Annotated in this window: 208 protein-coding genes (2 of these 208 only partly in view); 96 read left to right on the top strand and 112 right to left on the bottom strand. The window is 72.2% G+C overall.

The genetic code is table 11. The features are described from left to right. Both ACH54P_RS16055 and ACH54P_RS16050 read right to left on the bottom strand, forming a co-directional pair. A protein-coding gene (locus ACH54P_RS16055; protein ID WP_489913451.1) for a solute symporter family protein crosses the window boundary here: on the bottom strand, positions 1-574 show its start. Its footprint begins 1,016 nt before the window's first position; only the first 574 of its 1,590 coding nucleotides appear in the window; it begins with the start codon at positions 572-574; the stop codon falls past the left edge of the window. Continuing rightward, positions 571-1,017, bottom strand: a complete 447-nt coding sequence (locus ACH54P_RS16050) for a DUF485 domain-containing protein (protein ID WP_489913449.1) — start codon at positions 1,015-1,017, stop codon at positions 571-573. Before ACH54P_RS16050 ends, ACH54P_RS16055 begins: the two co-directional genes overlap by 4 nt. A 1,001-nt stretch (positions 1,018-2,018) precedes the next feature. Between ACH54P_RS16050 and ACH54P_RS16045 the strand changes: the two genes are divergently transcribed. Genes ACH54P_RS16045 through ACH54P_RS16030 form a run of 4 tightly spaced genes read left to right on the top strand, consistent with a single transcriptional unit; the run spans position 2,019 to position 7,725 of the window. Beyond that, positions 2,019-5,957 (top strand): sensor histidine kinase, encoded by a 3,939-nt coding sequence (locus tag ACH54P_RS16045; protein ID WP_489916460.1) that lies wholly within the window; start codon positions 2,019-2,021, stop codon positions 5,955-5,957. After that, a complete protein-coding gene (locus ACH54P_RS16040) occupies positions 5,954-6,406 on the top strand; it encodes a roadblock/LC7 domain-containing protein (RefSeq protein WP_004561253.1) in 453 nt (150 codons plus the stop codon). Before ACH54P_RS16045 ends, ACH54P_RS16040 begins: the two co-directional genes overlap by 4 nt. A 7-nt stretch (positions 6,407-6,413) precedes the next feature. Next, entirely contained in the window at positions 6,414-7,133 is a 720-nt protein-coding gene (locus tag ACH54P_RS16035) for a DUF742 domain-containing protein (RefSeq protein WP_489913447.1), read from the top strand. Between the two features lie 28 nt (positions 7,134-7,161). Then, entirely contained in the window at positions 7,162-7,725 is a 564-nt protein-coding gene (locus ACH54P_RS16030) for a GTP-binding protein (protein WP_489913445.1), read from the top strand. On the opposite strand, the gene ACH54P_RS16025 is transcribed toward ACH54P_RS16030, so the two are convergent. From ACH54P_RS16025 to ACH54P_RS16010, 4 genes are read right to left on the bottom strand one after another with little or no spacing between them, the layout of a single operon-like run. Then, complete coding sequence (locus ACH54P_RS16025) at positions 7,664-8,128, bottom strand: dihydrofolate reductase family protein (RefSeq protein ID WP_489913443.1); 465 nt, start codon at positions 8,126-8,128, stop codon at positions 7,664-7,666. The genes ACH54P_RS16030 and ACH54P_RS16025 overlap by 62 nt on opposite strands. 13 nt (positions 8,129-8,141) lie before the next feature. Next, positions 8,142-8,786 carry a DUF899 domain-containing protein gene (locus tag ACH54P_RS16020; RefSeq protein WP_489913441.1) on the bottom strand — a complete coding sequence of 215 codons (645 nt, stop codon included), beginning with the start codon at positions 8,784-8,786 and terminating at the stop codon, positions 8,142-8,144. After that, positions 8,783-9,223 (bottom strand): SRPBCC family protein, encoded by a 441-nt coding sequence (locus ACH54P_RS16015; protein WP_489913439.1) that lies wholly within the window; start codon positions 9,221-9,223, stop codon positions 8,783-8,785. The genes ACH54P_RS16020 and ACH54P_RS16015 overlap by 4 nt, the downstream gene beginning before the upstream one ends. Next, a complete protein-coding gene (locus tag ACH54P_RS16010) occupies positions 9,216-9,557 on the bottom strand; it encodes an ArsR/SmtB family transcription factor (RefSeq protein ID WP_489913437.1) in 342 nt (113 codons plus the stop codon). Before ACH54P_RS16010 ends, ACH54P_RS16015 begins: the two co-directional genes overlap by 8 nt. A 138-nt stretch (positions 9,558-9,695) precedes the next feature. On the opposite strand from ACH54P_RS16010, the gene icmF reads away from it, so the two are divergent. Continuing rightward, complete coding sequence (icmF, locus tag ACH54P_RS16005; RefSeq protein WP_489913435.1) at positions 9,696-12,929, top strand: fused isobutyryl-CoA mutase/GTPase IcmF; 3,234 nt, start codon at positions 9,696-9,698, stop codon at positions 12,927-12,929. Positions 12,930-12,986: 57 nt separating this feature from the next. On the opposite strand, the gene ACH54P_RS16000 is transcribed toward icmF, so the two are convergent. Continuing rightward, entirely contained in the window at positions 12,987-13,685 is a 699-nt protein-coding gene (locus ACH54P_RS16000; RefSeq protein WP_489913433.1) for a class I SAM-dependent methyltransferase, read from the bottom strand. Positions 13,686-13,761: 76 nt separating this feature from the next. On the opposite strand from ACH54P_RS16000, the gene ACH54P_RS15995 reads away from it, so the two are divergent. Next, the gene (locus ACH54P_RS15995; RefSeq protein WP_489913431.1) at positions 13,762-14,592 is read left to right on the top strand and encodes an LLM class F420-dependent oxidoreductase; all 831 of its coding nucleotides are present in this window, start codon (positions 13,762-13,764) and stop codon (positions 14,590-14,592) included. Here the strand turns inward: ACH54P_RS15995 and ACH54P_RS15990 are convergent. Together ACH54P_RS15990 and kstR are read right to left on the bottom strand one after the other, a co-directional pair. Beyond that, entirely contained in the window at positions 14,546-14,872 is a 327-nt protein-coding gene (locus ACH54P_RS15990; protein WP_489916458.1) for a hypothetical protein, read from the bottom strand. The genes ACH54P_RS15995 and ACH54P_RS15990 overlap by 47 nt on opposite strands. 46 nt (positions 14,873-14,918) lie before the next feature. Further along, positions 14,919-15,539 carry a cholesterol catabolism transcriptional regulator KstR gene (kstR, locus tag ACH54P_RS15985; RefSeq protein ID WP_489913429.1) on the bottom strand — a complete coding sequence of 207 codons (621 nt, stop codon included), beginning with the start codon at positions 15,537-15,539 and terminating at the stop codon, positions 14,919-14,921. A 146-nt stretch (positions 15,540-15,685) separates the two neighbouring features. On the opposite strand from kstR, the gene ACH54P_RS15980 reads away from it, so the two are divergent. From ACH54P_RS15980 to ACH54P_RS15970, 3 genes are all read left to right on the top strand, one after another. Continuing rightward, positions 15,686-17,734, top strand: a complete 2,049-nt coding sequence (locus ACH54P_RS15980; protein WP_489913427.1) for an acyl-CoA dehydrogenase family protein — start codon at positions 15,686-15,688, stop codon at positions 17,732-17,734. A gap of 228 nt (positions 17,735-17,962) precedes the next feature. Then, positions 17,963-21,121 (top strand): DEAD/DEAH box helicase, encoded by a 3,159-nt coding sequence (locus ACH54P_RS15975; RefSeq protein WP_489913425.1) that lies wholly within the window; start codon positions 17,963-17,965, stop codon positions 21,119-21,121. Beyond that, positions 21,121-22,281 carry an SWIM zinc finger family protein gene (locus ACH54P_RS15970; RefSeq protein WP_489913423.1) on the top strand — a complete coding sequence of 387 codons (1,161 nt, stop codon included), beginning with the start codon at positions 21,121-21,123 and terminating at the stop codon, positions 22,279-22,281. The genes ACH54P_RS15975 and ACH54P_RS15970 overlap by 1 nt, the downstream gene beginning before the upstream one ends. Before the next feature lie 257 nt (positions 22,282-22,538). Here ACH54P_RS15970 and ACH54P_RS15965 read toward each other — a convergent pair whose 3' ends face one another. Further along, on the bottom strand, positions 22,539-23,774 hold the full coding sequence (locus ACH54P_RS15965) for an alpha/beta hydrolase (protein WP_489913421.1): 1,236 nt from the start codon (positions 23,772-23,774) through the stop codon (positions 22,539-22,541). Between the two features lie 64 nt (positions 23,775-23,838). Between ACH54P_RS15965 and ACH54P_RS15960 the strand changes: the two genes are divergently transcribed. Continuing rightward, positions 23,839-25,224, top strand: coding sequence for a WS/DGAT/MGAT family O-acyltransferase (locus ACH54P_RS15960; protein ID WP_489913419.1), 1,386 nt, complete (start codon positions 23,839-23,841; stop codon positions 25,222-25,224). Here the strand turns inward: ACH54P_RS15960 and ACH54P_RS15955 are convergent. Continuing rightward, complete coding sequence (locus ACH54P_RS15955; RefSeq protein WP_489913417.1) at positions 25,208-25,705, bottom strand: nitroreductase family deazaflavin-dependent oxidoreductase; 498 nt, start codon at positions 25,703-25,705, stop codon at positions 25,208-25,210. The two genes, ACH54P_RS15960 and ACH54P_RS15955, sit on opposite strands and share 17 nt — an antisense overlap. Further along, positions 25,705-26,574, bottom strand: coding sequence for an alpha/beta fold hydrolase (locus tag ACH54P_RS15950; protein WP_489913415.1), 870 nt, complete (start codon positions 26,572-26,574; stop codon positions 25,705-25,707). The genes ACH54P_RS15955 and ACH54P_RS15950 overlap by 1 nt, the downstream gene beginning before the upstream one ends. A gap of 89 nt (positions 26,575-26,663) precedes the next feature. Here ACH54P_RS15950 and ACH54P_RS15945 point away from each other — a divergent pair, with 89 nt between their 5' ends. The 6 genes from ACH54P_RS15945 (at position 26,664) to ACH54P_RS15920 (ending at position 32,034) form a co-directional block, all read left to right on the top strand. After that, entirely contained in the window at positions 26,664-27,782 is a 1,119-nt protein-coding gene (locus ACH54P_RS15945) for an acyl-CoA dehydrogenase family protein (RefSeq protein WP_489913413.1), read from the top strand. Positions 27,783-27,786: 4 nt separating this feature from the next. Further along, entirely contained in the window at positions 27,787-28,941 is a 1,155-nt protein-coding gene (locus ACH54P_RS15940) for an acyl-CoA dehydrogenase family protein (RefSeq protein ID WP_489913411.1), read from the top strand. After that, complete coding sequence (locus ACH54P_RS15935; RefSeq protein ID WP_489913409.1) at positions 28,938-29,846, top strand: bifunctional MaoC family dehydratase N-terminal/OB-fold nucleic acid binding domain-containing protein; 909 nt, start codon at positions 28,938-28,940, stop codon at positions 29,844-29,846. The genes ACH54P_RS15940 and ACH54P_RS15935 overlap by 4 nt, the downstream gene beginning before the upstream one ends. Continuing rightward, a complete protein-coding gene (locus tag ACH54P_RS15930; protein WP_489913407.1) occupies positions 29,843-30,232 on the top strand; it encodes a MaoC family dehydratase in 390 nt (129 codons plus the stop codon). The genes ACH54P_RS15935 and ACH54P_RS15930 overlap by 4 nt, the downstream gene beginning before the upstream one ends. After that, complete coding sequence (locus ACH54P_RS15925; RefSeq protein WP_489913405.1) at positions 30,229-31,416, top strand: lipid-transfer protein; 1,188 nt, start codon at positions 30,229-30,231, stop codon at positions 31,414-31,416. Before ACH54P_RS15930 ends, ACH54P_RS15925 begins: the two co-directional genes overlap by 4 nt. Positions 31,417-31,488: 72 nt before the next feature. Continuing rightward, on the top strand, positions 31,489-32,034 hold the full coding sequence (locus tag ACH54P_RS15920; protein WP_489913403.1) for a DUF5134 domain-containing protein: 546 nt from the start codon (positions 31,489-31,491) through the stop codon (positions 32,032-32,034). 84 nt (positions 32,035-32,118) lie between these two features. Here ACH54P_RS15920 and ACH54P_RS15915 read toward each other — a convergent pair whose 3' ends face one another. Genes ACH54P_RS15915 through kstD form a run of 6 tightly spaced genes read right to left on the bottom strand, consistent with a single transcriptional unit; the run spans position 32,119 to position 37,630 of the window. Further along, a complete protein-coding gene (locus tag ACH54P_RS15915) occupies positions 32,119-32,571 on the bottom strand; it encodes a riboflavin kinase (protein WP_489913401.1) in 453 nt (150 codons plus the stop codon). A 57-nt stretch (positions 32,572-32,628) separates the two neighbouring features. After that, positions 32,629-33,474 (bottom strand): MaoC/PaaZ C-terminal domain-containing protein, encoded by an 846-nt coding sequence (locus ACH54P_RS15910; RefSeq protein WP_489913399.1) that lies wholly within the window; start codon positions 33,472-33,474, stop codon positions 32,629-32,631. A gap of 8 nt (positions 33,475-33,482) precedes the next feature. Beyond that, the gene (locus ACH54P_RS15905) at positions 33,483-34,517 is read right to left on the bottom strand and encodes a 2Fe-2S iron-sulfur cluster-binding protein (protein ID WP_489913397.1); all 1,035 of its coding nucleotides are present in this window, start codon (positions 34,515-34,517) and stop codon (positions 33,483-33,485) included. Beyond that, the gene (locus tag ACH54P_RS15900) at positions 34,510-34,767 is read right to left on the bottom strand and encodes a hypothetical protein (protein ID WP_489913395.1); all 258 of its coding nucleotides are present in this window, start codon (positions 34,765-34,767) and stop codon (positions 34,510-34,512) included. Before ACH54P_RS15900 ends, ACH54P_RS15905 begins: the two co-directional genes overlap by 8 nt. Further along, complete coding sequence (locus tag ACH54P_RS15895) at positions 34,764-35,969, bottom strand: 3-ketosteroid-9-alpha-monooxygenase, oxygenase component (RefSeq protein WP_489913393.1); 1,206 nt, start codon at positions 35,967-35,969, stop codon at positions 34,764-34,766. The genes ACH54P_RS15900 and ACH54P_RS15895 overlap by 4 nt, the downstream gene beginning before the upstream one ends. Beyond that, positions 35,966-37,630, bottom strand: a complete 1,665-nt coding sequence (gene kstD / locus ACH54P_RS15890) for a 3-oxosteroid 1-dehydrogenase (RefSeq protein WP_489913391.1) — start codon at positions 37,628-37,630, stop codon at positions 35,966-35,968. The genes ACH54P_RS15895 and kstD overlap by 4 nt, the downstream gene beginning before the upstream one ends. A gap of 190 nt (positions 37,631-37,820) precedes the next feature. Between kstD and ACH54P_RS15885 the strand changes: the two genes are divergently transcribed. The 6 genes from ACH54P_RS15885 (at position 37,821) to ACH54P_RS15860 (ending at position 43,733) form a co-directional block, all read left to right on the top strand. Next, entirely contained in the window at positions 37,821-39,422 is a 1,602-nt protein-coding gene (locus ACH54P_RS15885; protein WP_489913389.1) for an FAD-binding protein, read from the top strand. A gap of 111 nt (positions 39,423-39,533) precedes the next feature. Continuing rightward, positions 39,534-40,697, top strand: coding sequence for a 3-hydroxy-9,10-secoandrosta-1,3,5(10)-triene-9,17-dione monooxygenase oxygenase subunit (gene hsaA / locus ACH54P_RS15880; RefSeq protein ID WP_489913387.1), 1,164 nt, complete (start codon positions 39,534-39,536; stop codon positions 40,695-40,697). Beyond that, positions 40,697-41,542: a 4,5:9,10-diseco-3-hydroxy-5,9,17-trioxoandrosta-1(10),2-diene-4-oate hydrolase gene (gene hsaD / locus ACH54P_RS15875; RefSeq protein ID WP_489913385.1), complete on the top strand. Its 846-nt coding sequence runs from the start codon at positions 40,697-40,699 to the stop codon at positions 41,540-41,542. The genes hsaA and hsaD overlap by 1 nt, the downstream gene beginning before the upstream one ends. Beyond that, entirely contained in the window at positions 41,542-42,453 is a 912-nt protein-coding gene (hsaC, locus tag ACH54P_RS15870) for an iron-dependent extradiol dioxygenase HsaC (RefSeq protein WP_489913383.1), read from the top strand. The genes hsaD and hsaC overlap by 1 nt, the downstream gene beginning before the upstream one ends. Further along, complete coding sequence (hsaB, locus tag ACH54P_RS15865) at positions 42,450-42,989, top strand: 3-hydroxy-9,10-secoandrosta-1,3,5(10)-triene-9,17-dione monooxygenase reductase subunit (protein ID WP_489913381.1); 540 nt, start codon at positions 42,450-42,452, stop codon at positions 42,987-42,989. The genes hsaC and hsaB overlap by 4 nt, the downstream gene beginning before the upstream one ends. 144 nt (positions 42,990-43,133) lie before the next feature. Further along, a complete protein-coding gene (locus ACH54P_RS15860) occupies positions 43,134-43,733 on the top strand; it encodes an Rv1733c family protein (protein WP_489913379.1) in 600 nt (199 codons plus the stop codon). Here ACH54P_RS15860 and ACH54P_RS15855 read toward each other — a convergent pair whose 3' ends face one another. The 3 genes from ACH54P_RS15855 to ACH54P_RS15845 are packed head-to-tail and all read right to left on the bottom strand — an operon-like array spanning position 43,734 to position 46,072. Then, on the bottom strand, positions 43,734-43,988 hold the full coding sequence (locus ACH54P_RS15855; protein ID WP_155542207.1) for a Smr/MutS family protein: 255 nt from the start codon (positions 43,986-43,988) through the stop codon (positions 43,734-43,736). Then, entirely contained in the window at positions 43,985-45,046 is a 1,062-nt protein-coding gene (locus ACH54P_RS15850) for an MBL fold metallo-hydrolase (RefSeq protein ID WP_489913376.1), read from the bottom strand. Before ACH54P_RS15850 ends, ACH54P_RS15855 begins: the two co-directional genes overlap by 4 nt. 9 nt (positions 45,047-45,055) lie before the next feature. Next, positions 45,056-46,072: a fatty acid desaturase family protein gene (locus ACH54P_RS15845; RefSeq protein ID WP_489913374.1), complete on the bottom strand. Its 1,017-nt coding sequence runs from the start codon at positions 46,070-46,072 to the stop codon at positions 45,056-45,058. A 167-nt stretch (positions 46,073-46,239) separates the two neighbouring features. Between ACH54P_RS15845 and ACH54P_RS15840 the strand changes: the two genes are divergently transcribed. After that, positions 46,240-47,490 (top strand): hypothetical protein, encoded by a 1,251-nt coding sequence (locus ACH54P_RS15840; protein WP_489913373.1) that lies wholly within the window; start codon positions 46,240-46,242, stop codon positions 47,488-47,490. A gap of 21 nt (positions 47,491-47,511) precedes the next feature. Here the strand turns inward: ACH54P_RS15840 and ACH54P_RS15835 are convergent, their stop codons facing one another. From ACH54P_RS15835 to ACH54P_RS15810, 6 genes are all read right to left on the bottom strand, one after another. Further along, positions 47,512-49,878: an ATP-binding cassette domain-containing protein gene (locus tag ACH54P_RS15835; protein WP_489913371.1), complete on the bottom strand. Its 2,367-nt coding sequence runs from the start codon at positions 49,876-49,878 to the stop codon at positions 47,512-47,514. A 31-nt stretch (positions 49,879-49,909) separates the two neighbouring features. After that, entirely contained in the window at positions 49,910-50,320 is a 411-nt protein-coding gene (locus tag ACH54P_RS15830) for a VOC family protein (RefSeq protein ID WP_489913369.1), read from the bottom strand. 5 nt (positions 50,321-50,325) lie between these two features. Next, positions 50,326-50,583 carry an AraC family transcriptional regulator gene (locus ACH54P_RS15825; RefSeq protein ID WP_489913367.1) on the bottom strand — a complete coding sequence of 86 codons (258 nt, stop codon included), beginning with the start codon at positions 50,581-50,583 and terminating at the stop codon, positions 50,326-50,328. 1 nt (position 50,584) lies between these two features. After that, positions 50,585-50,995: a VOC family protein gene (locus tag ACH54P_RS15820; RefSeq protein ID WP_489913365.1), complete on the bottom strand. Its 411-nt coding sequence runs from the start codon at positions 50,993-50,995 to the stop codon at positions 50,585-50,587. Between the two features lie 10 nt (positions 50,996-51,005). Further along, positions 51,006-51,449, bottom strand: a complete 444-nt coding sequence (locus ACH54P_RS15815) for a helix-turn-helix transcriptional regulator (RefSeq protein WP_489913363.1) — start codon at positions 51,447-51,449, stop codon at positions 51,006-51,008. Between the two features lie 288 nt (positions 51,450-51,737). Beyond that, a complete protein-coding gene (locus ACH54P_RS15810; protein ID WP_489913361.1) occupies positions 51,738-52,628 on the bottom strand; it encodes a LysR family transcriptional regulator in 891 nt (296 codons plus the stop codon). 114 nt (positions 52,629-52,742) lie between these two features. On the opposite strand from ACH54P_RS15810, the gene ACH54P_RS15805 reads away from it, so the two are divergent. Next, positions 52,743-54,149 carry an MFS transporter gene (locus tag ACH54P_RS15805; protein ID WP_489916456.1) on the top strand — a complete coding sequence of 469 codons (1,407 nt, stop codon included), beginning with the start codon at positions 52,743-52,745 and terminating at the stop codon, positions 54,147-54,149. 418 nt (positions 54,150-54,567) lie between these two features. Here ACH54P_RS15805 and ACH54P_RS15800 read toward each other — a convergent pair whose 3' ends face one another. The 5 genes from ACH54P_RS15800 to ACH54P_RS15780 are packed head-to-tail and all read right to left on the bottom strand — an operon-like array spanning position 54,568 to position 58,180. Further along, entirely contained in the window at positions 54,568-55,968 is a 1,401-nt protein-coding gene (locus ACH54P_RS15800; RefSeq protein WP_489913359.1) for an NAD(P)/FAD-dependent oxidoreductase, read from the bottom strand. Beyond that, positions 55,961-56,191, bottom strand: a complete 231-nt coding sequence (locus ACH54P_RS15795; RefSeq protein WP_093953060.1) for a ferredoxin — start codon at positions 56,189-56,191, stop codon at positions 55,961-55,963. The genes ACH54P_RS15800 and ACH54P_RS15795 overlap by 8 nt, the downstream gene beginning before the upstream one ends. A 1-nt stretch (position 56,192) precedes the next feature. Further along, positions 56,193-56,810, bottom strand: coding sequence for a ferric reductase-like transmembrane domain-containing protein (locus ACH54P_RS15790; protein ID WP_489913356.1), 618 nt, complete (start codon positions 56,808-56,810; stop codon positions 56,193-56,195). Further along, positions 56,803-57,594 carry a DUF4142 domain-containing protein gene (locus ACH54P_RS15785; protein ID WP_489913355.1) on the bottom strand — a complete coding sequence of 264 codons (792 nt, stop codon included), beginning with the start codon at positions 57,592-57,594 and terminating at the stop codon, positions 56,803-56,805. Before ACH54P_RS15785 ends, ACH54P_RS15790 begins: the two co-directional genes overlap by 8 nt. Continuing rightward, a complete protein-coding gene (locus ACH54P_RS15780; protein WP_489913353.1) occupies positions 57,578-58,180 on the bottom strand; it encodes a hypothetical protein in 603 nt (200 codons plus the stop codon). The genes ACH54P_RS15785 and ACH54P_RS15780 overlap by 17 nt, the downstream gene beginning before the upstream one ends. 240 nt (positions 58,181-58,420) lie before the next feature. On the opposite strand from ACH54P_RS15780, the gene ACH54P_RS15775 reads away from it, so the two are divergent. From ACH54P_RS15775 to ACH54P_RS15760, 4 genes are all read left to right on the top strand, one after another. Further along, positions 58,421-58,981 (top strand): sigma-70 family RNA polymerase sigma factor, encoded by a 561-nt coding sequence (locus tag ACH54P_RS15775; RefSeq protein ID WP_489913351.1) that lies wholly within the window; start codon positions 58,421-58,423, stop codon positions 58,979-58,981. 7 nt (positions 58,982-58,988) lie between these two features. After that, positions 58,989-59,780, top strand: a complete 792-nt coding sequence (locus ACH54P_RS15770) for a zf-HC2 domain-containing protein (RefSeq protein WP_489913349.1) — start codon at positions 58,989-58,991, stop codon at positions 59,778-59,780. A 384-nt stretch (positions 59,781-60,164) separates the two neighbouring features. Next, positions 60,165-61,595, top strand: a complete 1,431-nt coding sequence (locus ACH54P_RS15765; protein ID WP_489913347.1) for a DUF1996 domain-containing protein — start codon at positions 60,165-60,167, stop codon at positions 61,593-61,595. Between the two features lie 37 nt (positions 61,596-61,632). Beyond that, entirely contained in the window at positions 61,633-62,610 is a 978-nt protein-coding gene (locus ACH54P_RS15760) for an SCO0930 family lipoprotein (protein WP_489913346.1), read from the top strand. 489 nt (positions 62,611-63,099) lie between these two features. Here the strand turns inward: ACH54P_RS15760 and ACH54P_RS15755 are convergent, their stop codons facing one another. Beyond that, a complete protein-coding gene (locus ACH54P_RS15755) occupies positions 63,100-64,164 on the bottom strand; it encodes an Lrp/AsnC family transcriptional regulator (RefSeq protein WP_489913344.1) in 1,065 nt (354 codons plus the stop codon). 68 nt (positions 64,165-64,232) lie between these two features. Between ACH54P_RS15755 and ACH54P_RS15750 the strand changes: the two genes are divergently transcribed. From ACH54P_RS15750 to ACH54P_RS15735, 4 genes are read left to right on the top strand one after another with little or no spacing between them, the layout of a single operon-like run. Beyond that, complete coding sequence (locus ACH54P_RS15750) at positions 64,233-65,429, top strand: M20 metallopeptidase family protein (RefSeq protein ID WP_489913342.1); 1,197 nt, start codon at positions 64,233-64,235, stop codon at positions 65,427-65,429. Further along, entirely contained in the window at positions 65,426-65,632 is a 207-nt protein-coding gene (locus ACH54P_RS15745; protein ID WP_489913340.1) for a hypothetical protein, read from the top strand. Before ACH54P_RS15750 ends, ACH54P_RS15745 begins: the two co-directional genes overlap by 4 nt. Then, positions 65,629-67,044, top strand: a complete 1,416-nt coding sequence (locus ACH54P_RS15740) for a sodium:solute symporter family protein (RefSeq protein WP_489913338.1) — start codon at positions 65,629-65,631, stop codon at positions 67,042-67,044. Before ACH54P_RS15745 ends, ACH54P_RS15740 begins: the two co-directional genes overlap by 4 nt. Beyond that, positions 67,041-68,243, top strand: a complete 1,203-nt coding sequence (locus ACH54P_RS15735; RefSeq protein ID WP_489913336.1) for a metal-dependent hydrolase family protein — start codon at positions 67,041-67,043, stop codon at positions 68,241-68,243. The genes ACH54P_RS15740 and ACH54P_RS15735 overlap by 4 nt, the downstream gene beginning before the upstream one ends. Positions 68,244-68,261: 18 nt before the next feature. On the opposite strand, the gene ACH54P_RS15730 is transcribed toward ACH54P_RS15735, so the two are convergent. From ACH54P_RS15730 to ACH54P_RS15715, 4 genes are all read right to left on the bottom strand, one after another. Beyond that, positions 68,262-69,266, bottom strand: a complete 1,005-nt coding sequence (locus ACH54P_RS15730; protein WP_489913334.1) for a TIR domain-containing protein — start codon at positions 69,264-69,266, stop codon at positions 68,262-68,264. After that, positions 69,230-70,231, bottom strand: a complete 1,002-nt coding sequence (locus tag ACH54P_RS15725; protein WP_489913332.1) for a hypothetical protein — start codon at positions 70,229-70,231, stop codon at positions 69,230-69,232. Before ACH54P_RS15725 ends, ACH54P_RS15730 begins: the two co-directional genes overlap by 37 nt. A gap of 178 nt (positions 70,232-70,409) precedes the next feature. Further along, positions 70,410-71,207, bottom strand: a complete 798-nt coding sequence (locus tag ACH54P_RS15720) for an alpha/beta fold hydrolase (RefSeq protein WP_489913330.1) — start codon at positions 71,205-71,207, stop codon at positions 70,410-70,412. An 86-nt stretch (positions 71,208-71,293) separates the two neighbouring features. After that, positions 71,294-72,451, bottom strand: coding sequence for a steroid 3-ketoacyl-CoA thiolase (locus ACH54P_RS15715; RefSeq protein ID WP_489913328.1), 1,158 nt, complete (start codon positions 72,449-72,451; stop codon positions 71,294-71,296). A gap of 232 nt (positions 72,452-72,683) precedes the next feature. Between ACH54P_RS15715 and ACH54P_RS15710 the strand changes: the two genes are divergently transcribed. Next, positions 72,684-73,910, top strand: a complete 1,227-nt coding sequence (locus ACH54P_RS15710) for a cytochrome P450 (protein ID WP_489913326.1) — start codon at positions 72,684-72,686, stop codon at positions 73,908-73,910. Here the strand turns inward: ACH54P_RS15710 and ACH54P_RS15705 are convergent. Continuing rightward, positions 73,882-74,463, bottom strand: a complete 582-nt coding sequence (locus ACH54P_RS15705) for a dienelactone hydrolase family protein (protein WP_489913324.1) — start codon at positions 74,461-74,463, stop codon at positions 73,882-73,884. The two genes, ACH54P_RS15710 and ACH54P_RS15705, sit on opposite strands and share 29 nt — an antisense overlap. Positions 74,464-74,498: 35 nt before the next feature. Here ACH54P_RS15705 and ACH54P_RS15700 point away from each other — a divergent pair, with 35 nt between their 5' ends. Next, the gene (locus ACH54P_RS15700) at positions 74,499-75,290 is read left to right on the top strand and encodes a transglutaminase-like domain-containing protein (protein WP_489913322.1); all 792 of its coding nucleotides are present in this window, start codon (positions 74,499-74,501) and stop codon (positions 75,288-75,290) included. 134 nt (positions 75,291-75,424) lie between these two features. Continuing rightward, on the top strand, positions 75,425-76,444 hold the full coding sequence (locus ACH54P_RS15695) for a YhjD/YihY/BrkB family envelope integrity protein (protein ID WP_489913320.1): 1,020 nt from the start codon (positions 75,425-75,427) through the stop codon (positions 76,442-76,444). On the opposite strand, the gene ACH54P_RS15690 is transcribed toward ACH54P_RS15695, so the two are convergent. The 4 genes from ACH54P_RS15690 to ACH54P_RS15675 form a co-directional block, all read right to left on the bottom strand. Next, complete coding sequence (locus ACH54P_RS15690) at positions 76,445-77,608, bottom strand: thiolase domain-containing protein (protein WP_489913318.1); 1,164 nt, start codon at positions 77,606-77,608, stop codon at positions 76,445-76,447. Continuing rightward, positions 77,605-78,618 carry a thiolase domain-containing protein gene (locus ACH54P_RS15685; RefSeq protein WP_489913316.1) on the bottom strand — a complete coding sequence of 338 codons (1,014 nt, stop codon included), beginning with the start codon at positions 78,616-78,618 and terminating at the stop codon, positions 77,605-77,607. The genes ACH54P_RS15690 and ACH54P_RS15685 overlap by 4 nt, the downstream gene beginning before the upstream one ends. Positions 78,619-78,625: 7 nt before the next feature. Beyond that, positions 78,626-79,609, bottom strand: coding sequence for a Zn-ribbon domain-containing OB-fold protein (locus tag ACH54P_RS15680; protein WP_489913314.1), 984 nt, complete (start codon positions 79,607-79,609; stop codon positions 78,626-78,628). Between the two features lie 75 nt (positions 79,610-79,684). Continuing rightward, positions 79,685-80,473, bottom strand: coding sequence for a crotonase/enoyl-CoA hydratase family protein (locus tag ACH54P_RS15675; RefSeq protein ID WP_489913312.1), 789 nt, complete (start codon positions 80,471-80,473; stop codon positions 79,685-79,687). A 62-nt stretch (positions 80,474-80,535) separates the two neighbouring features. On the opposite strand from ACH54P_RS15675, the gene ACH54P_RS15670 reads away from it, so the two are divergent. Together ACH54P_RS15670 and ACH54P_RS15665 are read left to right on the top strand one after the other, a co-directional pair. Further along, entirely contained in the window at positions 80,536-82,152 is a 1,617-nt protein-coding gene (locus tag ACH54P_RS15670) for an acyl-CoA synthetase (RefSeq protein WP_489913310.1), read from the top strand. 13 nt (positions 82,153-82,165) lie between these two features. Then, on the top strand, positions 82,166-83,266 hold the full coding sequence (locus tag ACH54P_RS15665) for an NAD(P)H-dependent flavin oxidoreductase (RefSeq protein ID WP_489913308.1): 1,101 nt from the start codon (positions 82,166-82,168) through the stop codon (positions 83,264-83,266). Between the two features lie 44 nt (positions 83,267-83,310). Here the strand turns inward: ACH54P_RS15665 and ACH54P_RS15660 are convergent, their stop codons facing one another. Beyond that, positions 83,311-84,111: a S1 family peptidase gene (locus tag ACH54P_RS15660; RefSeq protein WP_489913306.1), complete on the bottom strand. Its 801-nt coding sequence runs from the start codon at positions 84,109-84,111 to the stop codon at positions 83,311-83,313. A gap of 125 nt (positions 84,112-84,236) precedes the next feature. Then, positions 84,237-85,454 (bottom strand): APC family permease, encoded by a 1,218-nt coding sequence (locus ACH54P_RS15655; protein WP_489913304.1) that lies wholly within the window; start codon positions 85,452-85,454, stop codon positions 84,237-84,239. An 81-nt stretch (positions 85,455-85,535) separates the two neighbouring features. Here ACH54P_RS15655 and ACH54P_RS15650 point away from each other — a divergent pair, with 81 nt between their 5' ends. From ACH54P_RS15650 to ACH54P_RS15640, 3 genes are all read left to right on the top strand, one after another. Then, positions 85,536-86,312: a GntR family transcriptional regulator gene (locus tag ACH54P_RS15650; RefSeq protein WP_489913302.1), complete on the top strand. Its 777-nt coding sequence runs from the start codon at positions 85,536-85,538 to the stop codon at positions 86,310-86,312. Positions 86,313-86,378: 66 nt separating this feature from the next. Further along, entirely contained in the window at positions 86,379-86,759 is a 381-nt protein-coding gene (locus tag ACH54P_RS15645; RefSeq protein ID WP_489913300.1) for a DoxX family protein, read from the top strand. A gap of 44 nt (positions 86,760-86,803) precedes the next feature. After that, positions 86,804-87,304, top strand: coding sequence for a hypothetical protein (locus ACH54P_RS15640; protein WP_489913298.1), 501 nt, complete (start codon positions 86,804-86,806; stop codon positions 87,302-87,304). Positions 87,305-87,375: 71 nt separating this feature from the next. On the opposite strand, the gene ACH54P_RS15635 is transcribed toward ACH54P_RS15640, so the two are convergent. Then, the gene (locus ACH54P_RS15635; protein ID WP_489913296.1) at positions 87,376-89,292 is read right to left on the bottom strand and encodes a putative Ig domain-containing protein; all 1,917 of its coding nucleotides are present in this window, start codon (positions 89,290-89,292) and stop codon (positions 87,376-87,378) included. 137 nt (positions 89,293-89,429) lie between these two features. On the opposite strand from ACH54P_RS15635, the gene ACH54P_RS15630 reads away from it, so the two are divergent. The 5 genes from ACH54P_RS15630 (at position 89,430) to ACH54P_RS15610 (ending at position 93,650) form a co-directional block, all read left to right on the top strand. After that, complete coding sequence (locus ACH54P_RS15630) at positions 89,430-90,431, top strand: helix-turn-helix domain-containing protein (protein WP_489913294.1); 1,002 nt, start codon at positions 89,430-89,432, stop codon at positions 90,429-90,431. 4 nt (positions 90,432-90,435) lie between these two features. Beyond that, positions 90,436-90,957 (top strand): hypothetical protein, encoded by a 522-nt coding sequence (locus ACH54P_RS15625; protein ID WP_489913292.1) that lies wholly within the window; start codon positions 90,436-90,438, stop codon positions 90,955-90,957. A 23-nt stretch (positions 90,958-90,980) separates the two neighbouring features. After that, the gene (locus ACH54P_RS15620) at positions 90,981-91,418 is read left to right on the top strand and encodes an SRPBCC family protein (RefSeq protein WP_489913290.1); all 438 of its coding nucleotides are present in this window, start codon (positions 90,981-90,983) and stop codon (positions 91,416-91,418) included. A gap of 54 nt (positions 91,419-91,472) precedes the next feature. After that, positions 91,473-92,879 carry an MFS transporter gene (locus ACH54P_RS15615; RefSeq protein WP_489913288.1) on the top strand — a complete coding sequence of 469 codons (1,407 nt, stop codon included), beginning with the start codon at positions 91,473-91,475 and terminating at the stop codon, positions 92,877-92,879. A 102-nt stretch (positions 92,880-92,981) separates the two neighbouring features. After that, positions 92,982-93,650 carry a hypothetical protein gene (locus tag ACH54P_RS15610; protein ID WP_489913286.1) on the top strand — a complete coding sequence of 223 codons (669 nt, stop codon included), beginning with the start codon at positions 92,982-92,984 and terminating at the stop codon, positions 93,648-93,650. A 105-nt stretch (positions 93,651-93,755) separates the two neighbouring features. Here ACH54P_RS15610 and ACH54P_RS15605 read toward each other — a convergent pair whose 3' ends face one another. The 4 genes from ACH54P_RS15605 to ACH54P_RS15590 all read right to left on the bottom strand — a co-directional run bounded on the left by ACH54P_RS15605 (position 93,756) and on the right by ACH54P_RS15590 (position 99,180). Next, positions 93,756-95,417: a fumarate hydratase gene (locus ACH54P_RS15605; protein WP_489913284.1), complete on the bottom strand. Its 1,662-nt coding sequence runs from the start codon at positions 95,415-95,417 to the stop codon at positions 93,756-93,758. 453 nt (positions 95,418-95,870) lie between these two features. Continuing rightward, positions 95,871-96,914, bottom strand: a complete 1,044-nt coding sequence (locus ACH54P_RS15600; RefSeq protein ID WP_489913282.1) for a sigma-70 family RNA polymerase sigma factor — start codon at positions 96,912-96,914, stop codon at positions 95,871-95,873. Between the two features lie 341 nt (positions 96,915-97,255). Next, positions 97,256-97,681, bottom strand: a complete 426-nt coding sequence (dtd, locus tag ACH54P_RS15595; protein ID WP_489913280.1) for a D-aminoacyl-tRNA deacylase — start codon at positions 97,679-97,681, stop codon at positions 97,256-97,258. Then, entirely contained in the window at positions 97,678-99,180 is a 1,503-nt protein-coding gene (locus ACH54P_RS15590; protein WP_489913278.1) for a DUF7782 domain-containing protein, read from the bottom strand. The genes dtd and ACH54P_RS15590 overlap by 4 nt, the downstream gene beginning before the upstream one ends. A gap of 28 nt (positions 99,181-99,208) precedes the next feature. Here ACH54P_RS15590 and ACH54P_RS15585 point away from each other — a divergent pair, with 28 nt between their 5' ends. Next, the gene (locus ACH54P_RS15585) at positions 99,209-100,474 is read left to right on the top strand and encodes an amidohydrolase (RefSeq protein ID WP_489913276.1); all 1,266 of its coding nucleotides are present in this window, start codon (positions 99,209-99,211) and stop codon (positions 100,472-100,474) included. 38 nt (positions 100,475-100,512) lie between these two features. Beyond that, entirely contained in the window at positions 100,513-100,827 is a 315-nt protein-coding gene (locus tag ACH54P_RS15580; RefSeq protein ID WP_489913274.1) for a DUF3099 domain-containing protein, read from the top strand. A 3-nt stretch (positions 100,828-100,830) separates the two neighbouring features. Here the strand turns inward: ACH54P_RS15580 and ACH54P_RS15575 are convergent, their stop codons facing one another. Genes ACH54P_RS15575 through ACH54P_RS15560 form a run of 4 tightly spaced genes read right to left on the bottom strand, consistent with a single transcriptional unit; the run spans position 100,831 to position 104,026 of the window. After that, entirely contained in the window at positions 100,831-101,703 is an 873-nt protein-coding gene (locus tag ACH54P_RS15575; RefSeq protein WP_489913272.1) for a carbohydrate kinase family protein, read from the bottom strand. Then, on the bottom strand, positions 101,700-102,605 hold the full coding sequence (locus ACH54P_RS15570; RefSeq protein ID WP_489913270.1) for a pseudouridine-5'-phosphate glycosidase: 906 nt from the start codon (positions 102,603-102,605) through the stop codon (positions 101,700-101,702). Before ACH54P_RS15570 ends, ACH54P_RS15575 begins: the two co-directional genes overlap by 4 nt. Before the next feature lie 9 nt (positions 102,606-102,614). Further along, on the bottom strand, positions 102,615-103,235 hold the full coding sequence (locus tag ACH54P_RS15565) for an HD domain-containing protein (RefSeq protein ID WP_489913268.1): 621 nt from the start codon (positions 103,233-103,235) through the stop codon (positions 102,615-102,617). 2 nt (positions 103,236-103,237) lie between these two features. Further along, positions 103,238-104,026, bottom strand: coding sequence for a sporulation protein (locus ACH54P_RS15560; RefSeq protein ID WP_489913266.1), 789 nt, complete (start codon positions 104,024-104,026; stop codon positions 103,238-103,240). A 67-nt stretch (positions 104,027-104,093) separates the two neighbouring features. Between ACH54P_RS15560 and ACH54P_RS15555 the strand changes: the two genes are divergently transcribed. Both ACH54P_RS15555 and ACH54P_RS15550 read left to right on the top strand, forming a co-directional pair. Continuing rightward, positions 104,094-104,336, top strand: a complete 243-nt coding sequence (locus ACH54P_RS15555; protein ID WP_167379801.1) for a DUF3039 domain-containing protein — start codon at positions 104,094-104,096, stop codon at positions 104,334-104,336. Between the two features lie 163 nt (positions 104,337-104,499). Beyond that, positions 104,500-105,336, top strand: a complete 837-nt coding sequence (locus tag ACH54P_RS15550) for a hypothetical protein (RefSeq protein ID WP_489913264.1) — start codon at positions 104,500-104,502, stop codon at positions 105,334-105,336. Positions 105,337-105,386: 50 nt separating this feature from the next. Here ACH54P_RS15550 and ACH54P_RS15545 read toward each other — a convergent pair whose 3' ends face one another. Together ACH54P_RS15545 and ACH54P_RS15540 are read right to left on the bottom strand one after the other, a co-directional pair. Beyond that, a complete protein-coding gene (locus tag ACH54P_RS15545; protein ID WP_489913262.1) occupies positions 105,387-108,533 on the bottom strand; it encodes an efflux RND transporter permease subunit in 3,147 nt (1,048 codons plus the stop codon). An 88-nt stretch (positions 108,534-108,621) separates the two neighbouring features. Further along, entirely contained in the window at positions 108,622-109,770 is a 1,149-nt protein-coding gene (locus ACH54P_RS15540; protein WP_489913260.1) for a YihY/virulence factor BrkB family protein, read from the bottom strand. Between the two features lie 224 nt (positions 109,771-109,994). Between ACH54P_RS15540 and ACH54P_RS15535 the strand changes: the two genes are divergently transcribed. From ACH54P_RS15535 to ACH54P_RS15515, 5 genes are all read left to right on the top strand, one after another. Next, positions 109,995-111,731 carry a DEAD/DEAH box helicase gene (locus ACH54P_RS15535; protein ID WP_489913258.1) on the top strand — a complete coding sequence of 579 codons (1,737 nt, stop codon included), beginning with the start codon at positions 109,995-109,997 and terminating at the stop codon, positions 111,729-111,731. An 803-nt stretch (positions 111,732-112,534) separates the two neighbouring features. Beyond that, positions 112,535-113,674 carry a sugar ABC transporter substrate-binding protein gene (locus ACH54P_RS15530; RefSeq protein ID WP_489913256.1) on the top strand — a complete coding sequence of 380 codons (1,140 nt, stop codon included), beginning with the start codon at positions 112,535-112,537 and terminating at the stop codon, positions 113,672-113,674. Between the two features lie 90 nt (positions 113,675-113,764). After that, positions 113,765-114,538, top strand: coding sequence for an ATP-binding cassette domain-containing protein (locus ACH54P_RS15525; RefSeq protein ID WP_489913254.1), 774 nt, complete (start codon positions 113,765-113,767; stop codon positions 114,536-114,538). Positions 114,539-114,558: 20 nt separating this feature from the next. Continuing rightward, the gene (locus ACH54P_RS15520) at positions 114,559-116,022 is read left to right on the top strand and encodes a sugar ABC transporter permease (protein ID WP_489913252.1); all 1,464 of its coding nucleotides are present in this window, start codon (positions 114,559-114,561) and stop codon (positions 116,020-116,022) included. 11 nt (positions 116,023-116,033) lie between these two features. Next, positions 116,034-117,215, top strand: coding sequence for an ROK family protein (locus tag ACH54P_RS15515; protein ID WP_489913250.1), 1,182 nt, complete (start codon positions 116,034-116,036; stop codon positions 117,213-117,215). 139 nt (positions 117,216-117,354) lie between these two features. Here ACH54P_RS15515 and ACH54P_RS15510 read toward each other — a convergent pair whose 3' ends face one another. After that, positions 117,355-117,534 (bottom strand): DUF7455 domain-containing protein, encoded by a 180-nt coding sequence (locus ACH54P_RS15510; protein WP_004561029.1) that lies wholly within the window; start codon positions 117,532-117,534, stop codon positions 117,355-117,357. A 342-nt stretch (positions 117,535-117,876) separates the two neighbouring features. Between ACH54P_RS15510 and ACH54P_RS15505 the strand changes: the two genes are divergently transcribed. From ACH54P_RS15505 to ACH54P_RS15495, 3 genes are all read left to right on the top strand, one after another. Beyond that, positions 117,877-118,683: an EamA family transporter gene (locus tag ACH54P_RS15505; RefSeq protein WP_489913248.1), complete on the top strand. Its 807-nt coding sequence runs from the start codon at positions 117,877-117,879 to the stop codon at positions 118,681-118,683. Between the two features lie 529 nt (positions 118,684-119,212). Further along, complete coding sequence (locus ACH54P_RS15500; protein ID WP_489913246.1) at positions 119,213-120,571, top strand: type I glutamate--ammonia ligase; 1,359 nt, start codon at positions 119,213-119,215, stop codon at positions 120,569-120,571. 52 nt (positions 120,572-120,623) lie between these two features. Next, entirely contained in the window at positions 120,624-121,406 is a 783-nt protein-coding gene (locus tag ACH54P_RS15495; RefSeq protein WP_489913244.1) for a DUF6885 family protein, read from the top strand. Here the strand turns inward: ACH54P_RS15495 and ACH54P_RS15490 are convergent. From ACH54P_RS15490 to ACH54P_RS15480, 3 genes are read right to left on the bottom strand one after another with little or no spacing between them, the layout of a single operon-like run. Further along, positions 121,384-122,835 carry an amino acid permease gene (locus ACH54P_RS15490; RefSeq protein ID WP_489916454.1) on the bottom strand — a complete coding sequence of 484 codons (1,452 nt, stop codon included), beginning with the start codon at positions 122,833-122,835 and terminating at the stop codon, positions 121,384-121,386. The two genes, ACH54P_RS15495 and ACH54P_RS15490, sit on opposite strands and share 23 nt — an antisense overlap. Positions 122,836-122,876: 41 nt before the next feature. Continuing rightward, positions 122,877-123,545: a response regulator gene (locus ACH54P_RS15485; protein ID WP_489913242.1), complete on the bottom strand. Its 669-nt coding sequence runs from the start codon at positions 123,543-123,545 to the stop codon at positions 122,877-122,879. Then, positions 123,542-124,711 carry a sensor histidine kinase gene (locus ACH54P_RS15480; protein ID WP_489913240.1) on the bottom strand — a complete coding sequence of 390 codons (1,170 nt, stop codon included), beginning with the start codon at positions 124,709-124,711 and terminating at the stop codon, positions 123,542-123,544. Before ACH54P_RS15480 ends, ACH54P_RS15485 begins: the two co-directional genes overlap by 4 nt. A gap of 109 nt (positions 124,712-124,820) precedes the next feature. Between ACH54P_RS15480 and ACH54P_RS15475 the strand changes: the two genes are divergently transcribed. The 13 genes from ACH54P_RS15475 to ACH54P_RS15415 all read left to right on the top strand — a co-directional run bounded on the left by ACH54P_RS15475 (position 124,821) and on the right by ACH54P_RS15415 (position 145,536). After that, positions 124,821-125,393, top strand: a complete 573-nt coding sequence (locus tag ACH54P_RS15475; RefSeq protein WP_489913239.1) for a hypothetical protein — start codon at positions 124,821-124,823, stop codon at positions 125,391-125,393. Beyond that, the gene (locus ACH54P_RS15470) at positions 125,390-125,590 is read left to right on the top strand and encodes a hypothetical protein (RefSeq protein WP_489913237.1); all 201 of its coding nucleotides are present in this window, start codon (positions 125,390-125,392) and stop codon (positions 125,588-125,590) included. Before ACH54P_RS15475 ends, ACH54P_RS15470 begins: the two co-directional genes overlap by 4 nt. A gap of 40 nt (positions 125,591-125,630) precedes the next feature. Further along, the gene (gene malQ / locus ACH54P_RS15465) at positions 125,631-127,592 is read left to right on the top strand and encodes a 4-alpha-glucanotransferase (protein WP_489913235.1); all 1,962 of its coding nucleotides are present in this window, start codon (positions 125,631-125,633) and stop codon (positions 127,590-127,592) included. 79 nt (positions 127,593-127,671) lie between these two features. Continuing rightward, a complete protein-coding gene (glgX, locus tag ACH54P_RS15460) occupies positions 127,672-129,792 on the top strand; it encodes a glycogen debranching protein GlgX (RefSeq protein ID WP_489913233.1) in 2,121 nt (706 codons plus the stop codon). Beyond that, on the top strand, positions 129,789-132,065 hold the full coding sequence (gene treY / locus ACH54P_RS15455) for a malto-oligosyltrehalose synthase (protein WP_489913232.1): 2,277 nt from the start codon (positions 129,789-129,791) through the stop codon (positions 132,063-132,065). The genes glgX (ACH54P_RS15460) and treY overlap by 4 nt, the downstream gene beginning before the upstream one ends. Continuing rightward, on the top strand, positions 132,062-133,777 hold the full coding sequence (treZ, locus tag ACH54P_RS15450) for a malto-oligosyltrehalose trehalohydrolase (protein ID WP_489913230.1): 1,716 nt from the start codon (positions 132,062-132,064) through the stop codon (positions 133,775-133,777). The genes treY and treZ overlap by 4 nt, the downstream gene beginning before the upstream one ends. Before the next feature lie 71 nt (positions 133,778-133,848). Next, a complete protein-coding gene (gene glgX, locus ACH54P_RS15445) occupies positions 133,849-135,996 on the top strand; it encodes a glycogen debranching protein GlgX (protein WP_489913228.1) in 2,148 nt (715 codons plus the stop codon). Positions 135,997-136,417: 421 nt separating this feature from the next. Continuing rightward, positions 136,418-138,400, top strand: a complete 1,983-nt coding sequence (locus ACH54P_RS15440; RefSeq protein WP_489913226.1) for a maltotransferase domain-containing protein — start codon at positions 136,418-136,420, stop codon at positions 138,398-138,400. A 39-nt stretch (positions 138,401-138,439) separates the two neighbouring features. Further along, positions 138,440-140,248 carry a maltose alpha-D-glucosyltransferase gene (treS, locus tag ACH54P_RS15435; protein WP_489913224.1) on the top strand — a complete coding sequence of 603 codons (1,809 nt, stop codon included), beginning with the start codon at positions 138,440-138,442 and terminating at the stop codon, positions 140,246-140,248. 5 nt (positions 140,249-140,253) lie between these two features. Then, entirely contained in the window at positions 140,254-141,618 is a 1,365-nt protein-coding gene (locus ACH54P_RS15430; protein WP_489913222.1) for a maltokinase N-terminal cap-like domain-containing protein, read from the top strand. 13 nt (positions 141,619-141,631) lie between these two features. Then, positions 141,632-143,848, top strand: coding sequence for a 1,4-alpha-glucan branching protein GlgB (gene glgB / locus ACH54P_RS15425; protein ID WP_489913220.1), 2,217 nt, complete (start codon positions 141,632-141,634; stop codon positions 143,846-143,848). A 67-nt stretch (positions 143,849-143,915) separates the two neighbouring features. Then, positions 143,916-144,308, top strand: a complete 393-nt coding sequence (locus tag ACH54P_RS15420) for a hypothetical protein (RefSeq protein ID WP_489913218.1) — start codon at positions 143,916-143,918, stop codon at positions 144,306-144,308. Positions 144,309-144,348: 40 nt separating this feature from the next. Continuing rightward, the gene (locus ACH54P_RS15415) at positions 144,349-145,536 is read left to right on the top strand and encodes a hypothetical protein (protein WP_489913216.1); all 1,188 of its coding nucleotides are present in this window, start codon (positions 144,349-144,351) and stop codon (positions 145,534-145,536) included. A 28-nt stretch (positions 145,537-145,564) separates the two neighbouring features. Here the strand turns inward: ACH54P_RS15415 and ACH54P_RS15410 are convergent, their stop codons facing one another. The 4 genes from ACH54P_RS15410 to ppgK all read right to left on the bottom strand — a co-directional run bounded on the left by ACH54P_RS15410 (position 145,565) and on the right by ppgK (position 151,553). Beyond that, on the bottom strand, positions 145,565-147,928 hold the full coding sequence (locus tag ACH54P_RS15410) for an AAA family ATPase (RefSeq protein WP_489913214.1): 2,364 nt from the start codon (positions 147,926-147,928) through the stop codon (positions 145,565-145,567). A 272-nt stretch (positions 147,929-148,200) separates the two neighbouring features. Next, positions 148,201-149,052, bottom strand: a complete 852-nt coding sequence (locus tag ACH54P_RS15405; RefSeq protein WP_489913212.1) for an LLM class flavin-dependent oxidoreductase — start codon at positions 149,050-149,052, stop codon at positions 148,201-148,203. A gap of 114 nt (positions 149,053-149,166) precedes the next feature. Beyond that, a complete protein-coding gene (locus ACH54P_RS15400; protein WP_489913210.1) occupies positions 149,167-150,567 on the bottom strand; it encodes an RNA polymerase sigma factor in 1,401 nt (466 codons plus the stop codon). A gap of 218 nt (positions 150,568-150,785) precedes the next feature. After that, positions 150,786-151,553: a polyphosphate--glucose phosphotransferase gene (gene ppgK / locus ACH54P_RS15395; protein WP_489916452.1), complete on the bottom strand. Its 768-nt coding sequence runs from the start codon at positions 151,551-151,553 to the stop codon at positions 150,786-150,788. A 64-nt stretch (positions 151,554-151,617) separates the two neighbouring features. On the opposite strand from ppgK, the gene ACH54P_RS15390 reads away from it, so the two are divergent. After that, the gene (locus tag ACH54P_RS15390; RefSeq protein WP_489913208.1) at positions 151,618-152,436 is read left to right on the top strand and encodes an inositol monophosphatase family protein; all 819 of its coding nucleotides are present in this window, start codon (positions 151,618-151,620) and stop codon (positions 152,434-152,436) included. 188 nt (positions 152,437-152,624) lie between these two features. Here the strand turns inward: ACH54P_RS15390 and cei are convergent, their stop codons facing one another. Continuing rightward, entirely contained in the window at positions 152,625-153,308 is a 684-nt protein-coding gene (cei, locus tag ACH54P_RS15385) for an envelope integrity protein Cei (protein WP_489913206.1), read from the bottom strand. 515 nt (positions 153,309-153,823) lie between these two features. On the opposite strand from cei, the gene ACH54P_RS15380 reads away from it, so the two are divergent. Continuing rightward, on the top strand, positions 153,824-154,132 hold the full coding sequence (locus ACH54P_RS15380; RefSeq protein WP_013224476.1) for a DUF4193 domain-containing protein: 309 nt from the start codon (positions 153,824-153,826) through the stop codon (positions 154,130-154,132). Between the two features lie 164 nt (positions 154,133-154,296). Here the strand turns inward: ACH54P_RS15380 and ACH54P_RS15375 are convergent, their stop codons facing one another. Next, a complete protein-coding gene (locus ACH54P_RS15375; RefSeq protein WP_489913203.1) occupies positions 154,297-154,779 on the bottom strand; it encodes a DUF3093 domain-containing protein in 483 nt (160 codons plus the stop codon). A 24-nt stretch (positions 154,780-154,803) separates the two neighbouring features. Here ACH54P_RS15375 and dut point away from each other — a divergent pair, with 24 nt between their 5' ends. Continuing rightward, positions 154,804-155,307 (top strand): dUTP diphosphatase, encoded by a 504-nt coding sequence (gene dut, locus ACH54P_RS15370; protein ID WP_489913201.1) that lies wholly within the window; start codon positions 154,804-154,806, stop codon positions 155,305-155,307. Further along, positions 155,307-155,969, top strand: coding sequence for a DUF3710 domain-containing protein (locus ACH54P_RS15365; protein WP_489913199.1), 663 nt, complete (start codon positions 155,307-155,309; stop codon positions 155,967-155,969). Before dut ends, ACH54P_RS15365 begins: the two co-directional genes overlap by 1 nt. Positions 155,970-156,014: 45 nt before the next feature. Here ACH54P_RS15365 and ACH54P_RS15360 read toward each other — a convergent pair whose 3' ends face one another. After that, entirely contained in the window at positions 156,015-156,698 is a 684-nt protein-coding gene (locus ACH54P_RS15360) for an alpha/beta fold hydrolase (RefSeq protein ID WP_489916450.1), read from the bottom strand. Between the two features lie 136 nt (positions 156,699-156,834). On the opposite strand from ACH54P_RS15360, the gene ACH54P_RS15355 reads away from it, so the two are divergent. Then, on the top strand, positions 156,835-157,215 hold the full coding sequence (locus ACH54P_RS15355) for an OB-fold nucleic acid binding domain-containing protein (RefSeq protein ID WP_003074944.1): 381 nt from the start codon (positions 156,835-156,837) through the stop codon (positions 157,213-157,215). A gap of 9 nt (positions 157,216-157,224) precedes the next feature. After that, entirely contained in the window at positions 157,225-157,938 is a 714-nt protein-coding gene (locus tag ACH54P_RS15350) for a DUF3159 domain-containing protein (protein WP_489913197.1), read from the top strand. A gap of 108 nt (positions 157,939-158,046) precedes the next feature. Here ACH54P_RS15350 and ACH54P_RS15345 read toward each other — a convergent pair whose 3' ends face one another. After that, a complete protein-coding gene (locus ACH54P_RS15345) occupies positions 158,047-158,703 on the bottom strand; it encodes a potassium channel family protein (protein WP_489913195.1) in 657 nt (218 codons plus the stop codon). Next, positions 158,703-159,368 carry a potassium channel family protein gene (locus tag ACH54P_RS15340; protein WP_489913193.1) on the bottom strand — a complete coding sequence of 222 codons (666 nt, stop codon included), beginning with the start codon at positions 159,366-159,368 and terminating at the stop codon, positions 158,703-158,705. The genes ACH54P_RS15345 and ACH54P_RS15340 overlap by 1 nt, the downstream gene beginning before the upstream one ends. Positions 159,369-159,462: 94 nt before the next feature. Between ACH54P_RS15340 and ACH54P_RS15335 the strand changes: the two genes are divergently transcribed. The 3 genes from ACH54P_RS15335 to ACH54P_RS15325 are packed head-to-tail and all read left to right on the top strand — an operon-like array spanning position 159,463 to position 163,295. Further along, a complete protein-coding gene (locus tag ACH54P_RS15335) occupies positions 159,463-161,502 on the top strand; it encodes an APC family permease (RefSeq protein ID WP_489913191.1) in 2,040 nt (679 codons plus the stop codon). Then, the gene (locus tag ACH54P_RS15330) at positions 161,499-162,686 is read left to right on the top strand and encodes a class I SAM-dependent RNA methyltransferase (RefSeq protein WP_489913189.1); all 1,188 of its coding nucleotides are present in this window, start codon (positions 161,499-161,501) and stop codon (positions 162,684-162,686) included. Before ACH54P_RS15335 ends, ACH54P_RS15330 begins: the two co-directional genes overlap by 4 nt. 45 nt (positions 162,687-162,731) lie before the next feature. Then, on the top strand, positions 162,732-163,295 hold the full coding sequence (locus tag ACH54P_RS15325) for a TIGR03086 family metal-binding protein (protein WP_489913187.1): 564 nt from the start codon (positions 162,732-162,734) through the stop codon (positions 163,293-163,295). 57 nt (positions 163,296-163,352) lie between these two features. Here the strand turns inward: ACH54P_RS15325 and ACH54P_RS15320 are convergent, their stop codons facing one another. Both ACH54P_RS15320 and ACH54P_RS15315 read right to left on the bottom strand, forming a co-directional pair. Then, positions 163,353-163,778 carry a hypothetical protein gene (locus ACH54P_RS15320; protein WP_489913186.1) on the bottom strand — a complete coding sequence of 142 codons (426 nt, stop codon included), beginning with the start codon at positions 163,776-163,778 and terminating at the stop codon, positions 163,353-163,355. Positions 163,779-163,860: 82 nt separating this feature from the next. Then, positions 163,861-165,330 carry an aldehyde dehydrogenase family protein gene (locus tag ACH54P_RS15315; protein WP_489913184.1) on the bottom strand — a complete coding sequence of 490 codons (1,470 nt, stop codon included), beginning with the start codon at positions 165,328-165,330 and terminating at the stop codon, positions 163,861-163,863. A gap of 184 nt (positions 165,331-165,514) precedes the next feature. Here ACH54P_RS15315 and dxs point away from each other — a divergent pair, with 184 nt between their 5' ends. Beyond that, positions 165,515-167,425: a 1-deoxy-D-xylulose-5-phosphate synthase gene (gene dxs, locus ACH54P_RS15310; RefSeq protein WP_489913182.1), complete on the top strand. Its 1,911-nt coding sequence runs from the start codon at positions 165,515-165,517 to the stop codon at positions 167,423-167,425. Between the two features lie 57 nt (positions 167,426-167,482). Here dxs and ACH54P_RS15305 read toward each other — a convergent pair whose 3' ends face one another. From ACH54P_RS15305 to ACH54P_RS15285, 5 genes are read right to left on the bottom strand one after another with little or no spacing between them, the layout of a single operon-like run. After that, on the bottom strand, positions 167,483-168,931 hold the full coding sequence (locus tag ACH54P_RS15305; protein ID WP_489913180.1) for a purine-cytosine permease family protein: 1,449 nt from the start codon (positions 168,929-168,931) through the stop codon (positions 167,483-167,485). Continuing rightward, a complete protein-coding gene (locus ACH54P_RS15300) occupies positions 168,928-170,286 on the bottom strand; it encodes an aminobutyraldehyde dehydrogenase (protein ID WP_489913178.1) in 1,359 nt (452 codons plus the stop codon). The genes ACH54P_RS15305 and ACH54P_RS15300 overlap by 4 nt, the downstream gene beginning before the upstream one ends. Next, complete coding sequence (locus ACH54P_RS15295; protein WP_489913176.1) at positions 170,283-171,926, bottom strand: thiamine pyrophosphate-binding protein; 1,644 nt, start codon at positions 171,924-171,926, stop codon at positions 170,283-170,285. Before ACH54P_RS15295 ends, ACH54P_RS15300 begins: the two co-directional genes overlap by 4 nt. Then, a complete protein-coding gene (gene speB, locus ACH54P_RS15290) occupies positions 171,923-172,867 on the bottom strand; it encodes an agmatinase (RefSeq protein ID WP_489913174.1) in 945 nt (314 codons plus the stop codon). The genes ACH54P_RS15295 and speB overlap by 4 nt, the downstream gene beginning before the upstream one ends. Further along, positions 172,860-174,305, bottom strand: a complete 1,446-nt coding sequence (locus tag ACH54P_RS15285; RefSeq protein ID WP_489913172.1) for a sodium:solute symporter family protein — start codon at positions 174,303-174,305, stop codon at positions 172,860-172,862. Before ACH54P_RS15285 ends, speB begins: the two co-directional genes overlap by 8 nt. A 106-nt stretch (positions 174,306-174,411) precedes the next feature. On the opposite strand from ACH54P_RS15285, the gene ACH54P_RS15280 reads away from it, so the two are divergent. The 3 genes from ACH54P_RS15280 to ACH54P_RS15270 all read left to right on the top strand — a co-directional run bounded on the left by ACH54P_RS15280 (position 174,412) and on the right by ACH54P_RS15270 (position 177,859). Next, on the top strand, positions 174,412-175,929 hold the full coding sequence (locus ACH54P_RS15280; RefSeq protein ID WP_489913170.1) for a PucR family transcriptional regulator ligand-binding domain-containing protein: 1,518 nt from the start codon (positions 174,412-174,414) through the stop codon (positions 175,927-175,929). A gap of 131 nt (positions 175,930-176,060) precedes the next feature. Continuing rightward, positions 176,061-176,738, top strand: a complete 678-nt coding sequence (locus ACH54P_RS15275; protein ID WP_489913168.1) for a response regulator transcription factor — start codon at positions 176,061-176,063, stop codon at positions 176,736-176,738. Further along, positions 176,735-177,859: a sensor histidine kinase gene (locus tag ACH54P_RS15270; protein ID WP_489913166.1), complete on the top strand. Its 1,125-nt coding sequence runs from the start codon at positions 176,735-176,737 to the stop codon at positions 177,857-177,859. Before ACH54P_RS15275 ends, ACH54P_RS15270 begins: the two co-directional genes overlap by 4 nt. Before the next feature lie 13 nt (positions 177,860-177,872). On the opposite strand, the gene ACH54P_RS15265 is transcribed toward ACH54P_RS15270, so the two are convergent. Then, positions 177,873-179,420 (bottom strand): twin-arginine translocation signal domain-containing protein, encoded by a 1,548-nt coding sequence (locus tag ACH54P_RS15265; RefSeq protein ID WP_489913164.1) that lies wholly within the window; start codon positions 179,418-179,420, stop codon positions 177,873-177,875. A gap of 70 nt (positions 179,421-179,490) precedes the next feature. Here ACH54P_RS15265 and ACH54P_RS15260 point away from each other — a divergent pair, with 70 nt between their 5' ends. Further along, a complete protein-coding gene (locus ACH54P_RS15260; protein WP_489913162.1) occupies positions 179,491-179,919 on the top strand; it encodes a hypothetical protein in 429 nt (142 codons plus the stop codon). On the opposite strand, the gene ACH54P_RS15255 is transcribed toward ACH54P_RS15260, so the two are convergent. From ACH54P_RS15255 to ACH54P_RS15215, 9 genes are all read right to left on the bottom strand, one after another. Beyond that, positions 179,916-182,027, bottom strand: a complete 2,112-nt coding sequence (locus ACH54P_RS15255) for a 3-hydroxyacyl-CoA dehydrogenase NAD-binding domain-containing protein (RefSeq protein ID WP_489913160.1) — start codon at positions 182,025-182,027, stop codon at positions 179,916-179,918. The genes ACH54P_RS15260 and ACH54P_RS15255 overlap by 4 nt on opposite strands. After that, positions 182,027-183,217, bottom strand: coding sequence for a thiolase family protein (locus ACH54P_RS15250; protein ID WP_489916448.1), 1,191 nt, complete (start codon positions 183,215-183,217; stop codon positions 182,027-182,029). The genes ACH54P_RS15255 and ACH54P_RS15250 overlap by 1 nt, the downstream gene beginning before the upstream one ends. Positions 183,218-183,344: 127 nt before the next feature. After that, complete coding sequence (locus tag ACH54P_RS15245; RefSeq protein WP_489913158.1) at positions 183,345-183,974, bottom strand: DUF998 domain-containing protein; 630 nt, start codon at positions 183,972-183,974, stop codon at positions 183,345-183,347. A gap of 59 nt (positions 183,975-184,033) precedes the next feature. After that, positions 184,034-185,179 carry a hypothetical protein gene (locus ACH54P_RS15240; protein ID WP_489913156.1) on the bottom strand — a complete coding sequence of 382 codons (1,146 nt, stop codon included), beginning with the start codon at positions 185,177-185,179 and terminating at the stop codon, positions 184,034-184,036. A gap of 136 nt (positions 185,180-185,315) precedes the next feature. Further along, positions 185,316-186,926, bottom strand: coding sequence for an allophanate hydrolase (locus ACH54P_RS15235; protein ID WP_489913154.1), 1,611 nt, complete (start codon positions 186,924-186,926; stop codon positions 185,316-185,318). Continuing rightward, the gene (uca, locus tag ACH54P_RS15230) at positions 186,923-190,456 is read right to left on the bottom strand and encodes an urea carboxylase (RefSeq protein ID WP_489913152.1); all 3,534 of its coding nucleotides are present in this window, start codon (positions 190,454-190,456) and stop codon (positions 186,923-186,925) included. The genes ACH54P_RS15235 and uca overlap by 4 nt, the downstream gene beginning before the upstream one ends. Then, positions 190,453-191,088, bottom strand: a complete 636-nt coding sequence (locus ACH54P_RS15225) for an urea amidolyase associated protein UAAP2 (RefSeq protein ID WP_489913150.1) — start codon at positions 191,086-191,088, stop codon at positions 190,453-190,455. The genes uca and ACH54P_RS15225 overlap by 4 nt, the downstream gene beginning before the upstream one ends. Further along, positions 191,085-191,918: an urea amidolyase associated protein UAAP1 gene (locus tag ACH54P_RS15220; RefSeq protein WP_489913148.1), complete on the bottom strand. Its 834-nt coding sequence runs from the start codon at positions 191,916-191,918 to the stop codon at positions 191,085-191,087. The genes ACH54P_RS15225 and ACH54P_RS15220 overlap by 4 nt, the downstream gene beginning before the upstream one ends. A gap of 11 nt (positions 191,919-191,929) precedes the next feature. Beyond that, positions 191,930-193,399 carry an amino acid permease gene (locus ACH54P_RS15215; RefSeq protein ID WP_489913146.1) on the bottom strand — a complete coding sequence of 490 codons (1,470 nt, stop codon included), beginning with the start codon at positions 193,397-193,399 and terminating at the stop codon, positions 191,930-191,932. A 176-nt stretch (positions 193,400-193,575) separates the two neighbouring features. On the opposite strand from ACH54P_RS15215, the gene ACH54P_RS15210 reads away from it, so the two are divergent. Beyond that, a complete protein-coding gene (locus ACH54P_RS15210) occupies positions 193,576-194,241 on the top strand; it encodes a TetR/AcrR family transcriptional regulator (protein ID WP_489913144.1) in 666 nt (221 codons plus the stop codon). Positions 194,242-194,507: 266 nt separating this feature from the next. Here the strand turns inward: ACH54P_RS15210 and ACH54P_RS15205 are convergent, their stop codons facing one another. From ACH54P_RS15205 to ACH54P_RS15195, 3 genes are all read right to left on the bottom strand, one after another. Next, on the bottom strand, positions 194,508-195,731 hold the full coding sequence (locus ACH54P_RS15205; RefSeq protein ID WP_489916446.1) for an HRDC domain-containing protein: 1,224 nt from the start codon (positions 195,729-195,731) through the stop codon (positions 194,508-194,510). 98 nt (positions 195,732-195,829) lie between these two features. Further along, positions 195,830-196,546, bottom strand: a complete 717-nt coding sequence (locus ACH54P_RS15200; RefSeq protein WP_033291604.1) for a response regulator transcription factor — start codon at positions 196,544-196,546, stop codon at positions 195,830-195,832. 747 nt (positions 196,547-197,293) lie between these two features. Beyond that, entirely contained in the window at positions 197,294-197,857 is a 564-nt protein-coding gene (locus tag ACH54P_RS15195; RefSeq protein WP_489913142.1) for a DUF3000 domain-containing protein, read from the bottom strand. A gap of 88 nt (positions 197,858-197,945) precedes the next feature. Between ACH54P_RS15195 and hemE the strand changes: the two genes are divergently transcribed. From hemE to ACH54P_RS15175, 4 genes are read left to right on the top strand one after another with little or no spacing between them, the layout of a single operon-like run. Continuing rightward, a complete protein-coding gene (gene hemE / locus ACH54P_RS15190) occupies positions 197,946-199,034 on the top strand; it encodes a uroporphyrinogen decarboxylase (RefSeq protein ID WP_489913140.1) in 1,089 nt (362 codons plus the stop codon). Next, complete coding sequence (hemG, locus tag ACH54P_RS15185) at positions 199,031-200,431, top strand: protoporphyrinogen oxidase (RefSeq protein ID WP_489913138.1); 1,401 nt, start codon at positions 199,031-199,033, stop codon at positions 200,429-200,431. Before hemE ends, hemG begins: the two co-directional genes overlap by 4 nt. 56 nt (positions 200,432-200,487) lie before the next feature. Next, a complete protein-coding gene (hemQ, locus tag ACH54P_RS15180) occupies positions 200,488-201,180 on the top strand; it encodes a hydrogen peroxide-dependent heme synthase (protein WP_489913136.1) in 693 nt (230 codons plus the stop codon). After that, positions 201,180-202,523: a CoA transferase gene (locus tag ACH54P_RS15175; protein ID WP_489913134.1), complete on the top strand. Its 1,344-nt coding sequence runs from the start codon at positions 201,180-201,182 to the stop codon at positions 202,521-202,523. The genes hemQ and ACH54P_RS15175 overlap by 1 nt, the downstream gene beginning before the upstream one ends. Before the next feature lie 545 nt (positions 202,524-203,068). On the opposite strand, the gene ACH54P_RS15170 is transcribed toward ACH54P_RS15175, so the two are convergent. From ACH54P_RS15170 to ACH54P_RS15135, 8 genes are all read right to left on the bottom strand, one after another. After that, positions 203,069-203,407 (bottom strand): SCO6045 C-terminal-like domain-containing protein, encoded by a 339-nt coding sequence (locus tag ACH54P_RS15170; RefSeq protein ID WP_489913132.1) that lies wholly within the window; start codon positions 203,405-203,407, stop codon positions 203,069-203,071. 11 nt (positions 203,408-203,418) lie between these two features. After that, positions 203,419-204,219, bottom strand: coding sequence for an MbnB/TglH/ChrH family RiPP precursor modification enzyme (locus tag ACH54P_RS15165; RefSeq protein ID WP_489913130.1), 801 nt, complete (start codon positions 204,217-204,219; stop codon positions 203,419-203,421). Continuing rightward, a complete protein-coding gene (locus tag ACH54P_RS15160; RefSeq protein WP_489913128.1) occupies positions 204,212-205,123 on the bottom strand; it encodes a TIGR04222 domain-containing membrane protein in 912 nt (303 codons plus the stop codon). Before ACH54P_RS15160 ends, ACH54P_RS15165 begins: the two co-directional genes overlap by 8 nt. A gap of 65 nt (positions 205,124-205,188) precedes the next feature. After that, positions 205,189-206,115: a TIGR04222 domain-containing membrane protein gene (locus ACH54P_RS15155; protein WP_489913126.1), complete on the bottom strand. Its 927-nt coding sequence runs from the start codon at positions 206,113-206,115 to the stop codon at positions 205,189-205,191. 88 nt (positions 206,116-206,203) lie between these two features. After that, positions 206,204-206,626 carry a peptide-methionine (R)-S-oxide reductase MsrB gene (msrB, locus tag ACH54P_RS15150; RefSeq protein ID WP_489913124.1) on the bottom strand — a complete coding sequence of 141 codons (423 nt, stop codon included), beginning with the start codon at positions 206,624-206,626 and terminating at the stop codon, positions 206,204-206,206. Positions 206,627-206,645: 19 nt separating this feature from the next. After that, positions 206,646-206,951, bottom strand: coding sequence for a hypothetical protein (locus tag ACH54P_RS15145; protein WP_489913122.1), 306 nt, complete (start codon positions 206,949-206,951; stop codon positions 206,646-206,648). Between the two features lie 53 nt (positions 206,952-207,004). Then, positions 207,005-208,609, bottom strand: a complete 1,605-nt coding sequence (locus ACH54P_RS15140) for a serine/threonine-protein kinase (RefSeq protein WP_489913120.1) — start codon at positions 208,607-208,609, stop codon at positions 207,005-207,007. A gap of 167 nt (positions 208,610-208,776) precedes the next feature. Continuing rightward, on the bottom strand, positions 208,777-209,451 hold the full coding sequence (locus tag ACH54P_RS15135) for a TVP38/TMEM64 family protein (RefSeq protein WP_489913118.1): 675 nt from the start codon (positions 209,449-209,451) through the stop codon (positions 208,777-208,779). Positions 209,452-209,572: 121 nt separating this feature from the next. Here ACH54P_RS15135 and ACH54P_RS15130 point away from each other — a divergent pair, with 121 nt between their 5' ends. Next, positions 209,573-210,598: a DNA polymerase domain-containing protein gene (locus ACH54P_RS15130; RefSeq protein ID WP_489913116.1), complete on the top strand. Its 1,026-nt coding sequence runs from the start codon at positions 209,573-209,575 to the stop codon at positions 210,596-210,598. 3 nt (positions 210,599-210,601) lie between these two features. Here ACH54P_RS15130 and ACH54P_RS15125 read toward each other — a convergent pair whose 3' ends face one another. Then, on the bottom strand, positions 210,602-211,291 hold the full coding sequence (locus ACH54P_RS15125; protein ID WP_489913114.1) for a hypothetical protein: 690 nt from the start codon (positions 211,289-211,291) through the stop codon (positions 210,602-210,604). Positions 211,292-211,561: 270 nt separating this feature from the next. On the opposite strand from ACH54P_RS15125, the gene ACH54P_RS15120 reads away from it, so the two are divergent. Continuing rightward, positions 211,562-211,954: a DUF6221 family protein gene (locus ACH54P_RS15120; protein ID WP_489913112.1), complete on the top strand. Its 393-nt coding sequence runs from the start codon at positions 211,562-211,564 to the stop codon at positions 211,952-211,954. 48 nt (positions 211,955-212,002) lie between these two features. Then, positions 212,003-212,983: an LLM class flavin-dependent oxidoreductase gene (locus ACH54P_RS15115; protein WP_489913110.1), complete on the top strand. Its 981-nt coding sequence runs from the start codon at positions 212,003-212,005 to the stop codon at positions 212,981-212,983. A 102-nt stretch (positions 212,984-213,085) separates the two neighbouring features. Here ACH54P_RS15115 and ACH54P_RS15110 read toward each other — a convergent pair whose 3' ends face one another. Both ACH54P_RS15110 and ACH54P_RS15105 read right to left on the bottom strand, forming a co-directional pair. Then, on the bottom strand, positions 213,086-213,742 hold the full coding sequence (locus ACH54P_RS15110; RefSeq protein WP_489913108.1) for a maleylpyruvate isomerase N-terminal domain-containing protein: 657 nt from the start codon (positions 213,740-213,742) through the stop codon (positions 213,086-213,088). 19 nt (positions 213,743-213,761) lie between these two features. Next, positions 213,762-215,324, bottom strand: coding sequence for a PucR family transcriptional regulator (locus tag ACH54P_RS15105; protein WP_489913106.1), 1,563 nt, complete (start codon positions 215,322-215,324; stop codon positions 213,762-213,764). A 124-nt stretch (positions 215,325-215,448) separates the two neighbouring features. On the opposite strand from ACH54P_RS15105, the gene pruA reads away from it, so the two are divergent. Together pruA and ACH54P_RS15095 are read left to right on the top strand one after the other, a co-directional pair. Beyond that, positions 215,449-217,077, top strand: a complete 1,629-nt coding sequence (pruA, locus tag ACH54P_RS15100) for an L-glutamate gamma-semialdehyde dehydrogenase (RefSeq protein ID WP_489913104.1) — start codon at positions 215,449-215,451, stop codon at positions 217,075-217,077. A 13-nt stretch (positions 217,078-217,090) separates the two neighbouring features. Further along, the gene (locus tag ACH54P_RS15095) at positions 217,091-218,020 is read left to right on the top strand and encodes a proline dehydrogenase family protein (RefSeq protein WP_489913102.1); all 930 of its coding nucleotides are present in this window, start codon (positions 217,091-217,093) and stop codon (positions 218,018-218,020) included. Between the two features lie 48 nt (positions 218,021-218,068). On the opposite strand, the gene trxA is transcribed toward ACH54P_RS15095, so the two are convergent. Further along, positions 218,069-218,440 carry a thioredoxin gene (trxA, locus tag ACH54P_RS15090; protein ID WP_489913100.1) on the bottom strand — a complete coding sequence of 124 codons (372 nt, stop codon included), beginning with the start codon at positions 218,438-218,440 and terminating at the stop codon, positions 218,069-218,071. A gap of 85 nt (positions 218,441-218,525) precedes the next feature. On the opposite strand from trxA, the gene ACH54P_RS15085 reads away from it, so the two are divergent. Beyond that, positions 218,526-218,768 (top strand): DUF2630 family protein, encoded by a 243-nt coding sequence (locus ACH54P_RS15085; protein ID WP_013224533.1) that lies wholly within the window; start codon positions 218,526-218,528, stop codon positions 218,766-218,768. Between the two features lie 180 nt (positions 218,769-218,948). On the opposite strand, the gene ACH54P_RS15080 is transcribed toward ACH54P_RS15085, so the two are convergent. The 11 genes from ACH54P_RS15080 to ACH54P_RS15030 form a co-directional block, all read right to left on the bottom strand. Next, complete coding sequence (locus ACH54P_RS15080) at positions 218,949-220,496, bottom strand: alpha/beta hydrolase (protein ID WP_489916444.1); 1,548 nt, start codon at positions 220,494-220,496, stop codon at positions 218,949-218,951. 71 nt (positions 220,497-220,567) lie between these two features. Then, entirely contained in the window at positions 220,568-221,647 is a 1,080-nt protein-coding gene (locus ACH54P_RS15075; protein ID WP_489913098.1) for an ATP-dependent DNA ligase, read from the bottom strand. Positions 221,648-221,673: 26 nt separating this feature from the next. Then, entirely contained in the window at positions 221,674-222,273 is a 600-nt protein-coding gene (locus tag ACH54P_RS15070; RefSeq protein ID WP_489913096.1) for an alkaline shock response membrane anchor protein AmaP, read from the bottom strand. Continuing rightward, on the bottom strand, positions 222,270-222,806 hold the full coding sequence (locus ACH54P_RS15065) for a DUF6286 domain-containing protein (protein WP_489913094.1): 537 nt from the start codon (positions 222,804-222,806) through the stop codon (positions 222,270-222,272). The genes ACH54P_RS15070 and ACH54P_RS15065 overlap by 4 nt, the downstream gene beginning before the upstream one ends. Before the next feature lie 2 nt (positions 222,807-222,808). Further along, positions 222,809-223,159: an Asp23/Gls24 family envelope stress response protein gene (locus ACH54P_RS15060; RefSeq protein ID WP_489913092.1), complete on the bottom strand. Its 351-nt coding sequence runs from the start codon at positions 223,157-223,159 to the stop codon at positions 222,809-222,811. Then, complete coding sequence (locus ACH54P_RS15055) at positions 223,156-223,332, bottom strand: hypothetical protein (RefSeq protein WP_013224542.1); 177 nt, start codon at positions 223,330-223,332, stop codon at positions 223,156-223,158. The genes ACH54P_RS15060 and ACH54P_RS15055 overlap by 4 nt, the downstream gene beginning before the upstream one ends. A gap of 57 nt (positions 223,333-223,389) precedes the next feature. Beyond that, a complete protein-coding gene (locus ACH54P_RS15050) occupies positions 223,390-223,635 on the bottom strand; it encodes a hypothetical protein (RefSeq protein ID WP_489913089.1) in 246 nt (81 codons plus the stop codon). Next, complete coding sequence (locus tag ACH54P_RS15045) at positions 223,632-224,069, bottom strand: Asp23/Gls24 family envelope stress response protein (RefSeq protein ID WP_489913087.1); 438 nt, start codon at positions 224,067-224,069, stop codon at positions 223,632-223,634. Before ACH54P_RS15045 ends, ACH54P_RS15050 begins: the two co-directional genes overlap by 4 nt. A gap of 90 nt (positions 224,070-224,159) precedes the next feature. Beyond that, positions 224,160-224,573: an Asp23/Gls24 family envelope stress response protein gene (locus ACH54P_RS15040; protein ID WP_489913085.1), complete on the bottom strand. Its 414-nt coding sequence runs from the start codon at positions 224,571-224,573 to the stop codon at positions 224,160-224,162. Next, complete coding sequence (locus tag ACH54P_RS15035; RefSeq protein ID WP_489913083.1) at positions 224,573-225,133, bottom strand: RNA polymerase sigma factor; 561 nt, start codon at positions 225,131-225,133, stop codon at positions 224,573-224,575. The genes ACH54P_RS15040 and ACH54P_RS15035 overlap by 1 nt, the downstream gene beginning before the upstream one ends. Further along, positions 225,130-225,867 carry a pyrimidine reductase family protein gene (locus ACH54P_RS15030; RefSeq protein WP_489913081.1) on the bottom strand — a complete coding sequence of 246 codons (738 nt, stop codon included), beginning with the start codon at positions 225,865-225,867 and terminating at the stop codon, positions 225,130-225,132. The genes ACH54P_RS15035 and ACH54P_RS15030 overlap by 4 nt, the downstream gene beginning before the upstream one ends. An 88-nt stretch (positions 225,868-225,955) precedes the next feature. On the opposite strand from ACH54P_RS15030, the gene zapE reads away from it, so the two are divergent. Further along, positions 225,956-226,975 (top strand): cell division protein ZapE, encoded by a 1,020-nt coding sequence (gene zapE, locus ACH54P_RS15025; RefSeq protein ID WP_489913079.1) that lies wholly within the window; start codon positions 225,956-225,958, stop codon positions 226,973-226,975. On the opposite strand, the gene ACH54P_RS15020 is transcribed toward zapE, so the two are convergent. Next, a protein-coding gene (locus ACH54P_RS15020) for a phosphatase PAP2 family protein (protein ID WP_489913077.1) crosses the window boundary here: on the bottom strand, positions 226,929-227,223 show its 3' portion. Its footprint extends 272 nt past the window's final position; only the last 295 of its 567 coding nucleotides appear in the window; its start codon lies beyond the right edge, outside the window; the stop codon is at positions 226,929-226,931. The genes zapE and ACH54P_RS15020 overlap by 47 nt on opposite strands.

Raw genomic sequence — 227,223 nt, 5'->3', positions numbered from 1 at the left:
CCCACGTGGTGCCCTTCATCCCGCCGACCAGCACGTACAGCACCATGACCAGCCCGACGACGCCGATCACCAGCGCCTGGCCGAGCTTGGAGTGCACGTTGAGCAGCAGCGCGACCAGGCCGCCCGCGCCCGCCATCTGCGCCAGCATGTAGAAGAACGAGATCACCAGCGTCGACGTCGCCGCCGCCGCGCGGACCGGGCGCTGCTTCATCCGGAAGCTCAGCACGTCGCCCATCGTGAACCGGCCGGTGTTGCGCAGCAGCTCGGCGATGAGCAGCAGGTCCACCAGCCAGGCGACGAGGAACCCGATCGAGTAGAGGAACCCGTCGTACCCGTGGATCGCGATCGCGCCGGCGATGCCGAGGAACGACGCCGCCGACAGGAAGTCCCCGGACAGGGCGATGCCGTTCTGGCGCCCGGTGAACGCGCTGCCCGCGGCGTAGTAGTCCGCCGTCGACGAGTTCCGGGAGCTGGCGCGGTAGACGACGTACAGCGTGATCGCCACGAACAGGGCGAACACGGCCGTGTTGACGATCGGGTCGCTGGCGGGCACGCCCGCGGCGAGCGCCGTCACCGTCGCGTCCCGTCCGGCAGGCCCGCGCGGGCCCGCAGCTCGGCGACCCGCGGGTCGACCTGGCGGCGCGCGTAGCGCAGGTAGAGCCAGGTGACCAGCGCGGTGCTGGCGAACTGGCCGATCCCGAGCACGATGCCGACGTTGACCTGGCCGAACACCTTGCGGCTCATGAAGTCGTGGGCGTAGGCCGCCAGCAGCACATACGTCATGTACCAGGCGAAGAACGCGAAGGCCATCGGGAAGACGAACGCGCGGAACCGGCGGCGCAGCGCGACGAACTCGCGGCTGGCCTGGATCGCGGGGTAGTCGGGACCGGTGCGGGGGACGGACGGGCGGTGCGGGCGGTACTGGCCGTCGGACGGGCGGTCCCCGGTGAACAGGGCCGGCAGCCGGCCGGTCTCCTCCTGGGCGTTGCCCGTCGCGGGGCGCGCGACGTCGTACATGGTGCCTCCGGCAGAGTGCCTCCGTGGCGGCGGGGCTCCGGGCGCCTGCGGGCAGGCGCCGGGCCGCCCTTGCGAGCTGCGAGGCGCACATCGTAACTAGGCCGTTCGGCCGACCGGCAGGGCGGCCGGGCCTTGATCGGGCGGCCGGACGGCGGTATTCGGTTTCCTGTCGAAAACATCGAATGGACGAACGCGGCGAGAAGACGGGCGGACCACCCGTAATGATGAAAAGAATTGTGACGCGACGTTGTCGCGTCCGGCGTGCACTGCGGCGAACGGGGTAATCGTGCCAGACGCGCGTGACAACTCGTCACGCGGGGTAGCCGGGATGACTCCCCGTAGCGCCGGAGAGGGTCGCCCGGCACGGGGCTCCGGGGGAAGATCCACTGGTCGAGGCTGGGTCTCGAAAGAAATCACCAGGTCGGGGCATGGCGGCGCGGAACGCCACAACATCGGGCACATCTTGAGACTTGACCCACCCGATGGGGGTACGGAGTGTAGATCGTCCGAGGTATGCTGCTGCCCTGTGTGGGCTAATCGGGTGACGGCCGGATGCCTGTACACCCCTCGTCCGGTAACCGGAATTCCCCCTTCGGGGGCCGCGGGGTGGAATGCTCCGGCTCGCAAACTGCTTTTCGCAGGTCAGCGCCCGAGCGGGGAACACAATTGACCGCCCCGGACCCGGGGGTACGATTCTTTGGCCCAGCTGACCCCAGCGATCGATTGGCACCGATTAAGTTGATCTCGACCACCGTGCACATCGCAAGTTGCGCCGTGCACGTGCAGAGTCCCGGGCACGGGACGCCGGGGCGGTGCCTGCCCGGCGACGGGCGCGCGGTCGGCAGGGCGGCCGGGGACGAGCGAGGGCGCCCGGGAAGCGGCAGGGTGGGGACGGCACGGTCGTCCGACCGCCCGCCGCGAGCCGGGACGCCGCGCCGCCGACGCGGATCCATGACGCCGGACAGGGAGTCACTTACGTGACCGTTGCAGGAGAAGGTCAGGTGCCCGTCGGGGAGCTGCTCGGCCGAGCGCCCCGGCGGTCGAAGGGGAAGGCCGCGTGGCGCGCCCTCGTGCGGTGGCGCGACTGGAGCCTGCCCGTCAAGCTTTCGGCCGTCACGGTCGTGCCCATCGTCCTCGCGCTGGTGCTCGGCGTCGCGACGATCGCCGCCCAGGTCGGCCGCTCGGACGAGTACCAGCGGCTCGACCGGCTCGTCGCGCTCGGCGGCCAGGTGCGCGCGCTCACCGGCGCGCTGCAGCAGGAGCGGACGGTCACCGCGGCGATGCTCACCGAGGGCACCGTCGGCGGCACCCCCGAACTGACCGCGGCCCGCCGGGCGACGGACGCCGCGGTCGGCCCGTTCACCGCCGCCCAGGCCCGCGCGGGCGAGGCCGAGCCCGGTGTGGCCGGTGCCGCGGGCGCCGCCACCGCGCAGGTCAATAACCTCGGCTTCCTGCGCCGCCAGATCGACGGCGGCCAGCTCGACCCGGCCCAGGCCGTCACCGCTTACTCCGGGATCACCGGTTCGCTCCTCAGCCTCGACACCGCCGCGACCGCGGGCGCGGGCGACGGCACCCTCGGCGGCACGCCCGCCGGGCTGCACGAGCTCCTCGTCGCCGGCGAGCAGGTGTCGCTCAGCCAGGCGATGGTCTCCTACGGCATCGCCCGCGCCACGCTGACGCCGAGCGAGCTGGCCACGCTGCGGGCCGCCGAGCTGCGGCTCGCCGACCGGCTCGTCGACTTCCGGTCCGCGGCGGGCGACACGCTGCAGCGCGACTTCGCGGCGATCGCCGAAGGCGCGCGGGCGCAGAGCCGGGCCCGGATGGTCGAGTCCGTCCTGAACGCGCAGGGCGACACGGTGGACGACGCCTTCCGCAAGCTGTCGGCCGCCGACTGGAACGCCGCCTCCACCGCGATGCGCACGCAGATCGGCCAGGTCGCCGACCGGCTCGGCGCGTCGGCGTCGGCGAGGTCGGCGGAGCTGGTCGACGAGGCCAGCAGCGGCGCCGGCCTGCTCGCGGTGCTGCTGTTCGCCGCGATGGTGCTCGCCGTCGCGGTCGTCTTCCTCATCACCCGCCAGCTGCTGCGCTCGCTGAAGGTGCTGCGGCGCAGCGCCCTCGACGTCGCCGAGACCGCGCTGCCGGAGGCGGTCCGCAACATCCAGGAGGGCCGCGCGCAGGGCACCGACGTCCGCCCGGTCCCGGTGCTGACCGACGACGAGGTCGGCGAGGTGGCGCGGGCCTTCGACAAGGTGCACCACCAGGCGCTGCGGCTGGCGACCGAGCAGGCCGCGATGCGCACCGGCTACGGCAGCGTCTTCGTCAACCTCTCGCGGCGCAGCCAGAGCCTGGTCCAGCGGCAGCTGCAGCTGATCGAGCAGCTCGAGCGGGACGAGGAAGACGCCGACCAGCTGGCGACGCTGTTCCAGCTCGACCACCTCGCCACCCGGATGCGGCGCAACAACGAGAACCTGATGGTGCTCTCGGGCGCCGAGCCGGGCCGTCGGTCCGGGAAGCCGGTCGGCACCACCGACATGCTGCGCGCGGCCGTCTCGGAGATCGAGCAGTACCAGCGGGTCCAGGTGCAGCCGCCGCCCCCGGCCCGGATCGTCGGCTACGCCGCGAGCGACCTGATGCGCCTGGTCGCCGAGCTGCTGGACAACGCCACGGCGTTCTCCGCGCCGGAGACGTCGGTGACCGTGGCGTCGCGGCTGGGCGAGGACGGCTCGCTCAACATCGACATCCTCGACAAGGGCATCGGCATGAACGCGGCCGAGGTCGCCGAGGCGAACACCCGGCTGACCGAGGCCGGGTCGGTCGACCTGGTGACGTCGCGCCGGATGGGCCTGTTCGTCGTCGGCCGGCTGGCCAGCCGGCACCGGATCGGGGTGTCGCTGCACGGCGGCAAGGACATCGTCGGCGTCCGCGCCACCGTCGTGGTCCCGCCGGACCTGGTGATGCCGGTGACCGACGGCCCGGCGACCGGCCCGATCGGCGCCCTGCAGCAGCACCCGGCGAGCCCGGCGGCGGGCAACCAGCTGCCGCGCCGCCCGGTCAACGGCAACTCCCGCCCGCGGCCCGTGGTGCCCCCGCAGCCGGCGATGGGGGAGGAGCGGTGGCCGTCGGCGAGCGACCTCGCCGGGCTGTCCAACGGGCACGGCCCCGCCGCGGCGCGCCCGCCGTCGGACCTGGAGATCTCCGGGACGGCGCTGTTCGCCCCCATCCCGAAGGACGACGACGTCCCGCCGCCGCGCCCGACGCTGCCCGCGGTGCTCCCGCTGCCGCAGCCGGAGCAGCCGCCGCGGGCCGGCGACCTCCCGGCGGGCAAGGACCTGTTCTCCGCCAACGAAACGACGCTCAGCGACTGGTGGCGGCAGGCGACCGCCGCGGCCGACCCGGCCGCGGCCCCGGCGCCCGCCCCGGTCCCGGTCGCGGCTCCTGCACCTGCCCCTTCGCCGGATCGGTCCGAGACGACGCCGATCTTCGACGAGATGCTGTCGGCGTGGTTCCGCGAGGACAAGCCCGCCGAGAAGCCGTCCGCCGAGGAGCCTGCGGAAGACTCGGAGACGCCGGCCGCCGAGCCGCAGGAGCGGCGCAGCTGGGACTTCGCGAGCGACGAGAACTGGCGCACGGTCCAGGCGGTGACGCAGGCCGAGCCGACGGCGTTCACCGACGCCGGCCTCCCGCGCCGCCGCCGGGGTGAGCAGCTCCTGCCGGGCAGCGCGGTCCCGCCCGCGGCGGCCCCGAAGCCGGCCCCGGCCCGGCCCGAGCTGCCGGTCCGCGACCCCGCGGACATCCGCGGCCGGCTCAGCAGCTTCCAGCAGGGCGTGACCCGAGGGCGGCAGCAGGCCCGCCAGGCCGCGGCGAACCCGCAGGCCTTCGGGCAGCCGGGTGCGCCGCAGGGTGGGTCGCAGCCGAACGTCTTCGAGCCGGGAGGGGCCGAGGCCGGTTCGCAGTCGGGATCGCTGGAGTCGGCCCCGACGGCTGGTTCGCAGTCGGGATCGTTGGAGGCGGCTCCGGCGTCCGGTGCGCAGTCAGGGTCCCTGGAAGCCGCCCCGGCGGCCGGTGCGCGGCCGAACGTCTTCCAGCCGGGGCAGCCCGCGCCGGGTGCCGAGGCCGGTGCGCAGCCGACGGTCTCCCAGCCGGAGGAGCGGCCTGCGGCCGGCTCGCAGGCGGGCGCTCTGCCCCAGCCGAGTGGCTTGCCGAAACGAGGGCAGCAGGCTCCCGCAGCGGGTGCCCTGCCGCGGCGGGGCCGCCAGACCCCTGTGGACGGTGCGCAGTCCGGTGCTCTGCCCCAGCCGGAGCAGGCCCCGGCAGGCACAGCGCAGGCGAACGGCCTGCCCCAGCCGGGACAGGCCCCGGCGGGCGCAGCCCAGGCGAACGGTCTCCCACAGCCGGCCCAGCAGGCCCCTGAAGGCGGCACCCCGGCGGGCGGCCAGCAGGCTCCCGCAGCCGCACCGAACCCCCTCCAGCAAGCCCAGCCCGGCGACCAGGCCTCCCAGCCCCGGGAACCCGCGCCGCCGACCGTCTTCCAGGAATCCGGTCAGCTCCCCCTGAACGGCCGCCCGGCCGGCCCGCCCTCGTCGCTGCCGAGCCGCAGGTCGGCGGCCCCGGAAACCCCCGCGCCGCGGCAGGAAGAGGCCGCCGTCGAGGCGACCGCCGAGTGGAACTTCGGGACCGATGACGGCTGGCGCGCGGTGCAAGCGGTGTCCCAGTCGACACCCTCCACATTCACTTCGGCAGGATTGCCCCGGCGCCGTCGCGGGGAGCAGCTGCTTCCGGGCAGCGCCGGACCGCCCACCGGGGCCACGGCCCCCCGACCACAACGGGACGCACACGACGTGCGCGGCCGCCTGCGGAGTTTCCAGCAGGGCATCGAGCGCGGACGCCACCGCACCGCACAGGCGGCCGAGACCAACCACGAGACACTGGAGGGTGAATGACCTCGCCGAGTAGCGCTCAGCCGACGCAGAATCAGTTCGGCTGGCTGGTCAACGACTTCGCGGAGCGGGTGCCGGGTGTGGCGCACGCCGTGGTCGTCTCGGCGGACGGGCTGCTGCTGACCGCGTCGAACCGGCTCCCGCTCGACCGGGCCGACCAGCTCGCCGCGGTCGCCTCCGGCCTGGTCAGCCTCACCCAGGGCGCCGCCCGCTGCTTCGAAGCCGGCGCGGTCAACGAGACCGTCGTCGAGATGGAGCTGGGGATCATGGTGCTGATGTCGATCAGCGACGGCTCCTGCCTGGCCGTGCTCGCCGCCCCGAACTGCGACATCGGCCAGGTCGCCTACGAGATGACGATGCTCGTCGACCGGGTCGGTCAGATCCTGACCCCGGAGCTGCGCGCCCAGCTCCAGGGCTCTGGGGGGTCGCTGATCGGCGAACCGGTGGGATGATGGCGCGATGAGCACGGGGTCCGGATCTTTCGGTGAGCCACCGGAGGCGGCGAACAGCGCCTCCCACGCAGGGGACGACGGCACGTTCGCCGACGTCCTCAACGGGTTCACCCTGGATTCCGGCCGTGCCCGCCGGAAGCGCAAGAAGAGCAAGGAGTCCCCGCCACCCCCGGCCGCCGGTGCACACGCGGCCGCGGAACCGCCGGCGTCCGCGCCGTCGGCCGACCAAGGAGATCGTGTGACCTCTTTAGTCTCTCCACCCGGCAGTACCGACGCGGACGGCCCCAGACCTGGTGGGCTGTTCGACCCGGGACCGCCCAGCGGCGAGTTCGTGATGCCCGCGGTGTTCGAACAGCCGCCCGCGCCGGAGGACCTGACGGCGATCGTCCGGCCCTACGCGCTGACCGGCGGCCGCACCCGGGCCAACTACGCCCTGGAGCTGGAGACACTGATCTCCGCCAAGGACTACGCTGCCACCGGTGGCTTCCCCGAAGTGGCCGCGGAGCAGATCGAGTGCATCTCGATCATGGAAGAGTGCCGGACCCCCCGTTCGGTCGCCGAGATCGTGTCGGCGCTGAGGGTGCCTCTGGGCGTGGCCCGGGTGCTGATCAGCGACGCGGCGGACGCGGGGCTGGTCACGGTGCACAAGACGATTACGGGCAATGACGGCGCCGAGGCACATCTGGTGTTGATGGAAAGGGTTTTGAGTGGACTCCGTCGGCTTTAAGGCACCGCGGGACACCGCGCCCCCGACCATGACATCCGCCAAGATCGTGGTGGCTGGCGGTTTCGGTGCGGGGAAGACGACCTTCGTCGGGTCGGTGTCCGAGATCGTGCCGCTCACCACCGAGGCGATGATGACCGACGCCAGCGTCGGCGTCGACAACCTCGACCAGACCCCGAACAAGACCACGACCACCGTGGCGATGGACTTCGGCCGGGTGTCGCTGGACGCGGACCTGATCCTCTACCTCTTCGGCACGCCGGGGCAGCAGCGGTTCTGGTTCATGTGGGACGACCTCGTCCGCGGCGCGATCGGCGCGGTGGTGCTGGCCGACACGCGCCGGCTGGCCGACTCGTTCGCGCCGATCGACTTCTTCGAGGACCGGGGACTGCCGTACATCGTCGGCATCAACACGTTCGACGGCGTGCTCGAGCACGACATCAACGATGTCCGCGAAGCGCTGTCGATCGACCCGAACATCCCGATCGTCCGCTGTGACGCCCGGGACCGCGAGTCGACGAAGCAGACGCTGATCACGCTGGTCGAGTACGCCATGCGGCAGTGGATCGCGCTGCGGGCGGCCAACGCGCGCTGACGCCGTGAGGGCCCGGGGGCGCCCCGGGCCCGGTGCCGCCCGTGCACGCGCGGCGGAAGCGCAGCAGCACGACGCGTCCGTCGAAGGTGCGCGACTCGGCCCGTTCGAGGCCGAGCCGCGCGGTCCCCTCGGCGAACGGGCGCTTGCCGCCGCCGAGGACGACCGGGTGCACGAACACCTGGTACTCGTCGATCAGGCCGCGCGCGGTCAGCTCGGCGGCCGGCTCCGCGCCGCCCATGAGCAGCAGGTCCTTGCCCGGCTCGGCCTTCAGGGACGCCACCGTTGCGCCGAGGTCGCCGCCGACGGCGCGGCTGTTCCCGTCCGCCTTCTCCAGCGTCCGCGAGAACACGACCTTCGGCGTCTCCCGCCAGACGGGCGCGAAGGCGAGCCGCCGGCCGGACACGGCGGCGAAAATTTCAGTACTCGTCGTGGCGGCGCCACCAGGAGCTCGGCGCGTCGTCGCCGCGGCTCTCCTCCTCCCACGCCTCCTGCCGGCCCAGCGGCGTGACGTCGAGGTACCGGTGCGAGGACAGGAACATCTCCCCGCCCCGGCCGGAGGTGAAGTACGTGCGGTAGACGTCGTCGCCGTCGCGGAGGAACACGCTCACGCCGAAGCCCGCACCGACGCCGCAGTCCTCGGTGAAGCCGCTGCCGTGCGCGGACACCCACGGCACGTCCCAGCCCATCCGCGTCCGGTACCGCTCGATCTCCTCGAGCGTCGCGGGCGCGACGACCTTGAGCGTGACGTCCCGGGCGTGCAGGTGCGCCAGGTGCGGCAGGTTGTCGACAACCAGCGAACAGCCGGGGCAGCCCGCTTCGTCGCCGGGGTGCAGCATGAAGTGGTAGACGATCAGCTGGCGGCGGCCGTCGAACAGGTCGAGCAGGCCGACCGGCCCGTCCTGGCTCGCGAAGCGGTAGTCCGTCGCGAAGCGGACCATCGGCAGCCGCCGCCGCTCGGCGGCGAGGTGGTCGGCCGCCTTCATGTGTGCCTTCTCCTTGACCAGCAGCGCGTCGCGCGCGGCCTGCCATTCCGCCGGCGAGACGATCTCGGGCAGGGTCATCGCTCTTCCTTTCCGTGGAGGTGCCCGGCCAGGCGCTCGAAGCACTCGGTCCAGCCGGTGTGGTGGCCGTCGCGGTCGTCGGTGGTGGGGAAGCCGGTCTGGCTGAACGTCATCTCGGTCTTGCCGCCCCGGTCGGCGAGGTCGACGGTCACGAGCGTCTCCGTCCGCAGGTCGCCCTCGGTCTCCCAGGCGAAGCCGAAGACGATCCGCGCCGGCGGGTCGAGTTCGCGGTAGACGCCGCGCATCCAGTGCTCGTCGCCGCCGGGGGAGGTGATGCACGCCCGCCAGACGCCGCCGGGCCGGGCGTCGACGGTCGCCGCGGACCCGGTGAACCCCTTCGGGCCGAGCCAGCGGGTCAGCTGGTCGGGATCGGTCCACGCGCGGTAGACGAGCTCGCGCGGCGCGTCGAGGAGCCGGGTGATCCTCAGGTCAGGCATCGCCGTTCCCTTGCAGTTCGCGCAGGTGCTCCTCGAGGCGGTCGAACCCGTCGTCCCAGAACCGGCGGTAGGTCGCCACCCAGCCCGCGACGTCCGCCAGGGGTTTCGCGTCCAGCCGGCAGGGGCGCCACTGGCGGGTGCGGCCGCGGGTGATCAACCCGGCCTGTTCCAGCACCTTCAGGTGCCGCGAAACGGCGGGCAGGGTCATCGGGAACGGCTCGGCGAGCTCGTTCACCGTCGCCTCGCCGGTCGACAGGCGGGCGAGGATCGCGCGCCGGGTGGGGTCGGCGAGGGCCGCGAACGTGCGGCTCAAGTCATCCGTGGCAGTCGTCATTTCAGCACCTTGTTAATTAACGAGTGCGTTAAATATAGCTCCGAGCTGCGGACTGTCAAGGCCTGGTGGACGGCTCCTGAGATCCGCGTCACTGGTCCTCGGGTTTCCAACAGTAGGAAGTCAAAGTATTTTGGAAGGATGAGCAGTGAGCTGTACCGCCCCGCGCACCCCGTCCGGTTCGTCACGGCGTCGAGCCTCTTCGACGGCCACGACGCGTCGATCAACATCATGCGGCGGATCCTGCAGTCGCAGGGCGCGGAGGTCGTCCACCTCGGCCACAACCGGTCGGTCGACGAGGTGGCCACCGCGGCCATCGCCGAGGACGTCCAGGGGGTCGCCATCTCTGCTTACCAGGGCGGGCACGTCGAGTACTTCTCCTACCTGGTCGAGCTGCTGCGCGAGCGCGGCGCCGGCCACATCAAGGTCTTCGGCGGCGGGGGCGGGGTGATCGTGCGCGAGGAGATCGAGCTGCTGCACTCGCGCGGCGTCACGCGCATCTTCTCGCCCGAGGACGGCTACGAAATGGGCCTCCCGGGCATGATCAACCTGATGATCAAGGCCTGCGACGTCGATCTCGCGGCCGAAGGCCCGTCGCTGGACAAGGTGCTCTCCGGGGACGTCGCCGCGCTCTCGCGCGTCATCACGCAGCTGCAGGCGGAGACGCTTTCCGGGGACCTGCTCGGCGGGCTCACCGAAGCCGCGGGCAAGCGGGAGGTGCCGGTGCTCGGCATCACCGGCACCGGCGGCTCGGGCAAGTCGTCGCTCACCGACGAGCTGATCCGCCGCTTCCGCCTCGACCAGGAGGACAAGCTGCGGATCGCGGTGCTCGCGGTCGACCCGTCGCGGCGCAAGGGCGGCGGCGCGCTGCTCGGCGACCGCATCCGGATGAACTGCCTCGACGGCTCCCCGGTGTACTTCCGCTCGCTGGCGACGCGGACGACGTCCGGTGAGATCCCGGCCGGGCTGCGCGAGTCGATCCTGGCCTGCAAGGCCGCCGGGTACGACCTGGTGATCGTCGAGACGCCGGGCATCGGCCAGGGCGACGCCGGGATCGTCGACTTCGTGGACGAGTCGCTGTACGTGATGACGCCGGAGTTCGGCGCCGCGTCGCAGCTGGAGAAGATCGACATGCTCGACTTCGCCGACGTCGTCGCGATCAACAAGTTCGAGCGCCGCGGCGCCGAGGACGCCCGCCGGGACGTCGCCCGCCAGCTGGTGCGCAACCGCGAGGCCTTCTCGTCGGCGCCCGAAGACATGCCGGTCTACGGCACGAGCGCGGCGAAGTTCAACGACGACGGCGTCACCGCGCTGTACCAGCACCTGCGCGGGATGCTCGCCGAGCGGGGCCTCGGCGTGTCCGCGGGGACGCTGCCGCGGGTCGAGGGCAAGGTCTCGACGGACGCGTCGACGATCATCCCGGGCAACCGGTCCCGGTACCTGGCCGAGATTTCCGAGACCGTGCGCGGCTACCACGCGAAGACCGGGCAGCAGGTCGCCGCGATCCGCAAGCGCGACGCGCTGGCGCTGGCGCGCGACGAACTGGCCAAGGTGGACGCCTCGACGGACGCGCTGGACGGCCTGCTCGCCGCGGCCGAGTCCGATGTGGACGGCGAGTCGACAAATCTCCTCGCGCGGTTCCGCGAGCTGGCCGAGGAGTACCGCAAGGACGAGCTCGTCGTCAAGATCCGCGACAAGGAGCTGCGCACGCAGCTGTGGCGCGACACGCTGTCCGGCAACCGGATCCCGCGCGTCGCCCTGCCGCGCTACGCCGAGTCCGGCGAGCTGCTTTCGTTCCTGCGCCGCGAAAACCTGCCGGGTTACTTCCCCTACACCGCGGGCGTTTTCCCGTTCAAGCGCGAGGGCGAGGACCCGGCGCGGATGTTCGCCGGCGAGGGCGACCCGTTCCGCACCAACCGCCGCTTCAAGCTGCTGTCGGCCGATTCGGAAGCGAAGCGGCTCTCGACGGCGTTCGACTCCGTGACGCTCTACGGTCACGACCCCGACACCCGCCCCGACATCTACGGCAAGGTCGGCACGTCCGGGGTGTCCATCGCGACGCTCGAGGACATGAAGGTCCTCTACGACGGCTTCGACCTGACCGCGCCGAACACGTCGGTGTCGATGACCATCAACGGCCCGGCGCCGACGATCCTGGCGTTCTTCCTCAACACCGCGATCGACCAGAAGCTGACGGCGTTCCGCGACGAGCACGGCCGCGAGCCGTCCGAAGCCGAGGCCGCCGAAATCCGCGAGGTGGTGCTGAAGAACGTCCGCGGCACGGTGCAGGCCGACATCCTCAAGGAGGACCAGGGCCAGAACACCTGCATCTTCTCCACCGAGTTCAGTCTCCGGATGATGGCCGACATCCAGGAGTGGTTCATCGAGCACGGCGTCCGGAACTTCTACTCGGTGTCCATTTCGGGCTACCACATCGCCGAGGCCGGGGCGAACCCCATCTCGCAGCTGGCCTTCACGCTGTCCAACGGCTTCACCTACGTCGAGTCGTACCTCGCGCGCGGCATGGACATCGACGACTTCGCGCCGAACCTGTCGTTCTTCTTCTCCAACGGCATGGACGCGGAGTACTCGGTGCTCGGCCGGGTGGCGCGGCGGATCTGGGCCGTGGCCATGCGCGAGCGCTACGGCGCGAACGAGCGGTCGCAGAAGCTCAAGTACCACGTGCAGACGTCCGGGCGGTCGCTGCACGCGCAGGAGATGAGCTTCAACGACATCCGCACCACGCTGCAGGCGCTGTGCGCGCTGTACGACAACGCGAACTCCTTGCACACCAACGCGTTCGACGAGGCGATCACGACGCCGTCGGAGTCGTCGGTGCGCCGCGCGATGGCCATCCAGATGATCATCAACAAGGAGTGGGGCCTGTCGAAGAACGAGAACCCGCTGCAGGGCTCGTTCGTCATCGACGAGCTGACCGACCTGGTCGAGGAGGCCGTGCTGGCCGAGTTCGACCGGATCTCCGAGCGCGGTGGCGTGCTGGGCGCGATGGAGACCGGCTACCAGCGCGGCAAGATCCAGGACGAGTCGATCCTGTACGAGCGCAAGAAGCACGACGGCTCGCTGCCGATCATCGGCGTCAACACCTTCCGCAACCCGCGCTCGGGGGAGGACGAGGTCGAGGTCGAGCTGGCGCGGGCCACGGAGGCCGAGAAGAAGTCCCAGCTGGACCGGCTCGCGGACTTCCAGCACCGCCACCACGAGGAGGCCCAGCAGGCCCTGAAGACGCTGCGCGAAGCGGCCACCCGCGGCGGCAACCTGTTCGGGGTGCTGATGGACGCCGCGCGGGTGTGCTCGCTGGGTCAGATCACGGAGGCGTTCTTCGAGGTGGGCGGCCAGTACCGGCGCAACGTCTGAACCCGCGGTCGTGAGTGGTGTTTCGGGTTCCGACCCGAAACACCACTCACGACAGACTCAGCGGAGGGTTGCCTTCAGGTGCCAGACGGGGACGAGGACCCGCCCCTCGGCGTCGGTGTCGAGGCGGTCCAGGTCGCTCGTGTCGTCTGCGGCGAGGATCGCGCGGACGCTCTGCCGCAGCTCCTCCGGCGTCATCGACGTCGTGTAGAGGGTCGGCTGGAGGCGTTCGATCGTCCAGTCCTTGCCGACGGTCTCGCGCAGGTTCGCCTCGCTGATCAGGTACGGCGCCGGGAAGCCTGCCGGGACTTCCTCGGAGAAGCAGAACAGGTGCAGCGTCGCCCCGGGCCGGGCCGCGCGGGTCAGCGCCGCGAGGTACTGACGCCGCTGCTCCTCGGACAGGCAGTGGTAGAGCGCGCTGTCGAGGACCGTGTCGAAACGGCCTTCGTAGCCTTCGAGCTTGGTCGCGTCGGCGACGGCGAACTCGATGTCCAGCCCCTTTTCGGCGGCGCGCGAGCGGGCCTGCTCGACCGCCGACGGCGCGCCGTCCAGCCCGGTGACGTGCAGGCCGCGCGAGGCGAGGAACGCGGAGTTGTCGCCGAGGCCGCAGCCGATGTCGAGCACGTCGCCGGTGAACTCGCCGGCGTCGGCCAGCGCGACGACCGCGGGCTGCGGCGCGCCGAGGTCCCACGGCATCTTCCGGCCGATCGGGGTGGCGCCCTGGTACAGCTCTTCGAAGTCGACGTCCTGCACGTCCATGACTGCCCCCTTATTCAACGTATGATGAGATGACTTCATCCTGCACCCCCTGTCAACCCGGTGGTAGTCGTTGAGTATGAAATTCGGGATCTCGACCTTCGTGACCGACGAGGGCATCCGGCCGGACGTGCTGGGCGCGGCGCTGGAAGAGCGCGGCTTCGACTCGCTGTTCCTGGCGGAGCACTCGCACATCCCCGCGAGCCGGGAAACGCCGTACCCGGGCGGGGGCGACCTGCCCCGCGTCTACTACCGCACGCTCGACCCGTTCGTGGCGCTCGCGGCCGCGGCCACCGCGACGTCGGAGCTGCTGCTCGGCACCGGGATCGCGCTGCTCATCCAGCGCGACCTGATCCACACCGCCAAGGAGGTCGCGTCCCTGGACCTGATCTCCGACGGGCGCGCGCTGTTCGGCGTGGGCGTCGGCTGGAACCGCGAGGAGATGCGCAACCACGGCACCGACCCGAAGACGCGCGGCGCGCTGATCGACGAGCAGCTGGCCGCGCTCAAGGAGATCTGGACGAAGGACGAGGCCGAGTTCCACGGCAAGCACGTCGACTTCGACCCGATCTTCAGCTGGCCGAAGCCGGTGCAGAAGCCGCACGTGCCGATCTACATCGGCGGGGAGAGCGAAGCGGCGCTGAACCGGCTCGCGCGCTACGGCGACGGCTGGCTGCTCCGCGGCTACACGAAGTACCAGGAGGCTCAGCGCGTCCGGGGCTGGCTGGCCGACCAGGGCCGCGAAGACGTCCAGTTCGCGGTGTTCGGCGGACCGACCACGCCGAAGGTGATCGACGGCTTCCGCGAAGCCGGGGTCGAGCGGTACACGTTCCTGCTGGACACGCTGCCGGAGCCGGAGACGCTCAAGGCGCTGGACGAGCTGGCCGAGGTGGCCGCCGCGCACCGCTGACCCCCGGCCACAGGCCCGGCTCCGGGAGGTCGCCGGTGCGGCAGTCGCCGGTGGTCGGGCCGACGTGGATCCAGACCTCCCGCCGGCGCGCGAAGACCGTCCGGGACAGCTCGCCGTCGCGGTCGTGCGTCCGCGGATCGCAGAGCGGGATGAGCACGCCGAGCAGGGCGTGTTCGACCAGGTCGGCGGGCGCGCGGCCGGCGTCGGTGGCGTGGGCCGGCACGGGGCCGCGCGTCCACCCCGGCAGCGGGGACGGCGCGCGGACCTGCTCGCCGGTCAGCCGCCCAGTGCCCGGTGCAGCCGGCGGTGCGCTTCGGCGACCGGGATCACTTGTCGAGCAGCAGGTGCACCGACAGCTCGAGGCGGTTGGCGACGTCGGCGGCCGAGGCGCGGCGGGTCACCCAGGCCACCAGGTTCGCCATCCAGACGTCCGCGACGACGTGGAAGATGTCGCGGTCGGCCTCGGTCGGCTCGGCGATGCCCATCGCCTTGGCGAACATGTTCTCCATCAGGCGCCCGACTTGCTCCACCTCGGCCGCGGCGGAGGTGTCGGCGAACATGAACGCCCGCACCATCGCCTCGGTCAGGTGCGGGTCGCGCTGCATCAGGCGGGTGTTGCGGCCGAGGACGAACATCAGCCGTTCGGCCGGCGTCTCGCCGGGGATGGCCTGGCGCTCGAGCTTCTCCTGCGCGCGCTCGAACTCGCGGGCGAGGCCGGAGACGAGCAGGTGGATCTTCGACGGGAAGTACCGGTAGAGCGTGCCGAGGGCGACGTCGGCCTTCTCGGCGACGGCTCGCATCTGGACGGCGTCGTAGCCGCCCTTCGAGGCCAGGGCGAGGGTGGCGTCGATGATCCGGCGACGACGGTCGCGCTGGGCGGCGGAGCCGAGCTCGTCGGTCCCGATCGCGCTCATGCCGTTGCCGCGCGCCTTGGTCTTGCCGGGCATCGGTGTTCCCCCGTCCTCCGGAACTTGTTCCAGTTCACGACGTAGCCTACCTCGCCTGGCGAAACGTTCAACAATTGACCCACTGGCCGGAAAACTGTAACACGTTCTACACTCGCGAGTAGTGTCCCGTCCCGCGAGGAGGCCCCATGCCGGTCGCGCTCACCGAGGAACAGGCCGCGCTGGCCGAGGCGATCCACGCCTGGTCCGCCGCGCACCACCCGCGAGAGGCGGTGCGCGCGGCGGAAACTCCTCCGGCGGCCGGGGTGCCCGCGGGTTTCGCGGGCCTGGGCCTGTTCGGGGTCGCCCTGCCGGCCGCGGTGGGCGGTGCCGAGGGGAGTATCGCCGATCTGGCGGCCGGGCTGGCCGCGGCGGCGGAAGAACTCGTTCCCGGTCCGGTGCTCGGCACCGCTTTGGGCGGCCTCCTGCTCGCGGAGGTCCCGTCGGCGAAGGAACTCCTCGAGGCGGTCGCCGAGGGGGAAGCGTCGATCGCCGTGCTGCTGGACCCGCTCGAGGACGGCATCAGCGGGCCCGTACCCGGCGCCACTCCGGAGTCCTGGCTGCTCGTCCCGGTCGACGGCGGCCACGTGCTGCTTGCGCCGGGCACGCCGGGGGTGACGGTCGAGCCGCTGGCCCCGTTCGACTTCTCGCGCCCGCTGGCGCGCGTCCGGTACTCCGGGGTCGATGCCGAGGTCCTGACCCTGCCGCCGGTGCTTCCGCTGGCGGCCACGCTGGCGTCCGCCGAGGCGGCGGGCGTGGCGCGGCGGTGCCTGACCGTCGCCGTCGAGTACGCCAAGGTCCGCGAGCAGTTCGGCAAGCCGATCGGCGGGTTCCAGGCGATCAAGCACCTGTGCGCCGAAATGCTCTGCCGCGCCGAAGCGGCCGAAGCGCTGGCCTGGGACGCGGCTTCAGGCCAGCACCCGCTTTCGGTGGCGAGCGCGGCCGTCGTCGCCCTCGACGCGGCCGTCGCCAACGCCAAGGACTGCGTCCAGGTGCTCGGCGGGATCGGGTTCACCTGGGAGCACGACGCGCACCTGTACCTGCGCCGGGCCGTGGCGCTGCGGCAGTGGCTCGGCGGGTCGTGGCGGCGGCGGGCGGCTTCGCTGGCTCTCGCCGGGGCCGAGCGCACCCTCGGTGTCGACGTCGGGGACGATCCTTCGCTGCGGGACGAGGTCGCGCGGATCGCCGCGTTGCCCGCGGCCGGGCAGCGGGTCGCCTTGGCGGACGCGGGACTGCTGACCCCGCACTGGCCGGCGCCCTTCGGCCGGGGTGCCGACGCCGCGGAGCAGCTGCGGATCGACGCCGCGCTGGCGGCCGCCGGCGTCCGCCGTCCCGACCTGGTGATCGGGGCGTGGGCGGTGCCGACGATCCTCGAGCACGGCAGCGACGAGCAGCGTCTCCGGTTCGCCAAGCCCACGCTGCGGGGCGAGATCACGTGGTGCCAGCTGTTCAGCGAGCCCGGCGCCGGTTCCGACCTGGCCGCGCTGCGGACGGCGGCCGAGCGGGTCGAGGGCGGCTGGCGGCTGTCCGGGCAGAAGGTGTGGACGTCGCTCGCCCGCGAAGCCGACTGGGGGATCTGCCTGGCCCGCACCGACCCGGACGTGCCCAAGCACAAGGGGATCACCTACTTCCTGGTGGACATGCGCGCTCCGGGTATCACGACGCGGCCGTTGCGGGAGATCACCGGGGAGGCGGTGTTCAACGAGGTGTTCCTCGACGACGTGTTCGTGCCGGACGCCGACGTCGTCGGCCCGCCGGGCGGCGGCTGGCGGCTCGCGCGCACGACCCTGGCCAACGAGCGGGTCGCCATCGGCAGCGGCTCCGCGGTCGGGGAGAGCGTGCAGTCCTTGGTGTCCACACTGGACGCTTCTGTGCTCGACGACGTAGCGTTGGACCGGCTCGGCGGGCTGGTGGCGGACGGGGTGGCGGGTTCGGTGCTGGACCTGCGGGCCGCGTTGCGGCGGCTCGGCGGGCAGGACCCGGGGGCCGGGTCGAGCGTGCGGAAGCTGCTCGGGGTGCAGCACCGGCAGGACGTCGCGGAGTTCGCGCTGGAGCTGGCCGGGACGGGTGCCCTGGTCGCCGACGGCCCGGCCCAGCACGAGTTCCTCCTGACGCGCTGCCTGTCGATCGCGGGCGGCACCACGCAGGTGCTGCGCTCGCTGACCGCGGAACGGCTCCTGGGCCTGCCCCGCGGCTGATGCCCCTCCAGTCACGCGTGATGCCTGTCCAGTCACGCGTGAGGCCTCGGCAATCACGCGGGATACGCGTCCGATCACGCGAGTTCCGGCTCGGGTCACGCGAGTTCCGGGTCCAATCGCGTGAGTTGCGGCTCGGATCACGGGCGGGCGGGGTTCGTCGGCGGCGCGAAAGGACCGTTCGCGCCGCCCCGGCCGAAACTGTCGGGGTCGTGTTCTAGCGTTGCGGTCGTGGAGTTCAGCGCAGACACCCAGGCCACCTACCTTCCCGCGGATCCCCCGCGGGAGGGTGTGCTGGCCCTGTGGGGCGACGACGTGGCCGGCGGGACCACGATCGAGCTCGTGCTGCCCCGGGGCGCGAAGTTCGCGCGGACGAAGGTGGAGGCGGAGCTCGTCCCGCTGGAACGCGCGCTGCCGCGGCTGCTCGCGGTGGGGGAGGAGGCCAGCCCGGCCGTCGCGGCGTGGTCGGCCGCCGTCAACGCCGGGGTGAACCTCGTCGCGCGGGGGCGGCTGCGGCCCGCCGTCTCGCCCGCCGGGGCGGCCGCGTGGCGGATCGGCCCGCTCGACGCCGCCGACGAGGAACTGCTGCGCGGGCTGGCCGGTGCCCTGCCACCGGAGGCGTACGCGCTGCCGCTGACCGGGCTGAAACGCATCCGCCTGCACTCGCCGGACTCCCTGGTGCGCGCGCTCTGGGACGCGACGGCGGACCTGCTGGCGCGTAGCCCTTCGGCGCCCGTCGGGGCCGGTGATCCGGCGTTCGCGGCGCGCGAACCGGCGCTGCTCGGCCCGGACGGCGCCGCCTGGCTGGCCGAGCTGGAAGCCCGGGAACCCCGTGGGGTGCAGGTGCTCCTGCGGGTCGAGGGCCGGGACGACGACTCGTTCGCCGGGGTGCTGGCGGTGCGCAGCATGGCGGAGGCGAGCCTGGTGGTGGAGGCGGCGACGCTGTGGGACGCGCCGGACGCGGTGCTGAACCGGCTCGGCGACCAGGTGGAGACCCAGCTGCTGCTCGGCCTGCGCCGTGGCGCGCGGGCGTGGGCGCCGCTGGGCCGGGTGCTGGCCCAGCCCGCGCCGGCGGAGCTGGCGTTGTCCGACGACGAGGTGGTCGACCTGCTCACCGACGGCGCGCGCGAGCTGGGCGGCGCGGGTATCGAGGTGCTCTGGTCGAAGGGGCTGTTCGCGGGCGAGGTGAAGGCGAAGGCGAGCGCGACGCAGGCACCGGCGAGCGTCACGGGGCCGGAGTTCGCGCTGCGGAGCCTCCTGGAGTTCCGCTGGCAGCTCAGCCTGGGCGGCGAGCAGCTGACCGAGGCGGAGGTCGCCGCACTCGCCGAGGCGAAGCGGCCGCTGGTCCGGCTGCGCGGCCAGTGGGTGAGGGTCGACCCGCAGCTGCTGGCCCGGGTCCGGGGAAGGACACGCAAACTCGACGCGGGCGAGGCACTGGCGGCCGCGCTCACGGGCGAGCTGGAACTGGACGGCGAACGCGTCGAGTTCGCGGCCCCACCGGCCCTGGGCGGGCTGGCCGAGCGGATCCGCGACCGGGCGGAGGCCTCGGTGGCCCCACCCCCGGGGTTGCAGGCGACGCTGCGGCCCTACCAGCAGGCCGGGCTGTCCTGGCTGGCGACGATGACCGGGCTGGGGTTGGGCGCCTGCCTGGCCGACGACATGGGCCTGGGCAAGACGATCCAGCTGATCGCCCTGCACCTGCACCGCCGCGCACTGGCGGCCGAGCCCGCCGCGGTTGGCGCCCTGGGATCGGGTGCGGTGCTGCCGCGGATCGGCGAGCCGGATGCGGCCGTGCCCGCTGCGGTGGTGCCGGGTTCGGGCGCTGTGGATTCGGGTGCGGTGTTGCCGCGGGTCGGCGAGCCACACCCGGCCGTGCCCGCTGCGGTGGTGCCGGGTTCGGGCGCTGTGGATTCGGGTGCGGTGTTGCCGCGGGTCGGCGAGCCGGATGCGGCCGAGCCCGCTGCGGTGGTGCCGGGTTCGCCCGCTGTGGATTCGGGTGCGGTGCTGCCGCGGGGCGCCGAACCCGACCCGGCCGAGTCCGCCCTGGCCGCGCCTGGTCCGGTCGTGCGGAGCGCCGGAATCCCCGCCGAGGCGGGCGCGGAGCCTTCACCGGCCGGTCCCGAGCTCCCACCCTCCGGCGCCGGGCCCACCCTGGTCCTCTGCCCGACCTCCCTCCTCGGCAACTGGGAGCGCGAGTTCGCCCGCTTCGCCCCGGACATCCCCGTCCGCCGGTTCCACGGCGGCGGCCGCCACCTCGACGACCTCGCCTCCGACGAGGTCGTCCTCGCCACCTACGGCGTCCTGCGCCGCGACCGCGAGACGTTGTCCGAAGTGGACTGGGGACTCGTCGCCGCGGATGAGGCGCAGCACGTCAAGAACCCGCTGTCCGCCACGGCCAAGGAACTGCGCAAGATTCCCGCCCGGGCCAAGGTCGCGCTCACCGGCACCCCGGTGGAGAACCGCCTCACCGAACTGTGGTCCATTGTGGACTGGACGACGCCCGGCCTGCTCGGCCCGCTCGACCGCTTCCGCCGCACGGTGGCGCGGCCGATCGAGCGCGACCGCGACAAGGCCGTCACCGAGCGGCTGGCCGCCACCGTGCGCCCGTTCCTGCTGCGGCGCCGCAAGTCCGACCCGGACATCGCCCCGGAGCTGCCGCCCAAGACCGAGACCGACCGGTTCGTCCCGCTCACCGCCGAGCAGACCACCCTGTACGAGGCCGTGGTGCGGGAGAACCTCGCCGAAATCCGGGCCACGCAGGGCATCAAGCGGCGTGGGCAGGTGCTGCAGCTGCTCACCGAGCTCAAGCAGATCTGCAACCACCCCGCCCAGTTCCTCAAGGAACCGCACGGCGCGCTCACCGGCCGCTCCGGCAAGCTCGCCGCGTTCGAAGAACTCCTCGACGTCATCCTCGACGAGGGTGAGAGCGTCCTCGTGTTCAGCCAGTACGTCCGGCTTTGCCGGCTGCTCGAACGACGCCTCCGGGAACGCGGGCTGCCCACCGAACTGCTCTCGGGCGAAAGCTCGCCGGCGAAACGCCAGGACATGGTCGACCGGTTCCAGGCCGGCGAAATCCCCGTGTTCCTGTTGTCCCTCAAGGCGGGCGGGGTCGGGCTCAACCTGACCCGCGCCACCCACGTGATCCACTACGACCGCTGGTGGAACCCGGCGGTGGAAGACCAGGCCACCGACCGCGCGTACCGCATCGGCCAGGACCGGCCCGTCCAGGTCCACCGGCTGATCGCCGAGGGCACCCTGGAGGAGCGGATCGCGCAGGTGCTCGAGAAGAAACGCGGGCTCGCCGAGTCGATCGTCGGGGCGGGGGAGGACTGGATCACCGAACTGTCCGACGACGAGCTCGCCGACCTGGTCAAGCTCGGGAGCGGGTGATGCCACCCCGGCGGAACTTCGGCACCACCTGGTGGGGGCGCGCCTGGGTCGACGCGCTGGAGCAGCGCGCGAAGCTCGACCCGAACCGGCTGCCCCGCGGACGGACGTACGCGCGGAAGGGCACGGTCAGCGAGCTGCACGTCGGCACGGGGGCGGTGAGCGCGCGGGTGCGCGGCAGCCGGCCGCAGCCGTACAAGGTGACCATCACGATGCGCACCTTCACCGACGGCGAGTGGGACACGCTGCTGGGCGTGGTCGGCACGCAGCTCGGCCACGCGGCGGCGCTGCTCGACGGCGAGCTGCCGGGCGCGCTCACCGAACAAGCCCGCGAGGCGGACGTCGACCTCCTGCCGGGGCCGGGCGACCTGCGGCCGCGGTGCTCGTGCCCGGACTCGGCGAACCCGTGCAAGCACGTCGCGGCGGTGTACTACCTGGTCGCCGACGAGGTGGACCGCGACCCGTTCACGCTGTTCCTGCTGCGCGGGCGCCCGCGCGCGGACGTGCTGGCCGAACTGCGGGCCCGCCGATCGCCGGCGCGCGGGGACAAACCGAAGCTGCCGAAGCCGGTGGACGAGGGCCTGACGCCACAGGCGGCCTACGCACGGCGGCCGGGGGCGATCCCGGCGCTGCCGCCTCCGCCGCGGGTCGCCGGACCACCGGCGGTGCTGGACCTCGACCCGCCACCGGGCACCGGCTGGACGGCGGCGGCTCTGTCCGGGCTGGCGGCGGACGCCGCCTCCCTGGCACGTGACCTGCTGCTCGGCGGGGTGACGGCGGCGGAGCTGACGTTCGAGGAAGACCTCGCCCGCCGCGCGGCGGGCCGCTCGGGCGCGGAGGTGACCACCCTGGCCACGGCCGCGGGCGTGCCACCGCGCGAGCTGGTCCGCTGGGCCGAGGCCTGGCGCGAAGCGGGCCGCAGCGGCCTGGCCGCGGTCCGGGACACGTGGCAGCCGGGCCCCGGCCCGCTGTCCGAGGCCCAGGCGGTCCTGGCCGACGCGGGTCTCCCGGGCACGCCCCGAGCCTGGCGCAACCGCCTGACGCAGGGTGACTTGCAGCTCCGCTACGGCCGCGACGCCCGCTGGTACCGCTTCGTCCGATCAGGGACGGAGTGGCGCCTCGACGGCCCCCCATCGGCAAGCCCGGTGGACCTGGCCTACTGACCGCGGCAGCTGCCGTTCCGGCCGGGGCGGGCCTGCTGCGGCAGGCCCGGCAGCTGACGTTCCGCCCGCGCCGAGCCCGGCGGGCCCGGCCCACTGACCGCGGCAGGCCCGGCAGCCGACATTCCGGCCGCGGCGGGCCTGGCGCAGCGGCCGGGGCTGCCGTTCCGGCGCGGAGCCCGGCGGCCCGGACCTCCTGAGCACCGGATCGGCCGGTCCCGAACGGATCGCCGACCCGCGTCGGGCCGCCGGAACTGCGGCTACTGGTTCTCCGCCTTCCAGGCGTTGTACGTGTGGTCCAGAAACCGCGCCACCCCGCGAACCACGTGCGCCGAACGCACGGACGTGAACACGTCGAACGCGTGCTGCGCCCCCGCCAGTTCTGCATACGCCACCGGCTGGCGGGACTTCTCCCGCAACCGGCGGACGAACTCGCGCGCCTCCCGCACCGGGACCAGTGAATCGTCCCGACCGTGGATCACGAAAAACGGCGGTGCCTCCGACGAAATCCGGTCCAACGGCGACGCCGCGACGTAGTCGTCCAAGTGCTTCACCGGATCCCGATCCGGCGCGAACACCCGCCGCGCGATCAGGCTCTCCAGGCGGTACTGGCTCGCCCGGGATCCCGAAGTCGCCGCGAAGTCGTACACCCCGTAGTGCGGTACGCACGCCTGGACGCTCGTGTCCACGTCCTCGAACTCGGGCTGCAACGCCGGGTCGTTCTGGGACAACGCCAGCAACGCCGACAGGTGCCCGCCCGCCGATCCGCCCGTCACCGCCACGAAACGCGGGTCGCCGCCGTACGAAGCGATCGAAGAACGGATCCACGCCAACGACTGCTTCGCCGCCACGATGTGCGCCGGCCAGCGGTGGGCCGGCGACAGCGGGTAGTTGATCGCGACGCACACCCAGCCTCGGCGGGCCAGGTAGCGCATCAGCGGCCGGCCCTGCTCCTCCTTGTTGCCGATCACCCACGCGCCGCCGTGGACCTGGAGCAGCACCGGCGCACCGGTGACCGGCGACGAAGGCCGGTAGACGTCGAGGAGGAACCGCTTGCCGCCCGGGGCGTACGCGATGTTGCGGTCGACCCGGACGTCCGGGGCGCCCATCCGGAACGGCAGCGCCAGCTCGCCCCACGGCAGGCCCAGGTCGGAGCGCCCCAGTTCTTCCGCGTAGTCCTCGCCCAGAGCGTTGGTCAGCGCCGCCTCGATCTCGTCGCGGGCTCCGTGGCCCGTCCGGATCAGCGCGGCGAGCCCGGCGGCGGACGCGGCGGCCATCGCGAGCCCGGCCTGCGTCGACCGGTCGCGGACGCCGTGGCGGGCCACGTGGGCCAACGAGTCCGCGGCCGTCAAAGCCAGGAACTGGGGCGCGAGTTCGCTGGTCAGCCACCCCGCGAAGAACACCGGGATCGTGGTGGACCGGGCCCGCAGCGGGCGGAGCGCGTTGGCGGTGAGCCCGAGCTGGACCGCACGGCGGATCAGGAAATTCGGCTGCACCAGCGTGATGATACCGGCGAGTAGGGTGACGCGCCGCTCACCGGAAGTGTCTTACCCTGGCGGCATGCAGAGATTGAGCGGCCTCGACGCGAGCTTCCTCTACCTCGAGACGTCGTCCCAGGTCCTGCACGTCTGCGGGCTGCTCGTCCTCGACGGCTCGACCGTCCCCGGCGGCTACACCTTCGCGAAGCTCAAGGACAACCTCGACGCCCGCGTCCGGGAAATCCCGGCGTTCCGCCGCAAACTGCACAATCCGCTCTGGAACGTCGGCCATCCCGTGTGGATCGAGGACGACGAGTTCGACCTCGACCACCACGTGCACCGCATCGGCGTGCCGGCCCCCGGCGACCGCACCGAGCTGGCCGAGCTCTGCGCGCACATCGCCGGGCAGCAGCTCGACCGCGCGCACCCCTTGTGGCAGCTCTACGTCATCGAGGGCCTGGCCGACGGCCAGATCGCCGTGCTGCTGAAGATGCACCACGCGAGCGTCGACGGCGTCAGCGGCGCCAGCCTGATCACCTACCTGGCCGGCCTGGAGCCGGACGGGCCGATGCCGGACGTCGCCGAGGGCCGCAACTCCGCGACGCCGTCGCCGCTGGACCTGCTCCGCTCCGGGGTCCAGGGCATCGCGAGGCGGCCCGCCGAGGTCGCCCGGCTGCTGCCGGACCTGCTGGAGCTGGTGCCGCGGTGGGTCGGGAAGGCGTTGCGCGGCAAGGGGATGCCGATCCCGTTCACCGCGCCGAGGACGTCGCTGAACGGCACGATCACCGGGCACCGCAGCGTCGCCTTCGCCCAGCTCGACCTCGCCGACATCAAGGACGTCAAGAACGCCTTCGGGGTCACGGTGAACGACGTCGTGCTCGCGCTCGTCGCCGGCGCGGTGCGGGAGTTCCTGGCCGCACGGGGCGACCTGCCGGCGGACCCGCTGGTGGCGACCGTCCCGGTTTCGGTGCACGACCGGACCGAACGCGAGCACGGCAGCAACAAGGTCTCGGCGTTCTTCGCGTCGCTGCCGACGCACCTGGCCGACCCGGCCGCGCGGGTGTTCTTCCTCGCCGAGGCCAACCGGCTGTCCAAGGACCACCACCACGACATCGACGCCGACATGCTGCAGGACTGGGCGCAGTTCTCCGCCGCGACCGCGTTCGGCCTCGCCGTGCGCGCGTACTCGGCGCTGCGCCTCGCCGAGAAGCACCCGGTGGTGCACAACCTGGTCGTCTCCAACGTCCCGGGCCCGCCGATGCCGCTGTACCTGCTCGGCGCGCGGATCACCGGCTTCTACCCGCTCGGCCCGGTCTTCCACGGCGCCGGGCTGAACGTCACGGTGCTGTCCAACGACGGCAAGGTGCACGTCGGCCTGCTCGGCGCGCGGGAGCTGGTCAAGGACCTGTGGCCGCTCGCCGACGCCCTCCCGGACGCCCTCGCGGAGCTGCTCAAGGCCGCGGGCTGAGCACCACGACCGGGATCTCCCGCTCGGTCCAGGCCTGGTACTTCGCGAAGTCGGCGTACAGCTCGACCAGCCGCGGCCAGAGCCCGGCGCGTTCTTCCGGATCGGCCACGCGAGCCGTGACGGGCACATCGCGGCGGCCCTTGAGGTGGATGCGCGTCCCGGGGTGCGCGAGCAGGTTGAAGTACCACTGCGGATGCGTCGGCAGCCCGCCCTGGGAGCCGACGACGACGACGTCCTCACCGGACCGCAGGTACAGCAGCGGCGTGGTGAACAGCCGGCCCGACCGGCGCCCGCGGTGTTCCAGCAGCAGCGTCGGCACGGGCTTGCGGAACCCGGCACCGAACCGCCACGTGCTGCCGACCCGGCCGCCGGTCAGCTTGAAGACCCGCACCTGGGCCTTCGCCGCGTACTTCATGACCTTGGCCGTCACGGGCGAGTCCAGGCCGCCGGGCTTCTGCTCGGGCAGGCTGAAGCGTCCCATCATGAGTTCCTTCCTCGGAGGGAGCGGACCGCGGCGAGCAGGGCGGGCACCCAGCGATCGGCGGCGAGCACGCAGGCCGCGTGCCCGGCCGCGACCTCGTAGATCGCGGCGCCCGGGATCCGGCGGGCCAGGGACCGCTGGTGCTCGGGGGCGATGAACCGGTCCCGGGTGGTGACGACGACGGCCGCGGGCACCCGCAAGGTGTGGAGCCAGCGCGTCGAGTCGAACCGGCCGATCTCGTCGACGGCGACCGCGATCTCCCACGGCGTGGTCGACCGGAACTCCCGCAGTCCCCAGCGGTGGTCCTCGACGCGCCGCAGCGGTGCCCCGGGCGCCACCGGGAGCTTCACGCGCTCGCGCAGCTGCCGCAGCGTCCGGCCGAACACGTCGAGCGCCACGCTCTGGCGCAGCCCGCGGCGGAAGTTGCTCGCGGTCGAGCACAGCACCAATCCGGTAACACGTTCTGGTTCGTCGTGGGCGACGAGCTGGGCGACCATCCCGCCCATCGAGTACCCGCCGAGCGCGAACCGCCCGATGCCGAGGGCGTCCGCGACCGCCGTGACGTCTCCGGCGCAGTCGGCGAGCCGGAACTCCGGGGACCGGATGCCCCGGCCGTGCCAGCGCTGGTCGAACACGACGACACGGTGGTGCTTCGCGAGCCGTTCCAGTGCCGGGTACCAGGTCAGCAAGCCCGTGCAGGCCACCGAATGCAGCAGAACCAGAGCGGGCGCGTCCCGCGGGCCGACGTCGGTGACGACGGTCCGGCCGCGCCCGGGCAGCTCGAGGGGGACCGGGTCGGGCACGCCCGCGGTCGGCGGCACGGTGATCCGCCGGCGCCGGCGCGGGCCGTCCGGTTCGGTCACCGCCACTGATGCTCCTCCGGGAGGGGTTGCCGTACCGGGGCTTTCCGGTTAAGACTAGAACAGGTTTCAGTATTGCGCCGATCCGGAGGACGGGCGTGGACTTCACCCTTGACGATACGCAGACGGAGATCGCCGCCCTCGCCGCGAAGGTGCTCGGTGATTTCGGGGGTGCGACCCCCGAACCCCGCCCGGGGGGCTCCGCCCCCACGGACCCCCCGAAGAGGGTGGGGGACGACGCCCCTTGGCGTGCGCTCGCGTCCTCGGGCCTGCTCGCCCTCGCGCTGCCCCCGGAGCTGGAGGGCGACGGCCTGGGTGTCGCCGAGATCGCGCAGGTCCTCACCGAGGTCGGCCGCGCCGCCGCGCCGGTGCCCGCCTACGCCGCCCTGGCCCTGGGCGTCCTGCCGATCGAGACCTTGGGCACGCCCCAGCAGCGCGCGGAACTCCTCCCGCCGGTCGCGGCGGGGGAGGCGCTGCTCACCGCGGCACTGCACGAGCCGTCCGCGCCGCTGACCGCCGAGCCCGCGACGACCGCGCGGGCGGGCGACGGGAAGTGGCTGCTCACCGGCGTGAAGACCGCCGTCCCGTACGCGGCGGAAGCCACCCGGATCCTCACGCCGGTGTCCACTCCGCACGGCACCGCCGTCTACCTGGTCGACCCGCACGCCGACGGCGTCACGCTCGTGCCCACGCGCAATGCGGCCGGCACGCCGGAGTGCACGGTGCGCCTGGCCGGCGTCGCCGTCGAGGAGAGCGACCTCCTGTTCGACCGGGGTGCCGTCGCGGCGCTGCACCGGTTCGCCCTGGCCGGCGCGCTGGCGGTCGGGGACGGGCTCCTGGCCGGCGCGCTCGCGCTGACCGTGGAACACGTGGGCGAGCGCACGCAGTTCGGCCGTCCGCTGGCGACGTTCCAGGCGGTGGCGGGCCAGATCGCCGACGTCTACGTCGCCGCGCGGACCGTGCACCTCGCCGTGACGTCCGCGGTGTGGCGGCTGGGCGCCGGGCTCGACGCGGACGCCGAACTGGACGTCGCCGCCTATTGGCTCACCGAAGAGGCACCCAAGGCGCTCGCGGTCTGCCACCACCTGCACGGCGGCATCGGCGTCGACGAAACCTATCCGCTGCACCGGTATTCGTCGCACGTGAAGGATCTCGGCCGGGCGCTCGGCGGCGCCGCGCACCGGCTCGGCAGGCTCGGCGAACGAGTGGCGAGGTGAGCGGATGCACGTCGAACTGACCGCGGCGCAACGGGAACTGCGCGCCGAGCTGCGGGCGTACTTCGCCGGGCTGATCAGCGACGAAGAACGCCGGGCGATGCGGCGCGAGCGGCACGGGCCGGTGTTCCGCGAGATCGTCCGCCGGATGGGCCGCGACGGCCGGCTCGGCGTCGGCTGGCCGGTCGAGTACGGCGGGCAGGGCTTCGGCGGGATCGAACAGCACCTCTTCGTCGACGAGGCCGCGCGCGCCGACGTCCAGCTGCCGTCGGTGACGCTGCAGACGGTCGGGCCGACGCTGCAGGAGTTCGGCACGGACGAGCAGAAGTCCTTCTTCCTGCCCAAGATCCTGGCCGGCGAGATCCACTTCGCGATCGGCTACACCGAGCCGGAGGCGGGCACCGACCTGGCGTCGCTGCGGACGACGGCGGTGCGCGACGGCGACGAGTACGTCGTCAACGGCCAGAAGATCTTCACCACCGGCGGGCACGACGCGGACTACCTCTGGCTCGCCGTGCGCACCGCGCCGGACGCGCCGAGGCACAAGGGCATCTCGATCCTCATCGTGGACACGAGCGACCCCGGGTACTCGTGGACGCCGATCATCACCTGCGACGGCGCCCACCACGTCAACGCGACGTACTACTCGGACGTCCGCGTGCCGGTGAACCGCTTGGTGGGCCAGGAGAACGCGGGCTGGCGGCTGATCACGACGCAGCTCAACCACGAGCGGGTCATGCTCGGCCCGGCCGGGCGGATCGGCGGGCTGTACGACCGCGTGCGCGCGTGGGCCGCCGCCCACGGGCTGCTGGACCTCGCCGACGTCCGGGCCGTGCTGGCCGAGGCCATGGCGGTGACGCGGGTGAACGAGCTGCTGAACTGGCAGGTCGCGGTGTCCTCGGCGAGCGCGCCGGTGGGCGTCGCCGACGCGTCGGCGACCAAGGTGTTCAGCTCCGAGATCATCCAGCGGATCGGCCGGGACCTCGAAGAGCTCGTCGGACGGCACGGAGACCTGGCCGATCCGGACACCGCCGAGCTGGCGGAATGGCTGGACGTCGCCGCGAAGCGCAACATCGTGCTGACCTTCGGCGGCGGGGTCAGCGAAATCCAGCGGGAGCTGATCGCGTCGATCGGCCTGGGCCTGCCGAGGGTGCCGCGATGACCATCGAAGAAGCCGCCGAAGAGATCGCCGCCCGCGGGAAGTCCTCGCCGCGCCTGGCGCGCGACCCCGTCAACCAGGCGATGGTGCACAACTGGGTCGAGGCGATCGGCGACGCCAACCCGGTGTACACCGATCCGGAGTTCGCCGCCTCGAGCGTCCACAAGGGACTCGTCGCGCCGCCCGCGATGGCGCAGGTGTGGACGATGAACGGCCTGCACGGCACCCGCGCGGACGACGACCCGCTCGGCGCGATGATGGCCGTGCTCGACGAGGCCGGGTTCACCTCGGTGGTGGCCACCAACTCCGAGCAGACCTACCACCGGTACCTGCGGCCGGGGGAGCACGTCGCGGCGACGACCGAGCTGGAGAGCGTCGCCGGCCCGAAGAAGACCGCGCTCGGCGAGGGCTGGTTCGTCACGACGCGGACGACGTGGTCCGTCGGGTCCGAAGCCGTGGCCGAGATGGTGTTCCGCGTGCTGAAGTTCCGCCCGCCGGCGCCGAAACCACCGCCCGCGCCCGTACTGCGGCCGGTGATCAGCCGGGACACCGGGTTCTTCTGGGACGGGCTGCGCGAAGGCGAGCTGCGGATCCAGCGCTGGGGCGAGACCCTGCGCCACCCGCCCGGGCCGATGCCGCCGGACGGCTCGCTGGACACGAAGCCGGACTACGTCGTGGCGAGCGGCCGCGGCACCGTGTACTCGTACGTCGTGCACCACCACCCGCCCGTGCCGGGCAAGGAGCTCCCGTTCGTCGTGGCCCTGGTCGAGCTGGAAGAAGGGGTCCGCGTGATGGCCGAGCTCCTCGACGCCGCGCCGGAGGAGGTCCACATCGGGCTCCCGGTGGTGGCGGCGTTCGTCCGCGTCGACGAAGACCTGACGCTGCCCGCGTGGAAGGTGGCCCGATGACCGCCGTCGCCGAGGGGACCGAGCTGCCGCCGCTGACGATCGAGGCGACGCCGACGTTCGTGGTCAGCACGGCGCTGGCCACCCGCGACTTCCAGGACGTGCACCACGACCGCGACGCGGCCGTCGAGCGCGGCTCGAAGGACATCTTCCTCAACATCCTCACCGACACCGGCCTCGTGCAGCGGTTCGTCTCGGCGTGGGCCGGGCCCGAGGCGCTGATCCGGTCGATCAAGATCCGGCTCGGCGTGCCCTGCTACGCCTACGACACCCTGACGTTCACCGGTCGCGTCGTCTCGGCCGACGGCCGCGACGTCGTCGTCGCGGTGTCCGGGGTGGACTCGCTCGGCGAGCACGTCGCCGGAACCGTGGAGGTGACCCTGCCGTGACCCTCTCGGGCCGGGCCGCCATCGCCGGGATCGGCGCGACGGAGTTCTCGAAGGACTCCGGGCGCAGCGAACTGCGGCTGGCGGCCGAATGCATCTCCCACGCGCTCGCCGACGCCGGGCTGAAGCCGTCCGACGTGGACGGGCTCGTGTCGTTCACGATGGACGGCAACGCCGAGATCGCGGTCGCGCGCGAGCTGGGCATCCCGGAGCTGAAGTTCTTCAGCCGCATCCACTACGGCGGGGGCGCCGCGGCGGCGACCGTGCAGCAGGCCGCCATGGCGGTGGCGACCGGCGTCGCGGACGTCGTCGTCGCCTACCGGGCGTTCAACGAACGGTCCGGGCACCGCTTCGGCCAGGTGTCGTCCGCGGCCGCGGGCCAGGTCAACTCGTCCGGCGTGGACAACGCGTTCCACTACCCGATGGGCATCGCGACCCCCGCCGCGACGGTGGCCATGGTCGCCCGGCGGTACCTCCACGACTACGGCGCGACGAGCGAGGACTTCGGCCGGGTCGCGGTGGTCGACCGCAAGCACGCGGCGACCAACCCGAACGCGTGGTTCCACGGGCGGCCGATCACCCTCGAGGAGCACCAGGCGTCACGCTGGGTGGCCGAGCCGCTGCACCTGCTCGACTGCTGCCAGGAGAGCGACGGCGGGGTCGCGCTCGTCGTGACGAGCCTGGCGCGGGCCCGCGACCTGGCTCGGCCGCCGGTGGTGATCGCGGCGGCGGCGCAGGGGAGCGGGCCGGACCAGTACGTGATGACCAGCTACTACCGCGACGACCTGGCCGCGCTGCCGGAGATGGGCGTCGTGGGCAGGCAGCTGTGGGCGCAGTCCGGCCTCGGACCGTCCGATGTGGACGTCGCGGTGCTCTACGACCACTTCACGCCGTACGTCCTGATGCAGCTGGAGGAGCTGGGCTTCTGCGGCCGCGGCGAAGCGAAGGACTTCATCGCCGACGGGGCGCTGGAGCTCGACGGCGCGTTGCCGCTCAACCCGCACGGCGGCCAGCTCGGCGAGGCGTACATCCACGGCATGAACGGCATCGCGGAGGGCGTGCGCCAGGTCCGCGGCACGGCGGTCAACCAGGTCGGCGGTGCGGCGCGGGTCCTGGTGACGGCGGGCACCGGCGTTCCCACGAGCGGACTCCTCCTGACGGGTGAGGCGACCGGGTCACCTCAATGACGGCTGGTGCGCGGCCGTCGTGGGTGTCACGGTGGAGACACCATCCACGACGGAGAGTGAGGTCGCGCCGCGATGCTGGTGGACTGGGCGCTCACCGCGGTGTTCGCGGCGCTGGTCCTGCCGTGCGTGCTGCGGCTCGTCCGCCTCGACTACGCGCGCCTGGGCCACGGCGTCCGCCACGGCGACCTGGCCGAGCTGCTGCTGGTGGTCGCGATGGTGGCGATGGTCTCCCCGGTCGGCGGCCCGATCCCGGCGGCGGGCTGGCAGGCCGTGCTCGTGCTGACGGCGGGCTGGTTCGCCGTGGCGTGGTGGCGGGGTGGCTCGGGGTGCGCCCACCACGCCCTGGCCGCGGCGGCGATGTTCTACATGGTCACCGCGATGCCCCACGGCGGCGGGGTGCACGGGCCGTGGCTGACGATGTCCACCATGGACGCCCGGCTGGCTCTGCCGCTGGTCGCGGTGGTCGCGGCGGCGTACTTCGTGTTCGACGCGGCACGCACGGGCGTGGTCGCGGTGCGCGGAGCGGAGACGCCCCCGGCGGGGGGCGTCTCGCGCGCGGTGTGCCGGGCGGTGATGGGCGCGGGGATGGGCTACACGTTGCTCGCGTCGGCCCTGTGACGGAGGCGGTGAGATCAGCCTTCGATCCGCCGGACGGGCTGTCCCGGGAGCCGCGGCGACGACGGGGTGACGGAGGCGGTGAGATCAGCCGTCGATCCGCCGGACCTCGCCGAGCGGGCTGTCCCCAGGGGCCGGGAGCGTCGCGGCCGGGTGGCCGGTCGTCCACTGGGTCGCCGCCGCGATGTCGTTCTTCAGCGCCGTGATCAGGTCCTCCGCCGAGGCGTACGCCTGCTGGTCGCGCAGGTGGGCGCCGAGCCACACCACGAGCGTCTCGCCGTAGAGGTCGCCGGTGAAGTCCAGGAGGTGGGCCTCCAGCAGGCGGTAGCCGTCGGCGCCGTAGTAGGTCGGGCGCCGGCCCACCGAGATCGCCGCCGGGACGCGGGTGCCGTCGGCCCGTTCGGCCCAGCCCGCCCACACCCCGTCGCCCACCGAGCCGTCCTGGTCGCGGAGGGCGATGTTGGCCGTGGGAAAGCCCAGCTCGCGCCCCCGCTGGTCGCCCGGCTCGACCGTGCCCCGCACCACGAAGTATTCCGGCATCGTGCTCCGTCCTCCCGAGGTCTCCCCACCTACGTTAGCGGGCGGCCGCCGGGGCGTTCAGAGCGTGGACAGGACCGCGTCCGCGAGCACCGGAGCGTCGTCCCGCTCCGCCGCCGACGTCGTGACCAGCAGGCGGCCGTCCTCCCGCCAGACCCGCGTCCGCAGCGTCTCCCCGGGGAACACCACGCCGGCGAACTTGGCGGCGAACGACCCGACCCGGGCCGGATCGCCGTCGAGGAACTCGTTCGTCAGGACCCGGGCCACGATGCCGTACGTGCACAGCCCGTGCAGGATCGGCCGCGGGAACCCGGCCGCCTCGGCGAACGCCGGGTCCGCGTGCAGCGGGTTCCGGTCGCCGCACAGGCGGTACAGCAGGGCCTGCTGGGGCAACGTCGGCGTCTCCAGCACCGCGTCCGGTTCGCGGGACGGCCACTCGAGCTTGTCCGAGGGACCGCGCGAGCCGCCGAAACCGCCTTCGCCGCGGGCGAAGATGCTCGACCGGGCCGTCCACAGGGGATCACCGGAAGACGAGGTCACCGTGACCTCCTGGATCACCACCGCCGCCTTGCCCTTGTCGTACACGTCGGCGATGCGGGACCGCGCGACCGCCTTGCCCGAAGCCGGGAGCGGCCGGTGCAGCGTGATCTCCTGCTTGCCGTGCAGCACCTTCGCCAGATCGATCTCCACGCCCGGGAACGACACCGCCGGCGGGTCGAACACGCGCAGGTTCGCCGCCACCGTCGCGAACGTCGGCAGCACCACCAGGTCCTTTTCGTACGTGTAGCGCAGTTCGTCCGGGCCCGCACCCAGGGCCAGGTGGTACAGCAGCACGTCCGACGACGTCCAGGCGAAGCTCACCTCGCCGATCTCGGCACCGACGGCGACGGCGGGATCGATGGGCACGGGTGCTCCTATTCGTAGCTGATCGAGACGTCGTCGGTGACCGGCAGCGACTGGCAGGCCAGCACGATGCCGTCCGCCATGTCCTCGGCGTCCAGGACCTCGTTGTGCAGCATCTTCACCTCACCCGAGACGATCCGGCACGCGCACGCGCTGCATTGTCCCTCGCGGCACGAGTACGGCGCGTCCATGCCCTGCTCCAGCAGGTGGTCCAGCAGCTTCCGCTGCCGTGGCCACGCCATCGACCGCGTCTCGCCGTCGAGCGACACCGTCAGCGACGCCGGGGCGGCGTCCGAGGCCGGTTCCTCCTCGACGGCCGCGACCTCCTCGAACGGATTCCCCGAGAGCGAGGTGAACTTTTCGACGTGCACCCGGTTCCGGGGCACCCCGAGCTGCCCGAGCGCCTCCCGCACCGCCGCCATGAACGGCGCCGGGCCGCACAGGAACGCCTCGAACGACGTGTACGCCGACGCCAGGCCCCGCAGCTGCGAGACGTCCGGCAGGCCCTGCACGCTTTCCAGCCAGTGCACGACGACCAGGCGGTCGCCGTAGCGCTTCGCCAGCGAAGCCAGCTCGCCCGCGAAGATCACGGAACGCTCGTCGCGGTTCGCGTAGACCAGCACGACCCGGCCGGACCCCTGCTCCAGCGCCGTCTTCAGGATCGCCATCACCGGGGTGATGCCGCTGCCGCCGGCGAACAGGAGGAAGTCCTCGTCGACCGACGACGGGCAGAACACGCCCGCCGGTGCCAGCACGTCCAGGGTCATCCCCGGTTTCAGCGACTCGCAGAGCCAGCTCGAGCCGTAGCCGCCGTCGGTCCGCTTGACCGTCACCTGCACGCGGTTCTCGTGCGGCGCGCTCGACAGCGAGTAGCACCGCGCCACCGAACCGGTCCGTTCGCTGGGGATCCGCAGGGTGAGGAACTGCCCCGCCGCGTAGCGGAACGCGGGCGCGTGCTCGGCCGGGATCTCGAACACCACCGAGCGCGCGTCCGGGGTCTCGACGACGACGTCGGCGACCGTCAGCGTGTAGACCCGCTCAGCCATCGGCCACCCCCAGCGTGCCTTCGCGCACCGCGTCGGAGATGCTGTCGGTCAGCTTCGGGCAGGTGTCGAGCAGCGCCGAAGGGGCGTCGGCGTCGGCGAACACGGGGCAGCTGTCGGCGGGCCGGGACGTCCACTGGATGCTCGTGTGCTGGATGCTGTTCTTCTTCACCAGCACGCAGGTCCCGCAGCTGCGGCACTCGTGCGGCCGCAGCCCGCCGGTCAGGAACTCGGCGGTCTCGGCGGTGGTCACCACCCGGCTCCTTGGGGGGTCCGGGGGGCGGAGCCCTCCGGGCTGGGTATGGGGGTTGCACCCCCATTGGGCACCGCCTCGGTCTTCTGACGGGCCAGGTTCTCCGCCACCTCCGCCGCCCACGCCTCGTTCGCCTTCGAAGTGTCCACTTCGAACTCGAAGCGCTGGGTCATGTCCTCGGTGACGTCGGCGACGTCGACGTAGAACTGCTGGTACCACCGGCGGAGCTGGTAGACCGGACCGTCCTCTTCGCACAGCAGCGGGTTGTCGATCTGCGTCTTGTGCTTCCAGATCTCGACGTCCTGCAGGAACCCCGCGCCGATGCCCTTCGCCAGCTTCGCCGCGATCTTGTCGGCGTGCTCGTCCGAGATCCCCGGCGGCTTCCGCACCTTCATCCCGTACTGCAGCACGAACGACGTCGGCGTCACGGGGTAGTGGCAGTTGATGAGCACGCTCTCGATCTCGTAGCCCTGGAACGAGTTCACCAGCTTGTTGATCATGTACGACGGCCCGAAGTACGACGCCTCCGACCGCAGCAGGTTCTCCTCGCCGCCGTAGTTCGACGCCATGCCCATGTCCGGGCGGCCCTTGGTGTTGAGGTACTGCGTGGCGATGTGACCCTCGAACACGTTCTTGAAGTACGTCGGGTAGGCGTAGTGGATGTAGAAGAAGTGGGCCATGTCGACGACGTTGTCGATGATCTCCCGGCAGTTCGAGCCGTCGATGAAGATCGAGTCCCACGTCCAGTTGCTCCACTCGGGGCTGTCGGCGGCCTCGATGAGCGGGATCGTCACCTCGTCCGGCGGCGGGTTGCCCTCGGGGTCGTGCCACACGAGCAGCTGCCCGTTGCGCTCGAGCGTCGTCCACGCCCGCGTCCGCGCGCGCAGCGGAACCCGCTTGGCGTAGGGGATCGCGACGCACTTGCCCTTGCCGTTCCAGCGCCAGTCGTGGAACGGGCACGCGACCTCGTCGCCCTTGACGCTGCCCTGGGTGAGGTCGCCGCCCATGTGCCGGCAGTAGCCGTCGAGGACGTTGAGCTCGCCCTTCGAGTCGGCGAACACGACCAGCTTCGTGCCGAACGCCGTGACGGCGTGCGGGTTCCCGTCGCGGAAGTTCCGGGCCAGGCCCAGGCAGTGCCAGCCGCGGGCGAACCGGGTCGGTGGCTCACCGGCGTAGATGGTGCGTACCGAATCCTGCGTCATCGCTGCCCTCCCGTGGTCCCTTGATCTTCGTTCGCCAGCCGCGCCGCCGCAAGGTAGCCGAACACCATGGCCGGGCCGATGGTCGCGCCCGGCCCGGCGTACGTCCGGCCCATCACGGCCGCGCTGACGTTGCCCGCGGCGTACAGCCCGGGCACCACCGAACCGTCTTCGCGCAGCACCCGCGCGTGTTCGTCGGTGCGCAGCCCGCCCTTGGTGCCCAGGTCGCCCGGCACGATCTTCACCGCGTAGAACGGGGCCTTGTCCAGGGGGCCGAGGCTGGGGTTGGGTTTGTTGCGCGGGTCGCCGTAGTAGTGGTCGTACTTGCTGACCCCGCGGTGGAAGTCTTCGTCGACGCCGTTGCGCGCGAAGCCGTTGAAGCGCTCGACCGTGGCTTCCAGCGCTTCGGCCGGGACGTCGATCTTCGCCGCCAGCCCGCCCAGGGTGGCCGACTTCGCCGCGATCCCGGCCTTGAACCAGCGGCCGGGCAGCGGCTGGCGCGGCCCGACACCGGTGAACATGTACCGGTCGCGGTTGCGCTGGTCGAACACCAGCCAGGTCGGGATGTGCTCGCCCGGCCCGTCCCCGGCGCCGTACATCGCGTGCACGGCTTCGACGTACGGCGCCGACTCGTTGACGAACCGCTCGCCGCGCGTGTCGACCATGATGCAGCCCGGCCGCGACCGCTCGGCCAGCGCGAACCACGGCCCGCCGGTGAGCGGCAGCGACGGCCCCCACCAGGCGTCGTCCATCAGGTCGAGGGCCGCGCCCAGCTTGAGGCCGGCGGCGATGCCGTCGCCGGTGTTGGCGGCCGCGCCGACGGTCCAGTCCGTGCCGATCGGTGCCCGCTGGTACTTCTCGCGCATCTCGAGGTTCTGCTCGAAGCCGCCGCTGGCGAGGATCACGCCCCGGCGTGCGTGGACGACGCCGTTGCCGGTGACGACACCGGTGACGCGGTCGCCGTCGACCCGCAGATCCGTCAACGCGGTGTTCAGCCGTACCTCGACACCGGCCCGGGCGAGCCCGGCCCGGAGCCCGGCCGCAAGCGCTTGCCCCATGCTCAGCAGCCGCTGCCCGCGCAGGCGCCCGGCCAGCCACTGGAGGCCCAGGGACAGCAGGCGCACGGTGCCGCGCGGGTGCCGGGCGAGCAGGCTCAGCCAGCGGTAGTCCGCCTGGGTGATCGGGACGCCGAGCGGGGGAGCGCTGTACGGCGGTTCGAGGTGGGCCAGCTCGTCGCCGAGCAGCTTGCCGTCGAGGGCCATCGGCTCGACCGACCGGCCGCCGGGCCGCCCGCCGGGGGCCTCGGGGTGGTAGTCGCTGTAGTCGCGGACCCAGCGGAACTTCAGCGGCGTGTGGTCGCAGACGAACTTCAGCACCTCGGGCCCGTGCGCGAGGAACGTGTCGCGCCGGACGGCCGGCACGACGTCGCCGACGATCGAGGCCAGGTACTCGCGCGCCCGTTCCGGCGGCTCGTCGATCCCGGCGGCCCGCAGCGCGTGGTTGCCGGGCAGCCAGACCCCGCCGCCGGAGCGCGCGGTCGAGCCGCCGAAGCAGGCCGCCTTCTCCAGGACGACGACGCTCAGGCCGCCGTGGGCCGCGGCCAGCGCGGCGGTCATCCCGGCGGCGCCACTGCCGACCACGACGACGTCGAACTGCTCCGTCATGCCACCTCACCTGTACAGAGTCGTTGTTGTCGATCCGGCCGGCAGCCACGGCGGATCGGCTGCCGGTGAGCAGGTCCGCGTCCGCCTGCTTTCGGCCGGATTGATAACGTGTTCCACGAAATGAGTATCCAGTTGGGAGCCGCTTCGGCCACCATAGACGAGAACGTGTTTCAGTTCTAGGGTAACGACCATGGACGAGCTCTTCGCGGACGTGGTCATCGTGGGGTTCGGGGCGGCCGGGGCCTGCGCCGCCCTCGAAGCGGCCGACGCGGGCGCCGACGTCGTCATCGTCGAGCGCTTCGCCGGCGGGGGCGCCAGCGCGGTCAGCGGTGGCGTCGTCTACGCCGGCGGCGGGACCCGGCAGCAACTCGACGCGGGCGTCGACGACTCCGTCGACGCGATGTACGCCTACCTGCGGCTCGAGGCCGGGGACGTCGTCTCGGAGGCGACGCTGAGGCGGTTCTGCGAGGGCAGCCCCGAGATGATCACCTGGCTGGAGGCCAACGGGGTCCCCTTCGAGGGCAGCCTCTGCCCGTACAAGACGTCGTACCCCAGCGACGAGCACTACCTCTACTACTCCGGCAGCGAAGCCGCCGGAGGCTTCCGCGACGCGGCGAAGCCGGCTCCGCGCGGACACCGCGTCAAGGGGCCCGGGACCTCGGGGAAGATGCTGATGGCGCGGCTCAAGGCGGCCGTGCGCGAGCGCGGCATCCGCGTGCTGACGCAGACGACCGCGCGCGCCCTGGTCCGCGACGACCGGGGCCGCGTCACCGGGCTCGTCGCCGACACGCTCAAGGACGCGTCCGCGGGGGTGCGCGCCCGCCACCAGCGCTTCGCGCAGTACGCCGCGAAGCCCGGGATCTACGTCCCGTCCTTGCGCCGGTCGCTGCACCGGCGGGTCGAGCGCTTCGAGCGCGCGCACGGCCGTGAGCTGCGGATATCCGCCCGGCGCGGAGTCGTGCTCGCCGCGGGCGGGTTCATCGCGAACCGCGAAATGGTGCGCGAACACGCGCCGCGGTACCGCGGCGGGCTCGCGCTCGGCACGTCCGCCGACGACGGTTCGGGCATCCGGATGGGGGTCGAAGCCGGGGGCGCCACCGCCGAGCTGGGCCGGATCTCCGCGTGGCGGTTCGTCACGCCGCCCAGCGCGTTCCTCGGCGGGATCATCGTCGACGCCGAGGGGCGGCGGGTCATCGACGAGTCCCGGTACGGCGCCGCCGTCGGGGAGAAGCTCATCGAGGAGCACGGGAGCCGGGGCTGGCTCCTCGTCGACGCGCCGATCGTGGCGGAGGCGCGCCGGGACGGCCGGAAGCAAAGCCAGTGGTTCCAATGGCTTCAGCTGCGGTACCTGCTGCGCCGGGGCCGCGTGCTCGGCACGACGGTCGAAGAGGTCGCGCGCAAGGCCGGTGTCGATCCCCAGGGGCTGCGCGCGAGCGTCGAGGCCTACCACGGCGCCGAGGATCCGATGGGCAAGCCCGTGGAGTTCGCGCGGCGGCTGGACAACCCGCCGTTCTCGCTCATCGACATCTCCGTGCGGCCCAACCTCGGCTACCCGACGCCGATGCTCACCCTCGGCGGCCTGGCCGTCGACGAGGACACCGGCGCGGTGCGGAGCACGGCGGGGGAGCCGATCCCCGGGCTGTACGCGGCCGGCCGCACCGCCGTGGGAATCTGTTCCAGGTCCTACGTGAGCGGTCTCTCCCTGGCCGACTGCGTGTTTTCCGGCCGCAGGGCGGGGATCAACAGTGCTCTGGCGCAGGGCGTTCTCGACAAAAACGAGAACGTGTTCTAGTCTCTGGGGGGAGCGAATCGAGAGAGGATTGCGCGTGAGCGAGCCTGCGAGCGAACAATTCAACACTGCGCGGTCGGCTCAGGCCGCGCCGAGCGTCAGCGAGGTGCGCGCATGAGCGAGCAGGTGATCGCCGGGGTCCGGGACCTCCTGCCGGTCCTGCGGGAACGGGCCCAGGACACCGAGGACGCGCGGCGCGTCCCCGAGGAGTCCGTCAAGGCCCTGCAGGAGACCGGGTTCTTCAAGATGCTGCAGCCGAAAACCCACGGCGGCTTCGAAACCGACCCGGTGAGCTTCTACACCGCGGTCAAGCTGATCGCGAGCGCGTGCGGGTCCACCGGCTGGGTCGCCTCCATCCTCGGCGTCCACCCGTGGCACGTGGCGCTGTTCGACGCGCAGGCCCAGCAGGAGGTCTGGGGTGCGGACGAGGACGTGCGGATCTCCTCGTCGTACGCCCCGATGGGCAAGGCGGAGGTCGTCGACGGCGGCTACCGGCTGTCCGGCCGGTGGAGCTTCTCCTCCGGCTGCGACCACTGCACGTGGGTGCTGCTCGGGGGACCGGCGTTCAAGGACGGCAAGCCGGTCGACTTCTGCACCTACCTGCTGCCGATCGCCGACTACTCCATTGTGGACGTCTGGGACACGGTCGGCCTGCGCGGCACCGGCTCGAACGACATCGTCGTCGAGGACGTCTTCGTGCCGCAGCACCGGGCGCTGAGCTTCATCGCGACGTCGAAGTGCAAGGTGCCGGGCCAGGCCGTCAACCCCGGGCCGCTGTACCGGCTCCCGTACGGTTCGGTGCACCCGACCACGATCACCGCGCCGATCATCGGCATGGCCCAGGGGGCCTACGACGCGCACGTCGAGCACCAGCGCAAGCGGGTCCGGGCCGCGTACGCGGGCGAGCAGTCCAAAGAGGACCCGTTCGCCAAGGTGCGGATCGCCGAGGCGGCCAGCGAGATCGACGCCGCGTGGCTGCAGCTGACCCGCAACATCGACGACCTGTACGAGCTCGCCAAGCGTGAAGAACGGCTGCCGGTGGACCTGCGGCTGCGCGTCCGGCGCGACCAGGTGCGCGGCACGGAACGCGCGATCTCCGCGATCGACCGGCTCTTCGAGAACTCCGGCGGCCGCGCGATCCAGCGCGGCACCCCGATCCAGCGCTTCTGGCGCGACGCGCACGCCGGCCGCGTCCACGCGGCCAACGACGCCGAGCGCGCGTACGTCATGTTCGGCACCGGCGCCTTCGGGCTGCCCGTCGAGAACGCGATGTACTGATGGCCGCTCCGGAAGGCAAGTACGTCCAGGCGGGCTCGCTGAACCTGCACTACCACGAGGCCGGTGCGGAACACGCCGAGACCGTGATCCTGCTGCACGGCGGCGGGCCCGGCGCGTCGGCGTGGAGCAACTTCGGGCGCAACCTGCCGGAGTTCGCCAAGCACTACCGGACGATCGCCGTCGACCAGCCCGGCTTCGGCCGCTCCGACAAGCCGGCCGAGCACCCGCAGTACTTCCGGCACAGCGCCGACGCCGTCGTCGGCCTGATGGACGCGCTCGGGATCGAACGCGCCCACTTCGTCGGCAACTCCCTCGGCGGCGGGGCGGCGGTGCGGCTCGCGCTGAACCACGGCAAGCGGGCCGGGCGGCTGGTGCTGATGGGGCCGGGCGGGCTGAGCGTCAACGTCTTCGCGCCCGACCCGACCGAAGGCGTCAAGAACCTCGGCCGGTTCGCGGCCGCGCCTTCGCGCGAGCGGATGGAGGCGTTCCTCCGGATCATGGTCCACGACCAGGGCCTGATCACCGACGAGCTGATCGACGACCGCTTCGCCGCCGCGAACACCCCGGAGTCGCTGGCCGCCATGCGCGCCATGGGGATGTCGTTCGCGCAGCCCGATACGTACGAAGAAGGCATGCTCTGGCGCGAGGCCCACCGCCTGCGCCAGCGCGTGCTCCTGATCTGGGGACGCGAAGACCGCGTCAACCCGCTCGACGGCGCGTTGCTCGCGCTGAAGACGATTCCGCGCGCGCAGCTGCACGTGTTCGGCGGCTGCGGGCACTGGGCCCAGCTGGAGAAGTTCGACGAGTTCAACCGGCTGGCCCTCGACTTCCTCGGGAGTTCCTGATGGGCATCCGGTCACTGGGCTACCTCCGCATCGAAGCCACCGACATGGCGGCCTGGCGCGAGTACGGGCTCAAGGTGCTCGGCATGGTCGAAGGCAGCGGCACCAACCCGGACGCGCTCTACCTCCGCATGGACGACTTCCCGGCGCGCCTGGTCATCTCCCCGGGTGACGCGGACCGGCTGGCCGTCACCGGCTGGGAGGTCGCGAACGCGGGCGAGCTCGACGAGCTGCGGTCGCGTTTGGACAGTGCGTCGGCGCCCTACAAGGAGGGCACCCCGGACGAGCTGGCCGACCGGCGCGTCGACGAGCTGATCAGCTTCGACGACCCGTCCGGCAACACCCAGGAGGTGTTCCACGGCGTCGCCCTGCAGCACCGGCGCGTCGTCAGCCCGTACGGCCACACGTTCGTCACCGGCGAGCAGGGCCTCGGCCACGTCGTCCTGTCCACCAAGGACGACGAGGCGTCGCTGCGGTTCTACCGCGACGTCCTCGGCTTCCGGCTGCGCGACTCGATGCGCCTGCCGCCGCAGATGGTCGGCCGGCCCGCCGACGGCCCGCCCGCGTGGCTGCGGTTCTTCGGCTGCAACCCGCGGCACCACAGCCTCGCGTTCCTGCCGATGCCGACGCCGAGCGGGATCGTGCACCTGATGGTCGAGGTCGAGAACACCGACGACGTCGGCCTGTGCCTCGACCGCGCGATCCGGCGGAAGGTGCCGATGTCGGCCACCCTCGGCCGGCACGTCAACGACCTGATGCTGTCGTTCTACATGAAGACCCCCGGCGGCTTCGACGTCGAATTCGGCTGCGAAGGCCGCCAGGTCGACGACGACAACTGGATCGCCCGCGAGAGCACCGCGGTCTCGCTGTGGGGGCACGACTTCTCGGTCGGCGCGCGGCCCCCGGGATCATGACCTCGGTGGCGGTCGACGAGACCGAGTTCCGCAGCGTGCTCGGGCACTTCTGCACGGGCGTCACCGTCGTCACCGGCCGCGACGGCGACACCCTCGCCGGGTTCGCCTGCCAGTCGTTCGCCGCGCTGTCGCTCGACCCGCCCCTGGTGCTGTTCTGCCCGGCCCGCACGTCGCGGACGTGGCCGGTGCTGGCCGCGGCGGGCCGGTTCGCGGTCAACGTCCTGGCCGAGGACCAGCAGGAGGTCAGCGCGGTGTTCGGCGCCCGCGGCCAGGACAAGTTCGCCCGGGTCGGCTGGACACCCGCGCCGTCCGGGGCGCCGCTGCTCGACGGCGCGCTGACCTGGATCGACTGCGAACTGGAGGCGGTGCACGAGGCGGGCGACCACTACGTCGTGATCGGCCGGGTCACGGCGCTGGGGACGCCGTCGGACGCGCGGCCGCTGCTGTTCCACCGCGGCCGGTACGCCGTCACCGAGCCGGCCCGGGACGCCCTGTCCGCGCTGATGCCGTGGCCACGTCCCGACGACTGGCTGTGACCGGCCATCGCCGTGGGTTAGCGCGACCGGGTGGTTGTGCACCGTTTCACAGGTGGGCCGCATCCCATTCACGAGAGAAAGGCGACACCCGGCGCGCACACTGGATCCCGAGATGACGTTTTCCCGGGGAGGAGTGAGTCGCGCATGCGTGGGCCCAGCGGACGGATCGCCCGGTTCCGGCGCCGGTTGCACCCGGGCCGCAACCCCCTGACGCGGACGGGGGACCGGTTCGAAGCGGCCCTGCTGATGCTGCTGATCGCGGGCGCGCTCCTGGCCCTGCCCTTCGCGGCGGCGTTCGGCTCCGAGACCTACGCGGCGCAGACCGCCCGCGCCGAGCAGGAGCGCACCACCCGCCACCCGGCGACCGCGGTCTCGCTCACCCCGGCGTCCAACCAGCCGTACAGCACCGACGGCGCCGGCGCCCCCGCCGACCAGACGACGGTCCAGGCCGCCTGGTTCGACGCACGCGGTGCCCGCCACACCGGCGACGTCCTGGCCGACGCGGGCAGCCCCGCGGGCACGCGCGTGGAGGTGTGGCTCGACCAGCACGGCGAGCTGACGGCGGAACCGCTGTCCCCGGCCACCTCGGCGGCCGACGGCGTCTTCGCGGCGATCCTGCTCTGGGTCGCGATCACGGGGACGCTGGCCGGTTTGTACGGCGCGGGCCGGTTCGTCCTGGGCCGCCTCCACTCGGCGGCCTGGGACCGCGCCTGGGCCGAAGCCCGCCACGACAGCCGCTTCTGATCACTTCCAGCGGAAGTGCACGAACACCCGGCCGAAGTTGTCCTTGTCCTTCTCGATCCGGTGGTAGAGCGCCTTGACGTCCTTGCGCTCGAGGAACCGCAGGACGTGCTTCTTCAGCTGACCGGACCCCTTGCCGGGGATGATCTCGACGAGCGGCGCCTTCTTGGCGACGGCCTCGTCGATGATCGCCTTGAGCGCCCGGTCGATCTCCCCGCCGCGGTTGTAGATGTCGTGAAGGTCCAGTTTCAGCTTCACAGCCCCTGCCACCAGCCGTCCACCGGCGGGGGAGCGGTGACGTCGATGCGCTCGCCCGGGCGGGGGACCGCCAGGGGCAGGTCGGCCGCCTTCGCTTCGCGCCACACGCGGTCCGCCGGCTCGCCCCACGGGTGCATGGCCAGCTGGAACGTCGCCCAGTGCACCGGGACCAGCAGCTTCGCCCGCACGTCGAGCCCGGCGGCGACGCCTTCCTCCGGGGTCATGTGGATGTCCGGCCAGTGCGGGGCGTACGCGCCGATCTGGATCAGCGCCGCGTCGAACGGGCCGTGCTCCTCGCCGATCTTCGCGAATCCGTCGAAATACCCCGTGTCACCGCTGTAGAAGACGCGGTGGGCCGGCCCCAGCAGCGCCCAGGACGTCCACAGCGTGCCGTCGTTCGCGATGCCGCGGCCGGAGAAGTGCTGGGCCGGTGTCGCGACGAACCGGACACCCGCCACCGTCGCTTCCTCGGTCCAGTCCAGTTCGATGATCCGGCCGGCCGGGACGTGCCAGCGCTCCAGGTGCGCGCCGACCCCGAGCGGCACCAGGAACGGCGCCTCGGACGAAGCCACCAGCGCCCGGACCGTGGCCAGGTCCAGGTGGTCGTAGTGGTCGTGCGAGATGACGACGGCGTCGACCCGGCCGAGCCCGGACAGCGGCACCGGCGGCTCGTGCAGCCGCCGCGGCCCGGCGAACGCGGCGGGCGACACCCGGTCGCTCCACACCGGGTCGAGCAGCACGCGGGCGCCGTCGAGCTCGATCAGCGCAGACGCGTGGCCGTACCAGGTCAGGTGCAGGCCGTCGGCCGCCTCGACCGGCGCCGACGCGACCAGCGGCACCGGGCGAGCGGGTCTGCGCAGCTCGCGGTGCTCGCCGAAGAACATCTCGCGGAAGATGGTCCGCATCGCCGCCGCCGTCATCGGGTGCCGCGGCGCGACGTTGCGGAACACCTTGCCGTCGAACTGCGGCGAGGAGCGGACCCGCTCGGCGCGGGCGCCGGCGGCCTTCGCGCCGAACGCCGCCGGCAGGTCACGCAGAGCTGCGATCGTGTTCCTCATGACCCGAGTCTACGAACGGTTCCTGAGAGGGGCCCCAGCTTCATGCAGGTGGGTGAGCGCCTGCCGGTAGGACTCGGCCAGGCTCGTCTCCAGGTAGGGGACGCCGAGCTCCGCGCAGTAGGCCCGCACGATCGGCTGGGCCCGCCGCAGGTGCGGCGACGGCATGCTCGGGAACAGGTGGTGCTCGATCTGGTAGTTGAGGCCGCCGAGAGCGACGTCGGTCACGACGCCGCCGCGGACGTTGCGGGAGGTCAGCACCTGCTTGCGGAGGAAGTCGAGCTCGGTCCGCCCGGTCAGCGTCGGCATGCCCTTGTGGTTGGGCGCGAAGATCGATCCCATGTAGACACCCCACAGTCCCTGGTGGACGGCGAAGAACAGCAACGCCATCCCGGGCGAGAGCACGGTGAACAGGGCGCTGAAGTACAGGACGAAGTGCAGGGCGAGCAACGCGGCTTCGGTCTTGCGGTGGCGCAGTCCCGGCTTGCGGACCGCGCGGATGCCGGACCAGTGCAGGTTCAGGCCTTCGAGGGTGAGCAGCGGGAAGAACAGGAAGGCCTGGTACCGGCCGATGAACCGCGGCACGCCGCGGCTGGCGCGGGCCTGGTTCTTCGACCACACGAGGATGTCCGGGTCGACGTCGGGGTCGAGCTCCTCGTGGTTCGGGTTGGCGTGGTGGCGGGTGTGCTTGTCCATCCACCAGCCGTAGCTCATCCCGATGCCGAGGTTCCCGGCCAGCATCCCGGCGATCTCGGTGGGCCGGCGGCGCCGGAACACCTGCTTGTGGGCGAGGTCGTGGGAGAGCAGCGCGATCTGGCCGAACATCACGGCCATGAACGCCGCGACGGCCAGCTGCCACCACGAGTTCCCGAGCAGCGCGAAGGCCACCCACCCGGCGGCGAACAGCCCGGTCACCACGGCGATCCGGGCGACGTAGTAGCCGGGACGGCGGGCCATCAGCCCGGCGGCGGAGATGCGGTGGGTCAACCGGGCGAAGTCGCTGCCGGTGCTGATCTCTGTCGTGGTCACACACGAAGTCTTCGCCGCGGCGGGCGTCGCGGGAATCCGGTGGGCTCCCCACGCCTTCGGGGGGCCAGCCCTACCGGCCGCGCTGGTATGGGCGCCCGTTTCCGGCTCGTTCCCCGGCAGCGGCCGGTAGTCTTGCTGCCCGGCACGATCGAGGCAGGGGAGGGCCGGTGCGGGAAGTTCTCGGCGAAGCCGGGCTGTATTTCGGTGTCGCAGCCGTGTTTCTCGTGGCCAACCTGACTTGGGCGAGGACGTGTTCGGACCTGCTCGCCTTGCACGTGGAAAAGAAGTACCGCGGGGACCTGGCCGGCACGGAGTTCGAGTACCGGAAGCGGCCCAGAAGGATCCTGTTCGCTCTCGGCGGGCTCCTTTTGGCGGGGATCCCGGTCGCCACCCTGAGCGCGATCACCGTTCCGGCGGTGAGGAACCTGCAGTCGGTGGTCATTCCCGCGGTGTTCGTGGCCGCCCTGGCCGAGGTCTACCTGAGGGTTCCGTGGACGGTCACCTCGAGAATTCGCCTGGTGGTCGAGGGTTTCGACACTCCTGCCTGGGAGGACGCCTTCATGGCGCCATCGCGGACGGCGTCGATCATTCTCTGCCTGCGCATCGCCAAACGCGAAGTCTGCGCTGTCCTGGTTTTCGCGAGTTTCGTTCAGGCGTTTGCCTTGAGGCTCCCCGCCACGCTGTTCATGGCGGGCGCCGCCGGTCGCGGCGAAGGAATCTGGCGGTCGGCCGCGCTGGTGGCGTGCCTGCTGCTGACGTACGCCGCCGCGCGGACCGGGCTGCGCCTGTACCTGTACCTGTTCCCCGAAATGTTCATCGCCTCCCGGGCCGTCGCCGAAGCCGAACGAGTCGCCGGCGGGGAGCGGGAACTGCTCACCCTGCCCATGCTCGGCCGCAGGCGTGCCGACGGGCCGGTCGAGCCGGTGAGCCCGGGCTACCGGCTGTTCGCGCCGAAAGAATGGCGAGGCGACCGGCATGCCGAGATCGTCTCCCTGGCTCGGTCGATCACGCGGGCACCCCGGCGGTTCAGGCGCCGGTTCACGCAAGCGCAGGTGGGCGTCATCGAGCGGGCGGCCGGAACTCTGTGTTCCACCTTGCTGGCCGGGTCCGTGCACAGTTCGACCCAGGATGAAGTGGTCACCCGGTGCCTTCCCTATGCGGCTTCCCTGGTGTTCCACCGGGATCCGGTGTTCGTCGCCGGGGAAATCCTGCGGAACTTCGAAACCGGCGACGACCACGGGGACGTCAAGATCGGCGGCCGTGGGGTGGCCGGCGCGCTCGGGGCGTTCAACGAACTGGTGAAGACCACCGGTCCGCTCCTGCGGCTGCTGGCCCTCGTGGCGTTGCTGGCGATCCTGGTGTCGCTGGGCCGAACCCCCGAAGTGCCGGACTTCCTCAAGAAGCTCCTGGGCGGCTGACCGCACCGCCGCCGAGGCGGGTCAGCCGACGTACTCCGCCAGGTGCTTCCCCGTCAGCGTCTTCTTCCGCGCCTTCACCAGCGCCGCCGGCGTCCCTTCGAACACCACGCGACCGCCGTCGTGGCCGGCGCCGGGGCCCAGGTCGATGATCCAGTCCGCGTGGGCCATCACCGCCTGGTGGTGCTCGATCACGATCACCGACTTGCCGGCGTCGACCAGGCGGTCCAGCAGGCCCAGCAGCTGCTCGACGTCGGCGAGGTGCAGGCCGGCCGTCGGCTCGTCGAGGACGTACACCCCGCCCTTGTCCGCCATGCGCGTGGCCAGCTTGATCCGCTGCCGCTCGCCGCCGGACAGGGTCGTCAGCGGCTGGCCGAGCGTCAGGTAGCCCAGCCCGACGTCGGACAGGTGCGTCAGGATCTTGTGCGCCGCCGGGAGGGCCGCGTCGCCCTCGGCGAAGAACCCGAGCGCCTCGGCCACCGACATCCCGAGCACCTCGCTGATGTCCCGGCCGCCGAACCGGTAGTCCAGCACCTCGGCCATGAACCGCTTGCCCTCGCACACCTCGCACGGCGTCGCGGTGCCGGCCATGATCCCGAGGTCGGTGTAGACGACGCCGGCGCCGTTGCAGTTGGGGCACGCGCCCTCGGAGTTGGCGCTGAACAGCGCCGGCTTCACGCCGTTGACCTTGGCGAACGCCTTGCGGATCGGTTCCAGCAGGCCCGTGTAGGTCGCCGGGTTGCTGCGGCGCGAGCCGCGGATCCCGGTCTGGTCGACCGCCACCACGCCTTCGCGGCCGGCGACCGAGCCGTGGATCAGCGAGCTCTTGCCCGAGCCCGCCACCCCGGTCACGACGACCAGCACGCCGAGCGGGATGTCGACGTCGACGTCCTGGAGGTTGTGCGTCGAAGCCCCGCGCACCTCGAGGAACCCCGACGGCGAGCGCACCGACGGCTTCAGCGACGCGCGGTCGTCCAGGTGCCGCCCGGTCAGCGTCTTGCTCTTGCGCAGTCCGTCCACAGTGCCCTCGAAGACCACCTCGCCCCCGTCGGCGCCGGCGCGCGGGCCGAGGTCGACGACGTGGTCGGCGATCGCGATCGCCTCCGGCTTGTGCTCCACGACCAGCACCGTGTTGCCCTTGTCGCGCAGCTGCAGCAGCAGCTCGTTCATGCGCTGGATGTCGTGCGGGTGCAGCCCGATCGTCGGCTCGTCGAAGACGTAGGTGACGTCGGTCAGCGACAACCCGAGGTGGCGGATCATCTTGGTGCGCTGGGCTTCGCCGCCGGAAAGGGTCCCGGAAGGACGGTCGAGCGAGAGGTAGCCGAGCCCGATCTCGACGAACGAGTCGAGCGTGTGCTTGAGCGCGTCCAGCAGCGGCGCGACCGACGGCTCGGACAGCTTCCCGGCCCACGCCGCGAGGTCGCTGATCTGCATCGCGCAGGCGTCGGCGATGCTCATCCCGTCGATCTTCGACGACCGCGCCTCGGCCGACAGCCGCGTGCCGTCGCAGTCCGGGCAGGTCTGGAAGGTCACCGCCCGCTCGACGAACGCGCGGATGTGCGGCTGCAGCGAGTCGACGTCCTTGGACAGCATGGACCGCTGGATCGCCGGGACCAGCCCCGAGTAGGTGAGGTTGATGCCGTCGACCTTGATCTTGGTCGGTTCCTTGTACACCAGGTCGTTCAGCTGCTTCTTGGTGTACTTCTTGATCGGCTTGTCGGGGTCGAAGAAGCCGGAGCCGCGGAAGATGCGGCCGTACCAGCCCTCCATGCTGTAGCCGGGGATGGTGATCGCGCCTTCGTTGAGCGACTTGTTCTCGTCGTACAACGCGGTCAGGTCGATGTCGTTCACCCGGCCCCGGCCCTCGCAGCGCGGGCACATGCCGCCGGTGATGCTGAAGCTGCGCCGCTCCTTGATCTGCCGCCCGCCCTTTTCGATGGTGACCGCGCCGGCACCGCTGATGGAAGCGACGTTGAAGGAAAACGCCTGCGGCGAGCCGATGTGCGGCTGCCCGAGCCGGCTGAAGAGGATGCGCAGCATCGCGTTCGCGTCGGTCGCGGTGCCGACGGTGGAATGCGCGTTGGCGCCCATCCGCTCCTGGTCGACGATGATCGCGGTGGTCAGCCCGTCGAGGACGTCGACGTCGGGCCGGGCCAGCGTCGGCATGAACCCCTGCACGAAGGTGCTGTAGGTCTCGTTGATCAGCCGCTGCGACTCGGCCGCGATCGTGCTGAACACCAGCGAGCTCTTGCCGGAACCGGAGACCCCGGTGAACACCGTCAGCCGCCGCTTCGGCAGCTCGACGCTGACGTCCTTGAGGTTGTTCACGCGCGCGCCGTGGACGCGGATCAGGTCGTGGCTGTCGGCGGTGTGCGACGCGGGCTTGCTCATCGGGGTCTCCAGCGTTTTCGGGGTCGGCGGTTCAGCGGAGTTCCTGGATGCGGACCAGGTTGCCGGCGGGGTCGCGGAAGGAGCAGTCGCGGACGCCCCAGGGCTGCTCGGTGGGCTCCTGGACGACCTCGGCGTCGCCGGCCTGGACGCGTTCGAAGGTGCCGTCGAGGTCCTTGGTGGCCAGGTTGACCGCCGCGTAGGTGCCCTTGGCCATCATCGCGGTGACGGTCCGGCGTTCGTCGTCCGAAAGGTCCGGGGTGGCGGCGACCGGGGTCAGCACGATCGAGGTGTCGGGCTGGCCGGCCGGGCCGATCGTGAGCCAGTGCAGGCCGCCGTACTCGACGTCGTTGCGGACTTCGAAGCCGAGGGTGTCGCGGTAGAACGCCAGCGAAGCCTCGAAGTCGTTGTGGGGCAGGAAGGTCTGGTGAATGGTGAGGTCCATGGCGCTCACGCTACGGCCGGTTCCGCGGCCCGGGCTTCTCGATTCCTGACCGCCCTGACGGCCCGCTGGTAGGCGTGCGGGGACAGGCCGTAGGCGAGCCGGAACCGGTGGGCGAACTGCGCGGCCGGCAGGCCCACGCTGCGGGCGAGCGCCTCGACGTCGAGCGGCCCGGCGCACTCCCGGTCGATGCGGTCGCGGACGCGGCGCAGCAGCACCAGCTCGCGCAGGTGGTGCCGCGCGGCGACGTTGAGGCTCAGGCACATGTCAGCGCAGTTCCTGGATGCGGAGGAGGTTGCCGGCGGGGTCGCGGAAGGAGCAGTCGCGGACCCCGTAGGGCTGCTCGACCGGTTCCTGGACGACTTCGGCGTTCCCGTCCCGCAGCTTCGCGAAGAGCGCGTCGAGGTCCTCGGTGGCGAGGTTGATGCCGGCGTAGGTGCCCTTGGCCATCATCTCGTTGATGGTGCGGCGCTCGTCGTCGGTCAGGCCGGGCGTCGCGGCCACCGGCGTCAGCACGATCGCGGTGTCGGGCTGGTTCGGCGGCCCGACGGTGATCCAGCTCATCGCGCCGTACTTGACGTTCTGGCGGACTTCGAAGCCGAGCAGGTCGCGGTAGAAGGCGAGCGAGGCCTCCGGGTCGGTGTGCGGGAGGAAGCTCGAGTGAATGGTGACGTCCATGGTGGTCACCCTATGTGTGCGCCGGCGGCCGCGCTTCTCGATTCCTGATCGGTCTGGTGACCTGCTTGGCGACGCACGGCGGCATGCCGACGGTGGCCTCGGCCTGCTGCTCGCGGTAGACGCTCGGCGGCACGCCCACCAGCTCGGCGAACCGGGTGCTGAAGGTGCCCAGCGACGAGAAGCCGACGGTGAAGCAGACCTCGGTGACGCTCAGCCCGCCCTGCCGCAGCAGGGCCATCGCCCGTTCGATGCGCCGGGTCATCAGGTACGAATACGGTGACTCTCCGTAGGCTCGGCGGAACTGGCGGCTGAGGTGCCCGGCCGACATGTTGACGCCCCGCGCCAGCGCCTCGACGTCAAGCGGCTGCGCGTACTCCCGGTCGATCCGGTCGCGGACCCGGCGGAGCAGCGCCAGGTCGCGCAGGTACTGCGCCGTGGCGGAGGTACTGGTCACGGATGAATCGTGCCACACCGGACGGCCATCGGCGGCCGGCTTTCGTGCCGTGTGGTCCGGTCGAGGGATGGCGTGTGACTGGAGGGGCTGCGCGCGTGACTGGAGGGGCTGCGCGCGTGATCGAGGGGGCATCGCGCGTGCTTGGAGGGCATCGCGCGTGGCTGGGGGCCTCGGCGTGATCGAGGGGGCAGCGCGCGGGATTGGAGGGGCATCGCGTGGCTGGGGCCTCGGCGTGATCGAGGGGCAGCGCGCGTGTCTGGAGGGGCATCACGCGTGCCTGGAGGGGCATCAGCGGAGTGCCTCGCGGATCGTGTCCCGGAGCCAGCGCTGGGCCGGGTCGGCGTCGAGGCGGGCGTGCCAGCAGAGGCGCACCTCGACTTCCGGCAGCTCCGCCGGGATCGGGAACGCGCGCAGGCCCAGCGCCGGGCCGTACTGGGCGGCCAGGCGCTCCGGGACCAGGCCGACGTACGGGCTCGACGCCACCAGCAGCAGCGCCACCGCGGAGGTCGGGACCACCGCGGCCACCTGCCGCCGCAGGCCGGCGGCCGCGAGTGCGTCGTCCAGGGGGCCGCGGGCGCGGCCGCGGCGGGAGGCCGAGACGTGCGGGTGGCGGCCCAGCTGCGCGAGCGTCGGACGGCGGCCGCGGCCCAAGGCACTGTCCGCGCGGACGATGCCGACCAGGCGTTCGCGGTACAGCACCGCCGTGCGGATGTCGGGCGCGGTGACGTCGCCGGCGCCGATGTCCAGGTCGACCGAGCCGTCGCGCAGGGCCTCGGTGCTTTCGGTGCCCTCCGCGACGAACCGCAGCGTGACGCCCGGGGCCGCGGCGGCCGTGGCCTCGACCGCCGCCGTCGCCAGGGTCGCGGCCACGCCGTCGTTGATGCGGATGGTGAACGTGCGCTCGAGGCCGTCGACCGAGAAGTCGGCGTCGACCAGGGACGCCGCCTCCTCCAGCAGCGACCGCACCCGCGGCGCGGTCCGGAGCGCGAACGGCGTCGGCGCCATCCCGCGGCCGGCGCGCACCAGGATCGGGTCGTCCATCGCCCGCCGCAGCCGGCCCAGCGCCCGGCTCGTCGCCGGGATCGACAGGTGGAGGCGCTCGGCCGCGGCCGTGACGCTCCCGTCCCGCAGGAGCGCGTCGAACACCCGCAGCAGGTTCAGGTCCAGCTGGTCCGCCATGGTTGCAGCGTACGCAAACCACTCTTGCCGAAGTTGCGTGGCACGACACAACCGCGGGTCCCTACCGTCGGCCCCATGCACCTCAAGCAACGAACCGGCGGCCTGCTGACGCTCATGTGCGCCTGCGTGGTGCTCGTCGTCGGGATGGTCGCGGCGATCAACCTCGCCGTCCCCCTGCTGGCCGCGAGCGCGCTGCACCCGTCCGCGCCGGCGCTGGTCTGGATCGTCGACACCTACGTGATCGTCTTCGCCTGCCTCGTGATCCCCGGCGGCGCCGCGGGCGACCGGTTCGGCCGCAAGGGCGTCCTGCTCGCCGGGCTCGGGCTGTTCGCGGCGGGCACGCTGCTGTCGGCCGTCGCGCCGGACGTCGTCCTCCTGCTCGCCGGCCGGGCGCTCACCGGGGTCGGCGCGGCCGCGGTGCTGCCCAACTCGCTCGCCGTCCTCCTGCACGCCGTGCCGCCGGAGAAGAAGCCCGCGACCATCGCGGCCTGGGCCTCGATGACCGGCATCGGCGGGGTCGCCGGCAACGTCGGCGGCGGGCTGGTCCTGACCACCGGCTCGTGGCGCTGGCTGTTCGCCGCCGCCGTGCCGGTCGCCCTCGTCGTGGCCGCCCTGGTGGCCCGGACCGCACCGGTGTCGTCCCGCCACGACCGGCGGCTCGACCCGCTCGCCGCGGTGCTGCTCGTCGGGGCGTCGGTCGCCCTGCTGGTCGGGATCGTCCAGGGCCCGGAGGCGGGCTGGGGCAGCACGGTCGTCGTGACCGGGTTCGCCGGCGCCGCCGTGCTGTTCACGGCCTGGACGCTCCGGGAACTGAAGGCCGCGCACCCGCTGCTGGACCCCCGGCTGTTCCGGATCGCCGGCCTGCGCAGCGCCTGCCTCGGGATGACGGCGATCTTCTTCGGCCTGTTCGCGCTGTTCTACGTCAACGCGTCGTTCCTGCAGTACGCCAAGGGGTTCGGCGTGCTGGGGACCGGCCTCGGGATCGTGCCGCTGACCGTCCCGATCATCCTCGGCGGACGGCACGTCGGGCGGCTGACCCGGCGGATCGGCCTCGACGCCACCGTCGCGCTCGCGTTCGGGTGCGTCGGCGGCGGGCTGCTCGGCCTGTCCGCGAGCGACGCGCGGACGCCGTACGCCGGCTATGCGGCGTGGCTCGTGGTCACCGGGATCGGGGTGGCGCTGGCGCTGCCGGCGCTGTCGGGCGTCATCGCGGGCTCGCTGCCGCCGGACCAGGCCGGGGTCGGCACCGGCCTGCAGGCGACCACCCGCGAGTTCGGCAGCGCGCTCGGCGTCGCCGTCATCGGCACGGTGCTGACCTCCCGGTTCGCCGCCGCGCTGCCGCCGGAGGCCCGGGGAGCGCACACCGTGGCCGAAGCCCTCGCCCGGACCGGCCGCGCCGGTGACGTCGTCACGGCGTTCGTCTCGGGCGCGGACGCGGGGCTGCGGGTGGTCGGCGTGGCCGTGCTGGTGCTCGGCGGGCTCGTCGTGGGGGAGTCGCTGCTGGCCCGGCGCGCGAGGTGAAGGCCGTCCCGGGGGCTCCCGTTTCCCCCGGGACGGCCTTCACCGGTGCAACCCCAATCCGGTTGAAACCGTGGCGGCCTTTCCGGCGGCATACCCTTCCGCCGGAAAGGCCCCCACGGCGTGCACGCCGCGACGGGAACCCCGCCGCGGCGTCCGACCCCGGGCCCCCGCCCGGTGCGCCGGAAGAAGGCCATCCCGGGGGCGTCGGGTTCCCTCGGGATGGCCCTCTTCCGGCCCGCCGGGCGCTCGGTCGACATTCCCGCTTGTGGGGTCCGGGTGGCGAAGCCCCGATTGTCACGGTCGCGAGGCGGGCAGAGGGGGACGTGGGGGGGCCGGTCACCACACCACCCAGCCGCGGAGGGGGTGTGGTGACCGGCAAGGGGACGGGGGCCGCCGCGCGCAGCCCCGCCCCGGCTTTCTACCTCCCCATGGGGATGGCCATGGTCGGCAGCGAACCCGCGGGCAGGGACTGCGCGGGGAACGCCGTCGTGGGGATGTCGTTGGCGAACTCGCTCTCGAACTCGCGCTCGAAGGCCTGCTGGTCGAAACCGCTGTCGAACTCCGGCGGCACCTCGGCCGACAACCCGGCGAGCGACGGCTCGACGACCGGGACCTCCGGGGCGGGAGCGGGCTCCGGCTCGGGCACGTAGTCCGGTGCCGGCAGCCGGCGGTCGAGCTCGGCCATCCAGTCGAGCATCGCCCGCGGCTTGTCCCACGAGGAGATGCCGACGAGCCTGCCGTCCCGGATGAACCCGGTGATGCCGTCCGCGAGCGAGACGGTGTCCTCGGCCAGCGACGGCATCCCGCACATCTGCAGCCGGGTGTCGTACAACGTCGACCAGGCACGGGGGAGCGGGGTGAACGGCCGCGCGCTCGACTGCCCCATCAGCAGGTTCTCGGCCGCGTGCCGGGCCGACTCGACGGCGTTGATCCAGTGCTCGACCCGCCGCGGGGTCTCGTCGAACCGCAGGTTCGGCCAGCGCGCGATGTCGCCGGCGATGACGACGTCGGAGGCGCCCTCGGCGAACAGCTTCGAGTCGCAGAGCACGCCGTCGCTGATGTCGAGGCCGGAGCCGCGCATCCAGTCGACCGACGGGACGCTGCCGATGGCGAGCACGACGACGCTGGCGACCAGCAGCTGGTTGTTCGTCAGGTGCAGCCCGACGGTGTCCTTCGTGCTGATCCAGTGCCGCACTTCGCTCTTCATCGCCAGCTTCGCGCGGTGCTCGTGGTGCGCCTCGACGATGCCGCTGGAGACGCGGTCGCCGAAGCGGTGCAGCGGCGCCTTCGCGTGCCCGACCAGGGTGACGTCCCGGCCGATGTGCCGCATGCTCGCGGCGAACTCGTTGCCGATCAGACCGGCGCCGATCACGACGGCCGGCTTCTTGCTGGCGTTGAGGCAGCGCCGCACGGCCATCGAATCCTCGACCGTGCGCAGGATCCGCACTCGCGGGTCGTGCCGCGGCGACCCGGGCAGGTGCCGCGGGTAGACGCCGGTCGCGGCGATCAGGCCGTCGTACCAGAGGGATTCCCCGCCCGGCAGGTGCACGACCCGCTCGGTGGTGTCGAGGTGCGTGACCCGCGCGCCGAGGCGCCAGTGCACGTCCAGGTCCGGCAGGTAGTGCGAAAGGCCCACGTCGCTGGGCCGTTCGGTCCCCATCACCAGTGCCTTCGAGATCATCGGCCGGTGGTACGGCCGCCGTGCCTCGTCGCCGATGAGCACGATCTCGCCGTCGAAGTTCAGTTCCCGCAGGCGTTCCGCGGCGCGCAGCCCGGCGACGCCCGCACCGACGATGACGATCCGGTCGCCGTCAGCCATCGAGGTCCCCTCTCATCACGACCGCCTGCATCGGGCAGCAGCGGGCGGCCATCTTCGCCTGTTCCATGGTGGTTTCGTCCAGCAGCCGCGTGTGGAAGCGCAGCCGGCCGTCCTGGCCGAGGTCGAACACGTCCGGCGCCTCCATGGCGCAGATGCCGTAGAGCTCGCACCGGTCGTTGTCGACGCTGATCCGGGGCCCGCTGCCGGGCAAACGGAGGGGCATGTCAGGCCACCTGCTCTTCCACGAGTCCGATGCGTTCGAGGGTGCGGGCGGGCATGAACCGCAGCAGCGACACCGTCACCGCCGGGATGAGCAGCGTGATGCCGCCCAGCCAGACGGTCGCGAGGTGGCCGTTGGCGATCGCGCCGAACCAGGCGTGCAGCGCGGTCAGCGCCACGGCCGGGTACGCGCAGCGGTGCAGCCACAGCCACCGGCGGTAGGAGGTGAAGCGCTGCAGGCCGGCGGTGAGCGCGATGGCCACCATGACCTCGAAGCCGATGATGCCGGCGATGTGCCGGGTCTCCTGGCCCGACAGGAAGGGGAGGAACAGGTACTGCAGGCTGTACGGCTGGATCGTCAGGTAGAAGAAGCCCAGCGCGTGGATGCCGCCGAAGATCAGCGTCCCGGTCGCCAGCACCATGTGCGAGCTGCGCAGCGCCTTGCGGCCGGTGACCGAGCGCACCCAGCCGGTGGCGGTCAGCACGCCCCAGGTGAGGGTCAGCATCATCGCCGCGTAGGACGCCCGGGCGGCGAAGGCCGCGAGCCCGCGGGCCGCCGGGTCGGTCTTCGGCTGGAACTGCTGGGTGAGGAAGATCGTCGCGTCGTGCCAGGTCTCAACCATGGCTACCCCCGGTTCTCACGGCGGCCGGCCGGGACGCCCTGGCGCGGCCGCGGTTGCCCTTGATCTGGCGCAGCACGTAGAACAGGCCGCCGCCGACCAGCAGGAACAGCGCCGCCACCACGGCGATCTGGGACGTGTCGAGGCCGAGCGCCGCGCCCGTGGGAGCGGCGGTGGTGGAGACGGACGGGGTGGGCAGCGCGGTGTAGTCGACCATCCCGGTGCTCTCGAGCATCGTCATGTGCCGCATCACGGCCTGGTTGCCGACGGTCGCGAAGGCCCGCACGTCGTCGTTGCGGGTGCCGGCCCGCAGCTGGGCGAGGACGGCGAACACCGCGCCGTGCGCCGCGCGCAGCCGGTTGGCGAAGATGCGGTCGAACTCCGGGCCGGGGGAGGCGGCCATCTGCTCGGCGAGCCAGCCGCGCTGTTCCTCCGACGGCTGGTCCGGGACCGGCGAGTTCAGCTTCTGCGAGAGCGCGCGGGTCGCCACGTCGAGGCGGCCGTGGTCCATCATGATCGCGAAGCCGACCCGCTGGACGAGCGGGCTGCCCTTCTCCATCGCCATCATGCCGGAGGGCATCTCCCACAGGCCGGCCTGGCGGACCTTGGTCAGCAGCACCGCGTCGGTGTCGGAAACCGTGGTGGTCTGGGCGAGTGAAGCGGAGCCCGGCGCGAGCAGCGTCAGGACCGCGACCAGCACGAACAGGATCCGGACCAGCGGCCGGGAGCGCTCGAGGACCGACGGGGGCTCGAACCCGAACCCGGCGAGCTCAGACGCCGAACGCATTTTGCCTCCACTCGTCCTGGGTCAACGTGATCTTCTTGCCGTCCGGCGCGATCGGGTACCACGCCTGGTCGAGGCCCTGGCCGGAGGTGTCGGCCGGTTCGCTGTCGCCGGTGAAGTGGTACAGCGGCCAGCCGGCGAGGGTGAGCTGCTGGCTGCCGTCGTCGCGGGTGACCTGCCCGATCAGTGACTGGTCGACGTCGATCGGTGCCAGGTTGCCTCCGGCCTTGACCGGGATCCACTTGGTGGCGCACGCGCCGGTGCAGTTCGACTGCGGGGGATTGGTCGAGTCCCGGTCGTAGCGGTAGATCGTGAACCCGGTCCCGTCGACGAGCATGAGGCCGAGGTCGAACGTCTTCGCTCCCCTGAGCTGGCTTTTCGCCGGGTTGTTCGGGTCGGCGGTGATGGACTGCGGCATCGGCAGGACGACTTGCCCCTGCTGCATGCCGGGCATCTGCATACCGGCGGCCCCGCCGGCGGCGTAACCGCCACCGGAGGTGGTGGCCGCGCCGGCGGAACAGGCGGTGAGCAGAGCGAGTGCGGTGAGGCACACGGCGGCGGGGACCACCGGTCGGGGAATGCGGATCACTGCTCCTCCGTGGGGCATGACTACGCGCTGTGGCCGGGGGTGCGGCGGAAAAGCGCGCGAAGGATCCACTGTGGACATTCAGTCCGGAGTGGATGCGGAGCGTTGCGGGGGACAACGCCTTGTCGGGGTCTTCGGTAGGGGATACGGACACGGTCCGGAAACGGTTCAAAAAAGTTTTGCCACCTGCGTTGCGGCGTTTGGTACTAGACGTAGGCCGTCCGGCCCACCAGGATGTCCCGCGTGGGACGGCACACTCGAGCGCTGAGACCCGTCGAAAGTCAGGAAGTCGTTGTCGAGTCCAACGACGCCCATGACGATCTGGCGAAGGCGCTGTACCAGGAGTTCGGCGGGTCCCTGATGGCGTTCGCGCTGCGGCTGACCGGCCACGACCGGCAGTGGGCCGAGGACGTCGTGCAGGAGACCCTGATCAAGGCGTGGCGGAACGCCGACAAGCTCGACCGCCAGCCGGAGATGCTGCGCGCCTGGTTGTTCACGGTGGCCCGGCGTATCGTGATCGACGGCTGGCGCAGCCGCAGCGTCCGTCCCCAGGAGCTCGAGGAGATCGAATCCGATGCGATCTGTGTGCCCGACGAATCGGACCGCACGCTCGCCGCGATGATCGTTTACGAGGCGCTGCAGGGCCTGTCGCCCGAGCAGCGGGAGGCCATCCAGCAGACCTACCTGCGCGATCGGACCGTGAACGAGGTCGCGGCGACCCTCGGCGTGCCCCCGGGCACCATCAAGTCCCGCATCCACCACGCCGTCCGCGCGCTGCGCCGGGCCCTGCGCGAGCGGGGGTGAACTGAGGGTGGCCGGGTCCGCACACACCGACGTCGCCGCGTACGTGCTCGGCGTCCTCAGCGAGGCCGAGAGCAACCAGTTCGAAGCCCACCTGATGAACTGCCCGCACTGCCAGCTCGACCTCATCGAGCTCTACCAGCTGCCGGACGTCCTCGACCTCGTCAAGCGCAGCTGGCCGGAGCCGCCGATGCCCGCGCCCGGCCCGCGCACCCTGGCGCCGGGGCCGCGGGTGCTGCGCGGCCTCATGGAAGAGGCCGCCGTGAAGCGCCGCCGGCGCAAGCGGCTCGGGATCATCGCCGCCGCCGCGGCCGCCGCCCTCGTCGTGGCCGGCCCGCTGGTGACCCTCGCGGTCCGGCCGGCCGACGCCGTCCCGCCCGCCTCGCTCGCCGCCCCGAGCGGCAAGCAGCCACCGCCGGCGACGAGCGTCCCGGCGACGTCCACCCCGCCACCGTCGACGGCCGCGCAGGGGCAGCCCGGCGGCGGCCAGACCTACGGCCGCGGCAGCGGCGGGTCCGCGGTCAGCGCCCTCGTCACCGTCTCGCCGGTGGAGTGGGGCAGCCGGGTCGAACTCGAGCTGCGGGGCATCGTCGGGCCGATGAAGTGCCAGCTGGTCGCCGTCTCGACGGCGGGCGACGACCGCGTCGTCTCCGGCTGGGCGGTGCCGCCCAAGGGATTCGGCATCCCGGGCTCGCCGGAACCGTTGCGGCTGCAGGGATCCATTTCCCTGGCGATGGACCAGATCGGCCGGTTCGAGGTCCGCGGGGACGACGGCACGGTCCTCGTCGTCGTCCAGCGCTGAATCCTTCTTCCTCGCCTGTCCTTGTTCTCTTCACGTCTTCGCGCGCGTCGCGGTTCGATTCGCGACGTCGTTTTCCCGGCCGGAACGCGATGACCTGCGTAAATGGCGCCCGGTTGCGTTCCGCTTGATAACGAACAGATAACGGGCCGGTCGCTTTTGAACCTCGGGGCACTCGGGTCCGTATCCCCCAATGCATCCCCCGATGCATCCCGACGCCGGAACCAGTGGCGCCGGGCGGCGACGCCGGAACGCCCGGCGGACGTCCCCGGTGAACGCATCCCCGCCGGTTCCGCGCACTTCTCGACCTCAATTAACGGTAGTTCTTGCCCGGGCTGCCGCGCCGTTCGGCGCGCGCCCGGAAAAACGAACGAGGTGAACTAGTCTATGGCCCGGAACCATTCTCGGTCCCCCGTGACGGGCAAGCATCGCGTCGCCCGCCGAACCAAGATCGCGATGGGCGCGATCGGCCTGGCGATCGCCGTCGGCGCCCTCGCCGTCGCGGTCAGCACGGGCCGCACGGGCGAGGCCAGCGCGGACCCCGCGGACCCGTCGTTCTTCATCGACATCAACAAGGTTCCCGCCGGCAACAACGTCAACGCGGCCTTGAAGAAGAAGGGCGCGCAGGGTTCCTTCACCGTCGACTGTGGAACGAACGCGGACGGCGCGCACCACAACCCGGACAACTTCATCGCGCAGCCCGGGATCAAGAACGGCGCGCAGCACCTGCACGACTACGTCGGCAACGTGACCACCGACGCGGATTCGAGCCTGAAGAGCCTGCTCGCCGGCGACACCACCTGCAAGAACGGTGACCAGTCGGCCTACTTCTGGCCCGTCATCCGCATCGACCGCGAAGACGACGCGGCCAACGAAAACGAGAACCAGCAGGCGCAGCAGAAGCAGAAGGGCAAGACGGGCGACGTCCAGCAGGACCAGAGCGGCCAGGACGCCCAGGACGCCCAGGAGCAGAACCAGCGCGAGCGCACCGGTCAGGGTGGGGGCCGCACCGGCCAGAACGCCCAGCAGCAGCAGGACGACCAGAACCAGGACGGGCAGCAGCAGGACCGCCAGCGCCGTCAGCGCAACCAGGACCGGAACCAGCAGCAGGACCAGAACAACCAGCAGGACCAGAACCAGCAGCAGGACCAGAACAACCAGCAGGACCAGAACCAGAACAACCAGAACCAGAACCAGCAGGGCAAGAACCAGGGCAACGCCGGTCAGGACCAGCAGCAGGAAGAGCTCGGCGGTCCCCAGGGCGAGAACGAAGAAGTCGGCGACAACGACGGCGAGATCGTCGAGCCCTCGTCCGCGGAGCTGAAGTTCATCGGCGGCGGCGCCCAGCAGGTCGTCGCGATGCCGCTGGGCCTGCGTGTCCTCTACGGTGACGCCAAGCAGAGCACCAACGGCCCGGCCAACGCCCGGGCCAGCTGGACCTGCACCGGGTTCGAGGACCGGCTGACCGACCTCTACCCGATCTGCCCCCAGGGCAGCAAGGTGGAGCGCATCCACGCCTTCCCGAACTGCTGGGACGGCAAGAACACCGACAGCGAGAACCACCGCACGCACATCGTGTTCGCGAACCAGCAGGGCAAGTGCCCGCAGGGGTTCAAGAACGTGCCGCAGCTGCAGGTGACCCTGGTCTACGACATCCCGCAGGACGTCCAGCAGAACGGCCAGTACAAAGTGGACGCCTTCGCCCAGGAAAAGCACAACCCGCGGTCCGACCACGACGACTTCGCGAACGTGATGAGCAAGCAGATCATGAACCGCCTGGTCAACTGCGTCAACTCCGGGAAGGTCTGCGCGGAATAACCGTCCGGCCCGCTGTCGTCCAGGAGGGAGAACTTCGATGAACCGTGCTCGCCCGGTCGCTGCCACCGTGCTCGCCGTCGCCGGTTTCGCGCTCGTCGCGGCCTGCGGGACCAACCCGTACGCCACGTCCGGTGCGGTCCAGCCGGTGGCGCTCGGCGCACCGCAGCCACCGGCGGGCACGGTTCCGGCCGGCTCCCGAGCCGGCCAGGCCCAGCTGGTCGTGTCCACAGTGGAAGGTCTCGGCACGGTCCTGACCGACGCCGAAGGCCACACGCTCTACCGCTACGCGAGGGACACCGCCCAGCCGCCGCAGGCCCGGTGCGCCGGCACCTGCGCGCAAACCTGGCCACCGCTGGTCTCCGACGTCCCGGCGCTCGTCGCCGGGGCCGACGCCCAGCTCGTCGGCCTGGTCACCCGGCCCGACGGCCGCAAGCAGGTGACGGTCGGCGGCTGGCCGGTCTACCGGTACGCCAAGGACACCGGGCCCGGCATCGCGCTGGGCCGGAACGTCAGCGCGGACTGGGCGGCGATCACGCCGGCGGGGGAGAAGGCGACCGGTTCGACGTCTCCTGCGGCGGGGGAGTCCTCCGCCGCCGAACCGGCCAAGCCGACCACCGTCGGCACCACCGGCATCGGCGGGCTCGGCCCGGTGCTCACCGACCGGGCCGGCCGCACGCTCTACCTGTTCACCAAGGACGGCAAGGGTTCCGGAACGTCCACTTGCGACGCGGCGTGCGCGCGGAAGTGGCCCCCGGTCCTGGTCGACGGCCGGATCACCGTCGCCGAAAGCGTCGACACCGGCCTGATCGGGCAGGTCCGCCGGACCGACGGCACCATGCAGGTGACCGTCGGCGGCTGGCCCGTCTACACCTACAGCGGGGACAGCGCGCCCGGCGAAGCGACCGGCCACGGCGCCGGGAACACCTGGTACGCCGTGGAACCCAGCGGCTGCAAGGTGGACCCGTCGCGCCGGCCCGACGCGATCGCGACGGCTTCGGCCCCCGGCGGGTACTGACCCGCCCCACGAACCCCGGCCCGGCGGACACTTCCCTCCACCTCACCCCCCCAGTCCGCCGGGCCGGTGCACCACCGCAAGAACCGCGGGACCCGTCCCGCGCCCCGAGCCCCGGCCCGGTGGACGTCTTCCCTCCACCTCACCCCCCTCGTCCACCGGGCCGGGAGTCCTCACCCACACCGATCCGGCACCGCCGGGTCAGCGAAGGAGGAGACGGCGGGAGTCGCTCCCGCCCGCGAGTTCCGGCTCGGTGGACGTCTTCCCTCCACCTCACCCCCCCCCCACGTCCACCGCGCCGGAACTCCTCCCGCCCCAACACCCCTCCAGTCACGCGAGATGCTCTCCCAGTCACGCGAGATCCGCCGCCAGTCACGCGAGATCCGCCCCCGATTCCGGCCGGTGACCGCCCCTCGGTCACCCGGCCGGGTTTGCTTCCCCGCCACTCCCACGACCCCGGCCCGGGGGATGCTTCCCTCCACCTCACCCCCCTCATCCCCCGGACCGGTCAACGCTGCGGTCCCCGTGCTCCGGCACGGGGACCGCGGCCCAGAAGTCCAGCGGCACCCGCCCGGTACCCCGCCCCGCGGAGTCGAGCAGCCGGCCCATCAGCTTGACGCTCCGCAGCGTCACCGCCCGGCCGGTGATCTCCAGCCACGGCAGCTTCGCGGCCAGGACCCCTTCCAGCGCCACCGTGTCGTGGTGCGAAGGCAGCCACACCACCAGCATCAGGTTCGCCGCCCCGGTCAGCGCCGCGCACATGCGGACCTCCGGCAGCATCGCCAGCGACCGCGCGGTCGTCTCCAGCTTGTCCGGCGGGACCCGCAGCCACAGCGTCACCGTGACCGGCGCGGGCGAGACGGACCGGGCGATCTCGCACCGGACGCGGATCGCCCCGCGGCCCAGGAGCGCGTCCAGCCGGCGCCGCACGGTCGTCGCGCCGACGCCGAGTTCGAGCGCCAGTGCCGCCGCCGACGCGCGGGCGTCCGCGCCGAGCGCCAGGATCAGGGCCCGGTCCGCGTCGTCGAACCGCAGGGGCGCGCGGTTCTTCGCCGGTTTCGGGGAGAGCGCCTTGCGTTGTCCCGGCGAGATCGCCCGGACCCGCCACCGGCTGCCCTCGGTGAACATCCGCGGTGACAACGTCGTCCGCACCCGCGTCACCCCCGGCACCCGGGAGACGCGGTCGTGCACGTGCGCCCCCACTTCCCGCAGCGTCGGCGCGACCACGTGCGCCAGCAGGTCGCACGGCCCGGCGACGTACTCGACCGTGACGACGTGGACGTCGGAGGCCAAAGCGGCCGCGACGGCCAGCGCCGCGCCCGGCGCGCAGTCGATCTCGACGAACGCCAGTGCCAGCTGCGCGGTCAGCTCCCCGCCCGCGTACGCGGTCAGCCAGGCGTCGCCGCGCCCGACGAGCGCGTCCCAGCGCCGGGCGGCGGTCACCGCGCCGAGCCCGAGCGTCTCGCCCAGCGTCGACCACGACGCCCGCGGCGCGGCCTGCATCGCGTCGACCAGTTTGAGGTCCTGCTCGGCCAACATGGCGGATTCTGCGGCCATCAGACCTCGCAACGGTGGTTCCGGTGATTTTTCCACCCCATTGTGCTCGACTCTCGCATGATCGGCGCATGAACCTGCGCTCAGACGCCGCCGCCCTGCTGGCCGAACTGGTCGCCCTGCGCCGCGACCTGCACCGCATCCCGGAGATCGGGCTGCACCTGCCGCGCACCCAGGAACGGGTCCTCGCGGCCCTCGACGGCCTGGGGCTGGAGGTGAGCCTCGGCCAGAAGCTCTCCTCGATCACCGCCGTCCTGCGCGGCGGCAAACCGGGCGGCACGGTCCTGCTGCGCGGCGACATGGACGCGCTCCCGGTCACCGAAGCCAGCGGCGAGGAGTTCAGCTCGACCTTCGACGGCGCGATGCACGCTTGCGGCCACGACCTGCACACGGCCGGGCTGGTCGGCGCGGCCCGGCTCCTCGCCGCGCGGAAGGCGGAGCTGCCCGGCGACGTCGTGTTCATGTTCCAGCCCGGCGAAGAAGGCTGGGACGGCGCCGGCCACATGATCGAGGAAGGTGTGCTGACGGCGTCCGGCAAGCACGTCGACGCCGCCTACGGCCTCCACGTCTCGGCCGCGAACTACGCGAAGGGCCAGTTCGTCGCCCGGCCGGGCACGCTGATGGCGGCTTCGGGCGCCCTCGAGGTCCGGGTGCTCGGCGAAGGCGGCCACGGCTCTTCACCGCACGACGCCCGCGACCCGATCCCGGCGGCCTGCGAGATGGTGACCGCGCTGCAGACGATGGTGACGCGCACCTTCGACGTCTTCGACCCCGTCGTCATCACGGTCGGCTCGTTCCACGCCGGCACCCGCCGCAACATCATCCCGGACGACGCCGTCTTCGAAGCGACGCTGCGGTCGTTCTCGCCGGAGGTCGCCGCGCGAGTGGGGGAGAGGGCGGTGCAGGTCTGCACGGGCATCGCCCAGGCGCACGGCCTCGACGTCGACGTCACCTACGAGCCGGAGTACCCGGCGACGGTCAACGACGCCGCCGCGTACGACTTCGTCGCCGCAACGATCCGTGACGTCTTCGGCGAGGAGCGGTTCACCGAGATGGCCGACCCGATCACCGGCTCGGAGGACTTCTCGCGCGTGCTCGAACGGGTGCCCGGGGCGTACCTGTTCCTCGGCGCGAGCCCGGCCGACGATCCGGCGACCGCGCCGGACAACCATTCGCCGCGCGCGCGGTTCGACGACAGCGTGCTCGGCGACGGCGCCGCGCTGCTGGCCGAGCTCGCCGTCCGCCGCCTCGCGCTCCTGGCCGGGTGAGCCTCGTGCGCAGCTACCACTGGCCCCCGCTGCTCCCGGTTGTCGCGCTGGTCCTGATGCCGTTCCTGCCGTTCGTCAACACCACCGGGCTGTGGCTCGGGCTGCCGCGGATGATGGTGTGGGGCGCGTTCTGGTGCCTCATGTTCACCCCTGCGCTGCTGCTGTCCGAACGCCTGATGCGCACGCGGGAGGACGACCGGTGATCCTCGCCTTCACCCTCGCCGGCATCGTCCTGATCGGCGTGCTCGGCTTCGTCGGGCGCCGCCGACCGGCCGCGGACCTGGCCGAATGGACCGTCGGCGGCCGCCGCTTCGGCGCCGTGACGATGTGGTTCCTGCAGGCCGGGGAGGTGTTCACCACCTTCACCTTCCTCGGCATGGCCGGTCTCGCGTTCTCCGGCGGCGTCGCGGCGATGTACGCGCTGCCGTACGTGCCGATCGCCTACGTCGTCCTGTTCTTCCTCGCGAAACGCCTCTGGACGATGGGGAAGGAGCGCGGCTACCTCACCCAGGGCGACTTCCTCGAAGACCGCTTCTCCAGCCGGGCGCTCGGCACGCTGTCCGCGGTGCTCGGCGTCGTGTTCGTGCTGCCGTACCTGCAGCTGCAGATCACCGGGCTGGGGCTGATCGTCCGGCTGGTCACCGGCGACAGCGCGTCCGGCACCCTGAGCATGATCACCGGCAGCGTGCTGGTGGTGGCGTTCGTGCTGTGGGCCGGGCTGCGTGGCGTCGCCGCGACGTCCTACTTCAAGGACGGGATCATGCTGGTCGCCCTGGTCGTGCTGATCGTCGCGGTGCCGACGCACTTCGCCGGCGGCATTCCCGCGGTGTTCCACAAGGTCGAGCAGCTGCACCCGGAGAAGCTGATCGTCCACAGTGGAGCGAACGACCACGTCTGGTTCGTGACGAGCATGCTGGTCAGCGCCATCGGCGTCGGGCTGATGACGCTGCCGCACTCGTGGCCGGCGCTGATGTCGGCGCGCGACCCGAAGGTGCTGCGGCGCAACTACGCCTGGATGCCGGTGTACGAGCTGTGCCTGCTGCTGCCGATGGTGATCGGCTTCGCGGCGATCCTCGTGGTGCCCAAGGGGAGTGATCCGAACGGCGTACTGCTGACGCTGTCGAAGGACGCGTTGCCCGGCTGGGTGACGGGGATCGTCGTGGTCGCCGCGACGGCCACCGCGATGGTGCCGGCGGCCGGGATCCTGATCGGCATCTCGTCGCTGGTGGCGCGGAACATCGTCCGGGTGCGCAGCGGCCGGCGGCAGTTCTGGATCAACCACGGCACGGTTGTGCTCGCGAGTACTCTTGCCCTCGTGCTCGGCATCTTCCGGCCGGATCTGCTGGCCAACCTGCTGTTGCTCACCTATTCGGGGTCGGTCCAGCTGGCCCCGGCCAACCTGCTGGGGTTCCTGCGGCGGGTGCCGGTCGGCAAGGGCCCGGTGTTCGCCGGGCTGATCGCGGGCGAGCTCGTGGTCGTCTGGCTGACCTTTGTGGACACTCACCTCGTCGGCACGGTCAACGTGGGCCTGGTCGGGCTCGGCGTCAACGTCGTCGTCCTCGCCGCGGCCGCGGTGGTGGCGCCGCGACGGACTTCTCTCGTGGAGGCGGCGTGACGCGCACGGTTTTCACCGGCGGCTCGGTGTTCGACGGCACCGGGGCCGATCCGGCGCCGGCCGACGTCGTCGTCGAGCACGGCCGGATCGTCGACGTCGGCACGGACCTGGACGGCGACGAGGGCGTCGACTGCGCCGGCGCGGTGCTGCTGCCCGGGCTGTTCGACTGCCACGTGCACGTCACGGTGTCGGACATCGGGCTGCTGGCCCGCGTGCAGAAACCGTTTTCGTACCAGTTCTACGAAGCCGCGCGGAACCTGTGGGCGACGCTCGGGCTGGGCATCACGACGGTCCGCGACGCCTCCGGGGCCGACCTCGGCATCAAGCAGGCGGTGGACGACGGGCTGATCCCGGGACCGCGGCTGCAGATCTCGATCGGTCTGATCAGCCCGACCGGCGGCCACGGCGACGCGTGGAACCCGTCGGGGCTCTGCGTGCCCCTGCTGCTCCCGCACCCGGGCCGGCCGGACGCGACCGCCGACGGCCCCGACGAGATGCGCCGGGTCGCCCGGACGCTGCTGCGCGCGGGCGCCGACGTGCTCAAGGTGTGCACGACCGGCGGGGTGCTGTCCCCGCGCGACGACCCGCGGCACTCGCAGTTCACGCCGGAGGAGCTGGACGTCCTGGTCACCGAGGCGGCGATGCAGGGCCGGCCGGTGATGGCGCACGCCCAGGGCGCGGCGGGCATCAAGAACGCGGTCCGCGCCGGGGTGCGGTCGATCGAGCACGGCATCTACCTCGACGACGAGGCGATCGAGCTGATGCTCGGCCACGGCACGTGGCTCGTGCCGACGCTGATCGCCCCGGTCAACGTGGTCCGCGCGGCCGACGCGGGCGTCGACCTCCCCGCGGCGGTGGTGGCGAAGGCGCGCGAAGTGGTGGAGGTGCACCGGGACTCGGTCCGCCGGGCGTACGCGGCGGGGGTCCGGATCGCGATGGGCACGGACAGCGGAGTGGGCCCGCACGGGACGAACCTCGAGGAACTGGCGCTGATGGCGGCGTGCGGCATGACGCAGGCCGACGTCCTGGAGGCGACGACGTCCTCGGCGGCGCGGTTGATGGGCCTGGACGGCGAGCTGGGGCGGCTCTCCCCGGGGCTGCGGGCGGATCTCGTGGTGGTGTCGGGCGATCCGTACGACTTCCCGGCGCTGGCGTCGAACATCCGGGAGGTCTGGAAGGACGGCATCCGGGTGGTCTGACGCCGTCCCTCCCGGGGCTCAGGAATGCACCACGGGATTGCCCCAGCCCAGCTCCGGCAGGTAGTTCGACAACCCGCCCGCCATCCGGGCCCCGGCGAGCAACGGGCTCGCCGTGGTGCCCGGCCGGTACGACCGCAGCTCCAGCCGCAGCACGTCGGTGACGTCCGCCCGGAGCACCCGGGAGTGTCCCTGCCGGGCGGTCACCTCCTCGCCCGGCCGGCCGTCCAGGACGACCTGGAAGACGCCGAGCTGGTCCGCGTCGGCCGCGTCGTCGAGGACGCCGACGGTCGACTCGAACCGCCGGTAGCTCCGCCCGAGGTTGAAGCTGATCGAGCCGCGGGGGCTCTGCGCGAAGTCGCGGCAGCGGTGGATGACGCTGTCGCCGAAGAGGCGGTTGTCGATGGTGACCGGGCCGATGCGCACGTCGGAGCTCCGGCCGGCGGGCGGCAGCGTGGCCACGAACGTCGAGTCCGGGACCTCGGGCAGCGGGATGCCCCGCGCCGGCCCGAAGTGCTCCCGCACCGAGTCGACGAGGTGCTTCAGGTCGTACTCCGCCGAGCGGTGGTGCAGCCGGAGGTACTGCCGCCGGGCCAGGTCGGCGATGGCCGGGGGCAGTTCCTCCGCGGTGGGCATCGCGCGGTCACCGGCCAGGACCGGGATGATCGGCTTGCCGCCGGCGATGGCCAGTTCGATCTCGGTGCGCACCCAGTCGGCGGGCGCGTCGATCCGCCGCCGGCCATCGCGCTCTTCGCTGAGCCAGTGCGGGCCGATCACCGCCAGGAAGACCGAGCAGCCGGTGACGGCCTCGATCAGCACCGGGTCGAACGCGACCCCCTTGGGAATCGTCCGGCTCGACCGGAAGACGTTGTCGGCGCCGAACACCCGGCTCAGCTTCTGATCGATCAGCACGGCGGTGTCCTGACCGTCGCCGACGCGGAAGTTGATGAAGACGGTATCGATGGCCCGGCCTTTCGTTCGGGTGGTCGTCAGCGCCCGGCGGCGACGACGTAGGGCGATCCCCAAACCGCGTTGCCGCTGCGGCAGGGCCGTCCCGTGGGGGTGGTGAACGACGTCCGGAGTTTCACCGCGAAGACGTTCGCCGGGAGGTCGACCGTCAACGGCTTGGCTTCCCCCGGATTCACCACGACGGTCTGTTTCGCGTCGACTCCGTCGTCGTTCACGAAAACCTCGAACTTCACGGCGAGATCCGGCGACGCGGTCGAGTCGGTGCCCACCGCCTTGACCTCCAGCCGGGTGAAGTTCTTCAGGCGGAATTGCTGTTCGCCGCGGTACGCACTGCTGTTGCACGTCGCCAGCATGTTCCACAGGGAATTCGGGTACTGCGTCAGCTGCACGTCGTGATCTCCGTGCTGGGCGTGCCATTCGTTGTTGGTGAGCGGCAGGTCGAGCAGGGAGACCGGGGCCCCTTTGGGCACGCTGCTGCCGTCGCCCGCGACCGCCGGACCGGCCGCGCTCGTGCCGGTGTCCGGAACGGACTCCGTGGTGGACGTCGGCGCGGCGCTCGTGGGCGGCAGGGCGGCGGCCGTGGGGGCGACGGTGACCGTCGTCGGTGCGGCCACGACCTGCCCGGTGCCGGGCTGTGTCAGCCGGGCGACGACGAACACCGCCGCCGGCATGGCCACGACGACCACGGCCGCCACCACCCAGCGGGCCCGCTTCCGGGGAACCTTCACCTTGCCTGCTTCCCGCCCGGCGAGCGCGGCCTTCACCTGCCGGGCGAAGTCCCCGTTCCGGGCGATTTCCTGGCCGAGGTAGAGCCGCATCGCGTCCGTTTCGACCGGGCCCGACGGGCGGTCGGTGAACCGCACGAACACTTCCTCGAGAAAGGGTTCGGAAAACCGCGCCTGCACGTGGGTCAGGAGTTCTTCCAGCTGCGCGTCGTACGCGGCGGGCCCGCGGCCGGACTTGCGCTGGAGGTACTGCGACAGCACGGACACCACGTCGCGGGCCAACTCGGTTTCGGTCATCGGCGATCCTCCGCCTCGGTCACTGATCCGCCGGGCCGCGAGCATACGTGCGGAAATCGAGCACCGACGTGCGGGTGCCGATATTGAATGGACCTGTGGCCGTTTCGTTGGAAACGCGGGGAAAGTGGACAGTATTTGTCGTGGAATTGTCCACTTTCCCGGCTGTGGCCCGGCCGGGTCAGAGCTCCGGGCTCAGCAGGTCCTTCAGCGCCGCGGCGAACTTGGCCGGGTTGCGTTGCGGGGCCAGGTGGGCCCCCGGCATCTCCGTGAACGGCAGGCCCAGCTCCAGGGCCAGGATCTTCGCCGGCTGGTAGTGGTAGCGGCCCCGGCTGCCTTCGCCCGCCACCGGGAAGATCTCCGTCCTCGCGCGGCGCAGGGCGCGCAGGTCGGGCAGGTAGTCGAAGAACTCCGTCAGCTCGCGGTCGAACAGGCGGATCCAGTCGGCCTCGTGCGGCAGCCGGAGGTTCGGCAGGTCCGGCAGCGCCGCGCCGGCGATCGCGTCCGCGAAGCGCGTCACCGCCGTCAGCAGCTCACCCGAACGGGCCAGCCGCACCTGGTCCGCCGCCGCTTCGAGCCAGCCGCTCGCGTCCGGCATCAGGTGCACCGCCGGGGGTTCGTGCGCGACCAGGGTCGTCACCCGGTCCGGGAACCGGGCCACCAGGTCGAGGCCGATCAGCGCGCCCGCGCTCGAGCCGAACACCAGCGCCGGGCCGTCGGTGGCGTGCTCGAGCACCGCCAGCGCGTCGTCGGCCTGGCGGGACACCGGAACCGGGCCCGTGGTGGTGTCCGTGCTGCCGAAGTGGCCGCGCCGGTCGTAGGTGATCACCGTGTATTCCGCGGTCAGCTGCTTCGCCAGCGCGCGGTAGGAGTCACCCGCCCCGGTGCCGCCCGCGATCAGCAGCAGCGCCGGGCCCTCGCCGCCGCGGCGGACGAGGAGCTCGCCGTCCTCCACCGGGCAGCGGCTTTCCGAGATCATGCCCCGAAGTGAAGCACAAGCTGTTCGCCGGACGGCGTGGTGGTCGATCCCCGCCGTGCGCGGCCCGGCCGGGAGAACCGGACCGGCTAAAGGCGTTCGATGATCGTCGCGGTGGCCAGGGCGCCGCCCGCGCACATCGTCACCAGGGCCGTCGACGCGTCACGGCGTTCCAGCTCGTGCAACGCCGTGGTCAGCAGGCGCGCTCCGGTGCTGCCCACCGGGTGACCGAGCGCGATCGCGCCGCCGTTGACGTTCACGCGGGACTCGTCCGGGGAGAGCGTCCGCTGCCACGACAGGGCGACCGACGCGAAGGCTTCGTTGACCTCGAACAGATCCACGTCGCCGATGGTCATCCCGGTCCGCGAGAGCACCCGCTTGGTCGCGCGGATCGGGCCGTCCAGGTGGTAGTACGGCTCGGCGCCGACCAGCGCCTGCGCGACGATCCGCGCCCGCGGCCGCAACCCCAGCTCCGAAGCCCGCGAAGAGTCCAGCAGGAGCAGGGCCGCGGCACCGTCGGAGATCTGGGACGACGTGCCCGCCGTGTGGACGCCGTCTTCGACCACCGGCTTCAGGCGGGCGAGGCCTTCGACCGTCGTCTCGCGCAGGCCCTGGTCGCGGGAGACCAGCCGGGTTTCACCGGTCGAGGCGCCCGAAGCGTCGAGGACCGGCGCCTTCACCGGGACCACCTCGCGGTCGAAGTGCCCGGCCTCCCACGCGGCCGCCGCCTTGTGCTGGGACGCCGCGCCGAACGCGTCGACGTCGGCGCGCGTCAACCCGCGCCGGACCGCGATCCGCTCCGCCGCGCCGTACTGGTTGGGCAGGTCGATCGACCACGACGACGGCCGGGGCGAGCCGGAAGCCCGGTTCGTGCCCAGCGGCACCCGGCTCATCGCCTCGACCCCGCACGCCACGCCGGCGTCGATGGCGTCCGCGGCGATCAGGCCGGCGATCAGGTGGGTGGCCTGCTGCGCCGAGCCGCACTGGGCGTCGATCGTCGTCGCGCCCGCCGTCTCGGGCAGGCCCGCGTGCAGCCACGCCGTGCGCGTGACGTTGTTCGACTGCTCGCCGGCCTGCGTGACGCAGCCCCCGATCAGCTGCTCCACCAGCGCCGGGTCGATCCCGGCGCGGTCGAGCAGAGCGAGCTGCGCGGCACCCAGCAGCTCGGCCGCGTGCAGGCCGGCCAGCAGCCCGCCCCGCTTGCCGATGGGGGTTCGCACGGCTTCGACGATGACCGGCACGCCCATGCTCGTCCCTTTCGTCGGGAAACGCGGTTCACTGACCCAAAAACTAGAACAAGTTATCGTTCTGTGCAAGTCATCCCAGGGTCAACCCGATTTTGATCTTCCCCAGGTGAGCGCACGCTCACCTGGCATCATCGGTCAAGTAAACGGGTTTCACTGAACGTCTTCCTTTAGTTAACACCGTATGCTCTAATCCAACCTAGAACGTGTTTCACGGCGAACCGTGGGAGGCAACGTGGCCGCTCCGCTCATCCCCGCCGGGTTCGACTTCACCGATCCCGATCTCCTGGCGCAACGACTGCCCGTGGCCGAGTTCGCCGAACTCCGGCGAACCGCCCCCGTGTGGTGGAACCCCCAGAAGCACAACACCGCGGGCTTCCGCGACGACGGCTACTGGGTCGTCTCGCGCCACGCGGACGTCAAGGAGGTGTCCCGCGACAGCACGCTGTACTCGTCGAGCGAGAAGACCGCGATCATCCGCTTCGACGAGAGCATGACCGAGGACAACCTCAACGCGAACCGCCTGGTGCTGCTCAACATGGACGCCCCGCAGCACACGAAGCTGCGGCGGATCGTGTCGAAGGGCTTCACCCCGCGGTCGATCGCGAAGCTCGAGGACACGCTGCGCGACCGCGCGGACCGGATCGTCACCGAGGCCCGGAAGAAGGGGACCGGCGACTTCGTCACCGACGTCGCCTGCGAGCTGCCGCTGCAGGCGATCGCCGAGCTGATCGGCATCCCGCAGGAGGACCGGCTCAAGATCTTCGACTGGTCCAACCAGATGGTCGCCTACGACGACCCCGAGTACGAGGTCGAGCCGCTGGAGGCGTCCGCCCAGCTCATCGGCTACGCCTGGAACATGGCCGAGGACCGCCGCAAGTGCCCGATGGACGACATCGTCACGAAGCTGATCCAGGCCGACGTCGACGGCGAATCGCTCGGCTCGGACGAGTTCGGCTTCTTCGTCATCCTGCTCGCCGTCGCCGGCAACGAGACGACGCGCAACGCCATCACCCACGGCATGAAGGCGTTCCTGGACCACCCGGACCAGTGGGAGCTCTACAAGGAGGAGCGGCCCAAGACCGCGCCCGACGAGATCGTCCGCTGGGGCACCCCGGTGGTCGCCTTCCAGCGCACCGCCACCCGCGACACCGAACTGGGCGGTGCCCGGATCCGCAAGGGCGACCGCGTCGGCATGTTCTACAGCTCCGCCAACTTCGACCACGAGGTCTTCGCCGACCCGGAGAAGTTCGACGTCCTCCGCGAAGACAACCCGCACGTCGGCTTCGGCGGCACCGGTTCGCACTACTGCATCGGCGCCAACCTGGCCCGGCTGGAGATCGACCTGATCTTCAACGCCATCGCCGACGTGATGCCGGGCATCACCGAGGCCGCCCCGCCGGTCCGGCTGCGCTCGAGCTGGCTCAACGGGATCAAGCACTACCCGGTGCGCTACGCCTGAGGAACTCCTCGACGCGGTCCCAGGTGAGCGCGGCCGCGTGCGCGTCGTGGTCGGGGCCGTCGGCGTCGGTGTAGAAGTGGCCGGTGCCCGGGTAGGTGAACACCCGGGCACCGGCGCCGGTGCGGGCCGTGGCCTCGCGCCACGCCTCGACCTGCGCCGGGGGTGCGAGGGGGTCGGGGTCCGCGACGTGCACCTGCACCGGCAGCCCGTCGCGGACCGAGGCGGGCAGCGCGCCGAGGGCGTGCAGCAGCAGGACACCCGCGGTGGCGGGCCGGTCCGGGAGCACCTCCTGGACGACTCCCGCGCCCATCGAGACGCCGGTCAGGACCGTCGCGGCGGGCAGGTCCCGCACGGCTTCCCGGGCGCGCCGCGTGATCGTGGTCCAGCCGACGCGGTCCTTCAGCGCGAAGCCCGCTTCGAGGGTCGAAGCGGTCGAACCGGCGTAGAGGTCCGGGGTGGTGACGCGGTGCCCGGCCGCGCGCAGCCGGCCGGCGAGGCCGAGTTCGACGGGCCGGAGCCCCAGCACGGAGTGGAACAGCACGACGTCGGCCACCCGGCGATTCTGCCAAAGGGTGACATCATGAGGCGATGGCCCCGCGAGCGACCGTCGACGTCGAGTTCTCCGTCCGCGTCACCGAACCCGGGCCCGCGGCGATCTCGGTCGCCGCGGCGCACGCGGACACCGAGGAGCTCAAGGTGTCCTGGCACGGCGAGAGCGAGCTCGTCGAGTTCGAGCACGGGACCCGCGCCGAGGTCTTCGAGCTGCCCACCGGCGAGCACCGCGTCACCTACCACGCCGAACGCGCGCTGACCGAGCCCGAACCGGAGCCGGTCACCCGCGCCGAGGCCGCCGTGTTCACCCGGCCGAGCCGGTACTGCCCGTCCGACCGCATCGCCGGGCTGGTCCCGCCGGAGCTGTTCGCCCGGCAGGACGCCAGGGCCAGGGTGGACACCATCGTCCGGCACGTCCACGAGCGACTGTCCTATGTGGTCGGTTCCAGCCGCGGGACCGACGACGCGATCGACACCCTGCTGGCCGGCGAGGGCGTCTGCCGCGACTTCGCGCACGTCTGCATCACGCTCTGCCGCTTCCTCGACATCCCCGCGCGCTACGTCGGCGTCTACGCGCCCGGCCTGTCCCCGATGGACTTCCACGCCGTCTTCGAAGCGGCGATCGACGGGAAGTGGTACGTCTTCGACGCCACCCACCTGGCCCCGCGGCGGACGATGCTCCGGATCTCGACCGGCCGCGACGCCGCCGACACCTCGTTCCTCGCCACCCTCGGCTGCGAGCTCGACTTCCTGGGCAGCACGGTGTTCGCGACGACGGACACCGCGCTGCCCCAGGAAGACTGGACCGAGCTGGTCGTGCTCGGCTGACGCCCCGGCCGTCGGCATTCCGGGCCTGCGTGAACCCCGGCCTGACATCGTTGTCAGCGGTCTGCGGCGAGCGGTGCGGAACTCAGCCGCGTGTTGCGTGCACGACGAGGGCCCCGGCTGGGTAGACAGTGTCCGTGAAGAGTTCCCCCAAGGCCCCGAGCCCCTGGGTCCGGGCCCGCGCCCGGTACCGGTGGCTGGACCACCTCGCCCGCGCGGCCAACCGCTACATCGACTCCGGCGGCTACCACTACGTCGCGTCGATCACCTACTTCAGCCTGCTGTCGCTGGTGCCGCTGCTGATGGTCGCCTCGTCGGTCGCCGGGTTCGTGCTGGCCACCCAGCCGCACCTGCTCGACACGATGGTGCACGCAATCGTCAGCACGCTGCCCGGCGCGCTCGGCGACAAGGCGACCGAGCTGCTCACCGGTTTCGTCGAACAGCGCACGAGCGTCGGGGTGTTCGGTCTCGCGATCGGCCTCTACTCGGGCTGGAACTGGATGAACGCGCTGCGGGACTCGCTGACGGCGCTGTGGGGGCAGAACCGGTCGGACCAGTCGCTGCTGCGGCTCATCCTCGTCGACCTGCTCGCGCTGCTCGGCCTGAGCGTGGCGCTGCTGGTGTCGTTCACGCTCACCATCTCCGGCACCGCCCTCGGCGGCTACCTGCTCCGGCTCGCCGGGCTCGACGACACGAGCTGGGGGCACCAGCTCGTGTCGGCGTCCTCGGTGCCGCTGTCGCTGGCCGCCGACTGGCTGGTGTTCCTGTGGGTGCTGACGCGGCTGCCGCGGCAGAAGGTGGGCGTGCGCAGCGCGGTGCGCGGCGCGATCGCCCTGGCTGTCGGGTTCGAGGCGCTCAAACTGGCCGGCGGGTTCTACCTCCGGCTGATCGGCGACTCGCCGACCGGCATCGCGTTCGGTTCGATCATCGGCCTGATCTTCTTCATCTCGCTGGTGGCGCGGCTGCTCGTCTACGTCACGGCGTGGACCGCCACCGGCTCGGACGCGCCGCCGAAGCCGGTCCAGCCGCCGGCGCCGGTGGTGCTGAAGCCGGTGGTCGTGGTGGACCCGCCGGTCGCGGTGCCCGCCACGGTCGGCGTGGTGACCGGGGTGGTCGGGACGCTGCTCGCGCTCCGGTGGCGCCGCTCCCGGCGGTGATCAGCTCGGCTTCTCCGAGCCGACCACCCACATCGAGAAGTACTGCGACCCGCCGCCGTAGGCGTGCCCGAGCGCGACGCGCGCGCCGTCCACCTGGTAGTCCCCGGCCCGGCCCATGACCTGCTTCGCCGCTTCGGAGAACCGGAGCATGCCGGACGCGCCGATCGGGTTGGACGAGAGCACCCCGCCGGACGGGTTGCACGGCAGCTGCCCGCCGATCGCCGTCTCCCCGGCCTCGGTGACCTTCCAGCCCTCGCCTTCGGCCGCGAACCCGAGGTTCTCCAGCCACATCGGCTCGAACCAGGAGAACGGCACGTAGATCTCGGCAACGTCCACTTCGGACATCGGGTCGGTGATGCCGGCCTCGGCCCACAACGCGGCCGCGGCGTCGCGCCCGGCCTGGGGGTTGACCTGGTCGCGGCCGGCGAACGTGGTCGGCTCGGTGCGCATCGCCGTCGCGTGGATCCAGGCGGCGCCGCCCTCGACGGCGTCCCCGGCGGCCTCGTCGCCGAGCACCATCGCGCACGCGCCGTCGGACGACGGGCACGTCTCGTCGTAGCGGATCGGGTCCCACAGCATCTGCGAGGCGCGCACCGACTCGACGGTGATGTCCGGCTGCCGCAGGTGCGCGTACGGGTTCAGCGCGCCGTTGCGCCGGTCCTTCGCCGCGACGATCGCGCCGACGTGTTCGGGGGCGCCCGAGCGGCGGATGTAGGAGCGCACGTGCGGCGCGAAGTAGCCGCCCGCGCCGGCCCCGACCGGCATCTGGAACGGCGGCAGGATCGACAGGCCCCACATGGCGTTCGACTCGGACTGCTTCTCGTAGGCCACCGTGAGCACCCGGCGGTGCACGCCGGACTGGATCAGCGAGGCCGCCACCAGCGCCGTCGACCCGCCGACCGAGCCGGCGGTGTGCACGCGCAGCAGCGGTTTCCCGTTCGCGCCGAGCGCGTCGGCGAGGAACAGCTCGGGCATCATCACGCCCTCGAACAGGTCCGGGGCCTTGCCGAGGACGACGGCGTCGATGTCCGCCCAGCCGACCTGGGCGTCGGCCATCGCGCGGTCGATCGCCTCCCGCAGCAGGCCCGGCATCGAGACGTCGGCGCGCTTGGCGCGGTGGTGCGTCTGGCCGGTGCCGAGCACGGCGGTGAGCTGCTTGGTCATCGGGCCTCCAGCACGGTCACCAGGTTCTGTTGCAACGCGGGGCCGCTCGTCGCGTGCGCCACGGCCTTGCGGGACTCGCCGGTGTGGATCCGGGCCGCCGCCTCGCCGATGCGGGCGAGCCCGGCGGAGAACATCGGGTTGGCGGCCAGCGCGCCGCCGGACGGGTTGACCTTCACGCCTTCGTCCAGCCCGAGCGCGGTCCGCAGGATGAGCTCCTGGTGGGTGAACGGCGCGTGCAGCTCGGCGAGGTCGGCGCCGTCGAGGTCGAGCGCCTTCGCCGCGGCCTCGGTGGACGGGCTCCGCGTCAGGTCACGGGCGCCGAGGACGGGGGAGTCGACGCGGTGCTCGATGCCGGTGATCACCGCGGGCCGCTCGACGATGTCCCGTGCGCGTTCCACAGTGGACAGGACGACGACGGCGGCGCCGTCGGTGATCGGCGCGATGTCGTGCCGGCGCAGCGGATCCGCGAAGTAGGGCGCGTCGAGGAGCTCGGTGACGTCCTTGCCGGTGCCGCGTGCGGCGACTTCGGCGAGGTCCTTTTCGGACCAGAGCCCGGCTTCGAGACCCAGGCGTGCCTGGATCCCGGCGATCGAGACCGAGTCCGGCCACAGCGGGGTGACGACGTACGGGTCGAGCTGCAGGGCGAGCACCCGGCGCAGCTGCCCGGCGCTGGACTTGCCGAAGCCGTAGACGAGCGCGGTCTCGACCTCGCCCATCCGGATCTTCAGCCACGCCTCGTACAGCGCCCAGGCGGCGTCCATCTCGACGTGCGACTCGTGGATCGGCGGGAACGCGCCGATCGCGTCGACGGCGGCGATGAACGAGAACGCGCGCCCGGCCAGGTAGTCCGACGAGCCGGAGCACCAGAATCCGATGTCCTGTTTGGACAATCCGGTCTTCTCGAAGACCTCGGCGAAGATCGGGACGAGCATCTCCACGCCGTTGGTGGTGCCCGGCGTTTCGCGGACGTTCGGGGCCTGCGCGAAGCCGGCGATCGCGACGTCTGGCATCAGGACCTCACAGGTGGTGGGCGAAGGTTTCGTAGGCGGCGTCCGGCTCGCCGGTCGGCTCGAAGTGGCTGATGTTCTCCAGCGACGTCCACCACTCTTCGCGGGGTTTCCAGGCGGCACGCACGCGCAGGCCCATGCGGACGTCTTGGGCGTCGCAGCCGAGCACGAGGTGCAGGAAGGCGATGTCGGCGCCGTCGAGCAGGATGTACGCGGCGACGTACGGCGGCTTGATCCGCTGGCCGAGGAACGGGACGTTGACGATGCAGAACGTCGTGACGATGCCGGTGTCGGGCAGTTCGACCTCGTCGGTGGTCGGCACGCCGTCGGTCGGGCAGGCACCGCGCGGCGGGATGTAGACCTTGCCGCAGGCGGGGCAGCGCTGGCCGATGAGCTTGCCCTCGGCGAGCCCGCGCAGGTAGCGGCTCTCCTCGGGCGACGCGGAGTGCGTGTACTTCAGGTGCACGGGGGTGATGACCACGCTGACCGGGGCGCCTTCTTCGCGCTCGGCGACCGGGGGCGCGGGCTCGGTCGGCGTCGTGTCCTCGGCGTCGACGGGCAGGAAGTACGCGATGTCGCGGATGTGCCCGACGGCGTCGCCGGCCCACCGGACGCGGACCCGCTGTCCACTGTGGATCTTCCCGGGGTCACCGGCGTCGACGGCGTGGAGCATGGCGGTGTCGGCGCCGTCGAGCTTGACGAGCGCCCAGGCGAAGGGCCGGCTGAGCGGCTGCCCGTCGAGGGGCCGCGCGCACCACGACCACGAGACGACGGTGCCCTCTTCGCCCACCGGCACGAACTCACTGAGCTGTTCGGCGGTCACGGGGTCGTACTCGACCGGGGGAACGTGCACGCGCCCGTCGCTGCCGCGGATGCCTTCGATGCGGTGCTCGCGCAGCGCATTGACGAAGCGGCCCAGGACGGGACCGGTCGAGCGCGTGTAGTCGAAGCCGACGTTGAGGGGTGCCGCCAGTGGTGTCTCGGTCACGCTCATGAGTGAAACATGTTCTTGTTCGGTCGACAAGGTTCCTCCGCTGGGCGGTTCGATACCGATGGAACGCGTTCTAAGTCAGCGGCCTTGGAAGTCCGGTTTCCGCTTCTCCGAGAACGCCCGCGGCCCCTCCTTCGCGTCCTCCGACGCGAACACCTCGATGCCGTACTGGGAGTCCAGCTTGAAGGCCTCTTCCTCGTGCAACCCCTCGGTGTCCCGCATCGTCCGCAGGATCGCCCGCACCGCGACCGGCCCGTTCGCGTTCACCAGTGCGGCGAGCTCCAGAGCGCGAGAAAGAGCCTGTCCGTCCGGCACCACATGACCGATCAAGCCGATGGCCAGCGCCTCCGAAGCCGACAGGTGACGTCCGGTCAGCAGGATGTCCGCCGCCACCGTGTACGGGATCTGGCGCGGCAGCCGCACCGCTGACCCGCCCATCGGGAACAACCCCCAGCGCGCCTCGGACACCCCGAAGCGCGCGGAAGCACCCGCCACCCGGATGTCCGTGCCCTGGAGGATCTCCGTGCCGCCCGCGATCGCCGGGCCCTCGACCGCCGCGATCAGGGGCTTCGTCAGGCGACGCCCCTTCAGCAGGCCCGGGATGCGCGACGGGTCGAACTTGCCCGACGCGAACGACTCCGACGGTGAGTTGCGGGACATCGACTTCAGGTCCGCGCCCGCGCAGAACGCCCCGCCCGCGCCGGTCAGGATGCAGCTGCGGATCGAGTCGTCCGCGTCCACCCGGTCCCAGGCGGAGACCATGATCTCCATCATCTCGCCGGTGATCGCGTTGCGCGCCTCGGGCCGGTTCATCGTGACGACGAGGGTCTGCCCCTCCTGTGAGACCAGCGCGTGCGGTTCGCCCACGGAAAACCTCCTGAAGGAGCAGTGCCATTGCCCAGAACGATAACATGTTCTACTTTGAGGGCGTGGCACTCAACATCGCGGATCTTCTGGAGCACGCCGTCGACGCCGTGCCGGAGCGCGTCGCGGTCGTGTGCGGCGACCGGCGGGTCACCTTCGCCGAACTGGAGGCGCGGGCCAACCGGCTCGCCCACCACCTCGCCGCGCACGGCGTGGGACGCGGTTCCCACATCGGGGTCTATTCCCGCAATTCGATCGAGGCCCTCGAGGCGATGATCGCCGCGTACAAGCTGCGCGCGATCGCCGTCAACGTCAACTACCGCTACGTGCACGGCGAGCTCGTCTACCTGTTCACCGACGCCGAGCTCGTCGCCCTCGTCCACGAACGCGGCTACGCCGACAAGGTCGCCGCCGTCCTGCCCGAGACGCCGAAACTGAAACACGTTGTCGTGATCGACGACGGCAGTGACGGCGACTACGAGAGCTACGGCGGCGTGGACTACGAAGCCGCACTCGAAGCCCGAAGCCCCGAGCGCGACTTCGAAGAGCGGTCGGGCGACAACCTCTACATCCTCTACACCGGCGGCACCACGGGCTACCCGAAGGGCGTGCTCTGGCGGCAGGAGGACGTCTGGCGCGCCCTCGGCGGCGGGATCAACTTCGTCACCGGCGAATACATCCCGGACGAGTGGACGCTCGCCGAGCAGGGCAAGGCCGGGAGCCTGACCCGGCTGCCCGCCGCGCCGCTGATCCACGGCGCCGCGCAGTGGGCCGCCTTCGGCGCGCTGTTCACCGGCAGCCCGGTGGTGTTCGTGCCGCGCTTCGACGCCCACGAAATCTGGAAAGCCGTGCAGGACAACAAGGTCCAGGTCCTCACGATCGTCGGCGACGCGATGGCGCGCCCGCTCATCGAGGCCTTCCGCGAGGGCGACTACGACGCGTCGTCGATCGTCGCGGTGTCGAGCCACGCCGCGCTGTTCTCGCAGTCGGTGAAGCAGGAGTTCGTCGAGCTCGTGCCGCACGCCGTGATCACCGACGCGATCGGCTCGTCGGAAAGCGGCTTCACCGGGATCGGCATGGTGGGCAAGGACTCCGACCACAGCGCCGGCCCCCGCGTCACCTTCGGCCAGGACGCGATCCTGCTCGACGACGACGGCCACGTCGTCGAGAAGAAGCCCGGCGCGGTCGGGCTGATCGGCCGCCGCGGGCACGTCCCGCTCGGGTACTACGGCGATCCCGAGAAGAGCAAGAAGATCTTCGTCGAGGTCGACGGCGTCCGGTACGTCGTCCCGGGCGACTACGCCCGCTACGAGGAGGACGGGACGGTCACGCTGCTCGGCCGCGGCTCCCAGTGCGTCAACACCGGCGGCGAGAAGGTCTACCCGGAAGAGGTCGAAGGGGCGCTGAAGTCCCACCCCGACGTCTTCGACGCGCTCGTCATCGGCATCCCGGACGAGCGGCTCGGCCAGCGCGTCGCCGCGGTCGTCCAGCTGCGCGACGGCGCCGAGCCCGACCTCGCCTCGATCGAGGCGCACGTCCGCGGCGAGATCGCCGGCTACAAGGTGCCGCGGACCGTCTGGCTGACCGGCGAGATCGGCCGCTCGCCCAGCGGCAAACCGGACTACCCGTGGGCCCAGCGCTACGCCGCGGAGCACGAACCGGCCGCGGCCCAGCCCGTCTGAGGAGGACACCAGAGTGCGGACACCCCTGTGCGACCGGCTCGGCATCGACCTGCCGATCATCGGGTTCACCCCGTCGGAGCACGTCGCCGCGGCGCTCAGCCGCGCCGGCGGGCTCGGCGTGCTCGGCTGCGTGCGGTTCAACGACGCCGCCGAGCTCGACCGGGTGCTCACCTGGATGGACGAGAACACCGGCGGGAAGCCGTACGGGGTCGACATCGTGATGCCGGCGAAGGTGCCCGCCGAGGGCACCCAGGTCGACCTGGCGAAGCTGATCCCGGACGGGCACCGCGCGTTCGTCGACCGGGTGCTGAAGGACCTTTCGGTGCCGCCGCTGCCGGACGACACCGACGAGCGCGCGGGCGTGCTCGGCTGGCTGCACTCGGTCGCCCGGTCGCACGTCGAGGTCGCGCTGAACCACCCGATCAAGCTGATCGCCAACGCGCTCGGCTCGCCGCCGGCCGACGTCATCGGCCAGTGCCACGAGCGCGGTGTCCCGGTGGCGGCGCTCGCCGGGAAGGCCGAGCACGCGGTCCGGCACGTCGAAAACGGCGTCGACTTCGTGGTGGCCCAGGGGTACGAGGCCGGCGGGCACACCGGCGAGATCGCGTCCATGGTGCTGGTGCCGGAGATCGTCGACGCGGTCGACGTCCCGGTGCTCGCCGCGGGCGGGATCGGATCCGGCCGCCAGGTCGCCGCGGCGCTCGCGCTCGGCGCGTCCGGCGTCTGGATGGGCTCGATGTGGCTCGCCACCGAGGAGTACCTGCAGACGATGGGCGAGTCCGTGGCGATGCAGCAGGCGCTCGTCGCGGCGAAGTCGTCGGACACCGTGCGGACGCGGATCTACACCGGCAAACCCGCCCGGCTGCTGAAGACCCGCTGGACCGAGGCGTGGGCCGCGGCGGACGCGCCCGAGCCGCTGCCGATGCCGCTGCAGAACCTGCTGGTTTCCCACGCCCACAACCGGATCCACGCGGCGAACGACCCCAGCGTCGTGTCGATGCCGGTGGGACAGATCGTCGGCCGGATGAACCGGGTGCGCCCGGTGGCCGACGTCGTCGCCGAACTCGTCACCGGCTACGAAGAAGCACTGTCGCGGCTGGACAAGACCCGCTGAAAAGGGGCCCCGCCGTGGCGGGGCCCCTTTTCGTGCGAAAGCGGTTACAGCGAAGAGGCGGCCGCGGCGATCTTCGACGCGAACGTGCTCACCTCGGTGTAGACACCGGGGGCGTGCGGCCGGGCGCAGCCGTCACCCCAGGAGACGATGCCGACCTGGATCCAGGCGTTGTTGTTGTCCCGGCGGAACATCGGGCCACCGGAGTCGCCCTGGCAGGTGTCGACCCCGCCGGCGGTGAGGTTGCCCGCGCAGATCTCGGCGCTCGGGATGAGGTCGGGGTAGCTGCCGCCCTGGGCCTGGCAGGTGCTGTCGGAGACGAACGGGACGGTCGCCTTCAGCAGGTACCGCTGCTGCGCGCCGCCTTCGCGGGCCGCGCCCCAGCCGGCGACGGTGAACGTGCCGGTGTTGTAGGCCGACGTCGTCGCGATCGGCAGCGTCGACAGGCCGCTCACCGGGCTGGCCAGCTTGATCAGCGCCCAGTCACCGCCGGTCGAGGTGCCGTAGGTGGGGGACTGGTAGACGTAGGTCGAGCGGATCTTCTGCGCGCTCGAGCTCTGCAGGTCGACCACGCCGACGGTCGCCGTGATCGAGGTGTTGGCCCCGGTCCGGCTGACGCAGTGCGCGGCGGTCAGCACGATCTGGTTGGTGTAGAGCGCGCCGCCGCAGCCCATCGACAGCCGCACCATGAACGGGAACTCGCCCTGGGCGGCCCGGGTCCCGCCGACGACGTCGGTGGAGGGCGGCTGGGCCGCGATCGCCGGAGTGGCGAACGACGCGGCCGCGGCGACCGCGGCCACGGCGGTGGTGACGTTTCTGAGCAGGGTGAACCAGCGCTTGGGAGCCAAGGGGATCAGTCCTTCCAGTGTCCACAGTGGAAGCTATTGCCGACGGCGGCCCCATGACTACACCAGGTGCTCGCGTACCCGGACAACCAACTTTCTTCGGATCTTTCGGGCGGTTGGGTGATTTCTCACCGGCGGATCCGACGAACGCCGTAGGCCGAAGCGCCCAGCAACAGCGCCGCGCCGCCCGCCAGCACCGAAGGCAGGGGCAGGCTGAAGGCCAGCACCACGCACCCGGCGAGCCCCAGGCCGGCCACGATCCGGGCCCGGCCGGGCAGCGTCAGCGCCGCCGCGTTGGCGACCGCGTAGTACGCCAGCACCGCGAAGGACGAGAAGCCGATCGCGGAGCGCAGGTCGAGCGAGGCGGCGAGCACGGCGACGACGAGCCCGACGCCGAGTTCGGCGCGGTGCGGCACGTTGTAGCGCGGGTGCACGGCGGCGAGGAACCGGGGGAGGTGGCCGTCGCGGCTCATCGCCAGCGTCGTGCGGGAGACGCCGAGGATGAGCGCGAGCAGCGAGCCGAGCGCCGCCAGCGCCGCGCCCACCCGCACCACCGGGGCGAGCCACCCCGGGACGGCCGCCGCGATCGGGTCCGGGCTCGCGGCGAGCGCGGCCGGGCCGAGCCGGACGAGCAGCAGCACCGCCAGCGCGGCGTAGACGACGAGGGTGAGGCCGAGGGCGAGCGGGATGGCGCGGGGGATGGTCCGGGCGGGGTCGCGGACCTCCTCGCCGAGCGTCGCGAGCCGCGCGTACCCGGCGAAGGCGAAGAAGAGCAGCCCGGCCGCTTCGAGGACACCGCCGGCCCCGGGCCAGGCGACGAGCGGGCCGCCGGCGCCCGGTCCGGCAGCCATCGACACCGCCGCGGCGGTCAGCACGAGCAGGGTGCACGAAACGATCACCCGGGTCGCCAGCGCGGACCGGTGCACCCCGAAGTAGTTGACGGCGGTCAGCGCGGCGACCACCGCGACGGCGAGCACGCTCCGCCACGGCTGCCCGGCCCCCGGCGCCGCGTAGGCGACGACGGTCAGTGTCATCGCGGCGCAACTGGCCGTCTTCCCGGTGACGAATCCCCAGCCGGCCAGGTAGCCCCAGAATTCACCGAGCCTTTCCCGGCCGTAAACGTAGGTGCCGCCGGATTCCGGATAAATCGCGGCCAGCCGCGCCGAAGACGTGGCATTGCAGTACGCGACGACGGCGGCGACGACGAGCGCGAGCAGCAGCCCGGCTCCCGCGGCCTTCGCCGCCGGGGCGAACGCGGCGAACACGCCGGCCCCGATCATCGAGCCCAGGCCCAGGAAAACGGCGTCGGGCAGGCCCAGCCGCCGGGCCAGTGGTGCGGAGCGCATCCGGGTGATCCTCCAGGGGGTCGGCCGTGTTACGCGCCACAGCGAACCACGGCGCACGGGGAAACGAATAGGGTCGATTCCGTGCCCGCCCCTTCACGCCATTCCCGCCTGTCCGCCGACGGTCCCGTCCTCGACGGGATTCCCGAGCACGGCCGTGTCCCGCGTTACTACGCGGTCAAGGTCGAACTGCTGGCGGTGATCGCGGAACTGGGGGAAGGCGCGGTGCTGCCCACGGAACGGGAACTGTGCGAACGCTTCGAGGTGTCGAGGGCGACCGTACGGCAGGCGGTCGGGGAACTGGTGCTCGAGGGCAGGCTCAGCCGCCGCCAGGGGAGCGGCACGTACGTCGCCGGCCCGAAGCTCGTCCAGCCGCTGGCGCTGGTCAGCTACACCGAGGGGCTGCGCCGCCAGGGCATCCGGCCGGGCCGGAACGTGATCACGCTGGAGCGGCGCCTCGCGGGCAGCGCGCTGGCGGCCGACCTGCAGGTCACCTCGGACGCCGAAGTGATCCACATCGAGCGGGTCCTGCTGGCCGACGAAGAGCGCGTCGGCCTCGAGTCGACCTACCTCCTGGCCGAGCGGTTCCCGACGCTGATGGAGGTCTTCAACCCGGGCCAGTCGCTCTACGCGTGCCTGAGCGAGCAGCTCGGCGTGGTGTTCGACGGGGCCGAGGAGCGGGTGGAGACCGTGTTGGCGACGCCGCGTGAGGCGTTGCTGATCGGGACGAACCCGGCGTTGCCGATGTTGCTGACGCACCGGGTGACGTGGGGGCCGGACGGGGTGCCGTTCGAGCGGGTGCGGTCGCTTTACCGGGGTGACCGGCTGAGTTTCATGACCCGCCTGGGCCGCACGGACTGACCGATCCTGTCACGTTCCGCGTGGCGTCCTCGTTCCTCCCGCACCACACACGCACGGGAGGACACCATGAACGCCGCACTCTGGACCGGGCAGATCCTGCTGGCCGCGATCTTCGCGCTGTCCGGCGCGCTCAAGTCGACGATGTCGCGGCAGCGGCTGCTCGAAACCGGCCAGACCGGGGCCGCCGCGTATCCGCTGCCCGTGGTGCGGTTCACCGCGATCTGCGAGCTCTTCGCCGTCGCCGGACTGATCCTGCCGGTGCTGCTGGGCATCGCCCCGGCGCTGACCGGCTGGGCGGCGGTGGGCCTGGCCGTGGTCATGGTGGGCGCCATGGCGATGCACGGCCGGCTGGCCGTCGTGCAGCACAAGCCGGCCGAATGGCGGAACGCCGGGATCAACGCCGTGCTCCTCGCCGTGTGCGTCTTCGTCGCCGCGGGACGCCTCTGACCGGCGGGATGCAACCCGCGGGGCGCCTGTTCCGTCTGGCAGGTATGCGCACCACGGTGAAACTGCTGGGGACGGGCCTGCTGCTGCTCACGGTGACCGCCTGCGCGGCCGGTTCCGGGGGTGCCGCCGGAGGCAGCACCGGGCCGGAGACGCCCACGACGTCGTCGAGCGTGCCCGGGACCGTGACGCCGACCCTCGGGCCGCCGCCGTCCCAGACCGTCGGGCGGCCGACGCAGGGCATCGCGCCGGGGGACGACGTCGTCGCCGAGACGCAGGTCGACGCCCGCGGGCTGCCTGAGGGCTACCCGCGCAGCCTCTTCCGCAGCCTCGACGGCCGGACGCTGATCCTGCAGGCCGAAGAGGGCGGCTGCCGGCGCATCTCCGCGCGCGTCGGCGACCAGACGGCGCAGCAGGTGACCGTGCTGGTCACCGTCAGCACCGCGCCGAAGGGCCAGCTGTGCCCGGACTACATCAAGGAGATCAAGATCCCCCTGGCGCTCGCCGAACCGCTCGGCACGCGCACGGTCGTCCTCCACCAGGGCTGACCCGGGGGTGACCCCGCGGACGCTGGGCGGGGCCGCTCCGGGATGCCCGGAGCGGCCCTCCCAGACCACCGTCAGCTCACCGTCAGCGCGGTGTCGTCGAGGCAGAACGACGTCTGCAGCGACGAGTCCTCGACGCCGCTGAAGGTCAGCGTCACCGTCTGCCCGGCGAACGCCGAGACGTCGACGGTGCGCAGCTGGTACCCGCTCGCCGCGTTGAGGTTCGAGTACGACGCCAGCGTCGTCGAGCCCGCCTTGACCGTCAGCTTGTCGTAGGCGGTCGACGTCGTCGTCTCGGCCGTGTCGACGTGCAGGTAGTACGACAGCGACGCGTGGCACCCGGCCGGAACGCTCACCTGCTGCGAGACCGTGTCGGTGTGCGAGCTGCCGTAGCCGTCGAGGTAGGCGAGGTAGCTGCCGGAGTGCGGCGCCTCACCGGACGACGACGTGCTGACCACGCCGCTGGTCGTGGTCCACGAGCCGGAGCCCTCGAACCCGGGGTTGCCCAGCAGCTGGCCGGAGCAGCCGCCGCCGGACGACGTGATCGTCCAGGTGAAGGTCGTGCTGCCGGTCGCCCCGGCGGAGTCCTTCGCCGTCGCGGTCACCGAATACGTGCCCGCGGTGGTGGGCGTGCCGGAGATCAGGCCGCCGGAGCCGAGCGAAAGCCCGGTGGGCAGGCCGCTCGCCGTCCACGTGTAGCCGCCGCTGCCGCCCGACGCGCTCAGCTGCAGGCTCGCCGAGGTCCCCACGACGCCGGTCTTGCTGCCCGGGTTGGTCACCGTGACGCCGCCGGACGTCGTGCCCGCGGTGAACGCCGCCGTGCCGTTCGGCGTGCCGAGCCCGGTCGGGCCGTCCCAGCCCGCGCCCGCCTTGCACTGCACGCTCGTCGAGCAGCTGCCGTTGCTGCCGGACGTCACGTCGTAGAGGGAGCCGGTGTGGGAGTACGGGTACGCGGCGGGGGTGTCGGCCGCCCCCGGCGTGCCGGCCAGCGCGTACACCGACGCGATGATCGGCGCCGACGCGCTGGTCCCGCCGTAGACGGCCCAGCCGCTGCCGCCGTAGGTCTGGTAGACCGCGACGCCGGTCTGCGGGTCGGCCACCGCCGAGACGTCCGCGACCGCGCGCTTGGCGCAGCCGGTGGTCACGTTCTGGAACGCCGGCTTGGCCACCGAGCCGGAGCAGCCGCTGCCGGCGCCGCTCCACGCCGTCTCGCCCCAGCCGCGGGCGGTGCCGGTGCGGCTCAGCGACGTCCCGCCGACCGCGGTGACGTACTGCGAAGAGGCCGGGTAGCTGATGCCGTAGCCGTCGTCACCGGTGCTCGCGGTGATCGCGACGCCGGCGTGGTGGAAGTAGCTGGAGTCGTAGGAGTTCTCGCTGCCGTCCTCGCCGCCGCCGTAGCTGTTGGAGACGAACTTCGCGCCCAGCGCCACCGCGCTGTTCACCGCGGTGCCGAGATCGGTCATGCTCGGCTGGCTCGCCTCGACGAGAAGAATGTGGCAATTCGGGCAGATCGCCGAAACCATGTCCACATCGAGCGAAATCTCTCCCGCCCAGCCGCTGTCGGCCGTCGGCAATGGACTCGATTGCCCGTTTTCGTTGACTTTCCTGAAGCACCCGTTCGCGGTGGTGCAGGCGGGCAGCCCGTACGTCGACCGGTAGGACGCGAGGTCCGATTCGGCGTTCGGGTCGTCGTAGGCGTCCACAATGGCCACGGTGGCCGACGCGCTGCCGCTTGCGGTGAGGTTGTACGCGGAACGCAGGTCCGAGGGCCCGTAGCCGCTCGGCAGGGCGTCCGGGGCGAGCAGCGCCCGCAGCGTGTCGGTCTGGCGTTCCGCGAAACACGTTGCCATGCCGGGCTTCACGGTCTGGTCGCACACGTGCGCGACCGGGTGCGCGGCGGCGGGCGCCGCCACGGCGGGGAGTGCGGGTGCGGTCAGTGCCAGAGCCGCGAAACCGGCCGTGGCGAGGATTCTTCGAGCCGAACGGGACACGATCCCTCCCAGGGAGATTCCTACGAACGCCGGTTAAACCCGGGTGTTCCGTTGTCTACAGTCCGGGGACCCTCGCCGGTGACGCGCCGGCGTCAGTGGCGCAATTGTGTCGGCCCGCCCGGCGGAGGTGCCCCCGAATGGTCCCGGAAACAACCGGCCATCTCCTGACGCTCGGTCTCAAACCGGACGAAGCCGAGCTTTACCTCGCCCTACTTTCGTCGGGCCCCGGTTCGACGGAAATCCTGGCCGCGCGAACGGGCCGCGAACCCGGGGACGTCGGCCGCGCCGTCGCCGCGCTGATCGACCACGGCCTCGCCGCGCCGGTCGACGGGCCCGGCTCCCCGGTGTGCGCCCTGCGGCCCGAGGCCGCGCTGGAGGTGCTGAGCCGCCGCCGCGAGGCGGAGCTCGCCCGTGCCCGGCTCGCCGTGACCCGGGTGTTCGAGCAGCACCGGTGGCCGCCCGACGGCCGGGCCGCCCAGCTGATCGAGGTGGTGAGCGGTCCCGCCGCGGCCGGGCGCGTCCGCCAGCTGGAACGCGCGGCCCGCGCCGAGGTCCGCGGCCTGGACTCGCCGCCGTACCACGCCGACGCGGACGCCAACGAGGTCGAGCTGGAGAACCTCGCCCGCGGGGTCCGCTACCGGGCGGTCTACGCCCGTTTCGCGCTCGAGCGGCCCGAGTACGTCGCGGAGAACGTCCTGCCGTGCGGCAAGGCCGGCGAGGAGGCCCGGATCCTGCCGGAGGTGCCGGTCAAGCTGCTGATCGTCGACGACGCCTGCGCGGTCGTCTCCGGCGAGGACCGCACGGTGCTGCTGATCCGGCCGAGCGGGCTGTTCGACGCCTTGGCCGGGCTGTTCGACCTGTGCTGGCGCGCCGCGCTGCCGCTCGGGCTGGCCGCCGACGGGCCCGGCACGCCGGTCCGGCCCAGCGAGCGGCGGCTGCTGGGCCTGCTCGCCGCCGGGCTCACCGACGACCAGGTCGCGCGCGTCCTCGGCGTCAGCCGCCGGACGGTGTTCCGCTACCTGGAGAACCTGATGGCCCGCACCGGCGCGGCCAACCGCTTCCAGCTCGCGCTGCACGCCACCCGCAACGACTGGATCCCGTCGCCGGTGCAACCCGCCCTCGCCCCCGCTCCGTCCTGACCGCATGAGGTACTTAGCGAAGGTGGTCGGGACAGGCGCGCTCCTGCTGATGGCGACGGCCTGCGCCGGCCGGGACATGCCCAGTGACCAGCCCGCCGCCGTGGGCGACTCCGCGGCGCCCACCGGCAGCGTGTCGACGTCGCCGTCACCGACCGGATCGGTCCTGCCGACGTCGCCGTCGGCCAACCCGCCGGGCAAGCCCCGGCTCACCGTGCCCGAGGGCAGCGCGCCCGTGCCGGCGGACAAGATCGACGCGACCGCGCTGCCTGCCGGGTTCCCGCGCGAGGTGTGGACGGCGAACGGCGGCACCGTCCTCAACATCCGCGCCCAGGAGGGCGGCTGCGGCCACGCGCTCGGCGAAGCGGCCGAGCAGGCGGGGGACCACGTCGTCGTCAACCTGAGCGAGACCAAGGCGCAGACCGGCCAGATGTGCACGATGGACATCCGGTACCCGGTGATCTCGGTCGCGCTGGCCGCGCCCCTGGACCAGCGCACGGTGGTGCTGAAGACCACGCCGCCGAAGTGATCACCCTGGCCTAGGCTCGGGTGATGGGAAGCCGCCAGGTCTCACGCACCGCGATCGTCGCCGCGCCGCCCGGGAAGATCTTCGGGTTGCTCGCCGATCCGGCCCAGCACCCGCTCATCGACGGGTCCGGCACGGTCCGGGCCGCCCAGTCCGGCGGCCCGGACCGGCTCACGCTCGGCGCGAAGTTCGGCATGGACATGAAGCTGGGCGCGTCGTACAAGATCCTCAACACCGTCGTCGAGTTCGAAGAGGGCAGGCTCATCGCCTGGCGGCACTTCAACGGCCACCGCTGGCGCTGGCGCCTCGAGCCCCTCGACGACGGCCGCACCGAGGTCACCGAGACGTTCGACTGGTCGACGGCGAAGTTCCCGCTCGCGATCAGCCTCAGCCCGTTCCCGCGCAAGAACGCCGAGAGCATCGAGAAGACCCTGGCCCGGCTCACGGAGCTCTTCCCGGGCTGACCCCGGCAAATTAGTTGTACAGTGCTTAATATTGTCACTGGCAACTAATTTGGGGTGCGTGTGCGTCAGCCGGTCCGGCGGCGGGTGGTCCTGGCCGTCTGCTGCCTGAGCCTGTTCATCGTCGGGCTCGACAACACGATCGTGAACCTGGCGCTGCCGTCGATCCGCCACGAGCTGGGCGCGTCCGTGTCGAGTCTGCAGTGGACGATCGACGCGTACACGCTGGTGCTGGCGAGCCTGCTCATGCTGTCCGGCTCGACCGCGGACCGGATCGGCCGCCGCCGGACGTTCCAGACCGGGCTGGCGCTGTTCAGCCTCGGCTCGCTGCTGTGCGGGCTCGCACCGGACGTCGGGCTGCTGATCGCGTTCCGCGCGCTGCAGGCGATCGGCGGGTCGATGCTCAACCCGGTCGCGCTGTCCATCGTCACCAACATCTTCACCGAGCCCCGCGAGCGCGCCCGCGCGATCGGCGTGTGGGCCGGCGTGGTCGGCCTGAGCCTGGCGATCGGCCCGGTGGTCGGCGGCGCGCTCGTCGGCTGGGCCGGCTGGCGGTCGATCTTCTGGATCAACGTCCCGGTCGGGGTGGCCGCGATCGTGCTGACGGCGCTGTTCGTCCCCGAGTCCCGCGCCCCGCACCCCCGCCGGCTCGACCCGGTGGGGCAGCTGCTGGTGACCGTCCTGCTGGCCGCGCTCACCTACGGGATCATCGAAGGCCGCGGCGCGGGCTGGGGCTCACCGCGGATCGTGGCCTGCTTCGCGCTCGCCGCGGTGGCGCTGACGGTGCTGCTGCCGTACGAACGGCGGCGGCGCGAACCGTTGCTGGAGCTCAGGTTCTTCCGCAGCGTCCCGTTCTCCGGCGCCACTCTCACCGCGGTCACCGGGTTTTCGGCCCTGTCGGGGTTCCTGTTCCTCAACACGCTGTACCTGCAGGAGACCCGCGGGTTCTCCGCGCTGCACGCGGGCTTGCTGACGTTGCCGATGGCGGCGGTGACGGCGGTGTGCGCCCCGCTGTCGGGCCGGCTGGTCGCCGTCCGCGGACCGCGGCTGCCGCTGCTGCTCGCGGGCGTGGGGATCGCGGGGGCCGGGGTGGTGCTGACCGGGATCGGCCCGGCCACACCGATCCCGGTGCTGGTGGTGGGATACGCGTGCTTCGGCGCGGGTTTCGGCATGCTCAACGCCCCGATCACGAACGCGGCGGTGTCCGGAATGCCCCGTTCCCGGGCAGGCCTGGCGGCGGCGGTGGCGTCGACGAGCCGCCAGGTGGGGACCTCCCTGGGGGTGGCGGTGGTCGGCGCGGTGGTGGCGGTGCCGTCGGCCGGGGCGGAGCGGGTGGCGTGGGGGATTGTCGCGGGCTGCGGGGTGGTGGTGTTCGTGCTGGGGTGGGCGACGACGGGCCGCTGGGCAGCGGCTTCCGCGGCGCGGGTAGGCGGTCTGGACCACGATCCCGCGCCGGTGACCTGACCTCGCCGTCGAAGTTGTCGAAAATTGTCAGGACCTCCGCTGAACCGCCGCCGGGACCGGGCCGTGTGCCCGGGTGAGGTGGTGATCAGAGAGGAGGGGCACATGCCCCGGTTGAGCAGTGGTCGGCACCGCAAGCAGGCGACCATCGGGCTGGCCGCGTTGCTGGGCGTTTCCGGCATCACCGCGACCGCCATCGCGCTGAGCAGTCCCGCGGGCAACGCGGCCGAAGCCCCCAAGGAGAACTGCGCAGGACTCGACACCGCACTGCAGAACAACCTGACCTTCATCGCGGGCCAGCAGGCGAACCCGGACGCGCAGTCGGCCGCGCGGATCGCCAACCGGCAGGCGGTCGTGGACCTGATCCAGCAGCGGCGGCAGGTGGCGGGCTGCACGGCGAACGTCGCCGCGGACAACGGCAACGTCGCTGCGGACAACGGCACCGGCGCCGCGCCCGGCAACTCCGGCAACGCGCCCGGCAAGGCCCAGGCACCCGGCCAGCAGAAGAAGCAGGACCAGGCGACCGGTGACGTCGTGTGCGCCGGCTCCACCGTCACGCTCTCGGGCGAGGCGGGCGCGCCGGCGGCGTCGAGCAACCAGTTCCCGGCGGGGACGAAGCTGAAGGTGACCAACCTGGACAACTCGAAGTCCACGACGGTGGAGGTGACCTCGGTGTCGGGCAGCTGCACGCTGCTCAACAACGCGGCCTTCGAACAGGTGCGGGAGCCCGGGAAGTTCCTCATCCGGCGCGCGCGGATCGAGCGCGTCGGCTGAGGGAGCAGGGAAGGACGGGGCGCCGGCGGCGGGCCGGTGTCCCCTCCGCCTGACCACGTGAAGGCGCCCTCTGTCCATAAAGGACGGAGGGCGCCTTCGCGCGCGTCAGCGGAAGCTGATCTGCAGCACCGGGTCGCCGGTGCTGGCGAAGAAGTCGTTGCCCTTGTCGTCGATGACGATGAACGCCGGGAAGTCCTCGACCTCGATCTTCCAGACGGCTTCCATGCCGAGCTCGGCGTACTCGAGGACGTCGACCTTCTTGATGCAGTCCTGCGCGAGCCGCGCGGCCGGGCCGCCGATCGAACCGAGGTAGAACCCGCCGTGCGCCTGGCACGCCGCGGTCACCTGCTTCGAGCGGTTTCCCTTGGCCAGCATGACGAGTGAGCCGCCGGCGGCCTGGAACTGCTCGACGTAGGAGTCCATCCGCCCGGCCGTGGTGGGCCCGAACGAGCCGGACGCATAGCCCTCCGGCGTCTTCGCCGGGCCCGCGTAGTACACCGGGTGGTTCTTCAGGTACTCCGGCATCTCCTCGCCGGCGTCGAGGCGCTCGGCGATCTTGGCGTGCGCGATGTCGCGGGCGACAACCAGGGGCCCGGTGAGCGAAAGCCGCGTCTTCACCGGCAGCTGGGACAGCTGGGCGCGGATCTCGGCCATCGGCCGGTTGAGGTCGACGCTGACGACGTCGTCGGACAGGTCCTCCTCGGTGACGTCGGGGAGGAAGCGGGCCGGGTCGCGCTCGAGCTGCTCGATGAACACGCCGTCGGCGGTGATCTTGGCCTTGGCCTGGCGGTCGGCCGAGCACGAGACGGCGATGCCGACCGGACAACTGGCACCGTGCCGAGGGAGCCGGATGACGCGGACGTCGTGGCAGAAGTACTTGCCGCCGAACTGCGCGCCGATGCCGAACTGGCGGGTCATCTCGAGGACCTGCTGCTCCAGGTCCGGGTCGCGGAACGCGTGGCCCAGCTCGGAGCCCTCGGTCGGGAGCGTGTCGAGGTAGCGCGCGGAGGCGAGCTTCGCGACCTTCAGGTTGAACTCCGCGGACATCCCGCCGACGACGATCGCGAGGTGGTACGGCGGGCAGGCCGCGGTGCCGAGGCTGCGCAGCTTCTCGTCGAGGAACCGGGCGAGGCGCTTCGGGTTCAGGACGGCCTTGGTCTCCTGGTAGAGGAACGTCTTGTTGGCGCTGCCGCCGCCCTTGGCCATGAACAGGAACTCGTACGCCGGGTCGGCCTGGCCGTCCTTGTGGTAGAGCTCGACCTGCGCGGGCAGGTTGGTCCCCGTGTTGCGCTCGTCCCAGAAGTTCACCGGCGCCATCTGCGAGTACCGCAGGTTGAGCTGCTGGTAGGCGTCGAAGATGCCCTGGGAGAGAGCCCGCTCGTCGTCGCCGCCGGTGAGGACGCCTTCGCCGCGCTTGCCGATGACGATGGCGGTGCCGGTGTCCTGGCACATCGGGAGGACACCGCCGGCCGAGATGGCGGCGTTGCGCAGCAGGTCCATGGCGACGAAGCGGTCGTTGCCGCTGGCTTCGGGGTCGTCGACGATGGCGCGCAGCTGCGCGAGGTGTGACGTGCGCAACAGGTGCTGGATGTCGGTGATGGCGGTGCGGGCCAGGGTGGTGAGGACCGCGGGGTCGATCTTCAGGAACTTCCGCCCGGCGGCTTCGACGGTCTCGACGCCCTCGGCGGTGACCAGCCGGTATTCGGTCGTGGTGTCCTTGCCCAGCGGCAGGACTTCGGTGTGCTGAAACGTGGTGGTGGACGGCACTGCCAGGCTCCTTTGCCAGCTCCGGGATCAGTGCACCTTACGCAGCCGCGGGGGCCACGCCGAAGAGGCATGCGGTCACTGTGGGCCACCCCACGGACCGGCCGCGAGCCGGGCCACCTCGGGAAGCTGGTCGGGAGGCCGGGTCCACCCCGACGGACCCGACCTCCCGGGGAAAGCGCCCGGATGCGTGCACATCCGGTCGCGTGGTCTGCACCCCGATGCCGTGGCGGCCGCTCAACGAATGTGTCGTGACGTAGGTCATAAGTCAACGCGGCCGAACGGGTGTCGGCGAGGGATTGCTACCCCGGCCCCGTGAAGGCGAAACCCTCTTTTCGTGGAAAATTTTCCCCCGTGGCCCCGCAGATCGGGGAGGCGCAGGTCCCCGGCCTGCGGATGCCCGGGCACGCGAAAGGGGCGGGTGCGCGTGGCACCCGCCCCTTTCCCGGTGGCCGGTCAGCTGGCGTAGGCGCGGAGCCGGTCCGCGCGCTCGCCCTGGCGGAGCTTCGACATGACCTCGCGCTCGATCTGGCGGACGCGCTCGCGGGAGAGCCCGAAGTGCTTGCCGATCTGGTCGAGGGTGCGGGGCTGGCCGTCGTCGAGGCCGTAGCGGAGCCGGATGACGTGCTGCTCGCGGTCGTCCAGCGTCGCCAGGACCCGGCGCAGGTCGTCCTGGAGCAGGCCCGAGATGACGGCGCTCTCGGCGTCGGTCGCCTCGGAGTCCTCGATGAAGTCGCCCAGCGGGGCGTCCTCCTCCGTCCCGACCGGCATGTCCAGGCTTACCGGGTCACGCGAGTGGTCGAGCAGGTCGGAGATCTTGTGCGCCGGGATGCCCGACTCGGCCGCCAGCTCCTCGTGGGTCGCGTCGCGCCCGAGCTGCTGGTGCAGGTCGCGCTTGATGCGGGCCAGCTTGTTCACCTGTTCCACCAGGTGGACCGGGAGCCGGATGGTGCGGCCCTGGTCGGCCATGCCGCGCGTGATGGCCTGCCGGATCCACCAGGTGGCGTAGGTCGAGAACTTGAACCCCTTGGAGTAGTCGAACTTCTCCACCGCGCGGATCAGGCCCAGGTTCCCCTCCTGGATCAGGTCCAGCAGCGGCATCCCCCGGCCGGTGTACCGCTTGGCGAGCGAGACCACCAGGCGGAGGTTGGCCTCCAGCAGGTGGTTCTTGGCGACGTGGCCGTCGCGGACCAGCGCCGCGAGCTCGGTGCGGCGCTTCGCCGTGAGGTTCTCCCCGGTGTCCAGCATGTGCTGGGCGAACACCCCGGCTTCGATGCGCTTGGCGAGCTCGACCTCGTCGGCCGCGCTCAGCAGCGCCGTCTTGCCGATGCCGTTGAGGTAGACGCGGACGAGGTCGGCGGCGGGGCTCTGGGCGTCGAGGTCGGCGTCGGTGAGCGCCCCCACGCCCAGCGGCTGCTCCTCGGACGACGACAGTGCTTGCGCCGGGATGGCGCGCTCACGAATCCCGCGAGACTCGCGTTCGAGAGTCTGGACTGACATTCTGCCTCCCCGGTCACGGGCTGAACGTGCTGCGGTGGGTCACGCCGGGTGCGCACCCGCGGACCGGGGCCTGTGGAGCCCGGTACGCCGGTCCGGCCGGCTTGGCTGGACATCTGGCACAACGCTCCGGGTATCCAAAACGTTCCCGGCTCGCTGAAAAGGAGACGGCTGCCGGCGCGCTCCGGTTGCTCGACCATTGCTGAGCTTTTGCTGAGAACCGCGGGGGCGCGGGAAACCTGAGAATCCCGTGTGAATCCGGTCAGGAAGTGAACCGCCGCCCGGGTCCCCGCCGCCGCACTCGGCGGGGGCGCCGCGGGCGCACGGCACACATTCCAAGTGGTCTAGACCTCTACGAGAACGGTGAACGGACCGTCGTTGACGCTGGAGACCGCCATCATGGCGCCGAACCGGCCCGTCGCCACGGTGGCGCCGCGGCCGCGCAGCCCGGCCACGACGGCGTCCACCAACGGCTCGGCGGCTTCCGGCCGGGCGGCCTGCGTCCACGACGGCCGCCGCCCTTTCTTCGTGTCGCCGTAGAGCGTGAACTGGCTCACCACGAGCAGCGGCGCATTCGCCGTGGCGCATGATTCCTCGTCGCGCAACACGCGCAGTTCGTGCAGTTTCCGCGCCATCGCGGCGGCCTTCGCGGCGTCGTCCCCGACGTGGATTCCCAGCAGTACCAGCAAACCCGGCTCGTCGATGGCGCCGACGACCTCGCCGTCGACGGTGACGTCCGCCCGCGTGACGCGGGCCGCGACGGCCCTCACCGGCCCGCCGGGACGAGCATCCCGTGCCGGACGAGCTCGCGGACGACGGGCAGCGCGGCGGCCGCCAGCTCTTCGGACGACAGGCCCTGCGCGGCCGCGAGGAGCTCGATCAGGTCCTCCAGGGGCAGTGCGCCGCGGCAGCCCGCCAGCAACCGCGCGGCCAGCTCGTCGACCTCGTGCTGCCAGCCGGGACCGTCCGTGCGGTGCAGCCGCCGGACCGTCGTCGCCCAGCCCTCGTCCCCGGGTTCCTCGACGCTTTCCAGCAAAACCGTGTCGGGGACCACAAAACGGACATCAAGCAGCGAATCACCCGATTCGCGCAGCCATTCCACGCGGTCCAGCCAGCCCGCCGCTTCCGGGCCCAGCGGGTCGTCGTAAGCCTGCCGCAGGTCTTCGCACACGACGGCCGGTGTCCGCCCGGACGCCCGCCGCAGGGTGACGAACCCGAAGCCGATGCCCCGGACGTCGTTGGCGGCGAACCAGTCGAGCCACGCCGCCGCCTTCGCCCGGCCCTCCGGCGAGCGCGGGTCGAGGCCCGCGTCCCGCAGCCACGTTCCGACGTAGAGCGCCGGGTCGGCGACGTCGCGCTGGACGAACCAGGCGTCGGTCTCGGCGGGCAGCCAGCGGCTCACCCGGTCGGCCCAGTCCTCCTTGCCCGTGTGCAGCCACGAGGCCAGCAGCTGGCCGACGCCGCCGTCGTTGAGGAAGCCGGGCAGCTGCCGCACGACCAGCGCGCTCGCGTCGTCGCCGGCCAGCCCGGAGTCGCGGTAGGTGTAGTCGACCCGCGCCGGGCCGACCACGAACGGCGGATTGCAGACGACCTGGTCGAACTTCCGCCGCGCGACCGGCGCGAACCACTCGCCGCGCACCAGCTCGACGTCCAGCTCGTTCAGCCGGAACGTCGCCGCGGCCAGCGCGAGGGCCCGCCCGGAGACGTCCGTGGCGGTGACGCGCTGCGCGTGCCGGGTCGCGTGCAGCGCCTGGACGCCGTTGCCGGTGCCCAGGTCGAGCAGGGTGCCGACCGGGCGGCGGCTGGTCGCGCGGATCAGCGACAGGGACGCGTGGCCGACACCGAGCACGTGGTCCTCGGGCACGGTGGTGCCGAGCACGTCGGCGTCGAGGTCGGAGACGACCCACCAGGAGCCTTCGTCGTCGCCGTGCGGGCGGATGTCGAGGGCGGCCCGGTAGCCGCCGGAGACCGCGCCGAGCACCCCGGCGGCGACCGCGTCCTCGGGCGAGAGCGGCGCGAAGGCGGCCTTGACCGCCGTCTCCGGCTCGGTCCCGCCCAGCAGGAACAGCCGGATCAGCGTGCCCAGGTCACCGGCGTCGCGGCTCGCGCGCTCCGCGGGCACCGGCTCACCGCGGCCCAGTGCCGCGTGGGCGGCGCCGCCGAGGGCGGCCACCACGCCGTCGGCGTCGTAGGCGGTGCGCCGGAAGGCCTCGCGCAGCCGCGCGCAGACGTCGTCGGACAGGTCGGGCAGTACGCTTCGCGTGCTCACGGTGGGTAATGCTGCCACGATGGCCCCCGTGACCCTTGAACGCGTCCTCGCCCCGCTCGACGCGGCGCTGCCCGAGCTCGAAGCGCTGTACATCGACCTCCACCGGCACCCCGAGCTGTCCTTCGCCGAGACCCGGACGGCGGCCGAGCTGGCCCGGCGGCTGGAGCGCGACGGCTACGAGGTGCACACCGGCATCGCCGGCACCGGGGTGCTGGGCGTGCTGCGCAACGGCGAGGGCCCGACGGTGCTGCTGCGCGCCGACATCGACGCGCTGCCGGTCGAGGAGAAGACCGGGCTGTCGTACGCGAGCACCGCCCGCGGCACCGACGAGCACGGCAAGGACGTCCCGGTCATGCACGCGTGCGGCCACGACATGCACGCCACCTGGCTCTCCGGCGCCGCCGCGCTGCTCGCGAAGGGCCGCGACACGTGGTCCGGCACGCTGCAGGTGGTCTTCCAGCCGGGGGAGGAGGGCGCGGGCGGCGCCGCCCGGATGGTCCGCGACGGCCTCTTCGACGTCGCCGGGAAGCCGGACGTCGTGTTCGGCCAGCACCTGGTGCCCGGCCCGGCCGGCTGGGTGCTCACCCGGCCCGGCGTGATCATGGCCGCGACCGACACGCTGCGCGTCACCCTGCACGGCCGCGGCGGCCACGGCTCGCGCCCGGAGACCACCGTCGACCCGGCCGTGCTGGCCGCGTCCGTGGTGCTCAAGCTGCAGACGATCGTCTCGCGCGAGATCGCGGCGACCGACTCGGCCGTCGTCACCGTCGGTTCGCTGCACGTCGGCACCGCGAGCAACGTCATCGCCGACGACGCCGTCATGGAGGTCAACATCCGGTCGTTCGACCAGGCCGTCCGGGAGCGGGTGCTGGCCGCGGTCGAGCGGATCGTGCACGGCGAGGCCGCCACCGCCGGGGCGCCGAAGCCCCCCGAGATCGAGCGGGGCAGCTCCTACCCGGTCACCGAAAACGACGAAGCCGCCAACGACGCGCTCACCGAGCTCTTCCGCGGCCACTTCGGCGCGGACGTGACCCTGCCCGCGCCGCTGGTCACCGGCAGCGAGGACTTCAGCGAGTTCGGCCGCGCGGCCGGCGCGCCGTCGGTGTTCTGGCTGGTCGGCGGCTTCGACCCGGAGACGGTCATCACGGCGATGACCGAGGGCCGGTTCGAGCGCGACGTCCCGTCCAACCACTCGCCGCGGTTCGCCCCGGTGCTGCACCCGACCCTGCGCACCGGCATCGAGACCCTCGTCGTCGCCGCGTTGGGCAAGTTGCGTCACCCCGGTGTCGGATGAAGCGCGTGAGTGGGACGATGGACGGCGGAGGTGGTGCAGTGACCATGCCCGCCAACGACTCGGACCCGGTGCTGATCACCGGGGCGGCCCCGTCGTACGAAGAGCAGTTCGCGGCACGCAAGCGCAAGTACGTCATCATGATGGCCTGCCGCATCCCGTGCCTGATCGCGGCCGGGCTGACCTACCACGTGTGGTGGCTGGCGCTGACGTTCCTCGCCATCTCGGTGCCCCTGCCGTGGGTGGCGGTGCTGATCGCCAACGACCGCCCGCCCCGCAAGTCCGAGAAGGTCAGCACCTACCAGCACGAGGCGAAGGCGATCGAAAGCACCAGCCACCGCGTCATCGACGGCTGAGGCTCACGCCGGCTGCGGGCCCACCTTCCCGACGGCCAGCGCGCCCAGCCGCGTCCCGTGCCGCAGGACGTCCACTGTGGACTCCCCGGCCAGCCAGCCGGTGAGCACACCCGCGTCGAAGGCGTCACCCGCGCCGGTGGAGTCGATGCACTCGGCCGCCACCGCGGGCACGCTCGTCACGCCGCCCTGATCGACCCAGCTGGCGCCGGCCAGCCCGGCGGTCACGACCACCGCGCCGACCGCGCCGAGCAGCTCCTTCGCCGACGCCGGGTCCGCCGACCCGGTCAGCGCGACCAGCTCTTCGGTGTTCGGCATCAGCAGGTCCACGCCGCGGACGTCGTCGAGGAACGCGGCCGGGTCGGTGATGTGGGCGGCGGCCTGCGGGTCGACCGACGTCGTCAGCCCGGCCTCCCTCGCGGCGGCCAGCGCGGCCAGCCCGGCGGCGCGCGAAGGCGGGTCGAGCAGCACGTACCCCGACAGGTGCAGGTGGCTCGCGCCGGCCAGCACGGCGGGGTCGACGTCCTCGGGCGAGAAGCGCTGGTTCGCGCCGCGGTCGGCGAGCATGCTCCGCTGCCCCGAGCCGTCCACCATCACCACGACGCAGCACGTGGGCGCCTCGGGGTCGACGGCGAACGCGCACCGCACGCCCGCCGCCTCCAGCTCCGCGCGGATCAGCCGGCCGCCCGGGTCGTCGCCGATCCGGGCGAGCAGCGTCGTGTCCGCGTCGAGGGAACGCAGCCACAGCGCCGTGTTCGCGCCCGAGCCGCCGCCGGTGAACCGGATCTCCGCCCGGGCGTCACCCCCGTGCGGCAGCGGCTTGTCGTGCCGGGCGATCACGTCGAGGGCCGCGTCGCCGACCACCACGATCCGGGTCATGCCAGCGCCACCGCGACTTCGGTGGCCAGCTTGGCGTTGTTCAGCACCAGCGCTTCGTTCGCGTCGATGCTGACCCCGCCGCTCGCGGTGTGGAAGTGCTCCAGCAGCACCGGCGTGACGTCGGCGCCGTGCACGCCCCGCTCGGCGACGAGCGCGAGGCCCTCGGCGAGCAGCCGGTCGTGCAGCTCTTTGTCCATTTCGGACGCTTCGGGGATCGGGTTCGCCAGCAGGACACCGGAATCCGCGTAGGCGCGGTGCGCGGCGACCACGGCGGCGGCCTGCTCCGGGTCGTCGACCCGCCAGCCGACCCGGTGGCCCGACGAGCGCAGGTAGAACGCCGGGAAGTCGTCGGTGCGGTAGCCGAGCACCGGCACCGACCGCGTCTCCAGCACCTCGAGGGTGGCGGGGATGTCCAGCACCGACTTCACGCCCGAGCAGACCACCACGGTCGGCACCTTCGCCAGCACGCCGAGGTCGGCCGAGACGTCCCAGCTCTGCGCGGCGCCGACGTGCACCCCGCCGAGCCCGCCGGTGGCGAACATCCCGATCCCGGCCGCGGCGGCCAGCGCCGCCGTGCTCGCCACGGTCGTCGCGCCCGACCGGCCGAGGCCGACGGCCGGGCCGAGGTCGCGCAGCGAGAGCTTGTCCAGCCCGGCGTCCGGCGCGCAGACGCGCTCGAGCTCGGCGGGGGAGAGGCCGACGACGACGCGCCCGTCGAGCACCGCGATCGTGGCCGGGACGGCGCCGCCGTCGCGGACCACGCCTTCGAGGCGGCGGGCGACGTCGAGGTTGCGGCCCGGCGGCAGGCCGTGGGACAGGATGGTGCTCTCCAGCGCGACGACGGGGTGCCCGTCACGCAGCGCCGAGGCGACCTCTTCGTGCAGCGAGAGTGCGGTAGTCACGAGGAGCCATCATCGGTGATCGGTTCCGTCGCGGCGCCAGTGGGTCAGCTCGGCCGTGAGGTTCGCCGTCGCGCTGCTCGCCCAGCGTGTTCGCGCGGCTTCGCTGCGGTAGAGCGAGCGTGACAGCATGCCTTCGAGGACGGCGATGCGGCCCTCGCGCCAGACGTCGTCGGGGTACTTCGCGTACTCCTCGCGCACGCCGCGGGCGTACGTCGCGTACACGTCGGGAGGAGCGCCGAGGACGGCGAGATCGGCGTCGAGCAGCGCGGTCGCGAGGAGGTCGTCCGCCGGGGCGTCGTGCTGGGTCGTGGCGAGGATCAGGTTCTCGACGCGCTCGACATGGGCTTCGGCGATGCCGCTCAACGCTTCGCGAGCCCACGCGGCGCTGGCCCGTTCGTCTTCGCCGGGCTTCGCGTCGTACACGACGTCGTGCGCCCAGGCCGCGACAGCGATCAGCGCGCGGTCGGTCTCCCCGAGCTCCGCCGCCAGCCACGCGGAGTCACGCACGACGGCGGCAGCGTGGTCCAGCGTGTGGTAGCGGCGATGGGGTTCGCCGTAGCGCGCTTCGAGCCGCGGCCAGGCGTCGGTCGAGGTGCCGCCCAGCGCCGTGATCGCCTCGGCCCACTCCACGGCTAGTCGAAGATCCCGCGGGGCCGCGCGAGCTGGCCGAGCCAGTCCTCGAGCTGCTTCTCCCAGTTCACGTCCGGCTTCATCGTGAACATCCCGAGGAAGTCCTGGCCGCGCCCGCCGAAGCCGCCGGTCTTGCTCACCCGCACCCGCTTCGTGACCTCCAGGACGACGTCGGTGCGCTCCGAAGACGCCAGGAAGGTGACCGCGACCTGGGAGAAGATGCTCGCGAAGCGCGGCGAAGGCGCGAAGCGGATCTCCTGGAAGAACGGCAGCTGCTGCGCGGCACCGTTGATGCGGCCCTGCTCGAGGATCGCTTCGCGGAAGGTGAAGCCGATCCGGCTGAGCGCGTCGAGGACCCGCTTCTGCGCCGGGATCGGCTCGATCGCGACGGCGTCGGCGTCGAACGGGTCGGCCACCGCCGCGGCCAGGTCGAGCTCGGCCCGCACCCCGACCGCCGTGCCGGTCAGCGGCTTGGCGTAGACGCTGGTGACCGGCGTCTCCCAGGGCAGCGGGAGCTCGAACGGCAGCCGGACCTGCTGGCCGGCGCGGATGGTTTCGCGCCCGACGAGCTGCTGCGAGCCGAAGGGGAGGTCTTCGGTCTTGTCCTCGCCGGGCACCTGGACGCGGGCCAGCAGCGTCACGGCGAGACCCTTGATCTCCTGGTCGACCTCGCCGCCGAGCAGCAGCACCTCGCCGTGCAGCGGGCGGCCGGGGGAAGCGGTCCGGTCCAGCAGCCGGGCGTCGATCTTCGCGCCGCCCGAGCCGAACGTCGCGAGCACTTTCTGGAACATGACGGCGATCCTGCCAGGTCGAGGGCCTGTCGGAGGAGGTTCGGCGCGACTCGGGCACAATGGTCACGTGAGCACCGAGACGCTGACGAAGCCGGAAACCACGCCCGAGGGCACGGACACCACCGACGACGACACCCCGAAGATGTTCCACTACGTGAAGAAGAACAAGATCGCCGAGAGCGCGGTCATGGGCAATCACGTGGTGGCGCTCTGCGGCGAGGTCTTCCCGGTGACGAAGTCGCCGAAGCCCGGGTCGCCGGTCTGCCCGGCCTGCAAGGAGATCTTCGACGGGCTGCGCCCGGGGGAGTGACCCCGGCCTGATCCCCGGCGGGTGAGCCCGCCGGGGCTCTCTGCTGTCCGGAAGCGGACAGATCGCCGAACAAACGTGAAAAACCTTCATTCGGCGGGTGCGGCGGGTGCTGGAGTCCTGGTAAATCCAGCGGGCCAGGTTCCCTCACCCACCGGAGTCGCACATGCGCAGAACCGGGATCGTGCTCGCCGTCGCCGCCCTGCTCACCGCGTTCTCACCCGCGCTCGCCCAGGCCGTCACCGGCTGGTCGGAGGTCGGCCGCGACCAGGCCCGCGCCCTCGACGAAAGCCAGGGCCTCGCGACGATCGTGCGGCCGTCGGGCACCACCATCCGCTACACCGGGATCGGCACCATCCCGGCGGACCTGAACTCGCGGGGCTGGAACCACGTCGGCGACCCGGGGTCGGCCCAGGGCTGGTACGTCGAGCCCTACCAGCGTGACGACCGCGGCGCGAAGCTCTTCCGCGTCCAGGCCCCGGACGGCTCGTGGGCGAACTACCAGCACGCCCTCGAGTCGTGGGAGGCGAACAACAACTCCTTCGCCGCGGTCTCGCCCGACGCGCGCTGGCTGGTGGCGGGGGAGTGGGGCACCATGGACCGGCTCCTGGTGCACCCGATGCCGGGTGCGGTGGCCAAGGACCCCGCGCAGAACCTGCCCTACGCGTCCGCGATCCGGCTCGACCACCCGGTCCGCGACGTCCAGGGCTGCGACTTCCAGACCGCGACCCGCCTGCTCTGCGCGTCCGACAACCCGGACGGCTCCCTCTTCGGCACGACGAAGCCGCTGCTGCAGGTCGACCTGGCCGGGGCGCTGAACGGCGCCGACGTCACCGGCCACGTCACCTCGCTGGGCCAGCTCCCGCTCCGCAGCGGCTGCGGCGGGAACTTCGAGGTGGAAGGCCTCGACTTCGACGAACGCGACGGCACCCTGCGCGTGATCGTGATGTCCCCGGGCATCTGCATCCTCTTCGACTCCATGACCTACCGCTTCCGGCGGTGAACGCCGAAGGCCGGCACTTCCCGAGGGGGTGCCGGGCCTTCGTCCTGCGGTCAGGCGGTCGGGGCGGGGTCCAGGGACTCCGACTCCGGGGCCTTCGCCGGGGTCCGGCGCGCCTCGCGGCGGGCCTTCCGGCGTTCCTTGCGGGTCTCGACCATGGTGTAGAGGGTCGGGACCAGCACCAGCGTCAGCAGCGTCGAGCTGACCAGGCCGCCGATCACCACGATGGCGAGGGGCTGGCCGATGAAGCCGCCCTGCCCGGTGATGCCCAGCGCCATCGGGACGAGCGCGAAGATCGTCGCCGCCGCGGTCATCAGGATCGGCCGCAGCCGGCGCCGGCCGCCCTCGGTGACGGCGTCGGCGACGCTCATCCCCTCCGCGCGGTACTGGTTGATCAGGTCGATCAGCACGATCGCGTTGGTCACGACGATGCCGACCAGCATCAGCATGCCGATCAGGGCCGGCAGGCCGAGCGCGGTGCCGGTGGCCAGCAGCAGCCCGATCGCGCCGGTCGCCGCGAACGGGATCGACACGAGCAGGATCAGCGGCTGGATGAGGCTGCGGAACGTCGCCACCATGATCAGGAACACGATCGCGATGGCCGCCAGCAGCGCCAGGAACAGGTTGGAGAAGGCCTCCTGCTGGTCCTGGCTCACGCCGCCGAGCGAGTACGACGCACCGCCGGTGAAGGTCAGGCCGTCCAGCTTGGCCTTGATGTCCGCGGTGGTCTTGCTCAGGTTGTCCCCGGTGTTCTTCGCCGTGACGGTGGTGCTGAGGTCGCCCCCGTCGCGGTGCACCGAAGCCGGCCCGTCCACAGTGGACACCCGTGCCACCTCGTCGAGCCGGACGACGCCGCCCGGGCCCGGGATGGGCAGGGCCCGCACCTGGTCGACCGTCACCGGGGCGGTACCGGCGCGCAGGACGATGTCCGTGCGCTGCCCGCCGACCGGCAGCTGCGTCACCGTGCGGCCGGCGATCGCCTGGTTGGCGATCTGCCCGATGGTGCTCGCCGACAGCCCGCGCGCGGCGGCCGCGGCGTCGTCGACCTCGACCTGCACCCGCGGCGAGCCGACGGCGAGGTCGCTGGTCACCTCGGTGAGCCCGGACACCCCGCGCAGCGCCTGCTGCACCTGGTCCGACGCGGGCTTCAGCGCGTCCTGCGACGGCGCCGTGACGGTGACCGAGACCTGGTCGGAGTTGAAGCCCGACGCGTCCGCGCCGATCTTGATCTCGCCCAGCTCCGGCCGGGACGTCAGCTTCGCGCGGAGCCGGTCCGACAGCGCGTCGAGGTCGGTGTCCTTCGCGACGGTGACGGAGATGCTGGTCGAGGTGCCGCCGCCGAAGCCGAACGCGCCACCCCCGCCGACGCTGACCTGGTAGGTCCGCACCGCGGGCTCGGCCGCGAGGGCCTGCTCGACCGCGGTGGCCGCCTTCTCCTTCGCCTGGACGCTGGTGCCCGCGGGCAGCTTCTGCGTCATGTTCAGCGTGGTGCCGCCGGACTGGTCGAGGAAGTTCGTGTTGAGCCGCGTGGCGAGCCCGACCGTGCCGGCGAAGATCAGCAGGGCCAGCAGCACGACGGTCAGCCGCCGCCGCGTCGCGAACCGGATCACCGGCAGGTAGGCCCGCTGCAGGAGACCGCGGCGCTCCTTCTCGACGGCGGCTTCGCGCGCCCGCTCGGCCTCGATGGCGTCCGCCGGCACCGCGGGCGGCTTCAGGAACCAGTACGCCAGCACGGGAACCACGGTCAGCGAGACGAGCAGCGAAGCCAGCAGCGCCACCGTCACCGTGACCGCGAACGGCGAGAACAGCTCGCCGACGAACCCGCCGACGAACGCGATCGGCAGGAACACCGCGACGGTCGTCAGCGTGGACGACGTCACCGCGCCGGCCACCTCGCGGACGCCGTCGAGCACCGCCCGCTGCTTGTCCTCCCCGTAGGTCAGGTGGCGTTTGATGTTCTCCAGCACGACGATCGAGTCGTCGACCACCCGGCCGATCGCGATGGTCAGCGCGCCGAGCGTGAGCAGGTTGAGCGACAGGTCGCCGGTCCACAGCGCGAGCAGCGCGACCACCACCGACAGCGGGATCGACACCGCGGTCACCAGCGTCGAGCGCACCGAAAGCAGGAACAGCAGGATCACGAGGACGGCGAACGCCAGCCCCAGCAGGCCTTCGGTGGTCAGGCCGCTGATCGCGTCCTTCACCGGCGTGCCCTGGTCGAACACGACGCTCATCTCGGCGCCGATCTTCTTCCCCAGGTCGGGCAGCTTGTCCTGGACGGCGTCGGAGATCGCGACGGCGTTCCCGTTGTCCACCATGGTGATCGACAGGCCGAGGCTCGGCTTGCCGTTGGTGCGCGTGATCGACGTCGCCGGCGCGAACCCGGCCTGGACGTCGGCGACGTCGCCCAGCTTCACCGGCCCGCGCGGCGGGGTGCCCGGCCGGGACGCCGAGGCGGCGCTCGGCGTGAGGTAGAGGTTGCGGAGGGAGTCCACAGTGGTCTGCCCGCCGCCGACCTGGACGGACAGCGTCTTGTCGCCCTCGGTGAGCGTGCCGGCCGGCACGGAGGCGCCGGCGGTCTGCAGCGTGGTGGCGACCGACGCCGGGTCGACGCCCGCGGCGGCCAGCTTCGCGTAGTCGAGCGCGACCGTGACGCGCGGCTGCTGGACCCCGGTGACCGTCACCGTGCGGACGCCGTCGATCTTCCGCAGCTCCGGCGCGACCTGGTCGGTCAGCGCGGGCGCGAGCGCCTGCGGGTCCCCGCTGGTGCCGGCGGCGACCAGCACGACCGGCAGGTCGTCGGTGCTGCCCGCGGACACGGCGGGCTCGGAGTTCTGCGGCAGCCGCGGCCGGACCTGGTTCACGACCTGCTGGATCTGCGAGACGGCGGCGTCGATGTCCGTGCCGAACTCGAACCGGGCGACGATCCGCGAGACACCGTCCGACGACGTCGAGGTGATCTGCTCGAGCCCCTTCAGGCCCTGCAGGCCGCCTTCGAGCGGCTCGGAGACCTGCCGGTCGACCGCGTCCGGCGACGCCCCCGCGTACGCCGTGACGATCTGGGCTTGCGGGAACTGCAGGGACGGGAACAGCTGCTGCTTGATCTGCGGCAGCGCGAAAGCGCCGAAGCCGACGACCACCAGCGCGAGCAGGCCGATCAGGCTTCGGTTGCGCAGGCTCAATCTGGCCAGCACGGACATGACTGGGGTACCCCCTCGGGAACGACGCGGCGACCGACGCCGGCGTCAGTGACCGGGGCAGCTTTTCACGGCGTTGCTGAGGACCGACTCAGTCTGGGGGTTGATTTCGCGTCGTCCCTGGGGAGGACACGCGTCCCTGAACAGCGCTGGGTGCCGGTTCCGGCGCGCTGGGTGACTGATCGTCCTCTTCGGACGCTTCGCCGCCGCGGCCGGGGGAGGGCTCTTCGGCGGGCGGGCGCCGCAGCGGCGTCGTCGAGCGCTCCCACAGCTTGCGCCCCTCTTCCGACTTCAGCCGCTCGGCCGCGCGTTCCATCTCCAGCCGCCGCCACTTGCGCCGCTGCCGTCGCGTGGCCTTCGCCGGCCACAGTTCCTGGATCGCGCTGTTGAAGTACGCCCCGCCGACCACGGCCAGCCCGATGAAGAACATCAGCAGCAGGAACGCGATCGGCGCGGCCAGCGCGCCGTAGGTGTAGCCGGTCTTGGTGATCCAGTTCAGGTAGACGCGCAGGCCGACCGAGGACAGCAGGAACACGACCATCGCGAGCACCGCGCCCGGCAGCCCGCGGTGCCAGGGCAGCTTCCGCGGCAGCGCGAGCTTGTACAGCGTGGTCAGCGCCAGGGTGATCATCGCGCCGAGGGCGGGGAAGTACAGCGCGCCTACCCACGACGTCACGGTCGGGCGCCAGTCGGTGGGGAAGAACTCCGGCAGCAGGTCCGGGCCGATCGCCAGCAGCGGCAGCCCGACCACGAGGATCACCAGGCCGCACAGGTACAGCAGCAGCGCGAAGATCCGCTGCCAGACGTCGTTGCGGACGCCGTACTGGTCGTGCGCGACCGTGATCGCGTCGACGAACGACGACATCGCCGACGAACCGGCCCACAGCGAGATCAGGAAGCCGATCGAGACGATCTCGCCCTTGCCGACGGTGAGGATGCTGTTCACGGTCGGTTCGATGATGTCCTGGACGGCGTTCGTGCTGAAGACCGTCTTGCAGAAGCCGATGATCCGGTCGTGCACCGCGGTGACCACGTCCTGGCCGAACCACTCGCCGACGAAGCCCAGGCTGCCGAGCAGGCCGAGCAGCAGCGGCGGCAGCGACAGCGTCTGCCAGAAGGCCGCCTCGGCGGCCTCGGAGAAGATGTTGCCTTCCCAGGCCTTGCCGAGCGTGCGCGTGAGGAGACGCCACGGCCCCTTGCGGGCCACCTTCGTCCCTCCGGACAGCTGCACCTCACCCATGACGTGTCCAGCATGGTCCATGGGCGCTGATTTGGCTCGTCACACCCCCTGCGGCCGGGCGTGTCGGGGGACATCACCCGTGCCGGTGCCCGGAACTGTCGGACCCGGCCGGTAGACTCGCTCCAGTGCCCTCACCGCAGTCGCCATTCCGGCCAGCACGGCCGAAGTCGGTACCACAGTGAGGGTTTTCGCACGTCAAAGCACTTGAGCGAGGGGGGACCGGCATGACGGAGACGCAGCTCGGGGCGCCTCCCGCGGAGAAGGACTCGACCGCGCGCCCGCTGCGGGCGTGGCAGCGGCGGGCGCTCACCAAGTACCTGACGCGGAAGCCGAAGGACTTCCTCGCGGTGGCGACGCCGGGGGCCGGCAAGACGGTGTTCGGCCTGCGGATCGCCGCGGAGCTGCTGTCCGACCGCACGATCGAGGCGGTCACCATCGTCACCCCGACCGAGCACCTCAAGCACCAGTGGGCCGCCTCGGCGGCCGCGGCCGGCATCCAGATCGACTCGAACTTCCGCAACACCACCGGCGTCACCTCGTCGGACTACAACGGCGTCGCGGTCACGTACGCGCAGGTCGCGGCCCACCCGACGCTGCACCGGGTGCGCACCGAGAACCGCAAGACGCTGGTGATCCTCGACGAGATCCACCACGGCGGCGACGCGAAGTCGTGGGGCGACGCGGTGCGCGAGGCGTTCACCCCCGCCGTCCGGCGCCTGGCGCTGACCGGGACGCCGTTCCGGTCCGACGACTCGGCCATCCCGTTCGTCACCTACGAGCCGGACGCCGGCGGCTTCCAGCGCAGCAAGGCCGACCACTCGTACGGCTACGCGGACGCGCTGGCCGACGGCGTGGTCCGGCCGGTCGTCTTCCTGGCGTATTCGGGCGAGGCCTCCTGGCGCACCAGCGCGGGCGAGGAGTTCACCGCGCGGCTCGGCGAGCCGCTCACCGCGGAGCAGAACGCCCGGGCGTGGCGCACGGCGCTCGACCCGGCGGGCGAGTGGATCCCGGCGGTGCTGCAGGCGGCCGACACGAGGCTGTCGCAGGTCCGCCAGAGCGTGCCGGACGCCGGCGGCCTGGTCATCGCCACCGACCAGGAGACGGCGCGCGCGTACGCGAAGATCCTCGAGCGCATCTCGGGGGAGATGCCGACGCTGGTGCTCTCGGACGACCCGAAGGCCTCGGGCCGGATCAAGGAGTTCTCCGAGACCAACGAGCGCTGGATAGTGGCGGTCCGGATGGTCTCCGAGGGCGTCGACGTCCCGCGGCTGGCCGTCGGCGTGTACGCCACGAGCGCGTCGACCCCGCTGTTCTTCGCCCAGGCGATCGGCCGGTACGTGCGGGCGCGCAAGAAGGGTGAGACGGCGAGCGTGTTCCTGCCGTCGGTGCCGGTGCTGCTCGAGCTGGCCAGCGAGCTGGAGGCGCAGCGCGACCACGTGCTCGGCAAGCCGCACCGCGAGCAGGAAGGCTGGGAGGACGAGCTCCTCGCCCAGGCCAACCGCACCGAGGACGAGCCGGGCGAGGAGGAGAAGGCGTTCACGTCCCTGGGCGCCTCGGCCGAGCTCGACCAGGTCATCTACGACGGCAACTCCTTCGGCACGGCGGTGTTCTCCGGCTCCGACGAGGAGCAGGAGTACCTGGGCCTGCCCGGCCTGCTGGAACCCGACCAGGTCCGCGCCCTGCTGCGCAAGCGGCAGGAGGAGCAGATCGCGGACGAGAAGCGCCGCAAGCCCGCCAAGGAGGAGGCCCCACCCCCGGCGGCCCGGCCCCAGTCGGTGAGCGAGCGGCTGGGAGCGTTGCGGAAAGAGCTGAACGCGCTGGTCGGCATGTACCACCACCGCACGAAGAAGCCCCACGGAGCGATCCACAACGAGCTGCGCCGGGTATGCGGCGGACCCCCGACCGCGATGGCGACGGTCGAGCAGCTCGAGGAGCGGATCGTGACGCTGCGGTCCTGGTAGCGGGGCCGACGGAGGGGTGAGCTCGGCGGAGTTCCCGGCGTTGCGGGGGTAGCGAGGTTTGCGGGCGGACGAGCATGCCCGCCCGAGGTGGCGGGCGCCGCAGGGGCGCCGAGGTCGCGGGCCATACCCGACGGGCGCCGGGCCGTGCGCCGCGCTAGCGGTGAGGTTCACGGGCCCAGTCGCACACCCAGCCCAAGACCCACCCGCACCACGCCGGGACACCCCCCCGCGAACCTCCGGCGCGCATTCTCCCCGAACCCGCCCCCGCCGGCTCCGCGAGCCCTCGCCGGATCGCCCGGGCGGCTGAACTCGCCCGTCACCGTCCGTTCCCAGCCTCCTCAAGCGAGGCGGTAACCCTCCGTGCCTCCCCCGTCACCTCCGACCTGCCCGAGCGGCCCCCTGGCCATGGCGCTTCGGGCACCATCGTGCCCGAAGTTCGCAAGTCGGCGACCAATCGCGGGTCCGGCGCGTGGGTTCACCACGAGTTGCGCTCGGTGCCCACCGGGGGAGTACCTTCACACCGTCAAGAAACCTGGATGTAACAGAGGGTGAGTGCTGGCGATCACATCGTCAGCGGATCTACTCTTTCCGGGCGAGGTTCAGCCCGTGTTGCCGAACCGTGTCCAATTGGTGTCATTTAATCGATCCAGCTATCTTCCCCGCAGCCGCTCAGCGGCATATGTTGTCGCCCACAACATATGCGCGTCGGTGCGCCGGGCCTCTCCGGATCACCGCCTCGCAAGGCCCGAGACACGCCGTCGAGGGCCACTCGTCACCAATGCTTGGATCCGGAAGGAACGAGGATGCGCAGCAGAACCCTTACCCTCCTCGCCGCGACGGTGAGCACCGGCCTGGTGCTGACCGCTTGCGGTGCCAACAGTTCAGACAGCGGGGGCACGGGGAGCAGCTCCGCTTCCTCGTCCGCCCCGGCCGCCGGCGGCGGCGCCAACGGCAAGGTCGGCGTGATCCTTCCGGAGACCGCCACCTCGGCGCGCTGGGAAGCCTTCGACAAGCCGATGCTGCAGGCCGCGCTGACGGCCCAGGGCTTCGAGGTCGACGTCCAGAACGCCCAGGGTGACAACCAGAAGTTCTCCACCCTGGCCGACGGCTTCATCAGCTCGGGCGTCAAGGTCCTGGTCATCGCCCCCGGCGACCCGGCCGTCGGTGCCGCCGTCGAGGCCAAGGCCAAGACCGCCGGCATCCCGGTCATCGACTACGACCGGCCGAGCCTCGGCGGCAGCGCCGACTACTACGTCTCGTTCGACAACGAGAAGGTCGGCCAGCTCCAGGGCCAGGCCATGGCGGACGCGCTGAAGAGCAAGCCGGGCGCGGGTGTCGTCCAGATCGAGGGCGCCCCGACCGACAACAACGCCACGCTGTTCACCAAGGGCCAGGACTCCGTCCTCGACCCGCTGTTCTCGGCGGGCACGCTGAAGCGGATCCAGAAGCAGCCGATCAACGACTGGGACAACCAGGTCGGCGGCACGACGTTCGAGCAGATCTTCACCGCCAACGGCGGCAAGGTCGACGGCGTCGTCGCGGCGAACGACGGCCTGGCCGGCGCGGTCATCACGATCCTCAAGAAGAACGGCCTCAACGGCAAGATCCCGGTCACCGGCCAGGACGCCACCGCCGACGGCCTGATGGCCGTCATGCGCGGCGAGCAGTACATGACCGTCTTCAAGCCGATCAAGGAAGAGGCCGAGGCCACCGCCAAGCTGGCCGCCGCCCTCGCCAAGGGTGACACCGCGGGCGCCGACGCCATCGCGACGGGCAAGCTGCACGACCCGAAGAACAACCGGGACATCAAGTCCGTGCTGCTCAACCCGACGACGATCCTGGAGAAGGACGTCAAGACCGTCGTGACCCAGGGTTACGTGAAGGCGACCGAGATCTGCGGTGGCGACCTCGCCGCCAAGTGCAGCTCGCTCGGCATCTCCTGATCCGCCTGCAGTACCCATGAACAGCCGGGCCGGGACGCGCACCCCGACGGCGCGTCCCGGCCCGGTCCCCACCCAGGAGAAAAGCCAGCCATGAGTGAGCCCATTCTCGAGATCAAGGGCCTGAACAAGAGCTTCGGCCCCGTCCACGTCCTCCACGACGTGGACTTCGACGTGCGTGCGGGCGAAGTCACCGCCCTGGTCGGCGACAACGGCGCCGGCAAGTCGACCCTCGTCAAGTGCATCGCCGGCATCCACCCGTACGACTCGGGGGCCGTGCGGTTCAACGGCGAGGACACGCACATCCGCGGCCCGCGCGACGCCGCGGACCTCGGCATCGAGGTCGTCTACCAGGACCTCGCGCTCGCCGACAACCTCGACATCGTCCAGAACATGTTCCTCGGCCGCGAGCGCGGCAACTCGTGGAAGCTGGACGAGGCCAGCATGGAGAAGGCCGCTCGCGAAACGCTGGCCTCCCTCTCGGTCCGGACGGTGAAGTCCGTCCGCACCCCGGTCTCCTCGCTGTCCGGTGGTCAGCGCCAGACCGTCGCCATCGCGAAGTCGGTGCTGTGGAACAGCAAGGTCGTCGTGCTGGACGAGCCGACCGCCGCGCTCGGTGTCGCGCAGACCCGGCAGGTGCTCGACCTGGTCCGCCGGCTGGCGGAGCAGGGCCTCGGGGTCGTGCTGATCAGCCACAACATGGCCGACGTGTTCGAGGTCGCCGACCGCATCGCCGTGCTCTACCTCGGCCGGCTGGTCGCCGAAGTGCACACGAAGGACGTCACCCACGGCCAGGTCGTGGAACTGATCACCGCCGGTCGCTCCGGTGACCTCGGCCTGGCCCGGCCCGAAGCCGTGGTCCTGTGAGCGGGAAGAAAGAACCGGAAATGACTGAGACCCCTGCCAAGCACGAGGTCGGCACCCCCGCCGAAGCGCTCGCGCAGACCCAGAACCCCACCGCGGCGATCACCGACTTCGGCATCGACACGACATCGATGTCAACCGGCGAAGCCGTCCGCGACTACTTCGCGCGCCTGCGGGCCGGCGAGCTCGGCGCGCTGCCGTCGCTGTTCGGCCTGCTCGTGCTCGTGATCCTGTTCAGCGCGCTGTCGGACAACTTCTTCACGCTGGCCAACATCGCCAACGTGTTCCCGCAGGGCGCGGGCGTGATCATCATCGCGATGGGCATCGTCTTCGTGCTGCTGCTCGGCGAGATCGACCTCGCCGCGGGCGTGGCGTCCGGCGTCGCGGCGTCGGTGATGGCCCTGCACTACGTGCACGCCGGGAACCTGCTGGGCTCCATGGGCTCCGGCGTGTTCATCACGTTCATCGCGGTCCTCGCCGTGGCGATGCTGCTGTCGGCCTACCAGCGGATCTGGGCGGGTGCCGCGCTGTCGCTGATCGGCCTGCTGATCGTCGCGATCGGCGTCCCCGCCAACGCCTGGCTCGAGATCCTGCTGGCCATCTGCGTCGGTACCGCGATCGGCTGCATCACCGGCTTCCTCGTGTCGAAGATCGGCATGCCGTCCTTCGTCGTGACGCTGGCGCTGTTCATCGTCTGGCAGGGTGTCCTGCTGCAGTTCATCGGTGAGGGCGGCACGATCGGCATCACCAACTCCGACGTGCTGTACAAGATCGCCAACGGCAACCTGAACATCCTCGGCAGCTGGATCTTCTTCCTCATCGCCGCGGGCGGGTTCGCCGTGATCACGCTGCTCAGCCACTTCAAGCGGCTCCAGCGCGGTCTGGTCGTCCAGCCGACGACGCTGGTGCTGATCAAGGTCGCGGCGCTCGTCGTGCTGTCGGCGGTGGGTACCTGGCTGCTGACGATCAACCGCTCGACGAACAAGGCGGTCGTCACGATCCAGGGCGTCCCGTACGTCATCCCGATCATGCTGGTGCTGCTCGTGGCCGGCACCTACGTGCTCAACCGGACCCGGTACGGCCGGTACGTCTACGCGGTCGGCGGCAACAAGGAAGCCGCCCGCCGTGCCGGTATCGACGTGCCGAAGATCCGCGCGAGCGTGTTCGTCATCGGCTCGGCGATCGCGGCCATCGGCGGCATCGTCGCCGCGTCGAAGGTCGGTTCGGTCAGCCCGCAGTCCGGTGGCCTGAACACCCTGCTGTTCGCGGTCGGCTCGGCCGTCATCGGCGGCACGTCGCTGTTCGGCGGCAAGGGCCGGGTGTCCGACGCGGTGGTCGGCGGCCTGGTGATCGCCGTGGTCATCAACGGCCTGGGCCTGCTCAAGCAGCCGGCCGCGGTGGTCAACATCATCACCGGCCTGGTCCTCCTGCTCGCCGCCACGGTCGACGCGCTGTCGCGGCGCCGCGCGGCTGCGTCGACGCGCTGAACCAGCATGGAATGATCAGACCCGTGACCAGCACACCCGTTGCACGACCCGACGAGGTGCGCCGGCACAACCGCACGACCCTGCTCCGCCTGCTGCACGTCGGCGGGCCGAGCACCCGGGCGACCCTGGCGACCCAGCTGGGGCTCAACCGGAGCACGATCAAGACCCTCGTCGACGGGCTCGCCGAAGCCGGCGTCGTCGAGGAGAAGGTGCCGAGGCCGGGACGAGGGGCGGGCCGCCCCTCGCTCCTGGTCCTGCCCCAGCCGCACGCGGCGGTCGTGCTCGCGGTCGACCTGCAGGTCGAGCACGTCGCGATCGCCCTGGTCGGGCTGGGCGGGCAGATCCTGGGCCGCAACAGCTGGAACCTGCGCGGCCGGATGGGACAGCCCGACGAGGTCATCACCCACGTCATCGAGTCGACGACCGTGCTGGCCGGCGACCTCGACGTGACCCCGGTGGCGGCCGGGGTCTCGGTGCCCGGCGTGGTCCGGCGGGCGGACGGGTACGTGCACGAGGCCCCGAACCTGCGCTGGACCGACGTCGCCCTCGGTGAGCGGCTCGGCGCGGTGCTGCAGATCCCGATCCTGGTCGGCAACGACGCCGAGTTCGGCGCGGTCGCCGAGCACCTGCGCGGGGCGGCCCGCGGGTCGTCGGACGTGGTGTACATCTCGGCGGACGTCGGGGTCGGCGGCGGTGTCATCGCCGAAGGCTCGGCGCTGCGCGGCGGCTCCGGCTACGTCGGCGAGATCGGGCACATGGTGATCCGCCCGGACGGGCGGCCCTGCTACTGCGGCAGCAGCGGGTGCTGGGAGACCGAGGTCGGCGAAGCGGCGCTGTGCCGGGCGCTCGGCCTGCCCGAGGACACCCCGCGCGGCGCGATCCTGTTCGAGCTCCGTGAGCTGGGCCGGGACTCCGAGGCGGCGCTGACGCGGCTGGCGGAGTTCGCCGAGTGGCTGACGCTGGGGCTGATCAACGTCGTCAACCTGCTGGGGCCGCAGCTGGTCATCCTCGGCGACCTGCTGACGGTGCTGCCCGAAGCGGTGCTGCGGCACGTCGGGGCCGAGGTGCGCCGGCGCAGCCTGGTGAGCCGGGCGGTGGGGGGCACGCGGATCGTCAGCTCGGCCCTCGGAGCCGACGTGAAGCTCCTCGGTGCCGCGGAAGTGGCGTTCGAAGTCGTGCTGGATTCTGTCTGATTTCCTGTCCGGTTTTGTGGCCGGAATCACGACATTCCGCGTCCGGACCGTGACATTCGCCGCGCACTTTGCAAGTTGCAGAAAAACGAAGGCGGCCAGTGCCTGTGCGCACTGGCCGCCTTCTGGCGTTTCGGGGTGGTTACCGCTGGATGTCGGCGGACAGTTCCTTGAGCTTGGCCTCGTGCTCGCGGGCGTGGTGCCCGCAGAAGAGCAGTTCGCCACCCGTACTGAGGATGGCTCGTACCTGAGCTGCAGCTCCGCACCGGTCACAGCGGTCGGCGGCGGTCAGTTCGGGGCGGGTGAGCGTCGGCGATGTCATGGGGGTCTCCCTCCGTCCCGGCACCGGTCGCCCGGTGCCATCGATCCAGCTACGCCCACTTCGGGACTGATGCCGGTGACGGCGATCGCCTCCGGCTCCGCGGTGTTCGTGCTTCCACTCTTGCAGACGTTTCGCGGCCCGCAAGTGTTCCCGCGCCGGTGGGACCTGAGTCACGCCGATTTACCCCGGATGCCGTAGCGGAGTCCCGCAATGCAGGAGACGAATACCCGGAGAGTTACGTTTTCGGTGGTCAGGCACCATGGGGTCGTGAGTACGGTGACGCCGGTTCGGAAGCTTTCCACACCACCCGCCCCGCTGTTGTTCGTTCTCAGCGGAATTTCCATGTACGCCGGCGCGGCCGTCGCGGTCGACCTTTTCGGCCACGCGACGCCCGCCGGGGTGGCGTGGCTGCGCTGCCTCGGCGCGGCGGTGGTGCTGCTGGCGTGGCGCCGGCCACCCCGCGCGGCCTGGCGCGGCCGCCGGCTGGCCCTGGCGATCGTGTTCGGCGTCGTGACGGCGGGCATGAACGTGCTCTTCTACGAGGCGATCGCCCGGCTGCCGCTGGGCACGGTCGTGGCGATGGAGTTCGCGGGCCCGGTGGTGGTGGCGGCCTTCGGCACGCGGTCCCTGCGGGACGTGCTGGCGGTGGTCCTGGTGGCGTGCGGCGTGGTGGCGATCGCGGACGTCCGGCTCGCGGGGTCCGTGGCGGGGGTGCTGTTCGCCCTGGCCGCGGCGGCGGCCTGGGCGGGCTACATCCTGCTGGGCAAGCGGGTGGCGTCGGCCGAGGGATCGGGCATCGACAGCCTGGCGATCGGCTTCGCGGCGGCGACGGTGGCCCTGTCGCCACTGGCCTTCGGGACCGGCGAGGTGTGGTCTTCGCCACGCATGCTCCTGCTGGGGGTCGGCGTGGGCGTGCTGTCGACGGTGGTGCCGTACGCCCTGGACCAGGTGGTCCTACGCCGGCTGGGCCAGGCCCGGTTCGCGGTGCTGCTGGCGTTGCTCCCGGTGACGGCGGGCGTGATGGGGTTCGTGCTGCTGGGCCAGGTGCCCTCCCTCCCGGAGGCGGCGGGAACGCTGGCGGTGGTGGCGGGGGTGGCGCTGAGAAGCCGGGAGGCCCCGGCGCGGCCGGGACCGGAGCCGCCGAGCTGAGGGCGGCTGGCGGGTGGGCAGCCCGGTCGGCTCGGGAACATCGGGCTGGGCTGACGGCGGGCTCGGTCGGCGCGGGAACATCCGGGCAGGAGCGATGGCCCCGGTGGGCCGGAGTTGCCCACAGGGCGGCCGCGATGTGGACAACCCGCCCGCGGCCGCCGCTGTCCGGCGCTTTGTGTCGGACACCGCCGATACGCTGGAGCGGGGCGGACCCCCAGGGCGGGCGGGCCGTGCTTGTGCGCCCGCTTGCCCGCCCGGCGACCGCCCGCTCGGCGACCGCCCGCTCGGCGACCGCCCGCTCGGCGACCGCCCGCTCGGCGACCGCCCGCTCGGCGACCGCCCGCTCGGCGACCGCCCGTACAGCGCCCGCCCGTACAGCGCCCGCCCAGGCAGCCGGGCTGAAGGTGTTCGCCTGGGCGGCCGCCGCGTCCCTCACCGGCCGCCTCGACCGGGGGAGGGCGCCGGATCGTGATGGTCTCTGCGGGTCCCGGCCGGGATACTTGGGCCGGGCGGCAGGAAGCGGGTGGCCATGACCAAGGCGGCGTCGGCGGCGGCGAAGGACTTCGCGGCCGCCGGAGTGGGTGGGGTGCACCTTGCCTGGGCGGACAACAACGGCATCCCGCGCTCCCGCATCGTCCCCGTCGCCGGGCTGGCCGACGCCGCCACGCGGGGGGTCGGGGCGACCTCGCTGTTCGCCGTTTTCGACAGTCACGACGCCATCACCTACGGGCACGCCGGCCTCTCGACGCCGTCCGGGGACATCCGGCTCGTGCCCGTCGTCGACCGGCTGCGGCGGCTGGCCGGGCAGCCCGCGCTCGCCTGGGCGCCGGTCCGGCAGGTCGACGCCGACGGGGAGCCGTGGCCCTACTGCCAGCGCGCGGTCCTCGAACGGCAGGTCGCGGAGGGCGCCCGGCGCGGGCTGGAGTTCCGCGCGGGCTACGAGCTGGAGTTCGCCGTCGCGCCGGCGGGCAGCCCCGACGTCGTGACGACGCCCGGGCACCCCGGGCCGGCCTACAGCCCGCACGCCCTGGTCCGCCTCGACGGCTTCGTCGCCGCCCTGCTGCACGACTTCGCGGCCAACGGCCTGCGGATCGGCCAGCTGCACGCCGAGTACGGCGTCGCGCAGGTCGAGCTGTCGCTCGCCGCCACGGACCCCGTCTCCGCCGCCGACGACCAGCTGCTGGCCCGCCAGACCATCCACGCCGCCGCGCACGCGCAGGGCCTCGCCGTCAGCTTCGCGCCGCTGATCGCGCTGGGCACCGCCGGCAACGGCTGGCACCTGCACACCTCCGTCCGCCGCAGGGGCCGCAACCTCCTCGACGCCGACGAGAACCGCACGCTCGACGGCGAGGGCGCCGGCTACCTCGCCGGGCTGCTGCGCGACCTGCCGGCGGTGACCGCGATCACCGCGCCGAGCGTCCCGTCGACCCTGCGGCTGCGCCCCGGCTACTTCGCGGGCGCGTACGCGTTCTGGGGCGTCGAAAACCGGGAGGCGCCGCTGCGGTACGTCCCCGGCTCGCCGCTGCTGGGCACCGACCACGCGAACGTCGAGCTCAAGACGTCCGACGCCTCCGCCAACCCGTACCTCGCGCTGGCCGTGGTGCTGGCCGCCGGGATGGCCGGCATCGAAGACGCCGCCGCGCTGCCCGAGCCGATCGGCGAGGACCCGGGCGGCTGGACGGAGGGCGAGCGCGAGACGCGCGGCGTGCGCCGGCTGCCGGCGGACACCGCCGGGCAGGACGCCGCGCTGCTGGCCTCGCCCCGGATCGCCGGCGTGCTCGGCGACCCGCTGCTGGGGGCCTTCCGCGCGGTCCGGGCGTCCGACGCGGCGTGGGCGGCCGACCGCACGGCGGACGAGATCGTCGCCGCACACCTGTGGCGTTACTGATGGCTGGGAGAATGGCGCCGGGGAACTCCACCGGAAGCCACTGAGGGGACCGATGTCTTCGGGGATCGACGGCGGGCAGCTGGACCTGTCCGGGGTGCGGTGGCTGCCGGGCGGGGCCCGGCTGGCCGCGGTGGCCCAGGCGGAGCTGCCCCAGAAGGACGGGCTGGCCGCGGCGTTCTGCGGGCTCGCGGCCCTGCGGGCGGCCGGGCTCGACGGGCCCGACCAGGACGCCGTCGCGGCGGCCGCGGGCACGGTCCGCGGGCCGGTCGTGCGCCCGCCGGGCGAGGTGGGCCGGGCCGCCTTCCGCCTGCCGCTGCCGGTTGTCGACGACCCGGCCGCGGCGGGCACCCGCGTCTCCCGGCTGGCGGCGGCCGTCGGCTCGTTGTCGCGCGGCGCGCTCACGGCGGTGCCGGCGACGGGGGAGTGGACGACGGAGTCGCTCTTCGACCTGCTGGCCGGGCTGTGGGACGTCCCGCGCGTCGCGGTGATCGCCCGGATCGACAGCGCCGAGCTCGGCGCCCACGACACGCCGGAACGCGCATTGCTCGACTACCTCGACACGGGCGTCCCGCCACTGTGGACCTCCCGCTGGCGCCCGCCGGGCGGCCACTTCGTGCTCCTGGCGGGCATCCGCATCGGCGCCGAGGGCACCCTGCTGTCCGTTGTGGACACTTACCCGTCGTTCGGCGACAACGGGATCCACGACCAGCCGATCGAATGGGTGACGGCGGCGCTGGCCGGGCTGGGTGTGCTGGTGGTGGTCGACACGGACCAGGCGGCGGTGACCCGTGAGGTGATCCGCGTCGCGGGCCTCAGTCCGTCCCCTTGGGACTGACCGCGGCCGCGTCGGCGTTCCCCGGCGCGAAGCGGGAATGGCGGCGGCCGTAGGCGAAGTAGATCACCAGGCCGATCACCAGCCACGCCGCGAAACGGAGCCACGTCAGCACGTTGAGGTTGAGCATCAGGTACAGGCACGCCAGCGCGGCCACGATCGGGACCACCGGGGAGAACGGCACCGTGAAGGGACGGTCCAGGTCGGGACGGCGGCGGCGCAGCACCGGGACCGCCACCGCCACGATGATCATCGCCGACAGCGCGCCGATGCTCACCATGTCGGCCAGCTCGGAGATCGGGATGAACGCGGCCAGCACGGCGATCAGCGCCGCGCCGCCGATGGTCATGCGGTGCGGGGTGCCCCAGCGGGGGTGGGCGGTGCCGAGCGCCTTCGGCAGCAGGCCGTCCCGGCCCATCGCGAAGCCGATTCGCCCGATCGTGACCAGCTCGACCATCATCACCGACGTCAGCCCGGTCACCGCGCCGAGCGAGATCAGCGCGCCCACCCAGTGCTGGCCGACCCGGTCGAACGCGTCGGCCAGCGGCGCGCCCGTGTCGATGTCGGTGAACGGGATCATGCCGGTCAGCACGATCGACACGCCGATGTACAGCAGCGCGCACAGGCCCAGCGCGCCGAGGATGCCGACGCGGAGGTCCTTGCGCGGGTTGAGCGTCTCCTCGCCGAGGTTCGCGAGCGCCTCGAAACCGGTGTAGGCGAAGAAGACCACGGCCGCCGCGGTGATCATCCCGGCGATGCCGTAAACCGACTGCTCCAGCCCCAGCGCCGCCTGGACCACCGGTTGCTCCAGCACCGTCGTCCCGGCTTCCGGCGCCTGCGCCGGCGGGATGAACGGCGTCAGGTTCGCGCCCTTGACGAAGAACAGGCCGACCGCGAGCACCAGCACGCAGACCGCGACCTTCACGCACACCAGCAGGTTGGTCAGCCAGGCCGACTCCTTGATGCCCAGCACGGCGACCACGGTCAGCACGGCGATGACGACCACCGCGCCGACGTTGACCTTCGCGTCTTCGCCGAACCACTCCGGCGACAGCCCGAGCAGGTTCGCCAGGTACCCCGACCAGCCGCGCGACACCACGGCGGCGCCGAGCGCGAACTCCAGCAGCAGGTCCCAGCCGATGATCCAGGCGAACACCTCGCCGAGGGTGGCGAAGGCGTAGGTGTAAGCGCTTCCCGCCGTCGGGACGCTGGACGCGAGCTCGGCGTAGCACAGCGCCGCGAGGCCGGCGACGACCGCGCCGAGCACGAACGACAGCGTCACCGAGGGCCCGGCGTGCGTCTTCGCCTCGACCCCCGCGAGGGTGAAGATGCCGGTGCCGATGATGATCCCGACGCCGAACCCGATCAGGTCGCGGCCGCGCAGCCGCCGCTTGAGCTCCCCGGAGTCCTGGCGCTTCAGCACCTCGTCCACGTTCAGCGTTCGCCGCACACCCATGAGGAGAAGTTAGAAGGTCACGGGCGTTCCCGCAGATCGGCCCGGACCAGGCCGTTCTCCTGGGCGAGGATCGCCGCCTGCACGCGGGATCGCAGGTCCAGCTTGGCCAGCACGCGCGAGACGTGCGTCTTGACGGTGGTCTCGCCGATGTGCAGCCGGGTGCCGATCTGGGCGTTGGAGAGGCCCTCGCCGAGGCAGCCGAGCACGTCGCGTTCGCGGTCGGTGAGGTCGCCGAGGCCCGGGGGTGCGGGCGCCGGTTCCGGGGCCGCCGCGGCGAAGGCGGTGAGCACCCGCCGGGTGACCTGCGGGGCCAGCACGCCCTCGCCGGCCGCGACGAGCTTCACCGCCTCGATCAGCTTCGGCGCTTCGACCGACTTGATCAGGAACCCGGCGGCCCCGGCGCGCAGCGCGCCGTAGACGTACTCGTCGAGGTCGAACGTGGTCAGGACGAGCACCTTCGACAGCCCTTCGTCGACCAGCTCGCGGGTGGCGGTGATGCCGTCGGTGCCCGGCATCCGCACGTCCATCAGGGTGACGTCCGGCCGCAGCGCCCGGGCCTGCCGCACCGCGGCGGCGCCGTCGGCGGCCTCGCCGACCACCTCGATGCCGTCGTCGCGGTCGAGGATGACGGTGAGGCCGAACCGGATGGCGCTGTGGTCGTCGGCGATCAGGACCCGGACCGTCATCGGCCGCCGCCCACCGGCAGCTCCGCGCGGACCAGCCAGCCCCCGGCCGCCGGGCCCGCGGTCAGCTTGCCGCCCACCGCGTCCGCCCGCTCGCGCATGTTCAGCAGGCCGGCACCGTCCGCGGGGGCGCGGGTCGGGTGGTGGACCTCGTTGCGCACCTCGACGGCGAGGACGCCGTCGAGGTAGCGGACGTCCACGTCGACCTGGCCGCCCGGGGCGTGCTTGACCGCGTTGGTCAGCGCTTCCTGCGCGATCCGGTACGCCGTCAGGTCGACCGCCGCGGGCAACGCCACCCGCTCGTCCACCGTGGACGCGACACGCACCTCCAGCCCGCTCGCCCGCGCCGACTCCACCAGCTTGGCCAGTTCCGCCAGCCGGGCCGGCGCGGTCGTCTCCGCCTCCCCGCCCTCGGCCTTGAGCAGCCCGATCATCGCGCGCATCTCCTCCAGGGCGCTGACGCTGTTCTCCCGCACCGATTCCAGCACCACCTTCGCCAGCTTCGGATCGGGCATCGACAGCGCCGCCTCCGACTGGATGGCGATGGCCGAGAGGTGCCCGGCGATCACGTCGTGCAGGTCACGCGCCATCCGCCCGCGCTCGGCGGCCACCGCGGCCCGGCGGTCCAGCTCGGCGATCTTCGCCAGCTGCCCCGCGTTCGCCCGCTCGGTTTCGGCGATGTCGCGCTGCTGCCGGACGTTCGCCGCCCACCACACGGGCGTGAGGACGAACGGCAGCAGGCTCACCGCGGCCAGCACCGCCGCGCGCCACTGCTGCGCGAGCAGCAGCACCGCGGCGAACACGACCACCACCGACAGCGCGGCCACGCCGATCATCACCCGGCTGGTGCGCCGGGAACCGTACAGCGTCGCCGCGTACAGGAAGTCGGTGTAGATGATCACCACCGGCAGCGACGGGCTCAGCCAGATGTCGGCGGCCAGCACCGCCGTGGCGAGCAGCAGCGCTCCCGGCACCTGCCGGCGGAGCAGTTCCAGCCCGCACAGGGCGGTCAGCTCCAGCAGCCGCACCCACAGCGGCGCGTGGTCGTACGCCGCCAGCAGCCGGTGGATGCCGGCCACGTAGACGAGGAAGCCGACCAGCCACGTGCCGAGCGCGATCAAGGCGTCCTGCTGCCACACCGGGAGTGAACGCAGGCGCGGGAGGGGCATGTGACCATCCCAGCACACGGCGTGACCAGCGCGCGTCCTACGAAGTGATGACCCCCGGTCGTGCCTTCCGCCGACGCGCCCGGGGCGAGGCGCGGGCGAGGCTGGCAGCGTGGACGAAATCGGGAGGTTCTTCGCGGAGAACCCGATGGCCGCCGTCATCGCGGCGGGCGAGATCGGGTTCTGGGTGGTCATCGCGGCCGGGCTGGCCGTGCGGTACGCGCTGCGTGCCCGCCGGGCGTCGGCGGTGCTGCTCGCCATGGTGCCGCTGATCGACGTCGTGGTCCTGGTGGCGACCGTGCTCGACCTGTCCGGCGGGGCCAAGGCGAACTTCACGCACGGGCTCGCCGCCGTCTACCTGGGGTTCAGCGTCGTGTTCGGGCCGAGCATGGTGCGGTGGGCGGACGCGCTGTTCGCGCGGCGCTTCGCCGGTGGGGCGCCACCACCGAAACGCCGGGGGAAGGAGAAGCTGCGGCACGAGTGGCGGGAGTTCGGGAAGTGCCTGCTGGCCTGCGGGCTCGCCGCGGTGGCCCTGCTGGCGGCGATCTTCGCGATCGGCACGCCGGAGCAGGTCGCGCCGCTGTGGGACTGGTTCCCGCGGCTGGGCACCGTCTCGACGATCTGGCTGATCACCGGGCCGGTCTGGGAAGAGCTGTTCGGCCGGCGCGAGCAGGTGCGGCCGTGATCGAGCTGCTCGGGATCCTGCTGGTCGTCCAGGGCGGCGGCGGGCTGCTCAACCGGCTGCTGGGCGCGCACTCGCCGAGCTGGTTCGTCCAGCTGCGGCTGCTGCCGCCGTCGTGGCACGTCGCGGCGGGCGTGGTGATGGTGCTCGCCGGGGCGGCGGTGCTGCTCGCCCGCCGGGCCCACCGGCCGCCGGGGTGATGTCGCCCCGCGTGGATGGCGGGAACGGCCGGGCACCGGAATGCTGGTCCCCGTGCCCGACGAGATCCCCGCCCGCCGCCCCCTGCACGAGCTCGCCGACCGCCACGGCGTCGCCACCCGGTACGAGAACGCCGACCAGGTGTGGGTCGACGTGGACGACGACGTCGTCGTCGCCGTCCTGGGGCAGTTCGGGGTCGACGCGACCACCGGCGAAGCCATCGCCCGGGCGCTGGCCGCGGAGGCCCCGGCCGCGCTGCCACCGACGATCGTCGTGCGGGAGGGCACCGGACGGCCGCTGGGCACCGACGCCGAGGTCGTGCTCGAGGACGGCACCCGGCGGCGGGTCGGCGACGAGCTGCCGGCCGACCTGCCCCTGGGCTGGCACCGGGTGGTCACCGCCGACCAGGACGTCGTGCTCGCGGTGGTGCCCGCGAAGCTGCCGGAGGTCCGGCCCGCCTGGGGGTGGATGCTGCAGCTCTACGCCCTGCACTCGCCCGGTTCCTGGGGCATCGGCGACTACGCCGACCTCGCGGCCTTCGCCGCCCGGTCGGCCGCCGAGCTGGACGCGGGCGTCCTGCTGGTCAACCCGGTCCAGGCGATCAGCCCCGCCCACCCGGTCGAACGCTCGCCGTACTCCCCGGCCAGCCGCCGGTTCGCCAACCCCGTCTACCTGCGCGTCACCGCGACCGAGACGTTCGCGCGCGCCGACGCGGCGACGCGGGAGGCGGTCGAGTCCCTGGCCCCGGACCGCGAGGGCGACCTCATCGACTACGACGCCGTCTGGACGGCCAAGCGCGCCGCGCTCGAGCTGCTGTGGCCGCACCGCGTGGAGGAGGTCCCCGAGGACGCCGACCTGCTGGACTTCGCGCTGTTCTGCGCCCTCGCCGAGCGGCACGGCGCGGACTGGCGGGACTGGCCCGAGGCGCTGCGCGACCCGGCCGGGCCCGACGTCGAAAAGGCCCGCGAGGAGCTGAAGGAGCGCGTCGGCTTCCACGCGTGGCTCCAGCACCTCTGCCGGGTCCAGCTGGAAACGGCCCGCCGGGCGGCGCGCGAGGCCGGGATGACCGTCGGGATCGTGCACGACCTGCCGGTCGGGGTGCACCCCGGCGGGGCCGACACCTGGGCGGTGCGGGACGTCTTCGCCGCCGACGTGCGGGTCGGCGCGCCGCCGGACGCCTTCAACCAGCAGGGGCAGGACTGGAACCTGCCGCCGTGGCGGCCGGACAAGCTGGCCGAGGCCGGCTACGCGCCGTTCCGGGACGTCATCCGCGGGGTGCTGCGCTTCGCCGACGGCATCCGCGTCGACCACATCGCCGGGCTGTGGCGGCTGTGGTGGATCCCGCCGGGCGAGCCCGCGCACCGCGGCACGTACGTCCACTACGACGCCGAGGCGATGGTCGGCGTGCTCGCGCTCGAAGCGCACCGCGCCGGCGCGGTGGTCGTGGGGGAGGACCTCGGCACGGTCGAGGAGACCGTCACCGAGACCATGCACGAGCGCGGCATGCTCAGCTCGGCCGTGCTGTGGTTCGAACGCGACTGGGACGCGCCCGGCAAGCCGTTCACGCGGCCGCGCGCGTGGGACCCGGACGCGATGGCCAGCATCTCCACCCACGACCTGCCGACGGTCTCCGGCTGGCTGGCGGGGGAGCACGTCCGGGTCCGGGCCGAGCTGGGCCTGCTGGACCGCGGGGTCGAGGCGGAAGAAGAAGCGGCCGCCGCCGAGCGGAAGGCGCTGTTCGAACTCGTTGCGCGGGAAGGGATCCCGGCTGAAGACCCGGTCGTCGCGCTGCACACGCTGCTGGCCTCGGCCGCGTCCCGGCTCGTGCTGACGTCGCCGGCCGACGTGGCGGGCCAGGTGCGGCAGCCGAATCTGCCCGGAACGGTCGACCAGTACCCTAACTGGCGGATTCGCCTTCCCGTCAGCGTCGACGGCTTCTTCACCGCGAAGGGGGTCCGTGCCGCGGTCGCGCCGCTGGCGGCGGCCCGCCCGCTGCCCCGGTAACGACCACCCCGCGGCGCACGACCCCCGGTGACACGCGTCCCCGGACGCCCCGGTACGACCCAAGCTCGAGGAGACCCCAGTGCGGCCCTGGCCAGGAACGCCCTACCCGCTCGGCGCGACCTACGACGGAGTCGGGACGAACTTCGCCCTGTTCTCCGAGGTCGCCGAGCGGGTCGAACTGTGCCTGTTCGACGCCGAGGGCAAGGAAACGCGGCACGCGCTCGAAGAGGTGGACGGCTTCGTCCACCACGGCTACCTGCTCAACGTCGGGCCCGGGCAGCGGTACGGGTTCCGGGTGCACGGCCCGTACGACCCGAAGCGCGGCCTGCGCTGCAACCCGAACAAGCTGCTCATCGACCCGTACGCGAAGGCCGTCTCGCACGGCGTGAAGTGGGACGAGTCGCTGTTCGGCTACCAGTTCGAGAACCCGGACGAGCGCAACGACGACGACTCGGCGGGCCGGGTGCCGTACTCGCTGGTGGCGAACCCGTTCTTCGACTGGGGCAACGACCGCCAGCCGAAGCGGCCGTACAACGAGACGGTCATCTACGAGGCGCACGTCAAGGGCATGACCGTGCATCACCCGTTCGTGCCCGAAGCGCTGCGGGGCACCTACGCCGGTCTCGCGCACCCCGCCGTGGTGGAACACCTGCAGAAACTCGGGGTGACGGCGGTGGAACTGCTGCCGGTGCACCAGTTCGTCACCGACCACGGGCTGGCGGAGAAGGGCCTCACGAACTACTGGGGCTACAACACGATCGGTTACTTCGCGCCCCACGACTCGTACGCGGCGATGCCCGGCGAGGGCGGCCAGGTCCAGGAGTTCAAGGGCATGGTCAAGGCCTTCCACGAGGCCGGCATCGAAGTGATCCTCGACGTGGTTTACAACCACACCGCGGAGGGCAACCACCTCGGGCCGACGCTGTCGATGCGGGGCATCGACAACGAGGCCTACTACCGGCTGGTGGAGGGGGAGCCCGAGTACTACATGGACTACACCGGCACCGGGAACTCCCTGAACGTGCGCAACCCGCACACCCTGCAGCTGATCATGGACTCGCTGCGGTACTGGGTGACGGAGATGCACGTCGACGGCTTCCGCTTCGACCTCGCTTCGGCGCTGGCGCGCGAGTTCTACGACGTCGACCGGCTGTCGACGTTCTTCGACCTGGTGCAGCAGGACCCGATCGTCAGCCAGGTGAAGCTGATCGCCGAGCCGTGGGACGTCGGTCCCGGTGGCTACCAGGTCGGCAACTTCCCGCCGCTGTGGACGGAGTGGAACGGGCAGTTCCGCGACACCGTCCGGGACTTCTGGCGGGGCGAGCCGTCGACGCTGGGCGAGTTCGCGTCGCGGATCACCGGCTCGTCCGACCTCTACCAGGACGATGGCCGCCGCCCGTTCGCGTCGATCAACTTCGTCACCGCGCACGACGGCTTCACACTGCGGGACCTGGTGTCCTACAACGAAAAGCACAACGAGGCCAACGGCGAGGACGGCCGCGACGGCGCCGACGACAACCGCTCGTGGAACTGCGGCGTCGAAGGCGAGACCGACGATCCCGAGGTGCTCGCCCTGCGCGCCCGGCAGCAGCGCAACATGCTGGCGACGCTGATGCTGTCCCAGGGCGTGCCGATGATCCTGCACGGCGACGAGTTCGGCCGCACCCAGCAGGGGAACAACAACGTCTACTGCCAGGACTCGGCACTGTCCTGGATGGACTGGGAGCTGGCCAAGGAGAACACGGACCTGGTGAAGTTCACCGGCGGGCTGGGCGCGTTCCGGCACAAGCACCCGGTGTTCCGCCGCCGCCGGTTCTTCCAGGGCGGCCCGGTCGGCAAGGGCGCGAAGCTCGGCGACATCGCCTGGTTCACCCCGGCCGGCGAGGAGATGACCGAGCAGAACTGGGACGACGCCTTCGGCAAGGCGGTCGTCGTCTTCCTCAACGGCAAGGCGATCCCGGACCTCGACCAGCGCGGGATGACGGTCGAGGACGACTCGTTCCTGCTCGCCTTCAACGCGCACTACGAGGACATCGACGCGACACTGCCGGGCAACGGTTACGGCCACTCCTGGACCGTCGTCGTCGACACCGCGACCGGCGAGGTGGAGCCCGCCGACGCGAAGCCGATCGAGGGCGGCGGCCAGTTCACCCTCCCCGCCCGGTCCCTGATCGTCCTGCAGCGAACGGAGCCCGAATGACGGTGCCGGAGTCGACGTACCGGGTGCAGCTGCGCCCCGAGTTCACCTTCGCCGACGCGGCCGGCATCGCCGGGTACCTGCGTGACCTCGGCGTCGGCGCGCTGTACGCGTCGCCCGTGCTGGACGCCGCGCCGGGCTCGACCCACGGCTACGACGTCGTCGACCCGACGCGCGCGCGGCCCGAGCTGGGCGGCGAGGCGGCCCGGCGGGAGCTCGGCGAGCTGCTGAAGGAACTCGGGCTGGGCCTGGTCGTCGACATCGTGCCGAACCACATGTCGGTCGAGGTGCCGAAGGCGAACCGCTGGTGGTGGGACGTGCTGAAGCACGGCCGCGGCTCGGAGTTCGCCCCGTACTTCGACATCGACTGGGATCGCGGCCCGATCCTGCTGCCGGTGCTGGGCGACGACGACGCCGTCGCGGAGCTGTCGGTCGAGGACGGCGAGCTCGTCTACTACGACCACCGGTTCCCGCTGGCCCCCGGCACGGAAGGCGGGACGCCGCAGGAGGTCCACGAGCGCCAGCACTACCGCCTGGCCGGCTGGCGCCGCGGCAACGCGGAGCTGTCCTACCGCCGGTTCTTCGACATCACGAACCTCGCCGCGGTCCGCGTCGAGGACCCGACGGTGTTCGCGGCGACGCACGGCGAGGTGCTGCGCTGGGTGGCCGACGGCGACGTCACCGGCCTGCGCGTCGACCACCCGGACGGCCTCGCCGACCCTGGCGGCTACTTCCGGCGGCTGCGGGAGAACGCCCCGGGCGCGTGGATCGTGGCGGAGAAGATCCTGCACCCGGGCGAGCCGCTGCCGCAGAGCTGGCCCGTCGACGGCACCACCGGCTACGACGCGCTGCGCGAGATCGCCGGCGTCTTCGTCGACCCGGCGGGGGAGCCCGGCTTCACCGAGCTGGCCACCGAGCTGGGCGTGAAGACCGGCTACCACCGCGTCGAGGCCGAAGCCCGGCGGCTGGTCACCGACCGCATCCTCGTCGCCGAGGTCCGCCGGATCGCGGCGCTGCTGCGGGACGTCGAGACCGAGGCTGCCCGGCAGGCGGTGGCCGAGACCATGGTCGCCTTCCCCGTCTACCGCTCCTACCTGCCCGAAGGCGCGGCGAACTGGGCCGCCGCCATCGAAGGCGCGCGCCAGGCGCGGCCCGACCTCGGGAAAGCGCTCGACGCCCTCGACGCGCAGGTCCGCGCCGAGCCGGACGGCGAACTGGCCACCCGGATCCAGCAGACGTCCGGCATGGTCGTCGCCAAGGGCACCGAGGACACGACCTTCTACCGCTACACCCGGTTCGCCGCGCTCAACGAGGTCGGCGGCAACCCGGACCGGTTCGGCCTCGGCGTCGAGGAGTTCCACCGGCTGGCCGCCGAGCGCGAGGCCGGCCACCCCGCGGCGATGACGACACTGACCACGCACGACACCAAGCGCTCGGAGGACACCCGCGCCCGGATGGCCGTGCTGGCCGAGCTGCCCGGCGAGTTCGCCGGGGCGGTCCGCCGCTGGACCACCCGCCGCGGGATCGCCGAGCCGTCGCTGAACCTCCTCGCGTGGCAGACGCTGGTCGCGACCTGGCCGATCGAGCCGGCCCGGCTGCGGGACTACCTCGACAAGGCGGCCAAGGAAGCCAAGCTCCGCACCAGCTGGACCGACCACGACGAGAAGTTCGAGGCCGACGTCGCCGCCTGGCCCGAGGACGTCACGAGCGACGCCGAGCTGGCCAGGGACGTTGCCGAGTTCGTCGCCCGGATCGAGCGGCCGGGCTGGGTGAACTCCCTCGGCCAGAAGCTGGTGCAGCTGACCGCGCCCGGCGTCCCGGACGTCTACCAGGGCACCGAGCTGTGGGACTTCTCCCTGGTCGACCCGGACAACCGGCGCCCGGTCGACTACGCGGCCCGCCGCGAGATCCTGGCCCGGATCACCGGCGGCGAGCTGCCCGACGTCGACCCCTCGGGCGCGGCGAAGCTGCTGGTGGTGCACCGGGCGCTGCGGCTGCGGCGGGAACACCCCGCGCTCTTCCACGGCTACCGGCCCCTGCGGGCCGAAGGGCCCGCGGCGGAGCACTGCCTCGCCTTCACGCGCTCGGCCGACCTGGCCGTGGCGGTGACCCGCCTGCCGATCGGCCTCGACGCCGCCGGCGGCTGGCGCGACACCGTGCTGCCGCTGCCCGGCGGCGTCTGGACCGACGTCCTGACCGGCCGCGAGGTCACCGGTGACCTGGCCACCCTGTTCGAGCGGTACCCCGTCGCGTTGCTGGTCCGAGGAGACGCATGAGGTTCAGCGTGTGGGCCCCGTCGGCCCGCCGGGTCCGGCTGAGCGCCGACGCCGGCGTGCGCGAGATGACCGCCGGTGACGGCGGCTGGTGGCACGCCGACGCCGACGGCGTCAACTACGCCTTCCTGCTGGACGACGACGAGAAGCCGCTGCCCGACCCGCGGTCGCGGTGGCAGCCCCACGGCGTCCACCAGGAGTCGCGCGTCTACGACCACGCCGAGTTCGAGTGGACGGACGACGCGTGGCACGGGCGGCAGCTGCCCGGCGGCGTCCTCTACGAGCTGCACGTCGGCACGTTCACCGAGGGCGGCACCTTCGACCCGGCGATCGACCGGCTCGACCACCTCGTGGACCTCGGCATCACGCACGTCGAGCTGCTGCCGGTCAACTCCTTCGACGGCACCGCCGGCTGGGGCTACGACGGCGTCCTCTGGGGCGCGGTCCACGAGCCCTACGGCGGGCCGGACGGCTTCAAGCGGTTCGTCGACGCCGCCCACGCGCGCGGCCTGGCCGTCGTGCTCGACGTCGTCTACAACCACCTCGGGCCGTCGGGGGCCTACCTCGACCGGTTCGGGCCGTACTTCGCCGGGCAGAACGACTGGGGTCCGGGCCTCAACCTCGACGGACCGGGCTCCGACGAGGTCCGGCGGTACGTGATCGACAACGCGCTGAGCTGGTTCCGCGACTTCCACGTCGACGCGCTGCGCCTCGACGCGGTGCACGCGCTGCTCGACCGGCGGGCCGTCCACCTGCTCGAACAGCTCGCCACCGAGACCGAGGCCCTGTCGGCGGCGCTGAACCGGCCGCTGACGCTGATCGCCGAGTCAGACCTCAACGACCCGAGGCTGGTCACGCCCCGCGAGCGCGGCGGGTACGGCCTGCACGCGCAGTGGTCGGACGACTTCCACCACGCGCTGCACGTCAAACTCACCGGCGAGGAGACGGGCTACTACACCGACTTCGCCGCGCAGGACGCGATCGAGCGGGTGCTGCGCGAGGTGTTCTTCCACGCCGGGACCTGGTCGTCGTTCCGCGAGCGCACCCACGGCCGCCCGGTCGACACCCGGACCGTCCCCGGCCACCGCTTCCTCGGCTACCTGCAGAACCACGACCAGATCGGCAACCGCGCGACCGGCGACCGGCTGTCCGCGACGGTCGCACCGGGCCGGCTGGCCTGCGGCGCCGCGATCCTCTTCTGCTCGCCGTTCACGCCGATGGTGTTCATGGGGGAGGAGTGGGCCGCGAGCACGCCGTGGCAGTTCTTCGCCTCCTTCCCGGACCCGGAGCTGGCCGAGGCGGTCCGCACGGGCCGCCGTCGCGAGTTCTCCCGGCACGGCTGGGGCGAATCGGACGTGCCGGACCCGATGGACCCGGCCACCGTCGAACGCTCGCGGCTGGACTGGGCCGAGCCGGAGCGTCCCGGTCACCGGGAGGTGCTGGCGCTGTACCGTGCGTTGATCCGGCTGCGCCGGGAGCGGCCCGAGCTGGCCGACCCGTCGGTCGCGGACCTGCGCGTCGACTCCGCGCCGGACGGGTCCTGGCTCGTGCTGCACCGCGGCGCGCTGCGGCTGGCCGTCAACTTCGGCCCCGGCCCGGTGACGTTGCCGCTCGGGACGGCCGTGTCGCTGCTCACGTGGGGAGAGGCCACGGTGGACGGTGGGGCCGCGCACCTGCCCCCGGACACCTTCGTCGTAGCCGAAACGACACCCTGACAGCGGTTGCCTCCGGGTAACTCCTTGGTCATGACGCGCACGGACCACCTTCGATCTGGGACGATTCAGGAATGGCCCTACGACCCTCCGCCGACCACGTCCTCGCCGGTCGCCCCTTCCCGCTCGGTGCCCACCCCGAGGCCGGCGGGGTGCGGTTCGCGATCACGTCCGCCGTCGCGGACGCCGTCGAGCTGTGCCTGATCGACGCCGACGGGTCCGAACGCCGGATCGCGCTCACCGAGCGCACCTTCGGCGTCTGGCACGGCCTGGTGCCCGGGGTGACGCCGGGGCAGCGGTACGGCTACCGGATCCACGGCCCGTACGACCCCGCCCGCGGCCTGCGGTGCAACCCGCACAAGCTGCTCCTCGACCCGTACGCCCGGCAGATCACCGGCGGGCTCACCGACCTGCGCGCGGCCCAGGGCTTCACCGGCGACCCGGAGCGCGGCCCGATGTCCACTGTGGACTCCCTGGGCAGCGTGCCGCTGTCGGTGGTCGCCTCGCCGGGCGGCCCGGACACCGGCATCAAGCCGGAGGTGCCGTTCGAGGAGGCGGTGGTCTACGAGCTGCACGTCAAGGGGTTCACCCAGCGGCACCCGTTCATCCCGGAGGCGCTGCGCGGCACCTACCTCGGCCTGGCCCACCCGGTGGCGATCGAGTACCTGACCCGGCTCGGCGTCACCTCCGTGGAGCTGCTGCCGGTGCACTCGTTCCTCGACGAGCCGTCGCTGATCCGCGCGGGGCGGCACAACTACTGGGGCTACTCGCCGCTCGGCTTCTTCGCGCCGCACGCCGCCTACGCCAGCGAACCCGGCCACGAGGTCGAGGAGTTCCGGCTGATGGTGGCCGCCCTGCACGCGGCCGGCATCGAGGTGATCCTCGACGTCGTGTTCAACCACACCTGCGAAGGCGGGCCGGACGGGCCGACGCTGAGCTTCCGCGGGCTGAACGCGCCGGTGTACTACCTGCACACCGAGCGCGGGCACATGGCCGACATCACCGGCTGCGGCAACACCCTGGAGGCCGGGTCCCCGACCGTGGTGCGGCTGGTCACCGACTCGCTGCGGTACTGGACGCAGGAGCTCGGCGTCGACGGCTTCCGGTTCGACCTGGCCAGCACGCTCGGGCGGCCCCGCGGCGGCGTGTTCGACCGCAACTCGACGATGCTCACCGCGATCACCACCGACCCGGTGCTCTCGCGCTGCAAGCTGATCGCCGAGCCGTGGGACGCGACCGGCGAGGGCTACCGCGTCGGCGACTTCGGCGCCCAGTGGGCGGAATGGAACGGCCGCTACCGCGACACCGTCCGCGACTTCTGGCGCGGCGCGACCGGCGTGCGCGACCTCGCCTACCGGCTGTCCGGTTCGTCCGACCTGTACGACCACAACCTGCGGCGGCCGTGGCAGTCGATCAACTTCGTCACCGCGCACGACGGCTTCACGCTGCGGGACCTGGTGTCCTACAACGAAAAGCACAACGAGGCCAACGGCGAGGACAACCGCGACGGCGGCAACGACAACCGCTCGTGGAACCACGGCGCCGAAGGCGACACCGCCGACCCGGGGATCCGGGAGCTGCGGGCGCGGCAGGTGCGCAACCTGTTCGCCACGCTGCTGCTGTCCACCGGCACCCCGATGCTCACCGCGGGCGACGAGTTCTGGCGGACCCAGCGCGGCAACAACAACGCGTACTGCCTCGACGACGAGACGTCCTGGTTCGACTGGACGCCGGACGACCCCGAGGCCGAGGCCATGCTCGCCTTCGCGCGCCGGGTCGTGCGGCTGCGGGCGAGCAGCCCGGCGCTGCGGCAGCCGGAGTTCTTCGAAGGCCGGACCACGCCCACCGGCAAGCCGGACCTGATCTGGTTCCGCCCGGACGGCGAGGAGTTCGGCGAGAGCGACTGGTTCGAGGACCGCCACACGCTCGGCATGTGGATCGACGGCTCGAACAGCCAGGCCCGCAACCGCGAGGGCGAACTGGTGTCCGACCACTCGTGGCTGCTGTGGCTGCACGCCGGCGACGCGCCGGCCGAGGTCGTCCTGCCCGGCCGGGAGTACGGCGAGACGTTCAAGCCGACCCTCGACACGAGCACGGCGGACGGCAGCCCGGCCAACCCGGGTGCGCTGGAAGCCAAGAGCCGGCTGACGCTCCAGTCCCGCTCCCTGCTCCTGCTCCGGGCCCCGCGCCTGGCCGCCGAGCCCCAGCCCGAGCCCTACTGACCCGCACCGCCCGGACGACACGCGTACTCAGCCGGACGACTCGCGTACTCAGCCGGACGACTCGCGTACTCAGCCGGACGACTCGCGTATCCAGCCGGACGACACGGGCGGGAACCGGGCGGGCCGTCGTGTCGTCCGGCCAGGTACGCGTGTCGTCCATCTGCGTACGCGTGTCGTCCGCCCAGGTACGCGTGTCGTCCGTTCGGGTACGCGTCGTGGCCGTTCGGGTCCGCGTGTCGAGCGGGCCGGTTCGCCCCGGGTTGTAACCTCCCGGTCATTCGCCGGAAATTCCTTGCGGCGAAAGCGTTTCGTCCGCGGATGGCTGGGTACACCGGAAGAGAACCCTGCCTCGTGGGCGCTTGATCGAGTCAGGCAGACTGTCGCCGTCTGCGTCCAACCGACACACCGAGGGGCGTTGCCCATGACCGGCCGGCTCGGCATCGACGACGTCTCCCCCAGCGTGAGCTGCGGCCGGTATCCGGCCAAAGCCGTTGTGGGGGAACACATCCCGGTCTTCGCGACCGTCTGGCGGGAAGGCCACGACGCCGTCGCGGCCACCGTCGCGTGGCGCGGCCCGGACGACCGGCTGACGCGCCAGACGCGGATGGCGCCGCGTGGCTCCGATCACCCGGACGAGTTCTCCGCGGTGATCGTCCCCGACACCACCGGCATGTGGACCTTCCGCATCGACGCGTGGGGCGATCCCTGGGCGACGTGGGAGCACAACGTCGAGGTGAAGGTCGCCGCCGGGCAGGGCCCCGAAGACCTCGCGAACGACCTCGAGAACGGCGCCCGGCTGCTGGAGCGCGTCTCCCGCCGCCCGGACCGCCGGGCGGAGAAGGCGCTGCTGACCGGCGCGCTGACCGCGTTGCGCGACGAAGGCCGCAGCCTCGCCGAACGCGTCGGGCCCGCGCTCTCGCCCGAGGTCCGCCAGCTCATGCACGAGTTCCCGGTGCGCGAGCTGATCACCAAGGGCAAGCCGCACAAGGTGTGGGTCGACCGCAGGCGCGCCGCGTACGGCTCCTGGTACGAGCTGTTCCCGCGCTCCACCGGCGGGCTCGACGCCGAGGGCAAGCCCGTGCACGGCACCTTCGCCACCGCCGCGGCCGCGCTCGACCGCGTCGCCAAGATGGGCTTCGACGTCGTCTACCTCCCGCCGATCCACCCGATCGGCCGGGTGAACCGCAAGGGGCCCAACAACACCCTCGACGCGACCCCGGACGACGTCGGCTCGCCGTGGGCGATCGGCTCCGACGAGGGCGGCCACGACGCCATCCACCCCGACCTCGGCACCTTCGAAGACTTCGACGCCTTCGTGGCCCGCACCGAAGAGCTGGGCATGGAGGTGGCGCTCGACTTCGCGCTGCAGGCCGCGCCCGACCACCCGTGGACGCTGAAGAACCCGGAGTTCTTCACCACCCGCCCGGACGGCTCGATCGCGTACGCGGAGAACCCGCCGAAGAAGTACCAGGACATCTACCCGATCAACTTCGACAACGACCCCAAGGGCGTCTACGAAGAGATGCTGCGGGTCATCACGGTCTGGATCGACCACGGGGTGAAGATCTTCCGGGTCGACAACCCGCACACCAAGCCGCCGGACTTCTGGGCCTGGCTGATCCAGTCGGTCAAGGACGCCCACCCGGACGTGCTGTTCCTGGCCGAGGCGTTCACCCGCCCGGCGCGGCTGTGGGGCCTGGCCCGGCTCGGCTTCACCCAGAGCTACACCTACTTCACCTGGCGCACCGGCAAGCAGGAGCTGATCGACTTCGCGATCGACCTGCGGGAGCACTGGAACGAGGGCCGGCCGAACCTGTTCGTCAACACCCCGGACATCCTCCACGAGTCGCTGCAGCGCGGCGGCCCCGGCATGTTCGCGCTGCGGGCGGCGCTCGCGGCGACGCTCTCGCCGACGTGGGGCGTCTACTCGGGGTACGAGCTGTTCGAGCACGTCCCGGTCCGCGAGGGCAGCGAGGAGTACCTCGACTCCGAGAAGTACCAGCTGCGCCCGCGCGACTTCGAGCGCGCGCTCGCCGAAGGCCGTTCCCTGGAGCCGTGGCTGACGAAGCTGAACACCGTCCGGCGGGCGCACCCGGCGTTGCAGCAGATGCGCACCCTGCACTTCCACCACGTCGACAACGACGCGCTGCTGGCCTACTCCAAACAGGACCCGGCCACCGGCGACACCGTGGTCACCGTCGTCACGCTCGACCCGTACGGGCCCCAAGAGGGCACGCTCTGGCTCGACACGGCGGCACTGGGCTTCGAGGCGCACGAGCGGCTGATCGCCCACGACGAGGTCACCGGCGACACCTGGGACTGGGGCCCGGCGAACTTCGTCCGGCTCGAACCCTGGCGAGCGGTGGCCCACGTCGTGTCGGTGAGACGCCGGCTGGCCGGCTGAACACGGAAGGACAGGGACACGAGGGACGAGGTGGAACTCATGGCGGAAGACGCCCGGCCCGACGCGGCTTTGGGGCTGGAGGGAGTGCCGCACACCGGTGAGGCGATCACCGCTGACGGCATGCTCGTGGAACCCCAGGCGGGGGACTTCCGCTCGGCGCAGCAGGCGCCGAGCAACCCGCAGTGGTTCAAGGGCGCGGTGTTCTACGAGGTGCTGGTGCGCGCGTTCGCCGACTCCAACGGCGACGGCACCGGCGACCTGCGCGGGCTGGCCGGCCGCCTGGACTACCTGGCGTGGCTCGGCATCGACTGCCTGTGGCTGCCGCCGTTCTACGCGTCGCCGCTGCGCGACGGCGGGTACGACATCAGCGACTTCCGCGCGGTGCTGCCGGAGTTCGGCAGCGTCGAGGACTTCGTGTTCCTGCTCAACGAGGCCCACCGGCGCGGCATCCGCGTGATCACCGACCTGGTGCTCAACCACACCTCGGACGCGCACCCGTGGTTCCAGCAGTCCCGCAGCGACCCCGACGGCCCGTACGGCGACTACTACGTGTGGAGCGACGACGACTCCCGCTACGCCGACGCGCGGATCATCTTCGTCGACACCGAGACGTCGAACTGGACGTACGACCCGGTGCGCGGCCAGTTCTACTGGCACCGGTTCTTCTCCCACCAGCCCGACCTGAACTACGAGAACGCCGACGTCCAGAACGCGATGATCGACGTCCTGCGGTTCTGGCTCGACCTGGGCATCGACGGGTTCCGGCTGGACGCCGTGCCGTACCTGTTCGAGCAGGAGGGCACCAACTGCGAGAACCTGCCGCGCACGCACGAGTTCCTCAAGCGCTGCCGCAAGGTCGTCGACGACGAGTACCCGGGCCGGATCCTGCTGGCCGAGGCCAACCAGTGGCCCTCGGACGTCGTCGAGTACTTCGGCGACCCGGCGGTCGGCGGCGACGAGTGCCACATGGCGTTCCACTTCCCGCTGATGCCGCGGATCTTCATGGCGGTGCGCCGCGAGTCCCGGTTCCCGATCTCGGAGATCCTCACCCAGACCCCGGAGATCCCCAGCGGCACCCAGTGGGGCATCTTCCTGCGCAACCACGACGAGCTGACCCTCGAGATGGTCACCGACGAAGAGCGCGACTACATGTACGCGGAGTACGCCAAGGACCCGCGCATGAAGGCCAACATCGGCATCCGCCGCCGGCTGGCCCCGCTGCTGGACAACGACCGCAACCAGCAGGAGCTGTTCACCGCGATGCTGCTTTCCCTGCCGGGCTCGCCCGTTCTGTACTACGGTGACGAGATCGGCATGGGAGACAACATCTGGCTCGGAGACCGCGACGCGGTGCGCACCCCCATGCAGTGGACCCCGGACCGCAACGCCGGGTTCTCCGCGTGCGACCCGGGCCGGATCTACCTGCCGGTGATCATGGACCCGGTCTACGGCTACCAGGGCCTGAACGTCGAGGCGCAGTCGAACAACTCGTCGTCCCTGCTCAACTGGACCCGGCGGATGATCGAGGTGCGCAAGCAGCACCACGCGTTCGCCGAAGGCGAGTTCACCGACCTCGGCGGGTCCAACCCGAGCGTGCTGGCCTACAAGCGCCAGTGGCGGCGCCCGGACGGCGGCGAGGACGTCGTGCTCTGCGTGAACAACCTCTCCCGGTTCCCGCAGCCGGTGGAGCTGGATCTTTCCGCGCACCGCGGGTGCACGCCGGTGGAGCTCACCGGCGGGGTGCGGTTCCCCAGCATCGGGGACCTGTCCTACCTGCTGACGCTGCCGGGGCACGGCTTCTACTGGTTCCAGCTGACGAGCCCGGGAGACGAAGGCGAAACGAGGTGAGTCCCTTGTCCGACCCGCGTGGGCTGGTCGACGAACTGGCCGACGACCTGAAGCAGTGGCTGCCGGAACAGCGCTGGTTCGCCGGCAAGGACCGGCCGGTGACCGGCATCCGGCCGCTCGGCGTGACCGAGCTGGTCTCCGGCGATCCGCAGCTGCTGCACGTCGTGATCGAGGTCGCCCAGGACGACCGGCGCGAGCCCTACCAGCTGCTGGTGGGCCGGCGGACGCACCCGCCGGAGATCGCGTCGACCAGCTGGATCGGCGCGGGCGGGGACCTCAACGCCTACGAGGCGTCCGGGGACCTCGACCTCACCGGCGTCCTGCTGGACCTGATGGCCCGCGAGGAGAACGTGGGCTCGCTGATCTTCGAGCACGAGCCCGGCATCGAGCTGGACACCGGCCTGCGCGCCCGGCCGATCACGTCGGAGCAGAGCAACACCTCCCTGGTCTACGGCGGGCAGTACATCCTCAAGCTGTTCCGCAAGCTGACGCCGGGCAAGAACAAGGACCTGCTGCTGCACCGCGCGCTGCAGGGCGTCGGCAGCAAGCACATCGCGCAGCCGCTCGGCTCGATCACCGGCGACCTGGACGGCGAGCCGACCACGGTCGGCATGCTCCAGCAGTTCATCCCGGACGCCGTCGACGGCTGGGCGATGGCCACCACCAGCGTCCGCGACCTGATGGCCGCGCCCGACCTGCACGCCGAGGAGGTCGGCGGCGACTTCGCCGGCGAGGCCGAGCGGCTCGGGCGCGCCGTCGCCGAGGTGCACGCCGACCTCGCCACGGCCCTCGGCACCGAACCGGTCGACGCCGACGAGCTCGAGCGCTCGACGAAGGCGATGCTCGACCGGCTCGACGCGGTCGCCGGCCGGGTACCGGACCTGGCGGCGCACGCCCCGGCGCTGCGGGCGGCGTTCGAGAAGCTGCGCGTGCTGCCCCCCGACTCGGTGACCATGCAGTACATCCACGGCGACCTGCACCTGGGCCAGGTGCTGCGCACGGTCGGCGGCTGGCTGCTGATCGACTTCGAGGGGGAGCCCGCAGCGCCGGTGGAGGAGCGCCACGCGCTCCGGTCGCCGTTGCGCGACGTCGCGGGCATGCTGAGGTCGTTCGACTACGCGGCCCAGCAGATGCTGGTCGGCCAGCCGGACGACCCGGCGCTGGCCGAGCGTGCGCTGGAGTGGTCCGACCGCAACCGGACGGCGTTCTGCGAGGGCTACGCCGCGGTCGCGGCGGACCCGCGAGACCAGGGCGAGCTGCTGCGCGCCTTCGAACTGGACAAGGCGGTCTACGAGGTGGGCTACGAGCACGCGAACCGGCCGGACTGGCTGGGCGTGCCGCTCGCTTCGATCGCCCGGATCACGAGCTGAGAGGGATGACACCGTGAACGCCGTTCCGGAAGGCCTCCCCGCCGCGGCCCCGCCGGCCGCCGACATCGACCGGCTGCTGGCCGGGTCCCACCACGACCCGCACTCGGTGCTGGGCGTCCACCAGGTGCGCGGCGGGTACGCGGCCCGGGCGCTGCTGCCCGGCGCCAAGGCCGTCGCACTGCGCGCGGGCGGGCACCGGTACCCGATGGAGCCGGTGATCGACGCGCTGTTCGCCGTCGCCGTGCCGGAGCACCCCGGTGACTACCGGCTGGAAGTCGAGTACGACGGGCACGCCGTCACCGCCGACGACCCGTACCGCTGGCTGCCCACGGTCGGCGAGCTGGACCTGCACCTGATCGGCGAGGGCCGCCACGAGCGGCTCTGGGAGGCGCTCGGCGCCCACCTCCGGTCGTACGAGACGCCGAACGGCGTCGTCGAGGGGACGTCGTTCGCGGTGTGGGCGCCCAACGCCCGCGGCATCCGCGTCATCGGCGACTTCAACGGCTGGGACGGGCGCGGGCACCCGATGCGCTCGCTCGGCTCGTCCGGGATCTGGGAGCTGTTCGTGCCCGGGGTGGGCGACGGCACCTGCTACAAGTTCCGGATCCTCGGCGCCGACGGGAACTGGCACGAGAAGGCCGACCCGATGGCGTTCGGCACGGAGAAGCCGCCCGCGACGGCGTCGGTGGTCACCCGCTCGGCGTACGAGTGGGAGGACGACGAGTGGATCGCCACGCGTGAGGCGACCGAGTGGGCGGCGGCGCCGATGAGCGTCTACGAGGTCCACCTCGGTTCGTGGCGGCCCGGCCTGGACTACCGGGAGCTGGCCGACCAGCTGGGCGACTACGTCCTCGAAACCGGTTTCACGCACGTGGAGCTGCTGCCGGTTTCGGAGCACCCCTTCGGCGGCTCGTGGGGCTACCAGGTGACGTCGTACTACGCGCCGACGTCCCGCTTCGGCTCGCCGGACGACTTCCGCTACTTCGTCGACCGCCTGCACCAGCGGGGGATCGGCGTGCTCGTGGACTGGGTGCCCGCGCACTTCCCGCGCGACAGCTGGGCGCTGGCCCGCTTCGACGGGACGCCGCTGTACGAGCACGCGGACCCGCGCCGCGGCGAGCAGCCCGACTGGGGCACGCTCGTGTTCGACTTCGGCCGCAACGAGGTGCGCAACTTCCTGGTCGCCAACGCGCTGTACTGGCTCGACGAGTTCCACCTCGACGGCCTGCGAGTCGACGCCGTCGCGTCGATGCTGTACCTCGACTACTCCCGCAAGGACGGGGAGTGGCTGCCCAACCAGTACGGCGGCCGCGAGAACCTGGACGCGGTGAAGTTCCTGCAGGAGCTGAACGCGACCGTCTACAAGCGACACCCGGGTGTCGTGATGGTGGCCGAGGAGTCGACGGCGTGGCCGGGCGTCACGCGGCCGACGCACCTGGGCGGGCTCGGCTTCGGCTTCAAGTGGAACATGGGCTGGATGCACGACACGCTCCGGTACCTGTCGCACGAGCCGATCCACCGCGCGTACCACCACAACGAGATGACGTTCTCGCTCGTGTACGCGTGGAGCGAGAACTTCGTGCTGCCGCTGTCGCACGACGAAGTGGTGCACGGCAAGGGATCCCTGTGGGGCCGGATGCCGGGCGACGCCTGGAACAAGGCGGCCGGGCTGCGCTCGCTGCTGGCGTTCATGTGGGCGCACCCGGGGAAGCAGCTGCTGTTCATGGGCGGCGAGTTCGGCCAGGAAGGCGAGTGGTCGGAGCAGCGGTCGCTGGACTGGCACCTGCTGGAGGAGCCGCTGCACCGCGGCGTGCAGGACCTGCTGCGGTCGCTGAACGCGGTCTACCGGACCTGCCCGGCGCTGTTCAGCCAGGACATCTCGCCGGACGGCTTCCGCTGGATCGACGCGAACGACTCCAGCGGCAACGTGCTGAGCTTCCTGCGCGTCGGCGCCGACGGCTCGCGGCTGGCCTGCGTGGCCAACTTCGCCGGCGTCCCGCACCACGACTACCGCGTCGGCCTGCCGGCGGCGGGCCGCTGGCGCGAGGTGGTCAACACCGATGCCGAGGCCTACGGCGGTTCCGGGGTCGGCAACCTGGGCGCGGTGGAGGCGACGGAGGAGCCGTGGCACGGCCAGCCGGCCTCGGCGGTCCTCCAGCTGCCGCCCGCGGGTGTCCTCTGGCTGCTCGAGGAGAAGAGCCCGGAGGCCGTCGAACTGCCGCTTCCGTGACGGGCGGCCCGGCGGGGCCGGAGAAAAAGACTCCGCCGGGCGCGCGTCGCGGGCTTACCATCGGGGCATGGACGGCGCTGATGGCGTCCTTGCCAACCTGATCCTCTTCGCCGTGGTCTGCCTGGCCCCCACGGTCCTGTTCTGGTGCGCCCTGCGCGTCCCCCGGCTCGTCGGCTGGATCCGGGAGAAGCGCGCGAAGCCGCAACCCCAGGGCCCGCCGATCGAACGCGTCGCCGCCGACCTGCGCCGCGTCCACCGGCTGCTCGCCGGCTACCCCTCCGGCACCCCGGCCGCGCGGCGGTTCGGCACCCGGCAGGCGTACGACGAGCTCCTCACGCAGGCCTGCCGCCAAGTCGGCGTGCCGCACCGGCTCGCCGAGCTGCCCGAGGGGATGGACCGCGAGATCGAACGCCTGCGCGTCGAGCAGTCGCTGCGGGAGCGCGGCCTGGCCGTGCCCTGAGTTGTACGGGACGTGTACGCGCGCGGAGCACGCTCCCGGCATGCGATTCCTCATCGGCTTCGTGACGCTGCTGCTGCTCGGCCTCGCGACACCGGCGCACGCCGCCGCGAGCTTCCCGCGGCTGGACGCGGCGACCGTCGACAGCTATCGGCTCACCGCGGGGGACACCTTCGCCACCTACGCCGGCCGGATCGGGCAGCTGGACAAGAAACTCCCCGCGCGCGGGCTCGCGGAGCTCCTCGGTGACGCCAACCGCAAGGCCCGCCCGCTCTGCCACCCGACGTACCTCGCTTCGACGCTGAAGCCCGCCGGCTTCTGCTGGGAAGACGGGAACGACGACAAGACCAACGACTGGATCCCGCAGGGCCTCACCGGCTCCGGCGACGCGGACCCCGCCACCGGAACCGTCGGGGGCAAGCGCGTCGTCGCGACGTCGTGGCACACACCCGGTGACACCATGGTCCGCCTGTCCTTTGTGGACGCCTCCGGGCTCGGGTACCGGCACGTCCTCCTGGTGGAGCCGACGTCGGACGCGAACTTCGCCGTCGTCGCCGGCCACGGGCACGGCCTGACCTGGTCCGGGAACCTGCTCTACGTCGCGACCACCGGCGGTCTGATCCGCGTCTTCGACACCACGCACTTCTGGAAGGTCGACGACAGCTCCGCGACGGTCGGGCTCGGCAGCGACGGCCGGTACCACGCCGCGTACTACGATTACGCGATGCCGCAGGTCGGCGCGTACTGGTACCCCGGCGGCGGCGCGTGCACGACGGCGACGGGCGCGCGGCCCTGTCTGTCGACGCTTTCCTTCGACCACACCGATTCCACGTTCGTCACCGCGGAGCACGTGCCGGCCGCGGCGGGCGGGCGCGTCCTGAAGTGGCCGTTCTCCGCCGGGCGCCTGGTGACCGCGGCCGACGGTCTGGTGCACGCGAAGGAGGGCTTCTCCTCGCCGGTGTGGGGGATGCAGGGCGCGGTGTCGCGCAACGGGTACTTCGTGTTCACCGGCGTCTGCCCGGAGTACGCCGGCGTGGCCGGCGACCACCCGTCGTGCCTGCACGGCGGGGTCGGCGGCGTGTCGACGTCCCGGTTGCCCGGGCAGGCACCGGTGAACAGCCAGAACCTCTCCTACTGGCCGGCCACGGGCGAGCTGTGGCTGCTCAACGAGCAGCTGCGCGAACGCGTCACCGTGCACGTCCCCTGGACGGCCCTCACCGGCCGGCCGTGACTCACAGCGCGATCTGGGCGAGCCGCCTCTAGGAAACCTGCCCGAGCCGGGCCCGTTCCTGGTCGATCATGTTGAGAGTGCCAAGATCCCGCGTGAACGAGTCTCTGATCTCGTTCAGCCAGGAAGAATACTCGATGGTGGACTCGCCACTCCGGAGCCTGATCGAAATCGATCCGCGGACGCACCTTCGCGCTTCCGCGGATCCGGCTCCGTCGTCGGCGAGCAGAGCGTCGGCCAGGTGTTGCTGCGCCCAAGCCATTCCGCGCCGGTCGTCTACCGCCCGGAACTCCGCAAAGGCGCGTCTGAAGAACTTGCGGGCGGAACTACCGTCACCACGTCGCTGCTTGATCTTTCCCAAGAGGTTCAGGGCGACGGCCCTGGTTCGGCCAGTGCTGATCTTTTCCTCGGCGGCGGCGATGCGCTCCGCCTCGTCAAGCTCGTCCAAGTCGAAGAGGACGCGCGCCAGCGCAGTATGTGCGTACTGGAAGGCAGACTTCGATCCTTTTGAATCGCTCGGGAGACGGCTCAGCGCTCTTCGGAGGATCGACAATCCGTTCTCCGGCTTGCCGGCTTCGCGCCAGGCGTCGGCGAGAACTCTGGCGACGGAGTAGTGGAGCGTTCGATCGGCGTTGACGACCGAGATGCTTTGCAGCGCGGTGATCGCGGAGTTTGCTTCACCGAGTATCAGCTGGCAGTGTGCGTAATGGTAGTAGATCCACGGGTTCTGGTTGTCGTTGTGGATGACGTGCCAATGGCACAGATCTCTCAGCGGGCGGTAATAACCCAGCCGTTTGGCGTCGCCGGCGATCGCTTCGATGATTTCGACGGATTGTGTCGAGTCTCCCGCGGCCTGCGCGTACCGGCCTGAGCGTACCGCGGCAGCCAGGACTCGGGAACTCAATCCTTCCCGGCGGCGCCGCATCAGGGGAGCCTTGGTGAACCGGACCAGGTCGCCCAGGTATGACTTGCGCAGCTCCTCGGGAGTGTCGTTGATCGTGTGTTCGGCGACAAAAGGGTGGACGCTCCAGCCGCCCTTGGTCCGTGCTTCGACCAGGAGCAGGGCCTGAAGATGGCTCAAGGATTTTCCGCGCTCCGACTCTGGAACCGATTTCTGTGCCCCCCGGGAAATCGGCTCGGTGACATCGGGCTGAGCCAGTGAAAACAGCCTGAGAAGCGTCAGTTCGTGCTCCGAGAGCTCGTTCTTGATCTCCGCGAACCAGCTTTCGGTGAGGTGCGTCCGGGTGAGCTCGCCTTCGAGCAGCCGCTGCGGATCTCGGGAGAACCGTGTGACGAGCACGGAGAAGAACCTGATAGCGAGCGGCAATCCGCCTGTCTTGGCGCACAACCGGCGGGTCAAGGCCTTCGTCAGGTCGGAGACTCCGAAGGTGCGCAGGAGTCCGGAGACTTCGGCCGCGGTCCATGGGCGGACGGCGAGCTCAGGGCTGTCGGTCAAGCCGGTCGCGGCCCGGTTGACGATGACGAGATGGCCAGGGCCGCCCTGTGCGTTCGCGGCTTTGATCAGCGGGGAAAAGCTCGACGTGTTCCCGTTGTGGAAGTCGTCGAGGACGAGGAGCGTCCGGCTCAGCCGGAGAATGTTCGTCAGGTGTTTCGACTTCAATCCCGGCGTGAGGTCGGGAGAACTAATGTACTGCGGTGGCAGCCACGCCAGCATCTCGTCGAGGGTGCCGCCCTCGGGCACGTCGTACCAGAGGGCGGAGCGGTGCTCCGGCAGGCGTCGGGAGGAAACGGTGTACTGCGCGACGAGACGGGTCTTCCCGCTTCCGGAAAGTCCACAAAGTGTCGTCATGCCAGCGTGCACGAGGGACTCAGCGATCAGTTCGATCTGGTCCGGCCTGACGACCGAGTCCTGAGAACTGGGTGGCTTGAACAGCTCTTCGATGGCAGGAACCGGCGCGGATTCCGGTTCCTTGTCCTGTTCCCGTAGCCATCGTTCGAGGTGCTTCGAGAACAGTTGACGTAGGTCATCTTCGCCGTTGAACTCGTCGGTGGCCTGTTCCGGGGGCAGTTCTTGGCGGAATGACCTGAGCGCTGCGAACTGATCCGCCTCGATCGCCGACTGAGGAATGTCCCTGGTGGCGAAATAGATCCAGATGTCGGGTCTGCTGGTCTTCCGCCAGGCGTCCCAGGCGAGTCTGAGCTCATGGGCGGTCCCCGACGGGTCCTGGGCGACGGGAGTCCCCAAGCGCGACCAGAAGACGGCCACGATGAGATCGGCCTCGGTGATCCGCATTCGGTTGTCGGCTAGTCCTTGTGGGCCTTGGGCGTGCATTCCGGGGCCGGAGTCAGTACGCCAGTGCCAGACTTCGAGCTCTACGTTCCGCTGCCAATGGTTCGCCTGGTTGATGACGTCGCGGAGGGTCTCGACCTCCATGGAAACATCGTCGGGAGCGACCAGGACGATGCGACACGGAGGTTTTCGGTCGAGCGCTGCCATCGGCTGTCCCCCGTCGTCGGTCGCCATGCGCGGGGCGCGCACTGGTGGTGGCCGGTATCTCAACTCCAGTCGCTACCTCAGTTCGCTAAGTTACACACTGAGAACCGGTCACAGCATCAGCGGTCGTCGACGGCCGCACCGAGACGGCATCGGCAAGTCGCCCGGTCGGCCGACTTGCCGATGCCCCCTGTGCAAGTGTCAAGCCGAGGTCAGAGCGCGATCTCGGCGAGCCGGGCGATGTCGTCGAGCTCGTCGGTGGCGGGGTTGAAGATCAGTTCGTCGGCCCCGAGGTCGCCGAAGGCCTGGACGGCTTCGCGGATCGAATCCGGGGTGGTGCGCACCCCGGAGGCGATGAAGTCGGCCGCGTCGCCCATGTTGCTGTAGTAGTCGCGGACCTTCCCCCGGCCCTTGTCGGGCTCGCTGAGCGCGAAGTACGCGATCGCGACGAGCCGCGGCTCGCCGTCGCGGCCGGCTTCCCGCCAGGCGGCGCGGGCCTGCTCGAACGACCCGGCGACCATCTCGGGCGGCATCGACCCGGCGACGTACCCCTCGCCCCACTTCGCCATCCGCGCCAGTGCCTTCGGCGCGAACCCGCCGAACAGCAGCGGAACCTCGCGGGTGCCGGGCGGCACGGCGGGGTTGTCGCCGCCGCCGACAGGCTTGCCGGTCCACACGTCGCGGTAGACCTCGAGGTCGGCGTCGATCCGCTTGCCGAGCCCCTTCGGGCCGAGGCCGTCGGCGACGAAGTCGTCCTCGCGGCCGCCGATCCCGATGCCGAGGGTGAGCCGGCCGCCGGAGACGCCGTCGATCCCGGCGATCTCCTTCGCCAGCAGCACGGGCGGCCACACGGTGCCGAGCAGGACGTTGCTGACCAGTCCGATCGTTTTGGTGGCGCCGGCCGCGGCGGCGAGCGCGACGGTGTCCATCACGCCGGGGTAGGCGATCCGGCCGACGGTGCCGAGCGTCGAGAACCCGGCCTCTTCGGCGTTCGCCGCCCAGGTCGGGATGACGTCGGGGCGCATGTCACGGACCTGGTTCGGCAGTCCGATACCGATCTTCACGGGGACCCTTTCGGGGAGTAGGTGATCTTGACTCCCAAGATCCCCGAAAACGGAGAACCCCGCCACCACTTGAGCCGTGGTGGCGGGGATCTTCGGTGTCCCGCAAGGAAAAGGTCAGTCCAGGTAGTCCCGCAGGACCTGCGACCGCGACGGGTGACGCAGCTTCGACATCGTCTTCGACTCGATCTGCCGGATGCGCTCACGGGTCACCCCGTACACCTGGCCGATCTCGTCGAGCGTGCGCGGCTGGCCGTCGGTGAGGCCGAAGCGCAGCCGGACCACGCCCGCCTCGCGCTCGGACAGCGTCTGCAGCACCGACTGGAGCTGGTCCTGCAGCAGGGTGAACGACACCGCGTCGACCGCGACGACCGCTTCGGAGTCCTCGATGAAGTCGCCGAGCTGGGAGTCGCCCTCGTCGCCGATCGTCTGGTCCAGCGAGATCGGCTCGCGCGCGTACTGCTGGATCTCCAGGACCTTCTCCGGGGAGATGTCCATTTCCTTCGCGAGCTCTTCCGGGGTCGGCTCGCGGCCGAGGTCCTGGAGCAGCTCGCGCTGGATGCGGCCCAGCTTGTTGATGACCTCGACCATGTGCACCGGGATGCGGATGGTGCGGGCCTGGTCGGCCATCGCGCGGGTGATCGCCTGGCGGATCCACCACGTGGCATACGTCGAGAACTTGTAGCCCTTGGTGTAGTCGAACTTCTCCACCGCGCGGATCAGGCCGAGGTTGCCCTCCTGGATGAGGTCCAGGAACGCCATGCCGCGGCCGGTGTAGCGCTTGGCCAGCGACACCACGAGCCGGAGGTTCGCCTCCAGCAGGTGGTTCTTGGCGCGCTCGCCGTCACGCACGATCCACTTGAGATCGCGGCGCATCTGGGTGACGAGCTTCTCGCCCTCCTCCTCGGCGGTGCGCACGCGCTCGGCGGCGTAGAGCCCGGCCTCGATCCGCTTGGCGAGCTCCACCTCCTCCTCCGCGTTCAGCAGCGCGACCTTGCCGATCTGCTTGAGGTAGGCACGCACGGAGTCGGCGGACGCGGTCAGCTCGGCGTCCTTGCGCGCCTGGCGCAGCGCCTCCGACTCCTCCTCGTCCCAGACGAAGTCCGGGTTGTCGGAGCTCTTGGCGGCCGCCTTGTCCGCCGCGGCCCCGCGACGGCGCTGCGCCGGGGTCTCCTCGTCGGACTCGTCGTCGTCATCGTCGTCGGCCGAGTCGGCGTCCGGCTCGTCGTTGACCGTCTCGTCGACCACGTCGACCTCGACCTCTTCCAGGTCCGACAGGTCGGGCGTGTCGAGTTCGACGTCCTCGAGGTCGGCGGGGCCGTCCGGCTCGCCGTCTTCGGTCTTCGCGCCCTTGGTCGCGGGCTTCTTCGCCGGTGCCTTCTTGGCCGGAGCCTTCTTGGCAGTGGTGGTCTTGCGGGCCGCTGGCTTCGCCGTCCCGGTGGCTGCCTCTTCGGCCGGCTCGCCGGCTGCGGTCGCTGTCTTCGTCCCGCCTCGGGTTGCGGTTCTTGCGGCTGCCACTTACGCCCTTTCGCAGCGGTCGATCATGACGAGCAACGGCCCGGGGCCATTGCTGCCTCACATTCGGGGATCACGCCTCGGCCTGCGGTTTTGGCCTCCGCAGCCGTGGGCCGTGTTCCATTGTAACGACGGTACGCGCATGCGTCGCGAAGCGATCACCCTCCCGCCCGCCGCGGGTGCCCGATCCGCGGTGCGATCGGGGCCGGATCAGTGCCGGATCAGTGCTGGATGCCCTCGGCCGCGGCCGCCGCGGCGCCGACGATCCCGGCGTTGTTCTGCAGCGTCGCGACCAGCACGGGAGTGCGGATGTCCAGCAGCGGCACCCATTTCTCGGCCTTCTTGCTGACCCCGCCGCCGACGATGAACAGGTCCGGCCAGATGAGGTTCTCCAGCACGGTCAGGTAACGGTGCACGCGCTTGGCCCATTCGGGGTAGGACAGGCCCTCGTTGTCCTTCACCGAAGCGGCCGCGCGCTTCTCGGCGTCGTGGCCGTCGATCTCCAGGTGGCCGAACTCGGTGTTCGGGACGAGCTTGCCGTCCTGGAACACCGCGCTGCCGATGCCGGTGCCGAAGGTGAGCAGCGCGGTCACGCCCTTGCGCGCGACCGGGTCGCCGAAGCGGATCTCGGCCATGCCCGCCGCGTCGGCGTCGTTGAGCATCGCGATCTGGTCGACGCCGCGGCCGAGCCGCTTGGCGAACAGCGCGTCGGCGTCGGTGCCGATCCACTGCTTGTCGATGTTCGCCGCGGTGTGCGCGACGCCCTTCTTCACGACCGCCGGGAGCGTCACGCCGACCGGGCCGTCCCAGCCCGCCTGCGTCACGATGTCGTGCACGACGTCGGCCACCGCCGACGGGGTGGACGGCTTCGGCGTTTCGATCCGGATCCGGTCGCCGATGAGCTGTCCCTTGTCCAGGTCGACCAAGGCGCCCTTGATCCCGCTGCCGCCGATGTCGATGCCGAAACCTCGGCGGGTCGCCTCCACCACGGACGTGGTCCCTTCTCGCACGATTCAGAAGCCTGCCTCGGAGACTTTAACCGGATGTGGTGACATGTCGGACGTGGGAGTTGACGAGTCGTTGCTGAAAAGCGTCGCGGTGCAGGTCGCGACGGACGCCGCCGGGCTGGTCCGCGAGGCCTGGGAGGGCATGGCCGCCGGCCGTTCCGTCGCGGTCGGGACCAAGTCCGGGGACACCGACGTGGTGACCGCGGTCGACCACGAGTCCGAACGGCTCGTGCGGGACCGGCTGGCCGCGCTGCGGCCGGGGGAGCCGGTGCTCGGCGAGGAAGGCGGCGGTGCCGCGGGCGACGGCGTCACGTGGGTGGTCGACCCGATCGACGGGACGGTCAACTTCCTCTACGGCCTGCCGTGGTTCGCGGTGTCGGTGGCGGCCCAGGTCGGTGGGGTGTCGGTGGCCGGCGCGGTGGTGGAGCCGGCGAGCGGCCGGGTCTGGTCCGCGGCTCGCGGGCAGGGCGCGTACCTGGACGACAGGCGGCTGGCGGTGTCGGCGCCCGAGCGGCTGGAGCTGACGCTGGTCGGTACCGGTTTCGCGTACTCACCGGAGCGGCGGACGCGCCAGTCGCGCTTCGCGGCGGAGCTGCTGGGCCGGGTCCGCGACATCCGCCGCAACGGAGCGGCGTCCCTGGACCTGTGCGCGGTGGCGGCGGGCTGGCTGGACGGCTACGTGGAGCACGGCCTCCACCGCTGGGACTGGGCGGCGGGAGCCCTGATCGCGGCCGAGGCGGGCGCGGAGGTGCTCCTGCCGGGCTCGGCCCCGGACTTGGGGACGGACGCGACGTACGCGGCGGCGCCTTCGATCGCGGAGCCGTTGCGGGAGGTTTTGGGGGACTGCGGGGCCGCGGAGGTCTGAGGTTCCCGGTGACCGGGAATGGGCGGCTTGCGTGCCGGGAGGGTCGGTTCGCGTGCCTGGGCGGACGACTCGCGTGCCTGGATGGACGACTCGCGTGCCTGGCCGGACGACTCGCGTACCTGGGCGGACGACTCGCGTATCTGGAGGGTCGGCTCGCGGGTCAGCGGATGCCGCTTAGCGCGGGCCGCTCAGCACTCCACGTCGCGGGCCGAGGCCAGCAGGGTCTGGTCGATGACCGGGGCCTTCGCTCCCGCCGACTGCTCGTTGCTGCCGCCGCCCTGGTGGGCCTTGGACCAGTCGGCGAGCTGGGTCAGGATCTGGCGGGCTTCCGCGCGGGGCCGCAGGTCGCCGAACAGCGTGCCGGTCACCAGGTCGACGCTCGCGTCCTTGCGGTTGTCCTGGACCAGCTCGGCGCACGGGACCACCAGGCTGAGCGTCCGGGCGGCGGTGAAGCCGTTCTCGCCGAAGCGGATCTGGCCGCGGCACTTGGCCTCGCGGCCCTCGTAGGCGGGGTCGTTGGCCGGTTCGCCGGCGCCCGTGAAGCCGAGCTCCTTCAGCGACGTGGTGGCGATGCCGCCCTGGCCGCGGGTGCTCGACGCGTTGAGGACCTTCACCGCGACCTTGTCGGGCGGCACCGGAGCGCGGTTGTCGAGGGCGCCGTGCGGGAGGGTGCTGAACGTGACACCCGGTGGCGGGCTGGGGGGCGGGTCGCAGCGGACGGCCTCGTCGACGTCGCCCTTGCCGATGGCCGCGTTCACCCAGACGATGATCGCGCCGAGGGCGAGCACGCCGATGACGATCAGCGCCGGCAGCGGCTTGTGCTTGCGATACGGCCGCGCCCCACGGTCCCCGATGCCGTTCCCCGACGCCACCCGTCCGTCCCTTCCCGAGCACCGAAACTCCGCCGGTGCGCACGCCACCGTCGTGGCCGATCAGCCTAGGCGCTGCGGCCGGCGTGCACCGTTCCGGGTCACCCCGCCGGTTTCCGTGCCCTGCCTGCGGTACCGGGCCTTGGCCCGGCACCGATCCCCGTCCGGTGATCGCACCACGGCGGAGCCGGCCGGGGCAAGCGGACACCGGCCCGGCGTGAAGTTCTCCACCCGGGGGCAACCCGAACGGACGACGACACGTCTTACCTGCGGGTTCCCCCTGTCGGGTGACGATTCCCCGGCAATGTCTGACTCGTTGCAGAACCCGCAGAGCGGTGAGCTACCCTTCCCGGGCTCCGGCCGCAGGAAGAGGCGCGAAAAGAAGAGACCTCGGTCACTTCGGCCGTCGGGCACAAACGAGGGCCCTGGAACGTTGACCAGCGGCACGGCGGACTCACGGGCGCACCCGGGGGTCCGGGAAAACGACTACACAAGCTGATCGCAGGGGTGAGGGACACATGGCTACCGACTACGACGCTCCGCGCCGCAGCGAAGCCGACGAGCTGGCCGAAGACTCGTTGGAGGAGCTCAAGGCCCGGCGGAACGAGAACCAGTCCGGCGTCGTCGACGTCGACGAGGACGCGACCGCCGAGAACTTCGAGCTGCCGGGTGCCGACCTTTCCGGGCTTTCCGGTGAGGACATGACCGTGAAGGTGGTGCCGAAGCAGGCGGACGAATTCACCTGCTCCGTGTGCTTCCTGGTGCACCACCGCAGCCGGCTGGCCGAGGACAACGGCGGACGCCTGATCTGCCGCGACTGCGCCTGACGCGGCGGGGTTCTCGGACAGGGTTCAGGGGACGAACAGACGCGACGGAGAGCCTCGAGGACTCTGCTCGACAGGCAGTGTTCGAAAGCAGTGAGGGGGAGGCTCGAAGCGCGCTGGGGACAAGGGGGCCGGCCGGCAGGCCGGCCCCCTTCCCATGTCCAGGGTCAGGCGTTCCGGATCAGCTCGGCGACCCGCTCGGGGTGCCGGGTGCTGAACAGCCAGTACGGCGTCGGGTCGGCCGCGTCGGTGAGCCGGACCCGCACGACCGGGCCGACCCAGCCGCGGTGCAGCACGTACGCGGCGGGGTCGCCGTCGCGGCCGAGGGCCTTGCGCTTGGCGTCCTTGTCGAAGATCTCCACCTCGCCGGCGTAGCGCAGCGGCAGGTGCGCGTCGCCGACCCAGAGTTCCGGCTCGTCACCGCCGGTGACGCGGATCTTCGACCGGCCCAGCGACAGCAGCAGCGCCACGACGACCGGCAGCGCGATCACGTACGGCAGCCACGCCCGGACCCCCGGGTACCCGAGGTCGATCTCGGCGGCCAGCAGGACCGCGCCCAGCACCGGCAGCGGCCAGCCCCACCACGGGACGTAGAGCCGCTCGGAGTGCCGGACCGCGGCACTCGCGGCCGTCTTCGCAGATTCACCCACGGGTAGAGAGTAATCTCGCCGCCCGTGTCCAGCGTTCAGGTACTCCTCTCCCGGCTCGATCCGGATGTCCCCCTGCCCGCCTACGCCCGACCGGGCGACGCGGGCGCCGATCTCGTCACCACCTCGGATATCGTGCTCGAACCCGGGGAACGCGGCGTGGTCGGCACCGGCGTCGCGATCGCGCTCCCGCCCGGGTACGCGGGGTTCGTCCACCCGCGGTCGGGCCTGGCCGCCCGGGTCGGCCTCTCCGTGGTGAACACCCCGGGCACGATCGACGCGGGCTACCGCGGGGAGATCAAGGTCTGCCTGATCAACCACGACCCGGTGCACCCGGTGAAGCTCACGCGCGGCGACCGCATCGCCCAGCTGGTCGTGCAGCGGGTCGAGCACGCCGAGTTCGTCGAGGTCGCCGAGCTCGACGCCACCGAACGGGGCGACGGCGGCTACGGCTCCACGGGTGGACACGCCACACTGGGAGCACCAGCGCCCGGAGCGGGCGCCGGCGCGGGGGAAGGAACGGAGAAGTAGTGGGGATTTTCGGACGCAAGCGGCGGACCGAGGGCGAGTCCGCCGGACGGCACGCCGCGCCCGAGGCCGACGACACGATCGAGGACGCGTACGACGACGAGGAAGAGGAGCTTTCGGACGTTTCCGACGGCCCCTTCGACGTCGCGGACTTCGAGGACGACGGCGTCCCGCGGATCGACCTCGGCTCGGTGAAGGTGCCGGTGCCCGACGGTTCCCAGGTCCAGGTGGAGATGGACCCGGAGACCGCGGGCGTGCGGGCCGTGCACGTCGTCACCGAGCAGGGCCAGATCACGGTCAGCGCGTACGCCGCGCCGCGCTCGGGCGGGCTGTGGCGCGAGGTCAGCGCCGAGCTGGCCGAGCAGCTGCGGGCCGACGGCGCCAAGGTCAACATCGGCCGCGGCAAGTGGGGCCTGGAGATCTCGGCCATCGTCGGTGACGTCGCCCTGCGCTTCGTCGGCGTCGACCGGCCGCGCTGGATGCTGCGCGGCGTCATCGCCGGGCCGCAGTCGGAGGCCGCGCCGGCCGTCGAGGTGCTGCGGGAGATCGTGCGGCGCACGATCGTCGACCGCGGTGACGCGCCGATGCCGGTCCGGACCCCGCTGACCATCACGCTGCCCGAGGCGGTCGCCGAGCACATCGCCGCCCAGCAGCAACAGGGCTGACCGTTTTGTCCGTGAAGGCCGTCTCGGGAACTCCCGAGACGGCCTTCACGGCGTTTTCCGGGCCTTCAGGAACGCCAGGACGGTCGCCCGGCCCAGCGACTCGCGGTCGGCGCCCAGCGCCGTGAGCGTCGTCTCGCCCAGGGCGCCGCGGGGGAGCGCGCCGGCCCACTCCGACGCGACTTTCGTCGGGTGTATCGGGTCGTCCGTGCACGTGCCGATGCCCGCCGGGACGTCCAGCGCCGCCAGTTCGTCGAGTGTCGGCGCCGGGCGGCCCGCCGCGACGCGCAGCCCGGCCGCCAGCCCGTCGCCGTGGCGGCGCCACGCCCGGTCCAGTTCCGCCCGCAGCCACTCCGGGCTGCCCGCGGTCTGCGCCAGCGCGGTGTCGACCCCGGAACCGGCCACCAGATCCGCCGACAGCGTCGCGGCCAGGGATGCGGGTGCCGAGCCCGGGACGCCGTTCCAGGCCGGGAGCGCGGCCAGCAGGCCCCCGCAACGGCCCGGGTGGCGCACCGCCCACTCCGCGGCCAGGTGGGCGCCGAACGAAATGCCGCCTACGAGCAGTTCGCCGTGTTCGTCCGCCAGCGCGTCCAGGATCTCGAGGTAACCCTCGGCGACCGCCGCGCCCGGGGGCGGCGGTGGCGCGATGAGCGGGACACCGAGGGCGCGCAGCGGGCCGGCGAAGACGGCGCGGACGAACACCTCGTCCGAGCCGGTGCCGGGCAGCAGCACCGCGGCGGGAACTCTGATTGCGGACGTCACGTTGCGATCTTTGCGCAAAGGCGTTTCCCTGGCGGGGACCGCAGTACGCTGGAATTCGCACGGGCCGCAAGCACCACGTCGGGGGCCCCGGAGCACAGGAGCACCTATGTCCGCCAAAGACGGCGGCTACTTCAGCCGGTTGGTACGCAAGCTGACCAGCGACGTCGAGGATCTCGACGCCGACGAGATGTCGATGAGGTCGGGCGCCGAAGGGGCGCAGCGGGCCTGTGACTGCCGCTCCGGCGAAGAGGTCACCGTGATGGGGAGACTCCGCAGCGTGGAGCTCTGCCCGACCAACGAGGCCGCCACGCTGGAGGCCGAGCTGTTCGACGGGACACAGGGCGTGACGCTAATCTGGCTCGGCCGCCGCCGGATCCCGGGCATCGAGCCTGGCCGGACGATCAAGGTGCGCGGCCGGATGGCCGAGCGTGACGGCCAGAAGGTGCTGTACAACCCCTATTACGAGCTCCAGAGCCCAGTGAGTTGATCACCCATCGTGACTGAACCCGCCCCGAGCGAGAAGAAGACCGACGAGCCGCAGCCGACCCTGCTGGAGCAGATGGGCGGCGTGTCCGGCCTGATCTACTCCTCGCTGCCGGTGATCGTGTTCGTCCTGGCGAACTCCTTCTTCGGCCTGACCGCGGCCATCTGGACCTCGGTCGGCAGCGCGGTGGCCATCACCGTGCTGCGGGTCGTCCGCAAGGAGCCGCTGCAGCCGGCGATCTCCGGGTTCTTCGGGGTCGCCATCGCGGCGTTCATCGCCTACCGCACCGGCTCCGCGAAGGGGTTCTTCCTCTTCGGGATCTACGCGAGCCTGATCTACTGCGGCGTCTTCGTGCTGTCGGTGGTGGTGCGCTGGCCGATCGCGGGCGTCGTCTGGAACATGCTCAACGGCACCGGCCAGGCGTGGCGCAAGGACAAGCCGTCCCGCTACGGCTACGACGTCGCCACGCTGGCGATGGCGGCGATCTTCGCGGCCCGGTTCGTGGTGCAGCGGTGGCTCTACCAGGAGGACTACACCGGCTGGCTGGCCTTCGCGAAGATCGCCATGGGCTACCCGCTGTACGCGCTGGGCCTGCTGGTCGTGGTGTGGGCGGTCCGCCGCTCCGACAAGCGGCTGAAGGCCATGGCCGAGGACGAGCCGAAGCCGGAGACCGACGCGGAGGTCGAAGCCCGGCTGCGCGAGAAGTACGCGGCGCCCGAGGCCTGACCGCCCGGCTCGGCCGGAACTCGCGAGATGCCCCTTCGATCACGCGAGGTACGGACTCCACGAGGAAGGCCCCCGACGAGACCGTCGGGGGCCTTCCTCATGGCCGGTTCAGTACCCCAGCGCCGTCCGGATCTCCGGTTCGACGTCCGCCGTCGCGACGAACAGGAGCTCGTCGCCCGGCTCCAACGGGTCCTCCGGCTGCGGCACGATCACGCGGTCGCCGCGCAGGATGGTCACCAGAGCCGCGTCGCGGGGGAGGGACAGGTCGCTCACCGGCTTGCCGGCCAGCGGGGTCTCCGCCGGCAGCGTCAGCTCGACGAGGTTCGCGTTGCTCTGCCGGAACGTCATCAGCCGCACCAGGTCGCCGACGCTGACCGCCTCCTCGACCATCGCCGCGAGCATCCGCGGCGTCGATACGGCGACGTCGACGCCCCAGGCGTCGGTGAACAGCCACTCGTTGGCCGGGTTGTTCACCCGCGCCACCACGCGCCGGACCGCGAACTCCGTCTTCGCCAGCAGTGATACGACGAGGTTCGCCTTGTCGTCGCCGGTCGCGGCGATCACGACGTCGCACTGCTCGATCCCGGACTCCTCCAGGATCGACACCTCGCACGCGTCGCCGAGCACCCAGTCGGCCTGCTCGACCGTGTGCGGCTCGAACTGGTCGGCCTCCCGCTCGATGAGCATCACCTGGTGGCGGCCGTCGATCAGCTCGGCGGCGATGGAACGGCCGACGGCACCCGCCCCGGCAATCGCGACCCGCATCAGTTCTCGTCCTCCGGTTCGCGCTGCGCCACGCTCGTGACGTCACTGACCGTGCCCGAACGCGCGGCCACCCACACGACGTCGTCGGCCTGCACCATCGTCTTGCCGTCCGGCAGCACCGGCGTGCCGAAGCGCATGATGAACGCCACCCGCGCGCCGGTCGCCTCCTGGAGGGACCGGACGGAGTGCCCGACCCAGCCCTCGTGCAGCGGCAGCTGCAGCAGCGCGACGTTGCCCGACGGGTCCCGCCACGCCGACGCGACGCCGTCCGGCAGGAGGCTCCGCAGGAACCGGTCGGTGGTCCACGGCACGGTCGCGACGGTCGGGATGCCCAGCCGCTCGTACACGGCCGCGCGCTTGTGGTCGTAGATCCGCGCGACGACGTGCTCGATGCCGAAGTTCTCCCGCGCGACCCGCGCCGAAATGATGTTCGAGTTGTCGCCGCTGGACACCGCGGCGAACGCGCCGGCCCGCTCGATGCCCGCCGCGATCAGCACCTGGCGGTCGAACCCGACCCCCACGACCTGCTGGCCGTGGAAGTCGCTCCCCAGCCGGCGGAAGGCCTGCTGGTTCTTGTCGATGACGGCCACGTCGTGGCCGAGCCGCTCCAGCGCAGCGGCCAGAGACGCGCCTACCCGGCCGCATCCCATGATCACCACGTGCACGCCCTGCCTCCTCTTCGGCGGGTTCACCCGTCCGTACCTACCCCGACATGCCAGCGCCGAACCTACCGTGCGCCCCTGCCGTTAGGCTTCCGTGGTGTCGAAGTTCCCGACCGTGCTGAAACGCCTGGTCCTCGGACGTCCGTTCCGCAGTGACAGGCTCGCTCACACGCTCCTGCCCAAGCGCATCGCGCTGCCGATCTTCGCGTCGGACGCGCTGTCGAGCGTGGCCTACGCCCCGGAAGAAATCTTCCTGACCCTGAGCGTCGCGGGCCTCTCCGCGTACGCCCTGGCGCCGTGGATCGGCATCGCGGTGGCGCTGGTCATGCTCGTCGTCGTCGCGTCCTACCGCCAGAACGTGCACGCGTACCCGAGCGGCGGCGGCGACTACGAGGTCGCCAACACGAACCTGGGCGGCAAGTTCGGGCTGACCGTGGCGAGCGCGCTGCTCGTCGACTACGTGCTCACCGTCGCAGTGTCCACTTCGTCCGGTGTGGCCAACATCGGGTCGGCCGTGCCGTGGGTCGCGCAGCACAAGGTGCTGGCTTCGATCGTCATCGTCGTCGTGCTGACGTCGCTCAACCTCCGCGGCATCCGCGAGTCGGGCAAGGCCTTCGCGATCCCGACCTACGGGTTCATCCTGGGCATCCTGGTGATGGTCGTGTGGGGGCTGGTCCAGGCGGCCACCGGCACCGAGATGAAGGCCGAGAGCGCCGGGTTCACGCTGAGCTCCGAGGGCACCTTCGCGGGGATGGCGTACGCGTTCCTCGTGCTGAGAGCGTTTTCGTCGGGGGCCGCGGCGCTGACCGGGGTCGAGGCGATCAGCAACGGCGTCCCGGCGTTCCAGAAGCCCAAGTCGAAGAACGCGGCGACGACGCTGCTGATGATGGGCCTGCTCGCGGTGACCATGCTGGTCGGCATCATCACCCTGGCCTCGATCACCGACGTCAAGTTCGCCGAGGACCCGGCCGAGCAGCTCGCCGGCGCGCCCGCCGGCTACGAGCAGAAGACGATCGTCGCGCAGATCGCGCACGCGGTGTTCGCCGACTTCCCGCCGGCGTTCTACTACATCTCCTTCTCCACCGGCATCATCCTGCTGCTGGCCGCCAACACCGCGTTCAACGGCTTCCCCGTGCTGGGCTCGATCCTGGCGCAGGACCGCTACCTGCCGCGGCAGCTGCACACCCGCGGCGACCGGCTGGCGTTCTCCAACGGCATCCTGTTCCTCGCGGCCTTCGCGCTGGTGCTGATCATCGCCTTCGACGCCGAGGTCACCCGGCTCATCCAGCTCTACATCGTCGGCGTGTTCGTGTCCTTCACGGTGAGCCAGGCCGGCATGATCCGGCACTGGAACCGGCTGCTGGCCCGGGAAACCGATCCCGCCAAGCGGCGGCGGATGCGCCGCTCGCAGACGGTCAACGCGGTGGGCCTGACCATGACCGGCGTGGTGCTGGTGATCGTGCTGATCACGAAGTTCCTGCTCGGCGCGTGGATCGCGATCGCGGCGATGGTGGCGATCTTCGTGCTCATGACGGCGATCCGGAAGCACTACGACCGCGTCGCCGAGGAGCTCAAGGACCTCGGCGACACCCCGACCGTGCTGCCGTCGCGCAACCACGCGATCGTGCTGGTGTCCAAACTGCACCGGCCGACGCTGCGGGCGCTGGCCTACGCCAAGGCGATGCGCCCGGACGTCCTCGAAGCCGTCACGGTCAACGTGGACGACGCGGACACCCGGCGGCTGACGCAGGAGTGGGACGCGCACAACTTCAAGGTGCCGCTGAAGGTCGTCGAATCGCCCTACCGCGAGATCACGAAACCGGTCCTCGACTACGTGAAGCGCGTGCGTGGTGACAACCCGCGCAACGTGGTCACCGTGTTCATCCCGGAGTACGTGGTCGGTCACTGGTGGGAGCAGGTGCTGCACAACCAGAGCGCGCTGCGGCTCAAGGGCCGCCTGCTGTTCCAGCCGGGCGTCATGGTGACGAGCGTGCCGTGGCAGCTGGAGTCGTCGGCCAAGGCGGCCGCGCGCGTCCGGAACGAATGGCCGGCCGCCGGTGACGTCCGGCGCGGGTTCTCGCCCGGCGGGAACCGGCCCGACGTCCGCGCGGCGAAACCCAAGGAGCCCGCCGAATGACCAGCTGGCTGGGCCGGGTCCTCGAGGTGGAGGTCGGCGCGGTGGCGCACGGCGGCCACTGCGTGGCGCGCGCCGAAGGGCGGGTCGTGTTCGTCCGCCACGCACTGCCGGGCGAGCAGGTCCGGGTGGAGGTCACCGAGGACAACGGCGGCTCGTTCTGCCGCGGCGACGCCGTCGAGGTGCTTTCGCCGTCGCCCCACCGGGTTCCGCCGCCCTGCCCGCTCGCGGTGCCCGGCGGCTGCGGCGGCTGCGACTGGCAGCACGCCGATCCGGACTACCAGCGCACGTTGAAGGCGGCAGTGGTCGCGGAGCAGCTTCAGCGGCTGGCCGGGATCGAGCGCGAGGTTGTCGTCGAAGCCCTCGAGGGCGGGCCCCTCGACTGGCGCAGCCGCGTCCGGCTCGTCGCCGGGCAGGACGGGCGGGCCGGGCTGCGCGCCCACCACAGCCACCGGGTGGTGCCGCTGGACGACTGCCCGATCGCGGTCCCCGGCGCGCTCGACGACGTTCTGGCGCGGCGCTGGCGGCCGGGCAGCGAGATCGAGGTCACCAAGGACGGCGACGGCGGGGTGCACGTGCGGGAGCTGTCGACGGTCCGCGGCAAGGTCCGCGCCCGGCAGCTGGCGGGCGGGCTGGCGGTCCAGCACGCGGCGGGCCGCGACTGGCGCCTCGACGCGCACGGCTTCTGGCAGGTCCACCCGGCGGCGGCGCCGACACTGGCCGCGGTCGTGGCGGAGTGGGCGGAGGCGCCCGCGGGCGGTTCGGCCTGGGACCTCTACGCCGGGGTCGGGCTGTTCGCGTCGGTGCTGGCTTCGCAGGTCGGCTCGTCCGGCCGGGTGCTGGCGGTGGAGTCCGGCCGGCGGGCGGTCGCCGACGGCGAGCGGAACCTGGCGGACCTGCCGCAGGTGGCGTGGCAGGCCGGGCGGGTGGAGCACGTGCTGGCGTCGGCGCCCAAGCCGGTCGACGTCGTGGTGCTGGACCCGCCGCGCAAGGGAGCGGGGCGCCCGGTGGTGGAGTCCATCGTGGCCGGCGCCCCGGACCGGATCGTGTACGTGGCCTGCGACCCGGCGGCGCTGGCCCGCGACCTGGCGATCTTCGCTTCGCACGGGTACGGGCTGACCGACCTGCGGGCGTTCGACGCCTTCCCGATGACGCACCACGTGGAGTGCGTGGCGCTGCTGTCCTGATCGCGGTTCGCAAAACTGTCGGTGGTGGCGGTCACACTGGCTGTCATGACCCCTCTCGACGACTTCGATCTCGCGGCCTCGACGGTGACCGGCCTGGTCGCCGCGATCGAGCCTGAGCAGTGGACCCTCCCGACGGCGTGCGCGGACTGGGACGTCCGCGCGGTGGTGAACCACCTGGCCCACGGCAACGCGAAGGTGGCGTTCTGGGCGGGTTCGGGCCCACCGGCGGCGGAGGGCGACCACCTGGGGCCGTCGCCCGCGGAGGCGTTCGCCGCTTCGGCGGCGGCGGCCCGTGCGGTGCTGAGCGCGCCCGGGCTGTTCACGCGGACGGTGACGACGCCGCTGGGGGAGATGCCAGGGGTGTTCCTGGTGCACATGCGCGTGAACGAGTACCTGGTGCACGGCTGGGACCTCGCGGACGCGACCGGCGGGTCGACGGATCTGCTGCCGGAGCTGGCGGAGAGCGCACTGGCCCAGTGGCGATCGCGGTTCGGAGCGACTCCGCGGCAGCCGGGCGGGCCGTTCGCGCCGGAGGTGGAGCCACCGGCGGGTGCGACCGCGGCGGACCGGCTGGCGGCGTTTCTGGGGCGGAAGGGGGTGGGTGGCTGAGGAGGTCAGGGCTGGGGGCTGCGGGTGGTGGGTCGGCGAGGTGACCGGGCCTGGTCTTCAGCTTGCCCGGCGTACCGCGAAAGCCGCCGCCAAGCCTGTCGCCGTCATCGCCACTCCCGATACCAGCAGCACCCACGATCCCGCTCCCGGCACGATCCTCGCCGCCGGTTGGAAGCGGGCCACGCCCGGGAGCGTCACCACCAAATGGCGCAGCACCACCCCCGTCACCACCAGCCCCGGGAGGCAGGCCATCGCCAGGGGCTCGTCCTCGCGGCGGGCGAAGGTCAGGTACACCAACGTCACCGCGGCCAGCACCGCCGCCGCGCAGACCAGGCGCAAGCCCAGGTCCAGTTCCGGGTCGGGCGTGCCCGGCGGCAGCACTCCCGGGTACTCGGCCGTGCGCAGCGTCAGCCCGGCGATCACCCCGAAGCCGGCCGCCCCCACCAGCGCCGCGCGCGGCCCGCGCCAAGCTCGCTGCCTCACGCCACGCAGCATAAAACGCGCCAGGCGGCTTGCCGATCCCGTTTTCCGCGCTCGGCCGTTCGGTGGATCCCGAACGGGGGACTCAGCCGGCGAACCAGCGCTGCGGTGCCGGGCGCAGGTTCTGGTAGATGTGCTTGACCTCGGTGTACTCGGCCAGCCCCGTCGGGCCCAGCTCGCGGCCGAACCCGGACTGCTTGTAGCCGCCCCACTCGGCCTGCGGCAGGTACGGGTGGAAGTCGTTGATCCAGATCGTGCCGTGCCGCAGCCGCCCGGCCACCCGCTGCGCCCGCGACGCGTCCTGCGTGAACACCGCGCCGGCCAGACCGTAGTGGGTGTCGTTGGCGATGCGGACCGCGTCGTCCTCGTCGGTGAACGTCTCGACCGTCAGGACCGGCCCGAACGACTCGTCGACGACCGCCGACGAGCCCTGTTCCACCTGGTCCAGGATGGTCGGCAGGTAGTAGAAGCCGTCGGCCAGCGAGGGGTCGCCGGGGCGCCGGCCGCCCGTTCGCAGCACCGCGCCCTCGGCCAGCGCGGCCGCCACGTACTTCTCGATCTTCGCCAGGTGCGCGGCCGAGATCAGCGGCCCCGTCTCCGCCTGCGGGTCGAACGGCCCGCCCAGGCGGATCCGCTCGGCGCGGCGCACCAGCTCGTCGACGAACTCGTCGTGCCACTCGCGCTGCACGATCAGCCGCGCGCCCGCCGAGCACACCTGGCCGGAGTGCAGGAAGACCGCCGTCAGCGCGTAGTCGACCGCGGTCTCGAAGTCGGCGTCGGCGAAGACCACGTTCGGGTTCTTCCCGCCCAGCTCGAGGGCCACTTTCTTGACCGTCCCGGCGGCGGCCGCGGCGATCACCTTGCCGGTCTCCAGCCCGCCGGTGAACGACACCAGGTCGACGTCCGGGTGGGACGCCAGCGGCGCGCCGGCCTGGGCGCCCGCGCCCAGCACGAGGTTGCCGGCGCCCGCGGGCAGGCCCGCCTCGGTGAGCAGCTTGAGGAACAGGATCGCCGTGTGCGGGGTCAGCTCGCTGGGCTTGAGGACGAACGTGTTGCCCGCGGCCAGCGCCGGCGCGATCTTCCACACGGTCTGCAGCAGCGGGTAGTTCCACGGCGTGATCAGCCCGCAGACGCCGACCGGCTCGTGCACGATCCGGCTGAACGCGTCCGGGTTGCCGGTGTCGACGACGCGCCCGGCGTCCTGTGCCGCCAGCTTGCCGAAGTAGCGCAGGCAGGCGGCGATGTCGGCCATGTCGTACCGGCTCTCGACCAGGCGTTTGCCGGTGTCGAGCGACTCGGCGCGGGCGAAGGCCTCCGCGTCGCGGTCCAGCAGGTCCGCGGTGCGCAGCAGCAGGTCGCCGCGCAGGTGGGCGGGCGTGCCGGGCCACGGCCCGGTGTCGAACGCCCGGCGCGCCGCCGCGATGGCCGCTTCGGTGTCCTTGCCGGTGCCCTCGGCGACCGTCGCGACCAGGGAACCGTCGGCCGGGCAGCGGATCTCCCGGCGGCCCCCGCCGATCGCGTCCACCCATTCGCCGCCGATGAAGAAGTCCGCCATGAAACCATTCTTCACGGCCACGCCGTGTGACCGCCACAGCGACGCGGGGAGACGAGGTTCACCCCGCGTGATGACCGCTGATCGCGCTCCGCCTGTGACGCCGGACGCGGCAGGCGGAACTGTCCTGGCGGGTCTCCGTAGACTGGCCGGAACTGGAGCACGTCGACGAGTGAGGTGGAGACGAGTGACGATGCTGGAGTCCCTGAGCGGACCGGCGGACCTGAAGCGCTTGAGTGTCGAGGACCTCGGCGAGCTGGCCGCCGAGATCCGGGACTTCCTCGTCGACAAGGTCCGCCGGGCCGGCGGGCACCTGGGGCCGAACCTCGGCGTCGTCGAGCTGACGCTCGCGCTGCACCGCGTGTTCGACTCGCCCCGCGACGCGATCGTCTGGGACGTCGGCCACCAGGCGTACGTCCACAAGATCGTCACCGGCCGCGCCGACGGGTTCGACCTGCTGCGCCAGACCGGCGGGGTCACCGGCTACCCCTCGCGTGCGGAGAGTGAGCACGACTGGGTGGAGAGCAGCCACGCCTCGGCCGGCCTGTCCTATGTGGACGGCCTGGCGAAGGCGTTCGAGCTGGGCGGCGGCGGGCGGCACGCGATCGCGGTCGTCGGCGACGGCGCGCTCACCGGCGGCATGTGCTGGGAGGCGCTCAACAACATCGCCGCGCACCGGGAGCGCCCGGTCGTCATCGTGATCAACGACAACGGCCGCTCCTACTCGCCGACCATCGGCGGCCTGGCCGATCACCTCGCCGCTTTGCGCCTGCAGCCCGGCTACGAGCGCCTGCTCGACGGCGGCCGCGAGATCCTCAAGCACACCCCGGTCGTCGGCAGGCCGATCTACGCCGCGCTGCACGCCGCAAAGGCCGGCCTCAAGGACGCGCTGAGCCCGCAGGCGATGTTCTCCGACCTGGGCCTGAAGTACCTCGGCCCGGTCGACGGCCACGACCTCGTCGCGCTCGAGAAGGCGTTCCACAGCGCGAAGACCTTCGGCGGCGCGGTGATCGTGCACGTGGTGACCGAGAAGGGGCACGGCTACGCGCCCGCGGTCAACAACGAGCACGACCAGATGCACCAGACCGACCCGATCGACCCGGAGACCGGCCTGCCGCCGGTGAAGGGCCCGAGCTGGACCGGCGTGTTCGGCGACGAGCTGGCTCGAATCGGCGCCGAGCGCGAGGACGTCGTCGCGATCACCGCGGCGATGCTGCGTTCGACCGGCCTGGACAAGTTCGCCGAGGCGTTCCCGGACCGCTGGTACGACGTCGGGATCGCCGAGCAGCACGCGGTCACCTCGGCCGCGGGGCTCGCGATGGGCGGCCTGCACCCGGTGGTGGCGATCTACTCGACGTTCTTGAACCGGGCGTTCGACCAGGTGCTGATGGATGTCGCGCTGCACCGCCAGCCGGTGACGCTGGTGCTCGACCGGGCCGGGATCACCGGGCCGGACGGGCCGAGCCACCACGGCATGTGGGATCTGTCGCTGCTCGGCATGGTGCCGGGGATGCGGGTGGCCGCGCCGCGCGACCCGGCGACGCTGCGCGAGGAGCTGCGTGAGGCCGTCGCGGTGTCCGACGGGCCGACCGCGCTGCGGTTCTCGAAGGGCAAGGTCGGCACGGACGTCACCGCTGTCGAGCGGATCGGCACGGTCGACGTGCTGCGCCGGCCGGTCGAAGGTGCCGACGTGCTGCTGGTGACGGTCGGCGCGTTCGCGACGCTGGGGCTGGCGGCCGCGGACCGGCTTGCCGATCAGGGGATCGGTGTGACGGTGGTCGACCCGCGGTGGGTGCTGCCTGTGCCGGCGGAGCTGGTGGCGCTGGCGTCGCAGCACAAGCTCGTCGTGACGGTTGAGGACAGTGGCCGTCATGGTGGTTTCGGGTCGGCGTTGGCGGCGATGTTCCGGGATGCCGAGTGCGATGTGCCGCTGCGGGATCTGGCTGTGCCTCAGTCGTTCCATGATCACGGGAGCCGGGACGAGGTTCTGGGGCGGATCGGGTTGACCGCTCAGGATGTGGCTCGGCGGGTTACTGAGTGGGCCTCTGGGCGGTTGGGATCGGACGAGCCCGTGAAGAAGGACGCCAATCGCAGCTGAATGCTGGGGGAAAAGACTGTCCTCGCCGGACGGCAGGCACTCGGATGACCATCCAGCTCAGGCTTCGGCGGGCAGCGCGGCGACCGCCGGGATCGGAGCCGAGGCGAAGACCTCTGGGGGTTCCGGGAACAGCTTTACCAGCAGCGGGTAGGCCACCGCTGCTGTCACCAGGGTCACCACCAGGCTGATGTCGACCCCACCCGCCAGGTCGCCCAGGGGGCCCGCGATCATCGGTGTGTTCGTGCACAGCAAGCCCAGCGTTGTCGCCGGGATCCAGGCGGCCATTGCTCGCCAGTTCACCCCGCGGGTGAACCAGTACCTGCCGCCCTTGCGGCCCTCGTTGAACACCTGCAGGTCCGCCACGTCGTAGAACCCGCGGCGCTGGACGAAGCCGATCATCATGATCACCATCCAGGGGGACGTGCACAGGACGATCAGCGTGGCGAACGCGTTGATGCTCGACACCATGTCCAGCACGAAGTTGCCCACGAACACGAATGCCACGCTCAGCGTTCCGATCGACAACGTCGCCCGTACCCGGGACAGCCGCGGGAAGATCGAACTGAAGTCCAGGCCTGTTCCGTACAACGACGTCGTTCCCGTCGACAGGCCGCCGATCAGGGCCACCACGATCAGGGGGATTGCGTACCACAGCGGGGAAATCGCCGTCAGGCCCGTGATGTAGTCCGCGGGGTCGGCCACCAGGGTCGCCGTCGCGATGCCGAAGCCGAACGGGAGCAGTGTGGCCACCTGGGCCAGGAACGGGGCCGCCAGCAATGACCGTTTGCTGTGAGAAGACGGGATGTAGCGGGCCCAGTCGCCGAGGAACGCGCCGAACGAGATCGGATTCGCCAGTGCTGTCAGGGCCGCGAGGGTGAACGTCGGCCAGAACGTGCCCAGTGCGTACGTGCCTGTACCCGCGTAGGCCGGGTCGAACGAGCCGCCGTACGCCAGTACGCCCAGCAGCATGATCGCCGTGCCGAGGACCACCGCGATCCGGTTGACCAGCAGCATGAACCGGTAGCCGTAGATGCACACCACCAGCGTCGCGATCGCGATCACGCCGTACGCGACCCCGCGCAGCACCGCGCCGCCGTCGAAGCCGAACAGCCGCTGCGCCGCTCCGGCCACCGCGTCGCCGCTGACCCAGACCGAGATCGCGAAGAACGTGATCGCCGTCAGCAGCGAGAGGAACGAGCCGACACAGCGGCCGACCACGCCGAAGTGCGCGCCGGACGACACCGCGTTGTTCGTCCGCGTCCGCGGTCCGAACAACGCCATCGGGGCCAGCACCAGCCCGCCCACGACGACACCCAGTGCGGTCGCCGAAGCCGCGTCGCGGAAGCTCAGCCCGTACGCGATCGGCAGCGTGCCCAGGATGATCGTGGCGAACGTGTTCGCGCCGCCGAACGCCATCCGGAACAGGTCGCGCGGGCGGGAGGTCTGCTCGGCCGGCGGGATCGGCGCGATCCCGTGCTGCTCGACCTCCGTCACGCGGGTGCTCATGCGAACCTCGTCATCACGTGCTTGACCCGGGTGTACTCGGCGAAGGCGTACGCGGAGAGGTCCTTGCCGTGGCCGGAGTGGCCGAACCCGCCGTGCGGCATCTCGGCGGCCAGCGGCCCGTGCGTGTTGACCCACACGCAGCCGAAGTCCAGCTCGGCCGAAACTCGCGCGGCGACGGCGAGGTCCCGCGTCCAGACCGACGACGCCAGCCCGTACGGGACGCCGTTGGCCAGCGAAACCGCCTGCGCTTCGTCCGAAAAGGACTGGACCGTGGCGACCGGCCCGAAGATCTCCTCCTGGACGATCTCGTCGTCCTGACGCAGCCCCGAAACAACCGTGGGGGAGAAGGAGAAACCGCGCGAACCGAACCGCGTGCCGCCGGTTTCGATCCGGGCGTGGGACGGCAGCCGCGAGATCAGTCCCTCGACGCGCGAGAGCTGCGCCGCGCTGTTCAGCGGCCCGAAGTCGACGCCCGGCGTCTGCGCCGAAGCCGTCTTCGCCAGTGAAGCGACGAAGTCGTCGTGGATGGACTCGTGGACGAGCACCCGGCTGCCCGCCGTGCAGTCCTGCCCGGCGTTGTAGAACGCCGCGCCCACGATGCCGGCCGCCGTCGAGGCGAGGCCGGCGTCGGGGAACACCAGCAGCGGCGCGTTGCCGCCCAGTTCGAGGTGGGTGCGCTTGAGGTCGGCGGCGGCCACGGTGGCGACGTCGATGCCCGCCCGGGTCGACCCGGTGATCGAGACCAGTGCCGTGAGAGGGTGGCGGACCAGCGCGCGGCCGGTGTCGCGGTCACCGGTCAGCACGGTGAACGCACCCGACGGCAGGAACTCCGCCGCGACGCGGGCCAGCAGCACCGCGGTCGACGGCGTCGTCTCGGCCGGCTTGAGCACGACGGTGTTGCCCGCGGCGAGCGCGGGCGCGATCTTCCAGACCGCCATCATCAGCGGGTAGTTCCACGGCGCGATCTGCGCGCAGACGCCGATCGGCTCGCGGCGGATCACCGACGTGTGGCCCGGCAGGTACTCCCCGGCCGCGGTGCCCTCCAGCTGCCGCGCGGCGCCCGCGAAGAACCGCAGGGCGCTCACGCACTCCGGGATCTCCTCGTCCAGGACGACGGACCGGATCTTGCCGGTCTCCCGCACCTCGAGGTCGGCGAACTCCGGCGCGCGCGCCTCGAGCGCGTCGGCGATCTTCAGCAGCGCCAGCTGCCGCTGCGCCGGGGTGCTGCGCCGCCACCCCGCAAACGCTTGCGCGGCGGCCGCCATCGCCTTGTCGACATCGGGCTGCGAGCTGACGACGCTGGTGCCGAACACCTCGCCGGTCGCCGGATCGGTCAGGTCGAGCGTGCGGGTCATGCCTTCTCCAGATGGGTCGGCGCGAACATCTTGAGCAGCGCGGGGAGGACTACGACGGACGGCCCGGGCGTGCGCAGCGCCTTCGCCAGGTCCGCGCCCACCGTGTCCAAAGAGGACAACGTCGCGGGCACGCCGAACGCCGAAGCCAGCGCCACGAAGTCGGGCCGCGCCAGCTCGGTCGCCGTCGTGCGGCCGAAGGCGTCGGTGAGGTACTCGCGGAGGATGCCGTAGCCGCCGTCGTCGACGATCAGCCACGTGACGTCGAGGCCGTGCTGCACCGCGGTGGCCAGCTCGGCGAGCCCGTACATCGCGCCGCCGTCGCCGGACACGGCGAGCGTGGCACCCCCGGCGGCCGCGCCGCCGAGCGCGCCCGGCAGCCCGTAGCCCAGCCCGCCCGCGCCCTGCGCCGTGTGGATCGGCGCGCCCTCGGGGTTCCACGCCGACCAGGCCCAGTACGCGGCGATCGTCATGTCCCAGTACGTCTGGGTGCCCTCGGGCAGTGCCGCGCGGATGTCGTCGATCAGCTTGCGCTCGACGGCCAGGTCCTGACCGGCCAGCCGCGACTCCACCCGCGCGAGCAACCCCGAAACCGCCTTCTCGGCCCGCCCGTCGGACGGCCGCATCGGCACCCACTCGAGCAGCGCCTGCAGCGTGGGCCGCACGTCGGCGTGGATGCCGAGGCCGGGGTAGTTCGACTCCAGTTTCCCGAGGTCGGCCTCGACCTGGATCACCCGGCCGCGCGGGGCGAACTCGCGGTAGTTGCTGGACAGCTCGCCGAGCCCGGAGCCGAGCACGAGCAGGACGTCGGCGCCAGCGAGGAACTCCGTCGTGTGCCAGTCCTCCAGCCACGACCGCCCGGACAGCTCGTGGTCCCAGCCGAAGACGCCCTTGCCGCCGAAGGTCGAGATCACCGGCGCCCGCAGGGCCTCGGCCAGGGCCGTCAGCTCGGCGTGCGCGCCCGAGCGCAACGCCCCGCCGCCGGCCAGGATCACCGGGTTCGACGCCGCCGCCAGGAGCTCGGCCGCCTCCGCGACCAGCTCGGGCAGGGGCGCGAGACCAGGGGGAGCGGCCGGCGCCGACGTGATCGGCGGGATCCCGGCCGGTCCGAGCAGCACGTCTTGGGGGATCTCGACCCACACCGGGCCGTACGGCGCGGTCGCCGCCGACGTCCAGGCCTCGCGCAGCGCCGTCGGGAGCTGGCTCGCCCGGCGCACGACGTGCACCGACTTGACGACGTCCCGGAAGCTGGCCTGCTGGTCGGGCAGCTCGTGCAGGTAGCCGTGCCGTCCGCCGCCGAGCCCGGCGACCGGGACCTGGCTGGAGATCCCGAGCACCGGCACCGACGCGGCCCGGGATTCCTGCAGGGAAGCCAACGTCAGCAACGCGCCCGGGCCGGTCGACACGACGAGCGGCGTCACCGGCGCCGGGCCCTCGGGGTTCGCGGCGAGCCGCGCGCGGGCGTGCCCGTCGGCGGCGAACGCGAGGTTGTTCTCGACGCGCCCGCTGATCACGCGGACGTCGTCGGCGCGCCGCAGCGCCTCGAACAGGCCCAGCGCGTGCTGGCCCGGCAGGCCGAACACGGTGTCGGCACCCAGTGCCCGCAAGGTCTCGACGACGACGTCGCCCCCGATGCGCGTCATGCGCCCTTCCCCAGCGTCAGCAGGCTCACCAGGTCGTAGGCGACGTGGGAGGCCGCGATGGCGGTGATCTCGGCGTGGTCGTAGGCCGGGGCGAGCTCGACGACGTCCGCGCCGACCAGGTTGAGGTCGCGCAGCCCGCGCAGGATCTCCAGGAGCTCGCGGCTGGTCAGCCCGCCCGCTTCGGGGGTGCCGGTGCCGGGTGCGTGGGCCGGGTCGAGGACGTCGATGTCGACCGAGACGTAGAGCGGCCGGTCGCCGATGCGCTGCCGCAGCGCGTCGATCGTCTCGGCGACGCCGCGGCGCAGGACATCGCCGGAGGTGACGATGCCGAAGCCGAGCCGCCGGTCCTCCTCGAGGTCCCGCTTGCCGTACAACGGCCCGCGCGTGCCGACGTGCGACAGCGCGCTCGTGTCGAGGATGCCTTCCTCGGACGCCCTCCGGAACGGCGTGCCGTGCGTGTACGGCTCGCCGAAGTAGGTGTCCCAGGTGTCGAGGTGCGCGTCGAAGTGCAGCAGCGCAACGGGTCCGTGCTGCTTCGCCGCGGCCCGCAGCAGCGGCAGCGCGATGGTGTGGTCGCCGCCGACGGTCACCAGGCGTGTCCCGTTCGCCTGCAGCGCCTCGGCTTCCTGCTGCAGCGTCTCGATCGCCTCACCGATGTCGAACGGGTTCACCGCGATGTCCCCGGCGTCCACGACCTGGCACTCGGCGAACGGCGAGACGTCCAGCTCCGGGTGGTAGGGCCGCAGCAGCCGGCTCGCCTCGCGGACGGCCGCCGGGCCGAACCGCGCGCCGGGCCGGTAGGACACCCCGGAGTCGAAGGGCACCCCGACGACGGCGACGTCGGCGCGGGAGACCTGGTCGATCCGCGGCAGCCGCGCGAAGGTCGCGAAGCCGGCGAACCGGGGGACGTGCGACGAGTCGAGGGGTCCGATGTTAGGCACTGGTGGGCTCCTGTTCCCGGTTCGAGAGGGGTGTTTCGCGGCCGCTCAGCCGGCGGGTCCAGACGGAAAGGATCGAGTCGGCCGTGCGGGGCGTCGCGAAGCTGACGGCCAGGTACACCACCAGGCTCGCGCCGAGGCCCCAGTAGATCGGGGTGTTGGCGGCGACACCGTCGATGATCATGAACGCGATGACCGAGATCGTGCCCGCGACCATCGACGCGTACGCGCCCTGCCGGGTGCCGCGCTTCCAGAACAGGGCGCCGACGATCGCCACCAGCAGGCCGCCGACCAGGAGGTCGTAGGCGATGGTGAGCGCGTTGACGACGTCGTCGACGATCATCGCGATGCCGATGGCCAAGAGCCCGAGCACCAGCGTGGCGAGCCGGTTGCGGCTGACTTCGCCGCCCTTCTTCAGGCCCAGCTTGCTCAGCAGGTCCGACGTCGTCGTGGTGGAACAGGCGATCAGCGCGCCGCTCGCCGTGGACATCATCGCCGAGAGCGCGGCGGCCAGGACCAGGCCGCGGACGCCGGTCGGCAGCAGCCGCTCGACGATCGTCGCGAAGGCGTCCTGCGCGCTGGCGATGTCCGGGTACAGCGCGTGGGCCGCCGTGCCGATCAGGGCGCCGGCCAGACCGTAGACCAGGCAGTAGACGCCGGAGGTGATGCCGCCGGACGTCGCGATCCCCGGCGTGCGGGCGGTGAACACGCGCTGCCAGATGTCCTGGCCGATCAGCAGGCCGAAGGTGTAGATCACGAAGTAGGTGATGATCGTGTCCGTGCCGATCGAGGTGAAGCTGAAGAAGCTCGCGTCGAGCTTGGCGCTCATGCCGTCGAACCCGCCCGCGGACGAGATGGCGACCGGCAGCAGGATCGCCAGGATGCCGATGGTCTTGATGACGAACTGGGCGATGTCGGTGAGCGTGATCGACCACATGCCGCCGAGCACCGAGTAGAGCACCACGATCGAGCCGCCGATCGCGATCCCGGCCCAGTTCGGCAGGTCGAACAGCACCTTGAAGATGGTCGCGAACGCCAGCGTCGAGGTGACCGTCAGCATCAGCGTGTAGCCCCACATGACGACGCCGGACACCGCGCTCGTGCGGCCGCCGTAGCGCAGGTCGAGCATCTCGCCGACGGTGTAGACCTTCAGCCGCACCAGCCGGCGCGCGAACAACGCGTGCAGCACCAGGATGCCGACGCCGATGCTGACGACCAGCCACATGCCGGAGAGGCCGTAGGTGTAGCCGAGCTTCACCCCGCCGACCGTCGACGCGCCGCCGAGCACGACGGCCGACATCGTGCCGGAGTACATGAACCAGCCCAGCCGCCGCCCGGCGACGAGGTAGTCGGCCTTCGTCTTCGCGAGCCGCAGGCCGTACCAGCCGACCCCGAGCATTCCCGCGATGTACAGCGCGATCACGGCGTAGTCCCCGGTCACGGCGTCCTCCTTGCCTCATTGGCGGGTGTTCGGGTCACCGTAGGTTCGTCCGGCACCGTCCGGGCATGGGATGATTCATCCCCATATCGACATCGGCGGGGATGAAATGACCCAAAACGCGGAGGAACCGGCCACCGAGGTGAATGTCCCGTTACGGGCGGTCGTCGGCAACCGGGACCTGGCTCTCGAAGCCGTCCGCGAGACGCTGCGGCCGGGCGCCCTGGACGCCCCTGTGCGCTGGGCCCACGTGAGCGAGCTGCGCGACCCCGCGCCGTACCTGGTCGGCGCCGAGCTGATCCTCACCGCGGGCGTGAACCTCCCGGCAGAACCGGCGGAGGTCGACCGGTACGTGCGCGGGCTGCGCGACGCCGGCGTGACGGCGCTGGGGTTCGGGCTCACCCCGACGGTGTTCGAGACGCTGCCGGAATCCCTGCGCCGGGCCTGCGCGCGGCACGGGCTGCCGCTGCTCGTGGTGCCGCCGCGGACCCCGTTCCTGGCCGTGAACCGGGCGGTTTCGGTCGCCCTGACCGAGGCCGGGCAGCGGGAGCAGCGGCGGATCACCGAGGCGCGGGAAGCGTTGACCCGCGCCGCGGGGGGCGGGCTCGGCGAGCTGACGTCGTCGCTGGCGGCGCGGCTGCGGTCCTGGGTCGCGCTGGCCGGCGCGGGGGACGTCCTCGCGGCGGCGCACGACGCGCCCGCGCCGTTGCCGCCGGAGGTGCGGGAGCTGATGGCGACCGTGCGGGCGGGCCGCGGGATCCGCAGCGCGACCACCGAGACCGGCGGCGGCTTCGTCGTCGTCCAGCCGGTGTACCCGCAGGCGACGGCGTCGCACCTGGTGGTGGTCGGCCGGTCCCGGCGCTACGACGGCGCCGACCGGGCGATCCTCGCCGTCGGCGCGGCGCTGCTCGGCCTGGTCGGCCGCGCGGGTTCGGACGCCGCCGAGCTGGGCGCGGCGGCCACCGGCCTGCTCCTCGGCCGGACGTCGGCCCGCGGTGTCGCGCGGGCGCTGCTCGGCTCGGGCGTCGCCCGGCTGGTCGCCGGGGCGCCCTGCCGGCGTGGCCCCGACGAGGTGGCGCAGCGCCCGGACTGGTTGCGGGCGCGCCTCGACACCCCGCTCGTCGAGGTGCGGCCCGGGCCGTCCTTCGTGGCCATCGCCGGCTCCCTCCCGGCGGCGGCGCTGGAGGACCTGCTGGCTTCGGGCTGGCTGGCGGCGGCGGGGTCGCCGGTGCCCGCCGAGCAGCTGGCCGGTGCGGTGGCGGAGGTCGACCTGCTGCTGGCGCGGGCCCAGGCACTCGGCCGCCCGGTCGTCGCCGGGAGCGGGCCGCTCGACTTCGACGCGCTGCTGGCCCCGGACGCGGCCGCGGGCTTCGCGGCGAAGGCTCTCGAACCGCTGGTCGCCCTGGACCGGTCGGGCGAGCGCGAGCTGGTGCGGACGCTGCGGACGTGGCTGGCCCACCACGGCGGCTGGGAGGCGGCGGCGGCCGGGCTGGGCGTGCACCGCAACAGCGTCCGGCACCGGATCGCCCAGGTCGAGCGGGCCCTGGACGTGGACCTGGCGGACCCGGAGGTCCGGATGCGGCTGTGGTTCGCGCTGCGCTGGGCGGGCTCATCGGACGCACGGTGAGGCTTGTTCAGCCGTCGGCCGCCGCATGACTTCGCGGTGATCAGCGGCGTCCGAGCGGGCCGCGGCGGCCTGACCAGAACAAGCCTCAGTCCTTAAAGGGCACTCTCAGGAAAATATGGGATTGTGGGCTCGTGCGAGTTTTGGTAGTCGAGGACGAAGAACCCCTGGCCGACGCGATCGCCCGTGGCCTGCGCCGCGAAGGGATGGCGGTGGACGTCGCGCTCACCGGGGACGACGGGCACGAAAAGGCCGCCGTCACCCGGTACGACGTCGTGCTCCTGGACCGGGACCTGCCCGGCATGTCCGGGGACGAGCTGTGCCGGGAGATCGTCGCGTCCGGGGAACTGACCCGGGTGCTGATGCTGACCGCCAGCAGCTCGGTGTCCGACCGGGTGGACGGGCTGTCGCTGGGCGCCGACGACTACCTCGCCAAGCCGTTCGCCTTCCCCGAGCTGGTCGCGCGGGTGCGGGCGCTGGGCCGCCGGGCCACGCCGGCCGCGCCGCCGCTGCTCACCGCCGGGGACGTCGAACTGGACCCGGCGAAGCGGACCGTCCGGCGCGCGAGCGGCCCGATCGAGCTGACGCGCAAGGAGTTCGGCGTCCTCGAAGTCCTGCTCTCGGCGGCCGGGTCCGTCGTCAGCAGCGAGGAACTGCTCGAACGCGTCTGGGACGAGAACGCCGACCCGTTCACCACGACCGTCCGGGTCACCGTGATGACGTTGCGCAAGAAGCTCGGCGAGCCGGGGATCATCGAGACCGTCGTCGGCTCCGGGTACCGGGTGCCGGAGCCCGGCGCGCCGCGCGCGTGAACCTGCCGGGCACCCGCAGCCTCCGCGCCCGGATCACCCTGCTGGCGACCGTGCTGGTCGCCGCCGTCAGCCTGCTGCTGCTCTGGCTGGCCTGGACGCTGGTCCGGGACTCGCTCGACACCGTCCCGCAGATGCCGCCGGGCAGCGTGGTGGTCGTCGACGGCGTCCAGGTCGACGCGTCGACGCTGGCGGAACACCTGCGCGTGCACGCCCGCGACCGGATGCTGCTGTTCGGGTCGATCGCGTTCCTGCTGGTGGTGGCGGCCGCGGCGATCCTCGCCTGGACGTTCACCTCGCGGGTGCTGCTGCCGCTGCGCGAAATCACCGGGACGGCGCGGCGGCTGTCGGTCGAGTCGATGGGCGAGCGGATCGGCGAGGTGCGTTCGCGCGACGAGCTGGCCGAGCTGGCGGGGACGTTCGACGACATGCTCGACCGGCTGCAGGCCGCGTTCGACGCGCAACGCCACTTCGTCGCGAACGCGAGCCACGAGCTGCGGACGCCGTTGTCGGTGATCCGCACGGAACTGGACGTCACCCTCGCCGACGACGCCGCCGACGAAGCCGAGCTGCGCCGGATGGCCGGGGTGGTCCGGGACGCCACCGAGCGCGCCGGGCAGCTCGTCAACTCGCTGCTGCTGCTGGCCCGCACCGACGGCGCCGGCCTCGGGGTGCACGAGCCGGTCGACCTCGCGGCCGTCGTCGACCGCGCTTGGCGCGCGGTCTACCGCGAAGCCGAGCAGCGCGGGATCCGGGCTTCGTTCACGACGCCGCCGGCGCCCGCGTTCGGCGATCCCGCGCTGCTGGAACGGATCGCGGGCAACCTGCTGGAGAACGCGGTCCGCCACAACGTCGACGGCGGCTGGCTGGAGGTCGTCACCCAGCCGGGGCCGCAGTGGTCGACGCTGCGGGTGCGCTCGTCGGGCGGGCTGGTCGACCCGGCGGCGGTGCCGGAGCTGTTCGAGCCGTTCCGCCGCGCCGGGGTGGCCCGCACGGCCCGCTCGGGCGCGGGCCTGGGGCTGTCGATCGTCCGGGCGGCGGTCCAGGCGCACGGCGGAACCGTGACGGCGGAACCGATCGTGGGTGGCGGCCTCGCGGTGACGGTCCACCTCCCGGTGCGCTGATGCCCCGGGCCGCTCAGCGGACGTCGACGAAGATCGGGTTCGCGTACAGCCAGAGGTCCTCGAACGGGTTCGCCTGGCCGATGACGTCCGGCGTGGGTTCGGAATCGCCGTTCGAGCCGCGGATCCGCGCGTAGAACGGTTCCCGCACGTTGCGGAAGGTGTGCCGGAACACGACCTGCCGCCCGGGCGCCCACCGCGGCTCGAACGACTCCACGACCCGGGTGCCCGGCGCCGTCATCGTGTCCGGGTCGGCCACGGGACCGGTGACCGGGCCCGCGATGACGTCCAGCCGGGCCAGCCGCGGCACCGAGCCGCTGCCGTTCGGGCGGGACGCCGGCCGCGCCGACACCACGATCGTGACGTCCGAACCCCGCCGGACCCGCAGGCGGCCGCCCAGCGTCGCCGAGGAACCACCGCCGGCCGCGACAACCGCCAGCTCCTGGGCCAGGCCGCCGTGCGACAGCCAGATCCGCCCGGCCCGCAGGCCTTCCAGCACGCCTTCGAGGCTTCGCCGCGTCACGCCGACGTACGTGCGGCTGAACTCCCCGGGGTAGAAGTCCGCGTACGGCGCGAGCAGCTGCGGGACACCGGTGTCGACGGGGTCGGGGAACTTCCCGTGCGTGTCGTACCAGCCGTCCGCCACCTGAGGCCGCACCAGCGTGTCGCCGCGGTTGTAGTGCGAGTCGGAGTTCGCGGTGATCCACCACGGCTTGCCCTCGGCGAGCAGCGAGTCCCACAGGCCGCCGACCTTCGCCGTCGCCCAGTCCCAGCCGCCGAACGTCCGGTAGGCCTCGGCGGGGTAGCCGGGCCACGAGTTCGGGCCGGGGCTGTTGGCGTAGCCGCCGCGCGCGCCGCCGTTGCCGAGCGGCTTCGGGAAGCCGTCGGCCTGCGCGCCGGGCGCGCCCTCCATGCCGATCACGATGTCCGGGGCGGCGTCGCGGTAGGCGCGCAGCTCGTGCGGCGCGACGCGGCCGTTGCGCAACGGGTGGTTGATCAGCACGACCGGCGCGTGGATCCGCCGCGCGCGCTCTTCCGAAGCCAGCCACCGCAACGCCTTGAGCGCGAGAGCCTCGTTTTCCGGGCTCGACGCCTCGGAGTCCGTCAGCCGCCAGTCGAAGGACCGCTCGAACTCGCGCAGCTTCGCCGCCTGGTCCGTCCCGGCCTGGAAGAACACCGTCGCGTGCTCGGCGCCCGGGACGTTCCACTCCATGCCGTGCCACAGCAGCAGGTCCGGGTACTTCCGCCGGGCGGCGGCGAAGTCCTTCTCCGTCGGCTCGACCGAGACCTTCTCGTGCTCGGCGTGGCCGTGGTCGGTGAAGACGATCCAGTTCGCGCCGTGCGCCCGCCCGCCGGCGGCGATCTGGTCGATCCGGTACATCGCGTCGTAGGAATACTGGCTGTGGGTGTGGTGATCGCCGGGCAGCCACTGGTAGCCCCCGCACAGCCGGCCCGGATCGAGGTCGGCGTGGGCGGACGTGGGAGCGGGGGCGGGCAGCGGCACGCTCGCGGCGGCGGCGGCCAGGCCGGCCCCCTTGAGGAAGCGGCGTCGGTCGGTGGTCACCGGCGGGACGCTAAGCCGCCGGGGTGAACGGGCGGTGTCCCGGCGGCCAACGTGTGCTGTGATCTTCGGTGTGGAGGAAAGCCCCCTGGTCCGCGTCCTGGTGCCGGTGATCGCCCTGGCGGCGGCCGCCGGGGTGGGACTGGCCTTCGGCGTCGCGGCGCTGGTCCGGCCGCCCGACCTGCCGGTGGACCGCAGCCCCGCGCCGCTGGCGGGACACACGTTGTGCGCGGCGGTCGTCGTGACCTTCTCCACCGACGACGACATGCGCGCGGCGGCGCAGTCCTTCCGGGACGACCCGAAGGCGCGGCGGGTGTTCGTGGACCCGCCGTCGGTCTCCCTGCTCGCCGTGCCGGGTACCGACCTGAAGGCGTGGGCGCAGGAGCTCCACGCCCGCTACCGGACCGCCGAGCGGGTGACGGTGATCGACTCCGACGCGACGGCGGCGCAGCTGAAACTCACTGCGCCGCCGCCGAAGTGCCCTCGTGAGGGCGAGTACTAGCGCGCCGGAACCGAAGCGACCCCCGGGGCGAGGAACGGCTTGCCGTTCACGCGCTCGGAGACGCCGGAGCGGTCCAGGTACGGCGTGATGCCGCCGTTCCAGAACGGCCAGCCGGCGCCGAGGATCAGGCACAGGTCGATGTCCTGCGCCTCGGCGACCACGCCCTCGTCGAGCATGATCCGGATCTCCTCGGCGATGGCCGCGAGCGCCCGCTCGCGCACCTGCTCCGAAGTGGACGGCTTGTCACCCTGCGTCCAGAGTTCGACGACCTCGGGGTCGGCCGACTGGTTGCCTTGGGCGTCCCAGATCCAGACGCCCTTCTTGCCCGCCTTGACGAACTTGGCGAGGTTCTCCGACACGGTGAACCGGTCCGGGAACGCCTCGTGCAGCGTCTCGCCGACGTGCAGCGCGATGGCCGGGCCGACGAGCTGCATCAGCGTCAGCGGCGTCATCGGCAGGCCGAGCGGTTCCAGGGCCTTGTCGGCGACGTCGAACGGCGTGCCCTCGTCGACGGTGACCAGCACCTCGCCGAGGAAGCGCAGCAGCAGCCGGTTCACGACGAACGCCGACGCGTCCTTAACCAGCACGCTGGACTTCTTCAGCTGCTTGCCGACCGAGAACGCCGTCGCCAGCGAGGCGTCGTCGGTCTGCTCGCCGCGGACGATCTCCAGCAGCGGCAGCACGGCGACCGGGTTGAAGAAGTGGAAGCCCACGACCCGCTCGGGGTGCTGCAGCTTCGACGCCATCGCGGTGATCGAGAGCGACGAGGTGTTCGTCGCGAGGATCGCCTCGGGCGAGACGTGCTGCTCCAGCTCGGCGAACACCTGCTGCTTGACGCCCAGCTCCTCGAAGACGGCTTCGATGACGAAGTCGGCGTCGGAGAACGCGGCCTTGTCGAGCGAGCCGGAAACCAGTGCCTTGAGCCGGTTCGCGCCGTCGGGGGAGACGCGCTTCTTGCTCAGCAGCTTGTCGATCTCGGCGTGGACGTAGCCGACGCCCTTGTCGACGCGCTCCTGGTCGACGTCGGTCAGCACGACCGGCACCTTCAGGCGGCGCACGAACAGCAGCGCGAGCTGGCTGGCCATCAGGCCGGCGCCGACGATGCCGACCTTGTTCACCTTGCGGGCCAGGGACTTGTCCGGCGCGCCGGCCGGGCGCTTGGCGCGCTTGTTGACCAGGTTGAACGAGTACAGCCCGGCGCGCAGGACGTCGGACATGAGCAGCTCGGCGAGGCCGTCGGTCTCGGCGGCGTAACCGCGGTCGAGGTCGTTCTCGCGCGCCAGCTCCAGCAGCTCGACGGCCTTGGTCGCGCCCGGCGAAGCGCCGTGCGTTCGCCCGTCCACAATGGACTTGGCGCGCGCGATGGCGGTGTCCCACTCCGCGCCGCGGTCGATCTCGCGGCGGGCCGGGGTGATCTCGCCGTTGACGACCTTGGCCAGCCACAGCAGCGACTGCTCGAGGTAGTCGGCCGAGCCGAAGACCGCGTCGACGATGCCGAGCTCCGCCGTCTGCTTGACGTTGAGCATCTTGTTCTGCGCCAGCGCGTTCTCGATGATCACGGTGACGGCGGCGTCCGGGCCGATCAGGTTGGGCAGCAGCTGCGTGCCGCCCCAGCCCGGGAACAGGCCGAGGAAGACCTCGGGGAACGCGATGGCGGCGGTGTTCTCCGACAGCGTCCGGTAGTGGCAGGACAGGGCGAGCTCGAGCCCGCCGCCCATGACCGCGCCGTTGACGAACCCGAACGTCGGGATCTTCGTCTCGGTGAGGCGCCGGAAGACGTCGTGCCCGGTCTGGGCGATCTCGCGCGCCAGCTTCGGGTCGCTGACGGACTCGACACCCGAGAGGTCCGCGCCGACGGCGAAGATGAACGGCTTGCCGGTGACCGCGATCGCGGCCGGCTCGGCCTCGAACGCCTTGTCCAGCGCGGCGTTGAGGGAGACGAGCCCCTGCGGGCCGAAGGTGTTCGGCCGGGTGTGGTCGTGGCCGTTGTCGAGCGTGATGAGCGCGACGGGCTTCTCGAGCCCGGGCACCTTCACCAGCCGCGTCACGGCGTGCGTGACGACCTCGTCCGGGAACGCGGCCTTCGCTTCTTCAGCGGTGAACGTCATTACTTCGCCCCCTCGAACGCCGGGTTCTCCCAGATCACGGTGCCGCCCATGCCGATGCCGATGCACATCGTCGTCATGCCGTAGCGCACGTCGGGCCGCTCGGCGAACTGGCGGGCCAGCTGCGTCATGAGCCGGACGCCGGACGAGGCCAGCGGGTGGCCGCACGCGATCGCGCCGCCCCACTGGTTGACGCGCGGGTCTTCGTCGTCGATGCCGAAGTGGTCGAGGAAGGCCAGCACCTGCACGGCGAAGGCCTCGTTGATCTCGAACAAGCCGATGTCGTCGATGGACAGCCCGGTGCGCTTGAACAGCTTCTCGGTGGCCGGCACCGGGCCGATGCCCATGACCTCCGGCTCGACGCCGGCGAAGGAGTAGCCGACCAGCCGCATCGCGACCGGCAGGCCGAGCTCGCGGGCGGTCTCCTCGTCGGCGAGGATCGACGCGGTGGCGCCGTCGTTGAGGCCGGCCGCGTTGCCCGCGGTGATCCGGCCGTGCGGGCGGAACGGCGTCTTGAGGTTCGCGAGGGTTTCCAGCGTGGTGCCGGGCCGCGGCGGCTCGTCCTCGGTGGCCAGACCCCAGCCCAGCTCCTTCGAGCGGGTGGCGACGGGGACCAGCTCGGGGCCGATCTTGCCGGTCTTGACGGCTTCGGCGTACTTCTCCTGGCTGCGCGCGGCGTAGGCGTCGGTGCGCTGCTTGGTGATCGCCGGGAACCGGTCGTGCAGGTTCTCGGCGGTCTGGCCCATGACGAGCGCGGTCGGGTCGACGAGCTTGTCGGCGATGATCCGCGGGTTCGGGTCGACACCTTCACCCATCGGGTGGCGGCCCATGTGCTCGACGCCGCCGGCGATGGCGATGTCGTAGGCGCCGAAGCCGATGCCGGACGCGGTGGTGGTGACGGCGGTCATCGCGCCGGCGCACATGCGGTCGATGGCGAAGCCGGGGACGGACTTGGGCAGCCCGGCCAGCAGCGCGGCCGTGCGGCCGATGGTCAGGCCCTGGTCCCCGATCTGCGTGGTGGCGGCGATGGCCACCTCGTCGACGCGCTCGGGCGGCAGTTCGGGGTGCCGCCGCAGCAGCTCGCGGATGGTGTTGACGACGAGGTCGTCGGCGCGGGTCCCGGCGTAGATGCCCTTGTCGCCGGCCTTGCCGAAGGGGGTGCGGACCCCCTCGACGAAGGCGACGGTGCGCACCCCTCGCGCGGTCGGCGCGAGCGGCGTTGCTGGTGCGGCCACGAATGCTCCATGAAGTAGAGGTCTTTGCCCGCACGATAGCCCTTGTTACCCGTCGGTAACCAGGGTAGTGGCCCGGTCGAGTGGGCTACGGCACACTCTTGGGCGTCAGCGTCTGGCCCTTGAGCAGCCACGCCACCCCGAACGCCGCCACGGCGACGCTCTCCAGCCACAGCGCCGGGTGCCACTCCGGGACCAGCCGCAGCCGGCTCGTCAGCGCGATGAGCACCAGCGCGGCCAGGATCACCACGCCGCACCCGCGGTAGACGATCCCGGTGCCCGGGGGCTGCTCACCGTCGTGGGGGAACAGGCGCAGGCAGAAGTACGCCAGCATCAGGAAGAACACCGCGGCGAAGGCCAGGTGCAGCACGCCCGAGGTGCGGTCCCACGCCGTCACGTCGTGGTCCGGCGCCGCCGGGAACAGCGCGAGACCGATCGCGCCGAGGCCGGCCACGCTGCTGGCGACGTTGTCGGCGAAGTCGTGGCCGTAGTAGGCGAGCAGGAACACCCCGGCGGCGCACATCGCGCCGACGAAGACGTTGCGCAGGTCGGTGTAGTAGTAGCCGCTGAGGGACCCGATGAGGTCGCCGCCCTGGACCAGCTGCTTGCCGAGGATCAGGACGAACGGCAGCGCCAGGCCGATGAGCCCGATGGCCCGCCGGAGGAACAGGTAGGAGTGGACGAGCGTGGTCTGCGGGGATCGGGTTGCCGTGGTCATGGCCGCCTCCGGGGTCTCACCGAGGTCATCGGCGTTCTCGTGCCCCGGGACAAGCGTTGTTATCCGACGGGTTCCCAGATCCTCAGCTGATCGTTACGCAGTTCGGCGAAGGTGCCGTCGCGGTGGGCGATGGGGTGGAATCCCGGGGCGAAGCCGACGCGGGCGCCTTCGGCCGGGTCCCAGACCTCGAAGCCCGCCTCGGCGGCGACGTGGAGCAGGCCGCCGTGGGCCCACATCGGGCCCTTCGGGCCGGCGAACATGCCGGTGCGGCGCCCGGTCCCGGCGTCGTAGAGCTCGACGCCGTCGAGCATCTCCTGCCAGGAAGCGCCCATGCGCTGGATGGCGACCGTGGTGTCGTCCAGCCAGGCGATCGGCTGGTCCCAGTCGCTGCTGCGGCCGGGGGTGAGGTGCCGGCCCGTCTCGGCCGCGTGGACGTCACCGGCGAGCCACGCCGCGACGTCCACGACCAACGGGGAGCCCACGGGCATCCAGACCCAGCCGTCCCCGACCAGTGATCGCCCCGACGGGCTCACGTGGAGCGCGCCCTGGAAGTAGTCGAGGTAGTGCTCGGGTTCCGGCTCCCCGCGTTCCGGTGCCGCGGTTTCCCGGTCGGTCAGCAGGTCGCCGCCGGGCAGCGTGAACACGTCGAGCCGGTTCCAGTCGGTGCCCGCGACGACCTTCGCCGTCTCGCCTTCGCCGAGGAAGGCCAGCGGGAACCGGGTGTACTCGTTGTCGTTGCCGTCCCGGTCGAGATCGAGCACGGTGACCCACTCGCCGAGGTCGACGACCGTGGCGAACCGGCCGTAGTCGGAGACCACCGCCGCGAACCGCCCGTCGCGCGAGGTGTGCAGACCGCGGCGGGGGCGGTCCGGGAAGTCGCGGATGTCCACGGGGGTGTCTTCGGGCAGCTCGACCGGCCCGACGAGCCACTGGTCGTCGTCGGTGATCCGCACGAACCCCTCCGCGGTGAGCGCGAGCCAGTGACCGGGCATCGGCGCCAGGCAGCCGTCGTTCACCGGCCGCACCGGGCAGGGGCGTGCCGACCACGTGCCGCCGAGTTCCCTGTCCCGCAGGAGTACTTCGGGTTCGCCGTGCCAGCCCGAAGGGAAGCTCTTCTGGTCGGCCCGGTCGGCGCAGCTCTCGCAGGCTCCGGCCAGCTCGGCCGGGGTGCACCCGGCGCAGACGAGGTCGTAGCGAGTGCCCACGCCGGTCAGATGACGGGTGGACGCGGGAGGTTCTTCGACAGCCAGGTGCGGACAGAGGCGCAAGCTGCCGGTGCGGCCCGGGTGGCCGCAGGGCAGGGTGTTCACCACCTCAGTGTCGACCTGCGGCGCAACCGGTTTACCCGGCGCCGAGGTGCGCCAGCCAGCCACCCTTCGCCGAAATGTCCTCCGCGCCCTCCGTCGCCGCGGGTTCGCAGAGGAACCCGGACACCGACGTGCCGTCCGCCAAGGCGATCTTCCCGATCGTCAGCGGGCCCGGGATGCGTGACACGAACTCGCCGAACCCCCGGGCCGGGAGGTCCCACACCTCCGCGGCGATCGAAACGCCGCCGGACGCGACCCGCACCAGTCCCGGCTTCGGCGGCACCGTGTCCAGCGCGTACAGCCGGTACGAGGCCGCCGTGAGGGTTTCGGCCACGAAGCGGCCGCCCCGGGAGGTCAGTTCGTGGTTCAGCGGCTGGCCCCGCAGGTGCGCGCCGACCACCACGATCGGGATCCGCTCGCCGCGCAGGCCCGCCAGGGCCGCCAGCTTCAGGTCGTCGTGCGGGGCGCCGACCAGCATGACGCCGAACGGGCGCCCGGCCACCGTGCCCGCCGGGACCGCCAGTGCCGACAGGCCGAACAGGTTGGTCGAGTTGGTGAACCGGCCGAGCCGCGCGTTGACCGCGACCGGGTCCTCGGCCACCTCCGCGATCGTCGGGTGCTCGGTCGTCGTCGGGAACAGCAGCGCGTCGACGCCGGCCAGCGCCACCAGAGCTTCCGTTCGCAAGCCCGCCAGGGTCGCCTGGTCGGCGAACAGCCGGTGTGCGGGGATGTCCCGGGCCGGGCCGATGATCGAGCGCACGACCGGGTCGACCGCGTCCGGGTGAGCGTCGATGAACTCGCCGACGGCGGTGTACCGCTCGGCGACGAACGCGCCGCCGTACAGCAGCTGCGCCGCTTCCAGGTACGCGGAGACGTCCACCGTGGTCACTTCGGCCCCGGCCGCGGCGTAGTCCGCGACCGCGGCGTCGAACGCCTCGGCCCAGCCGGGCGCCAAGGGGCCCAGCTGGTCCGGTGACGGCACACCGAGCCGGAACCGTCCCGTGTGGACCTGCGCGGGCTCGGCCAGGCAGGTCAGGGCGAACGACGCCTCCTCGACCGTCCGCGCGAACAGCGTCACGCAGTCGATGCTCGCGCACGCGGGCACCACGCCCTCGGCCGGCAGCAGGCCCGGGGTCGGCTTCAGCCCGACGATCCCGTTGAACGCCGCCGGCACCCGGCCCGACCCGGCCGTGTCGGTGCCCAGCGCCAGGTCCGCGATCCCCAGGGCGACCGCCACCGCCGAACCCGAGCTCGACCCACCCGACACGTACGCCGGGTCCACGGCGTTGCGCACCGCGCCGTACGGGCTGCGCGTCCCGACCAGCCCGGTCGCGAACTGGTCCAGGTTGGTCGTGCCGAGCACCAGCGCGCCGGCCGCCCGCAGCCGCGCGACGACCGGCGCGTCGGCGTCCGGCTTGAACGCGTACGCCGGGCAGCCCGCGGTCGTCGGCAGCCCGGCGACGTCGATGTTGCCCTTGACCGCCACGAGCTTGCCGAAGAGCGGCAGCCCGGCCGGGCCGCGCTCGGCCAGGGCCGTGGCTTCCGCCAGCACGTCGGCTTCGGGACGCAGGTCGATCCAGATCTCGGGCCGATCGACCCGTGCGATCCGGCCGTACGCGGCCCGCACCCGCTCGATGACGCTCATCCGAGCACCACCAACGGCGTTCCGGGCGCCACCTGGTCACCGGGGGACACGAGCACTTCGACCACCTCACCGCCGGCCGGCGCGGGGATCCGCGCCTCCGTCTTCATCGCTTCCAGGGTCACGAGCGGCTGCGCGCCCTCGACGCGCTCGCCCGCCGTGACGTCCACCCGCCACACCGTCGCCGCGAACGGCGCCTCGACGACGTGCCCGCCCGGCGGCGCCTCGACCCGCGCCGGGGGCCGGGTGACCGGCTCCGGCTTCGGGTCGAACTCGCCCGCCGCGGCCCACGCCCGCCGTTCCGCCTCGAACGCCGCCGCCTGCGTCGCCCGGAACCCGGCGATGCTCCCGGCGTTGTCGGCGAGGAACTTCTGGTAGTCGGCCAGGGCGAAGGAGCCGTCCCGGACGTCGAGTTCGAGCTGCCCGGCCGAACTCCGCGCCCGCAGGTCCAGCAGCTCCTCGGCCGACACCGGGTACCACGAGATCCGGTCGAAGAACCGCAGGTTCCACGGCCGGTCGCCGCCGTGCCAGCTGTTCCACACCTGCACGGTGCGCCCGACGAACTGGTACCCGCCGGGGCCTTCCATGCCGTAGATGCACAGGTAGGCGCCGCCGATGCCGACGGAGTTCTCGGCGGTCCAGGTCCGCGCCGGGTTGTACTTGGTCGTGACCAGGCGGTGGCGCGGGTCCAGCGGCGTCGCGACCGGCGCGCCGAGGTAGACGTCGCCGAGACCGAGCACGAGGTACTCCGCGTCGAACACCGTCCGGTACACGTCGTCCACACTGGACAGCCCGTTGACGCGGCGGATGAACTCGATGTTCCACGGGCACCACGGCGCGTCGTCGCGCACGCCGGTCATGTACCGCTCGATCGCCTCGCGCGTCGCCGGGTCGTCCCACGACAGGGGCAGCCGGACGCTGCGGCTGGGCACCACGAGGGCGTGCGTCGGCGGCAGGTCCCGCTCCAGCTCGCGCACCAGCCCGAGCGCCTTGCCGACCGGCAGCGCGTCCGGGTCGACGTGCACCTGCAGCGACCGGATGCCCGGCGTCAGGTCGACGATCCCCGGCACGCCCTCGGCGGCCAGGCGCTCGGCGAGCGCGTGCACCCGCATCCGCAGCGCCAGGTCGAGGTTCATCTCGCCGTACTCGACGAGCAGGTTGTCGTCGCCGCTGCGGCGGTAGGTGACGGACGGCTCGTCGTCCGCCGCCGGCAGCCGGCCCAGGACACCGCCGTCGTGGCGGGCCGTCCGGGTGGACGTGACCGCCGAGGCGGGGCTTCGCCGCAGCGCCGCCGCGTGGTCGGTGTCGATCGGCACGAACCGCACGGTGTCACCGGGCCGCAGCTGCCCGAGCTTCCACCGCTCGCCGGTGGCGACCGTCGCCGGGCAGACGAACCCGCCCAGGCTGGGCCCGTCCGGGCCGAGCAGGATCGGCAGGTCGCCGGTGTAGTCGACGGCGCCGATCGCGTACGGCGTGTCGTGGATGTTCGACGGGTGCAGGCCCGCCTCGCCACCGTCCGCGCGGGCCCACTTCGGGCGCGGCCCGACGAGCCGGACGCCGGTGCGCGCCGAGTTGAAGTGCACCTGCCAGTCCGTGGCGTAGAACGTGTCGACGTCTTCGGGGGTGAAGAACTCCGGCGCCGCGTGCGGTCCTTCGAGCGCGCCGATCGTCCAGTGGCCGGCGAACGCCGGCCGGTCGGCCTCCGCGACCGGCCCGACAACCGGGTCGGCCGGGGCCGGCCCCGGCTGCAGGACGTCGCCGGTGGCCAGCGCGCGCCCGCCGTGACCGCCGAAGCGGCCCAGCGTGAACGTCGCCGCGCTGCCGAGGAAGCCGGGAACGTCGACGCCGCCGCGGATGAGGACGTAACTGCGCAGCCCGGCCGTGCACGCGCGGACGTCGAGCGTGGCGCCGGCGGGAACCTCGACCGGCGTCCACAGGGGAACTTCGGTGCCGTCGACCAGCACGGTGGTGGGTGCCCCGGTGACGCACACCTCGGTGGCGTGGGAGAACCGCAGCGTGACACCGTCCACGGTGCACTCCAGGCCGGGGGCGCCTTCGGGGTTGCCCAGCGCGAGGTTGCCCAGGCGCAGCGAGAGGTCGTCCATCGGGCCGCTCGGCGGCACCCCGACGTGCCAGAAGCCGGTGCGGCCCGGCCAGTCCTGCACGGTCGTCATCGTGCCGCCGCGCACGACGTCGATCCGCGGTTCCGCGTCCTCGACGGCATCCAAAGTGGACGTGTCGTGGCCGGCGGCGCCGAACGCCGCGTCGGCGGCCGCGGCCCTAAGCTGGCCCAGGTTGGTCTGCACGCCGTCGAACCGGGTCGCGGCGAGCGCTTCCCGCAGGTTCGCGAGGGCGTCTTCGCGATCGGTGCCGGTGCAGATCACCTTGGCCAGCAACGGGTCGTAGTGGGTGGTGACGGTGGTACCCGGCTCGACCCAGGTGTCGACCCGCGTGCCCGGGGGCAGCGTGACCCGCGTGACGAGACCCGCGCTCGGCCGGTGCCCGGCGCTCGGGTCCTCGGCGTACACGCGCGCTTCGACGGCGTGGCCGCGCGCGACCGGCGTCGCACGGAACATCCCGCGGTCGCCCTGGGCGAGCCGCAGCATCCAGGCGACGAGGTCGACGCCGTAGACCGCCTCGGTGACCGGGTGCTCGACCTGCAGCCGGGTGTTGACCTCGAGGAACGCCGCCTCGCCGCGTTCGGCGTCGTAGACGTACTCGACCGTGCCCGCGGAGCGGTACCGCACGGACGAGCACAGCGCGACGGCGGAGTCGACGAGCTGCTTCCGGACGGTGCCGGGCAGGTCCGGCGCCGGGCACTCCTCGACAACCTTCTGGTTGCGCCGCTGCAGCGAGCAGTCCCGTGTGCCCAGGGCGAGGACCTCGCCGAAGCCGTCGCCGAACACCTGGACCTCGACGTGCCGCGCGCGGCTCACGAGGCGTTCCAGGAAGACGCCGGAGCTGGCGAAGCTCTTGGCCGCGACGCTGCGCACGGTGTCCCAGGCGGCGCGCAGCTCGTCCGGCGACGGGCAGGCGCACATCCCGATGCCGCCCCCGCCGCCGGTCGCCTTGAGCATCACCGGGTAGCCGATGTCCCCGGCGCGCGCCAGCGCTTCGTCCACATCGGACAGCAGGCCGGTGCCGGCCAGCAGCGGCACGCCGGCCGCGATCGCCGCCTCGCGGGCGGTGTGCTTGCTGCCGAACACCTCCAGGTGCTCCGGCGACGGCCCGGCGAACGCGATCCCGGCTTCCTCGCAGGCCCGCGCGAACGCCGCGTCCTCCGAGAGGAAGCCGTAGCCGGGGTGGATCGCGTCGCAGCTGGTGTCGACGGCGGCGCGGATGATCGCGTCGGCCCGCAGGTAGCTCTCCGCGGCGGGCGCCGGGCCGAGCCGCACGGCCCGGTCGGCGAGCCGCACGTGCGGGGCGAGGCGGTCGGCGTCGGAGTACACGGCTACGGTCTCGAGACCCAGTTCCTTCGCGCTGCGCAGGATCCGGACCGCGATCTCGCCGCGGTTGGCGACGAGCAGCCTCACTCGCCGCCTCCGGGGGAGATGACGATCATCCGCACCGGCGTCGGGTCGAACCCGTTGCAGGGGTTGTTGATCTGCGGGCAGTTCGACACGAGCACCAGCACGTCGGTCTCGGCCCGCAGCCGGACTTCCAGGCCCGGCGCGGAGATCCCGTCGACGATGCCGAGCGTGCCGTCCTCTTCGACCGGCACGTTCATGTACCAGTTGACGTTGCTGACCAGGTCGCGCTTGCCCAGCCCCCACTTCGCGCCCTCGATGAGGAAGTTCTCGACGCAGGCGTGCTGGTGGCGGGTGTGCTGGCCGTAGCGGAGGCTGTTGGACTCCTTGCTGCACGCGCCGCCGAGCGTGTCGTGGCGCCCGCAGGTGTCGGCGACGACGGTCAGCAGCGGTGCGCCCTCCTGGGTCCGCAGGACGCTGCCCGTGGTCAGGAAGATGTTGCGCTGCGCGGCGATCGTCGCGGCCGCGCTGTAGCGCTTCGAGGTGTCGTTCGCGTCGTAGCAGAGGAAGTCGACGGCCTGGTTGCCGCCCAGGTCCATGATCGCCAGCTCCTGGCCCTGCTTCAGCACCGTCGAGAACGGTGCCCGCGCGGGGACGTCGAAGCTGACTTCCAGCTGGGACTCGTACGCCGTGCTCATGCGATCCCCCGGGCGGTCAGGTAGTCGGCGGTGTTCTCGAAGGCGCGCTGCGCCTCCGGCGTGTGTGTCCACTCCGGACTGTCCGGAGTGGTCGGCCGGTCGCGCCAGGCGAGCACTTCGAGCTTGGACACGGTGTAGTCCGGGCGCGGGTCGACCGGGTGGGCGACGTTGGCGAGCAGCACGATCGACGGGACTTCGATCCGCAGGTCGACCGACTTCCCGGCGCCCGCGGACCCGGTGAACTCCAGCCCGCCGCCGTTCTGGACGCGCACGCCCTGGAAGAACGACAGGCTCGGCGGCAGATCGCGGGGCCCCAGGCCGTTCTTGGCCGCGGCCAGGGTGAACAGCGGCAGCCCGGCGGGGGAGGGGCCGTGCGGGGCGCCGTCGCCGTACCGCTCGGTGTTGCCGTCCACAGTGGACGTCCCGCACAGCGCGTCGTGGCGGCCGCTCGAGTCCGCGACGATCGTGGCCAGCACCCGCGCCTGGTCCGACAGCAGCGCCACCGACTCGCCGAGGTAGGCGTTCCACTGCACCTTCACCGTGTCGGCGACGTTCAGCCGTTCCCACGGCTGGTCGGCGTTGACCAGCAGCAGGTGGGCGCAGGCGTCGCCGTCGGGGTCGGTCAGCCGCAGCCGCGTGCCGCGGGCCAGGACCTTGTGCGTGTACCCGCCGCCGGCCACGGTTTCGGCCCAGGTCAGCGCGTCGGGCGCGACGCCGGGTGGCGGCGACGGCCAGGTGCTCGCCGGGATCGACGGCATCGTGTCGACCACGGTGCCCGCCTGGGCGCGGGCGTGGTCGCGGGCGCCGTAGGTCGTCGCGGTGGTGCTCATAGCGTCCTCTCTCAGGTAGCCGGTTCGAGGGCGGGAGCCGGGCGCAGCCGCAGCCAGCAGAGCCAGCCGATCACCAGTGCGCCGCCGACGAACTCTATCGGGAACAGGAGCATCCAGGGGGAGCCCGAACCGGCGAGGTCGTAGATCTCCGCGCGCGGCCAGGCGATGTTGACGACCATGGCGATCCCGTAGGCGACGGCCGCCCCGTTCACCGGGACACCCCACCGCCCCAAGGAGAACCGGCCGGGCTCGGCCGGGAACCCGCCGCGCAGCCGCTTGACGAGCAGCGGCCCGGTGACCAGCAGGTACGCCAGGTAGACGACCACCACCGACGTCCCGGTGATCGTGCTGAACAGCGTCGGGTTGCCGACGTTGAGCAGCAGCAGCCCGATGGCCAGCGCCCCCGACAGCAGCGCGGGGGCGACCGGCGCCCCGGTACGCGGGCTGACCCCGGCGAGGCGGGTGGACGCGGGGAGCGCGCCGTCGCGGGCCATCGCGAAGACCAGCCGGATCGTGCCGGTCTGGATGGTGAGCGTGCAGACGACGACGGCGACCGCGACGTCGGCGAGGAAGACCCGGCCGAGCGGGTCGCCGAAGACGGCGGTGATGACGTACGGCAGGCCGTGGCCGGCGAGTTGCCCGTCGGTCAGGCTCGGCGCGGCCATCAACGCGGTGACCACCACCGCCAGCCCGCCGATCCCGGACACGAGCACGGCGCGCAGCACCGCCCGCGGGGCCGCCCTCCGCGCGTTCTTCGTCTCCTCCGCGACCGACGCGGCGGTGTCGAAGCCATAGAGGACGTACGCCGCCATGAGCGCCGAAGCGAGCACGCCGCCCACCCCGGCGCTCGTGCCGGGCGCGTCGTGCAGCACCACCTGCGGGCCGCGGACGGCGAACAGGGCCAGCCCGGCGATGAGGACGAGGACGCCCAGGAGCTCGGCCGCGACGCCGACGTCGTTGATCCGCGCCATCAGCCGGACCCCGCCGGCGTTGACCGCGGTGGTGAAGAGGAGCAGCAGGGTGCCGAGCAGCACGGCGTTGGCGGCGCCGGACGGCGACGTCACCGACGGGTCGCCGCCGACGAGCTGGAAGCCGTCCCACACCGACGGCAGCACGACCTGCAGCGCGATCGCGGCGGCCGCCAGGGCGACGATGCAGCCGAGCAGCATCATCCAGCCGGCGAGCCAGCCGAGGAAGCCCTTGCTGAGCTGTTTCGCCCACTGGTAGACGGATCCGGCGAGCGGGTAGCGCGCGGCGAGTTCGGCGAAGACGAGCGCGACGAGCAGCTGGCCGGCGAGGACGACCGGCCACGTCCAGAAGAAGAGCGGGCCGCCGAAGGTGTAGCCGAAGCCGAAGAGCTGGAAGACGGTGGTCAGGATGGAGACGAAGGAGAAGCCGGCGGCGAAGGCGGAGAACCCGCCCAGCGACCGGCGAAGCTCTTGGCGGTAGCCGAAGGCGGCGAGTTCGTCGGGTGGCGTCATGCGGGCTCCTTGGTTTCTGTCGCTTGACAGAAATTAGGTCGCGGGCACGACGTGGTGATCTCCGGTGCGTTAGGGGTCCGTTAACGGCGGGGGCGACGGCCCGTCAACGGCGACATCCGGGCGTAACAGGACCTCGGTGCGCGTGTCACGGGCGCGGACCTGGCAAGATCACCCACGTGGCTAAAGGGGCGGGTGTCGGCAGGCCGAGGGCGAGCGGTGCGGCGGCGAACCGGCCGGACGCGCGCCAAGCCGTGCTCGACGCCGCGGGGGAACTGTTCACCGGAGCCGGCTACGCGGCGACGACGACACGGGCGATCGCCGAGCGCGCGGGGCTGCGCCAGGCGTCGCTCTACTACCACTTCCCGGCCAAGGAGGACATCCTCGCGGCCCTGCTGGCCGAGACGGTCCGCCCGTCACTGGCGCTGGCCGCCCGGCTCGTCGCCGGATCGGCACCGGTGGCGGTCCGGCTGTGGGCGCTGGCGTACGCCGACATCGGCCTGCTCGGCGGCGCCCGCCACAACCTGGGCGCGTTGTACCTGCTGCCGGAAGTGAGCTCCCCGAATCTGGCGCGCTTCCGCACCGAGCGAGCAGAGCTGAAGGCGGCGTACGGCGGTTTGGTGGCGGCCGCGGGGGTGGCACCGGAGACGGTGGCGATCCGAACGGACTTGGTGTTCGGCCTGGTGGAAAGCATCGCGGTGATCCGCCGGGACGACCCGGAGCTGGACGTCGAGGCGCATGTCCGGGAGGGGGCTGACGGGGTGGTCCGGTTGGCCGGGCTGCCGGAGCCGTCGGACGAACTGCGGAGTTCGGCGCACGCTTTGCTGGCCTCGCTGAGCGGCTGACGTCGCCGGCATTGCTCAGCGCACAGCGCCGGGTGATCCACCTGCCCCGGCTGAGCCCCACCGCCCCGGAGCACCTCCGCCGACCGCGTATTCGTCCGTTTCCGCCGGGCGATCCGGGCGGAGCGCGCCCGGCCCGGCGATCGCGGACGTGCGTGAACGGCTCGCCGACCCGGAGGATCCTGCGGCGCCCGGCGGAGGGGAGCGTCCGCGGCATCGGCGGCCGTTGGAGACGGTGAAAGCGTCGGCCGCGGAAAAGGCGTGCAGCCTCAGGAAGCCGTGGTCTGCAGGGCCTTGCTCAGCACCGCCGCCGTCAGCTCGACCTGCCACGGCCGGGCCCCGCCGGCGCGCAGCACCTCGGCGACCGCGTCCTCGTCCGTCTCCGCCGGCGGCCGCCAGCACGTGCGGCGCACCAGATCCGGCAGCAGCAAGTTCTCCACCGGCAGCCGCCGGTCTTCCGCGATCGCCGCCAGCGCCGCGCGGGCCGCCGACAACCGGGCCGCCGCGTCGGGGTCCTTGTCCGCCCAGCGGTTCACCGGGGGCGGGCCGTCCGTCGGCTGGGACGGCGACGGCAGCTCCGAAGCCGGGAGCGCGCGGGCCGCCTGGAGGTGGCGGAGCCAGCTGGCCGTGTACTTGCGCTGGACCCGGCCGCTGAACACCGGGAGGGCCTGGAGCTCCTCGACCGTCTTCGGGTCCGCCGTCACGGCGTTGATGATCGCCGTGTCCGGGAGGATGCGGCTCGGTGCGCGGTCGCGTTTGCGGGCCAGCTCGTCGCGTGCCTGCCACAGCTCGCGGACCGCCGCGAGGCCGCGCGGGTTGCGGATCTTGTGCACGCCGGACGTCCGGCGCCACGGCTCGGCCCGCGGTGCGGGCGGCGGCGCGGTGCGGACGGCTTCGAACTCCTGCCGCGCCCACTCCAGCTTGCCCTGGGCGCCCAGCTCCGCCTCCAGCTTCTCGCGCAGGTGGATGAGCAGTTCGACGTCGAGGGCGGCGTAGTTCAGCCAGTCGACCGGCAGCGGCCGCTTCGACCAGTCCGCCGCGCTGTGCCCCTTCTCGAGCGTGTAGCCGAGCAGGAGCTCGACGAGGGTCCCCAGCGCGACGCGTTCGTAGCCCGCCAGCCGGCCGGCCAGCTCGGTGTCGAACAGCGCCGCCGGGTGCAGGTCGAGCTCGGCGAGGCAGGGGAGGTCCTGGGAGGCGGCGTGCAGCACCCACTCCAGGGAGTTGAGGACTTCGCGCAGCGGGGCGAGTTCGCCGTCCAGTGCGATCGGGTCGATCAGCACCGTGCCGGAACCCTCGCGGCGCAGCTGCACGAGGTAGGCCTTGGGGAAGTACCGGTAGCCGGACGCGCGTTCGGTGTCGACGGCGACCGCGCCGGTGCCCGCGGCGAGCTTCGCGCAGGCCTCGGCCAGCGCGGACGGATCGGTGATCACCGGGGGCGTGCCCTCGGCGGGTTCGCGTAGCAGCACAGGACCGCCCGTGGACTCGATCTCCATCCCGGTGTCCTCGGCCTCTGTGCTTCCCATGTTTGACGACCCTACGGGACGGGCGTACCGCGCCTGGTCCGCCCGCCCCGCAGGGAGGTTCGCTTTCGTCAGCGGATCACGCCGGCACGCATGGCCAGCGCCACCATCTGGGCCCGGTCGCCCGTGCCGAGCTTGCGCCCGATCCGGGACAGGTGGGACTTGACGGTGAGAGCGGAGAGCGAAAGCTCCTCGCCGATCTCCTTGTTGGACTGCCCGTCGGCGACCAGCTGGAGCACCTCCACCTCACGAGCGGACAGCTCGCGCGGGGTGTTGTCGGTGCCCGCGACGCGGGTCCCGGTGGCCAGCACCGGAGCCACGCTCGGGTCGGCGTAGACGCCGCCTTCGAGCACGCGCCGCACGCCATCGGTCACGACAACCGGTGACGCGGACTTCAGCAGGTACGCCTGGGCCCCGGCCTGGAAGGCCGAGCGGACCGCGTACGGGTCGTCCGAGGATGCGAGGACCACCACGCGCGGCCACCCGTGGCTACGGAGTTCCGTAACCAGCTCGATGCCGCTGCCGTCCGGCAGTCCGAGATCGAGGATCGCCAGGTCACATGGCCCAGTGGCCTGTGCTCGCGCCCTTGCCTCGGCCACCGTGGCGGCTTCGTGGACTGTTCCCGCACCCATCTGTGCGAGTCTTGCTGCGATTGCCTCCCTCAACAGCGGGTGGTCATCGACCACCAACACGGAAAAAAGCTCTTCCCGCGGGTGCGGAACCATGCTCGCCGGCAAAGCACCGGCTGGCGTGGATCGGACGGCCTGAGATAAGCCGACGGTAGCCACGTCACTACCTCCCTGGAGTCGGTCGTGCCCCCCGACCGGCACCGGGACCTTCGGCCGTTCAGCCGCGCCAGCTTTAGACCGAAAGTGGTGTCGTCGAAGGCACTGTAGCCGCCCAGAGGCCGTTGCGGGGGGATCGAATGGGTATCTATCTCAAACGAACAGTCACTCAGTGGGTTCGTAGTAACACGATCGGGCTAGTACACGGCCGGTTGCTAACGGATAGCCCAGCGAACACGATGCTATGAAGTTACCGGCGTCCAAATGGCCGTGCAGATGAGGTGTGCAGCTTCCGGTGCGCCTAGTGACGAGGGGCCGGATGGCGGTCCGGGAGCCCCGGAATGTGGCTCCGGCCGGGGCTTGATCAACTTCGCGGAGCGGCTCCCGCGTGGCCTCCTGGGCCCGAGGTGGTGACTGTCCGTGTCCTGCGCGGAGCCGTCCCCGGCCCGCGTGCGGCGAATTGATCTTGTAGCGGTGCGTGACCGTCTCCCGTCACGAACGGGCGCACCTCGGACAAGACGTGAAACGACCTCAGGAACGTCGGCGGTGGTCCGCCGGGTCCCGGCGTCACCCGGCCCGGTCCGCGCGCGCAGCGGCGCGCTCAGCCGCCAACCGGGCGAGCGCATTCGGTTGGACGGCGTTCAGTGGACGTGAAAACTGCTCACATTCGTACAAGGGCCGCGCGGACGGCGGCCGGGGTCGCGCCGCCGTTGCCGTTTCGTTGCCGAGGATCGCCCGGTCGGCCCAGGCTCAGGAGCTCTGGCGCTGCCCGAAGAGGGTCACGCCGACGGGCGGCAGGCCCACGACGCTCGCCATCACCTGGCAGAAGGCCTGCCCGTGGGGCAGCAGGGCCGCGTCCGACGGCGTCCACGACGCCCGCAGCTCGAGGTCGTCCGTCCGGGCCGGCCCGGAGATGTCGCCGAACCGCGCCGAGGAGGTCTCGGTGACCGTGCCGCCCAGTGCCTTCCAGCTCGCGCCGGACACCTCCAGCGCGTCGGTCAGCCACGACCAGCCGACCGCGGGCAGGAACGGATCGGTCGCCAGCTCGCGGTCCAGCTCCGCGCGCACGTACATGACGAGGCGCAGCACGCCGTCCCAGCCGTCCTGGCCGTCCGGGTCGTGCAGCAGGACCAACCGGCCCGAAGCCAGCACGTCGGCGGGTCCGGACACTTCGCAGCTGACCGCGTACGACCACGGCGCGAGCCGCTGCGGCGGGCGCATCGGCTCCAGCAGCACCTCCCGGCGGGGCCGGACGGACTGCAGCGCCGCGACTGCTTCGCGGAAGAGTTCGGGCACTGGCGTCATCGCGGTCACGCACCGACTTTAGGGCGGACACGCCCCGTTGCGGGCGCAGGCGCGCCGAGGGAACGGCCCCGCCGGGCTCGTGGCACGATTGACGGCGATGTCTCCGACCACGCCCCTGCCGCAGCGAGCCGCCCCGTCCGGCCGCCGCGAGCTGCCCGAAGCCCCGTTCCTGTCCGCCGCGCGCGGCGAACGCCCGGCCCGCACGCCCGTCTGGTTCATGCGCCAGGCCGGTCGTTCGCTGCCCGAGTACCGCGCGCTGCGCGAGGGCGTGCCCATGCTCGACGCCTGTTTCGACCCCGAGATGCTCGCCGAGATCACGCTGCAGCCGGTCCGGCGGCACGACGTCGACGCGGCCATTCTCTTCAGCGACATCGTGGTGCCGCTGAAGGCCGCCGGGGTCGACATCGACATCGTCCCCGGCACCGGCCCGGTGGTCGGGACGCCGGTGCGCGACCTCGCCGCGGTGAAAGCGCTCCCGGAGCTGGCGGCCGAGCAGGTCGCGCCGGTCGCCGACGGCGTCCGGCTGCTGGTCGAGCGGCTCGGCGGGACCCCGCTGATCGGCTTCGCCGGCGCGCCCTTCACGCTGGCCAGCTACCTCATCGAGGGCGGCCCGAGCCGCAACCACGAGCACACCAAGGCGCTGATGCACTCGGAGCCGGCGCTGTGGCACGAGCTGGCCGGCCGGCTGGCCGACACCGCGCTGACGTTCCTGCGGGCCCAGCTCGACGCCGGTGTCGACGCGATCCAGCTGTTCGACTCCTGGGCCGGCGCGCTCTCCGAGCGGGACTACCGCGAGTTCGTCCTGCCGCACTCGGCGAAGGTCCTCGACGGCGTCGCCGCGTACGGCGTGCCGCGGATCCACTTCGGCGTCGGCACCGGCGAGCTCCTCGTCGCGATGCGCGACGCGGGGGCCGACGTCGTCGGCGTCGACTGGCGCATCCCCCTGGACGAGGCCGTCCGCCGCCTCGGCCCCCGCGGCGAGGCCTCGGGAAGAATCGCCGTGCAGGGCAACCTCGACCCGGCGCTGCTGCACGCGTCGTGGCCGGTGCTCGAGGCCGAAGTCCGCCGGATCGTCGAAGAGGGCAAGGCGGCCGACGGCCACATCTTCAACCTCGGCCACGGCGTGCTGCCGGGTGTCGACCCCGACGTGCTGACCCGCGTCGCCGGGCTGGTGCACGAGCTGTGAAGCGCGTCGCGGTCGTCGGGGGCGGCGTTTCCGGGCTGACCGCGGCGTACCGGCTGCGGCGGCTGCTCGGCGACGCGTGCGAGATCGTCGTGTTCGAGAAGACCCGCACGCCCGGCGGGAAGCTGCGCACGGTCGAGCTCGCCGGCGTGCCCTACGACGTCGGCGCGGAGGCGTTCCTCGTCCGCCGTCCCGAGATGCTCGGCCTGGTCCGGGAACTGGGGCTGACCGTCGTCAACCCGACGAAGGCCCGCGCCAAGATCCACGCCGGCGGCACCGTGACCGGCTTGCCGCCGGGCACGGTGATGGGCGTGCCGGCGTCGGCGGAGTCGGTCTCCGGAGTGCTGTCGGAAGCGGGCCGCCGGGCCGTCGAGGCCGAGCCGTCCCTGCCCGAACTGCGGCTGCCGGGCGGGGACGTCCCGCTCGGGCCGCTGCTGCGCGAACGCTTCGGCGACGAACTGGTGGACCGCCTGGTCGACCCGCTGCTCGGCGGGGTCTACGCGGGCGGCGCGGACGGCCTCGGCCTGCGCGCGACCATGCCGGGCCTGGCTTCGGCGCTGGCCGCCGGCGCGGGTTCGCTGACCGCGGCGGCCGCGGCCCAGCTGCCCGCGTCGCCCGGCACCGCACCCGTGTTCGGCACCGTCCCCGGCGGCCTCGGCACGGTGATCGACCGGCTCACCGAGCTGTCCGGCGCCGAACTGCGGACCGGCCTGCCGGTCTGCGACGTCGAACGGCACGGCACGGGCTGGCGGCTGCGGATCGGCGCCGCGCCGACCGCGCACGCCCCGGCGGACAACACGGTCGACGCCGACGCGGTGGTGCTCGCGGTGCCCGCGCCTTCGGCCCGCCGCCTGCTCGCCGACCTCGTCCCCGCGGCTTCGGCGGCGTTCGGCGAGGTCGAGCTGGCGTCGATGGCCGTCGTCGCGCTCGCGCTGCCGCCGGGCACGCCGCTGCCCGAAGCTTCGGGAATCCTGATCGGCCAGGGGGAACGGGACGCTTCCGGCGTGCCGTACGCGGCGAAGGCGTTCACCTTCTCTTCGCGCAAGTGGGCGCACTTCGGCACGGGACCGGTCCTGGTCCGCGGCTCGGTCGGCCGCTTCGGCGAGCTGGGCGCGTTGCAGGCCGACGACGTCGAGCTGGTCCGCGTGGTCCGCGACGACCTCGCGCGGCTGACGGGCGTGACGGCGGCGCCGGTGGAGACGCTGGTGACCCGGTGGGGCGGCGGGCTGCCGCAGTACGGCACCGGGCACCTCGAACGCGTCGAGCGGATCGAGAAGGCGATCGCCGGAGTGCCGGGGCTGGCGGTCGCCGGGGCGACGCTGCACGGGGTCGGGTTGCCGGCCTGCGTGGCGACCGCGGAGGCCGCCGCGCAACGGATCGCGGCCCACCTGACCGCGTGAGTGCTCTCACCCGACCCGTGGCGGCGGCCGCGGCGCCGCGGTGACAGGATGGAGCCATGGCGCGGGTCAACTACAACGAGCTCAACGACACCATCCGCTACACCACCTGGTCGGTCTTCCGGATCGAACCCGGCAGGCTGGGTGAGGACCGCGGGACCGCCGGTCGCGAGACCACGGAGTACCTCGACGGGCTCGAGGCCAAGGGTGTCGTCGTCCGGGGTGTCTACGACCTGTCCGCGCTGCGCGCCGACGCCGACTACATGATCTGGTGGCACGCCGAGGAGATCGAGCAGGTCCAGGCCGCCTACGCCGGGTTCCGGCGGACGCCGCTCGGGCGCGCGTCGACGCCGGTCTGGAGCCAGACCGCGCTGCACCGGCCCGCCGAGTTCAACAAGAGCCACATCCCCGCCTTCCTGGCCGGTGAAGAGGCCCGCAAGTACATCTGCGTCTACCCGTTCGTGCGGTCCTACGAGTGGTACCTGCTGCCGGACGCCGAGCGCCGCAAGATGCTCGCCGACCACGGCAAGGAGGCCCGGGACTACCCGGACGTGCGCGCCAACACCGTCGCGTCGTTCGCGCTGGGCGACTACGAGTGGATCCTCGCCTTCGAGGCCGACGAGCTGCACCGGATCGTCGACCTGATGCGCCACCTGCGCGGCACCGAGGCCCGCCTGCACGTGCGCGAGGAGATCCCGTTCTACACCGGTACGCGCGTGCCGCCCGCCGAGCTCGTCGCGGCGCTGCCGTAGTGCGCGACGTCGTCGAGGGCGTCTGGACCGCCCTCACCGGGTCTTCGCCGGGACCGTTCGAGCTGACCGGCGCCGAAGACGTCCTCCCCGGCCCGTACCGGGTGGCGGCGGCCGCCACGGCTTCCGTGGCCGCGGCCACGCTGGCGGCCGGGGAAATGCTTCGGGTGCGCGGCATCGAGCCCGGCGTGGTCACGGCGGACACCCGGCACGCGGCGGCGGCGTTCCACAGCGAAGCGCTGCTGCGGGTGGACGGCGTCGGCGCGGAGTCGGTGTGGGCACCGCTGTCGGGTAACTACCGCACGGCCGACGGCTGGGTGCGCCTGCACTGCAACTACCCCCGGCACGAAGCGGCGGTGTGCTGGGGACTCGGCGTGCCCGCGAGCCGCGACGCGGTCGCGAAGGCGGTCGCCGGGCGGACCGCGCGCGAGGTCGAGCACGCCGTCGTGAGCGCCGGGGGAGCGGCCGCCGAGCTGCGCTCGCCCGAGGACTGGGCGGCGCACCCGCAGGGTTCGGCCGTGGCTTCGCTGCCGCTGGTGGACGTTTCGCCGGTGGCTCCGGCTCCGAAGCGGACGCTGTTCTATTCGGACCGCCCGCTGGGCGGGGTCCGGGTGCTGGAGCTGACCCACGTGCTCGCCGGGCCGGTGGCCGGCCGGGTCCTGGCCGCGCACGGCGCCGACGTCCTCCACATCGGGGCGGCGCACCTGCCGCGGGTCGAGGCGCTGGTGCGCGACACGGGCCAGGGCAAGCGGTCGGCGTTCGTCGCCCTGGACACCGAAGGCGGCCGTGCCCGGCTGAAGAAGCTGATCAGCCGGGCCGACGTGCTGGTGCAGTCGTTCCGCCCGGGCGCATTGGACCGGATCGGCTTCGGCGCGGAGGAGCTGGCTTCGTTGCGGCCGGGCCTGGTGATCGCGGACCTGAGCGCGTACGGCTGGGAAGGCCCGTGGGCCCGCCGGCGCGGGTTCGACAGCCTGGTCCAGATGTCGAACGGCATCGCTTGGACCGCTTCCGGAGATCCATCGCCGCTGCCGGTCCAGGCCCTGGACCACGCGACGGGCTGGCTCGCGGCGGCAGCGATCATGACGGCCCTGCACCGCCAGGTCGAGGACGGCGGAACCTGGCGGGTCCGGCTCTCCCTGGCGGGCACGGGCCGGTGGCTGGATTCGCTGGGGCGCAAGGATTCTGGTTCCGCGCCGATCGATTACGGCGACCTGATGGAGGAGGCGGAGAGCGGATACGGGCGGCTGACGCGGGTACGGATGGCGGGCGGGTTGCCGGGCGCGGAGCCGCACTGGGATTTCGGGACCCGGCTGCCCGGTATCGACAAACCGACCTGGACTCCCTGACTCGGTCCTTTGGCGCAGCCGACCCCCTGACGCAGCCCGCCCCCTGGCGCTGCCCCCCTGACGCGGCCGCCCCCGACGCAGCCCGCCCTTCCCGGGGGGTGCCCCCGCATCCAGTTTACCGGCGGGGGCCGACAGGAAGCCCGGTCCGGGCTGGGTTGTCCACAAGCCGACCGGCCTGTGGACTAGCGGCAGCGGAGGCGGAACAGCAAGGCCCGCTTGGGCTTCGCTGGTCCCCGGGCTGGACCGCCGGCAGCGCTGGGGGCGGACTTTCAAGTCCCGCTGGGGGTTCGGTGGCCTCTTCGGCAGGGCGACGCTGGAGGCGGGCCAGCAAGTCCCGCTTGGGTTCGGTGACCTCGGGCAGGACGGCTGGCAGCGCCGGTGCCGGAGATGGGTCGGCAAGGTCGGCTCGAGTTCGGTGACCTCGGCAGGGCAGCTGGCGGTGCTGGAGGCGGGGCAGCAGGCCGAGTCTCGGCGACCTCTTGGGGCAGAGCAGCGAGCGGCGAAGCCAGAACACCAAGGCCCTCCGGCCTCGCCGAAAGCCACAGCTAGCGGCGCCGAAGGCGGGACACCAGCCCCCGTCTCGGCTTCGGCAGGTGACCACCCGCGATCAGCCACGTCCCGAACTCGTCCGCGTACGCCCCCGATCGCTCGGCCGCCCTCTTCGGCCGTCCCGCGTTGAACTCCCTGAACAGCGGCCCGAACCGCTCGCCCAGCGCCTCCGCGAGGTCGGGGCGCTGGTGCGCCAGTACCCGCCCGTGCTTGCGCCGCAACACGTCCGCCTCCACGCGAAGCCGCGAAGCGTCGAAACCCGCGGGGGCCGGGCCGTCCGCCAGCAATGCCTGCAACAGTTCCGCCTGCTCGCGAGCCAGGCGGTCGCGGCTCACCCCGTCACCGCTCACCCCGTCACCGCCGCGCGGAGAGCTGCCAGTTCCGCTGCCAGCTCGTCGTCGCTCGGGTAGTCGTCGTCGCGCTCCAGCAGGACTCCCGGCGGGTCGGTCCGGCTGCGGAGCTCGGCCAGCAGCGCGAGGACCTCCGGCAGCACCGGGTGCGCGTGCGTGTCGTGGTAGACACCGTCGCGCTCGATGCCGCCCGCCATGTGGACGTACGCCAGGCGTTCCCACGGGATGCCGTCGAGGAAGGCCACCGGGTCGGTGCCGATGTTGCGGGCGTTGGCGTACAGGTTCGCGACGTCGATGATCAGCCGGCAGTCCGTCCGCTCGGTCAGCTCGGTGAGGAACTGCTCTTCGGTCAGCTCCGAGGACGGCCAGTCCAGCACCGCGGCGATGTTCTCCAGCGCGAACGGGACGTCCACGATGGACTGCGCCAGCCGGACGTTCGCGACCAGCACGTCGAGCGCCTCGCGGGTGCGGGGCAGCGGCATGAGGTGCCCCGAATCGAGCCCGCCCGCGCGCACGAAGCACACGTGGTCGCTGACCAGCGGCGCGTCCAGGGCCCGCGCGACCTCCGCGAGGTGCTGGACGCGGCCGGTGTCGAGCGGCTCGGCCCCGCCGAGGGACAGCGAGACGGCGTGCGGCAGCACCGGCAGGCCACGCCGGCGCAGCGCCACGAGCGTCTCGGGCAGGTGGTCGGCGTGCAGGTTCTCGGCGACGACCTCGACCCAGTCGACGCCCGGGAGCCGGGCGATGGACAGGTCGAGCTCGTGCCGCCAGCCGATCCCGATGCCGAGCTCACCCACCGCACCCACCCCCGCCGCCGCACGACGAGCCGCCACCGCACGAAGAAGAGCTCGAGCAGGACGACCCGCTGCTGCAGGAGGAACCGCCGCCCGACGAACCGCCGCCGCCGAAGGAGCCCGCGGGCGGCATCAGGGCCGCGCTCAGCTCGTCGTCCGGGTACATCGCCCAGCCACCGAGCGCGACCGCGGCCGCCGCCCCGCCGAGCAGCACGCCCCCGGCGAGCATCCCGGCCGGGACCGGTCCGCTCGCCGCGGCGCGCGCCTGGCCGAGGACGCGCTGCCCGGCGGCGGACGGCCGCCGGGCCCGCTTCTTCGTCAGCCCGACCAGGGACACCACCGCCAGCACGGCCGCGACCAGCACCAGGAACACCAGGATCCCGACCGGGCGGCCGAGCGAGACGCCGTTGACCAGCCGCACGACGCCGAGCGCCAGCACGGCCAGCTGCAGGACCACCCCGAACAACCGGGCCTGGCGCTCGGCCGCCGCGGACGCCAGCAGGCCGCGCCGGTCCAGGCTGTCCTCCAGTGCCCGCATGGCCGCCGATCCCCGGACCTTCGCCCGGATGGTCGCGGTCGTCTTCAGCTTCGCCACGTCGGCGACCGCCCGCTCCAGCGGGTCGACCGGCCGCGTGCCGGTCTTGCTGATCTGCCGGTAGCTGTTCACCCGCAGCTGACCGCGTTCCACGAGCGCCGCGATCGCCGCGTCGGCCGCCCGGTCGGGCCCGCCGGCCAGGAAGGCCAGCTCGTAGACGGTCGGCGGCGAGCCCGCCTGCCCGCCGTCGGCCCGCCGGGCCCGGCGGCCGACGACCCCGGTGACGACGAGCCGGACCAGCAGCACCGCCCCGAGCAACGCGATGTAAAGGACCACGAAATCCGGTCCGGAGATGCCCCACGGGTCGTCCATCGCCCGTCTCCCCTCTGTGAATAGCGGTTACCGTAGCTGTAGACGTGCTGGGCCGCGGCGGCGTTTCAGCCGCCACAGCCCCCGCCGCCGCCACCGCAGCCGCCGCCTCCGCCGCCGCAGGAACTGCCGCCGCCTCCACAGGAGCTGCCGCCCCCGCCGCAGGAGCTGCCGCCGTAGTAACCGACGGCGGCGCCCCCGCCCGCGCTCGCCCAGCGCGTGCGGGCGTTGCGGTGGTAGCGGACGGTCGACCGCTGCGTGGCGCGCACGACCGCCAGCCGGACGTCCTTGTCGGGGTGACCGGCCAGGCCGCCCGACGCGACGGCGCCGGCCGGCCCGGCGACGAGCGTCCTGGCGCGGCGCGCTTCTTCGGCGGCCGCCCGGCCGGCGGCCGTGGCCTTGACCTGCGTGGTCTTTGCGGCGCGAACGGTGGCGAAGACGGCGGCGAGGATGGTCAGGATCAGCATCGCGCCCAGGTAGCCGACCGCGTGCCCGGCGGCCGACCCGGCGATCAGCCGCACCACGGCGAGCACGCCCAGCGCCGTGTACGCCACGGCGGTGAACACCCAGGTCAGGCGCCTCCTGCGGGGGTCGGTGAGCAGACCGCGGGCGATCAGGCCCTGTTCCAGCTCCGTCACGGACGGGTGGTGCGCCACCTGCTCCTGCACCCGGTCGACCGCGGTGCCGGTCTTGCCGATCCGCACGAGCGCGGCGCGGCCCAGGTCGTCCGGCGCCGTGCCCTTGATGCGGTGCAGGTGTCCGGTGCCGTCCAGCCGGACGACCTGCCGCTCCAGCAGCGTCGCGACGACGAATTCGCCGACGCGGGCGCGTCCGCCGGTCAGCAGCGCGAGTTCTTCGGGCCGCTCGGGCGCACCGCCGGCGTGCCCGCGCAGCAGCACCTCGGCGCGCACCACGGCGAACAGCGCCGTGAGCAGCAGCAGGCCCAGGTAGCCGCCCGCGAACACCGGTCCGGGAATACCCCAGGTGTCGGTCATGAGTCCGCCCTCCCTCGTCCGTGTGCGGAGACTACGTTCGAGGAAGGGCGGCGGGTTGCTCGCTTAAGGAGGATTTAGGCTGGGGGTTCTACGACTGGGGGACCAGCTTCAGCGAAATCGAGTTGATGCAGTAGCGCTGGTCGGTCGGGGTCGGGTAGCCCTCGCCCTCGAAGACGTGCCCGAGGTGGCTGTGGCAGGAGCCGCAGAGCACCTCGATGCGCTTCATGCCCATGGTCCGGTCTTCGCGCAGCAGCACCGCTTCGGAGTCCGCCGGGTCGAAGAACGACGGCCACCCGCAGTGGCTTTCGAACTTCGTGTCGCTGCGGAACAGCTCGGCACCGCACGCCCGGCACTCGTAGACGCCGGTGGTCTTCGTGTCGGTGTACTCACCGGTGAACGGCCGTTCGGTGCCGGCCTGGCGGAGCACGGCGTACTCCTCCGGGCTCAGCTCCTCCCGCCATTCCTGCTCGGACTTCACGACGCGCGGGGTGGCGCCGACAACGGGTTTCATACCTTTCACCCGATCCACGTTACGCCGCGAGCCAGGCGAGGGCGTGCACCACGATGTCCCATGCGGCGACGATCACGCCGAGCACGATGAGCACCACGATCAGGGCCGACACCCAGTACCGCAGCCCGCCGAGGCGGTTGCTGGAATCGGCGAAGTCGGCCACCCCGTCCAGGGCTGCTTCGATGGTGAAGTTGGGTCCGGACCGCTCGATCCGGTCGAGGTGCTCGGCGAACGCGCGCGCCTCGGGGTCGTACGGGTCCAGGCCGACCAGGTCCTCGTGGAAGCGAGGATTCTGGCCCGGCAGCGAAGCTCCGTCGTCGGCCATACCCCCACGGTAAGCCATCGGGGCGCGCCAGCCCACCAGCCGCGCGATAAGTCTCAGTAGCCCGTTTCGGGGTTCGCGTCGAGCCGGGTGTTGCTGTCGATCAGCAACTGCCCGCCGACGAGCACGATGTGGTACGCCCGGCGGGTGCCGTTGAGCTCCATCGTCAGGTCTAGCGAACCGTCGTTCCCGCTGGCCGCCTTCTTGGCCTGCTTCCAGCCGGACAGGTTGGCCTTCTGCTCGGCCCAGTAGGCCTGGTAGGCCTCCTGCGTGCCGTAGACCGCCTGCGCGGCCGGGGTCAGCAGGTTCCAGCCGCCGGCCGGGTTCGGGTAGTAGCTGTCGGTGAGCAGCCGGCCGGCCTGGCCGTAGTCGGTGATCCGGCCCTCGGACGGCGTCTTGCCCAGCTCGGCGGCCACGGCCGAGTTGCTCGGGCTGGGGCTCTTGGAGGTGCTGCCGGTCACGCTCGGCTGGTTGTTCGGCGACTGGGCGTTCGTGGTCCCGCCCGTGCTGCCGCTGCCGGAGTTCAGCACCAGGAACACGATGACCGCGACCACGACGACCGCGGCGCCGGCCCCGGCGAACAGGGCGTACTTGCGCTTGGCGTCCGGCTTCGGGGGGTTCGTCGAGTACTGGGGCGCCCTGGCCGTCGGCGCGGCCGCGGGCATCGGTCTGGGCGGCGTGTTGGGCGGCGCGGCCGGGGAGCGCATCGGCATGAACGCCGCGGTCGGGCGCGGCGGGTTCGGCGCCGCCTTGCCCGCGGCGACCGGGGTCCCCGCCGGCGGCGACGCCGGCGCGGCGTTGTCGGTCCGCTGCCACGGCGGGCGCTCGCCGCCGTCGGCCGGGGCGGCGGGCTTGCGGTCCGCGCCGCCGGCCAGCAGCGGCGGTGACGCCGTCATGCCGCCGGGCTCGGTCCGGGCCAGCGCGGCCAGCCGCTCGCGGGCCTCGGCCATGCTCGGCCGCTCCGCCGGCTCGCTGCGCAGCAGGCTCATCAGCAGCGCGGTGGCCGCGCCCGCCTGCACCGGCGGGTTGATCTGGCCGTTCGCGGCCGCGTAGAGCAGCGCGAGCTGGTTCGTGGTGTTGCCGTACGGCGTGGTGCCCTCGATCGCCTGGTAGAGGGTCGCGCCGAGGGCGAAGACGTCGGAGCTGGGCACCGGGTCGGCGCCGCGCGCCAGCTCGGGCGCCAGGTACGCGGGCGTGCCGCCGATCAGGCCGGTCGCGGTGAGCGTCATGTCGCCGGCCGCGCGGGAGATGCCGAAGTCGGTGATCTTCGCGGTGCCGGTCTCGTCGATGAGGATGTTGCCCGGCTTGACGTCGCGGTGGACGATGCCGGCGCGGTGCGCGGCCACCAGCGCCGACGCGACCTGCTCGCCGATCCGGGCGACGCGCCCGAGCGGGAGCGTGCCCTCCTCGGCGAGGATCGTGGAGAGGCTGGGCCCGTTCAGGTACTCCATCACCAGGCACGGGTCGCCGTTGTGCTCGGCGATGTCGAACACCACGATCGCGTTCGGGTGCTGGAACCGGGCCGCGTTCTTCGCCTCGCGCATCGCGCGCTGGCGCATGTTGTCGCGTTCGGTCTCGGAGACGCCCGGCTGGGGGAGGATCTGCTTGATCGCGACGTCGCGCTCGAGGCGCACGTCGGTCGCGCGCCACACCACTCCCATGGCACCGCTACCAATGTGCTCGACGAGGCGGTAGTGCCCCGCGATCAGCTGACCGGTGTCGATGGCGACTGCTCCTGACGAAATTCCCGGTGGTGGTGGCCCTGCTCAGCGCGTTTCCGCTTCGCGCACCCGATCGAGTGTAGTAGGTCGGCCCGGTGCTGTTCGCGTCAGCCAGCCGGTCCGGCGGGCTCCGGTTCGGGGACCGGCGCCGACGGCGTCCGTTTCCGGAGCACCCGGGCCAGGCCGACCGCCCCGGCCAGCGCGAACACGCCGTAGCAGACGAGCAGCGCGGGGGGTGTGCCGCCGGTCAGGGCGTCCCCGAGGACGACCACGGCGACAGTGCCGGGAACGCTGCCGAGCAGGGTACCGGCCAGGTAGGGGGCCAGGCGGACGGCCGACACGCCGCAGAGGTAGCTGAACGGCGCGAACGGCACCACCGGGATGAGGCGCAGCGAGGTGATCGCGAGGACGCCGCCGCCGGTCAGGCGGTCGTTGACCGCCCGGACCGCCGACCGGTGGAGGTGCCGGGTGACCAGGTCGCGGCCGAGCAGCCGGGCGAGGCCGAAGGACAGGCCGGCGGCGATGGTGGTGGCGACCAGGCCGATCGCGATCCCGGCCGTGGTGCCCACGAGCAGGCCCGCAGCGAGGTTGAACACCGTCCGCGGGATCGGCGCCACGGTGAGCAGCGAGTACGCGACGAGCAGCACGAGCGGGGTGGCGGGGCCGGTGGCCGCCGCCCAGGACCGCAGCTCGGCCGGACCGGGGATCGGCAGCAGCACCGCGGCCGCCGCGAAGACGGCGAGCACGGCGATCGCGACGATCAGCTTGGTACGGCCGGACACCGGCTCCAGCCTACAGACGGAGCTGTCCCGGGAAAGCTCCCACCTGGGGGCGGAGCTTTCCCGTGCAGGCCGCGGCACGTTCGCGGGGGCCGCGCGGCGCGATCACCGCTAGCGTGGCCGCATGCCCAAGCACGGTGACCCGGTCGAGTACGAGGTGGGCGGGCGCACGGTCCGCGTCTCGAGCCCGGACAAGGTGTACTTCCCCCAGCGCGGCATCACGAAGCGGCAGGTCGTCGAGCACTACATCACCGTCGGCGGGCCGCTGCTGCGCGCGATCGGCGAGCGGCCGACCACGCTGAAGCGCTACCTCGACGGCGTCGAGGGCGACTGGTTCTACGCCAAGCGCGTGCCGAAGGGCGCGCCTGAGTGGCTCGAGACGGCCGGGATCACGTTCCCGTCGGGCCGCAAGGCCGACGAGGTGTGCCCGACCGAGCCCGCCGTGTTCGCCTGGGCGGCCAACCTCGGCACCTTCGACTTCCACCCGTGGCCGGTCCGCCGGTCCGACGTCGACCACCCGGACGAGCTGCGCATCGACGTCGACCCGCCGGACCGGGCCGGGTTCGCCGACGCGGTCGAGGTCGCGCTGGTGGTCCGCGAGGTGCTGGCGGACGCGGGCCTGACCGGTTACCCGAAGACGTCCGGCGGCCGCGGGGTCCACGTGCTGGTGCGGATCCGGCCGGAGTGGGACTTCGTCGCGGTCCGGCACGCGGTGATCGCGCTGGGCCGCGAGGTCGAGCGGCGCATCCCGGACAAGGCGACGATCTCCTGGTGGAAGGAGGAACGCGGCGGCCGGGTGTTCCTGGACTACAACCAGGCGGCCCGCGACCGGACGGTGGCGTCGAGCTGGTCGGTCCGCGGCACCCCGCGCGCGACGGTGTCCACGCCGCTGACGTGGGACCTGCTGGGCGAGGTGGACGCGGACGACTTCGACGTGCTGACGATCCCGGCGTTCCTGGCCGAGCACGGCGACCTGCACGCGGCGATGGACGACGAGCCGTTCGGCCTGGAGACGGCGCTGGAGTGGTACGACCGCGACGAGCGCGACCACGGCCTGGGCGAAATGCCCTACCCGCCGGACTACCCGAAGATGCCGGGGGAGCCGAAGCGGGTCCAGCCGAGCAAGGCCCGCCCGGAGCCGGAGGCCTGACCGTCACGGCTTGCGGCAGCTCACCGAGGTCACGGTCGCCTTCGGCGCGACCTTGGTGTTCTTGGTGCTCATCACCGTGCGGTCGACGCGGTACGACGTGCCGCCCTGCGCGTAGGCGGTCTCGATCAGTTCTCCGGAGCTGTCGCCCGGGATGCTGTAGGTGAGGTCGCACTCCCAGAGCAGGGTGCCCGCGCCGAGGGCGTTCAGCTTCGGTTCGACGACGACGTTGCACCCGGCCGAGCCGAAGCACTGCTTGGAGACGACCGCCAGGTCGACCGAGTAGTCCTTCGCCGTCGGTTCGGGGAGGGCGGGCTCGGTCGTGGTCGGTGCGACGAGGGCCGGGGCCGAAGGGCTGGTCGTCGCGGGCGCGGCGGCGTCACGCGGCCGGACGCCGCCGTCAGCTGGGACCCAGGTGCCGCCGGGGCCGACGCACGGCGCGGTCCGCGCCTTGTCCAGGCACGGGCTCGAGGTCGCCTTGCCCACGGCGATCGCCGGCACGACACCCGCCGCGACCGCGGCGACGACGAGCGCCGCGCCGAGCACCCACGGCCACTTCCGGGCGGCGGCGCGGGAGCGGGCGGCGGTGCGTAGGGCCTCGGCGGGCCGGGCGGAAGGGGAACGGACATGGCTGCCTCCGTGGCTCTTGTGCCCGGGACAGACGCCGCGACCGGGGTCGGTGTCACTCAGCGGCACCAGGATTCCCTCGATCGGGACCGCGTGTAATCACGGCCACAACCGTGCCCCGCGCCACTTTCGGACGAACAAATCCGCCCCCACTTGATCCCCACTTCACAGCGGAAAACGCGGAGTGATCACGTCGCTGCCCGCTGTCGCCTTTCGGGTCACAAATGGCGCACGGCCGCCTTCGTGGTCTCGACCACCGGCGCCGACGGCGTAACGTGCGGTTCCGGATCGACGACACCCCGGAGACATGTCCAGGGGCGAGTTCGAGGGAGGCCCTTCGTGGACGACCTGATCGCATTCCTCGCCGCGCGCGTGGGCGCGCGGCAGGCGCTGATCATGCAGGCCGTCAACAAGGCGAAGGCCGGCGAGGCGATGAACCGCGGCGAGACGAAGGTCGCCGTGGAGCAGCGGATCCGCGGGCTGACCGACCTGGAGCTCGACGTGGTCAACCAGATGATCAACGAGATCGAGGCCACCCGGCGGATCCTGCTCGCCCACCGCACGACGGTGTCGGAGAAGGTCCCCGGTTTTCCGCTGTACGGCAGCGAATACTGGTGTGAGACCTGCCACGTGCCCGCCGACGAGGCCGGCTCCAACTGGTGTCTCACCCTGCGCCTGCTGGCCCTGCCGTACGCCGACCACCCGGAGTACAGCGAGCGCTGGCGCCCCTGACGGGAATCCCCGCCCACCCCGGGCGTTGCACCCGGGGTGAGGTTCTCCGTGCTCGACCGGTCGCCCGTGCGGCGTGACGGCGGGACCGCGCGGGCGCTGCGGGACACCGTCGCGTTCGCGGCCGCCGTCGAACGGCTGGGCTACCACCGGTTCTGGGTGTCCGAGCACCACAGCGTGCCGGGCGTTGCCGGGTCGGCGCCGACCGTGCTGGCCGCCGCCGTCGCGGGAGCGACGAAGCACATCCGCGTCGGTACCGGCGGCGTGATGCTGCCGAACCACCGGCCCCTGGTCGTCGCCGAGCAGTTCGGCGTCCTGGAAGCGCTTCACCCGGGCCGGATCGACATGGGCCTCGGCCGGTCGGTCGGCTTCACCGGCGGCGTCCGGGCGGCGCTGGGCCACGGCAAGGAAGCCGCCGGCGACTTCGGCGCGCAGGTCCGCGAACTGCTCGGGTTCTTCACCGGGGAACACGCTTTCCCTGGCGTCCACGCCTACCCCGCCGAGGGGCTGCGCGTGCCGCCGTTCCTGCTGGCCACCGGCTCCGGCGCCGACCTCGCCGCGGAACTCGGGCTGCCGCTGGTGATCGCGCCCGTGCGCGGGCGGGCCGCGCTGACCGAGGCGGTGACGCGGTACCGCGACGGCTTCCGCCCGTCCGCGTGGGCCCGGGAGCCGTACGTCGTGGTGTCGACGGCGATCGCCGTGGCGGACTCGGCCGCGGACGCCCGTCGGCTGCTGGTGTCGGAGGCGTGGGCGACGGTGTATTCGCGGTCCCACGGCGTCTTCCCGCCGCTGGCGCCGCCCGGGGAGGTCCTCGCCCTGCCGATGACCGATCGCGAGCGGCAGCGGCTCGAGGAGACCCTCGACGGCCAGATCTCCGGCACGCGCGCCGAGGTGGCGGACAGCCTCGGCGCGCTCGTCGCGGCCGCGGGCGCCGACGAAGTCCTGGCGACGACGGCCGCCTACGACCAATCGGCGCGGCTCGATTCATTCGCGGCGCTCGCGGAACTGGCGGGCCTGCGCGTTTCCGCGTGATTTCGTGAACGGTGTTCCGATTCCACCTCGGGTGTGTTCGGGATTCCCGTGAATTGCCGCCGGAATGATCCGGCACCGTGTCGGATCGTCGCCGAAGGGGAATCAGCCGAGCACGAACGGCAGCCGCCCGGTCAGGTCTCCCAGTGCCGCCGCTTCGGCTTCGGTCGGCGCGCGGCGGCCCGTCGCCACCAGCAGGACGTCGGTGTCCGAGAACGACGACGGGAACCCCGTCCCCGCGATCTTCTCCAGCGTCTCCCGCGTGCGCGCCAGCCCGTCGGCAGGCGGCGAGGCGGCAGCGGGCAGGTGGGCCACCAGGTCCAGGTGGTGCAGGGTCCACTCCAGCACGTACGCGGAGAGGTAGTCGCCCGCTGTGAGCACCATGTCCTGGGTCGCCACCCGCATCCCCGGATCGGCCAGGCCGGCCGCGCGCCCGGCGGCCGAACCGACGTCGTCGAGGTGGAACTTCAGCAGCGCCGGGTCCTCGTACGCCGCCGCCAGGCGGACGATCAGCGCGTCCAGCGGGTCTTCGCCGGTGGGTGGCTCGGAGCCGACCGCCCAGTACGACACCGCGTCGTGGGTGGGCGCGGCCGAAGCCGGCGTCACCAGGGTGATCAGGACGTCCTGCGCGTCGATGACCAGGTGGCACACCAGGTCCCGGACCAGCCAGCCCCGGCAGCCGGACGGCCGCGCGAAGTCGTCGTCGGACAGGCCGGCGACCGCGGCGCGCAACGCCGCCCACGTGCGCGAGAAGAGATCCACCCGGGGGAAGCTAGCAGGGTCACAGCCGCAGCTGCAGCTGAGTAAGGATGCGCTGCGCCGGATCCTCGAAGTCCACTCCGGACACTTCGGCGGCCCGGCGGACGCGGTACCGCACCGTGTTCGGGTGGATGTTCAGCGCCCGCGCCGCCGCCCGGACGTCGCCGAACGCGTCGAGCCACGCCAGCACCGCCGGAACGAGGATGCCGCCGTGCTCGGTGTCGTGCTCGGTGAGCGCCGTCAGCCGCGGATCGCGGATGCGCGGCTGCCCGCCCAGGAACGCCAGCACCTCCGACAGCAGCACCTCGGCGCGGACGTCGGCCAGCGAAGCGACGTCCGACGGCCAGTGCCCGCGGGCCATCGCCGCCAGGACGCGGTCGGCGTCGCCGCGGGACACGGCCGCGTCGGACAGGCGGGGCACGACGCCGCCGAGGGCCGCGCGCACCGGGGCGTCCAGGTGCCGCCGCGCGGCACCGGCGATCTCGCGCGCCAGCGCCAGCACCGCCGCGTCCGAGTGCTCGGGCAGGTCCGGCAGCAGCGCGTAGACGCGGCCGCCGATCACGCTCACCAGCGCGCTGCGGCGGTAGGCCGCGGTGTGCACGGCGATCAGGTGCACGAGCTCGGCGCGCCGCAACTGCCGGTTGTCCGAGCGCTCCAGCGAGAACGCCAGGACCTGGGCCGGGCGCGCCGGGTCGGCGCCGATGTCGTCCGCGACGGATTCCGCGTCCAGCCGGCCTTCCAGCAGGCTCGCGAGGAGGTCTTCGCGCAGGCGTAGTTCGGGGCTGGGCAGCGTCCGGGCGCGGATCAGCTGCGGGGCGAGGGCGCGGCTGGCGCCGAGCAGAGCCGTCTCGGCCCGTTCGGTGAGCGGCTGCGCGCCTTCCTGGACCCAGATCGTGCCGAGCGGCTGCTTGCCGGCGTGGATGCCCGCCGCGATGCGACGGCGGATGCCGAGTTCGGGCCGCTCGTCGATCCGCACGATCCCTTCCCCGGCGCGAAGGCGCTGGTAGACGCCCCATTCGCGCAGCATCGCGAGGTAGCGTTCCGGGCCTTCGCGGCCGAGGATCGACAGCCGCCGCAGCTCGTCGACCTCGTCGCCGGCCCGCGAGTACGCGAGCACGCGGTTCGCCGTGTCCTCGATGCTGACCAGTCCGCCGGTGAGCGTCGCGATGGTCTGGGCCAGGGCGAACAGGTCGCCGAGCACCTCGCCGCTGGCCGCCTCGCCGCCCACGCGGGCCGCTTCGACGACCCCGCGCGCCAGGGACTCCACCTGCTCCCAGCGCGCTTCGGCGCCGACGGTGAGCAGCGCGACGCCGGCGTCGGCGGCGACGTCGGCGCCCGTCGCGCCCTTGACCGCCACCGCGGCCGCCCCGCCGCGCCCGGCCGCGCGGATCGCGGGCGCCGCCGCCCGGCCGCGCGCGCCGATCACCAGCACGAGGTCGCCGGGGGAAGCTTCGAGGGGGTCTTCCGGGTCGAGGATCACGACGTCGGTGACCGGGACGCCCAGGCCGTGCGGTGCCACGACGACCTCGACGAGCGGCTCGCCGAGCGTCGCCAGCACGTGCCGCAGCGACGTCTCGGTGCTCACGAGGGCGTTATCCGATCGGACAAGAACATACGAGCGATTTTAGCCGCTTGGACAAGCCGCCGGAGTGTGTCCGGAGTTACCGTTCGGGGCATCCAGACGTAGCAGGACAGGCAGAGGAGCCGCCGTGGACGCCGTGACCCAGACCCCCGCCCCGAAGAACGAGCCGGTGCTCACGTACGCGCCGGGCAGCGCTGAGCGCGCGGAACTCGAGGGTGCGCTCAAGCGGCTGGGCCAGGCGGAACCCGTCGACCTGACGGTCACCGTCGGGGGCGAGCAGCGCCTCGGCGGCGGCGAGAAGATCGAGGTCGTCCAGCCGCACAACCACCGGCACGTCCTCGGCACCATCCACAGCGCCACCCAGCAGGACGCCACCGACGCCATCGCGGCCGCCGCGAAGGCCGCGCCGGAGTGGCGCGCGCTGTCCTACGACGACCGCGCCGCGATCCTGCTGCGCGCCGCCGACCTGCTCACCGGCAAGTGGCGCGCCACCCTGAACGCCGCCACCATGCTGGGCCAGTCCAAGACCGCGACCCAGGCCGAGATCGACGCCGCCTGCGAGCTCGCCGACTTCTGGCGCTTCAACGTCGAGTTCGGCCGCCGCGTCCTCGCCGAGCAGCCGATCAGCTCGCCGGGCGTGTGGAACCGGATGGAGCACCGGCCCCTCGAGGGCTTCGTCTACGCGATCACGCCGTTCAACTTCACCGCGATCGCCGGCAACCTGCCCACCGCGCCCGCGCTGATGGGCAACACCGTGCTGTGGAAGCCGTCGCCGACGCAGTCGTTCGCGGCGCACCTGACCATGCGGCTGCTCGAAGAGGCGGGCATGCCGCCGGGTGTCATCAACCTGCTGCCGGGCGACGGCAAGGCCGTCTCCGAGGTCGCCCTGACCCACCGCGACCTGGCCGGCATCCACTTCACCGGCTCGACCGCGACGTTCCAGCACCTGTGGGGCACGGTCGGCGCGAACATCGCCGGCTACCGCGGCTACCCGCGGCTGGTCGGCGAGACCGGCGGCAAGGACTTCGTGCTCGCGCACGCCTCCGCCGACGTCGACGTCCTGCGCACGGCCCTGGTCCGCGGCGCTTTCGAGTACCAGGGCCAGAAGTGCTCCGCCGCTTCGCGCGCGTACGTCCCGCGCAGCCTCTGGAACCAGCTGAAGGACGGCCTCGTCGCCGAGACCGAGGCGCTGTCCTACGGCGACGTCACGGACTTCTCGCACTTCGGCGGCGCGGTGATCGACCGGCGCGCGTTCACCAAGCACAGCGAGCTGTTCGACCGCGTGGCCGGAGATGCGTCGGTGGAGGTCCTGACGGGCGGCACGGCCGACGACACCGACGGCTTCTTCGTCCAGCCGACCATCCTCGTGTCGGACAACCCGAAGCACGAGATCTTCAGCACCGAGTACTTCGGCCCGATCCTGTCGGTCCACGTCTACGAGGACGGCGGCTTCGACGACGTCCTGAAGCTGATCGACGAGACCGCCGCGTACGCCCTGACCGGCGCGGTGATCGCGAACGACCGCACCGCCGTGGCGAAGGCGTCCGAGGCGCTGAAGTTCGCCGCGGGCAACTTCTACGTCAACGACAAGCCGACCGGCGCCGTCGTCGGCCAGCAGCCGTTCGGCGGGGCGCGGGCCTCCGGCACCAACGACAAGGCCGGATCGATCTTCAACCTGCAGCGCTGGACCAGCCCGCGCTCGGTCAAGGAGACCTTCGTGCCGCCGACCTCCGTGCGCTACCCGCACCAGGGCTGAGAGGGAGACCGTCATGTTGCGTGCCCCGTTGCTCGCCGCCGCCCGGTCGAAGGGCATCCGGCGGCTCGTCGAGGCCGTGCCCGCCACGCGGTCCGTGGTGCGCCGGTTCGTGGCCGGGTCCGACGCCGCCGACGCCGTCCGCGTCGCCAGGGAACTGGCCGCGGACGGGCGCCGGATCACCCTCGACCACCTGGGTGAGGACACCACCGACGCCGCGCAGGCGTCGGCGACCGTCGCGGCCTACGAAGCCGTGCTGACCGCGCTGGCCGCGGAAGGCCTGGCTTCGGGGGCGGATGTCTCGGTGAAGCTGTCCGCGGTGGGGCAGTTCCTGCCGTCGGACGGCGAAGACGTCGCCCTGGAGAACGCGCGGAAGATCTGCGCGGCGGCCGAGGCGGTCGGCGCCACCGTGACGCTCGACATGGAGGACCACACCACCACGGACTCGACGCTCGGCATCCTGCGCGAGCTGCGCGGCGAGTACCCGTGGGTCGGCGCGGTGCTGCAGGCCTACCTGCGGCGCACCGAGCAGGACTGCCGGGAGCTGGCCGGGCCCGGCTCCCGCGTCCGGCTGTGCAAGGGCGCCTACGCCGAGCCGGAGTCGGTGGCGTTCCAGGAGAAGTCCGAAGTGGACAAGTCCTACGTCCGCTGCCTGCGCGTCCTGATGGCGGGTGCCGGGTACCCGATGGTCGCCTCGCACGACCCGCGGATGATCGAGATCGCCGCCGCGCTGGCCGAGGAGCACGGCCGGAAGGACGACGACCACGAGTTCCAGATGCTCTACGGCATCCGGCCGGAGGAGCAGGCGCGGATCGCGGCGTCGGGCTCGCGGATGCGCGTCTACGTGCCCTACGGCGACGAGTGGTACGGCTACTTCATGCGCCGGCTCGCCGAGCGCCCGGCGAACCTGGCGTTCTTCCTGCGCGGACTCGCGACTCGCTCCTGAACACGACGAAGGCCGCCCCGCGGGGCGGCCTTCGTCGTGTGGTGGTGGTCAGGCCTGTTCGGCCTCGGCTTCGGCGGCCTTGCGCTTGACCTCGTCCATGTCGACGTCGCGAGCCTGCTTGATGAGCTCTTCGAGCGCCGGCTCGGGCAGCGCGCCGGGCTGGGCGTAGATCAGCGTCTTGTCGCGGATGATGGCCAGCGTCGGGATGGAGCGGACGTCGAAGGCGGCCGCGAGCTGCTGCTGCGCTTCGGTGTCGACGCTCGCGAACACGATGTCGCCGTGCTTCTCGGACGCCTTCTCGTAGACCGGCGCGAATTGGCGGCACGGCCCGCACCAGCTCGCCCAGAAGTCGATCAGGACGAACTCGTTGTCGTTTACCGTCTGGTCGAAGTTCTCGGCGGTCAGCTCAACGGTGCTCATGCCCAGGTCAACGAACCGGGTGCGGCGGGAATTCCCGGGGCCGGGGTAGCGTCTGCACAGGCGCACCCGTGACGAGGAGGAACAGATGGCCGACGGCGAAATCCTGGGCCGGATCGACGAGCTGATCGCGGAGGAGCACGAGCTCCGGTCGCGGTCGGTCGGCGTGGGGCTGAGCGGCGGCGACAAGGATCGCCTCACCGCGGTCGAGCAGCAGCTCGACCAGTGCTGGGACCTGCTCCGGCAGCGGCGCGCGAAAACGGAGTTCCACGAGAACCCGGACGAAGCCGCCGCCCGCCCGGTCTCCGAAGTCGAGTCCTACCGCCAGTAACCCGCACCTCGCGTGATCGAACACGCAACTCGCGTGATCGAGCGCGGATCTCGCGTGATCGGGCGGGCATCACGCGTGATTGAGGGGGCATCGCGCTGATGCCCCTCCCAGCACGCGAGATGCCCCTCTGATCACGCGACTTACGCGCTCGATCACGCGAAATCCGGCTCGGATCGCGGGTTACGCGGGGCAGAGGGTGCCGTCGGCGGGGATCTTGCCGTCGGTGAGGAAGGCGCGGGCCGCGTCGGTGACGCAGGGTGACGCGCCGACCGCGCCGTGGCCCGCGCCCTGCCACGTGATGGTCACCGCCGACGGCATCTGGTCGGCCGCGCGGGTGCTGCCCACCTGGGGCGTGACCGGGTCGGCCGCCGTGGCCGCCACCAGGATCGGGGGCGCGCCGGGCGCGCCCGGGGCCGGCAGCGGCTCGGTGCGCACCGGCCACGGGCCGCACCAGGCCAGCTGCTGGGCGACAACCGCGCCGAACTGCGGGTACTTCGCCCGCATCCCCGCCACGACCTGGTCGAGCTGGTCGGCCGAGAGCCGCGTCTGGCTGTCGTTGCAGCGGGTCGCGATGGTCGCGTCGATCCGCGACGGCTGGGCGCGCGTGTCGCGCAGCACCGGCGCGGCGAACGCCGTCAGCGGGCCGATGTTCCCGGCGCGGGCCGCGGCGATCGCGTCGGCCAGCTCGGGCCACCGCGAACGCTGCGAAAGCCCCGAATAGACGGCGAACATCGCGATCCCCGGGCCGAACGCGACGCCCTCGTCGGTCCTCGGCGGGGTGCGCCGCAGCTGGTCGGTGAGCGTGGACAGCGCCGCCTTCGGGTCGCCCAGGGCGCAGCCGCGCGATGCGCAGTCCGTGGCGAAGGCGTCCAACGTGGACTGGGCGCCGGCGGCGACCGCGTCGAGCACCGCCGCGGTGTCCGCGCCCGGGTCGGGGACGCCGTCGAGGACCATGCGGCCGACCTGGCCGGGGAAGCGCACGGCGTACTCGGCCAGCACCTTCGAGCCGTCGCCGCGGCCGAGCGCGGTCAGCCGCTCCATGCCCAGCTGCTTGCGCAGCTCGTCGAGGTCGCCCGCGGTCCGCCAGCTGTCCAGCGCGGTCTGGGAGTCGTCCAGTTCGATGGCGCACTGCTGACCGGCCTTGCGCGCGGCGTCCAGCACGTCCTGCAGGTCGCCCTGCGCCGGGTCGGCGTCGACGAGGTCGTGCCGGGTGTCGGGCGGCACGCACTGGGCGGCGCCCGAAAGCCCGGTACCGCGCCGGTCCAGGCCGATCAGCGAAAACTTCTCCAGGAACGCCGGCGGCAGGGTCGCGGCCAGCCGCGCGGCGTACACCGCGCCCGGTTCGCCGTCGACGTCGTTGACCACGACGAGCGGCACCGGCCCGCTGCCGACCTTCAGCGCCAGCAGCCGCACGACCGAGCGCCGCGGCTCGCCCGGCGCGTCGAGCGGCGCGGTGACGCGGGCGCAGGTGAAGTGGAGGCTGTCCGGGACGGCGGGGGTGCCGATCCGCTGCCGGGTGTCGTCGTCGCAGTCGGCCCACTTCAGCGTCGGCGACTGCGGTTCGCCCAGTGGCGGCAGCGGCACCGCCGGCGCGCCGGCCGGGGTGCCTGCGGTCGTCTTCCCGTCGTTCTCGACCAGCGCCGGGCGGACCGACGGCCCCGCGGCGCAGCCCGCGGCGGAGGCCAGGGCGAGCAGCGCGACCAGGAGACGGGAACGGCGGCGGCGCACGGGCGGGGTCCTCACGTCGATCAAGGGCAGCGTTCACCGCCGAGCTTCGCACGGCCGGTGTGGGACGAGGGTTAGCGGGTCCGGACCACCTGGCCGCGGAACACGGCGTCGAGGTCGTAGCGGGCCGGCTCGTCCAGCTGGCTGTAGTCGCACGACGCGGGTTCGCGGTCGGGCCGCCACCGCACGAACCGCGCGTTGTGCCGGAACCGCGACGGCATCCCGCCTTCGGTGTTCTCGTAGGCGACCTCGACGACGCGCTCGGGGCGCAGCGGCACCCATTCGTGCTCGGTGGCGCGCCAGCGGGTGATGCCGCCGGGGATGCGCTGGGCCTCGCCGGTGGCCCGCCTGCCCCACGGGTGGTCCTCGCCGTCGGTGATCAACGGCGCCAGCTCGGCGGCCAGCTCGCGACGGCGTTCCTTGGGGAACGACCCGACGGTGCCGACGTGGTGCAGCACGCCGTCGGCGTCGTGCAGGCCGAGCAGGAACGAGCCGACGAGGTCGCCGGGGCCGCCGTCGACGTGCCAGCGCAGCCCGGCCAGCACGCAGTCCGCGGTGCGGACGTGCTTGTACTTGAGCATCACGCGCTTGCCGGGGGTGTAGGGCTCGTCCAGGGGCTTGCCGATGACGCCGTCGAGGCCGGCGCCCTCGAACAGCTCGAACCAGTGCCGCGCGGTGTCCGGGTCCGTGGTGGCCGGGGTGAGCGGGAACCGGTCGCCGGCCAGCTCGGCCAGCCTCTCGCGGCGGACGGTCGTCGGCTCGTCGAGCAGCACCTCGTCGCCGAGGGCGAGGACGTCGAACGCGACGAACTCCGCGGGCTGCTCGGCCGCCAGGAGCGTGATGCGGCTTTCGGCGGGGTGGATCCGCTCGGTGAGCGCGTCGAAGTCCAGCCGGCCGCCGCGGGCGACGACGAGCTCGCCGTCCAGCACCACCTGCGGTGGCAGCGTCTCCAGCAGCCGCGCGACCGCCTCCGGGAAGTACCGGTTGAGCGGCTTTTCCGCGCGGGACTGCAGGTACAGCTCGTCGCCGTCGCGGAAGACGATGCAGCGGAAGCCGTCCCACTTCGGTTCGAACAGCAGGCCGCCGGAGTCCGGGATGGCCTTCGCGGGCTTGGCGAGCATCGGCTTCAGCGGCGGCTGCAGCGGTAGGGGCATGCCCGCATTCTGCGGAACATCCCCGCTCAGCGCACGCGTTTCGCCGGGCTCGTGTCGAGTTCGAGGCGGACGGCCGCGGGCAGCACGTCCAGGCCGAGCGACTCCCGCGCCCTGGTCAGCACGCGCGCGTCCAGCCCGGCCCAGACGCCCTTGAGGTCGGTGCCTTCGTGCAGCCACAGGGTGATGCGCAACGCGGGAGAAGTGCGCGAGCCGACCGCGCGGACGCGGGCCCGGCTGACGCCGTCGAGCTGCTCGGCGTCGGCCTGGACCGCGCCGGCGATCGCGGCCGCGGTGACGACGAGCTCGGCGCCCTCGGTGCGGTCGAGGTCCAGGTCGGGCCGCGGTTCCGGGCGCAGCGAGCGCAGGGCCCACCGCAGCCCGAGGACCAGCAGAAGGACGCCGAGCACGAGCGCGGCGATCCGCGCGGGGGTGGCGTGCCCGCCGAGCCAGCCGAGGGCGATCGGGTCCAGCAGCGGCCGCCGGCCGCGGAACTCGCCGAGCCAGCCGAAGCCGACCACCAGCGCGAGCGCCCCGCCGAGCAGGGCGAGCAGCCCGACGAGGAACGTCAGCGTGCGTTCGCCCGCGTAGGACCGGGAAAGCGCCTTCACGGCGGCGGACTTGCTCATCGGCGGTCCTTCGGCGAGTCGACGACGACGGTGACCTTCGGCCGCCGCGCGAGCGGGACGTCGTCGAGCAGCGCGGACACGGTTTCGAGCAGGCGCGGCCGCAGGGCGCTCTCGGTCTCCAGGGTGCTCTTCGCGCGGACGCGGATCCGCCGGGCGCTCGCGGTGACCGACGCCCCCGCGACGTTGTACTGGGCGCGCACGGCGAGCCCGACCAGCCGGGCCAGCGAGCGCGGCGACGTCGAGACGCTGACGTCGTCCGCCGGGTCGGTCAGCCGGACCGCGCGGTTCCCGGCGGCCAGCGCGCAGACCAGCAGCACCAGGCCGGCGGCGGCGAGGATCCCGGCACCGACGCGCACGGCGTAGGCGTCCCAGCCCAGCGACGCGAGCCCGGCCTGCCAGCGCGGCCACGGCACCAGCAGCGGCGCCGCACCCGGGCGCCACCAGTGCCAGCCGACCTCGCACGCGAGCAGCGCCCCGGCGGCCGCGAAGGCCAGGCCGAGCAGGGTCGACAGGACGCGGACGAACGGGCGCACGGCTACCGCACCCTCGGCGGCGCGTCCGGCAGCAGCGCCGACACCGTCACGGCGAGGGTCCGCACGCGGTAGCCGGTGAGCAGCTCCACCTCTTCGACGACCTTGGCGCGCACGTCGCCGACGACCTCGCGGACCGGCGCGGGGTAGCGCAGGGCGAGGTCCAGCGCCAGGTCGACGTCGTTGTCCAGGCCGCCGACCTTCGCCTTCGGCCCCTTCTTGCCGTCCCGCGTGGTGCCCGGCACCTGGTCGGCGGCGTGCTGGGCGACCTTGCGCACCACCGCGTGCGCGATGGTGAGGGTGCCTCGCTCGGCCGGTTCGGCGAGCTCCCGTGGCACGTCCAGCGCGCGGTTCACTTGTCGCGGCCCTTGCCGAAGAGCTCGCCGAGGTCGAGTTCGCCGTCGAGGACCCGGCCGGCGACCAGTCCGATGATCCCGACGGCCAGGGTCACCAGGAACGCGGTGAACCCCTGGGTCGCGGCCAGGCCGAGGATGAGGCCGGCCAGGAGCCCGGTCTGCGTTGCGTTCACATGTCCTCCCAGGACGGCTCGGAACGGTGAAGGGGGAAGCTTGCCCCGGCGGCGCGGTCAGCGCACCCGGGGCGGACGGCGGCGCCGCCGCCACCGCGCGAACACGGCGGCCACCCCGCGGCGGTGCGCCACGAAACCCACCGGCGCGTCGTAGCGGGAGTCCGAAGTGGACTCCGCGCGGAACCGGGCCAGCCCGGCGGCGAACTCGGCCGGGTCGCCGCCGGCGTCGGGGTGGTGCGTGCGGACGAACTCCCGGAAGGCCGCGCGGCCTTCCGGATCGTCGCGCCCGCGCCGCCCGGTCATTCCACGCGCGTCGATTCGGGCTCTTCCTCGCCCGGCAGGAAGATGTCGTTGACCGCGATGTTCACCTCGATCACCTCGAGCCCGGTGATCTGCTCGACCGCCGTGATGACGTTGCGCCGCACCGCGCGGGCGACGTCGGCGATGCGCGCGCCGTACTCGACGACGACGTCGAGGTCGATCGCGGTCTGCTTCTCGCCGACCTCCACCGACACACCGGTGGTGGTGACCGTGCCCGAGCCGGGGATCCGCTCGCGCAGGGCGCCGATCGCGCGCGACACCCCGCCGCCGCCCAGCGTGTGCACGCCGGCGACCTCCCGGGTGGCCAGGCCGGCGACCTTCTGCACGACCAGCGACGAGATCGTGGTGCGGCCGGCGGCGCCCTCCTCGTTGAGCGGGGTCACGGTGCCGGGGCTCTCGGTCCGTTCCGGATGCATGCGTGCGGGCTCCTCTCGCGGCGGTCTCTCGCCCCTACGATGCCCGGCCACGCCGAACCCTCACGCAAGGTCCCCCGATCGGGGGAACGCTCACCCGGGGTGGACGTCCACGACGTGCACGTTCACCGCCGTCGCCACCCCCAGCCGGCGGGACAGTTCGGCGGTGATCTCCCGGCGCAGCGCCTCGGCGGCCTCGCCGGCCGGGACGCCGAAGCGGACGGACACCAGCACCTGCACGACGTCGTCCTCGACCGCGACCGCCGAGATCCGCACGCCGTCGGGTGCCCGTTCGGTGGCGATGGCCCGGGCCAGCCGGAGGACGACCTGTTCGGTGACGCGCAGGCCGCCCTCGCCGCCGGGCACCTCGACGGCGGTCCGGCGGCTGCGCGCGACCGCCCGCAGGACGCGTTCGACCAGGCCGGGTGGGGTCGGCACCCGGCGTGCCGCCACCCGGCGCACGGCGTCCCAGCGGGGGTCCCGCTCGGGGTCCTCGTGCTCGGCCATCACCGCTCCCTCAACTCGGCGAGCAGCGCCACCCTGGCCCGGTGCAGCCGGGAACGCAAGGCGCCGACGTTCACGTCGAGCACTTCGGCGACCTCTTCGTAGCTCAGCCCCTCCAGTTCGCGCAGCACCAGCGGCACGCGCTGGGACACCTCCAGGCGGCCGATCGCGCGCAGCACCGCGTCGACCTCCTCGGCCCGCACGAACCGGCCCTCGGGGCCCGGTTCGGCCGCGGCGAGCAGTGCACTGTCCAGAGTGGACCGGCCGTCGGGTTCCGGCGCGTCCAGCGAGATCGTCGGACGGCGCCGGCGCAGCACGGCGAGCGCGCTGTTGGTGACCACGCGGTAGAGCCAGGTCGACACCGCGGATTCGTGCCGGAAGCCGGCGAGGGAGCGCCACACGGCGAGCCAGGACTCCTGCACGACGTCCTCGGCCTCGGCCGCGCTGCCGGTGATCCGCAGGGCGACGCGGTACATCCGGGGCGTGTGCCGCCGCACGAGCGCGCCGAACGCGGCGTCGTCGCCGGCCGCGGCCCGGCAGGCGAGCTCGGCGTCGTCGCTCACCCGGCGTCCCGCCGGTAGCGCAGGAGCGTGAAGCCGTCCTCGACGAGGATCGACGCGAGCGCGAGCCGGCGCGCCACGGCCTCGGGGCCGGCGGCGATCCGGGACGCCGTCCCGGCCACCAGCAGGGGAGCGACGGTCAGGCACAGCTGGTCGACGAGGCCGGCCTCGACGAGCCGGGCGAACAGCCGCGGGCCGCCTTCGCAGTCGACTCGGCGCAGGCCCCGTCCGGCGAGCAGGTCCAGGGCGCGGGGGACGTCGACGTCGTCGTCGCCGGCCCGCAGGATCTCCGCGCCGGTGCCCTCGAGGTGCCGCGTGTCGGCGGCTTCGGTGGTGATCACGATCGGGGGCACGGCCGTCTCGGTGAACAGCCGCGAGGCCGGGTCGAGGGCGGCGGTCCGGGTCACGACGGCGATCGGCGGGACGCCGGTGAAGCCGAGCCGGCGGCGGCGTTCCCGGCGTTTCGCGCTCGCGACGACCCCGCGGTAGTCCTCGGCGCGGGCGGTCCCGGCGCCGACCAGGATCACGTCGGCGAGGTCGCGGCCGAGCAGGAAGACCTTCCGGTCGGCGGCGTGCGAGAGACCGGCGGAGGTGGCGTCGACCTCGGCGGCGCCGTCGGCGGAGGCGACGAAGTTGACCTGCACCCAAGGCCGGTCGAGATCGGCCGGATAGGCGTAGATCTCTTCGAGGTCGACGTCACTCAGCTCGCCCGTCGCAAGGGGCCACACACTCCGCACGAGATCATCCCAACACGGGCGTGAACTGCGTCTCGACCGGGGACAGGCCCGCTCACCGGTACCCGGTCCGCCGATAGGCTCTGCGACCATGCCCGCGCACCTCACCGACCGCCGTCCCGAGCTGTCCGCCGACGAGCTGATCGGTGCGCTGGTGCCGCCGCCGCGCTTCGACGCCGTCCGGTTCGAGACCTACGTCCCCAACCCCGACGAGCCCAGCCAGGCCGCCGCGGTCGAGGCCTGCTCGGCGTTCGCCGCGAAGGTGGGCGCCCGGCGCGAGAAGAAGCGCTTCAAGCTCTTCGGCGGGTCCCCCGAACCGACCGGGCCGATGGGGCTCTACCTCGACGGCGGCTTCGGCGTCGGCAAGACCCACCTGCTCGCATCGACGTGGCACGCGGCGCCGTCGCCCAAGGCGTACGGCACCTTCGTCGAGCTGACCCACCTGGTCGGCGCGCTGGGCTTCGGCGAAGCCGTGCGGCGGCTGTCGGAGCACCGGGTCCTGGCCATCGACGAGTTCGAGCTCGACGACCCCGGCGACACCACCCTGGTCACCCGGCTGCTGCAGGAGGTCATGGACGCCGGGGTGTACGTCGCGGCGACGTCGAACACCCTGCCGGAGAAGCTGGGCGAGGGCCGGTTCGCCGCCGAGGACTTCCTGCGCGAGATCCAGACGGTGTCGGCCCGGTTCGGCGTCGTGCGCGTCGACGGTCCCGACTACCGCCACCGCGGCCTGCCGGACGCGCCGCCGCCGGTCGCGCCGGAGGTCCTCGAGGAGTCCGCCGCCACGCACGACGGGTCCACTGTGGACGACTTCGACGCGCTGTGCGCGCACCTGGCCGAGCTGCACCCGTCGCGCTACGGGCGGCTGCTGGACGGCGTCACCCGCGTGCACCTGCGCGGCGTCCACCCGGCGCCGGACCAGAACGTGGCCCTGCGGCTGGTCGCCTTCGCCGACCGGCTCTACGACCGGGCCATCCCGGTCGTCGTCTCCGGCGAACCGCTGCCGTCCCTGTTCACCGAGGAGATGGTCGACGGCGGCTACCGCAAGAAGTACCTGCGCGCGGTCAGCCGGCTGACGGCGCTGGCGCGGGACGCGGCACCGACCACGTGAGCAGGACGACGGCGATCGCGAAGAGCGTCCCGCCGACGACGTCGGTCAGGTAGTGGTACCCCATGCCGACCAGCCCGGCCGTCGCGGCGAACAGCGCCAGCGCGCCGAGCACGACGACGACCGTCCGGCGCGTGACGAGCACGAGCACGGTCAGCACCGCGACCAGGCTCACCGTGTGGCCGCTCGGGTAGACGAGGGTGCCGTTCTTCCACCGGTCGTACAGCGGTTTCAGCAGGAAGCTCGTCAGC

It is taken from the genome of Amycolatopsis sp. N2S4-7 (genome assembly GCF_058119595.1).
Note: the sequence above shows the minus strand (reverse complement) of the source record. Positions and strands in the feature narration are given on the sequence as shown.

Coding starts and splice junctions, on each gene's coding strand:
- ACH54P_RS16050 (WP_489913449.1), bottom strand. CDS start 1,017: ATGTACGACGTCGCGCGCCCCGCGACGGGCAACGCCCAGGAGGAGACC.
- ACH54P_RS16040 (WP_004561253.1), top strand. CDS start 5,954: ATGACCTCGCCGAGTAGCGCTCAGCCGACGCAGAATCAGTTCGGCTGG.
- ACH54P_RS16035 (WP_489913447.1), top strand. CDS start 6,414: ATGAGCACGGGGTCCGGATCTTTCGGTGAGCCACCGGAGGCGGCGAAC.
- ACH54P_RS16030 (WP_489913445.1), top strand. CDS start 7,162: ATGACATCCGCCAAGATCGTGGTGGCTGGCGGTTTCGGTGCGGGGAAG.
- ACH54P_RS16020 (WP_489913441.1), bottom strand. CDS start 8,786: ATGACCCTGCCCGAGATCGTCTCGCCGGCGGAATGGCAGGCCGCGCGC.
- ACH54P_RS16015 (WP_489913439.1), bottom strand. CDS start 9,223: ATGCCTGACCTGAGGATCACCCGGCTCCTCGACGCGCCGCGCGAGCTC.
- ACH54P_RS16010 (WP_489913437.1), bottom strand. CDS start 9,557: ATGACGACTGCCACGGATGACTTGAGCCGCACGTTCGCGGCCCTCGCC.
- icmF (WP_489913435.1), top strand. CDS start 9,696: ATGAGCAGTGAGCTGTACCGCCCCGCGCACCCCGTCCGGTTCGTCACG.
- ACH54P_RS16000 (WP_489913433.1), bottom strand. CDS start 13,685: ATGGACGTGCAGGACGTCGACTTCGAAGAGCTGTACCAGGGCGCCACC.
- ACH54P_RS15995 (WP_489913431.1), top strand. CDS start 13,762: ATGAAATTCGGGATCTCGACCTTCGTGACCGACGAGGGCATCCGGCCG.
- kstR (WP_489913429.1), bottom strand. CDS start 15,539: ATGCCCGGCAAGACCAAGGCGCGCGGCAACGGCATGAGCGCGATCGGG.
- ACH54P_RS15980 (WP_489913427.1), top strand. CDS start 15,686: ATGCCGGTCGCGCTCACCGAGGAACAGGCCGCGCTGGCCGAGGCGATC.
- ACH54P_RS15970 (WP_489913423.1), top strand. CDS start 21,121: ATGCCACCCCGGCGGAACTTCGGCACCACCTGGTGGGGGCGCGCCTGG.
- ACH54P_RS15960 (WP_489913419.1), top strand. CDS start 23,839: ATGCAGAGATTGAGCGGCCTCGACGCGAGCTTCCTCTACCTCGAGACG.
- ACH54P_RS15955 (WP_489913417.1), bottom strand. CDS start 25,705: ATGGGACGCTTCAGCCTGCCCGAGCAGAAGCCCGGCGGCCTGGACTCG.
- ACH54P_RS15940 (WP_489913411.1), top strand. CDS start 27,787: ATGCACGTCGAACTGACCGCGGCGCAACGGGAACTGCGCGCCGAGCTG.
- ACH54P_RS15935 (WP_489913409.1), top strand. CDS start 28,938: ATGACCATCGAAGAAGCCGCCGAAGAGATCGCCGCCCGCGGGAAGTCC.
- ACH54P_RS15930 (WP_489913407.1), top strand. CDS start 29,843: ATGACCGCCGTCGCCGAGGGGACCGAGCTGCCGCCGCTGACGATCGAG.
- ACH54P_RS15920 (WP_489913403.1), top strand. CDS start 31,489: ATGCTGGTGGACTGGGCGCTCACCGCGGTGTTCGCGGCGCTGGTCCTG.
- ACH54P_RS15915 (WP_489913401.1), bottom strand. CDS start 32,571: ATGCCGGAATACTTCGTGGTGCGGGGCACGGTCGAGCCGGGCGACCAG.
- ACH54P_RS15905 (WP_489913397.1), bottom strand. CDS start 34,517: ATGGCTGAGCGGGTCTACACGCTGACGGTCGCCGACGTCGTCGTCGAG.
- ACH54P_RS15895 (WP_489913393.1), bottom strand. CDS start 35,969: ATGACGCAGGATTCGGTACGCACCATCTACGCCGGTGAGCCACCGACC.
- kstD (WP_489913391.1), bottom strand. CDS start 37,630: ATGACGGAGCAGTTCGACGTCGTCGTGGTCGGCAGTGGCGCCGCCGGG.
- ACH54P_RS15885 (WP_489913389.1), top strand. CDS start 37,821: ATGGACGAGCTCTTCGCGGACGTGGTCATCGTGGGGTTCGGGGCGGCC.
- hsaA (WP_489913387.1), top strand. CDS start 39,534: ATGAGCGAGCAGGTGATCGCCGGGGTCCGGGACCTCCTGCCGGTCCTG.
- hsaD (WP_489913385.1), top strand. CDS start 40,697: ATGGCCGCTCCGGAAGGCAAGTACGTCCAGGCGGGCTCGCTGAACCTG.
- hsaC (WP_489913383.1), top strand. CDS start 41,542: ATGGGCATCCGGTCACTGGGCTACCTCCGCATCGAAGCCACCGACATG.
- hsaB (WP_489913381.1), top strand. CDS start 42,450: ATGACCTCGGTGGCGGTCGACGAGACCGAGTTCCGCAGCGTGCTCGGG.
- ACH54P_RS15860 (WP_489913379.1), top strand. CDS start 43,134: ATGCGTGGGCCCAGCGGACGGATCGCCCGGTTCCGGCGCCGGTTGCAC.
- ACH54P_RS15850 (WP_489913376.1), bottom strand. CDS start 45,046: ATGAGGAACACGATCGCAGCTCTGCGTGACCTGCCGGCGGCGTTCGGC.
- ACH54P_RS15835 (WP_489913371.1), bottom strand. CDS start 49,878: ATGAGCAAGCCCGCGTCGCACACCGCCGACAGCCACGACCTGATCCGC.
- ACH54P_RS15830 (WP_489913369.1), bottom strand. CDS start 50,320: ATGGACCTCACCATTCACCAGACCTTCCTGCCCCACAACGACTTCGAG.
- ACH54P_RS15825 (WP_489913367.1), bottom strand. CDS start 50,583: ATGTGCCTGAGCCTCAACGTCGCCGCGCGGCACCACCTGCGCGAGCTG.
- ACH54P_RS15820 (WP_489913365.1), bottom strand. CDS start 50,995: ATGGACGTCACCATTCACTCGAGCTTCCTCCCGCACACCGACCCGGAG.
- ACH54P_RS15810 (WP_489913361.1), bottom strand. CDS start 52,628: ATGGCGGACCAGCTGGACCTGAACCTGCTGCGGGTGTTCGACGCGCTC.
- ACH54P_RS15805 (WP_489916456.1), top strand. CDS start 52,743: ATGTGCGCCTGCGTGGTGCTCGTCGTCGGGATGGTCGCGGCGATCAAC.
- ACH54P_RS15800 (WP_489913359.1), bottom strand. CDS start 55,968: ATGGCTGACGGCGACCGGATCGTCATCGTCGGTGCGGGCGTCGCCGGG.
- ACH54P_RS15795 (WP_093953060.1), bottom strand. CDS start 56,191: ATGCCCCTCCGTTTGCCCGGCAGCGGGCCCCGGATCAGCGTCGACAAC.
- ACH54P_RS15790 (WP_489913356.1), bottom strand. CDS start 56,810: ATGGTTGAGACCTGGCACGACGCGACGATCTTCCTCACCCAGCAGTTC.
- ACH54P_RS15785 (WP_489913355.1), bottom strand. CDS start 57,594: ATGCGTTCGGCGTCTGAGCTCGCCGGGTTCGGGTTCGAGCCCCCGTCG.
- ACH54P_RS15765 (WP_489913347.1), top strand. CDS start 60,165: ATGGCCCGGAACCATTCTCGGTCCCCCGTGACGGGCAAGCATCGCGTC.
- ACH54P_RS15760 (WP_489913346.1), top strand. CDS start 61,633: ATGAACCGTGCTCGCCCGGTCGCTGCCACCGTGCTCGCCGTCGCCGGT.
- ACH54P_RS15755 (WP_489913344.1), bottom strand. CDS start 64,164: ATGGCCGCAGAATCCGCCATGTTGGCCGAGCAGGACCTCAAACTGGTC.
- ACH54P_RS15750 (WP_489913342.1), top strand. CDS start 64,233: ATGAACCTGCGCTCAGACGCCGCCGCCCTGCTGGCCGAACTGGTCGCC.
- ACH54P_RS15725 (WP_489913332.1), bottom strand. CDS start 70,231: ATGACCGAAACCGAGTTGGCCCGCGACGTGGTGTCCGTGCTGTCGCAG.
- ACH54P_RS15720 (WP_489913330.1), bottom strand. CDS start 71,207: ATGATCTCGGAAAGCCGCTGCCCGGTGGAGGACGGCGAGCTCCTCGTC.
- ACH54P_RS15715 (WP_489913328.1), bottom strand. CDS start 72,451: ATGGGCGTGCCGGTCATCGTCGAAGCCGTGCGAACCCCCATCGGCAAG.
- ACH54P_RS15700 (WP_489913322.1), top strand. CDS start 74,499: ATGGCCCCGCGAGCGACCGTCGACGTCGAGTTCTCCGTCCGCGTCACC.
- ACH54P_RS15690 (WP_489913318.1), bottom strand. CDS start 77,608: ATGACCAAGCAGCTCACCGCCGTGCTCGGCACCGGCCAGACGCACCAC.
- ACH54P_RS15685 (WP_489913316.1), bottom strand. CDS start 78,618: ATGCCAGACGTCGCGATCGCCGGCTTCGCGCAGGCCCCGAACGTCCGC.
- ACH54P_RS15680 (WP_489913314.1), bottom strand. CDS start 79,609: ATGAGCGTGACCGAGACACCACTGGCGGCACCCCTCAACGTCGGCTTC.
- ACH54P_RS15655 (WP_489913304.1), bottom strand. CDS start 85,454: ATGCGCTCCGCACCACTGGCCCGGCGGCTGGGCCTGCCCGACGCCGTT.
- ACH54P_RS15645 (WP_489913300.1), top strand. CDS start 86,379: ATGAACGCCGCACTCTGGACCGGGCAGATCCTGCTGGCCGCGATCTTC.
- ACH54P_RS15640 (WP_489913298.1), top strand. CDS start 86,804: ATGCGCACCACGGTGAAACTGCTGGGGACGGGCCTGCTGCTGCTCACG.
- ACH54P_RS15630 (WP_489913294.1), top strand. CDS start 89,430: ATGGTCCCGGAAACAACCGGCCATCTCCTGACGCTCGGTCTCAAACCG.
- ACH54P_RS15625 (WP_489913292.1), top strand. CDS start 90,436: ATGAGGTACTTAGCGAAGGTGGTCGGGACAGGCGCGCTCCTGCTGATG.
- ACH54P_RS15620 (WP_489913290.1), top strand. CDS start 90,981: ATGGGAAGCCGCCAGGTCTCACGCACCGCGATCGTCGCCGCGCCGCCC.
- ACH54P_RS15610 (WP_489913286.1), top strand. CDS start 92,982: ATGCCCCGGTTGAGCAGTGGTCGGCACCGCAAGCAGGCGACCATCGGG.
- ACH54P_RS15600 (WP_489913282.1), bottom strand. CDS start 96,914: ATGTCAGTCCAGACTCTCGAACGCGAGTCTCGCGGGATTCGTGAGCGC.
- ACH54P_RS15575 (WP_489913272.1), bottom strand. CDS start 101,703: ATGACCCGGATCGTGGTGGTCGGCGACGCGGCCCTCGACGTGATCGCC.
- ACH54P_RS15560 (WP_489913266.1), bottom strand. CDS start 104,026: ATGTTCCAGAAAGTGCTCGCGACGTTCGGCTCGGGCGGCGCGAAGATC.
- ACH54P_RS15550 (WP_489913264.1), top strand. CDS start 104,500: ATGCGCAGAACCGGGATCGTGCTCGCCGTCGCCGCCCTGCTCACCGCG.
- ACH54P_RS15545 (WP_489913262.1), bottom strand. CDS start 108,533: ATGTCCGTGCTGGCCAGATTGAGCCTGCGCAACCGAAGCCTGATCGGC.
- ACH54P_RS15540 (WP_489913260.1), bottom strand. CDS start 109,770: ATGGGTGAGGTGCAGCTGTCCGGAGGGACGAAGGTGGCCCGCAAGGGG.
- ACH54P_RS15535 (WP_489913258.1), top strand. CDS start 109,995: ATGACGGAGACGCAGCTCGGGGCGCCTCCCGCGGAGAAGGACTCGACC.
- ACH54P_RS15530 (WP_489913256.1), top strand. CDS start 112,535: ATGCGCAGCAGAACCCTTACCCTCCTCGCCGCGACGGTGAGCACCGGC.
- ACH54P_RS15525 (WP_489913254.1), top strand. CDS start 113,765: ATGAGTGAGCCCATTCTCGAGATCAAGGGCCTGAACAAGAGCTTCGGC.
- ACH54P_RS15520 (WP_489913252.1), top strand. CDS start 114,559: ATGACTGAGACCCCTGCCAAGCACGAGGTCGGCACCCCCGCCGAAGCG.
- ACH54P_RS15515 (WP_489913250.1), top strand. CDS start 116,034: ATGATCAGACCCGTGACCAGCACACCCGTTGCACGACCCGACGAGGTG.
- ACH54P_RS15510 (WP_004561029.1), bottom strand. CDS start 117,534: ATGACATCGCCGACGCTCACCCGCCCCGAACTGACCGCCGCCGACCGC.
- ACH54P_RS15505 (WP_489913248.1), top strand. CDS start 117,877: ATGTACGCCGGCGCGGCCGTCGCGGTCGACCTTTTCGGCCACGCGACG.
- ACH54P_RS15500 (WP_489913246.1), top strand. CDS start 119,213: ATGACCAAGGCGGCGTCGGCGGCGGCGAAGGACTTCGCGGCCGCCGGA.
- ACH54P_RS15495 (WP_489913244.1), top strand. CDS start 120,624: ATGTCTTCGGGGATCGACGGCGGGCAGCTGGACCTGTCCGGGGTGCGG.
- ACH54P_RS15485 (WP_489913242.1), bottom strand. CDS start 123,545: ATGACGGTCCGGGTCCTGATCGCCGACGACCACAGCGCCATCCGGTTC.
- ACH54P_RS15480 (WP_489913240.1), bottom strand. CDS start 124,711: ATGCCCCTCCCGCGCCTGCGTTCACTCCCGGTGTGGCAGCAGGACGCC.
- malQ (WP_489913235.1), top strand. CDS start 125,631: ATGCTGGTCCCCGTGCCCGACGAGATCCCCGCCCGCCGCCCCCTGCAC.
- treY (WP_489913232.1), top strand. CDS start 129,789: ATGACGGTGCCGGAGTCGACGTACCGGGTGCAGCTGCGCCCCGAGTTC.
- treZ (WP_489913230.1), top strand. CDS start 132,062: ATGAGGTTCAGCGTGTGGGCCCCGTCGGCCCGCCGGGTCCGGCTGAGC.
- glgX (WP_489913228.1), top strand. CDS start 133,849: ATGGCCCTACGACCCTCCGCCGACCACGTCCTCGCCGGTCGCCCCTTC.
- ACH54P_RS15440 (WP_489913226.1), top strand. CDS start 136,418: ATGACCGGCCGGCTCGGCATCGACGACGTCTCCCCCAGCGTGAGCTGC.
- treS (WP_489913224.1), top strand. CDS start 138,440: ATGGCGGAAGACGCCCGGCCCGACGCGGCTTTGGGGCTGGAGGGAGTG.
- ACH54P_RS15420 (WP_489913218.1), top strand. CDS start 143,916: ATGGACGGCGCTGATGGCGTCCTTGCCAACCTGATCCTCTTCGCCGTG.
- ACH54P_RS15415 (WP_489913216.1), top strand. CDS start 144,349: ATGCGATTCCTCATCGGCTTCGTGACGCTGCTGCTGCTCGGCCTCGCG.
- ACH54P_RS15410 (WP_489913214.1), bottom strand. CDS start 147,928: ATGGAGGTCGAGACCCTCCGCGACGTCATCAACCAGGCGAACCATTGG.
- ACH54P_RS15390 (WP_489913208.1), top strand. CDS start 151,618: ATGTCGGACGTGGGAGTTGACGAGTCGTTGCTGAAAAGCGTCGCGGTG.
- ACH54P_RS15380 (WP_013224476.1), top strand. CDS start 153,824: ATGGCTACCGACTACGACGCTCCGCGCCGCAGCGAAGCCGACGAGCTG.
- ACH54P_RS15355 (WP_003074944.1), top strand. CDS start 156,835: ATGTCCGCCAAAGACGGCGGCTACTTCAGCCGGTTGGTACGCAAGCTG.
- ACH54P_RS15345 (WP_489913195.1), bottom strand. CDS start 158,703: ATGCGGGTCGCGATTGCCGGGGCGGGTGCCGTCGGCCGTTCCATCGCC.
- ACH54P_RS15330 (WP_489913189.1), top strand. CDS start 161,499: ATGACCAGCTGGCTGGGCCGGGTCCTCGAGGTGGAGGTCGGCGCGGTG.
- ACH54P_RS15325 (WP_489913187.1), top strand. CDS start 162,732: ATGACCCCTCTCGACGACTTCGATCTCGCGGCCTCGACGGTGACCGGC.
- ACH54P_RS15315 (WP_489913184.1), bottom strand. CDS start 165,330: ATGGCGGACTTCTTCATCGGCGGCGAATGGGTGGACGCGATCGGCGGG.
- ACH54P_RS15305 (WP_489913180.1), bottom strand. CDS start 168,931: ATGAGCACCCGCGTGACGGAGGTCGAGCAGCACGGGATCGCGCCGATC.
- ACH54P_RS15300 (WP_489913178.1), bottom strand. CDS start 170,286: ATGACCCGCACGCTCGACCTGACCGATCCGGCGACCGGCGAGGTGTTC.
- ACH54P_RS15295 (WP_489913176.1), bottom strand. CDS start 171,926: ATGACGCGCATCGGGGGCGACGTCGTCGTCGAGACCTTGCGGGCACTG.
- ACH54P_RS15280 (WP_489913170.1), top strand. CDS start 174,412: ATGACCCAAAACGCGGAGGAACCGGCCACCGAGGTGAATGTCCCGTTA.
- ACH54P_RS15255 (WP_489913160.1), bottom strand. CDS start 182,027: ATGACGTTCACCGCTGAAGAAGCGAAGGCCGCGTTCCCGGACGAGGTC.
- ACH54P_RS15245 (WP_489913158.1), bottom strand. CDS start 183,974: ATGACCACGGCAACCCGATCCCCGCAGACCACGCTCGTCCACTCCTAC.
- ACH54P_RS15235 (WP_489913154.1), bottom strand. CDS start 186,926: ATGAGCGTCATCGAGCGGGTGCGGGCCGCGTACGGCCGGATCGCACGG.
- ACH54P_RS15225 (WP_489913150.1), bottom strand. CDS start 191,088: ATGAGCACGGCGTACGAGTCCCAGCTGGAAGTCAGCTTCGACGTCCCC.
- ACH54P_RS15220 (WP_489913148.1), bottom strand. CDS start 191,918: ATGAGCACCACCGCGACGACCTACGGCGCCCGCGACCACGCCCGCGCC.
- ACH54P_RS15215 (WP_489913146.1), bottom strand. CDS start 193,399: ATGACGCCACCCGACGAACTCGCCGCCTTCGGCTACCGCCAAGAGCTT.
- ACH54P_RS15205 (WP_489916446.1), bottom strand. CDS start 195,731: ATGGAGATCGAGTCCACGGGCGGTCCTGTGCTGCTACGCGAACCCGCC.
- hemE (WP_489913140.1), top strand. CDS start 197,946: ATGTCTCCGACCACGCCCCTGCCGCAGCGAGCCGCCCCGTCCGGCCGC.
- hemQ (WP_489913136.1), top strand. CDS start 200,488: ATGGCGCGGGTCAACTACAACGAGCTCAACGACACCATCCGCTACACC.
- ACH54P_RS15160 (WP_489913128.1), bottom strand. CDS start 205,123: ATGGACGACCCGTGGGGCATCTCCGGACCGGATTTCGTGGTCCTTTAC.
- ACH54P_RS15155 (WP_489913126.1), bottom strand. CDS start 206,115: ATGACCGACACCTGGGGTATTCCCGGACCGGTGTTCGCGGGCGGCTAC.
- msrB (WP_489913124.1), bottom strand. CDS start 206,626: ATGAAACCCGTTGTCGGCGCCACCCCGCGCGTCGTGAAGTCCGAGCAG.
- ACH54P_RS15145 (WP_489913122.1), bottom strand. CDS start 206,951: ATGGCCGACGACGGAGCTTCGCTGCCGGGCCAGAATCCTCGCTTCCAC.
- ACH54P_RS15140 (WP_489913120.1), bottom strand. CDS start 208,609: ATGGGAGTGGTGTGGCGCGCGACCGACGTGCGCCTCGAGCGCGACGTC.
- ACH54P_RS15130 (WP_489913116.1), top strand. CDS start 209,573: ATGCCCAAGCACGGTGACCCGGTCGAGTACGAGGTGGGCGGGCGCACG.
- ACH54P_RS15095 (WP_489913102.1), top strand. CDS start 217,091: ATGTTGCGTGCCCCGTTGCTCGCCGCCGCCCGGTCGAAGGGCATCCGG.
- trxA (WP_489913100.1), bottom strand. CDS start 218,440: ATGAGCACCGTTGAGCTGACCGCCGAGAACTTCGACCAGACGGTAAAC.
- ACH54P_RS15085 (WP_013224533.1), top strand. CDS start 218,526: ATGGCCGACGGCGAAATCCTGGGCCGGATCGACGAGCTGATCGCGGAG.
- ACH54P_RS15075 (WP_489913098.1), bottom strand. CDS start 221,647: ATGCCCCTACCGCTGCAGCCGCCGCTGAAGCCGATGCTCGCCAAGCCC.
- ACH54P_RS15070 (WP_489913096.1), bottom strand. CDS start 222,273: ATGAGCAAGTCCGCCGCCGTGAAGGCGCTTTCCCGGTCCTACGCGGGC.
- ACH54P_RS15050 (WP_489913089.1), bottom strand. CDS start 223,635: ATGACCGGGCGGCGCGGGCGCGACGATCCGGAAGGCCGCGCGGCCTTC.
- ACH54P_RS15045 (WP_489913087.1), bottom strand. CDS start 224,069: ATGCATCCGGAACGGACCGAGAGCCCCGGCACCGTGACCCCGCTCAAC.
- ACH54P_RS15040 (WP_489913085.1), bottom strand. CDS start 224,573: ATGGCCGAGCACGAGGACCCCGAGCGGGACCCCCGCTGGGACGCCGTG.
- zapE (WP_489913079.1), top strand. CDS start 225,956: ATGCCCGCGCACCTCACCGACCGCCGTCCCGAGCTGTCCGCCGACGAG.